The 230,686-nt window shown below is 44.1% G+C and carries 214 protein-coding genes, 2 tRNA genes, 1 other RNA gene, 1 pseudogene and 1 riboswitch (2 of these 219 running past the window's edge); of the genes and pseudogenes, 159 read left to right on the top strand and 59 right to left on the bottom strand.

The genetic code is table 11. The features are described from left to right. The 5 genes from R50345_RS09840 to R50345_RS09860 form a co-directional block, all read left to right on the top strand. Positions 1-124, top strand: the 3' portion of a protein-coding gene (locus tag R50345_RS09840; RefSeq protein WP_042126126.1) for a glycoside hydrolase family 88/105 protein. 980 nt of this gene lie to the left of the window's left edge; only the last 124 of its 1,104 coding nucleotides appear in the window; its start codon lies off the left edge, out of view; the stop codon is at positions 122-124. Positions 125-235: 111 nt separating this feature from the next. Further along, positions 236-1,357 (top strand): glycoside hydrolase family 88/105 protein, encoded by a 1,122-nt coding sequence (locus R50345_RS09845; RefSeq protein WP_042126128.1) that lies wholly within the window; start codon positions 236-238, stop codon positions 1,355-1,357. Between the two features lie 22 nt (positions 1,358-1,379). Next, positions 1,380-2,741 (top strand): glycoside hydrolase family 28 protein, encoded by a 1,362-nt coding sequence (locus R50345_RS09850; protein ID WP_042126130.1) that lies wholly within the window; start codon positions 1,380-1,382, stop codon positions 2,739-2,741. 12 nt (positions 2,742-2,753) lie between these two features. Next, complete coding sequence (locus tag R50345_RS09855; RefSeq protein WP_042126132.1) at positions 2,754-3,644, top strand: dienelactone hydrolase family protein; 891 nt, start codon at positions 2,754-2,756, stop codon at positions 3,642-3,644. A 25-nt stretch (positions 3,645-3,669) separates the two neighbouring features. After that, positions 3,670-4,635 carry a pectinesterase family protein gene (locus R50345_RS09860; protein WP_042126134.1) on the top strand — a complete coding sequence of 322 codons (966 nt, stop codon included), beginning with the start codon at positions 3,670-3,672 and terminating at the stop codon, positions 4,633-4,635. A 274-nt stretch (positions 4,636-4,909) separates the two neighbouring features. Here R50345_RS09860 and R50345_RS09865 read toward each other — a convergent pair whose 3' ends face one another. Next, positions 4,910-5,362: a hypothetical protein gene (locus R50345_RS09865; RefSeq protein ID WP_197069769.1), complete on the bottom strand. Its 453-nt coding sequence runs from the start codon at positions 5,360-5,362 to the stop codon at positions 4,910-4,912. Between the two features lie 282 nt (positions 5,363-5,644). Between R50345_RS09865 and R50345_RS09870 the strand changes: the two genes are divergently transcribed. The 4 genes from R50345_RS09870 to R50345_RS09885 all read left to right on the top strand — a co-directional run bounded on the left by R50345_RS09870 (position 5,645) and on the right by R50345_RS09885 (position 11,883). Then, positions 5,645-7,549, top strand: a complete 1,905-nt coding sequence (locus tag R50345_RS09870; protein ID WP_231574255.1) for an ATP-dependent DNA helicase — start codon at positions 5,645-5,647, stop codon at positions 7,547-7,549. A 221-nt stretch (positions 7,550-7,770) separates the two neighbouring features. After that, the gene (locus R50345_RS09875; RefSeq protein ID WP_042126138.1) at positions 7,771-8,814 is read left to right on the top strand and encodes a YeiH family protein; all 1,044 of its coding nucleotides are present in this window, start codon (positions 7,771-7,773) and stop codon (positions 8,812-8,814) included. A gap of 113 nt (positions 8,815-8,927) precedes the next feature. After that, positions 8,928-9,740 (top strand): MerR family transcriptional regulator, encoded by an 813-nt coding sequence (locus R50345_RS09880; RefSeq protein ID WP_042126140.1) that lies wholly within the window; start codon positions 8,928-8,930, stop codon positions 9,738-9,740. Between the two features lie 205 nt (positions 9,741-9,945). Then, positions 9,946-11,883: an FAD-binding protein gene (locus R50345_RS09885; RefSeq protein ID WP_042126142.1), complete on the top strand. Its 1,938-nt coding sequence runs from the start codon at positions 9,946-9,948 to the stop codon at positions 11,881-11,883. 78 nt (positions 11,884-11,961) lie between these two features. On the opposite strand, the gene R50345_RS09890 is transcribed toward R50345_RS09885, so the two are convergent. Further along, positions 11,962-12,378 carry a MarR family winged helix-turn-helix transcriptional regulator gene (locus tag R50345_RS09890; RefSeq protein ID WP_042126144.1) on the bottom strand — a complete coding sequence of 139 codons (417 nt, stop codon included), beginning with the start codon at positions 12,376-12,378 and terminating at the stop codon, positions 11,962-11,964. 135 nt (positions 12,379-12,513) lie between these two features. Here R50345_RS09890 and R50345_RS09895 point away from each other — a divergent pair, with 135 nt between their 5' ends. Next, positions 12,514-12,972, top strand: coding sequence for a DUF2798 domain-containing protein (locus tag R50345_RS09895; RefSeq protein WP_042126146.1), 459 nt, complete (start codon positions 12,514-12,516; stop codon positions 12,970-12,972). A gap of 157 nt (positions 12,973-13,129) precedes the next feature. Here R50345_RS09895 and R50345_RS09900 read toward each other — a convergent pair whose 3' ends face one another. Then, positions 13,130-14,059: a MerR family transcriptional regulator gene (locus tag R50345_RS09900; protein WP_042126148.1), complete on the bottom strand. Its 930-nt coding sequence runs from the start codon at positions 14,057-14,059 to the stop codon at positions 13,130-13,132. Positions 14,060-14,276: 217 nt separating this feature from the next. On the opposite strand from R50345_RS09900, the gene R50345_RS09905 reads away from it, so the two are divergent. After that, positions 14,277-16,094, top strand: coding sequence for a methyl-accepting chemotaxis protein (locus tag R50345_RS09905; protein WP_042126150.1), 1,818 nt, complete (start codon positions 14,277-14,279; stop codon positions 16,092-16,094). Positions 16,095-16,523: 429 nt separating this feature from the next. Here the strand turns inward: R50345_RS09905 and R50345_RS09910 are convergent, their stop codons facing one another. Next, a complete protein-coding gene (locus tag R50345_RS09910; RefSeq protein WP_042126152.1) occupies positions 16,524-17,414 on the bottom strand; it encodes an NAD-dependent epimerase/dehydratase family protein in 891 nt (296 codons plus the stop codon). 524 nt (positions 17,415-17,938) lie between these two features. Beyond that, on the bottom strand, positions 17,939-18,787 hold the full coding sequence (locus R50345_RS30245) for an RNA polymerase sigma factor (RefSeq protein ID WP_231574256.1): 849 nt from the start codon (positions 18,785-18,787) through the stop codon (positions 17,939-17,941). Between the two features lie 236 nt (positions 18,788-19,023). Here R50345_RS30245 and clpP point away from each other — a divergent pair, with 236 nt between their 5' ends. After that, positions 19,024-19,605 carry an ATP-dependent Clp endopeptidase proteolytic subunit ClpP gene (gene clpP / locus R50345_RS09920; RefSeq protein ID WP_042126154.1) on the top strand — a complete coding sequence of 194 codons (582 nt, stop codon included), beginning with the start codon at positions 19,024-19,026 and terminating at the stop codon, positions 19,603-19,605. 21 nt (positions 19,606-19,626) lie between these two features. Beyond that, positions 19,627-19,833, top strand: coding sequence for a hypothetical protein (locus tag R50345_RS09925; RefSeq protein ID WP_042126156.1), 207 nt, complete (start codon positions 19,627-19,629; stop codon positions 19,831-19,833). A 40-nt stretch (positions 19,834-19,873) separates the two neighbouring features. Here the strand turns inward: R50345_RS09925 and R50345_RS09930 are convergent, their stop codons facing one another. Next, positions 19,874-20,881: a LacI family DNA-binding transcriptional regulator gene (locus R50345_RS09930; protein WP_231574123.1), complete on the bottom strand. Its 1,008-nt coding sequence runs from the start codon at positions 20,879-20,881 to the stop codon at positions 19,874-19,876. 260 nt (positions 20,882-21,141) lie between these two features. Between R50345_RS09930 and R50345_RS09935 the strand changes: the two genes are divergently transcribed. Continuing rightward, positions 21,142-22,863 carry a glycoside hydrolase family 13 protein gene (locus R50345_RS09935; protein ID WP_042132034.1) on the top strand — a complete coding sequence of 574 codons (1,722 nt, stop codon included), beginning with the start codon at positions 21,142-21,144 and terminating at the stop codon, positions 22,861-22,863. 68 nt (positions 22,864-22,931) lie between these two features. On the opposite strand, the gene R50345_RS09940 is transcribed toward R50345_RS09935, so the two are convergent. Continuing rightward, complete coding sequence (locus R50345_RS09940; protein ID WP_042126157.1) at positions 22,932-24,818, bottom strand: LTA synthase family protein; 1,887 nt, start codon at positions 24,816-24,818, stop codon at positions 22,932-22,934. Positions 24,819-25,121: 303 nt separating this feature from the next. Between R50345_RS09940 and R50345_RS09945 the strand changes: the two genes are divergently transcribed. The 7 genes from R50345_RS09945 to nspC all read left to right on the top strand — a co-directional run bounded on the left by R50345_RS09945 (position 25,122) and on the right by nspC (position 32,101). Beyond that, positions 25,122-25,712 carry a DUF4830 domain-containing protein gene (locus R50345_RS09945; RefSeq protein ID WP_042126159.1) on the top strand — a complete coding sequence of 197 codons (591 nt, stop codon included), beginning with the start codon at positions 25,122-25,124 and terminating at the stop codon, positions 25,710-25,712. A 39-nt stretch (positions 25,713-25,751) separates the two neighbouring features. After that, positions 25,752-26,072: a hypothetical protein gene (locus R50345_RS09950; protein WP_042126161.1), complete on the top strand. Its 321-nt coding sequence runs from the start codon at positions 25,752-25,754 to the stop codon at positions 26,070-26,072. A 42-nt stretch (positions 26,073-26,114) separates the two neighbouring features. Further along, on the top strand, positions 26,115-27,602 hold the full coding sequence (locus tag R50345_RS30250; RefSeq protein ID WP_052414548.1) for an RCC1 domain-containing protein: 1,488 nt from the start codon (positions 26,115-26,117) through the stop codon (positions 27,600-27,602). Positions 27,603-27,681: 79 nt separating this feature from the next. Continuing rightward, complete coding sequence (locus tag R50345_RS09960) at positions 27,682-28,077, top strand: GntR family transcriptional regulator (RefSeq protein ID WP_042126163.1); 396 nt, start codon at positions 27,682-27,684, stop codon at positions 28,075-28,077. A 12-nt stretch (positions 28,078-28,089) separates the two neighbouring features. Further along, the gene (locus R50345_RS09965; protein WP_042126165.1) at positions 28,090-29,484 is read left to right on the top strand and encodes a DUF5808 domain-containing protein; all 1,395 of its coding nucleotides are present in this window, start codon (positions 28,090-28,092) and stop codon (positions 29,482-29,484) included. Between the two features lie 270 nt (positions 29,485-29,754). Beyond that, entirely contained in the window at positions 29,755-30,954 is a 1,200-nt protein-coding gene (locus tag R50345_RS09970) for a saccharopine dehydrogenase family protein (RefSeq protein ID WP_042126167.1), read from the top strand. A 10-nt stretch (positions 30,955-30,964) separates the two neighbouring features. Then, entirely contained in the window at positions 30,965-32,101 is a 1,137-nt protein-coding gene (gene nspC, locus R50345_RS09975; RefSeq protein ID WP_042126170.1) for a carboxynorspermidine decarboxylase, read from the top strand. A 46-nt stretch (positions 32,102-32,147) separates the two neighbouring features. On the opposite strand, the gene R50345_RS09980 is transcribed toward nspC, so the two are convergent. Further along, positions 32,148-33,668, bottom strand: a complete 1,521-nt coding sequence (locus R50345_RS09980; RefSeq protein WP_042126171.1) for a stalk domain-containing protein — start codon at positions 33,666-33,668, stop codon at positions 32,148-32,150. 299 nt (positions 33,669-33,967) lie between these two features. Between R50345_RS09980 and R50345_RS09985 the strand changes: the two genes are divergently transcribed. The 26 genes from R50345_RS09985 (at position 33,968) to R50345_RS10115 (ending at position 64,238) form a co-directional block, all read left to right on the top strand. After that, a complete protein-coding gene (locus tag R50345_RS09985; protein WP_042126173.1) occupies positions 33,968-34,591 on the top strand; it encodes a deoxynucleoside kinase in 624 nt (207 codons plus the stop codon). Further along, positions 34,588-35,241: a deoxynucleoside kinase gene (locus R50345_RS09990; RefSeq protein WP_042126175.1), complete on the top strand. Its 654-nt coding sequence runs from the start codon at positions 34,588-34,590 to the stop codon at positions 35,239-35,241. The genes R50345_RS09985 and R50345_RS09990 overlap by 4 nt, the downstream gene beginning before the upstream one ends. A 344-nt stretch (positions 35,242-35,585) precedes the next feature. Then, a complete protein-coding gene (locus tag R50345_RS32200) occupies positions 35,586-37,211 on the top strand; it encodes a collagen-like domain-containing protein (RefSeq protein ID WP_269321986.1) in 1,626 nt (541 codons plus the stop codon). Between the two features lie 254 nt (positions 37,212-37,465). Beyond that, positions 37,466-38,875 (top strand): extracellular solute-binding protein, encoded by a 1,410-nt coding sequence (locus R50345_RS10000; protein ID WP_042126177.1) that lies wholly within the window; start codon positions 37,466-37,468, stop codon positions 38,873-38,875. A gap of 566 nt (positions 38,876-39,441) precedes the next feature. Then, entirely contained in the window at positions 39,442-41,100 is a 1,659-nt protein-coding gene (locus R50345_RS10005; protein ID WP_042126180.1) for an extracellular solute-binding protein, read from the top strand. A gap of 108 nt (positions 41,101-41,208) precedes the next feature. After that, positions 41,209-42,174 carry an ABC transporter permease gene (locus R50345_RS10010; RefSeq protein WP_081954051.1) on the top strand — a complete coding sequence of 322 codons (966 nt, stop codon included), beginning with the start codon at positions 41,209-41,211 and terminating at the stop codon, positions 42,172-42,174. 77 nt (positions 42,175-42,251) lie between these two features. Next, positions 42,252-43,130 (top strand): carbohydrate ABC transporter permease, encoded by an 879-nt coding sequence (locus R50345_RS10015; protein ID WP_042126182.1) that lies wholly within the window; start codon positions 42,252-42,254, stop codon positions 43,128-43,130. Positions 43,131-43,194: 64 nt separating this feature from the next. Next, complete coding sequence (locus tag R50345_RS10020) at positions 43,195-44,259, top strand: zinc-dependent alcohol dehydrogenase (RefSeq protein WP_042126184.1); 1,065 nt, start codon at positions 43,195-43,197, stop codon at positions 44,257-44,259. Continuing rightward, positions 44,256-46,121, top strand: coding sequence for a WD40 repeat domain-containing protein (locus tag R50345_RS10025; RefSeq protein WP_042126186.1), 1,866 nt, complete (start codon positions 44,256-44,258; stop codon positions 46,119-46,121). The genes R50345_RS10020 and R50345_RS10025 overlap by 4 nt, the downstream gene beginning before the upstream one ends. A 38-nt stretch (positions 46,122-46,159) precedes the next feature. Then, positions 46,160-47,224: a glycosyltransferase family 4 protein gene (locus R50345_RS10030; RefSeq protein WP_042126188.1), complete on the top strand. Its 1,065-nt coding sequence runs from the start codon at positions 46,160-46,162 to the stop codon at positions 47,222-47,224. 50 nt (positions 47,225-47,274) lie between these two features. Next, on the top strand, positions 47,275-48,180 hold the full coding sequence (locus R50345_RS10035) for a Gfo/Idh/MocA family protein (RefSeq protein WP_042126191.1): 906 nt from the start codon (positions 47,275-47,277) through the stop codon (positions 48,178-48,180). Positions 48,181-48,212: 32 nt separating this feature from the next. Next, positions 48,213-49,214: a Gfo/Idh/MocA family protein gene (locus R50345_RS10040; RefSeq protein ID WP_231574124.1), complete on the top strand. Its 1,002-nt coding sequence runs from the start codon at positions 48,213-48,215 to the stop codon at positions 49,212-49,214. Continuing rightward, on the top strand, positions 49,211-50,215 hold the full coding sequence (locus R50345_RS10045) for a Gfo/Idh/MocA family protein (protein ID WP_042126193.1): 1,005 nt from the start codon (positions 49,211-49,213) through the stop codon (positions 50,213-50,215). The genes R50345_RS10040 and R50345_RS10045 overlap by 4 nt, the downstream gene beginning before the upstream one ends. A gap of 42 nt (positions 50,216-50,257) precedes the next feature. After that, complete coding sequence (locus R50345_RS10050; RefSeq protein ID WP_042126195.1) at positions 50,258-50,914, top strand: RraA family protein; 657 nt, start codon at positions 50,258-50,260, stop codon at positions 50,912-50,914. 24 nt (positions 50,915-50,938) lie between these two features. Then, the gene (locus R50345_RS10055) at positions 50,939-51,700 is read left to right on the top strand and encodes an SDR family NAD(P)-dependent oxidoreductase (RefSeq protein WP_042126197.1); all 762 of its coding nucleotides are present in this window, start codon (positions 50,939-50,941) and stop codon (positions 51,698-51,700) included. Between the two features lie 21 nt (positions 51,701-51,721). Next, on the top strand, positions 51,722-52,612 hold the full coding sequence (locus R50345_RS10060) for an SMP-30/gluconolactonase/LRE family protein (protein WP_156114774.1): 891 nt from the start codon (positions 51,722-51,724) through the stop codon (positions 52,610-52,612). Positions 52,613-52,629: 17 nt separating this feature from the next. Beyond that, positions 52,630-53,400, top strand: coding sequence for an SDR family NAD(P)-dependent oxidoreductase (locus R50345_RS10065; RefSeq protein ID WP_042126198.1), 771 nt, complete (start codon positions 52,630-52,632; stop codon positions 53,398-53,400). A 20-nt stretch (positions 53,401-53,420) separates the two neighbouring features. Next, positions 53,421-54,320: a fumarylacetoacetate hydrolase family protein gene (locus tag R50345_RS10070; RefSeq protein WP_042126200.1), complete on the top strand. Its 900-nt coding sequence runs from the start codon at positions 53,421-53,423 to the stop codon at positions 54,318-54,320. Positions 54,321-54,332: 12 nt separating this feature from the next. Continuing rightward, complete coding sequence (locus R50345_RS10075) at positions 54,333-55,172, top strand: amidohydrolase family protein (protein WP_052414549.1); 840 nt, start codon at positions 54,333-54,335, stop codon at positions 55,170-55,172. A gap of 49 nt (positions 55,173-55,221) precedes the next feature. Then, the gene (locus R50345_RS10080; RefSeq protein ID WP_042126202.1) at positions 55,222-57,003 is read left to right on the top strand and encodes an IlvD/Edd family dehydratase; all 1,782 of its coding nucleotides are present in this window, start codon (positions 55,222-55,224) and stop codon (positions 57,001-57,003) included. Between the two features lie 1,010 nt (positions 57,004-58,013). Then, positions 58,014-59,030 carry an NAD-dependent epimerase/dehydratase family protein gene (locus tag R50345_RS10090; RefSeq protein WP_042126205.1) on the top strand — a complete coding sequence of 339 codons (1,017 nt, stop codon included), beginning with the start codon at positions 58,014-58,016 and terminating at the stop codon, positions 59,028-59,030. Continuing rightward, positions 59,030-60,100 (top strand): dihydrodipicolinate synthase family protein, encoded by a 1,071-nt coding sequence (locus R50345_RS10095; protein ID WP_042126208.1) that lies wholly within the window; start codon positions 59,030-59,032, stop codon positions 60,098-60,100. The genes R50345_RS10090 and R50345_RS10095 overlap by 1 nt, the downstream gene beginning before the upstream one ends. A gap of 124 nt (positions 60,101-60,224) precedes the next feature. After that, positions 60,225-61,406 (top strand): MalY/PatB family protein, encoded by a 1,182-nt coding sequence (locus R50345_RS10100; RefSeq protein ID WP_042126210.1) that lies wholly within the window; start codon positions 60,225-60,227, stop codon positions 61,404-61,406. A 117-nt stretch (positions 61,407-61,523) separates the two neighbouring features. Beyond that, on the top strand, positions 61,524-61,832 hold the full coding sequence (locus R50345_RS10105) for a hypothetical protein (RefSeq protein ID WP_042126212.1): 309 nt from the start codon (positions 61,524-61,526) through the stop codon (positions 61,830-61,832). Between the two features lie 43 nt (positions 61,833-61,875). After that, on the top strand, positions 61,876-62,826 hold the full coding sequence (locus tag R50345_RS10110) for a nucleoside hydrolase (RefSeq protein WP_042126214.1): 951 nt from the start codon (positions 61,876-61,878) through the stop codon (positions 62,824-62,826). 158 nt (positions 62,827-62,984) lie between these two features. Then, positions 62,985-64,238, top strand: coding sequence for a stalk domain-containing protein (locus R50345_RS10115; protein WP_052414550.1), 1,254 nt, complete (start codon positions 62,985-62,987; stop codon positions 64,236-64,238). Positions 64,239-64,284: 46 nt separating this feature from the next. Here the strand turns inward: R50345_RS10115 and R50345_RS10120 are convergent, their stop codons facing one another. Continuing rightward, positions 64,285-64,833, bottom strand: a complete 549-nt coding sequence (locus R50345_RS10120; RefSeq protein WP_042126215.1) for a hypothetical protein — start codon at positions 64,831-64,833, stop codon at positions 64,285-64,287. Between the two features lie 130 nt (positions 64,834-64,963). On the opposite strand from R50345_RS10120, the gene R50345_RS10125 reads away from it, so the two are divergent. The 4 genes from R50345_RS10125 to R50345_RS10140 all read left to right on the top strand — a co-directional run bounded on the left by R50345_RS10125 (position 64,964) and on the right by R50345_RS10140 (position 69,913). After that, positions 64,964-65,392: a hypothetical protein gene (locus R50345_RS10125; protein ID WP_042126217.1), complete on the top strand. Its 429-nt coding sequence runs from the start codon at positions 64,964-64,966 to the stop codon at positions 65,390-65,392. Between the two features lie 122 nt (positions 65,393-65,514). After that, entirely contained in the window at positions 65,515-66,462 is a 948-nt protein-coding gene (locus R50345_RS10130) for a radical SAM protein (RefSeq protein WP_042126219.1), read from the top strand. A gap of 166 nt (positions 66,463-66,628) precedes the next feature. Beyond that, positions 66,629-67,669 carry a bile acid:sodium symporter family protein gene (locus tag R50345_RS10135; protein ID WP_231574125.1) on the top strand — a complete coding sequence of 347 codons (1,041 nt, stop codon included), beginning with the start codon at positions 66,629-66,631 and terminating at the stop codon, positions 67,667-67,669. A gap of 210 nt (positions 67,670-67,879) precedes the next feature. Then, on the top strand, positions 67,880-69,913 hold the full coding sequence (locus R50345_RS10140; protein ID WP_042126220.1) for a methyl-accepting chemotaxis protein: 2,034 nt from the start codon (positions 67,880-67,882) through the stop codon (positions 69,911-69,913). A 143-nt stretch (positions 69,914-70,056) separates the two neighbouring features. Here R50345_RS10140 and R50345_RS10145 read toward each other — a convergent pair whose 3' ends face one another. Further along, entirely contained in the window at positions 70,057-71,334 is a 1,278-nt protein-coding gene (locus R50345_RS10145) for a histidine--tRNA ligase (protein WP_042126221.1), read from the bottom strand. 357 nt (positions 71,335-71,691) lie between these two features. Between R50345_RS10145 and R50345_RS10150 the strand changes: the two genes are divergently transcribed. From R50345_RS10150 to R50345_RS10160, 3 genes are all read left to right on the top strand, one after another. After that, the gene (locus tag R50345_RS10150) at positions 71,692-72,345 is read left to right on the top strand and encodes an HD domain-containing protein (RefSeq protein WP_042126223.1); all 654 of its coding nucleotides are present in this window, start codon (positions 71,692-71,694) and stop codon (positions 72,343-72,345) included. Positions 72,346-72,430: 85 nt separating this feature from the next. Beyond that, on the top strand, positions 72,431-73,876 hold the full coding sequence (locus R50345_RS10155; RefSeq protein WP_042126225.1) for a DEAD/DEAH box helicase: 1,446 nt from the start codon (positions 72,431-72,433) through the stop codon (positions 73,874-73,876). Positions 73,877-74,054: 178 nt separating this feature from the next. After that, complete coding sequence (locus R50345_RS10160) at positions 74,055-74,492, top strand: hypothetical protein (RefSeq protein WP_042126227.1); 438 nt, start codon at positions 74,055-74,057, stop codon at positions 74,490-74,492. Positions 74,493-74,989: 497 nt separating this feature from the next. Here R50345_RS10160 and R50345_RS10165 read toward each other — a convergent pair whose 3' ends face one another. After that, complete coding sequence (locus tag R50345_RS10165; RefSeq protein ID WP_042126229.1) at positions 74,990-76,705, bottom strand: ABC transporter ATP-binding protein; 1,716 nt, start codon at positions 76,703-76,705, stop codon at positions 74,990-74,992. 268 nt (positions 76,706-76,973) lie between these two features. Between R50345_RS10165 and R50345_RS10170 the strand changes: the two genes are divergently transcribed. After that, positions 76,974-78,197, top strand: a complete 1,224-nt coding sequence (locus tag R50345_RS10170) for a CynX/NimT family MFS transporter (protein WP_081389908.1) — start codon at positions 76,974-76,976, stop codon at positions 78,195-78,197. 92 nt (positions 78,198-78,289) lie between these two features. On the opposite strand, the gene R50345_RS10175 is transcribed toward R50345_RS10170, so the two are convergent. After that, the gene (locus tag R50345_RS10175) at positions 78,290-79,051 is read right to left on the bottom strand and encodes a class I SAM-dependent methyltransferase (protein WP_042126230.1); all 762 of its coding nucleotides are present in this window, start codon (positions 79,049-79,051) and stop codon (positions 78,290-78,292) included. Positions 79,052-79,304: 253 nt separating this feature from the next. On the opposite strand from R50345_RS10175, the gene R50345_RS10180 reads away from it, so the two are divergent. The 5 genes from R50345_RS10180 to R50345_RS10200 all read left to right on the top strand — a co-directional run bounded on the left by R50345_RS10180 (position 79,305) and on the right by R50345_RS10200 (position 84,546). After that, positions 79,305-79,388, top strand: a tRNA-Leu gene (locus R50345_RS10180). A gap of 463 nt (positions 79,389-79,851) precedes the next feature. After that, entirely contained in the window at positions 79,852-80,181 is a 330-nt protein-coding gene (locus tag R50345_RS10185; protein WP_042126232.1) for a PadR family transcriptional regulator, read from the top strand. Beyond that, a complete protein-coding gene (locus R50345_RS10190; protein WP_042126233.1) occupies positions 80,178-80,735 on the top strand; it encodes a DUF2812 domain-containing protein in 558 nt (185 codons plus the stop codon). Before R50345_RS10185 ends, R50345_RS10190 begins: the two co-directional genes overlap by 4 nt. Positions 80,736-80,957: 222 nt before the next feature. Next, complete coding sequence (locus tag R50345_RS10195) at positions 80,958-84,047, top strand: PAS domain-containing hybrid sensor histidine kinase/response regulator (protein WP_231574126.1); 3,090 nt, start codon at positions 80,958-80,960, stop codon at positions 84,045-84,047. Positions 84,048-84,063: 16 nt separating this feature from the next. Beyond that, a complete protein-coding gene (locus R50345_RS10200) occupies positions 84,064-84,546 on the top strand; it encodes a NusG domain II-containing protein (protein ID WP_231574127.1) in 483 nt (160 codons plus the stop codon). Here the strand turns inward: R50345_RS10200 and R50345_RS10205 are convergent. The 3 genes and pseudogenes from R50345_RS10205 to R50345_RS10215 all read right to left on the bottom strand — a co-directional run bounded on the left by R50345_RS10205 (position 84,543) and on the right by R50345_RS10215 (position 87,464). Continuing rightward, complete coding sequence (locus R50345_RS10205) at positions 84,543-85,415, bottom strand: TIGR03943 family putative permease subunit (RefSeq protein ID WP_042126236.1); 873 nt, start codon at positions 85,413-85,415, stop codon at positions 84,543-84,545. The two genes, R50345_RS10200 and R50345_RS10205, sit on opposite strands and share 4 nt — an antisense overlap. A gap of 33 nt (positions 85,416-85,448) precedes the next feature. Further along, positions 85,449-86,439: pseudogene (locus R50345_RS32425) on the bottom strand (permease). Beyond that, positions 86,436-87,464 carry a CobW family GTP-binding protein gene (locus R50345_RS10215; RefSeq protein ID WP_042126239.1) on the bottom strand — a complete coding sequence of 343 codons (1,029 nt, stop codon included), beginning with the start codon at positions 87,462-87,464 and terminating at the stop codon, positions 86,436-86,438. The pseudogene R50345_RS32425 and the gene R50345_RS10215 overlap by 4 nt, the downstream one beginning before the upstream one ends. Positions 87,465-87,667: 203 nt before the next feature. On the opposite strand from R50345_RS10215, the gene rpmG reads away from it, so the two are divergent. From rpmG to R50345_RS10235, 5 genes are all read left to right on the top strand, one after another. After that, a complete protein-coding gene (rpmG, locus tag R50345_RS30735; RefSeq protein ID WP_076098468.1) occupies positions 87,668-87,817 on the top strand; it encodes a 50S ribosomal protein L33 in 150 nt (49 codons plus the stop codon). 50 nt (positions 87,818-87,867) lie between these two features. Then, on the top strand, positions 87,868-89,076 hold the full coding sequence (locus tag R50345_RS10220) for a GTP-binding protein (RefSeq protein ID WP_042126241.1): 1,209 nt from the start codon (positions 87,868-87,870) through the stop codon (positions 89,074-89,076). A gap of 165 nt (positions 89,077-89,241) precedes the next feature. Next, positions 89,242-89,667, top strand: a complete 426-nt coding sequence (locus tag R50345_RS10225) for a DUF6157 family protein (RefSeq protein ID WP_042126243.1) — start codon at positions 89,242-89,244, stop codon at positions 89,665-89,667. A 15-nt stretch (positions 89,668-89,682) separates the two neighbouring features. Continuing rightward, positions 89,683-90,432, top strand: coding sequence for a GNAT family N-acetyltransferase (locus R50345_RS10230; RefSeq protein WP_042126245.1), 750 nt, complete (start codon positions 89,683-89,685; stop codon positions 90,430-90,432). A 21-nt stretch (positions 90,433-90,453) separates the two neighbouring features. After that, complete coding sequence (locus R50345_RS10235; RefSeq protein ID WP_042126247.1) at positions 90,454-91,098, top strand: class I SAM-dependent methyltransferase; 645 nt, start codon at positions 90,454-90,456, stop codon at positions 91,096-91,098. Here R50345_RS10235 and R50345_RS10240 read toward each other — a convergent pair. After that, positions 91,072-91,875 (bottom strand): MBL fold metallo-hydrolase, encoded by an 804-nt coding sequence (locus tag R50345_RS10240; protein ID WP_042126249.1) that lies wholly within the window; start codon positions 91,873-91,875, stop codon positions 91,072-91,074. The two genes, R50345_RS10235 and R50345_RS10240, sit on opposite strands and share 27 nt — an antisense overlap. 148 nt (positions 91,876-92,023) lie before the next feature. Then, positions 92,024-92,608 carry a helix-turn-helix domain-containing protein gene (locus R50345_RS10245; RefSeq protein WP_042126251.1) on the bottom strand — a complete coding sequence of 195 codons (585 nt, stop codon included), beginning with the start codon at positions 92,606-92,608 and terminating at the stop codon, positions 92,024-92,026. Between the two features lie 164 nt (positions 92,609-92,772). Here R50345_RS10245 and R50345_RS10250 point away from each other — a divergent pair, with 164 nt between their 5' ends. From R50345_RS10250 to R50345_RS10290, 9 genes are all read left to right on the top strand, one after another. Then, positions 92,773-93,060 carry a Dabb family protein gene (locus tag R50345_RS10250; protein ID WP_042126253.1) on the top strand — a complete coding sequence of 96 codons (288 nt, stop codon included), beginning with the start codon at positions 92,773-92,775 and terminating at the stop codon, positions 93,058-93,060. Between the two features lie 210 nt (positions 93,061-93,270). Continuing rightward, entirely contained in the window at positions 93,271-93,711 is a 441-nt protein-coding gene (locus R50345_RS10255; RefSeq protein WP_042126255.1) for a DUF86 domain-containing protein, read from the top strand. Between the two features lie 59 nt (positions 93,712-93,770). Further along, positions 93,771-94,436, top strand: a complete 666-nt coding sequence (locus R50345_RS10260; RefSeq protein WP_042126257.1) for a helix-turn-helix transcriptional regulator — start codon at positions 93,771-93,773, stop codon at positions 94,434-94,436. Between the two features lie 100 nt (positions 94,437-94,536). Continuing rightward, on the top strand, positions 94,537-94,989 hold the full coding sequence (locus tag R50345_RS10265; RefSeq protein ID WP_052414551.1) for a YtxH domain-containing protein: 453 nt from the start codon (positions 94,537-94,539) through the stop codon (positions 94,987-94,989). Between the two features lie 254 nt (positions 94,990-95,243). Continuing rightward, positions 95,244-96,050: a glutamate racemase gene (racE, locus tag R50345_RS10270; RefSeq protein ID WP_042132046.1), complete on the top strand. Its 807-nt coding sequence runs from the start codon at positions 95,244-95,246 to the stop codon at positions 96,048-96,050. A gap of 205 nt (positions 96,051-96,255) precedes the next feature. Next, entirely contained in the window at positions 96,256-97,464 is a 1,209-nt protein-coding gene (locus R50345_RS10275) for a M14 family metallopeptidase (protein ID WP_042126259.1), read from the top strand. Positions 97,465-97,574: 110 nt separating this feature from the next. After that, positions 97,575-97,826, top strand: coding sequence for a hypothetical protein (locus R50345_RS10280; protein WP_042126261.1), 252 nt, complete (start codon positions 97,575-97,577; stop codon positions 97,824-97,826). 125 nt (positions 97,827-97,951) lie between these two features. Then, positions 97,952-98,254: a HesB/IscA family protein gene (locus tag R50345_RS10285; protein WP_042126263.1), complete on the top strand. Its 303-nt coding sequence runs from the start codon at positions 97,952-97,954 to the stop codon at positions 98,252-98,254. 41 nt (positions 98,255-98,295) lie between these two features. Next, positions 98,296-98,535, top strand: coding sequence for a YuzB family protein (locus R50345_RS10290; RefSeq protein ID WP_042126265.1), 240 nt, complete (start codon positions 98,296-98,298; stop codon positions 98,533-98,535). A gap of 88 nt (positions 98,536-98,623) precedes the next feature. On the opposite strand, the gene R50345_RS10295 is transcribed toward R50345_RS10290, so the two are convergent. Both R50345_RS10295 and R50345_RS10300 read right to left on the bottom strand, forming a co-directional pair. Further along, positions 98,624-100,642, bottom strand: a complete 2,019-nt coding sequence (locus R50345_RS10295) for an LTA synthase family protein (protein ID WP_042126267.1) — start codon at positions 100,640-100,642, stop codon at positions 98,624-98,626. A 154-nt stretch (positions 100,643-100,796) separates the two neighbouring features. Continuing rightward, positions 100,797-101,936: a THUMP domain-containing class I SAM-dependent RNA methyltransferase gene (locus tag R50345_RS10300; RefSeq protein ID WP_042126269.1), complete on the bottom strand. Its 1,140-nt coding sequence runs from the start codon at positions 101,934-101,936 to the stop codon at positions 100,797-100,799. 225 nt (positions 101,937-102,161) lie between these two features. Here R50345_RS10300 and R50345_RS10305 point away from each other — a divergent pair, with 225 nt between their 5' ends. Next, on the top strand, positions 102,162-102,791 hold the full coding sequence (locus R50345_RS10305; protein ID WP_042126271.1) for an O-methyltransferase: 630 nt from the start codon (positions 102,162-102,164) through the stop codon (positions 102,789-102,791). Between the two features lie 7 nt (positions 102,792-102,798). On the opposite strand, the gene R50345_RS10310 is transcribed toward R50345_RS10305, so the two are convergent. Further along, entirely contained in the window at positions 102,799-104,019 is a 1,221-nt protein-coding gene (locus tag R50345_RS10310; RefSeq protein ID WP_042126273.1) for an MFS transporter, read from the bottom strand. A 278-nt stretch (positions 104,020-104,297) separates the two neighbouring features. Here R50345_RS10310 and hemE point away from each other — a divergent pair, with 278 nt between their 5' ends. The 10 genes from hemE (at position 104,298) to R50345_RS10360 (ending at position 114,814) form a co-directional block, all read left to right on the top strand. Then, positions 104,298-105,359: a uroporphyrinogen decarboxylase gene (gene hemE, locus R50345_RS10315; RefSeq protein ID WP_042126274.1), complete on the top strand. Its 1,062-nt coding sequence runs from the start codon at positions 104,298-104,300 to the stop codon at positions 105,357-105,359. 35 nt (positions 105,360-105,394) lie between these two features. After that, positions 105,395-106,351 carry a ferrochelatase gene (gene hemH, locus R50345_RS10320; protein WP_139328657.1) on the top strand — a complete coding sequence of 319 codons (957 nt, stop codon included), beginning with the start codon at positions 105,395-105,397 and terminating at the stop codon, positions 106,349-106,351. Beyond that, entirely contained in the window at positions 106,348-107,769 is a 1,422-nt protein-coding gene (gene hemG, locus R50345_RS10325; protein WP_042126278.1) for a protoporphyrinogen oxidase, read from the top strand. The genes hemH and hemG overlap by 4 nt, the downstream gene beginning before the upstream one ends. 279 nt (positions 107,770-108,048) lie before the next feature. Further along, positions 108,049-109,443 carry a CapA family protein gene (locus R50345_RS10330; RefSeq protein WP_042126281.1) on the top strand — a complete coding sequence of 465 codons (1,395 nt, stop codon included), beginning with the start codon at positions 108,049-108,051 and terminating at the stop codon, positions 109,441-109,443. Positions 109,444-109,464: 21 nt separating this feature from the next. Continuing rightward, on the top strand, positions 109,465-110,196 hold the full coding sequence (locus R50345_RS10335) for a glycerophosphodiester phosphodiesterase (RefSeq protein WP_042126283.1): 732 nt from the start codon (positions 109,465-109,467) through the stop codon (positions 110,194-110,196). A gap of 36 nt (positions 110,197-110,232) precedes the next feature. After that, positions 110,233-110,856 carry a fumarylacetoacetate hydrolase family protein gene (locus tag R50345_RS10340; protein WP_042126285.1) on the top strand — a complete coding sequence of 208 codons (624 nt, stop codon included), beginning with the start codon at positions 110,233-110,235 and terminating at the stop codon, positions 110,854-110,856. 23 nt (positions 110,857-110,879) lie between these two features. Further along, on the top strand, positions 110,880-111,683 hold the full coding sequence (locus tag R50345_RS10345; RefSeq protein WP_042126287.1) for a DUF92 domain-containing protein: 804 nt from the start codon (positions 110,880-110,882) through the stop codon (positions 111,681-111,683). Between the two features lie 11 nt (positions 111,684-111,694). Next, a complete protein-coding gene (locus R50345_RS10350) occupies positions 111,695-112,297 on the top strand; it encodes a TetR/AcrR family transcriptional regulator (RefSeq protein WP_042126289.1) in 603 nt (200 codons plus the stop codon). Between the two features lie 54 nt (positions 112,298-112,351). Further along, on the top strand, positions 112,352-114,289 hold the full coding sequence (locus R50345_RS10355) for an ABC-F family ATP-binding cassette domain-containing protein (RefSeq protein ID WP_042126291.1): 1,938 nt from the start codon (positions 112,352-112,354) through the stop codon (positions 114,287-114,289). Between the two features lie 39 nt (positions 114,290-114,328). After that, complete coding sequence (locus R50345_RS10360; RefSeq protein ID WP_042126293.1) at positions 114,329-114,814, top strand: tetratricopeptide repeat protein; 486 nt, start codon at positions 114,329-114,331, stop codon at positions 114,812-114,814. A 97-nt stretch (positions 114,815-114,911) separates the two neighbouring features. Here R50345_RS10360 and R50345_RS10365 read toward each other — a convergent pair whose 3' ends face one another. The 6 genes from R50345_RS10365 to R50345_RS10385 all read right to left on the bottom strand — a co-directional run bounded on the left by R50345_RS10365 (position 114,912) and on the right by R50345_RS10385 (position 119,590). Continuing rightward, positions 114,912-115,742: a hypothetical protein gene (locus R50345_RS10365; protein ID WP_042126295.1), complete on the bottom strand. Its 831-nt coding sequence runs from the start codon at positions 115,740-115,742 to the stop codon at positions 114,912-114,914. Continuing rightward, a complete protein-coding gene (locus tag R50345_RS10370; protein WP_042132047.1) occupies positions 115,726-116,766 on the bottom strand; it encodes a M42 family metallopeptidase in 1,041 nt (346 codons plus the stop codon). The genes R50345_RS10365 and R50345_RS10370 overlap by 17 nt, the downstream gene beginning before the upstream one ends. A gap of 2 nt (positions 116,767-116,768) precedes the next feature. Then, positions 116,769-117,080 (bottom strand): LapA family protein, encoded by a 312-nt coding sequence (locus R50345_RS10375; RefSeq protein WP_042126298.1) that lies wholly within the window; start codon positions 117,078-117,080, stop codon positions 116,769-116,771. 87 nt (positions 117,081-117,167) lie between these two features. After that, positions 117,168-118,958, bottom strand: coding sequence for an oligoendopeptidase F (gene pepF / locus R50345_RS10380; RefSeq protein ID WP_042126300.1), 1,791 nt, complete (start codon positions 118,956-118,958; stop codon positions 117,168-117,170). 221 nt (positions 118,959-119,179) lie between these two features. Continuing rightward, positions 119,180-119,350, bottom strand: coding sequence for a hypothetical protein (locus tag R50345_RS31660; RefSeq protein WP_167348490.1), 171 nt, complete (start codon positions 119,348-119,350; stop codon positions 119,180-119,182). 6 nt (positions 119,351-119,356) lie between these two features. After that, positions 119,357-119,590: a hypothetical protein gene (locus tag R50345_RS10385; RefSeq protein ID WP_036689271.1), complete on the bottom strand. Its 234-nt coding sequence runs from the start codon at positions 119,588-119,590 to the stop codon at positions 119,357-119,359. Between the two features lie 174 nt (positions 119,591-119,764). Here R50345_RS10385 and R50345_RS10390 point away from each other — a divergent pair, with 174 nt between their 5' ends. Further along, complete coding sequence (locus tag R50345_RS10390) at positions 119,765-119,962, top strand: cold shock domain-containing protein (protein WP_042126303.1); 198 nt, start codon at positions 119,765-119,767, stop codon at positions 119,960-119,962. Positions 119,963-120,176: 214 nt separating this feature from the next. Here R50345_RS10390 and R50345_RS10395 read toward each other — a convergent pair whose 3' ends face one another. Beyond that, positions 120,177-121,424, bottom strand: coding sequence for an MFS transporter (locus R50345_RS10395; protein ID WP_042126305.1), 1,248 nt, complete (start codon positions 121,422-121,424; stop codon positions 120,177-120,179). A gap of 201 nt (positions 121,425-121,625) precedes the next feature. Here R50345_RS10395 and R50345_RS10400 point away from each other — a divergent pair, with 201 nt between their 5' ends. Beyond that, the gene (locus tag R50345_RS10400; RefSeq protein ID WP_042132049.1) at positions 121,626-122,708 is read left to right on the top strand and encodes a tetraprenyl-beta-curcumene synthase family protein; all 1,083 of its coding nucleotides are present in this window, start codon (positions 121,626-121,628) and stop codon (positions 122,706-122,708) included. A gap of 66 nt (positions 122,709-122,774) precedes the next feature. Further along, positions 122,775-123,746 (top strand): 6-phosphofructokinase, encoded by a 972-nt coding sequence (gene pfkA, locus R50345_RS10405; protein WP_042126307.1) that lies wholly within the window; start codon positions 122,775-122,777, stop codon positions 123,744-123,746. A gap of 66 nt (positions 123,747-123,812) precedes the next feature. Here pfkA and R50345_RS10410 read toward each other — a convergent pair whose 3' ends face one another. The 4 genes from R50345_RS10410 to R50345_RS10425 form a co-directional block, all read right to left on the bottom strand. Then, on the bottom strand, positions 123,813-125,186 hold the full coding sequence (locus R50345_RS10410) for an MATE family efflux transporter (RefSeq protein ID WP_042126309.1): 1,374 nt from the start codon (positions 125,184-125,186) through the stop codon (positions 123,813-123,815). A gap of 145 nt (positions 125,187-125,331) precedes the next feature. Further along, a complete protein-coding gene (locus tag R50345_RS10415; protein ID WP_042126310.1) occupies positions 125,332-126,540 on the bottom strand; it encodes a putative glycoside hydrolase in 1,209 nt (402 codons plus the stop codon). A gap of 230 nt (positions 126,541-126,770) precedes the next feature. Beyond that, positions 126,771-126,959: a hypothetical protein gene (locus tag R50345_RS10420; protein ID WP_036689649.1), complete on the bottom strand. Its 189-nt coding sequence runs from the start codon at positions 126,957-126,959 to the stop codon at positions 126,771-126,773. Between the two features lie 191 nt (positions 126,960-127,150). After that, a complete protein-coding gene (locus R50345_RS10425; protein WP_042126312.1) occupies positions 127,151-127,972 on the bottom strand; it encodes a YitT family protein in 822 nt (273 codons plus the stop codon). 331 nt (positions 127,973-128,303) lie between these two features. Between R50345_RS10425 and R50345_RS10430 the strand changes: the two genes are divergently transcribed. After that, the gene (locus tag R50345_RS10430) at positions 128,304-129,950 is read left to right on the top strand and encodes a degradosome RNA helicase CshA (RefSeq protein ID WP_042126314.1); all 1,647 of its coding nucleotides are present in this window, start codon (positions 128,304-128,306) and stop codon (positions 129,948-129,950) included. Positions 129,951-130,070: 120 nt separating this feature from the next. Here R50345_RS10430 and R50345_RS10435 read toward each other — a convergent pair whose 3' ends face one another. Then, positions 130,071-130,166, bottom strand: coding sequence for a hypothetical protein (locus tag R50345_RS10435; RefSeq protein WP_042126316.1), 96 nt, complete (start codon positions 130,164-130,166; stop codon positions 130,071-130,073). Positions 130,167-130,352: 186 nt separating this feature from the next. Here R50345_RS10435 and R50345_RS10440 point away from each other — a divergent pair, with 186 nt between their 5' ends. From R50345_RS10440 to R50345_RS10445, 3 genes are all read left to right on the top strand, one after another. After that, the gene (locus R50345_RS10440; RefSeq protein WP_042126318.1) at positions 130,353-131,180 is read left to right on the top strand and encodes a YesL family protein; all 828 of its coding nucleotides are present in this window, start codon (positions 130,353-130,355) and stop codon (positions 131,178-131,180) included. 103 nt (positions 131,181-131,283) lie between these two features. Next, positions 131,284-131,475, top strand: a non-coding RNA gene (gene ssrS, locus R50345_RS30740) — 6S RNA. A 159-nt stretch (positions 131,476-131,634) separates the two neighbouring features. Next, complete coding sequence (locus R50345_RS10445) at positions 131,635-132,024, top strand: DUF1499 domain-containing protein (RefSeq protein WP_036689295.1); 390 nt, start codon at positions 131,635-131,637, stop codon at positions 132,022-132,024. A 186-nt stretch (positions 132,025-132,210) separates the two neighbouring features. On the opposite strand, the gene tpx is transcribed toward R50345_RS10445, so the two are convergent. Beyond that, complete coding sequence (gene tpx / locus R50345_RS10450; RefSeq protein ID WP_042126320.1) at positions 132,211-132,729, bottom strand: thiol peroxidase; 519 nt, start codon at positions 132,727-132,729, stop codon at positions 132,211-132,213. 116 nt (positions 132,730-132,845) lie between these two features. On the opposite strand from tpx, the gene R50345_RS10455 reads away from it, so the two are divergent. Further along, complete coding sequence (locus R50345_RS10455) at positions 132,846-133,481, top strand: rhomboid family intramembrane serine protease (protein WP_042132050.1); 636 nt, start codon at positions 132,846-132,848, stop codon at positions 133,479-133,481. A gap of 4 nt (positions 133,482-133,485) precedes the next feature. Next, positions 133,486-134,400, top strand: coding sequence for a glutamate biosynthesis transcriptional regulator GltC (locus R50345_RS10460; protein ID WP_042126322.1), 915 nt, complete (start codon positions 133,486-133,488; stop codon positions 134,398-134,400). A gap of 36 nt (positions 134,401-134,436) precedes the next feature. On the opposite strand, the gene R50345_RS10465 is transcribed toward R50345_RS10460, so the two are convergent. Next, positions 134,437-135,108: a zinc metallopeptidase gene (locus R50345_RS10465; RefSeq protein ID WP_042126324.1), complete on the bottom strand. Its 672-nt coding sequence runs from the start codon at positions 135,106-135,108 to the stop codon at positions 134,437-134,439. A gap of 35 nt (positions 135,109-135,143) precedes the next feature. Next, entirely contained in the window at positions 135,144-135,578 is a 435-nt protein-coding gene (locus tag R50345_RS10470; protein ID WP_042126326.1) for a MerR family transcriptional regulator, read from the bottom strand. A gap of 343 nt (positions 135,579-135,921) precedes the next feature. Here R50345_RS10470 and R50345_RS31260 point away from each other — a divergent pair, with 343 nt between their 5' ends. Further along, on the top strand, positions 135,922-136,071 hold the full coding sequence (locus tag R50345_RS31260; RefSeq protein WP_156114775.1) for a hypothetical protein: 150 nt from the start codon (positions 135,922-135,924) through the stop codon (positions 136,069-136,071). A gap of 56 nt (positions 136,072-136,127) precedes the next feature. Here the strand turns inward: R50345_RS31260 and R50345_RS10475 are convergent, their stop codons facing one another. Further along, positions 136,128-137,021 (bottom strand): AraC family transcriptional regulator, encoded by an 894-nt coding sequence (locus R50345_RS10475; protein WP_081389873.1) that lies wholly within the window; start codon positions 137,019-137,021, stop codon positions 136,128-136,130. Positions 137,022-137,162: 141 nt separating this feature from the next. Between R50345_RS10475 and R50345_RS10480 the strand changes: the two genes are divergently transcribed. The 7 genes from R50345_RS10480 (at position 137,163) to R50345_RS10510 (ending at position 144,035) form a co-directional block, all read left to right on the top strand. Further along, entirely contained in the window at positions 137,163-137,783 is a 621-nt protein-coding gene (locus tag R50345_RS10480; RefSeq protein WP_042126328.1) for a DapH/DapD/GlmU-related protein, read from the top strand. Continuing rightward, positions 137,780-139,141 (top strand): MATE family efflux transporter, encoded by a 1,362-nt coding sequence (locus R50345_RS10485; protein ID WP_042126330.1) that lies wholly within the window; start codon positions 137,780-137,782, stop codon positions 139,139-139,141. Before R50345_RS10480 ends, R50345_RS10485 begins: the two co-directional genes overlap by 4 nt. 52 nt (positions 139,142-139,193) lie before the next feature. Continuing rightward, the gene (locus R50345_RS10490; RefSeq protein WP_042126332.1) at positions 139,194-139,577 is read left to right on the top strand and encodes a VOC family protein; all 384 of its coding nucleotides are present in this window, start codon (positions 139,194-139,196) and stop codon (positions 139,575-139,577) included. A 43-nt stretch (positions 139,578-139,620) separates the two neighbouring features. Then, the gene (locus tag R50345_RS10495; protein ID WP_231574130.1) at positions 139,621-140,268 is read left to right on the top strand and encodes a sugar O-acetyltransferase; all 648 of its coding nucleotides are present in this window, start codon (positions 139,621-139,623) and stop codon (positions 140,266-140,268) included. 513 nt (positions 140,269-140,781) lie between these two features. Continuing rightward, positions 140,782-142,176, top strand: a complete 1,395-nt coding sequence (locus R50345_RS10500; protein WP_042126336.1) for an ammonium transporter — start codon at positions 140,782-140,784, stop codon at positions 142,174-142,176. Positions 142,177-142,215: 39 nt separating this feature from the next. Then, positions 142,216-143,289: a DUF294 nucleotidyltransferase-like domain-containing protein gene (locus R50345_RS10505; RefSeq protein WP_042132052.1), complete on the top strand. Its 1,074-nt coding sequence runs from the start codon at positions 142,216-142,218 to the stop codon at positions 143,287-143,289. Then, a complete protein-coding gene (locus R50345_RS10510; RefSeq protein ID WP_042126337.1) occupies positions 143,286-144,035 on the top strand; it encodes an exonuclease domain-containing protein in 750 nt (249 codons plus the stop codon). Before R50345_RS10505 ends, R50345_RS10510 begins: the two co-directional genes overlap by 4 nt. Here the strand turns inward: R50345_RS10510 and R50345_RS10515 are convergent. Beyond that, positions 144,017-144,493: a M67 family metallopeptidase gene (locus R50345_RS10515; protein WP_042126339.1), complete on the bottom strand. Its 477-nt coding sequence runs from the start codon at positions 144,491-144,493 to the stop codon at positions 144,017-144,019. The genes R50345_RS10510 and R50345_RS10515 overlap by 19 nt on opposite strands. A gap of 195 nt (positions 144,494-144,688) precedes the next feature. Between R50345_RS10515 and R50345_RS10520 the strand changes: the two genes are divergently transcribed. Next, positions 144,689-145,252 carry a TlpA family protein disulfide reductase gene (locus R50345_RS10520; RefSeq protein ID WP_042126341.1) on the top strand — a complete coding sequence of 188 codons (564 nt, stop codon included), beginning with the start codon at positions 144,689-144,691 and terminating at the stop codon, positions 145,250-145,252. A 95-nt stretch (positions 145,253-145,347) separates the two neighbouring features. Here R50345_RS10520 and cimA read toward each other — a convergent pair whose 3' ends face one another. Continuing rightward, positions 145,348-146,967, bottom strand: a complete 1,620-nt coding sequence (gene cimA, locus R50345_RS10525; RefSeq protein ID WP_042126343.1) for a citramalate synthase — start codon at positions 146,965-146,967, stop codon at positions 145,348-145,350. Between the two features lie 179 nt (positions 146,968-147,146). On the opposite strand from cimA, the gene R50345_RS10530 reads away from it, so the two are divergent. From R50345_RS10530 to R50345_RS10540, 3 genes are all read left to right on the top strand, one after another. Continuing rightward, a complete protein-coding gene (locus tag R50345_RS10530; RefSeq protein ID WP_442950203.1) occupies positions 147,147-148,478 on the top strand; it encodes a DNA polymerase IV in 1,332 nt (443 codons plus the stop codon). Between the two features lie 160 nt (positions 148,479-148,638). Beyond that, positions 148,639-148,881, top strand: a complete 243-nt coding sequence (locus R50345_RS10535; protein ID WP_042126345.1) for a ferredoxin — start codon at positions 148,639-148,641, stop codon at positions 148,879-148,881. 134 nt (positions 148,882-149,015) lie between these two features. Beyond that, a complete protein-coding gene (locus R50345_RS10540) occupies positions 149,016-150,452 on the top strand; it encodes a L,D-transpeptidase (RefSeq protein WP_042126347.1) in 1,437 nt (478 codons plus the stop codon). Here R50345_RS10540 and R50345_RS31665 read toward each other — a convergent pair. Continuing rightward, positions 150,449-150,586 carry a hypothetical protein gene (locus tag R50345_RS31665; protein ID WP_167348489.1) on the bottom strand — a complete coding sequence of 46 codons (138 nt, stop codon included), beginning with the start codon at positions 150,584-150,586 and terminating at the stop codon, positions 150,449-150,451. The genes R50345_RS10540 and R50345_RS31665 overlap by 4 nt on opposite strands. A 211-nt stretch (positions 150,587-150,797) precedes the next feature. Between R50345_RS31665 and R50345_RS10545 the strand changes: the two genes are divergently transcribed. From R50345_RS10545 to R50345_RS10605, 13 genes are all read left to right on the top strand, one after another. Further along, a complete protein-coding gene (locus R50345_RS10545) occupies positions 150,798-151,892 on the top strand; it encodes a quinone-dependent dihydroorotate dehydrogenase (RefSeq protein WP_042126349.1) in 1,095 nt (364 codons plus the stop codon). A 30-nt stretch (positions 151,893-151,922) separates the two neighbouring features. Next, a complete protein-coding gene (locus tag R50345_RS10550) occupies positions 151,923-152,735 on the top strand; it encodes a GTP diphosphokinase (protein ID WP_042126350.1) in 813 nt (270 codons plus the stop codon). Next, complete coding sequence (locus R50345_RS10555; protein ID WP_042126352.1) at positions 152,725-153,177, top strand: DUF309 domain-containing protein; 453 nt, start codon at positions 152,725-152,727, stop codon at positions 153,175-153,177. Before R50345_RS10550 ends, R50345_RS10555 begins: the two co-directional genes overlap by 11 nt. A 102-nt stretch (positions 153,178-153,279) precedes the next feature. Beyond that, positions 153,280-154,806, top strand: a complete 1,527-nt coding sequence (locus R50345_RS10560) for an RsmB/NOP family class I SAM-dependent RNA methyltransferase (RefSeq protein WP_042126355.1) — start codon at positions 153,280-153,282, stop codon at positions 154,804-154,806. Between the two features lie 2 nt (positions 154,807-154,808). Next, positions 154,809-155,573, top strand: coding sequence for a pseudouridine synthase (locus R50345_RS10565; protein WP_042126357.1), 765 nt, complete (start codon positions 154,809-154,811; stop codon positions 155,571-155,573). 269 nt (positions 155,574-155,842) lie between these two features. Then, positions 155,843-156,643, top strand: coding sequence for a Cof-type HAD-IIB family hydrolase (locus R50345_RS10570; RefSeq protein WP_042126358.1), 801 nt, complete (start codon positions 155,843-155,845; stop codon positions 156,641-156,643). Between the two features lie 264 nt (positions 156,644-156,907). After that, entirely contained in the window at positions 156,908-157,381 is a 474-nt protein-coding gene (locus R50345_RS10575) for a hypothetical protein (protein WP_042126360.1), read from the top strand. Positions 157,382-157,545: 164 nt separating this feature from the next. After that, positions 157,546-158,724 carry a copper amine oxidase N-terminal domain-containing protein gene (locus R50345_RS10580; RefSeq protein WP_231574132.1) on the top strand — a complete coding sequence of 393 codons (1,179 nt, stop codon included), beginning with the start codon at positions 157,546-157,548 and terminating at the stop codon, positions 158,722-158,724. A gap of 117 nt (positions 158,725-158,841) precedes the next feature. Beyond that, positions 158,842-158,933: riboswitch (cyclic di-GMP riboswitch) on the top strand. 119 nt (positions 158,934-159,052) lie between these two features. After that, entirely contained in the window at positions 159,053-159,901 is an 849-nt protein-coding gene (locus tag R50345_RS10585; protein ID WP_042126364.1) for a DUF6612 family protein, read from the top strand. Between the two features lie 296 nt (positions 159,902-160,197). After that, entirely contained in the window at positions 160,198-161,370 is a 1,173-nt protein-coding gene (locus R50345_RS10590) for a serine hydrolase domain-containing protein (RefSeq protein WP_042126366.1), read from the top strand. Between the two features lie 50 nt (positions 161,371-161,420). Continuing rightward, entirely contained in the window at positions 161,421-162,242 is an 822-nt protein-coding gene (locus tag R50345_RS10595) for an ABC transporter permease (protein WP_042126368.1), read from the top strand. Then, complete coding sequence (locus R50345_RS10600; RefSeq protein ID WP_042126371.1) at positions 162,239-163,021, top strand: ABC transporter permease; 783 nt, start codon at positions 162,239-162,241, stop codon at positions 163,019-163,021. Before R50345_RS10595 ends, R50345_RS10600 begins: the two co-directional genes overlap by 4 nt. 22 nt (positions 163,022-163,043) lie before the next feature. Continuing rightward, positions 163,044-164,042, top strand: a complete 999-nt coding sequence (locus R50345_RS10605; protein ID WP_231574134.1) for an ABC transporter ATP-binding protein — start codon at positions 163,044-163,046, stop codon at positions 164,040-164,042. On the opposite strand, the gene R50345_RS10610 is transcribed toward R50345_RS10605, so the two are convergent. Beyond that, positions 164,033-164,602: a TetR/AcrR family transcriptional regulator gene (locus R50345_RS10610; RefSeq protein ID WP_042126373.1), complete on the bottom strand. Its 570-nt coding sequence runs from the start codon at positions 164,600-164,602 to the stop codon at positions 164,033-164,035. The two genes, R50345_RS10605 and R50345_RS10610, sit on opposite strands and share 10 nt — an antisense overlap. A gap of 162 nt (positions 164,603-164,764) precedes the next feature. Here R50345_RS10610 and R50345_RS10615 point away from each other — a divergent pair, with 162 nt between their 5' ends. The 4 genes from R50345_RS10615 to R50345_RS10630 all read left to right on the top strand — a co-directional run bounded on the left by R50345_RS10615 (position 164,765) and on the right by R50345_RS10630 (position 167,851). After that, positions 164,765-165,706 (top strand): ketopantoate reductase family protein, encoded by a 942-nt coding sequence (locus tag R50345_RS10615; protein WP_042126374.1) that lies wholly within the window; start codon positions 164,765-164,767, stop codon positions 165,704-165,706. Between the two features lie 135 nt (positions 165,707-165,841). Further along, a complete protein-coding gene (locus tag R50345_RS10620) occupies positions 165,842-166,483 on the top strand; it encodes a histidine phosphatase family protein (RefSeq protein WP_042126376.1) in 642 nt (213 codons plus the stop codon). A gap of 15 nt (positions 166,484-166,498) precedes the next feature. Beyond that, a complete protein-coding gene (locus tag R50345_RS10625) occupies positions 166,499-167,245 on the top strand; it encodes a VOC family protein (RefSeq protein WP_042126378.1) in 747 nt (248 codons plus the stop codon). A gap of 15 nt (positions 167,246-167,260) precedes the next feature. Beyond that, positions 167,261-167,851, top strand: a complete 591-nt coding sequence (locus R50345_RS10630) for a class I SAM-dependent methyltransferase (protein WP_042126380.1) — start codon at positions 167,261-167,263, stop codon at positions 167,849-167,851. 70 nt (positions 167,852-167,921) lie between these two features. On the opposite strand, the gene R50345_RS31670 is transcribed toward R50345_RS10630, so the two are convergent. Both R50345_RS31670 and R50345_RS10635 read right to left on the bottom strand, forming a co-directional pair. Continuing rightward, positions 167,922-168,017 (bottom strand): sporulation protein YjcZ, encoded by a 96-nt coding sequence (locus tag R50345_RS31670; protein WP_197069771.1) that lies wholly within the window; start codon positions 168,015-168,017, stop codon positions 167,922-167,924. Positions 168,018-168,128: 111 nt separating this feature from the next. Beyond that, entirely contained in the window at positions 168,129-169,532 is a 1,404-nt protein-coding gene (locus R50345_RS10635) for an RsmB/NOP family class I SAM-dependent RNA methyltransferase (protein ID WP_042126382.1), read from the bottom strand. Between the two features lie 157 nt (positions 169,533-169,689). On the opposite strand from R50345_RS10635, the gene R50345_RS10640 reads away from it, so the two are divergent. From R50345_RS10640 to R50345_RS10650, 3 genes are read left to right on the top strand one after another with little or no spacing between them, the layout of a single operon-like run. Further along, positions 169,690-170,826, top strand: a complete 1,137-nt coding sequence (locus R50345_RS10640; protein ID WP_042126384.1) for a glycosyltransferase family 4 protein — start codon at positions 169,690-169,692, stop codon at positions 170,824-170,826. Between the two features lie 6 nt (positions 170,827-170,832). Beyond that, positions 170,833-172,143, top strand: a complete 1,311-nt coding sequence (locus R50345_RS10645) for a metallophosphoesterase family protein (RefSeq protein ID WP_042126386.1) — start codon at positions 170,833-170,835, stop codon at positions 172,141-172,143. Further along, positions 172,133-175,378 (top strand): AAA family ATPase, encoded by a 3,246-nt coding sequence (locus R50345_RS10650; protein WP_042126388.1) that lies wholly within the window; start codon positions 172,133-172,135, stop codon positions 175,376-175,378. The genes R50345_RS10645 and R50345_RS10650 overlap by 11 nt, the downstream gene beginning before the upstream one ends. Here R50345_RS10650 and R50345_RS10655 read toward each other — a convergent pair. Continuing rightward, the gene (locus tag R50345_RS10655; protein WP_042126390.1) at positions 175,365-176,477 is read right to left on the bottom strand and encodes a YkvI family membrane protein; all 1,113 of its coding nucleotides are present in this window, start codon (positions 176,475-176,477) and stop codon (positions 175,365-175,367) included. The two genes, R50345_RS10650 and R50345_RS10655, sit on opposite strands and share 14 nt — an antisense overlap. Before the next feature lie 175 nt (positions 176,478-176,652). On the opposite strand from R50345_RS10655, the gene R50345_RS10660 reads away from it, so the two are divergent. The 3 genes from R50345_RS10660 to R50345_RS10670 all read left to right on the top strand — a co-directional run bounded on the left by R50345_RS10660 (position 176,653) and on the right by R50345_RS10670 (position 177,978). After that, positions 176,653-177,225 (top strand): xanthine phosphoribosyltransferase, encoded by a 573-nt coding sequence (locus tag R50345_RS10660; RefSeq protein WP_042126391.1) that lies wholly within the window; start codon positions 176,653-176,655, stop codon positions 177,223-177,225. Positions 177,226-177,324: 99 nt separating this feature from the next. Beyond that, positions 177,325-177,642, top strand: a complete 318-nt coding sequence (locus R50345_RS10665) for a hypothetical protein (protein WP_036689410.1) — start codon at positions 177,325-177,327, stop codon at positions 177,640-177,642. Between the two features lie 117 nt (positions 177,643-177,759). Continuing rightward, positions 177,760-177,978: a hypothetical protein gene (locus tag R50345_RS10670; RefSeq protein WP_042126394.1), complete on the top strand. Its 219-nt coding sequence runs from the start codon at positions 177,760-177,762 to the stop codon at positions 177,976-177,978. A gap of 63 nt (positions 177,979-178,041) precedes the next feature. Here the strand turns inward: R50345_RS10670 and R50345_RS10675 are convergent, their stop codons facing one another. Next, entirely contained in the window at positions 178,042-178,488 is a 447-nt protein-coding gene (locus R50345_RS10675; protein WP_042126396.1) for a YhjD family protein, read from the bottom strand. 186 nt (positions 178,489-178,674) lie between these two features. Here R50345_RS10675 and R50345_RS10680 point away from each other — a divergent pair. Further along, a tRNA-Leu gene (locus R50345_RS10680) sits at positions 178,675-178,758 on the top strand. 83 nt (positions 178,759-178,841) lie between these two features. Here the strand turns inward: R50345_RS10680 and R50345_RS10685 are convergent. The 4 genes from R50345_RS10685 to R50345_RS10700 are packed head-to-tail and all read right to left on the bottom strand — an operon-like array spanning position 178,842 to position 181,362. Beyond that, positions 178,842-179,372, bottom strand: coding sequence for a hypothetical protein (locus R50345_RS10685; protein ID WP_042126398.1), 531 nt, complete (start codon positions 179,370-179,372; stop codon positions 178,842-178,844). Positions 179,373-179,420: 48 nt separating this feature from the next. Continuing rightward, a complete protein-coding gene (locus R50345_RS10690) occupies positions 179,421-180,104 on the bottom strand; it encodes a hypothetical protein (RefSeq protein WP_042126401.1) in 684 nt (227 codons plus the stop codon). Then, the gene (locus R50345_RS10695) at positions 180,101-180,994 is read right to left on the bottom strand and encodes an ABC transporter ATP-binding protein (protein ID WP_042126403.1); all 894 of its coding nucleotides are present in this window, start codon (positions 180,992-180,994) and stop codon (positions 180,101-180,103) included. Before R50345_RS10695 ends, R50345_RS10690 begins: the two co-directional genes overlap by 4 nt. After that, a complete protein-coding gene (locus tag R50345_RS10700; protein WP_042126405.1) occupies positions 180,991-181,362 on the bottom strand; it encodes a GntR family transcriptional regulator in 372 nt (123 codons plus the stop codon). Before R50345_RS10700 ends, R50345_RS10695 begins: the two co-directional genes overlap by 4 nt. 230 nt (positions 181,363-181,592) lie before the next feature. Here R50345_RS10700 and R50345_RS10705 point away from each other — a divergent pair, with 230 nt between their 5' ends. Further along, positions 181,593-182,399, top strand: a complete 807-nt coding sequence (locus R50345_RS10705) for a class I SAM-dependent methyltransferase (protein WP_042126406.1) — start codon at positions 181,593-181,595, stop codon at positions 182,397-182,399. Between the two features lie 9 nt (positions 182,400-182,408). On the opposite strand, the gene R50345_RS10710 is transcribed toward R50345_RS10705, so the two are convergent. Continuing rightward, the gene (locus R50345_RS10710) at positions 182,409-183,419 is read right to left on the bottom strand and encodes a S8 family peptidase (protein WP_231574136.1); all 1,011 of its coding nucleotides are present in this window, start codon (positions 183,417-183,419) and stop codon (positions 182,409-182,411) included. 406 nt (positions 183,420-183,825) lie between these two features. Between R50345_RS10710 and R50345_RS10715 the strand changes: the two genes are divergently transcribed. Next, the gene (locus R50345_RS10715) at positions 183,826-184,197 is read left to right on the top strand and encodes a hypothetical protein (protein ID WP_197069772.1); all 372 of its coding nucleotides are present in this window, start codon (positions 183,826-183,828) and stop codon (positions 184,195-184,197) included. A 127-nt stretch (positions 184,198-184,324) separates the two neighbouring features. On the opposite strand, the gene R50345_RS32205 is transcribed toward R50345_RS10715, so the two are convergent. Further along, positions 184,325-185,137 carry a MerR family transcriptional regulator gene (locus R50345_RS32205; RefSeq protein WP_052414553.1) on the bottom strand — a complete coding sequence of 271 codons (813 nt, stop codon included), beginning with the start codon at positions 185,135-185,137 and terminating at the stop codon, positions 184,325-184,327. Positions 185,138-185,239: 102 nt separating this feature from the next. On the opposite strand from R50345_RS32205, the gene R50345_RS10725 reads away from it, so the two are divergent. The 16 genes from R50345_RS10725 to R50345_RS10800 all read left to right on the top strand — a co-directional run bounded on the left by R50345_RS10725 (position 185,240) and on the right by R50345_RS10800 (position 201,072). Continuing rightward, positions 185,240-186,574, top strand: coding sequence for an MATE family efflux transporter (locus R50345_RS10725; RefSeq protein WP_042126408.1), 1,335 nt, complete (start codon positions 185,240-185,242; stop codon positions 186,572-186,574). Positions 186,575-186,767: 193 nt separating this feature from the next. Next, on the top strand, positions 186,768-187,559 hold the full coding sequence (locus tag R50345_RS10730) for a (2Fe-2S)-binding protein (protein WP_042126409.1): 792 nt from the start codon (positions 186,768-186,770) through the stop codon (positions 187,557-187,559). 280 nt (positions 187,560-187,839) lie between these two features. Then, positions 187,840-188,868 (top strand): ABC transporter substrate-binding protein, encoded by a 1,029-nt coding sequence (locus R50345_RS10735; RefSeq protein WP_052414554.1) that lies wholly within the window; start codon positions 187,840-187,842, stop codon positions 188,866-188,868. A 16-nt stretch (positions 188,869-188,884) separates the two neighbouring features. Beyond that, a complete protein-coding gene (locus R50345_RS10740) occupies positions 188,885-189,874 on the top strand; it encodes a FecCD family ABC transporter permease (RefSeq protein ID WP_052414555.1) in 990 nt (329 codons plus the stop codon). 1 nt (position 189,875) lies between these two features. Continuing rightward, complete coding sequence (locus R50345_RS10745) at positions 189,876-190,655, top strand: ABC transporter ATP-binding protein (RefSeq protein WP_042126410.1); 780 nt, start codon at positions 189,876-189,878, stop codon at positions 190,653-190,655. A gap of 44 nt (positions 190,656-190,699) precedes the next feature. Then, entirely contained in the window at positions 190,700-191,227 is a 528-nt protein-coding gene (locus tag R50345_RS10750; RefSeq protein ID WP_042126411.1) for a HugZ family pyridoxamine 5'-phosphate oxidase, read from the top strand. Between the two features lie 3 nt (positions 191,228-191,230). Beyond that, the gene (locus R50345_RS10755) at positions 191,231-191,659 is read left to right on the top strand and encodes a DinB family protein (protein ID WP_042126413.1); all 429 of its coding nucleotides are present in this window, start codon (positions 191,231-191,233) and stop codon (positions 191,657-191,659) included. Between the two features lie 160 nt (positions 191,660-191,819). Beyond that, on the top strand, positions 191,820-192,227 hold the full coding sequence (locus R50345_RS10760; protein WP_052414556.1) for a MerR family transcriptional regulator: 408 nt from the start codon (positions 191,820-191,822) through the stop codon (positions 192,225-192,227). A gap of 68 nt (positions 192,228-192,295) precedes the next feature. Beyond that, positions 192,296-193,207 carry an alpha/beta hydrolase gene (locus R50345_RS10765; protein ID WP_052414557.1) on the top strand — a complete coding sequence of 304 codons (912 nt, stop codon included), beginning with the start codon at positions 192,296-192,298 and terminating at the stop codon, positions 193,205-193,207. Positions 193,208-193,505: 298 nt separating this feature from the next. After that, entirely contained in the window at positions 193,506-194,096 is a 591-nt protein-coding gene (locus R50345_RS10770; RefSeq protein WP_042126415.1) for a TetR/AcrR family transcriptional regulator, read from the top strand. Between the two features lie 71 nt (positions 194,097-194,167). Further along, on the top strand, positions 194,168-195,094 hold the full coding sequence (locus R50345_RS10775) for an AraC family transcriptional regulator (protein ID WP_231574143.1): 927 nt from the start codon (positions 194,168-194,170) through the stop codon (positions 195,092-195,094). Between the two features lie 95 nt (positions 195,095-195,189). Beyond that, entirely contained in the window at positions 195,190-197,061 is a 1,872-nt protein-coding gene (locus tag R50345_RS10780; protein WP_042126418.1) for a class I mannose-6-phosphate isomerase, read from the top strand. Continuing rightward, a complete protein-coding gene (locus tag R50345_RS10785; protein WP_042126420.1) occupies positions 197,061-198,032 on the top strand; it encodes an ROK family protein in 972 nt (323 codons plus the stop codon). Before R50345_RS10780 ends, R50345_RS10785 begins: the two co-directional genes overlap by 1 nt. A gap of 156 nt (positions 198,033-198,188) precedes the next feature. Next, on the top strand, positions 198,189-198,932 hold the full coding sequence (locus tag R50345_RS10790; protein ID WP_042126422.1) for an SDR family oxidoreductase: 744 nt from the start codon (positions 198,189-198,191) through the stop codon (positions 198,930-198,932). A gap of 88 nt (positions 198,933-199,020) precedes the next feature. Continuing rightward, positions 199,021-200,106 (top strand): glycerol dehydrogenase, encoded by a 1,086-nt coding sequence (locus R50345_RS10795; RefSeq protein ID WP_042126423.1) that lies wholly within the window; start codon positions 199,021-199,023, stop codon positions 200,104-200,106. Positions 200,107-200,211: 105 nt separating this feature from the next. After that, positions 200,212-201,072 (top strand): divergent polysaccharide deacetylase family protein, encoded by an 861-nt coding sequence (locus R50345_RS10800; protein ID WP_076119627.1) that lies wholly within the window; start codon positions 200,212-200,214, stop codon positions 201,070-201,072. Here R50345_RS10800 and R50345_RS10805 read toward each other — a convergent pair. Then, complete coding sequence (locus R50345_RS10805) at positions 201,059-201,811, bottom strand: N-acetylmuramoyl-L-alanine amidase family protein (protein WP_231574144.1); 753 nt, start codon at positions 201,809-201,811, stop codon at positions 201,059-201,061. The two genes, R50345_RS10800 and R50345_RS10805, sit on opposite strands and share 14 nt — an antisense overlap. Positions 201,812-201,993: 182 nt before the next feature. On the opposite strand from R50345_RS10805, the gene R50345_RS10810 reads away from it, so the two are divergent. Further along, a complete protein-coding gene (locus R50345_RS10810) occupies positions 201,994-202,182 on the top strand; it encodes a YqzE family protein (RefSeq protein ID WP_042126425.1) in 189 nt (62 codons plus the stop codon). 73 nt (positions 202,183-202,255) lie between these two features. On the opposite strand, the gene R50345_RS10815 is transcribed toward R50345_RS10810, so the two are convergent. The 3 genes from R50345_RS10815 to R50345_RS10825 form a co-directional block, all read right to left on the bottom strand. Further along, positions 202,256-203,293, bottom strand: coding sequence for a hypothetical protein (locus R50345_RS10815; protein ID WP_042126427.1), 1,038 nt, complete (start codon positions 203,291-203,293; stop codon positions 202,256-202,258). 156 nt (positions 203,294-203,449) lie between these two features. Then, complete coding sequence (locus R50345_RS10820) at positions 203,450-204,514, bottom strand: YqhG family protein (protein ID WP_042126429.1); 1,065 nt, start codon at positions 204,512-204,514, stop codon at positions 203,450-203,452. After that, positions 204,511-206,256 carry a DEAD/DEAH box helicase gene (locus tag R50345_RS10825; protein ID WP_042126431.1) on the bottom strand — a complete coding sequence of 582 codons (1,746 nt, stop codon included), beginning with the start codon at positions 206,254-206,256 and terminating at the stop codon, positions 204,511-204,513. The genes R50345_RS10820 and R50345_RS10825 overlap by 4 nt, the downstream gene beginning before the upstream one ends. Positions 206,257-206,659: 403 nt before the next feature. On the opposite strand from R50345_RS10825, the gene R50345_RS10830 reads away from it, so the two are divergent. Further along, entirely contained in the window at positions 206,660-209,302 is a 2,643-nt protein-coding gene (locus tag R50345_RS10830; RefSeq protein WP_042126433.1) for an adenosylcobalamin-dependent ribonucleoside-diphosphate reductase, read from the top strand. A 359-nt stretch (positions 209,303-209,661) separates the two neighbouring features. On the opposite strand, the gene R50345_RS10835 is transcribed toward R50345_RS10830, so the two are convergent. Then, positions 209,662-210,060, bottom strand: a complete 399-nt coding sequence (locus R50345_RS10835; protein WP_036689594.1) for a cytidine deaminase — start codon at positions 210,058-210,060, stop codon at positions 209,662-209,664. 266 nt (positions 210,061-210,326) lie between these two features. Between R50345_RS10835 and R50345_RS10840 the strand changes: the two genes are divergently transcribed. Both R50345_RS10840 and R50345_RS10845 read left to right on the top strand, forming a co-directional pair. After that, positions 210,327-211,286, top strand: coding sequence for a methylenetetrahydrofolate reductase (locus R50345_RS10840; protein WP_231574145.1), 960 nt, complete (start codon positions 210,327-210,329; stop codon positions 211,284-211,286). Between the two features lie 275 nt (positions 211,287-211,561). Then, positions 211,562-213,550 carry an elongation factor G gene (locus R50345_RS10845; RefSeq protein ID WP_042126435.1) on the top strand — a complete coding sequence of 663 codons (1,989 nt, stop codon included), beginning with the start codon at positions 211,562-211,564 and terminating at the stop codon, positions 213,548-213,550. Between the two features lie 194 nt (positions 213,551-213,744). On the opposite strand, the gene R50345_RS10855 is transcribed toward R50345_RS10845, so the two are convergent. Then, on the bottom strand, positions 213,745-214,083 hold the full coding sequence (locus tag R50345_RS10855; protein WP_042126439.1) for a winged helix-turn-helix transcriptional regulator: 339 nt from the start codon (positions 214,081-214,083) through the stop codon (positions 213,745-213,747). A gap of 152 nt (positions 214,084-214,235) precedes the next feature. On the opposite strand from R50345_RS10855, the gene R50345_RS10860 reads away from it, so the two are divergent. From R50345_RS10860 to R50345_RS10865, 3 genes are all read left to right on the top strand, one after another. Beyond that, a complete protein-coding gene (locus R50345_RS10860; RefSeq protein ID WP_042126441.1) occupies positions 214,236-215,147 on the top strand; it encodes a DsbA family oxidoreductase in 912 nt (303 codons plus the stop codon). A gap of 33 nt (positions 215,148-215,180) precedes the next feature. Continuing rightward, the gene (locus tag R50345_RS31915; protein ID WP_231574146.1) at positions 215,181-215,327 is read left to right on the top strand and encodes a hypothetical protein; all 147 of its coding nucleotides are present in this window, start codon (positions 215,181-215,183) and stop codon (positions 215,325-215,327) included. A 451-nt stretch (positions 215,328-215,778) separates the two neighbouring features. Next, entirely contained in the window at positions 215,779-216,261 is a 483-nt protein-coding gene (locus tag R50345_RS10865; protein ID WP_042126443.1) for a DinB family protein, read from the top strand. A gap of 167 nt (positions 216,262-216,428) precedes the next feature. Here R50345_RS10865 and R50345_RS10870 read toward each other — a convergent pair whose 3' ends face one another. Together R50345_RS10870 and R50345_RS10875 are read right to left on the bottom strand one after the other, a co-directional pair. Then, positions 216,429-218,039, bottom strand: a complete 1,611-nt coding sequence (locus tag R50345_RS10870; protein WP_042126444.1) for a response regulator — start codon at positions 218,037-218,039, stop codon at positions 216,429-216,431. Between the two features lie 30 nt (positions 218,040-218,069). Continuing rightward, positions 218,070-219,848 carry a sensor histidine kinase gene (locus R50345_RS10875; protein WP_231574147.1) on the bottom strand — a complete coding sequence of 593 codons (1,779 nt, stop codon included), beginning with the start codon at positions 219,846-219,848 and terminating at the stop codon, positions 218,070-218,072. Between the two features lie 351 nt (positions 219,849-220,199). Between R50345_RS10875 and R50345_RS10880 the strand changes: the two genes are divergently transcribed. The 4 genes from R50345_RS10880 (at position 220,200) to R50345_RS31265 (ending at position 230,232) form a co-directional block, all read left to right on the top strand. Continuing rightward, positions 220,200-221,543, top strand: coding sequence for an ABC transporter substrate-binding protein (locus tag R50345_RS10880; protein ID WP_042126446.1), 1,344 nt, complete (start codon positions 220,200-220,202; stop codon positions 221,541-221,543). A gap of 101 nt (positions 221,544-221,644) precedes the next feature. Beyond that, on the top strand, positions 221,645-222,583 hold the full coding sequence (locus tag R50345_RS10885; RefSeq protein ID WP_042126448.1) for a carbohydrate ABC transporter permease: 939 nt from the start codon (positions 221,645-221,647) through the stop codon (positions 222,581-222,583). A 15-nt stretch (positions 222,584-222,598) separates the two neighbouring features. Next, positions 222,599-223,438, top strand: coding sequence for a carbohydrate ABC transporter permease (locus R50345_RS10890; protein WP_081954054.1), 840 nt, complete (start codon positions 222,599-222,601; stop codon positions 223,436-223,438). 125 nt (positions 223,439-223,563) lie between these two features. Further along, a complete protein-coding gene (locus tag R50345_RS31265) occupies positions 223,564-230,232 on the top strand; it encodes an S-layer homology domain-containing protein (RefSeq protein WP_156114776.1) in 6,669 nt (2,222 codons plus the stop codon). Positions 230,233-230,333: 101 nt separating this feature from the next. On the opposite strand, the gene R50345_RS10900 is transcribed toward R50345_RS31265, so the two are convergent. Then, positions 230,334-230,686 carry the end of a helix-turn-helix domain-containing protein gene (locus R50345_RS10900; RefSeq protein ID WP_052414558.1) on the bottom strand. The gene runs 484 nt beyond the window's last position, so the window shows 353 of its 837 coding nt (coding positions 485-837); its start codon lies beyond the right edge, outside the window; it ends in the stop codon at positions 230,334-230,336.

Genomic DNA, 230,686 nt, shown 5'->3' on the forward strand with positions numbered 1-230,686 from the left:
TATCGGTACTTCGGCTGGGGATTACGAGAGTTATGTCACTCGACCTAAAGTTAAGAATGATTTACATGGCGTGGGCGCGTTGGTGATGGCTTGTGTGGAGATGCAGAGTTTAATTCAAGATTGATTCGTTCGTACATTACTATACAATGACTTGATTCTCTCGGACTGAGAATCAAGTCCTATTATTTTGTGGGAGAAGGTAGTACTTAAATTTAATAACATTCAGGGGGTTGGGATGAAGAGATCACATTGGGCAATTCACACGGCAGACTCTATCATGGCGAGGACACCAAAGCTCTATGAGGATAAAGGCTACAACGGAAGCTGGACCTATGACTATGGTGTGGTGTTGAATGGATTTGAATGGCTGTGGAAGCAAACTGGCGATGCGAAGTATCTGCAATTCATTCAAGATCATATGGATTACTTTATTCAGGAAGATGGCAGCGTTAAGGGCTATCATTTGGACGAGTACAATATCGATCACATTAATAACGGGAAATTATTATTCACACTATATAAAGAAACCAAGCAGGAAAAATATAAACAAGCGGCTACCTTATTTAGAAAACAGCTAAAGGCACATCCGCGAACCTCGGAAGGCGCTTTTTGGCATAAAAATATTTATCCCTATCAAATCTGGTTGGATGGTCTTTATATGGGTGCACCTTTCTATTTGGCCTACTTGCTAGCCTTTGAGGAAGGGCAGGGGCTTGAAGATGTGACGAAACAATTTATTTTATGTGAGAAGCACACTAAAGATTCGGAAACGGGTCTGCTATATCACGCATGGGATGAACAACATATTCAGCCTTGGTGTGACCCCGAGACAGGGCTATCTCCTAACTTTTGGGCGCGTTCACTTGGCTGGTATCTTATGGCTTTAGTTGATGTTCTAGAGTTATTGCCGAGTGAGCATGCTGATTATCCAGAACTGGTCCGAATTCTAAACGATACTTTAACTGCTGTGAAGAAATATCAGGATCCTGAATCAGGAGTCTGGTATCAAGTAGTGAATCTGGGGGAACGCAAAGGGAATTATTTAGAAGCTTCTGCTTCCAGTATGATTGTGTACGCTATGGCAAAAGGTATTCGATTAGGCGTGTTAGAGGCTAGTTGGTACGAACCGTTAGACCGCGCGTTCCAAGGACTTATCAGCGAATTTGTACTAGAAACCAAAGAAGGTTGGGTCAATCTAAATAAAAATTGCCAAGTGGCGGGGTTAGGTGGAGTGGACCAAAGAGATGGTACCTTTGCTTATTACATTAGTGAGCCTATTGTCACGAATGACCAAAAAGGTGTGGGTGCTTTCCTACAAGCCTGTGTGGAATACGAACAATTAAGAGGCTGGATCTGATATAGAACAGGAGTGCTATAGTATGTCCGTATATAATATTGACGATTTTGGTGCGCTTAAGAATAGCGGAATGTTAGCGACAGAAGCGATTGCGCGTGCGATTGAAGCGGCAAGTGAGGCTGGTGGAGGAACTGTTTATGTGCCAGCTGGCACTTACTATACGGGTGCGATTGTTATGAAAAGCAATATTGAATTAAATTTAAATCCAGGAACGATCCTTTCATTCAGTACGAACCCTGTGAATTACCCTGCGGTGGAATGTAGATGGGAAGGGGTGAAGCAGCAGGTTCATACACCTTGTATTCATGGTAAAGGTTTAGTCAATATATCGATTACCGGAAGCGGAACTATTAATGGTAATGGTAAGGCATGGTGGGATGTATTTCGGAACCGTCGGGAAGAGCTAAAGTACCCCCGTCCGACTTTGATTGGCTTTGATAGCTGTCAGCGGGTAACGATTAAGGATGTCTCGCTGGTGAATTCTCCTAGCTGGACCGTTAATCCTGTGGCCTGCTACAATGTGACGATTGATAACCTGTCCATTTTGAACCCGGCTGATTCTCCGAATACAGATGGTATTAATCCAGAGTCCTGTACGAATGTTCGGATAAGTAACTGCAATATTGATGTAGGTGATGACTGCATTGCTATCAAAGCAGGAACTGAAGATACGAAAGAACGTATTCCATGCGAGAATATCACGATCACAAACTGTACCATGGTTCATGGGCATGGTGGAGTTGTTCTTGGAAGTGAAATGAGTGGAGATATTCGGAATGTAACCATTAGCAACTGTGTTTTTAAGCAAACCGATCGTGGCATTCGTATGAAATCAAGACGGGGTCGTGGTGGAACTATTGAAGACATTAGGATCAGTAATATTGTAATGGAAGACGTCATTTGTCCATTTACTCTGAATCTATACTATTTCTGTGGGCCGCGCGGGAAAGAAAAGTATGTGTGGGATAAAAATCCTTATCCGATCACTGATGAAACGCCATGCTTTAGACGCATCCATTTCGCCAATATTACCGCACGTAATGTTCATGCTGCTGCGGGATTCTTATATGGACTGGCGGAGCAGTATGTATCGGAGATTACTTTTTCAAATATTGATATCTCTATGGCAAGTAATGCGGTTCCCGGGCATCCGGATATGATGACAGGAATCGAGAACATGAACAATCGCGGATTTTTCCTAGGCAATGCAAGGGATGTACAATTCCAACAGGTGACTATCGAGAATCATGAAGGACCTGCTTTTTACATTGAAAATGGCGAAGCAATAGAGATCGTGAATTGTCAGTCCAAGAACACGAAAAAGCCGGAGAAACTAGTAGAACAAGTTACCGTTTCGCCCACAGAACAGAATGTGTGTCCGTAAAGGGGGGAAGCCATGGCGCCGGATAAACTGAAGGAACTGTTAGGCGATCTTCCAACGGATAAGCCGATTTCGGTAACTGTGATAAACCAAGAGGAACGGGACGGATATCGCCTCGAATCCCTTTTGCTTGATCTGAATGGATTGGAACGGGTTCCTGCTTATGTTGCTATTCCTTTGGATGGAGAAGGACCGTTTCCGCTGGTTGTCTTTAATCATTCTCATGGGGGGAATTACGCGAATGGACGTAATGAGTTTGTTCGCAGCAGCGCCTATTTGCAACAGCCTTCTTTTGCTAAAGCCCTAACGGAGATGGGGTACGCTGCTTGCTGTATCGATATGTGGGGGTTTAATGAGCGTGGCGGTAAAACTGAGAGTGAGCTAGTGAAGGAAATGCTATGGAAGGGGCAGGTCATGTGGGGCATGATGCTGTATGACAATATTCGAATGCTGGATTACATGTGCCAACGTGAGGATATTGACGCTTCCCGAATCGCAACAATCGGTATGTCCATGGGTGGTTTGATGGCATGGTGGCTGGCTGCATTAGACGAACGGGTCGGAGTGATTGTCGACATCTGTGGTCAAGTAGATGCACATAGCTTAATTGCTGTAAGAGGATTAGATCATCATGGCTACTATTCATATGTGCCCGGGTTATTGAAGCATTACACAACGCTCGATATTCAAAAGCGGATTGCTCCCCGCCCGCGAATGAGTCTAGTAGGCAGAAACGATCGGTTATGTCCGATTGAAGGTGTTGAGCATCTGGCTCAAGGATTGTCTGAAGCTTACCAAACAGCAGGGAGCCCAGAACATTGGCAACCGCTAGTGGGAAGTGGAGGGCATATGGAGACTCTGGAAATGCGGACGTTATGGCAGCAATTTTTGGCGAAGCATCTCTAAAATCCATGGAAGGGAACAGACAACAATGCTAGTAGTGGGCAAAGAATCCTTTTGCGATTATCGCACCATTCAAGAGGCGATAGATTCGCTAGAGGGTGAGCCAACCAGCCAAGCGGTTACGCTCTATATTTTATCCGGCATCTATCAAGAGGCAGTTCGGATTTACCGTTCTAATCTTAAGGTTATAGGACTTGGCTGCGTGGAAATAACCATGAACCGTTATGCCAAAGAGCGTGATGAAGCGGGGGAAGAAATCAATACGTTTGCTACTCCAACGTTATTTCTGGGCGGCAGTCATTTGGTATTAGAGAATCTGGTGATAACCAATAGTGCTGGGCAGGGAGAACGTATTGGGCAGGCATTAGCCGTCTATGCGCATTGCGACCAAACCGTATTCAGAAATTGCATCTTTAAGGGGTATCAGGACACATTGTTCACAGGACCTTTACCACCTGCTCCACGAGAGCGAAGGGCATTCGGAGGTATTCCGCTGAGAGAACATCACGCCCAGTATCGTCAGTTATATCAGCATTGCTATATAGAAGGAACCATCGATTTTATTTTTGGCGGTGCCACGGCTTATTTCGATCAATGTGAGATTCGCAGTTTACGTCATAATGAGAATCTTTCCGGTTATATAACAGCGGCTTCGACACCCGAGGGACAGTCACATGGCTACATTTTTAAGAATTGCTTCTTAACAGCCGATCCTGATATTGCTCCAGTGTTTCTAGGACGTCCTTGGCGCGAGTACGCGAAGACCGTGTTTGTGGGTTGTCAGATGGGCTTGCATATTCATCCTATGGGCTGGGACAACTGGAATAACGCAGCGAATGAGCAAACCGTTAGATATCAGGAATATGACGTGAAGGATGCTGCGTCCCTGAGGAAGAAGCGTGTTCCATGGGCAGATTGCTTTGAGGATGGGGGAGAAGCGCTGGATAAAGAGTTTGTTTTTGCTGGGACGGACTTTTGGAAGCAAGTACTGTAATTGATTAATCTTTCAAAAAATGAGGCAGTCATGGACGAGCGTAAAGAGTCCTTGATTGCCGTTTTTATTTCTTTTGTTTTCTTTCAATATAAATCCAAGTGTGATATATCAACCAGAATATCATAGGAACTAATAAAACATAGGGCCTCTGGCGTGCAGGAAGAAAGGAGTATAAAAATAGCCCGATTATTATCGTTGGTAACACTAGAATAAAATACTTTTTCCAATGCATGTTCTTCCCTCCCTATGGTTTAATACTTACATCCTTTAAGTGTTAATGCCCTCGTATGTCTAGATCACTTAATGGATAATTACTACTGCCCCAAGTGTAAACAATATAATAGTTAACTAGCTTTTCATCTGCTTTCAATGCTTTGAATTTCAAATCACGATGTTCAATAAAAGCAATGTTATTACTCACTTGCTTTTCAACGATGTAACTCCAATCATTCTCGCGATACTTTCCATAAAAATTATTTAATTGTTCCAAAGTTTGTTCTGATTTGATTAAAATAGCGCCAAAAAATTGCATTCCATTTCCATTCCCCATTAATTTCCCAGCGGATGATAAAGCATCTACCCTTTCAGTTTTATCTGGCAAAGATAGTTCCATTAGATTTTTCTTTGTGGAATATGCAATGTAATTGTTAATAAATGGAGTGGATACGATTGGTAAAATAAGAGCAACCACTGCAATGATTAAAATGATTATGAATGTTTTTTTCAAGTTTACCCCTCCCTTTTATCAGAGATCTTCCGATTCTTCCAATACATTCCTGTAACTGTTTATTCTATTAAAGGTAATGATCCTCCTGCCTGCTATAGTAACTTGTAACAACCGCTAAATTATCCAAACGAACTACTTTGTAATTATTCCAATCTTATGAGATAATAGAGTTTTTCCGTTGATTCTATTTTTCATGGCATATGTGATATGCCTGATCAAATATTGGAGGTAGGCTTGTTGGCGACACAGTATCCTTTTGAATATGATCGGACCAGACCTTTTATGGAGCAAGTAGGAGAATGGGTCGGAGATGTATTTTATGAAATTCTTCCTGAGGCAGGATTTGAAGTCCGTGATGAACAGATTTACATGGCGTTTCAGGTGGAGCGAGCTTTTGCTGAGAAAAAGACGATTTTTGCTGAGGCAGGGGTCGGTACGGGTAAGACTTTAGTGTATTTGTTATATAGCATTTGTTATGCGCGGTATATGGGCAAACCTGCGATTATCGCTTGTGCGGATGAGTCATTGATCGAGCAGCTTGTGAAACCGGAAGGCGATATTGCCAAGCTTGCGAAGCATCTGAATATGAATATTGATGCCAGACTAGCGAAATCTCCGGACAAGTATATGTGTCTGAAAAAGCTGGATCACGCACGCAACAATGATGATGGGAGCTTGCCGCTGGAGAGTTTATACAGTACTCTACCTGATTTTGTACATTCTCATGCACCGATGCAGCAGTTCCATGCCTATGGCGACCGTAGGGACTATCCAGATTTGAACGATGAGCAATGGAATAAGATCAATTGGGATACGTTTCAGGATTGTTTTACTTGCGATATGCGTCACCGCTGTGGGCAGACGTTGTCCCGTGATCATTACCGGAAATCAAGTGACTTGATCATTTGTTCTCACGATTATTACATGGAACATATTTGGACTTATGAAGCGCGTAAGCGAGAGGGTCAAATTCCTTTACTTCCAGAGCATTGTGCCGTTGTTTTTGACGAAGGGCATTTGTTAGAATCTGCCGCCATGAAGGCGTTAGGCTATAAAATGAAGCATGTTGTCTTTGAAGAACTAATCTCTCGTCTGTTACAGAATGAGATTCGTGAGACGCTCGCGGTACTTATTGATGAAGCGATTATGCAGAGTGAGCAGATGTTTAAATACATTCGTCGTCAATGCCGCAGCATTCCTGGATCGGATCGAAAAAGCATTGCGCTTAACGCACCGCTAATCCGTGAGGTGCACCGCATGCGTAGTGTAATTGCTGCTATCGAAGAAGAATTAGTATTCGAAAGTGGACTTTACACGATTGATGAATATCAGTTGCGGATTGTGGAAGAACGTTTGGAGACCATAGAGATCGCGTTGAGATTGTTTGAGGATTCAGGTGCATTAATCTGCTGGGCGACAGAAGATAGTGATGGCTTAACGCTGTCGGTCATGCCACGTAATGTTAAGGAAGTACTCCAAGACAGCTTGTTCACGCAAAAAATGCCAATCGTATTCTCTTCGGCTACCTTATCCGTGGATAAATCATTCCAATACTTGAAGGACAGTCTTGGGATTCAAGACTTTCTGTCTTTCTCTGTAGACTCACCTTATGATTATGAGCATCAGATGAATGTCTATGTGCCAGAGCTTCGGAGCGGTGATTTTGCTGAAAAAATGGAGATCTCTCTAAAGCTTATCCAGCAGACTGAAGGAAGAGCCCTGCTGCTGTTCCGTACTCGGGAAGAACTTCTGCAGTTCAAGCAGCTCAGCTCGCAGACAGCAGAATCCAGTAAGTATTCTTTCCTCTTTGAAGGGGATCAAGAGATCAGCTATCTGATCTCAGCTTTTCAAAGGGATGAGCATAGTGTGCTTTGTGCGGTAACGCTGTGGGAAGGACTAGACATACCAGGACCTTCATTATCTAATGTGATCATTTGGTCACTGCCTTATCCGCCGCTCGACCCTGTATTTATGGCGAAACGAGCGGAGACCTCCAATCCTTTTGAAGAGGTGGATTTGCCGTACATGCTGCTGAGACTTAAACAAGGGATGGGACGTCTGATCAGAACGGGCACGGACCAAGGAATTGTGACGGTGCTTGCGGAAGCTGAAGGACAACATCCGGTTCACGAGTATATAACTTCTGTACTTCCGAAGGGTACTAAGCTTCAGATGCTAGAAGTGTAAATGTAATATAGGAACACAAACGACGCTCTTTTGGTGAGGCGGCTGCTCTGGCATGCTGCTTCTCGAAGGAGCTTTTTTTGCGCAAATTCAAGCATAAGGATTACTAATCTTACAGATAGTATATTGGTATTTAACTTTCGAGCCATGGCGTTTTATTGTTGATTCATGGGGGATATACATACCTCCGTCATCTAGAGATTCATACAAGGGGTGTACACGACATGGGGGATTCACAGGGATTATACCAATCGAACCATAAGAAAGAGGTTGGTTTTGCGCTTGGCATTGGATTGACCTTAATCATTGCATTAGTCGCAAAGTATTTAGCAGGCTTTCCATTTCTCTCTATTATGGGCCAACTGGTCATTGCCATTCTAATCGGAATTATTTGGCGGGCAACCGTCGGAGTGCCGGGCACGATCACTCAAGGGACTGATTTTTCCAGCAAAAAGCTACTGCGTCTAGGAATTATCCTGCTTGGTATGCGGTTGAATTTAATGGATATCGTAGCTGCGGGTCCAAGGGTATTTCTACTGGCTGTTATCGTGATCGTATTTACGATCTCTGTTGTCTACGGGCTTGCTCGACTGTTCAAGGTTGATAAACGACTCAGTATCTTAACTGCCTGTGGAACAGCGATCTGCGGTGCGGCAGCGGTGGTGGCGATTGCTCCACAAATCAAAGCGAAAGACGACGAAACTGCGATTGGCGCAGCGATAGTCGCTATATTAGGTACAATATTCACGTTGCTCTACACTTTTTTGTACCCTTTGCTAGGCTTATCCGATCTAGGCTACGGGGTATTCTCTGGAGCTACCTTACATGAAATTGCTCACGTCATCGCAGCAGCTGATGCAGGTGGGAATGCAGCAGTAGATATGGCGGTCATCGTTAAATTGACTCGGGTAGCCTTACTTGTTCCTGTGGCTATATTAATTGGGATTTGGACGAATCGCGCGGAAAGAAAAGTTCAGGGAGTTCAGTCTAAAGCCTCGTGGAAAAGTATTCCTATTCCTTGGTTTATTCTCGGTTTCTTACTCGTAAGTGGTGTGAATTCATTAGGGATTGTATCTGCATCAGTGGCAAATGGAATTGTAACGATAGCTTATATGCTAATCGCTATGGCGATGGCTGGACTTGGCTTGAATGTTGATTTGGCGGCATTTAGACGACTGGGGATGAAGTCTTTTGCAGCTGGGCTTATAGGTTCGGTCTTGTTGTCCTTAGTTGGATTTACACTAGTTCACTGGTTTGGACTGGCATGATCTTTTGCATACATTTGAATAGTAAGAAATGAACTACTTCATATCTAAATATTGTCCTTCTGTATATCATTTAATGTGGCTGGGTAGGCATGAAATGGATGGAGGGACATCAGGTGAAATATTGCATAGGGGAATTTGCTTCCATTCTCGGTGTAACTGCAGATACGCTGAGGTTATACGAGAAACATGATATTGTTAGGCCCACTAAAGATAACAGCAATAATTACAGATATTTTAATGACTTAGATGCAAGAGATTTGCTAATGAGTAGATGGTACAGAAGTATGGGAATTCCATTGCCGGAAGTGGCAACGCTGATGAAGGAGTCTTCATTAGAGCAAGTTATGGGTAGGATGCAGGAAACAGAGTCGAATTTAGAAGAAGAGATCAAGCGGAAGACGATGCTGCTAAAAAAGATGAATGAAATTCATAATGAACTCAGAGAATTAGACTCCTCTTTATATAAGTGTAAACTTAAACAGCTGCCAGGTATGTATAGACTAAAGCAAACGGATAAAAATGCATTATTAAAAAATGATATTGTAAAAAGCTTAGTCAACACTTGGATGGATCTGCTGCCGTATGCGTTTTATTCTTTTAGAATTGAGGATACAGGTATCTTTTTCAGTGAAAACAATAATTTTAATTATAGCTGGGGCCTTACTTTGCTAGAAGATGAAGCGCAACAATTCGAAATGGATATTGAAGAGTACGCAGAGTATATTAGCCCAAGTCTTTGTATCTCAGCAACAATGTTATGTACGGATGAAAAATATATCACGAAGAACTCCTTGCAGTTCATGTTTGACTATATCGAAGCTAATCATTATTCCATTTCGGGAGATGTGGTTGGAAAATTACTGCTCACCGAAAAAATTGAAGGCCATAATAGATCTTATTTGGAAGTGAATATCCCAATCAAATAGTGACTCTAATTAAACATCTGCTCTTTGGGCAGATGTTTTTCTTCTAGTTGGACAAAAAGTAGACATTGACCTTGGTGTTGCACCAATGTTTATACTTCGGGATATAGCCTGTCAGATGTCGTTGTTGATTAATCATTATCTTTGTGAAAATTATCACGTTATTTGTATCAGGTTATAAGATATTAGACACTGGGGGAGAACAGAAATGCGTAACAGAAATTTCGTCAAGAAAATGCTCATGTTATCTTTTTGTATGGTGCTGATCGTTTCCATGCTGAGTGGATGTACGGGAAATGGGGAATCGGCTAAGTCGTCATCGTCCTTTAAAGCCGGTACGTTCACAGGAGAAGCGGAAGGAAAAGAGGGAGTCATTAAAGTAGAAGTAACTATGGATGAGCCAGATAAAATTAAAGATATTAAGATCGTAAGCCAATCGGAAACAGGAGGGCTGGGAGATAGTGCACTTGAAAAAATTAAAGCACAAATTCTAGAAGGGCAAACCTTGGCAGTTGATGCTGTTAGTGGTGCAAGTCTTTCCAGTGAGGCCATGCTTGCCGCTGTGGAAGATGCCGTAACCAAAGGTGGAGGTAATCTTGAAGTTCTCAAAGCCGGAGGTGCAAAAAAAGCTGGTGAAGGGAAAACAGAAAAACTTGAAACCGATGTTGTTGTAGTGGGCGCTGGGGCATCCGGTGTATCTGCGGCGGTTACAGCGGCTGATAAAGGTGCTAAGGTTATTATTATAGAGAAAACGGGTGTCATCGGGGGAGCGAGTAACTTATCCTGGGCAGGTAAGTTCTATAATTCATCCGCTGCTACGAATAATAATCTAAAAGTAAATGTGGAAAAAGAAATTGCGGATTGGATTGTCAACAATCACTGGAGAGTGGATGCAGCAGCGATTAGACAATATGTTACTAAATCCGGTGAAACTTACGACTGGTTAGCCGAAAAAGGATATCAAACTAGCTTCTTGAATTTCTTCGGTGAGCAATTACATGTGCTGCCAGCTTATGAAACACGTGAAGAAACGCTTCGTAAAATGTTATCCGAATCAGTTGAACAAAATGGCGGACAAGTGATCACAGAAACGACTGCCAAAAAGCTGATTACGAATGAAGCTGGAGAAGTTACAGGAGTAATCGCTGAGAAAGCGGACGGTACAACACTTGAAATCACAGCGAAGAGTGTCGTTATGGCTACAGGTGGTTATGCTGCAAATAAAGAAATGGTAAAAGAGGCGTTTGGTTTCGAAGGGGTTAACGGTGGATTAGGACAAAACGTAGGAGAAGGCCTTAAGATGGCATGGGAAGCTGGAGCCAAGGTGCCTGACAACTTCGGTGGACAAATGCTTCACCAAACATTGGCTAGAGCAACACAAGGTCTAAAAGCACAATATGAACCTTTTGAAGCAAGTTATCCACTAATGTTGACGTATCTTCCGAATTTCATGAATGTAGGTACTTCTGGCGCTCGATTCAGAGATGAAGCGGCGACGTTAACTTCGGTTGCAGCAGCGAATACAAGTGCATTTAATGGTCCGTATCACATGGTTATCGTCTCGAAGTCACAACTGGAGGCACTTCAGACCAAGGGGATGAATGGTGTTCATGCACCAAGTCTTCCAGGAATGCCACCGGAATTCTATGCTGAATTTGCCGATAAATTCACACTAGAGAACCCTTGGACAAATGTCGAGAAAGTATTTGATTCGATGGTGGAGAACGGAGATGGCTTCAAAGGAAACACGATTGAGGAATTAGCTACGAATGCAGGGATGGATGTTGATGTGTTTGCAGAAAATTACAATCGTTATACAGAAGCAACAAAAACTGGTGTAGATGCTGAATTTGGAAAAGCTGCTGAGTATTTAGAACCTATGGGTGAAGAAGGTCCATACTACGCCATCATTGCTGAAATTAATAATCTGGGTTCAGTTGGTGGCTTGCTAGTAAATACAAAATTCCAAGTTCTGAATGATAAACGGACACCAGTGAAAGGATTGTTTGCTGTAGGTCTAGAATCTGAAGGTGTGTTGTTTAATGATACTTATGTTGGAAACGGCGTTGGTATTGGGTACTCCTTTACCTCAGGTCGTCTTGGCGGGGAGAGTGCAGCTAACATTGCATTAGAGAAATCTAAGTAACAAACCATTTCCCGGAAAATAATTGAATGTTTTTTATAGACGCAGGGTGGAGAACTCTGCGTCTTTTTTAGCTGGAGATTAGAGCCATTCTTCTTTTAGCAAAGCTTTGAGAAGCTCTACGTTAGCTGCTCCAAGCTTGTTGGCAATTTTTTGCTCTAATTCAATTTTGGTGACCATCATTCTTTGATTGCATGCGACTCCCTTCTGGGTAAGAATGATGTTTTTGTCACGCTGATTTCCTTCGACTTCAACAGCCTCTACGTAGTTACGTGATAATAGTCCTTTAATGCTTTTATGTGTACCCTGCCTGGAAATATTAATAATTCTACTGATTTCTGAGATCGAGAGCATTTGATGTGCCTCAAGAACCGCCAGGATATGAGATTCAGTCTTGTTGATTTGATCCGGATCTTGGTCGGTCACTATTTTACGTAAGACTAAATGCTTCTCACTAAGTAAATCAATTAGGTTCATTTCTTGTAGATGGTTATCCATATGAACACTCCTAAATCATAGCTCGTTTATCCAAGTATAAGTCATTTGAGTTTATTGTCAACTTGGTTGACTATTTTCAAATTGCTGTGGTATTGTAATCCAAGTTGACAATATAGAGATAAAAGGAGCTTGAAGATGGGAAGAAACAAAAAAGAAGCATTATTATTTACTTCTATCATGTGTGCATTGATGGTGCTGGGGATGAGCATTTACAATGTAGTGCTGATGGAGGGCTGGTCGGATACGGTAGTTAAAGATGTAGTCATCGGCTACGTACCAGCGTTTCTGGTTGCCTTAATTCTGGATGTATTTGTTGTAGGTAAGGTTGCGAAGGGGATTGCGCATAAGCTGGTTAAAGAGAATGATCCGATGATCAAAAAAATTATGTTTATATCCTTTTTTATGGTGACCGGAATGGTGTTGTTTATGTCCTTCTATGGTGCAGTTCTTCATGTAGGGTTCTCCTCAGAACTACCGATGGCTTATCTGTCTGCGATCGGTAAGAATTTCATTGTTGCACTTCCACTGCAAATCTTACTAATCGGGCCGCTTACACGATTTATCTTTGTAAAGATTACTCCAGCTACTGCATAGAGAATATTAACATCACCTTTACGCAAAGCTGGGTCAATCTTAAGCGACACTCTAGTTTCTTGATAACAAACAAAATGCTCTCCAACTGCCATGATGGGCAGGGGAGAGCATTTTGTTCTATAACCTTCTAAGAGAAGGTCTTAATAGATAGACAGTTCTATGATCTCTTTTTTACAGGTTCCAGCAGATTTAATACATACTGACTTCCGCTGCCTTTGGGACTATCGTTACGGATATGCTCCTCAAGACATAATCTTGAATCGTGGTCAGCCTGATAATCCAAGTTATTATCCAAATAACTCATTAATGCTTGCCATGAGCCGTAGATATCATCGCTGCTTTCCGTCATTGCATAGAGACCGCCATCGAACCGCATCTCTTTAAGCTGGCTTGGTATTTCTACATTTTCAGGAATGGAGGCACAAAATCCATAGCCATAAGGATTATTCTCACCACTTGGATGCGGATTTGTATTCCCACCAAATAGACGTGCTGTCCCCAAGAGATGGTTAGCCTCTAACCATTCCGTAACAGGAGCCATTGCTTCATCCTCTGGAGATGTGCTGACTGCAATATTATAGGCAAATCTCATAGGCGGAAGTGTAATGAATCTTACATGGATAGGTGGAGAGTGTTTAATCGTTGTCATAGATAGAACCTCCTCATTCTCATTCGTAACATCTAATGAATTGGATGACTCTTCGTTCAACGCTAATAACAAATGGTTAGTTATGGGTTCCTCCATACGTGCGGATATTAGTTGTAGGAAGAAGCGGATTTCACGATCTTTTTGTGTGAGATCAGATTTCTCCTTATGAATTGAAGCAGATTGCTGCAGGAGTATTTCATATAAGGACTGAACGGACATGCTCTGTAGGACGGTACCGATATCCTTAATACTAATATCAAGTTTTCTTAAAAATGCGGTGATTCGAATAGCGAGTATTGCGTGCTCATCATAAATTCTCCAACCCGAGCTAGCCTCTCGGTGACTTTCAAACAATCCTTGCGCTTCCCAGTGACGCAACGTCCGACTCGTCAGTCCGATTTGCGTAGAAAGCTTATCAATAGTCACAAATCCACTCATAGACAACTCCCGTTCTATAGATTGATTAGGCGCCCTATGGAAATATTTTAGCACTTAACGTTACGTCAATTGCAATAGGGGAGTTATAGCCCGTGTATTCGACATAATTTACAATTCTCATACAAAACTGTGCCCGGTATTTAATGTACAGCTTCTACAATTTAGATATTAGTAAAAAGTACCTATTGCTATATGAGGCTTTATACGGAGGATGATAATGTTGAAGGCTAGGTCTATGCATCTATCAATGAAGTGGAAGTTGATCTTGAGTTTTTCTGCCGTGGTACTATTCTTTCTAGGGGTAGCGCTATACCAGAACTATAAAATCAATCAAGTAGAAATCTCTATGGAAACGCAAAAAATGGAGATGGAAAAAAGAATTACAGTATCCACTATTACTCAACTGCTTCAAGAAATGAACGGTGTGGAGACCTCTCTAGCGGGTTCTAGCGATTTGGAGTTTACTCAACCATTTAAGGATAAACAGACAAAGCTAATGGAAGAATTGGGCAAAGTGAAGTTTGAGGCAGATTCTCCAGCGTCTAAGGAGTTAGAACAATTACATAATCAAGTTGGAGGATATACAGGTTATTTTGACGGATTAGTAAATACTATAAAGGACGAGCAGCTTGATCCTATGGCTGTTTTGGAACGAATAGATGAATTACATACGAAGGCATTGGCTATGAATAAGGCTATGCTGGAGACCAATGAGAAACTATATACCGCAGCAGCAGAGAACGCAGAGAAGGCTCAAGATTATTCTTTTGATTTATTAAATCTGACCAGTTCTATGGGAACCTATGCAGCAATACTAGTATTTATTTTCACAATTATTATTGCTGTTATGCTTATACGTTCCTTCTTGAACCCTATAAATAAGCTGCAAGCGGCTCTACGAAAAATTGCTGAGGGAGATTTACGGCAGCAGATTAATTCGCCATATAACGATGAGTTAGGAAGTCTGAGTCATCATTTTGACCATATGGTTTTGCGGGTAAGAGAGATGCTTCAACATACCCAATCTGTTGCTTCTTCGCTCGCGACTTATTCGCACTCTTTTCAACAATCTTCTTCGATTACCGCTCATACGAATCAAGAAATCGTAAGCACAATACAGGAAATCTCTGTAGGCGCTGAGCAGCAAGCCGGACAATCTGAGCAGAGTGCAGGCTTGATTCAGGAATTGGAACGGGAAGTTCATGAAATTACCGAGTATACCGAGGTTATGCTATCGACCAGTCAAACGGCTAATCACAATACTCGAAAAGGTTCCGAGTCCGTCATCGCTTTGCGCGAGGTATCGGAGCATTCACGTGAGTCCGTGAATAAGGTGTATCTCGCACTGACCAAATTGAGCGACCAATCGAAGGATATCTCTAGAATAACTAAATCGATTACAAACATTTCTAACCAGACTAATATTCTCTCTTTAAATGCAGCGATTGAAGCGGCAAGGGCGGGAGCTTATGGGAAGGGCTTTGCTGTCATAGCTGATGAAGTGAGACAATTATCGGATCAGACCAAAGAGTCCTCCGTACATATCAGCCAGATTATTAACGAACTACAAGCCGGGATGGATGAATTCCAGCAATATATGCTGGAGACCAAAGGAAACCTTGAAGAACAGGATCAAAAAGTGGCCGAAACGTTGTCATCTTTTGAAGCGATAGATCAATCAATTATTGAGATTAGTAAGCAGATTGGGCAAATCCATGACAAGGTAGATATGACACAGACCATGAATCGTAGACTTGCGGAGTCTGTTCATAATGTGGCGGCTATTGCTGAGGAAACTGCGGCAGGGGTTCAGGAAGTGAATGCCTCTAGCGTGCAACAGGATAATGCAATTCACGATATTGCCCGCCAAGCGGTTGAGATTAATGAGATTTCACAAAAATTATTCAAGGAAATTAACGTCTTCAAGATTAATTCGGATATAGTAGACGAGATTATCGCTGGAGATGACAGTGACTCAACTGGCGATGAAACGCCTGCGCCTGCGGAGCAGTCCTATTTGACAATCTCCGCTTAGGGGAGGGGTTGATTGACTGCTCGTCTATTGGGAGCGACTTGATTCACACTAATTCTGTAACGTAAAAAGGTAGTTTAGAGGGAGTTCCTTCTAACTACCTTTTGCACGTTAAGTGTATTTAATGCAACTATTAAAGGATGTGTTTTCCTTATAGAGTGTTTAGATGTACTTAGTGCAGTTATTTTCTCTGGGATAGACTGTTAGTGGTGTTTAGCTAGTTTTTAATTGCACTGAATACAACTAAAGTCAAACATAAGCTTCGTTAGTGTGGTTTAGTTGTATAGAGTGCAGTTATCTGAAATGCTCGCCGAGGTTTTATAAAGTGAAAAAGCTACCAACTTCGTAGAAAATATCTACTTAGGGGTAGCTCTTATCGCATAGATGAATCACATCGATGAATGAGTGATGGGGGCTTGTATAGGATGTGCGTTATTCCACGTCAGTTTTGTTCAGGGAGCTAACTAGTTCTGGAAGCCAGTCATTTAGAAGGAGAAACTTGTAGCCCGCGGACTGGGCTTTTGTCGTATCCATAAACCAGGAGTGTTCAATTCCGAATGGCGACATATGCTCGTCATCGGTTTGGTTAAGGATAATGGCTTGCTTGTCTGTTTCTTTTTCAATCATTATGATAACATCCTTAACTCTAACCGTACCGTCTGAGCAAGCATTGATCGGTCCTGTCACAGTAGAACAGCAGCCTAACCAATATAGGAAATCAGCAGCTTCATCCGAACGAATAAAGGAGATATGCGCTTCAGGATTCGGTATGCCGATAGGTAGCCCGTTACGGACATGCTCGATATGAAAATGAAGTCTTCGCGTATAATCATCTATTCCCAGCACAATTGGAAAGCGAACCGCAGCGACTGGGAAGCTAGCCTGCTGCATGAAGACGGCTTCTGCCAGTCTTTTTCCCTCTTGATAGGTGAAATCATTCCGGCCTCCGTAGTGTATAGGGTATGTTTCAGGATCAAAAATCTCCTCGGTCAGGGCCTCTTCGCTGAAATCATACACGGATAGACTTGAGGTGAGAATGTACCGTTTTGTTTTGCCATCAAAAATCCGGCGTGCCTGATCTGCTTCATCCGGTGAATAACAAATATTATCGAACACGACATCCCACAATGAATCTCCTACCGCCTGTGCGAGCTCGTTAGGTTGGAAACGGTCCGCATGGATCCGGTGAACGCGATCTCCAAAGGAATCGCTAGTTTCTCCGCGTGTCAGTATGGTTACGTCATTTGCGGAATCCTGTAGCAACCGTTCAACTAATCTTTTTCCAAAAAAGCGCGTGCCGCCTAAAATAAGAATCTTCCTCATAATTTCACTCCTCACCAACTAATGTTTATTTGTAAGTTTAAATGAAGATTGTCGTTTGAATGCTGGGGATTGTGCTTGAAATCGTTACGCATAAAGATATGTAAGGGAATTCTATTGGTTTGATTGTACTTTGTGCAATAGAATTTCAACGATATAGAATAGAATCTGATTCTATTGCACTTTGTACAATCAAAAGATGAGAAATTGCCTTAAAAGCTACTTTTATAAAGAATCTATTGCAGATCCTGCAGTAGATTCGTTTTTTAGCTTTGATTTCTTGGATTCTGTTGCACATTTTACAACATCACTAGCTCAAAGCTAAAGGATAGCTAAACTCATCTAACTTACTCAACTCACCCAACTCACCCAACTAACCCAACTAACCCAACTAACCCAACTAACCCAACTAACCTATTTCTACACACCAAACGCACACTTTCCAAAACTAATATTTGTTCGGTTATAACATAACGTATCATATTAAGCTAAGCTACTGTGGCATCACGAGATAGCGTTACAAAAGACTAAGCCACCATTCGCATTCCAGGCTCGGCATAATTCCAACCTGTGGAGCTGAATCCACCAGACTGGAAAGGTTGAACGCTTTGGAAGCTCTGTAAGCTTTGGCTAGACACTGACAATACAGCTTCCTGGTTTTCATCCGCGAGGACTAATGCGATAAGCTCGGTAATTTTCCCTTGTTCATAGGCAGAAGCAAGGTGATTCAGAGCAATTTGTAATTCCGTGTCCTGCGGTAAAGAGGGACCGTCGGCTTGAAGAAGCTCTTGCCTTACGGCAGAAAGGGCTTGCCGGGCTCGATGTAGAGCAGCTTTGACAGCTCCTTCTGTGGTGTCGAGCATCTCGGCGGCTTCAATACCGGAGTACTCGAATACATCGCGGAGCAGGAACACCGCTTGCTGTAGGGGAGACAAATGCTTCTGCAAGGCTTGAAAAGCAGCCTCAATCTCTAATGAGCCATAACCTGCTGCTTCTTCAGTCTTAGGTTGATCCATTTCCAGTAACCGCGATAACGTGGCTTTACGCCGTGTAATATCTATCCAGGTATTTCTGGCAATCCGCAGAAGCAATGCCTCGGGATTCGGGTGATTCGTTAGCGGGCTGAAATTTGTACGAATTGTATGATCTGTATTGTTGTTCATTTGACTTGTATCGTTCATTTGATTTGTATCGCTCATTTGATGGGTTGGGTTATTTTCATTCGTATCGTTCATTTCGCTCTTCAGCTTCGTATGTTCGGAAGTCTTCAAATAGCCCAGTGCTTTGACCCAAGTATCCTGAGCCAAATCTTCGGCTTCCCATGGGGATTGTGTCAGTGCAAGGCAATACCGCTTCAGCGCCATTTGCAAAGACATGGTATGATTCTCATCCGGTTCATGGCCGGTGCTAAGCTCCTCAAGGCTGATCACACTGCATAACCCCTTTTCCGGTAAAGTGATTTCGGTTACTTCTAATAATAAACGAATGAGCGCTAAATTAAGATACGCAATAATAAAAATAATATTTTGTTCTCTGAACGTATCCTATCCAAAGACTAATCCGTTTACAGGGTAGATTTCAAATAAAATTAACGGATGGAGGTCGCATACACATGGCGTACATTCCTTATGTCATTGAACAAACGAATCAAGGAGAGAGATCTTACGATATTTATTCACGGCTGCTAAAAGACCGGATTGTGTTTGTAGGGGCAGAGATTGAGGATCAATTGGCGAATAGTGTAGTTGCCCAGCTATTGTTCTTATCGGCAGAGGATCCAGATAAAGATATACACATGTATATCAATAGTCCAGGGGGCTCCATAACAGCAGGATTCAGTATTTATGATACGATGCAGCTTATTAAACCGCAGGTGAATACGATTTGCACAGGGATGGCGGCTTCCTTTGGTTCACTTCTATTGTTAGCCGGGGCCAAAGGTAAACGTTATGCGCTGCCAAACAGTGAGATCATGATACATCAGCCGCATGGCGGAGCGCAGGGTCAGGCTAGTGATATTGCGATCAGAGCTAAACGTATCTTGAAGCTAAGGGAAGTGCTTGTGCAAATTACAGCGGACCGAACCGGGCAGACGGTGGAAAAGGTACTACAAGATATGGACCGGGATTATTTCATGACAGCTGATGAAGCGGTAGAGTACGGGATTATCGACAAAGTCATCACAAATCTGTAAGTTGAAGGAGTGAAGCGGGTTATGCTGGAAGCTTTGCAGGGCAAAGAGGTAACCATTTATTTTGTAGATGGCTCTAACGCTAGAAAAGGTATTTTGGAAACGGTGAGTGAGAAGTTTATCAAATATCGGACAGAATTCGAAGAACTGTATATTCCCATTACTTCCATCTGTTCTATCACACTGGATACTAAAGGACGAGAACGTGCTCGAGTAGGATTTACACAATAACCATTATCAGATTTAAAAATAGGGTTAGGGGAAGTTTTCCCTAACCCGTACTTTCCCGAATCGCCAAATAATGAGCCACATTGGCATGATGCTGAATACCAGTCTCCCCTTTAATCAGCTTGATTAAGGTTCGAGTAGCGGTCATTCCAATCTCCGTTCCAGAGTATTCCACTGAGGACAGCTTGGGCCGAACGACAGAAGCGATAAAGCTATTATCGAATCCAAAAACCGCAACATCCTCTGGCACCCGTATACCGTTATCGATCAGGAAATTCATCGCTCCAACAGCCATCCAATCTGTGGAGCAAAAAACCGCAGTAGGCAGTTCTCCGCTATCCTTGATCCGGCGCATTGCGTCGCTTCCATCTTCTACGGCCATTCCACTTTCTACTACCCATTCTTCTCTTAAGGAAATACCTGCATCCATAAGCGCTTGTTGATAGCCGCGATATCGATCGCCACCTACTGCGTTATCTCCAGATACCCGGATCATGCCAATACTTCTATGTCCTTTCTGAATCAGATAAGTAACGGCTTCATAGGAAGCGGTAACATTATCCAGATGGACAGAAGGGATCGAATCAATCTGAGATTTTTCTCCAACTAACACGCAAGGTGACCCGGATTTTTGGATAATCTCCAAGTGCTCCTTGCTCGGAACCGAGCCTACATATATATAACCCTCAGTCCCCATATGGTGGAATAAGTTCAAATAATGAAGTTCACTATTCACACTTCCGTCTGTTAATCCGACCAAAACATCATAACCATATAGCTCGGCGAGATCACGTATGCCAATATTGAAATCGTCAAGCACGGTATTACTGTTCTGCGGAATAATGACACCTATCAGAGGTGTATCCGATCTACCTGCATCTGAACCGATGACATTAGGACGGTAATTCATTTGTTTCATGGCTTCCAATACACGCTTACGAACTTCCTCGTTTACCGGTTTGCTGTTGTTGACAACCCTTGATACGGTAGCTATTGAAACGTCAGCCATTTTGGCTATATCTTTAATTTTTACCTTCAAGAATATCACCATAACTTTCCAAGCTTGTATTCGTTCTAGAATATATCGCAAGCATATCATGGATAGCTCCAAGAATCCAAAAGATTGTTATTGACCAGGAAAATAAAAGATCCTATAATGATCGCATAGGAAAATAATTTCCTTGAATAAACCCTAAATAGATAGTTTTTTAGTCGATAATCTTAAGTTTTATTATGAAAATCACTAATTCGTGAATTAAATAGGAAAATATTTTCCTGAGAGGGTATATGAATACGAAGGAGCTGCATACATTGAACAGAACATGGTGGAAAGAAGCCACAGCGTATCAAATTTACCCACGGAGCTTTATGGACAGCAATGGCGATGGTGTTGGAGATCTGCAGGGAGTCATCTCAAAACTTGATTATTTACAGGACCTCGGCATCAATGTCATTTGGATCTGTCCTATTTATAAATCCCCGAACGATGATAATGGATATGATATTTCAGATTACCAGGATATTATGGCGGAGTTCGGCAGTATGGCTGATTTCGATCAGCTATTAAGCGAGGTTCATGCACGGGGTATGAAGCTGATTTTGGATCTTGTCATTAACCATACTTCAGACGAACACCCTTGGTTTGTTGAAGCACGTTCAAGCATGGATAATGCTAAACGTGATTATTATATTTGGAGAGATCCTAAGGACGGAAAGGAACCGAATAACTGGGAGAGTATTTTTAGCGGTTCGGTCTGGGAGTTCGACCCTGCTACAGAGCAATATTTCATGCATGTATTCTCCAAAAGACAGCCTGACCTCAACTGGGAGAATCCTGAAGTACGTCAGGAATTGTACGGTATGGTCAATTGGTGGCTAGATAAAGGGATCGACGGCTTCCGAGTGGATGCTATTTCACATATTAAGAAAATCCCAGGTCTTCCTGATCTGCCAAATCCAGATCATCTTCCATTCGTTTCATCCGGCGCGGGTCATATGAATCGGGAAGGAATTCACGATTTTCTTCAGGAGCTGAAACAGGAAACATTTGATCGTTATGACATTATGACCGTTGGTGAAGCGAGTGGTGTTAGTGTCGATCAAGCGGAAATGTGGGTAGGCGAGGAGCAGGGCAAATTCAATATGATTTTTCAATTCGAGCATTTAGCCCTTTGGAATAAGAGTGTTACGGGTGGCTTGGATGTTCTGCAGCTGAAATCAGCACTTTCCCGTTGGCAAAAAGGTCTTGAAGGTAAAGGCTGGAATGCTCTCTTTATCGAAAATCACGATCAGCCGCGTTCGGTTTCAACTTGGGGTAATGATGGCCAGTACTGGAAAGAGTCAGCTAAATCACTGGCTACGATGTATTTCTTAATGCAAGGAACACCGTTTATTTATCAGGGTCAAGAAATTGGGATGACCAATGTAAGATTTGATTCGATGGATGATTACGATGATGTGGCGATGAAGAACCTGTATCGTTTAGAGACAGAAGCCGGAAAATCACATGAAGAAGTCATGGAGGTTATCTGGAAGAACGGTCGCGACAATTCTAGAACGCCTATGCAATGGGATGACTCTGAGAACGCTGGTTTCAGTAGCGGCAAGCCTTGGATGAAGGTCAATCCTAATTTCACGGAGATCAATGTGGAGCGTGCGAAGCAGGACCCTGATTCCATCTATCATCATTATAAAAAGCTAATCGCACTTCGGGCCGCTAATCCTATTACCGTTTATGGAACCTATGATTTGATCCTGCCTGAAGATGAACGAATCTATGCTTATACTCGTACACTTGGCAATGAGAAATTGCTGGTCATGTCAAACCTGTCTTCAGAGGAAACACTGTTCGACCTTCCGTTTGACTTGGAATTTGACTCCAGTGAGTTGCTGTTGAATAACTATGAAGTTGACCCTGCTGAGAAAATTGAGACAGTGGCATTACGCCCTTACGAATCTCGTGTGTATATGCTGGTTAGCGCACCTGTAGAGCAAGAGGATGTTCGTGAGAGTGTGCCTGCAACAACGGTTTAATTACTTTAATAAACACAAGAATGCCCCTCGGCCAATGGCTGAAGGGCATTCTTTTTCTGGGATATCAATTATTTGCTTTGTTCGGCATCATCCGTAGTAGATAAATCCGGCCGTTGCAAAATATAACTATTAGACATATTCAGGAGCCGCTGAACAGCATCAAATTGCGCTTGTGTCGAACCGCCCTCAGTTTCAGAGCCATCGATTAGATTATAGTTATTTCCATCATTGTAATCGACACCAGTCAAGTACAAGCTTGTGTCATTAATAAAAGAACCAGTAGGAAGAAAATGTCTAACAGGTAGCAGATTGGTTTGTTGATTCATCAGATCTTCTCCGAAGTGGAGCTGGTCCTTCATAGAAATCCCTAACAGATTAGCTACAGTTGGTAAGATGTCAATCTGACCTCCTGTCTGTGTGTACACAGTAGGCTGGTCAATGCCTGGAGCATGAACAATAAAAGGAACGTTGAACATATCGGTATATCCATACTCGTGTCCGACCATTTCCTCCATTAATGATTTCTCATTGCCGTCAAGGGAATACAGGGACACACCTTGATGATCTCCGTAGAAGACAATCACGCTATCGTTCCATAACCCGCTGGACTTCAGTTCGTCTAGAAATTGTCCCATGGCGTAATCCGCATAATTTTGGGCTAAAATATAGTCGCCGACCAAGGTTCCTTCGTACCTTTTAGGCAGCGTCATTTTAAATTTAGATTCTGGCATTTTATAAGGGTGATGAGCACTCATAGAGATAACCATCGCGTAAAAAGGATCGTCTTCAGCATCCATTTTAACTAATTCAGGAACTGTCTTGGCATACAGCACCTCATCGGAAGAACCAAATGCGATATGATCATCATCTCCATAGAAGGACTGATCGTAGTATTTATCAAAGCCCAGCACCTTGTATAAGGTTTTGCGATTCCAGAATTCTACGCTGTTGGTGTGAAAGGTGGCTGTATTATATCCATTCGCTTTCATCAGCTTGGGCAAGCTAGGAAGTTCCTTAGTCATATAGTTGGAGGAAGTGGCTACTTCGTGATGAGGAACATATAGAGAGGTGTTCACTACAAACTCTGCATCCGATGTTGTTCCTTGCCCCGCATTCGTATAGAAGTTATTGAAATAATGTTCACTTGCTATAAGCTTATTTAGATTTGGAGTTACTTCCTGTCCGTCAATGCTTAAACCAAGCAGGAAATTCTGAAAAGATTCCATTTGCACTACAATGAGATTCTTACCTTGAGCCGCTGCCCAATACTTTGGAGAGACTGGCTCCGTAATTCCCTTTGTAGCGTCCACAGACTGCTGCGTAATTTCTTTACTGTCGATCATTTCTTGCTTTTCCGTGGTGTCGGCAAAAATGGTATATACCTCGTAATTGAGAATCCCCATACTCTCTGCCTTTTTATTCTCGTTCATACTTGCGTGATTCGGCCAAACATTAAAGACACAGATTGCAAGAGAAACGCTAATGATCCCAAGTAAAGCGGTTCGGTTCATGCGCCGGTTCATGCCTCTTTCTTTCCAGATCGCAATATATTTCGGACGGAACATAAAGAACATGAAGACTACAATATCCACAAAAATGAACAAATAGTAAGGATCCAGCAAGGAGTACGTGCTTTCTCCGACCTTGGTTACCTTATCTGCTTGTTCCAAAGCATGGTAAGTAGCAATTACACCGTAATACTTGTAATACATCAGGACGGCAAAATAAATCACTGAAATTAATAAGTTCGCAATCATGTAATACAGAAACTTCCGTTTGGAAGCCATCCACTCAATGAGTCCAAAGACGATAAAGAAGAACGGGATCTCTGTGAGCAGCATGCTCCAATTAGGGCCGTCACTAAAAACCACGAACCAGGCCACTGCGCATTTTAAGAGCAGGATGAAGCTAAAGATTAGAAAGGGCTTATTTTTTATTTGAAAATCTTTTTTCATTCGTTATCATCCTCTCTGGTGCAAAACACACTAAAATTCTGCATAACCCTGTATGTTGTGGGAATCCGTTGCAATATGCCGATGCTTATTATGCTCTTGAAGTTTTCGTGTGTCAAAAGACGGACGAGAGACCTAGAGCGCAGCAACAAGCGATTTATGCCATATAAACAGTTAAAATCAGCTTCAATCCTAAACTACAGGTTAAATGTGTATAAATTGATTTAAAAAATTACAGTTTCTCGCAACTTTACATAATATTCCACAGTCTAAATAAGAGGGAGTGAATGTAGAGGAGGATTATCCATGGCTCGGCGTCAGTTTATTATGATTGTACTGACCTGCTTACTTCTGTTTTTAAATACGGGATGTAATGGAGGGAAGAAGGCTTCGCCGACGATTCAGTCTTCCATTTGGAAGCCCGAGGTTTTTTTACAAACATTGGATTATAAAGTTCAGAGCCAACCCGATAAATTCTTGGTGGATGTACCACAGGATTGGGAGGTGAAGCTAGGGGAGTATCCAGAGGGACTTTACTGGCGATTAGCTAACGTGTTCTCTAAAGATGCCGGTTTTGATTTGACTACACTGAAGGGCAGTGATGTTGAAGCATGGCGGTATTCTTTAGTCGACGGGCTACCTGGTTCGGAGGGACAAAGCGGATTTTCATATCCTTCCAATCTGATTCTGTTAGTACAATCAGGAAATACCGTTGGGGCTTGGCTTGAATTTAATGTTCAAAGCGTCGGTCCTTCCATTAAGAAGCGTAGTCTTACAGATATAACGGGTCTTACATTTGATGAGTGGACGGAGAGAGAGGGGCTGTTTGCTGATGCAGGAGAGAACGGAGACTTGGCCTCATTAGGACATTTCGAACTGCTGGATGCTTTTTTTTAAGCGATTCAGGAGGGTAATCATACCCGTGCTCGTGCATGTTTGAATCCTAATGCCTTACTCACGGCATTGACGGTTAACCGTCAAGCACATCATCTCTATAATTCGGGTTTTGGTGGTGAAAATGCACTCAGTGAAAGTATCGTAGAGGCTAAACCTAACGCTTATAAAGTGATGGATTATGATTCTGGTTCAGAAATTAAAGACATCGGTGATCGTACTACGATAAATGTTGTGGTCGATCTGTACATGAAATCGCTAAATCCTGTGTTCGATACCCCAGATGGTCAGGAGACACGCTTCGCAGTGTTGACCAAGCATGCTAACGGCTGGAAGATTGGAGAACTTGGAACGGGGCCGTGAGTTGTTAGATTATCTATTCTTATTAAAAAGGAGTGATCGCAAGTGTCCAAAAAAGGTTTGATCTCTAAAGTGCGAGTAAGAATGATATGTAAAACTGTTATTGGGACTGTTATAAGCTTGATTATGCTCTCTCCATTAGTGGTAGCAGCGGATAGTACAGTGAATTTCCCGGATGAAAAGAAGTTATTGTCAGGTATCACAGGGCTGGATGCGGGGGATAGAAGTGCTTATGCCATCACAGCAGATGGAACGGCCTGGGCTTGGGGTGGTGGATACGGATCTATTGGTAATGGGGCAACGACGCCGGCGTATACTCCAGTCAAAATGCATATCGATCATGTAAAGCAAGTTTCAGGTGGCTACCGTCATAATTTGATATTGAAAGATGATGGAACCGTGTGGGCTGTGGGAGGGAATGAACATGGACAACTTGGCACTGGAACGCAGTCGTTGACGGTTACTGTTGATCCCGTTCAAGTGCAAGGGCTAACCGATGTGACCTCTGTTTCAGCGGGTGATTCATTTAGCTTAGCGCTTCGAAAAGACGGAACGGTCTGGGCATGGGGAGGCAATGAGCAAGGAGAACTTGGCGACAATTCGGGGAAAAACGGGCTAACACCGATGCAAGTGAAAGGGTTACCCTCCATTTTATCTATCGCTGCGGGATCAAATAATTCAGTGGCGCTTGGTAACGGTGGAGAAGTGTGGGTGTGGGGATCGTCTAAAATTAGAGGCAATAAAAAGGATGCGGTTCTAAAGCCTACCCTGCTTAAAGGCGGCGGGGAGTATAGAGCTGTTTATACGAATGGGTGGGGTGGAGCAGCTTTGAGATGGGATGGCACCGTTTGGTTATGGAATAATTACACAGATATGAATCCGGGTGAAACTTTACAGCCGGTTCAGATTCCAGGACTCACGGATGTCATATCGATGACAACGGGCTCCGCGGTGAAAGCTGATGGGACCGTATGGCAGTGGACAGTTGGCGATAAAAATAAGATGAATGTTAAGCAGATTAGTGGTATTCAAAATGCAGTTTCGATTACCAGCGGGAACAGAAATCATTATGTACTTTTAAAAGACGGTCATGTTCTTGCATGGGGAACGAATGAATTTGGACAGACTGGGTTGGGGGTTAGAGATTTTATGATTGACACGCCTCAGCCCGTGAAGAAATCGATTCAGGTGCAGTTGAACAATAATGAAATGGAGTTGACCATGCCTCCATTACTGCTCAACAATTCTACGTACGTTCCGCTAAGAGGAATATTTCAGCAAATGGGCGTGAATGTACGTTGGGACGTCCCATCGAGATCAGTGATTGCCGTGAAGGAATCTACATCTACTACGATAATCTTAAATTCGATAAGTGGACAAACGACTGTAAATGGAAAAGTAATAGCCACAGATCAAAAGCCGGTCTTTATTAATGATAGTGTGTATGTCCCATTAAGACTAATCAGTGAAATGTTAGGCGCTAAAGTGGAGTGGGATGCAGAGGCTTATGCTGTTCAAATCCATACGAATTAAATAGGGGATTTTGACATTAAGTATTATTTGTATTAGTATAACTAATACAAATAATACTTTTTTTGAATGGAAGGATAAAATGATCATTACGCTTGATTTTAAAAGTGATACGCCAATCTATGTACAACTCCGAAATGAAATCGTGATTGGGATAGGCTCAGGTGAACTGGCGGATGGGGAGAAATTACCGACAGTGCGGCAAATGGCTGAAGATTTAGGTATAAATGCAATGACCGTGAACAAAGCATACGCAATTTTGAAGAATGAAGGCTTCATATCTATAGATCGCAGGCATGGTGCAACAGTTGCTCCTATAGGGAATGGACATCCAGAGTTTAAGGAGAAGCTGGAAAATGAACTTCGCTTAGTCATCTCGGAGGCTAGTGTAAAAGGGATTGGACGGGAGGAGTTTATGCAAATGTGTGCCGGAATCTTTTCATCGGTATCGTTTAAGTCTACATCCATCACGGAATAGGGGGACGCTCAGATGGCTATTTTCTTCTTTTTTATAGCTGTGTTTATTTTTGTGATTATGCTTCTGACGTTTATGAGCACCTTGAAGCCTAAGGACAATCTGTGGTTTGGGGTTAGTTTTCCGTGTTATGCTCTTGAGGATGAACGTCTGCGCGAACTGCGAATCTCAACTGGGGAGATGTACAAAAAGTATGGATTCTTATTAATTTTACTCTTGATTCCTATCTTATTTTTAAGCTCCTATATATCTCTTTCACTGATCTTTTTTTATGTTTGGACGTGTGCAATGGTGCTTCTGCTTCGAATTCCCTTCATAAAAGCACATCGTGCGGCTACACAGTTGAAGCGGGAGAATGAGTGGTTCGTGGGAGAGAAGCGAATGGTTAGAATAGATACTAAGCTATCCCTGCTAAAAAAGAAAATGGGCCTTTCTTTATACTGGTACATAATTCCTACCCTGATTGCTGCGTTATCTTTTACGATTCCGGTTCCGAAGGGAAGTATTGAAATTCTTCGAATGGCTGGTGGCACAGCATTAGGGTTGACTGTGTTTTTCTTTGTTATTGCAGTATCCTTTAATCGAATGAAGCCTAAAGTGTACACGGACAACAGCGAGACTAATATCCTGCTTAATCAGACTAATCGTAGATATTGGTCCCTGCTCTGGTTTGGCATGGCTATAATCAATAGCTGCATCGCCGTAATTACGGTATATGCCCTCTCCTTAAATGGGACAGCTTCAACTATAGTATGGAGTCTGGGCATCTTCTTTGTCTCTGTTGTTCCGGTCCTAGGGATCTTTTACGTCCATTATAAATTGAAGCAATTTGAAACAACGCTCCTTAAAGGAGAACATGAAATTCTTTATACGGATGATGATGAATATTGGATCAATGGGACAACGTATAATAACCCCAATGATCGTTCTGTTATGGTTCCGAAGCGTCTTGGGATTGGTACTACGATTAATATTGGGACAAAAACGGGTAAGAGTATATATTACGGCCTCTTTGTATTCGTTGCATTGCTGTTGATCGGGACGGGGTGGATGGGCGTCCAGGCTGATTTCTCAACACCTACATTAACTGCAGATGGAAAGGGTACCGTTTCGATTAAATATCCGATGTACAACTACAGCTTCGCTATGAAAGATGTGCAAGAGCTTAAGCTTGTGGACAGTTACCCTTCAGGAGGCCGAAGAACAAATGGCGTAGCGACGGATACGGTAGCTATTGGAAACTTTAAGTTTGAGGAGTACGGAAAGAGTAAAGCATATCTTGTTAAAAATTCTCCGCCGTATATTGTGATCAAATTACCAGAGGTGTATGTGCTCTACAACGCCAAAGATGCCACTGAGACTGAACGTACTTATGCGGAACTGCAGAAAGGGAGTGGAATTTTTCATTGAAATTAAAATAAATCGTATGAAGTAGAACCCTCTTGTGATAGAATAATCTAGTTGTCCTAGTTTCCGGAAATTTACTCCATTCCAACGATTTTTATGGGATGTATAGGTGGATAATCGAGGAAATATGAGCATTCAAGAGTATTAACAAGAATCCTTGGAGATTTTACACAATAAACATCATTTTTTGTCGGTTTTTATTGATTTATTCAAAAATATTATGTATAATCAGCCTTGTTGATTTTGCAAATGGAATTTTAGGAGGTTTTTATTTTGGGAAAAGCGTTAATTATTGGCGCTGGCGGTGTTTCCAGTGTTGTTGTTCACAAATGCTGCCAGAACCCGGATGTATTTGAAGAGATCTGCATAGCTAGCAGAACTGTCGCGAAATGTGACGCTCTGAAAGATAAATTAGCCGGAGGCCGCACGAAGATTTCTACTGCTCAGGTCGATGCAGATAATACGGACGAAGTCATTGAACTGATCAAGAGCTTTGAGCCGGATGTCGTTATTAATGTCGCTCTCCCATATCAGGACCTGACAATCATGGATGCGTGCCTGGCAACAGGAGTACACTATGTGGATACTGCCAACTATGAACCACAAGATACAGCGAAATTTGAATACTCTTGGCAGTGGGCTTATAAAGAAAGATTTGAAAAAGCAGGCCTTACCGCGTTGCTTGGTAGTGGATTTGATCCAGGTGTAACGGGCGTGTTCACAGCTTACGCTCAAAAGCACTATTTTGATGAGATTCATACCATTGATATTGTAGACGCCAATGCTGGTGATCACGGATATCCATTTGCAACAAACTTTAATCCTGAAATCAATATTCGTGAAATTACAGCCAATGGCCGCTATTTCGAGAATGGCGAGTGGATTGAAACTGCACCGCTTTCTGAGAAAAAGGTATATGATCTTCCGGAAATTGGACCAAAGGATATTTATCTTTTGTATCATGAAGAATTGGAATCCTTGGCTGTTAACATCAAGGGTGTGAAGAAGATCCGTTTCTGGATGACCTTCTCGCAGAACTACCTGACGCATTTGAAAGTGCTTGAGAATGTTGGCATGACTTCTATCGAGCCTATCATGTATGAAGGTAAAGAGATCGTTCCTCTACAATTCTTGAAGGCGATTTTGCCTGACCCGGCTTCCTTGGGACCAAGAACAAAAGGTAAAACAAACATTGGATGTATCATCCAAGGAACCAAAGACGGAAAGCCGAAAACTTATTATGTATACAATGTTTGCGATCATGAAGAGTGCTATGCAGAGGTTGGCTCCCAAGCCATTTCCTACACTACAGGCGTTCCTGCAATGATCGGAGCGATGTTAATTATAAAAGGTATCTGGAAGAAACCAGGCGTGTTCAACGTTGAAGAGTTCGATCCAGATCCATTCATGGAAGCTTTAAATAAACATGGTCTGCCTTGGCAAGAAGATTTCTCGCCAACGCTGCTAGACTAAGGCGCGAGAAATGGATATTGATATCAGCGCAGTCCCGTCACCATGTTACCTTGTAGATGAAAGATTGCTTACACGTAATCTTGAGATTATGAATTCTGTACAGGAACGCACTGGAGCAAAGATTTTGCTCGCGCAAAAAGGCTTCTCCATGCATTCCTTGTATCCGTTAGTTGGGAAGTACTTGCATGGTGTAACCTCAAGCTCCTTGTTCGAAGCCAGACTTGGTTATGAAAAAATGGGCAAAGAGGTTCATGTATACGCACCAGCTTATATAGATAGTGAGTTTGATGAGCTCCTTGGATACTCCGATCACATTGTGTTCAATTCTTTTGACCAGTGGAATCGATTCAAGGATCGCGTAAAGAGCGCACCGAAGCACATCAGCTGCGGCATTCGAGTGAATCCGGAATATTCCGAGATCGAAGTTCCGCTGTATGATCCGTGCTACAATTATTCCAGAATGGGAGTAACTCTGCCTAACTTCAGACCGGAAGAGCTTGAGGGCATTGATGGACTACACTTCCATACCATGTGCGAACAGAATTCGGATACACTTGAGCGTACGCTTAAGGTAGTCGAAGAGAAGTTCGGACCTTATCTCAAAGGAATGAAATGGCTTAATTTCGGTGGCGGTCATCATATTACACGTCCTGACTATGACCTGGAGACCCTGGTCAAATGCATTCTGCACATGAAAGAGACTTACGGTGTGGAAATCTATCTGGAGCCGGGTGAGGCAGTAGCTCTTAATACCGGATATCTGGTAGCTACCGTTCTCGATGTGATGCATAACGGCATGGACATTGCGATTCTAGATACCTCGGCAGAGTGCCATATGCCGGATGTACTGGCTATGCCGTACCGTCCGAACATTATCGATGCTGGACAACCTGGAGAATATCCTTATACGTACAGATTAGGTGGAATGACTTGCCTAGCGGGAGACGTTATCGGAGATTATTCTTTCAAGGAGCCTTTGAAATACGGTGATAGACTCGTATTCCTTGATATGGCCCATTATTCCATGGTGAAGAACCATATGTTTAATGGCGTGAACCTGCCTTCCATTGTTAGTTACAATGAAGAAGAGGGAATCAAAGTAATCAAACAGTTCGCTTTCGAAGATTTCAGCGGACGTTTATCTTAAGAATAAAAAGGTGTCCCGTGATGGGACACCTTTTTTTGATTACTCCTTATTGCATCGTGATGGCGATGCGCTCCTCTTGTGGGAGCCACTCCACATTTGCTCCGAGTTGCTCACTTATAAAGCGAAGTGGCAGATACATCGAACCGTTTACGATGAAGGGTAGTGTAGGAAGATTTACGGTTGTATTGTTCACCATTGTCGCTCCAGTTACACCGTTAATACTGATGGCGAGAGCCGGTTTATCTGTAGCGGCTCGTGTGATCATAATTTGTTTATCTATTGTTTTCGCAGCTGTAAAGTTCTCTTTATAGGTAATTGTGGCTCCTAATTTTTCGAACAGCGATCGAAGCGGGACGAAATTTTGTCCGTTTCGAGTAATAACTCCATTTGAGAGTGGGATAGATTCTCCATTTAAGGAGATTGAAATAGGCTTTTGCACTGGAACGGGCCCGGCATGGCTGAATTCATAGTCGCCATAGCCCAGCTGTGCGTCCTTATTGACACCCCAGCCCCAGAGTGAGCCGTCTTTCTTTTGCATGATGATATGTCGTCCGCCTTTCTTTAGGCTACTTATTTCTTTTTCGAGAAGTGTGAATTTTGAATCTGCGGGCATCATTTCGTTCTCAATAGAAGTTTGATAGACGTTTCCTTCCCCGGTTAACGCAACAATAGACCGCTCTACGATGTAAGCATCAACTACATTCTTGATCCCTTTTAGAAGAATCGGTGGTTGTTCATGATAGGTTGTTCCGTCTGAGGAACCTGTAATGGTAGCGCCCCAGAACCATAATTGAGAGGCTCCATCAATGGCTAATAGGCTGTTCTGATTTCCTTTTAAACTTTTAATATTACTGATTCCCTTGAGAGGGGTCGCAGATAGATCTATTGGAGCTCCTTGGTTATTGTAATAATCTTGGACTGGCCAACTCCATATGGAGCCGTCCTTTTTAAGTGCCAGATTGTTTTTAATTTGAATAATATCCGTTAAATTCAGGATGGTTTCGAAGCTTTCGAAGTCATCGCGTGTAGTAGAAACAGTTCCATCTTTCTTTAAGAACACGTAACGTGTCCAGCTCTTATGAAGATCAGACTCATAGTAACCGCCCACAGCGGCCACGTTATCGACGCCGGAAACCGGTGTGAACGCGGAGGTAGTGAGTCCATCGGATGAAAGGGGGGCACTTAGAATCGTCCCGTCTCCTTTAAGGGCTATCGTTCTATTTCCCGTCATGAATATATCGACCAGATTGTCTAGCTCTTGAACGGGGGTCACTTTAACAGTTTCAGAGTATGCCGATGTTCTCCATTGCCAGACCGAAAGGTCTTTCTTCATTACATATTGTGAACCAAAGTATGCTTGTACCTCATTCAGGTCATGGATTTGCGTAGGGACGGAGCGATTACCTCCCCATACCCAAAAGGAACCATCTGTTTTGGTCAGATAATCCGCGCCATACGAAGTGAGGTTGGTAGTCGTGGTTGGGTTCTCTGCAGCTGCAGCTGCGCTTACGTTAGAGGCGAGGCTTAATACTAGAACAGCACTAACCATGCTGAGCCATTTTTTCATAGGAATACCTCTCTTTTCTTTATTAGATAATTTTGATATGTTCACGCTATAATCCATTATCTTACATTTAGACGCTAGAACTACTGGAAAAGTTTCTTCATATTTACCCACTCACAAGAAAGGTCTCATGTGATACAATAATTTAGTCTGTTTTTATAAACATAAAAGAAAGTATAAGTTTCACACTATACTTTGTTCTTATATTTCCCGCTTAAACTTACCGTTCTTGTAAGGACGCCGAAGGCGTTTATGCTTGAATGCTATTGAAAGGTTCGTATCTGAGGAGGAAGTCAGCGTCAATGAAACATGCACCGTTTATTGCAGTAGAAGGCCCAATCGGGGCTGGCAAAACAACATTAGCTTCTATGCTAGCAGAGGAATTAAATTTACCGATCATTAAAGAGATTGTCGATGAGAATCCGTTTCTGGCTAAATTTTATGAGAACATGGACGATTGGAGCTTTCAACTGGAGATGTTTTTTCTTTGTAATCGGTATAAGCAGCTTGAAGATACCGTTACACAGTACATAGATAAAGGGATCCCGGTCATTTCGGATTACCATATTTATAAGAACCTCATCTTTGGAGAACGAACACTGAACGGAACGAAACGTGAGAAGTATCGGCAAATTTATCATGTGCTTACGGATGACCTGCCAAAGCCGAATATCATTCTCTATATTAAAGCCAATTTAGATACGTTATTAACCAGAATTGAAAAACGTGGGCGTCCCTTTGAAGAGGGGATGGATACTGCGTATTTGGAGCAATTAATTAAAGATTATGATGACGCGATGGCCTCTCTAGCAATTCAGGAGCCTTCGACCGTAATTATTACCATTGATGGAAATGCAGTCGATTTCGTGGAGAATCCAGAACACTTCACTGAAATTGTCTCTTATATAAAGGAGCTAATGAAATGAATTCATATCATATCCCGGAAAACGCCATAATTACCGTGGCTGGAACTGTCGGGGTGGGGAAATCCACTTTAACAGGCGCCTTGGCCAAAAGACTTAATTTTCAAACCTCGCTAGAGCAGGTTGATCACAATCCTTATCTCGAAAAGTTCTATCATGATTTTGAGAGATGGAGCTTTCACTTGCAAATCTATTTTCTTGCTGAACGTTTTAAAGAGCAGAAGAAGATGTTCGAACTCGGCGGTGGTTTTGTTCAGGACCGTTCCATCTATGAAGATACCGGTATTTTTGCGAAAATGCATGCAGATCAAGGTACAATGTCCAAAATAGACTATGAAACCTACACCAGCCTGTATGAAGCTATGGTTATGACGCCATACTTCCCGCACCCTGATGTGCTGATTTATATTGAAGGCAGCTTGCCTTCCATCCTGACCCGAATTAATGAACGTGGCCGTGAGATGGAAATTCAAACGGATGTTTCCTACTGGGAGCATATGCATGGCAGATATTCGAAATGGATTAACGAGTTTACGGCTTGCCCAGTGCTTCGTTTGAACATTGATGATTATGATGTAAATGATGAGGCTTCGATGTCTGATATTCTTGTGAAGGTGGGCAATGCGATTCGTAAGCCTGTCGACAAAAAATAATAATTGATTATTAGAAGCTCCCAGGGTTTGGGGGCTGTTTTTTTATGAGATCAGAAAGCGAATTAAGTGATATAAACTGAGTTTGAGGTAGAATTAATAAAAAAAAAAAAAAGACCCAAATCATAGATATGGGTCTAATAGGGAAGTGTCAGTTGTCCTAGTAATAAAATACGAAAAGCAATCCAAATTGGTGTGGACATTGTAGTATGCTCAAGGGCGACATCCTATATTTGTAGCCCTTTTTTCTGGATATAGATTCCAGTCTAGTGAAAACTAGTTATTGGTCCATGTCTAAAATTAATAAGATGCGTACACTGAACTATCTTTATAGGGAGGTGTACGTATTGAGTTGTCCAGACGATAAAAAATGTCATAAGAAAAAAATCGCCAATGTATATCCTTCGAAAAGAAAAAGAAAAGAACATCGTCGAAAAGTTATTAAGAAAATTGTGCAAGTCACATGTCCTCCGCCTGAAGTGAACGTTACCACTCCAACAGTCGTTGGTGCTACAGGACCTAAAGGAGCACAAGGGATCCAAGGAGTGCAAGGGGCCCAAGGCGTACCGGGACCCCAAGGACCACGAGGACTCGAAGGAGCAGAAGGGCCTCAAGGTCCCGCCGGTGGCCCCCCAGGACCCCAAGGACCTCACGGTCAACCTGGGCCAGCGGGAGCAATGGGTCCACAGGGTATAGCGGGACCCGTTGGTCCTCAAGGGGAGCAAGGAGTACCGGGCACACAAGGACTCCTAGGTCCTCAGGGTCCACAAGGTATACCTGGTCCTGCTGGAGCTATAGGACCTCAAGGTTTTGTAGGTGCAACCGGATCTACTGGAGCAACCGGAGCACCGGGAGCACCGGGAGCACCGGGATTAGCGGGAGCAACCGGAGCACCGGGAGCAGTCGGAGCGCCGGGAGTAGCGGGAGCAACCGGGGTAACCGGAGCACCGGGAGCAGTCGGAGCGCCAGGAGTAGCGGGAGCAACTGGGGCAACCGGAGCACCGGGAGCAGTCGGAACGCCAGGAGTAGCGGGAGCAACTGGGGCAACCGGAGCACCGGGAGCAGTCGGAACGCCAGGAGTAGCGGGAGCAACTGGGGTAACCGGAGCACCGGGAGTAGCGGGAGCGCCAGGAGTAGCGGGAGCAACCGGGGTAACCGGAGCACCGGGAGCAGTCGGAGCGCCGGGAGTAGCGGGAGCAACTGGGGCAACCGGAGCACCGGGAGTGGCGGGAGCAGCAGGAGCAACCGGAGCAACCGGGGCACCGGGAGCAGTCGGAGCGCCAGGAGTAGCGGGAGCAGCAGGAGCAACCGGAGCAACCGGGGCACCGGGAGCAGTCGGAGCGCCAGGAGTAGCGGGAGCAACTGGGGCAACCGGAGCACCGGGAGTAGCGGGAGCAGCAGGAGCAACCGGAGCAACCGGGGCACCGGGAGCAGTCGGAGCGCCAGGAGTAGCGGGAGCAACTGGGGCAACCGGAGCACCGGGAGCAGCAGGAGCAGCAGGAGCAACCGGTGCGCCAGGAGTCGCAGGAGCAACCGGAGCAGCAGGAGGAGTACTAGGCTTTGCTGATTTTTTTGCCCTGATGCCCCCTGATAATGCAGCAACTGTAGCACCGGGAACAGACGTGAGTTTTCCTCAAGATGGCCCTACCAGCGGGACGACAATTGCAAGAACGGGTCCTAGTTCTTTTAACTTAGCAGCAATAGGGACTTATCAGGTATTATTTCAGGTTAGTGTAACGGAAGCAGGCCAACTCATCTTGACTCTTAATGGCGCAGATCTCGCCTATACGGTAGTTGGACGTGCGACAGGTACATCAGAAATTGTAGAAATGGCTATAGTTCAAACAACGGTCATTAATACCATACTGACAGTTAGGAATCCAGCTGGTAATTCCACTGCACTTACTATTACTCCTCTCGCTGGAGGAACAAGATCTGTTTCAGCACATCTCGTTATTACACAATTAGCATAGCGAAATCTCTTACGTATAGATAATTTGGAAGTTTGCCACCTCTAATCAGGTGGCTTTTCTAATTATTGAATTAAAGGAAGGGTGCACACGAAGTTCCAGCCCTTCACCCATGACATCTCTCGGCTGAAGCAGAGGGGAATTTACTTAACTTAAAATTTTTGGGAAAATGGGTATTTTTATTTGACTTCAAATCAGAGCTGACGCAAAATAAGAGGGAGATGATGTAAATTTGGATTTTTCGGGGAGAATTGTACATGAATAATAAATCAGGTCGTCATTCCTTCCGAGAGCGACTCGATCATATGGTGGGTAAGCTTCGTACGGATATCCTAAGTGGAGTGCTGCAGCCAGGTGCTTATCTGCCAGCAGAGAGTACACTAGCTAAGCAATTTGAGTTAAGTAATAAATCGGTCAGAAGAGGGCTGGATGTGCTTGTCCAGGAAGGTCTTATTGTCAAAATCGACCGTGTCGGCAGTAAGGTTATGGAGTCTGTGCAGGAGAGGATCCGTATTCATTTTGGCTGCAGCTCCTCGCTGTCCAAGGACTTTCTGCTGGATGATCTAATTGGTGAATTTCATCGACTGCATCCCGGTATTCATATTCTTCCGCTGGCTCTGAATGATTTTGACCATGTGAATTCTGCGGTGGAGTTGATCAATAATGGGATGCTCGATGCTGTATCGCTGAATAGCACGCAATTTCAGGAATTGGCTGAAAATGGTTCAGCGGACTTACTGGAATCGCTTGAGCCTGATCCTGAATTATATCCAATTGCGACGGAAGCTTTTTATCATGAAGAGCAGTTGTATGCCTATCCGATTTCATTCTCCCCCGTGGTGCTATGCTACAACAAGGCCCATTTTCGGGAAGCGGATCTGCCGGAGCCGGACAGCTATTGGACTTGGGATGACTTGATTGAGGCGGCTCGTCAGTTGGCGGAGAAACGTGGACGACATGCCATTTATTTTGTGCCTGCTTCTGAGAATCGTTATTCTGTATTCCTGCTGCAGAGCGGTATTCAAACCGTGGCAGACGGGATCGAGCACCGTACGCTTAGTCCGGAGACGGCTAATAGCCTTAGTGTGTATAGTCGGCTTGTGAATAACCATCAGATTTTCCCGAAATATCTTGCTGGCAATCATGAAGATGAGACGATCTCATTGTTTGTCCAAGAGCAGGTTTCGATGATTCTGACGACTTTTTTTAATTTAAATGAATTTAAGGAATTAACGCTCGATTATGATCTTGCACCGTTACCTAGGCTGAAATCAAAAGATCCACAGAAGACGCTATTGGTGACGATCGGAGCAGCTGTGGTCGGGAATTCAAGACAAAAGGAAGCGGCTCGTCAATTCGTCAACTTCCTTGCTTCCGTAGAAGCACAGAAAATTATTCGGGAGCGCACAGTAAGTATTCCAGCTCGAAAGCGGATCGCTGAGATGAGCACGGCGGATCATTTGAATCGTCCTTCGAGATATCTGATGTACAGAGAGCTATTTCCAACCTTCTCCTACCTTAAAGATTTAGGGCTTCCTATTGCTGTTCTAAAGAGCTTTCGTAAGTTGTTGAACGCTTATTGGTCAAAGATGATTGATGAGGAAACACTTCATGAAGAGTTGAGTGTCTTGATTTCGGAACAGGATGCTGCCGATCAGAAGGTTTAGACCTTTTTTCTTGAGATTGATGTTCTCTGTAAAATTAATGAAACGCGTGATGATGGTGCTTTGAGGCCATTATTACGCATTTTTTTCAGAAAAAAAAGTATATATTGCGCGCTATATCTTATCTGTATAAGATCAGAGTCGGCTTATTTGAAGCGTTTATATATAGGTAATTTTGTAAGCGTTTTCTATTAAATTTGAGGGTTTTCTACATTTTGCGACAGGTACATGTTATATAAGGTTACACTTATTAGAGATATTTCTTATTATTATATTGACATCATGTAGGCTGGAAAATATAATAAAATACATCAGATATATATCAGATTGGTGAAATAAAAGATCTGATACTCTGAAATGTAAATCAAAAAGAAGTCAGAACAGATGTTTTCGTCTAATTTAAGGAGAAAAAAGGGTAGTGAAAGGAGGATATCCCCTACAAAAGGTTGTTTGCAGAATAATCACTCATTTAAAAATTTATTAATGTATTGTTGATTCCTTCTGATTGATGTTAGTGAATATATCATAATGATTATCTTATTTTTTAGTTATTAATAGGGGGTTGAATTATGAATGTTGCTAAAAGGAAATTAGCTCTGCTGCTGCCTGTCCTATTGTCACTAGTGACGCTCGTATCTGCTTGCGGCGGTTCGAATACTAAAACGGACAATACCGCAGATCCTACTGCGGAGGTTCAGAAGGCTACGCAAGCTCCCGTTAAGGAAGGGAAAACAGTAGGCGGTCTTCAGCTCCCGATTGTTTCAGATAAGCTAGAACTGTCACTTTGGTCACCAAGCGGCGGCAATTTTAGAGGAACTAATTTTAATGAGAAATTATCCTTTCAGCAAATGGAAGAGAACACTAACATTCATATCGACTTTCAACATAGTACGGAAGCCAGTGCGGAAGCTTTTAGCCTATTAATGTCATCTGGTAAGCTGCCGGACATTATCTACAATGATCTATGGGGCACGGATTCCGGAAAATATGGTACACAAGGCGCGCTGCTTCCTCTGGAAGATTTAATTGAGAAAAATGCGCCAAACTTCAAGAAAATCCTCGACGACAACCCGGATATCCGGGGACAAATCACTTCGCCTGAAGGCCACATTTTTTACCTACCTAATCTCGTTCTTGATTCACAGGATCTCACTCAAATGTTCCCGCAAGTGCGTAAAGACTGGATCGATAAGCTGGGTCTATCTATGCCGGAAACTACGGAAGATTGGTATAACATGCTCAAAGCATTTAGGGAGCAGGATGCCAACGGAAATGGCAAGAAGGATGAAATTCCACTGGTCACGGTTAACTTGGAAAATATCATGATGTTATTCGCTCCTGCCTTTGGTGTTGACTACGGATTCTTCGTGGATAACGGCCAAGTGAAATACGGTCCGAACGATCCGAAATTCAAGGATGTCGTAACCTATCTGCACCGTCTTTACGATGAACAATTGCTCGACCCGAACTATCTGGTAGATACCACATTCCAGACCCTGACTGAGAAAGTGACTACTGATGTGGCAGGGGCATGGTTTGGTTGGTCTGGTTCCTACATGGGGAACTTTACTACTTTAATGGAGGGTAAACATCCGACCTTCAAAATTGCACCGGCCATTCCACCAAAAGGACCAAACGGTGATCAACGTCATGTCTCCTTCCGCTGGCAGGCAGCAGCACACGGATTGGCGGTCTCCTCGCGGACCGAGCATCCTGAGGAAGTGATGAAATGGCTGGATTATCAATACTCAGAGGAAGGCATTCTTTTGAACAACTTTGGGGTTGAAGGCAAGTCCTATGATCTGGTAAACGGAGAGCCTATTTATAAGAAAGAAGTGACTCATCCAACCAATGGTCTCACGAATACACAGGAACTGCTGAACCATACGATCGGGGGCGGAAGCTGGGCTACAGTAGCGGATACCAGATATGCTGAGCAGATCCGAGAAGCTAACGGACAGACGGAAAATCCACTCGAGTTATACAGTGACTATATTGATTTTGATAGCAAGCTGCCTCCAGTCCAATTCACAACAGAGGAAAACGATGTAGTTGTTCCTTTGATGGCTGATATTCAGACCTATGTAGCAGAGACAATTAATGCCATGATCATGGGGCGCCAAAAGATTGAAGACTATGACAAAGTGATGAAGCAGCTTGAGAAGATGGGGATTAACGATGTGCTAAAAGAGTATCAGGTTGCATACGAGCGATTTAAAGGGAAATGATTCAGCTTGTAAGAGGTTGTCGTGGGCCGAGCGGTTCAGAGATTTCTAAGTGACCGCTCGCCGCATGACAGCTATGACTAACGCCAGTGTCCGGGAGAGGAGAACTATATGGCTGTACCTGTAAAAGTCGCTAAAGTTGAAAGCAGGAAGCTTCCGGTCAAGAGGAGTCCGATTCCCTGGAAGCGGATAGCCTCCAATCGCTATCTGTATCTCATGTTACTCCCTACGGTTTTGTATTTTCTGATTTTTGAATACAAGCCGATGTATGGGGCGATCATTGCCTTTAAGAATTTCAATCCCTACTTGGGGATCACGGATAGTCCTTGGGTGGGCTTCAAGAATTTCGAGAAGTTTTTCGAAAGCTATTATTTTCTCAGACTGCTTAAAAATACCTTCTTAATGAGCTTCTACTCGCTCATCTTCATTTTTCCTGCTTCACTTGCTTTTGCCCTGCTACTCAATGAGCTGCGGCTCAAGAAGCTGAAGTCCTTTTTGCAGACCGTGTCTTATTTGCCGCATTTTATTTCGCTCATCGTCATTTGCGGGATGATTATTGATTTCACCAAGCCCGGAGGAATTATTAACAGCCTGTTGCTTGGCATCGGCCTGATCTCTGAGCCTATCCAGTTCCTGATTCTGCCGGAATGGTTTCGAACGATCTATGTGGGTTCTGGCATGTGGCAGAGCCTAGGCTGGAATTCAATTATTTATTTAGCAGCGTTATCTGGTATCAATCCGAGCCTGTATGAAGCTGCAGTTGTAGATGGAGCAGGGCGATGGAAACAGCTAACGAATATAACGCTGCCTGGGATTCTCCCTACGGTCCTAATTCTCTTGATTCTGAATGTCGGTACCCTGCTGAATGTGGGCTGGGACAAAATTATATTGCTCTACAATCCAGGAACGTACGTCACTGCGGATGTTATTTCAACATTTGTCTATAGACGAGGTGTGATGGAAGCGAATTATAGTTTTTCTGCGGCGGTTGGATTATTCAATTCTGTAATTAACTTCACATTGCTCGTGCTAGCTAATCGGATCAGCCGAAAAACAACTGAAAGCAGCCTATGGTAAGCATAACTTCCGATGCGAGTTTTGTACGAAGTAACTTCAATGAAGAATAGCTCACAAAACTTTTAGGAGGGTAGACAATGGTTGTGAAACGCAGTATGGGTGAAATCATATTCGACAGCTGCAATGTGCTGTTTCTAATCTTGTGTTCTTTCCTGTTCCTGTACCCGATGTGGTACGTGCTGGTTTCCTCATTCAGTGATGCACATGCTATTGCTGCGGGGAAGGTAAGCTTCTTTCCAATCGGCTTTAATCTGGATGCTTACAAGCTGGTATTTGAGGATACGCGGGTCTGGACAGCTTACGGAAATACTTTCTTTTATGTCATTGTCGGTACGTTGATTAATCTTGTGCTTACTACACTTGGTGCCTATCCTCTGTCCAGAAAGAATCTGGAGGGGAGAAATGTCATAATGGCTTTTATTGTGTTCACGATGTTTTTTAGTGGTGGCTTAATTCCGGCGTATCTGAATGTCCGTGAGCTTGGCTTGTATGATACACGGTGGGCGCTGCTGTTACCTGGTGCGGTTAGTGCTTTTAATTTGATAGTGATGCGGACTTTCTTTCAGTCTATCCCTGATAGTTTAATAGAGTCTGCCAAAATAGACGGCGCCCATGATTTCAGAATTCTGCTGCGGATCGTGCTTCCGCTCTCTATGCCGGTTCTGGCGGTTATGACCCTCTTTTATGCCGTAGGCCACTGGAACAGTTGGTTCTCGGCCATGATTTATTTACAGGATCGGAATTTGTTCCCGCTCCAATTGATATTGAGAGAAATCCTGATTCAATCCTCTGCGCAAAATATGCTGGCAGGTGTTACCCAAGATGAGGTATTTCGGATCAGTGAATCTATTAAATTCGCTACGATAATCATTGCTACCGTTCCCATTCTGATGATCTATCCATTTTTACAGAAATATTTTGTAAAAGGCGTAATGATCGGTGCGTTGAAGGAGTAACACCCATAGAGAAGATGCTGCATGTGACGGAATCGTTTCTGAAGCAGTCGGGAGGAGAAGACATATGAAGGCGGTAATATCTCAGGAAGGACAGATTCGCATGTCGGATGTTCTGACACCAGTCATTGAAGATGGATTTGTACTAGTCCAGACTGAATATTCGGCAATTAGCCCCGGAACGGAAATGATGATGAATGGCCTGCACCGTACGCAACAAATTGTACTTGGATACAGTGCAGCAGGTGTAATCCGAACACGTGGGAAAGGAATGGAGCACTGGCCTGAGGGTCTTCGGGTAGCTTGTTACGGCGGTCCTTATGCGAAGCATGCAGAATGGCTGCTAATGCCTCAGCATCTGATGGTGCCCATTCCTGATCATGTAAGTTCGGAGGAAGCATCGACAGTAGGGCTTGGAGCTATTGCAGTACATGCGGTAAGGCAGGTTGCACCGCAGTTTGGAGAGACACTTGTATTGATCGGTGCCGGAATTCTTGGGCAGTTGATTGCGCAGATCGCTAAGGCGGCAGGATGCCGAGTGATTGTCTATGATTTACTTGCAGAGCGCTGTGAGATGGCCGAAAGATTGGGGATTAGACATATCGCTACTAGCACAGAGAAGGTAAAGGAACATCTTGCTAACCTGACGGAGGACATGGGAGCAGATGCAGTCATCGTCTGTGCAGGCGGCAAAACCGGCGACCTTATTGATCAAGCACTAGAGTGGGTACGGGATCGCGGAAAGGTACTATTGGTTGGAGATATTAAACCGGATTTCTCTCGTGATCTGATGTTCGGTAAGGAAGCTCAAGTGCTGATTTCTAGAGCCGGCGGTCCCGGACGATATGATCCTATCTATGAGCGGCAGGGGATTGACTACCCTTATGGCTACGTACGATGGACAGAAGGACGTAATATGGCTGAATATATTCGGTTAATCTCCGAAGGCGATATTCAGGTTAAACCATTAATTAGTGCGATATTCCCGGTCGAGCGTTGTGAAGAAGCCTTTAGGCGTTATGCAGAGGATCCAGTGGATTTGTTGGGAGCAGTATTAGCTTATCCTGCGGCAGTTTCTGGGGCGGAAGTGAAGGTGAAGGAACAGCTGGCAAAAGAAGGCGGGAGCAGATGAAGACGCTGCGGATCGGTGAGCCACTGGACGGTGTGGCGGTTTGGGCCACGGCTTATGGAACATGGCAAGGAGCAGACCGGATATATGCTGTTTCTTCTGGTAGTCCATGCATATTGTTTGTTCTGGATCCTAGCGGCGAACAAGCGCCAGAACGTTATGCGCTCGAAGGCTCGGATCATTGCTGGGGTGTAGTCTTAACAACTAGCGGAGTGTATATCGGGGGAAGCGGCATTTTGTACAGGTTCACTCATGAAAATGGTGTGGAGAACCTGGGTGAGATGATTCCCGGTGAATTCTATACGTGGCGGTTGGCAGCGGATGAACAAGGAAGGGTCTATGGAGGATGTTATCCTGGTGGGAAAGTGTTCCAGTATGATCCAGTGACAGCAGTGTTTAGAGATTACGGGGTAATGGTGACTGGAGAACAGTATGCTCGTTCTATGGAAGCATGGAACGGTAAGCTCTATGTGGGAGTTGGAACACAAACCCCACATATTGTTGTACTGGATACGGCTTCGGGTGAACGCTCGGAAATTGGGATGCCAGATGAATGTCAGGGTGAACAGCTGGTCTATGACTTAAATATCGTTCAGGGCAAGCTATTTGCCCGGATCACACCGTCTGCAAAATTGTACATTTATGATCTGGAACTACAGGCGTGGGGCGAAACTCTGGATCATGTGAGTGGACTTAGTGTTTCGCCGCCGGATGCGTTGGGAAATGTGTACTTCATTAAAGATGACTATTTGCAGCGATATGATATCCGGACTGGAAGCCTGTTCGTTACTTCCCTAGCTATGCCGGAGCCGGCGGGAGACTATGGATGGCTGAATAACCATGCTCTAAATCCGAATGCACGCTGCTTAACTGGTGTATACAGGGACGGGAGTTGCTGGATTTACGATCCGGTGACGGATCGACATATGGTGATGGACTTCGGTCTGCAAGGTCAATCGGTCCATTTACAGTCCATGACCTACGGGCCTGACGATGCTCTTTATATCGGAGGGTATTTCGCAGGTGGGCTGGCCAGATTCGATAAGGCAGCCGACGAGATCATTTCATATCGGGGCATTGGCCAGACCGAAGGGATGATAGCTGGAAGTGGTTGTTTATATTTAGGCGTTTATCCGCGAGCAAATATTTTTAAGTATGACCCGAACAGGGACTGGAAGCCGGGTGAGAATCCAGAACTGCTATTTTCCTTACAGGAAGAGGAGCAGGACCGCCCTTTTGCTTGGGCTTGGGCAGGAGAAGAGCTCGCGATTGGAACGGTTCCTTCCTATGGTCGGCATGGAGGAGCGTTGACACTGTACAATCCTGCTAGCGGTGCACGTGAGGTGTTTAGAAATCTTTTGCCGCAGCAGAGTGTAGTATCCTTGGTCAGTAGAGATCAGCTGTTGTTTGCTGGAGGGTCTGTTTGGGGCGGACTTGGGATTGCTCCCCAGCGTGCGGATGCCTCTCTAATGATTTGGGATATGGAGAAGCGCTGCAAAGTATGGGAAGGTGTACCGTTGCAAGGGGAAAGGGCTATTTCTGCTTTGGTTCTAGATGATGCAGGGCAGCTTTGGGGTTTGACGGCAGGTAAGTTATTTCGGTTCGATCCACAGCTTAAGTGTACTGTAAAAACTTACTCATTGTTCCCCATGGACTGGAATGTTGTGACTCATTTTTGGCGTAGCGGTAATGAACTGCTCTATAAGGAAGGCATGCTTTACGGCGTATCGATGAATCGCTTGTTCAAGTTTGATGTACTGAGTGAGGAGCTTGAGGTGCTTAATGACGATGCGCGGCTGCTGACGATGGACCGTGAGGGCGATCTATATTTTGCTAGAACTACAGAATTATATTGGATGGGCTAGATAGGTCTGCACTATCCTTGGTGAAGGGTGGAAGGATGATGAGAATATTATATTTTTATAAATTCTGTATTCTGGGCGGGGTAACCACTCAACTTGCGAATAGATTTAAATTTTTGCGTCAGCATTCGGAAGTGCATTTTGCCTTTCTAGAGGATTACGGCGGGGCGAGCGCTTTTGAGGGATACGAGCATGTCCGAATTCTGGGGACGGTTGAAGAGATTAAGCGCTACATGGAAGTCTATGATTTCGATGTCATTATTACTATTGATACTTACGAGCTGTATGAAGCGCTTGGGCCTGTACAAGAGGGAAAGGTTATTATTCATGAGGTACATACCACCTATTCCGAACCCTTGCGGAAGTTGGCAGCAACGAAAGATAGTCTGCCTTTTCACTATGTGATCACTCCATCCGCTTACATGAAGGATTATTTGGACAGCATCGGGATAACGGGTGCTTATCATATTAATAATTGTCTGGATGCCGATTTGTTCCGATATGAAGCGGGGATTGAGCAGGAGCCTGTCACTATTTTGTGGGTGGGTAAACTGGATGATCACAAGAACTGGTCGTCCTATTTGAACATTGCTGGAAAGCTGAATGCCAAGATACCAGAGCTGCAATTTATGCTTGTTGGGGGATATACTGCTCCCGATGAGATCAAGAAACAGCTGATGGTAAAGGTAGAACAACAGGGGATTAAGCATTTCAAGTGGATTCCCAAAGTGGACTACGATGAGATGCATCGCTATTATTCATCGGTCGCGCAGAGTGGCGGGTTATATGTTAGTACCACAATTAATGAATCTTTTGGAATGACTGTACTGGAGGCGATGGCCTGCAGCTGTCCCGTAGTGGTTCCGAGTGTAGGGGCGTTGCCGGAATTATTGGATGGTCCGTTGAGTGTTTCCTTGTACGAATCAGGCAATGAAGCGGAATGTGTGAATAGATTGAGCGCGCTGCTGGAGCAGAATAGCCTGAGAGAAGGCTTGAAGTCCTTAGGAGAACAGAAAGCCAGAACTACTTACAGCATCGAACAAGTTGGAAAAGAATACATGGAATTACTTGAGAGGTTCAGAGAAGAACGTCTAATTTCTAAATAAGCAGGTCACTCTATGGGGTTGTTACCAACCGAATAAGAGGTGTTGTTGAAATGGAAGAGCTGCTGATTGGTATGGTTGGTATGGACACTTCGCATAGCAGGATATTCGCGGCAATGCTAAATGATGTATCCCATCCGTTGTATATTCCGGGTGGCAGGCTACACTGCGGTTATCCGGGAGGTTCTCCTGATTTCGAGCTAAGCTATTCAAGAGTAAGCCTAATTAGCAGTGAATTGCAGGAACAATATGGTGTTGAACTGCTCAATTCTATAGAAGAAGTTGCGGAGAGATCCCATGCGATTCTACTGACTTCTGTAGATGGGAGAGTGCACAAGGAACAGTTCGAGGTGCTGGCTCCTTACGGAAAACCGATATTTATTGACAAGCCGTTAGCGGTTACTTCTGAAGATGCGAAGGCGATTGTGGAAATGGCGGAGAGGTATGGAACGCCATTTTTCTCCAGCTCTATGCTCCGTTTCGGTGGACCGCTGGTAGCTCTCTTAGGGGATGAAAGTGCAGGTGCAATCCTTGGAGCGGATTGCTCTGGACCGCTTGATTTCCAGCCGACACAACCGGGGTTGTTCTGGTACGGAATTCATTCTGCTGAGATGTTATATGCCGCACTTGGAGAAGGCTGTTATTCGGTACGTGTCATCTGTAACGATATGCAAGAATGGGTAGTCGGTCAGTGGAAGGACGGGCGAATCGGGACGATTCGCGGGAACCGTACAGGCGGCTCAGATTTCTATATCGTACTGCACCGTGAACGGGGCAGTAACGGAGTTAACGCGCTCGGAGCAAATTACAACGCAGGACATCAGCAATTACTGAAGAACTTTATAGCTATGGCGCGAGGGGATGCTCCACCGGTACGACCTTCTTTAACGCTAGAGCTGATTCGCTTCATCGAAGCGGCCAACGAAAGTCGGGTAAGCGGAGCTAATATTCTTCTGTAAAGGAAAACACAATCTGCAAGGAGTGAAGTGAATTGATTAGGACAGCAGTCATTGGATGTGGCGGTATGGGAACTGTTCATGCGGACCGTTACAAGTCCATGCCCGAAGTAGAACTTGTAGCTGTATGTGACATCGTTGAAAAAGCCGCTGAGGTGTTAGGGAATTTAGTGGGCGTTAGCTATTTTACTTCCGTACAAGAGATGCTTGAGCAGGTGAAGCCAGAGGTGGTCAGTATTGCAGTGCCGACCTATTTACACGTATCCCTGGTACGGATAGCTGCTGATCATGGCGTGCATGTAATCTGTGAGAAGCCGCTCGCACTCACTTCGCAGGAAGCAGAAGAAGCTATTCGCTACTGCAGCGAGCGCGGAGTGAGTTTGTTTGTGGGCCATGTCGTTCGGTTTTTTCCTTCATACAGACAGCTTGCGGAGGGAATAAAGCAGCTTGGCAGTGATCAAGGCGGAGTGTACCATGCTAAACGGGCGGGATCGCATCCTGGTAACGTGCAAGCGTGGTTTCGGGACCCGCTTCTTAGCGGCGGTGTCATTATGGATTTAATGATTCACGATATTGATTACATTCGTGGGGCTTTTGGTGAAGCCCGAGAAGTATATGCGTTCGAGCATCAATCGAAAGAAATAAACTATGCTTCAGCCACTTTCCGGTTTAAGAATGGAACCATTGCACAGCTTGAAGCATTCTGGGGTTATCCTGGGTCATTCCATTCCTCCTTTGAATATGCGGATGCGGAAGGAATCATTTCAGGCGGAACCGGCGATGGCGAAAGTCTGCATATTCGCAAATCGATTACAACAGGTTCTACATCGGGATTTGTGGAGACACCTTCGAGTGTGCTGCTGAAGGATCCGTATTATGAGGAATTGGAGCATTTTCTAAGCTGCCTATCAAGTGGGGAAGAGCCGATAGTAACAGCACAGGATGCGCTGGAAGCTGTACGCTGGGCTGAAGCTGCTCAGCAATCGGTAATACTCCATCAACCAGTGAAGCTTGATGTGAAGGGGGATATTCTATGAGCCGTTTGAATATTGGCATGATCAGCTTCGCGCACGCGCATGCTTTTGACTATTTGTCTAGTTTACTGCACATGCCTGAAGTGACGGTTGGTGGAATTGCTGATAAGGTGCCGGAGCGAACGCTAGCGCTCGCAGAACGTCATTCGATTCCCTATTATGCTGACTACAAGGAGCTTCTGTCTGATGCGAATATAGATGCCGTAATTATTTGCTCAGAAAATGTCTATCACGCTGAGTTAACCATCGCTTCGGCCCGAGCGGGCAAGCATGTACTGTGCGAGAAGCCTCTTGGCCTATCGGTAGAAGAAATGCAACGCATGATTTCGGTATGCTCTGAAGAAGGAGTACAGCTTATGACAGCCTTTCCTTGTCGCTTCCTCACTCCGGTTGTTCGGGCTAAGGAATCACTAGATCGCGGCGATATTGGTGAGATTATTGCTTTTAAAGGCACGAATCGTGGTTCTTTTCCAGGACCGAGATGGTTCTCTGATGAAGCTCTATCGGGGGGCGGTGCTGTTCTAGATCATACTGTGCATGTGATGGATCTGATGAACTGGTTCTCTGGTTCTTCTGTAGAACAGGTGTATGCCTATGCGGATACCTTGTTTGATCCAGAGCGCAAGCGGACGATCGATGATGCCGGAATGGTGCATGTTACTTTTGAGAATGGTGTGTTCGGCGTGCTCGATCCGAGCTGGTCGCGCAATCCGGGCTTCCCGACCTGGGGGGATGTGACCCTAGAAATTATCGGCACTAAAGGAGTCATTTCCATTGATGCTTTTAACCAAAAAAACAATGTATACGGAAGATCATCTGGTAAAGGGACCTGGTCCTTTTGGGGTGATGATATGAATGAACTAATGCTGAAGGCTTTTGTACAGGCGCTTTTAGAAGGGGCGGAGGTGCCGATTTCGGGAGTAGACGGACTAAGGTCTACAGAGATCGCGCTTACTGCTTATCAATCTGTTCATGCAGGCCAACCGGTGCGCTTAAATAAATGAGGAAGCTGTGAGCAGAAAACTTTGAGGAGGGTGGAACCGCCTATGAAAGATCAGGAATTGTTCGACAGTATGTGTGAAAAGCTCTACTCTGCGGTAATCTCTGATACGCTGGATCAATTGGGCTATCGTAATCAGGTGATGCGTGAAAATATTAACCCGATAGATCCTACCTGGATCGTCGCCGGAAGAGCAAAGACCATTCTGTCTGTGGATATTCATCATTTGCCGGAAGATCCTTACACGAAGGAGATTGAAGCGGTGGACAGCGTCAAGCCCGGTGAGATTGTCATCGGCTGTACGAATGAATCGCGGCAGAACGGTCTGTGGGGAGAGTTATTGTCTACGGCTTCCAAAATGAGAGGTGGCCGCGGAGCCATTGTAGATGGACTAATCCGTGATACTGCTAAAATTCTGGAGCTTGGCTTTCCTGTCTTTGCTACCGGGACCAAACCTGTTGATTCTCAAGGGCGTGGGATTGTGATTGATTATGACATTCCAGTGCTATGCGGTGGCGTGATGGTCCATCCCGGAGATGTGATCTTTGGTGACCGTGATGGTATCGTTGTGATACCGGGCGGCATCATCGATGAAGTGTTCCAATTGGCTATGGATAAGGTGACTCGTGAGAACCATACACGCGATGAACTGCTCGAAGGATATACCTTACGGCAGGTCTATGATAAATACGGGGTGCTCTGATCAAGAACTGAGGGGGTGATAAACATGAGGCTGGCTGGCAAAAGAGCGCTGGTCACAGGTGCAGCAAGAGGAATTGGACTAGGAATTGCCCTTCGATTTCTGGAAGAAGGTGCTCAGGTGGTGTTGCTGGACCGGAGTGAGGGTGAGCTTCTTACTGCACTGGAAACCATGAAGGATTATGGTGAAAAAGCCGCAGTGGAGGTTTGTGATCTTCGCGATGTGGCACAGCTGGAACAATCTGTTGCCCGAGCCTTTGAAAGATTCGGCGGGATAGATATTGTAGTGAACAACGCCGGAATTGCCTTTCGTGAACACTTTCTCGACATCTCGGTTGAGCATTGGAATGCAGTATTTGATATCAACGTAAAGGCTGTTTTCTTAATCGGTCAGCTTGCCGCAAGGCAAATGATTTCTCAGGGCGGCGGAGGCACTATTATTAACATGAGCTCCAAAAATGGTCTGTCAGCAAGCTCCGAGCTCGCGCATTATAATGCTTCTAAGGCAGCTGTTATACTGCTAACCGAATCGATGGCAGTGGAGCTGGCGTCTTATGGAATTCGCGTAAATGCTGTAGCACCGGGATTTGTGGATACCCCTCTCGACCGTAAGCTGCGCGAAACTTCGAAGCTCCCAGCGTATTCGGAGCATACACCGATGAAGCGGGCGGCAACGATAAGGGAAGCTGCTAATGTATTTCTTTTTCTGGCTTCTGACGAAGCTTCTTATGTAACTGGAGAAACCATTCGTGTGGATGGCGGGCATTTGGCTAATGGTAGTGAGCTGTAAATAGAAGAAGGAGTGAATATTTTGGAAAGTACAGAATTTCAGGCAGAATTGATGATTGATGCTCAGGCTGAGCTTGGTGAAGGGCCGCATTGGGATGCTGAATCCAATCAATTGTATTGGGTCGATATAACGGGCAGGAAGCTTAGAATCTACGACCGGATCACTGGTGATGAAGTCGTTCGCTCTTTTGAACAAATGGTTAGTGCAGCTATTCCTACGACAACAGGAGGAATTCTATTGGCTATGGAAGATGGGGTCTACCTCTCTCGAGCTGAAGGATCGCCGATCCTGCTGACTTCAATAGAAGCGGATCTTCTACACAACAGAGCGAATGATGCGAAATGCGATCGACAAGGACGACTGTGGGTGGGAACGATGAGTATGAACGATGAGCCGAAAGCCGGAGGATTCTACGTCGTGGAGTCTTGTGGGATCACCCGCCAATTGTTGTCCGGCATCGGCTGCTCAAACGGAATGGCTTGGGATTACACACGAAGCAAGATGTATTATATTGATACGCCGACTAGGCAAGTGGATGTGTTTGATTACGAGGAAGCGTCTGGAAGGATAAATAACCGAAGAATGGCATTTCAAATTCCTACAACGAGTGGATATCCGGACGGAATGACAATAGACCGTGAAGGTATGCTTTGGGTCGCCCATTGGGGCGGTGGCTGTGTATCTCGATGGAACCCTGATACAGGTGAACAGCTTGGAGTCATTCGAGTTCCAGCGCCTCTAGTGACCTCATGCGCTTTTGGAGGCGACGATCTAACGGAACTCTACATTACAACTGCAAGGATAGGGATGCAAGAGAAGGAACTGCGAGATTATCCGTTTGCAGGCGGATTGTTTATGGCTAAGCCAGGGGTGAGTGGTCTGCTGCCCGGTAAATTTCAAGCTAAGGAGTAGGATGAGGAGGCAAAGCGATGCGACTCAAAGATAAGATCGTCATTATCACCGGAGCAGGCTCGGGAATTGGAAAAAGCACAGCCGTATTATTTGCCTCAGAAGGAGCTACGATAGTCATTGCCGATGTCCAAGAAGAATCAGGAAAGGCCGCTGTCGCTGAAATAAAGGCGTCGGGCGGAAATGCGCTATTCATCCCCTGTGATGTTACCGATGCAAGCAGTACTACTGGAATGGCTGATCGGGTATTCCAAGCTTTTGGTCAAATCGATGTCCTCTTTAATAATGCGGGGATCAGTGGTGTAGGTACCGTGCATGAGGTTACCGAGGAAGTGTGGGAGAGGGTCATGCGGGTCAATGTGACAGGTGTGTTCTTAACTTGCAAGGCTGTTCTTCCTTATATGATGAAGAGCAAGAAGGGTTCTATCATTAATATGTCCTCTGGCATCGCCGAAATCGGAGTTGCAGAGCGTGCTTCTTACAGTGCTTCTAAGGGCGCAGTTCTATCTTTAACCAAAGCAATGCAAGTCGATTATGCGCCTTACGGCATTCGAATAAATGCGCTGCTGCCCGGTACGATTATGACTCCGTTTGTAGAAGGTTATTTGAAGGCGTCTCTGGATCCGGAGGCTTCGGTTGCAGCCATTAAGCGCAGACAGCTTAGCGGTGAGCTCGGCAAACCTGAGGATGTGGCCAGGGCGGCACTGTTTCTCGCCTCCGATGAGTCTGAGTTTGTAATGGGTTCACCGCTATACGTGGATGGCGGCCTTGTCTTCGGCAAAAATGCATAAAGTAAAGGAGAGTTATATAGATGAAGCTAATTACCTTTTTGCAAAAAGAGGATGATCATATGGGCGTTCTAACCGACCGTGGTGTGGTGGATATTGAGGCGGCACAGATTGCATTATCCACTCGGGCTGAGGTTCCAGTAACGGTTAATCAATTGCTTGATGGTGGGGAGGCTGCACTTAACCAACTGAGGATTTTTGTAAATGAGTTGCCTGATGAAGAGGTGAATCCATCCTGGCTGAAGCAGGTTGAAGATTTGACCTTCGGCCCTTGCGTTACTGATCCTGGGAAAATCATCTGTATTGGTCTGAATTACCGCCGGCACGCCGAAGAGACTGGGATGGCTATTCCCGAGTATCCTATCCTGTTCAATAAATTTAACAATACACTGACCGGACATGACTCGGAGGTTCCGCTTCCGAGGGCCAGCCACAAGGTGGACTACGAAGCAGAGCTTGGCATCGTCATCGGCCGAACTGCGAAGTATGTGGTTGAGGAAGAAGCACTGGATTATGTATTCGGGTATTGTGCTGCAAATGATTTGTCGGCGCGTGATTTACAGATGCGGACGAGTCAATGGCTAGCAGGAAAGTCTTGCGATAAATTTTCACCTATTGGGCCGTACTTAGTCACTGCAGATGAAGTGGGTGATCCTAATCAGCTCGATATTCAGTGTACAGTGAATGGCGAACTACGTCAGAACTCCAACACTTCGGACATGATTTTTAATTGTAAGCAGATTGTTAGCTATGTGTCCCAGTGCATGACCCTTTCACCGGGAGATATCATTCTGACTGGTACACCGGAAGGCGTCGTGATGGGTTACCCGGCAGAGGAACAGATTTATTTACAAGCTGGTGATGTGATCACAGTGCAGATTGAGAAGCTTGGTGCCATTACAAATACGATGGTTAGTGAATAGGAGGGACTGGGGATGATCTTCGATTGTCATACTCATTTGTTTGGACCGGGAATGGTCTCAGGGCCTACGGATGAGGCGATCAAACGAGCTTGGGGCTCGGATATGAATATCGAAGCAACCCCCGAGCAGCACCGGCGTAATTTGGAAGGCTTCTCTGGTGCTATCGTACTGGCGATGGCTGCGCATGCAACTGGACTTGTTGTACCTAATGCGTATGTCGCTGATTACTGTCGCACGGATCCAGATCGGTTATTCGGTTTTGCGAGTGTAGATCCCAATCATCTGGACTGTGTTGCTGAATTTGAGACTGCGATTCGTGAGATGGGGCTAAAAGGGCTGAAGCTTGCACCTATTTATCAGAATTTTTATCCTGATGATCCCAAGCATTATGCCCTCTATGCCAAAGCAGAACAGCTAGATGTTCCTATTCTTTGGCATCAGGGAACCTCTTTTGTACCGGAGGGTTATCTAGATGCATCAAAGCCGGCGATGCTGGATCCGATTGCCCGTGCTTTTCCGAAGCTGAAGATGATTGTGGCGCATATGGGCCATCCCTGGATTGATGAATGTATTTCATTGGTGCGTAAGCATCCTAACCTGTATATGGACGTTTCTGCGTTAGGAAGCAGGCCTTGGCAGTTCTACAATGCCCTGGTATCTGCTATGGAATACGGGGTGCAAGATAAAATACTGTTTGGGTCAGATTATCCGTTCTTTGGGACGCAGAAGATGCTAGATGCTATGTACCATATCAATGATCTAGTGGAGGGAACGAAGCTTCCTCATATTCCGCAGGAGTTTATTGAGAGCATCATGCATCGTCTAACACCGGAGATTCTTGGTTTTGTCTGAGGGATTTGTGCATGGTCTATAAGTGTTGTAGTTAAAAGGAGATGGGATCATGGGGGAGCGTAGGGACAGCGAGGATAAGCAGGCCGAATTCGGTGGAAAGTTGATGAGTGAAGCCTATTTTCAAGAAAAAGATTTATGGGGATTTATCCATCGTTCCTTTACGAAGTCTATGGGATATACCGAAGAAGATATTCGCAAGCCCGTAATCGGTATTTGCAACACCTTCAGTGAGCTGAATAAATGTCATTCACATTTTAATGAATTAGTGGATTATGTGAAGCGAGGTGTTTGGCAGGCAGGGGGAGTACCGATGGAATTCCCGACGATCTCGATTGGTGAGCCTTATGTGAAGCCTACAACAATGCTGCTGCGTAATTTGATGGCGATGGATACGGAAGAAATGATGAAGGGGCATCCCATTGATGGCGTAGTGCTGCTTGGAGGGTGCGATAAAACGGTACCCGCTCAGCTGATGGCAGCCGCTAGCGCCAATATTCCAGCCATTGTGCTGACAGGCGGTCCCATGTTAAATGGCCGGCTGGGCGGGCGTAGCCTTGGAGCATGTACAGATTGTTATGGCTTTACGCTGGAGCATAAAGCTGGAAATATTAGTGACGAAGCGCTGGCTGTGGCAGAGAATGCAATTTGCCGAAGTGACGGTCACTGCATGGTGATGGGCACCGCCAGCACTATGGCCTCGATTGCCGAAGCGATCGGTATGGCGTTACCAGGCTGTGCAGCTATCCCGGCGCCGGACAGCAGACGCAGACATATGTCCGAGCGGACGGGCAAGCAGATTGTAGAGCTAGTTCGTCAGGGCATCCGTCCTCGCGACATTATGACTGCGGCGGCGATCGAGAATGCGATCACAGTTACGATGGCGAGCGGTGGATCGACGAACGCAATCATCCATCTTGTTGCGATCTCCCAGCGGCTCGGGATGAAGCTGCCGTTAGAAACGTTTGACCGGATTAGTAGCCAGACCCCGTTCATTTTGAATTTGCGTCCTTCAGGCAAATATCAGATGGAGGAGTATTTTGAGGCAGGTGGCGTACCTGCGCTTATGAAGGAGCTGGAGCCGCTGCTGCATGGGGATTGCTTGACTGTAACAGGCAGAACGGTAACAGAAAATCTGGTTCAGGCGGAAACGCTGGACAGAGATGTAATTCGTACTTTGGAGGAGCCGCTGGACAGCCAAGGCGGGATTGCTGTATTGCGCGGGAATCTGGCACCGGATGGGGCGCTGATCAAGCAAACCGCTGTATCCGCTCATCTCAAAAAGCATATCGGACGCGCAGTAGTGTTCGAGAGTCCGTCCGATCTGAATGAGCGGATCGATGATCCTGATCTGGTCGTGGATGAGAACAGCGTGCTAGTCCTTAAGAACGCAGGACCGAAGGGCGCCCCAGCGATGCCGGAAATCGGGCAAATCCCGATTCCACAAAAACTGCTGAAACAAGGCATCCGCGACATGGTTCGCATCTCTGATGCTCGGATCAGCGGCACTTCCTATGGCGCATTGATTGTACATGCGGCTCCGGAAGCGGCTATCGGCGGAACGCTAGCTCTTGTGCAGGATGGCGATGAAATCGAGCTGGATATTTCCGCGAGGCGCTTAGAGCTGAAGGTGTCCGATCAGGAATTGGACCGACGGCGAGTTACATGGCAAGCGCCCAAGCCGCACTACGACAGGGGTTATGGCTTGCTGTTTCATGAGCGTGTGCTTCAAGCGAACCTCGGCTGTGATTTTGACTTTCTGCTGCCTGCGGAGCTTAGGAAAGAACTGCTTGGCGAGATGGAGTCGGCGCGCTCGAAATCGCGCCCGAAGTAATCTAATGCTTGCGTATGTGAAATAGTTGCACTTTATACAACTAAATTTCAACAAACCGTTGTCTGTAGGCTCATTTTAGTTTTTTAATTGCAGAGAATACAACTAAACTGGCATCTACGGGAACAGAAGTCGAAATAAGTGTATGAAATACACTTATATCGCAAGTATCGCGCATATCGCAAGTATCGCGCATATCGCAAGTATCGCGCGTATCGAACAAATCGCACATATCTATGGCGGAATGCTAGCTCTTGCACAAGGTGACGATGAAATTAAGTTGGATATTTCCGCGAGGCGCATAGAGTTAAAGGTGTCCGATAGAAGTTGCCAAACGCCGGGTTGCATGACAAACGCTTAAGTCACACTACGATAAGGGGTAGTATGAATTTACTAGATTGTCTGACTGAATTGGTTGAGCTGAGATAATTGCTTTGTTTTCTTTGATTGCATTTTATGCAATAGATTCTGCTCTAGAGTGGCTGAAATTTGATTCTATTGCACTTTCTGCAATGGAATTTCAGATAATCACCATTAAACGAGCTAATGGCCGGAATCTGATGTATGAAGTGCAATAGATTCATTTTTTAGCTAAGAATTTGGAGATTCTATTGCACTTTCTGCAATCAGGTAGCTAGTTTCCGATTTCGGCGAGAATGGATTGCGAATGTAGCAGCTGGTTTGTGAATGTAGCTAGTTAGTTTCCGATTGCAGCGAGCATGGATTGCTAATGTAGCAGCTGGTTTGCGAATGTAGCTAGTTGGTTCCAGATTGCAGCGAGCATGGATTGCGAATGTAGAAGCTGGTTTGCAGAATGTAGCTAGTTAGTTTCCGGTTGCGGCGAGCATGGTTTGTGAATATAGCTAGTTGGTTTCTAATCGAAGCAAGCTTGGCATTTGATTAACACGATTTTGGCTTCCGATTGCAGCAAGCAGCGTTTCCAATTACACCAATCTATAGGTCGCTTGTGGTAAAAGCGACAGACCAGAGTCAACGGAGAGGAGAGTTCAATGATGCGAACCGTTCAAGAGTTGGAGGATCGCTTGGCTAGTCCATCAGCAGCGCTGATTGAGGAACTTAGCCAGCTCGTTGGAGATATTATGCTACTAGGCGTGGGGGGCAAAATGGGACCCAGTCTCGCAAGGCTGGCGATGAATGCGATTCGCCAAGCGGGGATCGACAAGAAAGTCATCGGCGTTTCCCGCTTCTCGAATAAAGAGCTGAGACGAGAACTCGAAGAGGCTGGTGTCGAGATTATCTCCGCTGATTTGTCTGACGATAAAGCGTTGCAGGCACTCCCTGAAACCCAAAATATTCTCTATATGGCCGGAAATAAATTTGGCACGACCGGGAATGAACATTTTACTTGGATGATGAATGCTTATCTGCCGGGACGTGTAGCGGAACGGTTCCATAATTCACGAATGGTTGTGTTCTCTACAGGCAATGTCTACCCGTTTACTCCGGTCAGTCAAGGAGGAGCAACGGAGAGAACTTCTCCGAACGCGAATGGCGAGTATGGGCAATCCTGTCTGGGACGGGAGCGTATTTTTGAACATTTCTCTCATAAAAATGGAACGCCGATGTTCATTTATCGGCTGAATTACGCCATTGATCTGCGGTATGGTGTGTTACTGGAGCTTGCTCGATCGGTTAGAGAAGGTCTTCCCATTGATATCACGATGGGTCATGCCAATGTGATCTGGCAAGGGGATGCGAATGAAATCGCATTGCGAGCATTGCTACGTTGCAGTTCACCGCCTAATTTCATGAACATTACCGGACCAGAGACATTGTCACTGCGCTGGGCTGCGAATGAATTTGGCCGAAAGTTAGGCATAGAGCCGATCTTTACAGGTGAAGAAGCACCTACCGCACTGCTAAGTAACGCGGCAAAAGCCGCTGCTACCTTCGGCTATCCAAGGGTATCGCTGGCTGAAATGATTGACTGGATTGGTGATTGGGTAGGACAAGGTGGAGAAACCTGGAATAAACCTACGCATTTTCAGGAGCGGGAGGGCAAATATTAATGACACTGACAAGAGTACCTTTGACTTCGGAATTACATGCCGCGCTTCATGATGGATTGGCTATTCCTGCACATCCTCTCGCCTTAACTAAAGAGCGCAAGCTGGATGAGCAACGTCAACGGGCGCTTACCCGTTATTATGTTGCTTCCGGGGCGGGTGGAATCGCGGTTGCCGTGCATTCCACTCAATTCGAGATCAGGAACCCGGAAGTAGGACTACTGGAGCCTGTGTTGCGCCTAGCCGCGGAAGAGGTGGAACGTGCCCAGTTAGATCGTCCATTTATGAAAGTAGCGGGTATTTGCGGTGGGACGGAGCAGGCTGTTCTTGAAGCGCGCCTTGCCGCAAGCTTTGGTTATGAAGCGGGACTGCTCAGCATGGGAGGCCTGCAAACCTTGAGTGAGGAAGAATTGCTGGAACGAACACGCAGAGTGGCAGATATGATTCCGGTGTTTGGTTTCTACCTTCAGCCGTCGGTGGGAGGACGAATTCTAAGCTTTGATTTTTGGAAGGCATTCGCTGAAATAGAAGGCGTAATCGCCATCAAAATGGCGCCATTCAATCGTTATCAGACGCTGGATGTAGTCAGAGCTGTGCTTGAATCCAGCCGTAGCGAAGAAATTGCTCTGTACACCGGAAATGATGATAATATTGTCAGCGATCTGCTCACGACCTTCCGATTTATGGTGAACGGCAAGCCCGTTGAGAAAAAAATAGTCGGCGGCCTACTCGGTCACTGGGCAGTCTGGACGAGCAAAGCAGTACAGCTGCTTAATGAGATTAAAAAGGTCCGAAATGAACCCTCGTTGGCATCCCATTGGCTGACGCTCGGGGCTGAAGTGACGGATAGCAATGCGGCGATATTTGATCCTGCGCATCATTTTCATGGCTGTATCCCGGGTATTCATGAGGTGCTTCGCCAGCAAGGATTGCTTGAAGGGTTATGGTGTCTAAATCCGGAGGAGCAATTATCACCGGGACAAGTGGAGGAAATCAACAGAGTGCACAGGGACTATCCCCATCTGGTGGATGATGAATTTGTGGCAGCACATTTAGAAGAGTGGCTGCAATAAAAAATAGCTGTATGTGAGTTAAGGAGGACGCACTTTCGTAAGTGCGTTCTTTTTATCCAGAGTGCGATATCCTCCTCCTCATGATACAATAAGGGACAAGTTTATAAGGATGAGGTGACTTTAATTGAAGTATGATTTCGATCGCGTAATTGACCGCCGTAATACACGTTCTTACAAGTGGGACCAGTCCGAGAAGTTGTTTGGTGAGAAAGATATTATGCCGCTTTGGGTGGCAGACATGGATTTTGAAAGTCCTCCCGCAGTGAAGGAAGCGATTCTGCGCCGCGCAGAACAAGGGGTTTACGGTTACAGTGTACCTAGTGACTCTTATAAAGAAGCTATCACGTCGTGGTTCAGAAGACGGCATGATTGGGAAATTAAATCGGAATGGATTTCGGACTCTCCCGGAATTGTAACTTCCTTAAGTCTTTCCGTTGAGCTGTTTACCGAGCCGGGAGACGAGGTTATTTTACAGTCGCCAGTTTACTATCCTTTCTATGATGTCATCAAAATGAATGATCGGAAGGTTGCCAAGAATCCGCTTGTGATCCGAAATGGACGCTTTGAGATGGATTATGAGCAATTGGAAGTTCTGATGCAAGGCGGAGCAAAGCTGCTGCTCTTATGCAGTCCGCATAATCCGGGTGGTCGAGTATGGGAAAGAGAAGAACTGCTGAAGCTTGGTGAACTCTGTCTGCGTTACGGCGTGACTGTAATTTCCGATGAGATTCATTGTGATTTGGCGCTTCCGGGCTATGAGCATATCCCTTTTGCATCCTTATCAGAAGAAATTGCAAATATTACCCTTACCACCCTTGCCGCGACTAAAACCTTCAATCTTCCGGGTATTCAATCTTCTTTTATCGTGTCTTCGAATCCGGAATTGAAACTTAAGTTTGATCAAAAAATGAAAGCACTGAGCTTACATATGGCTAGCTTCTTCGCTCAAGATGCAGTACAAGCTGCTTATAATGATGGAGAAGAATGGTTGGATGAGCTATTAGAGTACGTTTCAGGTAATGTGGATTATGCGATTAGCTATCTGTCGGAGCATTTGCCACAGGTCCAAGTGATGCAACCGCAAGGCACCTATCTGCTATGGGTAGACTGCCGTGGGCTGAATCTGGATATTGATGGGCTTAAACAGTTAATGTACAAAGAGGCTAAAGTCGCTTTTAATGAAGGTTCTGTTTTTGGAACTGAGGGACAAGGTCATCTGCGGATCAATCTAGCTTGTCCTAGATCTATTCTAGTTGAAGCGTTAGAACGCTTTTGCCGAGCAGCAGCAGCTTATATAACGAAATAACAGCTATTTCTGAAGCTTGATGATTCCTTCTAAGGGAATCGTCGAGCTTCTTTATTTTGCAAAAGGGTAAAAAGAATAATAAAATGGAGTCCATTACGTCAAGCAGGAGGACTTCAAATGAAATGGGTAGCTCAGCTTCCGTATTATAAGATACAGCGGGAAATCAAGGATGGAGAACAACGAAGTTTTCCGTGTAATAGGCTAATGTATCTGTACAAAGATAGAATTGTAACTCGTCATCGTGAATTTCCAATAAAAGATATTTTAGATATGTCCTATCGCTCAATGGGGGATACTGGAGGTATGTTCTATCTACATACGAGTAAGGGCGTATATGCTTATTTAGTAGAGTGTGATCCTGAAAGTTTTATTCATACTTTTAAAGAACAGCAAATGAATAAAATTGAGCGTTCTGATAGGCCGTGATATGATAATCCATACGACATTGCACAAATGGGAGAGAACATAAATGAGTAAAACACGAATTATTATTGATGCAGACACAGGGATTGACGACGCACTAGCAATTCTATATGCCTTGCGTGCTCCAAATGTAATTGTAGAAGGAATTACAACTGTTTTTGGGAATATTGATGTCGAGAAGGCAGCTGACAATTCACTGCGACTGATTGAGCTTGCTAAACCAGATTACGAAATTCCTGTAGCGATCGGAGCATCCAAGGCACTCGTTCGTGAGCACTCAGGTTACGCCACTCATGTGCATGGTGAGAACGGCATTGGTAATGTGGAAATTGCACCATCTAGCCAGCGTCCCATTAGCGAAACTGCATCTGAGTTTATTGTTCGGATGGCTAATGAGAATCCCGGAGAAATTGTATTAGTTACACTGGCACATCTAACCAACCTCTCGATGGCGCTTGATATGGACCCTGGTATTAAGAATACTTTGAAAAAAGTAGTAGTGATGGGCGGTACGATCTTCAATCCCGGCAATAGAACACCGGTTGCGGAAGCGAATATTGCTGGAGACCCGGAAGCTGCTGATCATGTATTTACATCTGGACTTCCCGTTATGATGGTAGGTTTAGACGTTACGCTTAAGACGCGGATCACTCAAGAGCATATTGATTTATTAAATCGTTTTGGACGTGAAGAAAATAAAGCGATTATTTCGTTTATGGAACAATCGCTTACTCATTATTTTAATTTCTACCGTGAAGCGAACTTTTTGATCAACAGTGCACCGCTGCATGATCCGCTCGCGCTTATGGTTGCGCTGCAACCAGACCTTGTAACTTACAAAGAAATGAATGTTCGTGTGGAGCACAAAGGTGAGTTTACATCGGGAATGGTCGTAGCGGATTTGCGGGCTCAGCCAAAAGTGGGTAGCCCTATACAAGTTGCTGTGGATGTAGATGTTGAACGAGCGGTGGGGACTTTTTTGAGCGTGTTTATGTAGTTTAGTCGACTTCTTCTGATGTGAAAAATAATATCGAAGCTCATAGATGACAATCTATTAATTTTACAATTGGATAATCTTTGGTAAAATGGTAGAAGACATATAAAGAGTTTAAGAGATTACACTTCATATCATGGAAGATGGGAGACTTAACAGTCATGAACAAACGGATTGGTAAATTAGTCTTATGTCTGGCGATTTCGCTAGGCGGCACCACAGCTGTATTCCAAAATACTACACAAGCAGCCTCCGCTGGGGGAGTTAGTATTGTACTGGATGGTTATGCACTACCGTTTCCAGTAGAGCCTGTTGTGATGAACGGAACCACGATGGTCCCATTCCGAGCGATATCTGAAGCATTGGGGATCAACGTAGAGTGGAATCAAGCCCTTAAGAAAATTACCGTGACCAAAACGGATACAGCGGGTACTAAAGTGGTAACTTTGACCCTGGGTAGCAAAAATGCAGGCGTAAACGGCGAAGTTGTGAAGCTGGGGGTTGCCCCGCAAACGATCCGCAATAACACGATGATTCCGCTTAGCTTCTTCGGCCAGCAGTTTGGTGCGGGCGTAGCATGGGATCAAGCGACGAAGACCGTCTCAATCACTTCACCAAAGACGGGTATGTATAAGCTTGGTTTCTATGCGCTTAGTTCATACAGCGAAATTTCGTTGCTTTCTAGCTTTGATGCTGTAGCTTTTGGGTGGAGCGGAATTGATAAAACCGGACAATTCACCACGACAGGCACTGACTTTAGATGGCCCCAAGCTGCTGGGGATGTAACTCCAGAGTCTATTATCTCAAATGCAGCAGCAGGGGGCACAGCGCCTTATCTGATGGTCTTTTCGGGTGATACTGCATCCGAGCTGACGAAGAACCTGGAAGATAAAGTGCTTCAAGAGCAGACGATTACAGGAATTGTCGATCTGGCTACACAAAAGGGCTTTCAAGGAGTTACGCTGGATCTTGAGGGACTGGGTTTAACAGGAGATAAAGCAAAGGTGCAAGCCGATTATAATGCTTTTGTGAAGAATCTGTCTCAAAAAGTACACGCAGCAGGTCTTAAGCTTACTGTGATCCTTCATCCATTAAACAGCTCTTATAAAGGTTATGATTACAAGACGCTAGGCAGCCTAGCAGATGATTTGGTCATTATGTCTTATGATTATTTGAAAGAGAAAAAAATTCCAGAGCCGATGAGTTTAGTTGATGAAGGCATCCGGCTTGCACTTCAGCAAGTAAGTAAGGATAAGCTGATTCTGGGTATTTCCGTTTATAGTGAGAATGAAACTTCAGTGAATTCTAAGGTTGGACTTGCCAAACGTTATGGTCTTAAAGGGATTGCGATCTGGCGCGTTGGCTTGATTGGGCAGCCTGTCTGGAATGAGATGGGGAAATCGGTGGAGTTGTAAGGAAATGTGATATGAAAAGAAACAGGCTGCCATCTGGCAGCCTGTTTTATTTATACATACCATTCTTAATGGACTCGATGGTGGTGAACATCTGTGAATATACAGATTTAATATTGGGTTCATTTACTTTGTCGTTATAAATACCGTATTCCCAAGATCTAAATTTTTCACCATTATGGAAATAGCCTGTGACATACATATTATTATTAAAATTTGTTAAAGAAGAGTGCTCATACGATACGTCTTCAAGAACAAACGGCATAAATGATTTCGTAGCTCCAATAAAGAAGAAAGGAATTCCTGCCTTTGTATATACTTTAACATACTTGTTGTCGTCCGCTTCTTGCAGATGCTCCTTCATAATTATTACGGCATCATAATTAGAGGAGAGCTTTGTATAATCTTCTAATTCATCAAAGGAAATACTGGTGAAGCGGATCTGATCTTCTCTTACTTTCGGGACTTCGCCAACAACGCCTACGGATAGGCCTTTTCCTGAGTACAGCGGTGTATCAACCGTATCAGCATTAGATGTACAGCCTGTAACAAATATGAATATTAGGATAATGAGTGCGTTTCGAATGATTCTCCTCATTTTTTGGCTCCTTTCAAGCGTTCTGCATGAGTTGTGTTAGCTTACAATAAAGCATTATACTGGAAAATAATGGTGTGGACCAGTAAATGGGTCATGGACTTCGAACAACATGATTCTGAGGAGGGTTATTTTGCATCCAATTACAGCAATAGAAATCATATTTTCGGTTGTTTTTGTCCTCATTCTATTTGGAGTAGCCTTGTTTTTACCCCATAAGATTAGGAAGCCTAGTTTAATTATAGTATCTTCAATCACTGTACTTTTGTTATTATCCTTCGCTATTCGCCCCTACTGGATTGACTATCAAGTATCCCGAAAAACAGAACAACTCAATCACTATTTGGAGGAGAGATACCCTAATCAAGAATGGGAAATTAGTCGACAAGTAGGTAGACAATATAATCCTTATCATTTACAAGTAAGATTTAAAAACGAAAAAGGTTGGATTTATATTTATTCAGTAGTAAATGAGAAGAAAATTCACCAGAGTGTTTGGATACCACCAGGAGGTAAGTTTTTCGAAGAAGGAAAACATTACGAGAGTTATCAATTGGAGTAATTGCTAAGTAGATGAAATATTCGACTGTTATAAACCTCACATTAACCTATGCCATAAACCTTTATAATCTCTAAGGTTGAACTCTTGAACCAAATTCATTTTTTAAAGGAGGACTTTAGAGTATGAGATATAAAGCATTGGAATTAGACAAACCGCTAACTTATGAGCTGGAAGGCTTAGAAATAGGAGTCACCTCGAACTGTAATTTTCGCTGCGATTATTGTTGTGCTTATAATAGAAATGATGGACAAAGTATCAAAGCCAAAGAGGTCATCCGGATTCTTGAAGAGCTTCCGGGTCTAAAAAGAGTGCGTTTATCAGGTGGCGAGGTCACATTAAAGTTCGATGACTGTGTAGAGATTGTAAACTACTGCTCATCCAGAGGGATTCAGACACAGCTCAATTCTAACGGTAGTCTTTTAAATGCTGAACGGATTGATCAATTGGTCGCTGCCGGATTAACGACGATACATATTTCCTTCAATTTTACTACAGCGGATGCGTTCTCTCGTTATTATAATATTCATCCAAGCATCTATGAGAAAATAAGAGAGAACATTACTTTGTTCGCTGCCACAAGTGTAGATACGGTGCTGGAGACACTATTGTTCAGTGAAACGCAGGATAACATGAAGGAAATTAGTGATCATGTCTATGCTATGGGCGTCAGAACACATGAGATTCAGAACAGTATTATCATGGATCATACCGGCTGGAAATCAATTGCTGCCCGCGAACAATTAAAGAACGCTGTAAGTGAACTGATAGCACAGAAGAAAGAGGATACAATCCTGTATTTCACCTGCATGGACCGCTTTATGGATGCGCTTGGCTTCGAGGAGCAACCGGGCGTTTATTTTCCTCACTGCATAGAGGGCAAGAAACAGCTTCATCTACATGGAAATGGGGACATTTTGATCTCTGAATTGTGCCACCCGGTTATTATCGGAAACATTTATCAGGGGACTTCACTGAAGGACTTGTATAGTAACATGCCCGCGCCTTTGGCTCAGTTCCTTGATAAACTGCCATGCCCAGCACTGGACGCATTGTTTCCGCAAGGTGTTTAAACCGTTTAGCGATTCTATAGAAATTACTTCTAGGAGCCAATTTTAATAATTGGTTCCTTTTTGTGTGGTGGATTAATGGAAAGTCCTGTATGATCTCTGTAAGCTTATAGAGGCGGTTACAACTTAAATTTGCAGATAAGGAATGTATGACATCCATACATATGGTATGCGACACATGCTTACGAATATAAGAAATGGACTCAACAAATCCAATGTTGTACTCGAAAAAATCATGCCATTATTAACACCTACTGCCATCGTGGTTGGCGTACTTAATGAAAGCAGACTGCTACCGTTCACAGGTCTTGTTCCTTGGATTTTCGCCTTTATGACATTGATCGGAAGCTTGAAGTCCAATCTCAAGGATCTGCTGGGTGTACTGCTGAAACCACAGAAGCTGATAGTGTTGATGATCATTCTCCATATCGTGATGCCGCTTATCGGCTGGCTCGTTGCAAGTGCTGTCTTTCCAGAAGATCCCTACACTGTGACTGGATTTGTACTGTTGTTCGCAATCCCTACGGGTGTCGTTAGTGTGGTGTGGGTATCCATATATGGAGGGAATATTGCACTGACTTTGGCACTTATTCTGATAGATACACTCGTATCACCGATTGTCGTTCCGGGTACCTTGTATTTGCTCATGGGAGCAAGTGTGGAAATTCAGCTGGGGGAAATGATGAAAGGGCTCCTATGGATGGTTGTCATTCCTTCGCTGGTCGGTATGCTTCTGAATCAATGGACAAAGGGCAAGGTGAATACGGTATGTGGACCGCCGCTTTCCCCGTTTGTAAAGGTTGGATTGTTTATGGTCGTTTCTATTAACGGTGCCAGCATTGCTCGTTATCTGAAACACCCGGATAGTAAATTAGCGATTATTATTGGCGTAACTTTCTTAACGGTAGTTCTTGGATATGTAATCGGAGCCTTGGTATCACGCCGTTTCCGCTTTAGCTATGAAGATTCTGTGGCTGTGCAATTTAATTCCGGCATGCGTAATTTAAGCGCGGGTGCTGTGCTCGCAGTAAAATATTTCCCTCCGGCTGTTGCACTCCCTGTTATTTCAGGAATGTTATTTCAACAAATACTCGCCGCAATGTCTGGTCTATTTTTACGGAACAGAACTAAAAGCGCCTTAACGGGTGGTGCAGTCACGCAAGTGAATACAGTTTCCCAGTCAGAACAGCCTATTTCATCACAGCGGTAAAACAGGTCTTATTAACTATTCCATAAAAAGTGTCCAAACTTGTAGAACTAGATTTTTTTCATTTATATGCAATAATTCGACATTTTTTGATATTTTCCGTATTTTCGCTTAGTCAATATTCACTAATTTATCATGATATCCGATAGTAATTGTATTATTTACAATTGCTTTGTTCATGAATGAGCAAGTTGTCGGAAGGATGAGAAGCGTATGAAGATTCGCCTTAAGCTATCATTTATGTTGATAGGAGTAACCCTGTTATGTATAACGGTAATGGGAGTATTTACGTATTTGAAGTCAACTCATGCGATTGTGAGTCTTACTGAGAATTCAATGAAGCAGGTCAATACGAATAAAGCACAGACCATATCGTCTATGATTTCGAAAGAGCAGAGAAGTATTGAGCTTATTGCCGGTAGGTCGGAAATTGTCGAATTGCTGCTTCAAGCAGGAAACGGCGGAGTTAGCAAAGGGGATAAGCTTCAGAATGAGGTGAATATCAGCCTTCAGGAAATCGTGGAGGCTGCAGGAAACCTTGAACATGTTTTTGTTAGTGATATGAAGGGCATCGCTGTGGCTGACAGTGACATCAAGCTTATAGGTACGGATTTTAGTGATAGAAATTATTCGAAGAAAGTAATGGAGACTGCGGCGCCGGTAATTAGTGAAACGCTGAAATCGAAATCTACTGGAGCTTATGTGGTGGCTTTTGTGCATCCAGTTAAGAGTAACGGAAAGATGATTGGATATGTGGCTTCAGCGGTTTCAGCAGATAGTATGATTAAGTATTTGGCAGATGCAAAAGTAGTAAATACAACGACCTCGTATGCTTATCTTCTCGATGAGAACGGGAATACACTGTATCATCCGGATAAGAAGCAGGTAGGACAACCTGTTGCCAATGACCAAATCATGGCTGTTGTGAAGCGTGTGAAATCTGGTGAAAAAGTAGAAGATAGCCTTCTTAGTTATACATATAATGGTGTGGATAAAAAATCAGCCTATACAGTTATGCCGGAGACCAACTGGTTGCTGGGGTTAACTGCTAATTTAGATGAAATTACGAAGCCAGTGAATGAGATGAGAAACTTTAATCTGGTGTTAGGTGCGGGAAGTTTGATTATAGCATTGCTGATTGCTTTATATTTTGCCCAAAAAATCTCTTCACCGATTGTTAAACTGACAGAGTTGATAAATAGAACGGCAGAGCTGAATTTGACGTATGACGCCCAGTATGAGTATCTGACGAAAAACAAGGATGAAACCGGGACGATCGCCAAAGCAATGCTCCGCACACGTGCTATTCTTCGTGATATGGCTGGCAGTCTAATTACGATCTCAAGCAAAGTGCTAGATAATGCGGAAACGCTTGAGAAGCTGTCCATAGATGTTCGAGAGAATGCACATGACAATTCAGCAACTACACAGCAGCTATCGGCTGGGATGGAGGAGACAGCAGCTTCAACACAAGAGATGACGGCAGCGATTACTGAAATTGATATTAATGTGTCCGAGATCTCCAGTAATGTGAAGGAAGGCGCTGAAGTTTCCAAACAGATCAGTGAGCGGGCGATGGTGTTACAAGATGAGGCGTTAGAGTCTACGGATAATGCTAAGCGAGTGTATGAATCTGTTCGTATCGATATGGAAAAAGCAATTGAACAGTCGAATGCGATCTCAGAGATTAATGTACTGGCGGATACGATTCTATCGATTACTAGTCAGACCAATCTGCTTGCTTTAAATGCAGCGATTGAAGCGGCCAGAGCCGGTGAGGCAGGTAGAGGATTTGCTGTTGTAGCTGGTGAAATCCGCAAGCTGGCTGAGAAATCGTCAGAGACAGCGGCTGGAATTCAAGGAGTCGTTTCCGGCGTATACACTTCTGTTGAGTTAATGAAGGAAAATTCAGAGGCGTTACTCGCTTTTATAGACCAGAATGTTCTTGGGGATTATGAGCGCTTAACGGAGGTGAGTCAGCAATATAATAGAGATGCTACTACAGTGAATATGTTGATGAATCAATTCGAGACTGCGGCCGATCATCTAAGTATGGCGGTATCCAGTATATCTATTGCAGTCAATGAAGTGGCTGCTACAGTAAATGAGGGGGCTATCGGTATCCAGGATATTGCGGTAAAAACTGCCGATATCGTAGAGAAAACTTTCCATGAAGTTACGGTGGCTGACGAGAATACCCAAAGTGCCAAAGAGCTACAGGGGCTGGTAGATCGGTTTAAGATCTAAGAAGGATTAAGGGAATCTTTATCTGTCATTCATAAAATATTAAGCTTGCAAGGTTATAGTACATGTATAACCTCCCTTAATATATAACTTGCCCCGCCGGTGATCGGCGGGGTCTTTTTTTGAGCAGTACTTAAGAATGATCCTTATTTAGTGATGAGATAAATAGCTTCATCCAGCGGAACGATAACCTCTGTTTGTTCTTCCATATCCTTCAGACGTACTTTATCGACACTGGATTCGCTCTCGCCGATCAGTATAACGTAACGGATGTTTTTGGATGAGGCTGTGGCGAGCTGCTTTTTTAATTTTCTTTTTCCGGATACGAGAGTGGTTCTTATAGAACAAGCACGTAGCTCGGCTGCTGCAATCAAAGCTTGTGGGAGTGTCTCACCAATCGGAATGACCATAACATTAGCTGCTCTATTTTCTTGGGTAGGTCGTTCTGCTAAGAGTGCCATGATTGACTCCATACCAAAAGACAACCCCACCGTAGGATATTGAATATCCTCTCTGCCCACTAGCTGTCCGATAATCGCGTCATATCTGCCTCCGCCACCCAAGCTTGAGGCGAAGGAACCAGATGCATCAAAGATCTCGTAAACTGTTCCTGTGTAGAATGAAAGACCTCGGGATAAGAAAGGATCGAAGCGGCAAGTCTCCTGTAGTCCGATGTCTTGGATTAGATTTTGCAGGACGAGAACCTCTGACGCACCCGGTTGTGTTGTGAGATTGTATTTGTCGCATAACTGCTCAAAGCTTGGATTGTCCATTTCGATAAGTGCTAGAATCGCTGAGATGGTTGCAGATTCAAGCCCTTTGGCGATCAACTCGTTCTCGACTCCGCTAATGTTGATTTTTTCAAGTTTATCAAGAGTAAGCATAACGGATAGTTGCTCTTCAGCAGGTACGCCAATGGACTCCAGAATCTCACTGAGAAAACGTCGGTTATTCCATTTTAGGATGATAGGGATGCCTAGCTTACGGAAAGCTTCGGTAGCTAGCTGCATCAGCTCTGCTTCAGCCTCAGGGCCGGAAATGCCGACCACATCGACATCACATTGCAGGAATTCACGCAGACGCCCGCGTTTCACAGGTCCATCTCGGAACACTTTTCCGATCTCATACCGCTTGAAGGGGAACTCTATTCCTGGATTTAAAGCGATCACTTTGGCAAAAGGGATGGTCAGATCATAACGTAACCCCAGTTTGCGGTTGCCTTGATCCGTGAGCTGGTACATTTCTTTGAGAATTTCATCCCCGCCTGCATATTTCGAGGTCAGTAACTCCAATTCATTTAATAGTGTCGTATCCATCGATTCAAAATCATAGAGCTCAAACAAGTCCTGCAGCGTATTTTGAATGTTCTTTCTGAGCGCTTGCTCTTGACTGAAGTAATCATAAGTTCCTTTAATGTTTTGCATCATTAGTAGCTCCTTTTATATTGGCATAGTTTAGAAAATAAAAAAACGCGCAGGACCTCTTGGTCCTGCGCGTGATCTATGCCGCAGGGAGGCCAACGCGAGTAGCGTTAGCCTCCCTGAAAAAATTCAGGAGTGCTAACGCTGTTTGTGATAATAATGAAGTTGATTCAGCATGATTGTATTTGTATTCATCAGAACCAATTCCCTTCGAAATTTTGATTACTGCCGATTATAGCGGATCATTTGGAGTCATGCAAGTAACAATTTATAATAGCTTCGATTTCTTGTGGGCGAAAAGACCAGTTATCAGCTATAATAGGGCTTCGATATTCCTTAAGGAAAGGGAGTTTTTCTACGATGAATGAATCTTTAATTATAGCTCGGACCGAAGATTTTGTTAAAGAACAACTTGGACAAGACACTACGGGTCATGACTGGTGGCATTCCGATAGAGTGCGCAACACCGCCGCTGAAATTGCCAAGATCGAGAGCGCAGATGTATTTGTCTGCACGATGGCCGCCTTGCTGCATGATGTTGCTGACGAGAAGCTTAATCCGTCTAAAGAAGAAGGTTTGCTTAAAGTGCGTACTTGGCTTTCTTCAAACCTTACAGATGAGGAACAAATTAATCATATTATGATGATTATTGAGACGATGTCCTTTAGTGGTGGCGGTGGAGAACCGATGCAGACGCTTGAAGGCCAAGTGGTCCAAGATGCCGATCGACTTGATGCGCTTGGTGCGATTGGCATTGCCAGAACCTTTATTTTCTCAGGGGCGAAAGGTCGTCCAGCTTATGATCCGGGAGTGTCTCCAAGAGAGGAATCGCTTCAAAAGGAGTACAGGGATTACAGCAAAGGAACGGCTATCAATCATTTTTATGAGAAGTTATTAAAGTTAAAATTCCTGATGAATACAGCCTATGGACGCAAGTTAGCAGAAGAACGGCATGATTTCATGCTTAATTTTCTGGACCAGTTCTATAAGGAATGGAATCAAGGGAGCCAATAGCTGTTATAATGATAAGTATGCACAAGATGAAGGATCGCGGAGTTTCCGCTTTAACCAGAACAATCGGCATAGAAGAGGTTGAACGATGAGTGAATTGCAATTTAGAGATTATGAGTTAAACGAAGACATTATTAAAGCGCTGGATGTCCTAAAATATGAGACGCCAACAGAAGTTCAAAGCAAAGTGATCCCTGTAGCTCTTCAGCAAAAGGATCTGATCGTTAAATCGCAAACGGGTAGTGGAAAGACGGCAGCTTACGGAATCCCGGTCTGTGATTTGGTGGATTGGGTGGAGAATAAGCCGCAGGCTTTGATTCTAACGCCTACTCGGGAGCTTGCCATGCAAGTGAAAGAGGATATCACCAACATTGGACGATTTAAACGGGTTAAGGCCGTGGCTCTTTTTGGTAAGCAGCCTTTTGCTCCACAAAAAATTGAACTTACCCAAAAAACACATGTTGTCGTAGGGACGCCTGGACGTGTGTTCGACCATATTGAAAGAGGTACGCTTCCGCTAAATCGGATCAAGTATTTGATCATCGACGAAGCAGACGAAATGCTGAGCATGGGGTTCATTGAGCAGATCGAAAAGATCATCAAGCAGCTGCCCCAAGAACGAGTGACTTGTGTTTTCTCCGCTACATTACCGGAAGTGATTAAGAATTTGTGCCGGAAATATATGAGCGATCCAACGGAAATTGAGATTCAAGCAAGTGGAATTACAACCGCTACAATTGAACATGCGTTGATCGAAGTGAGACAAGCTGCCAAATTCTCGCTGTTGAGCGATATTATTACGGTGGAGAATCCGGACAGCTGTATTATCTTTTGCCGTACACAAGAACAGGTGAATGCGGTATTTAGAGGGTTGGCTGATCTGGAATATCCTTGTGATAAGATCCACGGGGGGATGGAGCAGGACGAGCGTTTTGAGGTCATGAATGCTTTTAAAAGAGGGCAGTTCCGTTATCTAATCGCTACAGATGTAGCGGCTAGAGGTATTGATATCGAGAACATCACTCACGTGATTAATTACGATATTCCGCTGGAAAAAGAAAGCTACGTGCATCGTACAGGCAGAACGGCTCGTGCAGGTAAGACAGGTAAAGCAATCACTTTCGTCACTCCGAATGAGCAAAAATGGGTGAAGGAAATCGAAGGCTATATTGGCTTCAGCCTCCCACCTATGAAAGCTCCCTCGGATGATGCCGTTGCTTACGCGAAGGAAGCGTTTGAGCAGAAGATTAACAAGCAGCCTGTCCGCAAGAAGGACAAAAGCGAGAGCTTGAACAAAGAGATCATGAAGCTGTACTTCAACGGTGGCAAGAAAAAGAAGCTAAGAGCCGTGGACTTTGTCGGCACAATCGCGAAGCTTGAGGGTATATCTGCAGAAGATATCGGTATAATCTCGATTCAGGACAATGTGACCTACGTGGATATTTTGAACGGTAAAGGTGCAATGGTATTGCAAGCGATGAGAGAGACGACCGTGAAGGGTAAGCAGCTTAAAGTGCATATTGCGAAGAAATAAGTACGTGAATAGCGATTTATCGCGGATCACCATTCATAAGTGCCGCTATTGAGGCGGTTTATATTAAGAGGGAGTCGTGTTCTTTACGCGGCTCCTTCTTTCTTTATTTTTTAACGGGTTCAAAATAGAGGATTAATCTATCGGTATTCAGAACTGTTACTAAATAAGAGGTGGTATAGTGAAAAGTGAATTTAAGAACGTTAGAATTCAAGCGATTTTGCAAGTTCTAATGGTTGTATTTTTGCATTTTATTACTATCTATTTATTGAAGCTGAATACAGAGGAATGGAATGAAGAAATGGTAAGGCAGATGTTCTTAATGTATTCAGCGCCAATATTTCTTACATATATGTCTTGCAAGATGGCTTTACAGACGAGGAAGCTTAGGTACAACATTGCATGGTTACTCATCAGCACTTTACCTAGTATGAGAATTCTATTTTATTTAAAAGAATACCAAGGGAAAAAATCTGAGAATCCTGGATTCATTGAATTTGATATTCCTCAGATAGAGCTTAGTTATCTTTTACCTGTTAGCTACTTAGGTATCCAACTGATACTAATAATATTATTGTTGGTAATGATATTATCGAAAGAAAAACCAGAAGTTGATTAATATCTGTACATAAAATATGGAAATGCGATTTGGGCATAAATGAAACTAGGTTGTGTTTGAGTGACGGTTTAGATTTGTATTGTCTTTGATATTAGGGAAATCCTCCCTAAAAATAGCCGATATTCGCTGGATTTATAGCTTTTTAGGGAATTTCTCCCTAAAAATCACCTGAAATCCACTGATTTGAGCAAATTGGGTGAAATTAAGGGGAGGAATTCCCTAATTGTTAAGGTTGGAGCAATATTATCTATGGAATTGGGGAGGAATTCCCTAATCCCTAATTCTATCCCCATGTTCCATAAGATTACTCCTCCTCTATAGAACCTTTACTCCTTGTCACATTTTAGCCAAATCACTTCCTAACTCCTTAACTCCCGGGATGTCCAATGCAGCACCTTATACTCACAAGAGGATATGTACACTACAAAGCAATCCTAGTCTCCAACAATGTGGGACTAGGATTGCTTCATTTTGCTAGGGAGCTAGATAGAACCTCCCTATACTTTATACTGCGCCAGATGCAGCCGGCTGTAGATACCACCGGCATGGACTAACTCTTCATGGCGGCCTTGCTCGGCGATGCCTTCTTCATTTACGACCATGATCCGGTCAGCGTTCTTTATAGTCGTCAATCGGTGGGCGATGACGAGTGTGGTTCTGCCCACGGACAGATCCGCCAGCGATTGCTGAATCGCTGCTTCCGTTTCAGTGTCAAGCGCAGAAGTAGCTTCATCCAGAATCAGAATCGGTGGATTCTTCAGGAACATGCGGGCGATCGCTAGGCGCTGCTTCTGTCCGCCGGACAGCTTCACACCACGCTCTCCGATCACCGTATCCATGCCTTCTGGCAGATTCTGAATGAGATCCTCCAGATGGGCACGCCGAGCTGCTTCCCAGATTTCAGGCAGCTTCGCATCGAGCTTTCCGTAAGCGATATTCTCGCGAATCGTACCAGAGAACAAGAACACATCCTGCTGCACAATCCCGATCTGCTTACGCAATGACTCCAGCTTCATGTCACGGATATCGATGCCATCAATGGTGATAGCTCCACCTGTAACATCATAGAAACGAGGGAGCAGGCTGCAAATAGTGGTTTTGCCGGCACCAGAAGGTCCGACAAAGGCAATCGTTTCGCCAGCCTTTACTTGCAAACTAATATTTTGCAGAACCGGACGGTCCTCGTCGTATCCGAAAAAGACATCCTGGAACGTGATATCTCCGCGCAAAGTACTTACCTCAACTGCATCTGGCTTGTCGCTGATATCAGGTTCCGTGTCGATAATCTCAAGATAACGTTTAAAGCCGGCTATTCCTTTTGGATAACTCTCGATAACGGCATTAATCTTCTCGATGGGACGGAAGAAGACATTGGATAATAGAATAAATGCTACAAATTCACCGATTTGGAGCTCGCCATTGATGAAGAACCACGCCCCGCTGATCATCACAAGGATCGTAATAAGGCGGGTCATCATATAGCTGACGGACAAGCTTTTGGCCATAATTTTATAAGCGAGAAGCTTAGTTTTACGGAACATTTGATTATCTACTGCGAATAGCTCTTGTTCATGCTGCTCATTGGCAAATGATTGCACAACCCGGATTCCGCCGACATTATCTTCGATACGGGCATTGAAACTACCTACATTTCCAAAAAGCTGGCGGTAGGTGGAAGTCATGTTACGTCCGAAGTAGATGATCACCCAAGCCATAATTGGAACGATAATAAAAGTAATAATTGCTAGCTTCAGATTAATATCAGCCATTAGGATAAAGGCTCCAACGAGTGTCATGATGGCGATAAACACATCCTCAGGACCGTGATGCGCCACCTCGCCGATATCATTTAAGTCGTTGGTGATACGTCCGATTAGGTGACCTGTTTTATTATTATCGAAGAATCGGAAGGATAGTTTCTGGATGTGATCAAACATTTTTTTACGCATATCGGTTTCGATGTTAATACCAAGCATGTGCCCCCAGTAAGTAACGACATATTGCATTACCGTATTCAAGGCGTAAATAGCTAGAAGTGCGACACAAGCAATAAGAATAAGCGGCCAATCTTGACCCGGGAGCAAATCATCAATAAATTTATTGACAGCTACCGGGAATGCTAGTTCTAGCAGACCTGCAAAAACAGCGCAGGAGAAGTCCAATATAAATAGTTTTTTATATGGACGATAGTAGGAAAAAAACCTTTGAAGCATTCTGTTCACTCTTTTCTATAAAATTATGTATGAGTTCTATTGAAATTGATTCTCAATTGTCCTGATTATATGGATACTAAAGATGTCGTTCGGTTTTGTCAATAATTTGGATATAAAATTACTTAAGGGTTGTAACTTTTATAATAATAGTGGAAGATAGTTCTTAATGCCATGTAATAAATATTTTTATATTTCTAGCTTAGTCACTTACCGTCCTTATAGGGAGGTCGAAGATGGTTATGCTTGTTGTAATTTAGGAGGATACAGGATGAAAGCATCACAACGAGAAGGAATTATTCAGAATAAAGGCTTAACGGATACTAAATATGATCGCTGGCTGCTAGTGCTGGGAATTGTTTTTATCGCAGCGGCACTTAGAGCGCCTTTTACATCTGTCGGTCCATTGGTTCAAATGATTCAGGATGATTTAGGCTTATCGAATACTTCAGCAGGAGCTATTACCACTCTACCATTGTTGGCTTTTGCCATCTTGTCCCCGTTTGCTCCAAAGCTAGCCCGCCGCTTCGGTTTGGCTAATGTGTTAGTAATTGCCATGGTTATGCTGGCTATGGGGATTTTAATCCGGTCGGGATCTGGAGTAGGTCTGTTGTTCACAGGTACGGCAATACTCGGGCTATCTATTGCAGTATGTAATGTGTTGCTTCCGGGACTTATTAAAGGGAAGTTTCCCCACAAAATCGGATTAATGACAGGTGTCTATACCGTATCTATGAATTTATGCGCAGCAGTCGCTTCAGGAATTAGTGTGCCGCTAGCCAGTAATACTGGATTTGGCTGGAGAGGGACTTTGGCCATATGGTTTATGATTGCTGCGCTAGCAACGTTGTTCTGGATTCCGCAAATGCGCAAGCTTGATCAAGGGACTGGCGCGAGTAATTCGGTCTCTAGCGGTAATATGTGGCGTTCTTCGCTGGCTTGGAAAGTAACGATTTTTATGGGCTTACAGTCACTGCTCTATTATGTCTTTATTGCTTGGTTTTCTGTTCTCCTTGGGGAGCGAGGGATGTCATCAAGCCATGCAGGCTGGTTACTATCGCTGATGCAAATGGCGCAGCTGCCGTTTACTTTCTTCGTGCCGCTGTGGGCAGGTCGGATGAAGAATCAACGTATTCTAGTAATAATCACTGCTGTTCTGTATTTCATCGGAATAGGTGGGATCTGGCTGGGCAGCAGTGCCTTAATGGCTGTATGGGCGATATGCTTTGGTATTGCCGGAGGTTTTTCCTTCGGTCTTGTGATGATGTTCTTCAGTCTACGGACCAGAAGTACTCGAGAAGCAGCGGAGCTGTCAGGAATGGCTCAATCTGTAGGTTATGTACTTGCTGCCATGGGACCGGCTTTATTCGGATGGCTGCATGATGTGACGAATAGCTGGACGATGCCGCTGATTTTATTGCTTGCTGCAAGCGTAGTACTCCTGGTTGTCGGACTTGGCGCTGGTAGCGATCGATATGTGGGAGATAGAAGATAATCATTTATTGAAATTTTAAAAAGAGTGCATTGGCGCGGAAGCTGCGTCAGTACACTCTTTTTTTTGTGACATAGGAAAAATCGCATTCAGTGTTAGACTCGTTTGTAAGCGACAACCCGCATTCTACGATAATCCATCACCCAGCGGTTATCCTGAAATAACGTTGGCTTCAGTTTCTGTTCCATATAAGAGAGGACTTCTTCTCGTTCAGGGGGTGTGAGGACACTTAGGATTCCATTAGCAAAAGTGTTCAACCAGCGCTGGAACCCTTGCTCTCCAGCCTCTAATGGTGTTGGACGGTTGAAACAAAGGGCGAGGTCTACAGTTAGCCCATGCTGTTCTAGTAGTGTTGTATATTGTCCGATGCTTGGAAAGTACCAAGGCAGCTGAAGCTTACCGCTACACCCTATAGCGGCAAAAGCGTTTGGAAGTTCAGTAACGATGGAAGCGATATTGCCCAGCCCTCCGAACTCAGCGACAAAACGTCCGCCTGTTCGTAAGCTAGCAGCGATTGATGCGGCAGCTCCGTTCGCGTCGGTTAACCAGTGTAGAGTAGCATTGCTGAACACAGCATCGACTGGCTGTTCCGCGACATAGCTTTGCCCATCTGCTAAAATGAATCTTAGCTGGGGATGCTTGTCACGGGCAGTCTGAATCATTTCAGCAGAGGCATCAATCCCTGTTACAGTAGCGCCGCTAGCAGCAATGGTTACCGCTAAGTCGCCAGTTCCGCAACCCCAATCTATAATCTGTTCGCCAAGCTGGGGGCGCAAAAGCTCAATCAAAGATGCCCCAAACTTAGACACAAAGGCCATGTCAGTATCGTAGGTTCCGGTGTTCCACTGCTGGTTCATACGTATTCATCCTTTCTGGTTTAGATTGACACTTCTGATGCACTAGATTCTTTAACTATGTTGTACCATACTGACAACTTATAAGAGAAATATATAAAGTGAATAACACTGATTGGTTATTCCTATAGTGATATGTTTCAATTTAACGTACTATTAGTCGTATTACACAATACGCAAATAAATATATTGCTTTTTATCTAAAAAAGGAGTATAGTATTAAATACAGTGATTATTTCACTGGTGTACATAATGTGCGGTCGTGGCGGAATTGGCAGACGCGCACGGTTCAGGTCCGTGTGGTAGCAATATCGTGGAGGTTCGAGTCCTCTCGACCGCATCACTAAATAGGCTTATACAATTGCTCTTGGGCAGTTGTATAAGCCTATTTTTATTTCTGAAGCTACGGATCGTATCGCTCTTATTGGCCTTCAACTGCGTATAAAAGGGGTACATTTGGGTGAATAGCTGCAACTGGGTCCGAATGCATGCGGAAGCCTCTGTTTTTTAGCAAATGTAGGCTTCTCAGTCCGCTACACCCCTTGCGAAGTAGAAGGAATAGATTTAATTAGATGGAGTAGATCCAAGTTGATGGAATTGCATTCCTAGTCTCCCCAGCTAAACAAATAAAGAGAACGATTATGAAGCGTCTATAGCATATGCCGTAGGCGTTTTTTTGCGGTAATAATCTTAACGAAATACATAAATTGGGTATTTTTGTATTGACAATTATATCGGCTTCCGTAATAATAGTATTACGGTAAACGATATATCGCTAGCAGTAATAGAATGGAGATGGAATCATGCCTGAAAGCTCAGAAAGAGGAGCCTTAACGGAAGCAGTGTTTTACATTTTATTGTCTCTATATACCGCAATGCACGGATACGCGATTATGCAGAATGTGAAGGATTTAAGTAATGGTCGAGTGGATCTCGGAGCGGGCACTTTATACGGAGCTATCAACACCCTGCTGGAGAAAAACTGGATAAGATCTGTGGAAGGGGAAGAGGGCTCCCGAAGAAAGGAGTACGAAATTACGGAATTAGGTAAGACGGTGATTCAGGGGGAGCTTATCCGGTTGGAAGAGCTGATTGCCAATGGGAAGAGAATAGCTGGAGGTGAGTCCAAATGATACATGTGGTTCGCAAAATGTTTTGGGATTTTGAGAAGGAAGAACAGTGGCTGAATGAAATATCTGCCAAAGGGCTGGCCCTTACAAACTACACATGGTGCAAATATGTGTTTACTGAAACGCCTAAGAATGAGTATACGTATAGGATTGAGCTTTTAGATAATGTGCCTACTCATCCGGAGAGCATCGCTTACATCAGGTTTTTAGAGGAGAATGGAGTAGAATGTGTTAGCAGCTTTGGACGTTGGATCTATCTTAGAAAGAAGTCTTCTGAAGGTGCTTTTGATATTTACACGGATCTGGAATCCAAAATAAAACACTTTAAGCGAATTAACACGCTATGGAATTCTGTTATATGGTTAGAGTTCATTCTTGGTTTAGCGAACATTCTCATTGGGCTAACGAATTATTTCACTTCATCCAGCAGCATTAGTTTGGTAAATGTTATTCTAGGCGGGCTTTTAATTCTTTTAGGACTTGTTTTTTTAAGAGCTGGCGCACCTATCCGTAAGAAAATTAAAAAGCTTCAACAAGAGAATTTAATAAGAGAATAGTCCTTATTCTTGTGATATGTATAAACAGCAGGTTTCCTGATTACTCGGGACTTGTTGTTTATTTTTTTGGTCTATGACGATAATGCGCAATCTCATTGCTTTTCACCGGCCTATCATTTAGGACTCAGCTATCAAGCTTAATTACCGAAAAAAAGGTATACTGGAATAGATTACGAAATTGTAATAAAGTTTGTCCCCATCTCAAAAGAGGAGGCTGCACAGGTGTCTGAATTTCTTTTTAAGCAACTATACTTACGGTCTTCTATAGGGGTTGCTGTAGTCTCTCCCAAGGAAGGGACCTTGATTCAATCCAATCCAGCACTTTGCCATATGCTTGGTTACTCTGAAGAAGAGCTTTTGAATCTACATTATTTAGATCTAATTTATCCAGACGATAAGACTAATGATGATCATAACGTTATCCTGAACAAGCTCTTAGCAGATCCTGGGACCGCAATTGAGTTAGAAAGACGGTTCTTATGTAAGGGTGGCGAGATGATCTGGGTAGCACAACATATATTTCTAATTCTTAAGGAGAATGCTAGTGAACCTCTTGTCTTGATTTCGGAACTAACGGATATCACAGACCGAAGGCTTGCCGAAGATAAGATTCAGAAAGATCAGCATTTATATAATTTGATCATCCAAAATACACCGGATATGATTTCTTTTGGCGACCCTGACGGTACGTTGCACTACGTGTCTCCTTCAGTAGAGTTGCTGCTAGGATATCCGGCACATGAAATGATTGGTACAAAAAGACCGGAGTATTATCACGTAGATGATGCCTTAGAGATGACTCAACACGGAAAGCTCTATTCTGATACGGATGTGTATACACGTAGAGCCCGGCATAAGGACGGACATTATTTGTGGATCGAGAGCAGTTCGCAGGTAGTTCGTGATGAGCAGGGGGAAATCAAGCAGATTTTAACCATCGGCCGCGATATTACACAGCGTAAGAAATATGAGGATATGCTGGCGAAAGCCCAATATCTTGCGAAAATGGGATCTTGGGAATGGGATGCGACAAAAGCACGATTGACGGTTTCTAGAGAGATGCGCAATATTTTTGGTTTTTCACTGGATGACAGCATTCATTCCTATTTTGATTATAAACGTGTCCTTTCCTGCATTGAGCCAAATGATTTAATCATACTTAAAAAGCTAGTTCGTCATTCTTTAGCCATTGGAACGAATGGTGAAGCTATGGTTCGAATTAAGAGTGCGGATGGAATATTAAAGTTTTTGGATGTGCACTGGGAAGTGATTAAGGATGAAGAAGGAAGAGTGCTACAGATCAGCGGGATTGCCCAGGATGTGACTGAACGTCATCGAATGGAGGAACAGATGCGTGATAGTGAGCAGAATTATCGACTCCTGTCGGAAAATTCAATGGATTTTATTTCACGAAATACAGCGGACGGACACCTCACCTATCTGTATGCATCACCGATTTGCCAGACGATGTTCGGGTATACACCGGAAGAAATGTACGAAACCAGAGGTATAGATTACATACATCCTGAGGACAAGGAGAAGGTAGTATCCTATCTTAACAGTTGTATGGAAGGCAAAAAGCTCGAACCTGTATCCTTCCGGTTTCTGTGCAAAGATGGGACCTACATTTGGACGGAGACAACACTACGCTATATTTACTCGGAAACCTTTGGAGGACAAGAACTGGTGTGTGTAACCCGGGACATTGCGGAACGGGCGCGGCATTTTGAAGAAATAGAGAAGTTAAGTAACGAGCATGCTCTAATATTGAATTCGGTATCTGAAGGTATATTTGGCATGAACCTTGAAGGTGATACGATGTTCATCAACCCTGCGGCGATTACTATGCTGGGATATGATCCAACGGAATGGATGAACAGCAAATTCCATGCGATTCATCAGACTTGGCTGGATAATGAGCCTTTTTTAGGCATTCAGAAGACACTGATACCTTCGCATTTCAATAATCTCTCTTTCGAAGAGAAGGAGGGTGTATTTTGGAGGCGGGATGGCTCCAGCTTTTTGGTCAGATATCGCATGACACCACTTTTTGATGGCGAAGAGCGAATCGGTGCTGTAGTCGTTTTCCGAGATATTACCGAAGAAAAGGAGATTGTGCGAGCGAAGGAGTCTGCTGAGGAAGCAGATCGGGCGAAATCGGAGTTTCTAGCGATCATGAGTCATGAGCTGCGTACACCGATGAACGGTATTATCGGAATGGCCGACTTACTTTCGGGTACAGAGCTGGATGAAGAGCAGAGCTACTACACACAAATCATTAACAGTAGCGGGGAAGCATTGCTTCATATTTTGAATGAAGTACTCGATTTCAGCAAAATCGAAGCAGGCATGATGACATTAGAACTACAAATGGTGGATTTGCGTGAAGTGATACAGAATGTTAGCGAGCTATTTTATCCGAAGGTCAAAGAGAAAGGCTTATTATTGTCTATCGATATTGCAGCAGATCTTCCATTTGTCATTGTGACGGATGAGTCGAGATTACGCCAAATTCTCGTAAACCTGGTTGGGAATGCGGTGAAATTTACGGAAAATGGTGAAATCAGTATTTCTGCCAGTCTGGAAGCTTCGCAAAAATCAGGAAATATTATTGTTAAATTCATGGTTAAAGACACGGGGCTGGGGATTCCAGTTGCCAGTCAAGGGTTATTGTTTCAATCGTTCTCGCAATTGCATCCTTCCATCAATCGTAAATACGGCGGAACCGGACTTGGATTAGCCATTAGCAAAAAGCTGGTGGAGCTGCTCGGAGGAACAATTGGTGTAAGAAGTTGTGAGGAGCATGGCTCAGAGTTCTATTTCACGGTGGAGGTCTCATTGCCGAAAGAGGAATGGAATCAGAAGGTTGCACTTTACCCTTCGTCGGATGTAGGCAAAAGCGATAACCCTAAAGCCAAAGGGGATGTTAAGGGGGAATATGGACCCATGTCCATTCTCATCGCTGAAGATCATCCAGTGAATCAGCAACTGATGCAGGCTTATCTAAAGAAGAGGGGATATGTACCAGACATTGCAATCAATGGCGAGGAAGCGGTTCGCGCTGTGCTGGCCAAGGATTATGATCTCATATTTATGGATGTTCAGATGCCGATTATGGATGGGATCGAGGCAACAGGGATTATACGCGAGAAGCTGGGGCTGTATCCAATTATTATTGCTGCTACTGCCTTTGCCAGAAATGAAGATAAAGAGATGTGTTTGAGTGCCGGAATGCAGGATTTCATCTCCAAGCCTATTTCAATCAAGGAGCTCGACAGGGTATTAAAAGATTGGTCTACACGGATTCGCTAAAGGATGAGGAGTATCATTGACAAAGAGGCGTATGATTTATATATTTGTAATCGTAATTATTACGCATATCAATGTCGATGAAAGGATCCATACCTTGTTAAAAATGAAGCGTGGCGATTTTGTAATTATTTTTATAGCGCTGTTAGCAGCCGGTTTAATTTACGGAATCAAGTGGTGGGACACCCGCAATGAGCAGTATCAACAAGGAGATTTGAAAGCTATAATTACGGTCGATGGCAAAGAATACAAAACCGTTTCTTTGACTAAGGAAGAGCAAATTATAGATATTCAAACAAAGTTCGGTCACAATACCTTAAAGGTATTTGATTACGGGATCCAAATGACGTATTCTGATGCGCCTCTGCGAATCGCTTTAGAAATGGGGTTTATTTCTAGACCGAAGCAGCAAATCATCTGTATTCCAGCTCGTATAATGGTTGAAGTATTTAACCCTAACCGGTCTGAGAATGATGAAGATGAGCTGGATGCCATTATTTAGTAAGGCTTAACAGAACTCTGTAGGTCTTTCCATGTGGCTATGGAGTCAGCGCTCGTGTAAATGTAAGGTGTTGTTGGTTGCGCGATCGGTGTAATGCTTTCTGCACGAATTTGCATTATTTCTTGGCCCTTGTATTGCACAACTTGAAGCTTGCCCCGAACCTCTATCCAGGTATCAGTGGGCAAGCTTTTTAGTTTGCCGGAATCAACCAGCATCCCAAATGGAGTGGCATCAGCGGTACAGCACTGGACCAGAAATCTGCCAATGGCAAAAGCACTCTCTGGCGTTTCACTGTCATCGCGATACAGAAACCCGGAAACGGAAATTTCTTTGCCTTCAAATTGCTCTTTATACATGTCAATAGCACCAAGTGTTTCAGAAAAAATTGCAGGGTAAACAGGGATAGTAGGCTGTACATAAAGAATCTTGGCCAGCTCTGTGAGCTCTTCGTGATAGGGATCAATTGATTCGAATCTAGCGACATTGTTAGTATCGGAGGGCGATGAGGTTAAAGTTATCCCTTTTTTGCTAGCAGCCATACTTCCCAAGGCTCGGTCAGGAAGTGCAAATCCAAGCAACAGCGGAAAAAGAAATAATCCATAAAGCGCTGTACTTTTAAATATGGAATGCGGGAGGCGATGCTCGCAGTCGCATAGAACACTGCCTTTACCAAATAAGGCCTGAATGGCCAAGCTAAGTGCCATAAGTGTCAAAGGAATCGGACATAATTGAACCCAGCGTGCCAGTTTGGGCGCTACATAATAATGCAAAGCGTCTTGCTGCACTAAATGCCCAATATAGAGAGCAAACGCGAGCAGAATGACCGCCCTTAACAAATAGTGAAATCGGATGCTTCGAGAGTCATTCATGCTCTTCCTCCTATCAGTGCGGAATTTCTATGATTACAGCCATAAGGACATGATTACAGCCCCGATAAATACGCTCGAAAAGATAAGAAAGAACAAATAAAGGGCGAATTTGGTCTTGAACAGGGAGAGTAACATCAATGAATTTTTGAAATCCAGCATCGGCCCGAACACCATAAAAGCTAGCAGTGCACCTGCCGGAAAAGAATGTACAAAGGTGGAAGCAACAAAGGCATCCGAGGTGGAGCAGAGTGAAAGCACAAATGCCAGTCCCATCATGAAAAAATAAGACCCTAGCGGCTTATCTCCGATTGCTGCCAGACTATCTTGAACCATAAACGTTTGGATGGCCGAGGTTAGTAGACAGCCGATAATTAAGTATTTTCCCATCTCAAAAAAACTCGTCCGAGGTATGAACAAAGACAGCAGCTAACTTTCCTCCACGTGAATTATTGTGATGCGTGTTATCGGTTTCGCGCTGAACACTCAGGCGTACAGGGGACTTTTTCACCGTTGCATAGATAATTAGGCCTATAATACAGGCGACAGCAAAGGCTAGACCCATCCGGGCATAGGCCAGTTCGGAGTGGTTACGAAAAGCCGTCAGAGTTGCTCCGTAGACGACAGGATTTAGGATGGGTCCGGATAGAATAAACACGATCGCCACGTAGACAGGCATCCCCTTATGGATTAGCCGGCGGACGAGAGGGATCATTCCGCATTCACATACCGGAAAAATAATTCCAAGCAGGCAAGCGAATAAAATAGCCGGCAACGCCTGCCTTGGAATGCAGCGGGAGATCATTTCATCTGGGATAAAGACTCTAAGCAGCGAGGATAATAAAGCTCCTGCTAACACAAACGGCAAAGCTTCTAGCAAAATCCCGATAAATCCGGTTTTGAACGTATCAATGTACGCGTTATCCAGAAGTTCCAGCTGATTTGGCACCCATATAAAACCAATGATGATCAAGAAGGAAATCGGTAGAAGCAGCGGCAGTAATTTTAATGGAGATAGGGTAGTCAAGGCGCGAATAAGGCGGTCCACCGATCTGCCAGCAGTTCCTCATCTAAATTAATCCCGATGAATACCACATAAGGCATTCCAGGATAACGTGACGCCTCCCAGCTCGTACGCATACCCGCATATTGGACAAGCTGTACCGGTTCCTGTTCAGACAAAAGGATATGGCCCTTGGCACGGAGCAGGTTGTCACCCCATTCTTGAAAAAAAGCCTCTAGCCGTTCTTTGGAAGGCATAGTAGTCCCTGCTTGAGGTATGGTCAGCGTGATGGCAGTCACTTGGGAAAAAGAAGCATGCTGCTCCTCCTGCACTTCTTTTACAGCGGTTCCTCCGTGCTCTGAATTCATTTGCTTCAGAGAGGCGCCTTTAAAGGTCTGGGGCGCTCGTTGCGGTGCGGGCGCGATGATTTTGCGTGGAATGATTCCTGATAATATCGGAGAAAGGTTGATCTCGCTGTAATGGGTATATACGATTTCAGCCTCTGCATTTTGTTTTCGAACACCCTTTTCTATTCGCCATAAGGTTTCAGGTTCTACAAGATCACTCTTATTAACGACAATGAGATCAGCGGTGGACAGTTGCTTGCGAAGAGTACGAACCAGTTGTTTGTCAGAAGAGAGTCTGCTGTTATATTCTAAGGCGTTTTCTGCATCCAATAAGGTAATCGTAAAATGCAATTCGACTCTTTCCTGGAGAGAGGTTTCTTGTAGTGTTTTGGCGATTTCTTCTGGGTTTGCGACACCGGTAAGCTCGATATAAATAGCATCAGGGCGCCCTCTTAACAATACCAGCAGGCTGTCTGCCAGATCCTCTTTACGGCTACAGCATACGCACCCGTCCAGCAGTTTAGTCACGGTTGTACCCGTGTGCTCCTGTAGAATATATCCATCCACATCTCTCTTACCGAGCTCATTCATAACTACGCCAGGGTTCAGTCCTCTTACCTTACTCTCTTTCAGCAGGGACAACAGCAGAGTTGTCTTCCCGCTCCCCAGAAACCCGCTCAAAATAATTACTGGTATCTTCATGATCTCCACTCCTGCCTGATTCTCCTGAAATTACAAGAATCATATTTTTATAATTCCATCTATACGTGATTTGTCCACCAGAAAGACCACAAAATTAAGAGAGTTGAAATATTTACAAGACGATAGTTGACAGACTGTGAATAAAACGTGTACGATGTGTTAAACGTAATTATTACGATTTAATTAATAAGGAGATGGAACCAATGAGAGTAATCATTACTTTAGCATGTACGGAGACAGGAGATCGCAACTATACCACTACCAAGAATAAGCGAAATCATCCAGGTCGTATGGAAATGAAGAAATATTGTCCACGCCTCAAAAGAGTTACCTTACACCGCGAAACCCGGTAAGTGCTATAAGTGCTAAATATAAATGCTAATCAATGATAGGAGTGATCTGAATGAAAAAAATCCCCGTTACTGTGCTAAGTGGTTACTTAGGCTCCGGTAAAACAACGTTGTTGAATCATGTCTTGCACAACCGAGAAGGCTTGAAAGTTGCTGTTATCGTGAACGATATGAGTGAAGTGAATGTGGATGCCAATCTGGTGAAGTCCGGAAACACGCTGTCCAGAACTGAAGAGAAATTAGTGGAGATGTCTAACGGTTGTATCTGCTGCACACTCCGCGATGATTTGATTGTTGAAGTGCAAAAGCTGGCTGCTGAGGGTAGGTTTGATTATATCCTGATTGAATCTTCTGGCATTAGTGAGCCTGTGCCGGTAGCCCAGACCTTTACCTATGCGAATCCCGAGCTGGATATCGATTTAACTACGCTTGCTCAATTAGACACGATGGTTACCGTTGTGGATGCGGGCCGATTCTGGCATGACTTTTCTTCTGGTGATAGTCTGATGGATCGCAGTCAAACGGCTGGCGAAGATGATTTTCGCGATATCGTGGATTTGCTTATAGATCAGATCGAAACTTGTGATGTGTTGCTGCTTAATAAATGTGATCTGCTGGAAGAAGAAGAGCTCAACAAGCTTGAAGCTGTGCTCCGTAAACTTCAGCCGACCGCCAAGCTGATCCGTACGGTTAACGGAGTGGTAGATCCGAAGGAGATTCTTAATACCGGACGGTTTGATTTTGAAAAAACAAGCTTATCTTCCGGTTGGATCACGGAGCTAAATAAGGAGTCTCATACACCTGAGACGGAGGAATACGGAATATCTTCATTCGTCTATCGCCGGAGAACACCATTCCATCCGCAAAGATTAAGCTTGTTCTTCAGTCATTGGCCGGAAGAGGTTGTTAGGGCGAAGGGGATTGTATGGGTTGCCGCAGAAGGTGATCTTGCAGCGAGTATCAGCCAGGCTGGACCCTCGATTCAGTTCGGACCTGCCGGCTACTGGCTGGCTACAATGCCTGAGGATCAGCAGCTGGAGGTATTGGAAAGCGAACCTGAAATGAAAGCCAAGTGGGACGAGCGGTGGGGCGATCGAATGAATGAAATCGTGTTTATTGGTGTGAGTATGGATCAGGCACAAATTGAAGCCAGATTGGACAGATGTTTACTGACACTTGAAGAGCTGAAGCAGGATTGGACCACCTTTCACAATCCGCTTCCGTGGCCGGTAGAGGAGCTCCTAGCAGCTACCGAGGAATAGAATCTAAGATGAGATAGCAGGTAGGAAATCCGGAGTCAGGAGATTTAGATTCCGGATTTTTGCTGTATAATTATAGTGAAATTTGTAAAATTCAGCTATGCTTATAATAGAACTATGAATTATCATAGAAGGAATATATTTCAATTAATAATAGAGGTGTTGCACATGAGTTATACAAACACTTTCATTCGGGTAGCAGAAGATTGTCCTGAGGAAACAGGAATCCCCCCGATGTCTTGTCGTACACTCCCGCCTGCTCATGTAATTCAGTATGAGCTGCTTATCAATGAACCCTATAAATACAATCATGAAGAGCTTCTGTACGAGGTTCATGTGCGGCATAAACAAATCCCACAGGAAGTACGAATGAACCGTAAGGAAGAAATATGGAATGAGCTATTTTCCAGAAAACATCCATGCCTGCGGGCCTCTTTACTTCCGAAACGTTTCGGTTGGGGAGTTCATTACAATTCAGATGGGAAAATAGCACTATACGGCAAGGAGTCACCTGAATACGACTATTTTACTTCGTATGGTGATGAAGCAGTGAAGCTGCTGCCAGCGATGCGTAATAAGCGGGAACGCGGTTAATAAGGAGGGGATAGCATGTATAAATCAATAGAGGAAATTACACTCAATACTTGGCCGGCAGAGCAGAGTGTTCTCCTAAACGGCTGGGTACTGCGAACGGCTGCAGGTTATACGAAAAGGGCCAATTCGGTCAATCCATTGTATAGTGCTGAGGGCTCTCTTACCGATCTTACAAACCAAATCAAGCTTGCTGAGCAGTACTATAAGGCTGCGGGATTAAAGCCTGTGTTTAAAATAACACCGTATATCCAGCCAGCGAACCTGGACGAGCTGCTAGCGGATCGCGGATACACAGTTGTTGAGCCATCCTCTGTAAGGCTTCTAGACCTAGAGGATTTAGCTACTCCTGATCATCGATATGAGGTACAAGTTCAGGAAAGCCTGACTGAAGAATGGCTAAATGTCTTCACGAAGCTCTCTGAGCTATCCATTGAGAATCGGAGCACATTAACTAGAATGTTATGTGCTTCGGTCTTGCAGCAGGGCTATGTTCTTTTGTATAAAAATGGTGTTCCTGCCGCTTGCGGTCTAGGTGTTATTCAGAACGGATACATAGGTCTCTTTGATATTATCACGGCTTCCGATCAGCGTAGACAAGGTATGGCGGAGCAATTGCTGCTTGCATTGCTTCACTGGGGCAAGACGCAGGGAGCGACAACCGCTTTTTTACAGGTTGTACAAGCGAATGCTGGTGCTTCGGTTTTGTATGACAAGCTCGGTTTTAAGGAAATATATCCATATTGGTATAGGGTGATGGGCGATTAAAGCAAAGCGAGGCGATGACGTATGTCCGAGTACTGGAACCGGCGGTTCGCTCAGGAAGGAATGATCTGGGGAAGTGAGCCAAGCCCTACGGCTATGGAGGCAAAGACGCTCTTTCGTAAGAATAATGTGAGGTCCGTACTTGTACCAGGAGCAGGCTATGGGCGGAATACGAAGGTGTTCTCCAGTGAATTTGAGACCATTGGTATTGAATTAAGCGGGGCCGCACTCGGGCTTGCGGTGGAGTGGGACCCCGCATGCTTTTTTATTTCCGGTTCCGTATTAGACTGCAATCTAGAGACGAAGGTAGATGCTATCTACTGCTATGACTTGTTGCATTTATTTCTTTATGAGGATCGTCGTAGGTTGCTTACAAATTGTCTGGAGCAATTGCACCCCGGAGGTCTGCTTTATTTCACTTCTTTTTCCGATGAGGATCCGAATTACGGCTGTGGTGCATGCTTGGAACCTGCGACCTATGAATATAAAAAAGGGAAGTTCGCTCATTTTTTTAGTGAAGCTGATTTAAAACAGCATTTTGAGCATATGGAAATTATCAAAACTGGCACCAATATCGAGACACTTAGAGACCCTCAGGGATCAACCCGTCAATATGTCCTAAGATCTATATTCGCAAGAAAATTACACGAACTTCCCTTGACCCGGTAGCGCCATTTCTTTGAAATTTTTGCATAAATGGGCTAGCTGAGTAGATAACTTCTCACCTTCCATAGGCACCCCGTGTCCAGAGAGAACGATATGAGGATTTAGGAGTGCAAGGGTTCGGACTGACTTTTCCGCGTCTTCCCAGTCCGTTGTGAAATAAGAGGGCGGGCCGTGTACAACCTGATGCTGTGTAGCCACTGCGAAAACGGACTCTTGTTTGACTGTAAGAAAGGTGTCACCAGCAATCAGAACCTTATCCTCTGGTCTGAATAGGGAAATATGGCCGGGACTATGACCGGGAGTATGGATCCATTTCCAGCCTTTTGCTCCAGGGACGGTTCTGTCTTCCGGCAACGGCTGTACGGCTGAACCAAGGTCGATGCCGCGATGTGAAAATAATGAGGACACCGTACTCATCAGTCCGCCGCCTACGGCAGGGTCCGCTGGAGGATAGTCCGCTTTACCTGTTAGATAAGGAAGCTCAAGAGGATGAGCATATACGGGTATATTCCATTCCTCAAGAAGCTTTTTTACGCCCCCGATATGGTCAAAATGTCCATGTGTCAGGATAATGGCGACTGGGGGCTTCTCGAACTTCTCTTTAGCAAATTCAATAATCCTATTTGCGTATGAGCTGAGTCCTGTATCTACAATGATCCAGTCCGAATGGGGCTGGCCGATGAATGCGCAATTTACGAACATGGTTCGTAGTCCGATGACACCGGGGGCCACGTCCCAAGTATCGGTGTAGCCTTCAGATAGTATTCCATCAAGTCTCATCTTACGCCTCCTGTTCCGTTCTAAAAATCTGAAGAAAGTTACCTAAACAATAGTATGACCCTTTTTCAAGAAAAAAATATGGCAAAAAACCCTTCTCCTAATTAAGGAAGAAGGGCTGGCGTTAAACTAATTAAGCGATAGGATCACATTAGAGCGTTCCGCAGTCTGCAAATAGAATATGGCGTGGAATCCGGAAGAAGGCTTCGGCTTTTTCCTGCAGAGCAGGAGTCGGCAGATGGCTGCTGTGCAACCATTTACGGAACGTTCCGGGATGAACCCCTATCCAAATACTTACATCGGTTACGGAAAAATCGTAAACCATACAAAGTCCGGTCAGAACCACATTGCTGCGCGGTGAACTGGTAATACTTCTTTTCATAAAGCGAGAAGGTGTTGGTTGACATACAATTGGACTTTGACGAATCAGTGTTTCATTAAACAAAATGTGGGGCGGGTACCCGAGCAGGCGGCAGGTCTTGTCAATGTTATTGTTGGAAGGGATACGACCTTCGTATACCCAGGCACTTACACTGCGAGAGGATATACCAAGATCTTCTGCGAGTCGTGAAAGTTTGATATCCTTAGCCATCAATACAGCAAGTAACACACGGTTTCTAATCTGGCTACGCTTTGGACGGCGGAATCTTTTTACACGAACGCCTTGTCCAAGATATTTGCGGTTGATCAGAGACCACGCCTGGATATTATGAGTTTCTTGTTGGTTACTAGGCATAATTCCTCCGATTTTTTAAAAATATACTACAACACTTTCCTGTACATCGGCAATGGTTAATGCTGCTATTTCTGTCATCACTTCTTAAGTTTCTTTCAGAACGCGTAAGCTTATGATATATTTTTAATATCTAATTACAATATTACAACAAGGAGCGAGATAGAATGATCAAGCATATAGTGTTTTTCAAATTGAAGGACCGGTCCGAAGAAAGCGTTGCGGCAACGGTAGCCGTACTGCGAAATATGGAAGGTAAAATCCCGCAGCTCCTTTCGATTGAAGTGGGTGCTGATATCATTCATTCTGATCGATCCTTTGATATTGCGCTTGTTACGGTGGTAGCTTCTCTAGATGATTTACAGGCTTATCAGGTTCATCCGGCGCACAAGGAAGTCATAGCTCATATTAATGAAGTGAAGGAACTTTCAATTGCTGTAGATTACGTAATTTAAGCGATAAACTGATTGAATAGCATCATCATTTTATACCGGAAGCGGTGACAGGAATGCGTGAGCTCGAGTATCCGATGGAAGCGTTAACTTATTTGGTCGTTTTTCTTGCGGCAAGTTTCATTATGTTCTTTTGGCTGAAACGCCGCGGCAAACGCGGTAAGTAGAGATAATGCAGATTTCTCTAACTATTTTTGACATGGGGGTATTACTGTGTATTATGTCAACCGCAAACAAATCGAAACCATTCTTGCTCAAATCCCAGATATAACCACGGGTCTTCGGACTGTAGCAGCTTCATGGGATGGCAACACTTTAACCGGACTAATACAAGAACGCTGCCTTCATCTGGCGATAGAGGTGGTCACGGACGTTGGTAGTTGTCTGATTGACGGTTTTATTATGCGTGATGCTGGAAGTTATGAGGATATCATTTCAATCATACATGAAGAAAAAGTGCTAGGTAAAAGTGAAATATACGAGAGATTGATAGAGCTTGTTGCGCTTCGTAAGCCGCTCGTGCAGGATTATTTTGCCTGGGAAAGAGAAGCTCTACATCCGCTCACTCCAATCCTTCCAGAGGTGCTAGAGAAATTTGCTGTTGAAGTAGGGAATTATTTGGATCAGGAACTAGGGTCCGGTGTAACGCTATAATAGCATAAGATAGAATCATATAAAATAGGCGATAGCCGTGAAAGAGAGGGGGTTCCTTTATGATGAAGATGGGGCAGGAAAATGGATCGACAAGGCACTTGATTATGACGCTCCTGAAAACGAAAGGACCACTGACCATCGGCGCGCTGGCAGAAGAGTTGGGAATTACAGAGATGGGTGTCCGTCGTCATGTGCTTCAGCTGGAGCAGGAGGGACTTGCTAAGACAAAAGTGGTTCGGCAAGCGATGGGGCGGCCTTTACATATGTACTCTTTAACAGAAAGGTCCGAAGACTATTTTCCAAAAAGCTATCACAATTTGGCTTTGGAGCTTCTGCGTGAATTGGATTATGGCAGTGGATTGGAAGCTGTAAATACATTATTTGAGGGACGCCGTCGGCGGATGCTCACCCAGTATGCACCGATGATGGAACGCCGGAATTTGGAAGAACGAGTAGCCGAGTTATCGTCGATCCAAAATGCCGGGGGATATATGGCGGAGTGGAACCGTGAAGAAGACGGTTCGTATGTCATAAGAGAATACAACTGCCCGATCCGCCAGGTGGCTACCCAGTATCGCAAAGCTTGTCAATGCGAACATAGCTTATTTGAGGAATTGCTGGATGCTAAAGTTACAAGAAGTGAATGTATGGCAGAAGGCGGACAATGCTGCCGATACGCTATTGCACCCAAAAATGTAACAGACAAAACTTCTGAAAAGTCGTAATAATTAGTCACAAGACAAACTCCTGCTGCTTATGATATAGCAGATATAGGCATTAGCCCGGTAGAGCGGGAAGCAATGAATTTAAAGGAGAGATGAAACGATGAAAAAGGACACTAAAGGTTTATTATGGGGAGCTTTAGTCGGAAGTGTGGTTGGATCGGTGACAGCACTTCTGTTCGCACCTAAGCCAGGAAAAGAGCTGCGCAAGGATATTGCGGAAGGAACAGCTGCTGGCATTGAAAAGGTACAGGGAATTGCCGTGCAGGCAGGTGACAAGAGCGTAGAGCTGTATGACAAAGCTAAAGATTCTATAGGCCATGTCGTACATGAGGTCCGCGAATGGAGCAAATCATGCTCTGGTGCTGTTGAAGAAGATACAGCTACTGTAGCTGTAAGTGGAGTTGCTACTGAAGAAACCATTCAAGAGGCTGCAGTCACTTTGGAAGAGGTCACGGAGTTAGAGGTATCGCCTGTAAGTGATGAAGCTGGCAGTGAAGAAGCTAGTCTTGAAGAAGCTCAGTCAGATGACAAGGACAATAACGAAATCGCATAATGAAACAGTGGATGGATTCTTTGGTTTTACGTTCAAAAAGTACTTATTCTCTTTTAATAGAGCCGCTTTTTCGCATTGGGCGGAAGGTGGCTTTTTTATTTCATTCTTATGGACCTGTGAAATGATGGAAAAAGTATTGGCTTGAACTAAGAGTACAAAAGGAGTATTATCTGCAATTGGGGCTGAAAGTCAGGTACATTTTGTTTTCGGCTTACATAAGCTACACAAAACAAGTAGAAGGAAGCGGTGTGTTCGTGCAGCAAGCTATCGCAATATTAGACTCAGGTGTGGGAGGGCTAACAGTTGTCAAAGAAGTGATGAGGCAACTCCCGCGGGAGAAGATCATTTATTTCGGAGACACGGCCCGAGCTCCGTACGGACCCCGTTCGACCGAGGAAGTAACACTGTTTACAGAACAAATAGTAGATTATTTGATCCAGTTTAATCCTAAAATGATTGTTATCGCTTGTAATACCGCAACAGCCGCGGCACTCGATTATATCTCAGCCAAGGTCTCGATCCCTGTCATTGGGGTGATTCATCCCGGAGCCCGTGCTGCAATTAGCGCGACCAAAAGCGGACATGTCGGCGTGATCGGTACAATTGGAACAATTAGCAGTGGGGCTTATACTAATGCACTGAAGCAGCTGTCTCCATTCGTTGAGGTTGTTAGTCAAGCCTGCCCAGCGCTTGTCCCGCTTGTAGAGCAAGGCATGTTCCGCTCAGAGAAAAGTTATGATATTGTAGAGCAGGCATTGGAAGGCATTAAAGATACTAACATCGATACTTTAATTTTAGGATGCACTCATTATCCATTTCTTGTTGAACCTATTGGAGAGACCATGGGACCGGGAGTCAAACTGATCAGTTCCGCAGATGAGACAGCTCGTGAGATCAGCACGATTTTATATGATAAAGGCAAGCTGTCTATCGGGGACGAAAGTCCAATTCATCAGTTCTTCTGCAGTGGTGATGCTGAAATGTTTCAGAGAATTGCCCGAGACTGGCTTGGAGAACAAATTAGACGTACCCCAGTAGTGTGGCAAGTATCCACGTTATAAGCAGAGCAATGTTGAATTGAATAGGGACAAACTCTACGGAGTGTAAGAAAAAAGGCTGGGAAGCACGTTTCCCAGCCTTTTTTCTTGTGATTCATTTCTCCTTCATGCAGGGGAGTGGCACTTGCATACAATAGAGTTAAGTGCTGTTTGCTGCTATTTTTGTATCTACCGTATCAGCAATTAAAGGCCGAGAGGATGAGACCTAATGCGACAATATATTGCAAGCAGGGGAGATACCGTAAGCCGAATTGCCGCCCTGCATGGATTAACCCCTGAGCATGTGATTCAAGGTAATCCATGGGTTGGGAGACAGTCTTATTTATATCCGGGTCAGGTTTTATTTCTGCCGTCTTCACCCCGTAAGAGATATGCGGTGCAAGAAGGGGACGATCTTGAACGAATAATCTCATTATTCCATGTGAGTTTAGATGATTTGGAGAAGCTTAATCCAGGTGTGACCTCAGGACGCTGCTGTACACCGGGAAAAGTGCTCGTCATTCCACCTCCGATTCCAGAGCGAGTGGTGTTCTTGCGTGGAGAGTACGGCCCGGTTGATGTTGAGAACGACATCAGCGGTCTGATTGCACAATATCCTTTTATACAAGCACATCCAATTGGCAACAGTGTGCTTGGCAAGCCAATTCATGTGCTTAAAATAGGTAATGGAAGCCGTCATCTGCATGTTAACGCGGCTCTGCATGCTAATGAATGGTTGACCTCGCCTTGCTTGATGTCGTTTATAGAAGAGTACGCAGCAGCTTATGCTAAAGGTTTGGCATGGAATGGTCATCGTCCAGAGGAATGGTACAATAACTGGACTCTATGGGCTGTTCCCATGGCTAACCCTGACGGCGTGGAATTAGTACAGGAAGGTGTTTTGCCAGGCCACCCGTATTATGCGGATCTTATGAAATGGAACGGGGGACGGCGTAGCTTCCGCCATTGGAAGGCCAATATACGCGGTGTGGATCTCGGGGATCAGTTCCCTGCCCATTGGGAAGAGGAACGGGAACGTCGGGGTGTATTCCTGCCCTCTCCGCGTGATTACAGTGGTCCTGAGGCGCTTAGTGAGCCTGAGGCAGCCGCACTGGCAATACTTGCTGAGGGAATGCCCGGAGAAGCTGCAGTGTCTTTGCATAGCCAAGGGGGAGAGATCTACTGGAATTACCGGGGATATGAGCCTCCCGAAAGCCGTGAACTAGCAGCACGGCTGGCCGCTGCGAGCAGCTATCGTGCAGTCGAATTAACGGGCAGCGATGCTGGATATAAGGATTGGTTCATCCAGACCTTCCGCAAACCTGGATTTACAGTAGAACTAGGGATCGGCAAAAATCCGTTACCACTGGCAGATTTTGAAGATATGGCACTAGAAACGGGACTAATTTTGGGAACGATACTATCCAATGTGAAATAATTATGAAACAATTACAGTAAACTTGCGTAAAATAAACCATAGGGTATGGCCGCTGTCGTCACTACACGTTATCCGCGGCTGTATCCTTTTTACTTGGGAGGAGGGCCACTATGAAACTGAAAAAACTGCTGTCACTGAAGCAATGGTCTGCCATCTTCAGTAGTTCCTGGCGATATGTAATCTCCCCTAAAGTCGCAGTTGGGGACAAGCTGTTATTCACAATTCCAGTGCTGCTCTATTGGGTGTTGCCAGATTTCATGCCGTTTTTACCGATCGATGATATTGGAGTTACAATGCTCCTGATGGGCTGGTTCGTATCACGGATGGGAAGGAAATACCCGGCACTTCAGGCCGGGAAATGAGGCAGTGAAGTGAGATTTACCTCGGATTGTGTATCTAATTTGTTAATATAGTTGCTTTTAGATATCAATTACCTTTAAAATAGGTAATTGAGTATTTAATTTAAGTACTAGGAGATGGATAATAGATGAAGGTCAAAATTACCCGCAATGCGGCTAAAGTGATAAAGAAACAAATGGAACTTGAAGGAAACAGCGAGTTGAAGCTTCGCGTAGCGATTACGCATGCTCACGGTGATCATGCTCACTACGGACTGGATTTGGACACGCCTAACGAGAATGATGTTGTAGTGTCGACAGATAAGGAAATCGATGTTATTCTTGATCCGAATCAACCGCTCCTTGATGGTGTGGTCGTTGATTATTTATATCTTCCTGAAGAAGGTTTTGTTATTACTAATCCGTCTAAAGGTAATCACGGCGATCACTAAGCGTTTCGCCTTAAATTTGGGACATAAAGAAGGGTTGCTCCATGGCTAACGATATACAAGTATGCGATGAATGTAATTTTATGAAATTGAAGAGTATCATACCCAAACTGCAAAAGATGGCGCCTGATGCAGAGATCAAGGTCGGCTGTAAGTCGTACTGTGGTCCATGTGGCAAACGGGCCTTTGTATATGTTAATGGTCGTTATGTGAGTGCTCCAACAGAGGAAGAAGTGTTGAAGAAGGTAGAAGCTTTTATCAAGCAACCGGCCGTTCAGAAATAATGCAGAGGTCTTATCCATCAACTTAAAAAGCCCTAAACCCGTGTTGATGACGGAGTTTAGGGCTTTTTTTAATTATAGATCAGAATTTTTATGGCGCGGTTTCTTCTTTTCGGAGCATTTTGATGCCATCGTATTTCATGATATCGTCTGAGATTTGCAGTCGTTGCTTGCTTGTCTCGAACCCTGTACTGCACCCCGCAGCATCAATAACTTCGCGGCTATCGAGGCTATAACAGGTACCCTTGTCGAATTGGCCATTTTCACTTGGGAGATAGGATCTCTTCGCATCGGCAAAGGCACCGGTTCGCAGTGTCACAAGTCGCTCTTTGCCGCTGAACAGATTATTACCCATAAGATAATAAGGATCTTGGGAGATCCCCAGCAGATGGAGTAAGGAAGGTGTGAGATCCAATTGACCCGCCGGATTAGAATCAACGACCGAGGCGTTAGTGCCCGGGAGATGAATGAGTAATGGAACTTGGTGCATGATTTGATGCATGTCGAGTTTACTTAGGCTTTTGCCAAGAAATCGCTCGTAATAAGAGGTCTCTTGGATGGAATTATCATGATCCCCATAAAAGGCAAGAATCGTATTATCCCACAACCCGCGTTGTTTCATATCACTTACTAATTGCCCTAAAGCTTCATCCGTATAGTGAACAGCCTGCAAATAATCACCGAAGATAGTCCCCTTAAACTCCCCAGTATCAAGCCCTTGCTTGTCCGCAGGGAGAGAATAAGGATGATGACTAGATAATGTAGTCAAAAAGGAGTAAAAGGGTTGCTGTATCGATTCTGCTGTATCCATCATATTCAGTGACTGCCTCAGGAACGATTTATCTCCCAATGACCAGCCTAGAGGCTCATCGATCTTGTAGTCTTTTTTACTATGAAAATGGTCATACCCCATCGCCTTATACATGATCTGTCGATTCCAGAAGCTTCCCTCATAGGCATGGAAGGCATTGGTGCTGTAGCCCTTTGACTTCAAAATGGCAGGCAGTGTGTCAAACTGGTGATCCGGGTAACGGACAAATACTGAGCCGGAGACCAGCGGATAGAGTGAACCATTAGAGGCGAAATCCGCATCGGAGGTTCGTCCTTGTGAGGTCTGATGATAGTAATTACTGAAGTAGGTGTTCTCTTTGATAAGCGCATTTAAATTAGGTGTGATCTCTTGTCCATTAATCGAACGTCCCACTACAAAATTCATAAAAGCTTCGGCTTGAATCACAATGATGTTGCTTCCGCTGTATTTTCCAAAGCTGTCGTTAAGTGCGCTTTGCTCAGCATTGTGTTCATTGAACCAGAGCTTCATGGAGCTGGCTTCCTCTTGTGGAAGCTCGGGCTGAGGGCCTAGATGATCTTTGGCATACAAGTAAATATCATAACCGTGAAATCCAATGAGTCCTGTAACGTTATACATCGCCAAGCTCCACCAGTTACCCGTGAACAAGCCCTTGGCCCAGGTAGTGGCATAAGAGTGGATAGGGCCAAAGGTCAGAATGCACCCCAGTACCAATGCGACGACACCGTTAGCGCTCCGTTTCAGTACTGTCATTAAGCGTGATGAAGTGCGGGAATGACTTGTACGAGCATAGTAGGAAGCCTGCCCATTGTTATAGGTATGGGTGATCCGGCGGAATAGTACTACGCAAAAGACGTAAACGAGAAACAGCAGCCAATCCGCGAATAAATAGAGATCAGAAGGACGGAGCAGTGCAAAGATACTCCCGCCGAGTGCATCCATCTGTCCGGCTTGAAACAGAACGGGAACGGTGATGAAATCTTGAAAGTATCGGTAGTAGACAATGTCAGAATAAATAAGTAATGTCAGGAGCAAGTTTATGATTATTAGGGCTATGGTTTGACCACGTCGGGGGAGCCATAGCACCCAAAATGACAATAGCATAACTGAACCAAGAGCAATCAGCTTATCGAGACGGTTCATATCAATATTTGGGGCATGCAGCCCGCTGTGAAGAAACATTAGCTTAGCGAGCATAATGCCAAGAAAAAGGATATAACCGATATAACGGGAGCGGACAATAGGGATGATTCTATCTGTTAAGGACGAACTGCTCCTCGTAAATGGATCTTGTGACACATTAAAGCCTCCTAACGCTGTAAATGAATAGGTAAGAAGAAACGGACACCGTCCTCTATTGAGGTAGATGTCCGTTCTTAATTAAAAATATAAGAAAGTATAAGTTTCACACCATACTTCATGTCTTATATTTCTCGCATAATTGAATTCCAAATTATTTTGGATTTCTAGGTGGAAGTGGACCCAAGTATTGATAATATTGACACTCAATACGTCCGTTATACAGCTTGCGACGCTTGTCCGCTTTACGGCCGTAATATTGTTCGAATTCCTTATAAGGACTGATGGCAAAGAATGACCAAGTCGGTAGATACAACATCATTTCACCAAATTGGCGAGTCAGCTTCTCTACCTCTTTGTCATTACTGATCCGTTCTCCATATGGAGGGTTGGTGATGATGCAACCATATTCCCCTTGGGGTCTTGCTTTGGCGGCAGCCATCACGGTGAAGGTGATTTCTCCGGACAGGCCGGCGCTTTTAGCGGCAGCTTCAGCGATTTCTATGGCAGCAGGATCAATATCAGTGCCGGTTAGCTGCAACGGATAATCGTCTCGCACGGCATCGAAAGCTTCTTCGCGGGCTTCTTCCCACAGATACTTAGGAATGACTGGCCAATGTTCCGAAGGGAAGGAGCGGCGAAGTCCCGGTGCGATATTCCAAGCGATCATAGCAGCTTCGATCAACAGTGTTCCTGAACCGCAACAAGGATCATATAGCGGTCGGTGGCCATTCCAGCGGCTAAGCTGGATTAGCGCAGCAGCCATCGTTTCCTTCAGTGGCGCTTCGGTTGCTTGTCTGCGGTATCCACGTTTGTGAAGTGCAGGTCCAGTAGTGTCTAGTGTAATAAGCGCGATATCATTTAACAAAATCACTTCGATTACATAACGAGGTCCGTTCTCTGGAAACCAGTCCGTATGGTAGGAAAGCTTTAGCTTTTCAACAATAGCTTTTTTGACAATCCCTTGGCAAGCGGGTACACTCGTTAGTTGTGATTTATGGGACCGACCTTCTACCGGAAATTCTCCATTCTCTGGAATCCAGTCTTCCCATGGAAGGGCTTTGACACCCTCGAATAATTCATCAAAGGTTTTGGCTGGAAATTGGCCCATTTTTACTAATACGCGGTCCGATGTACGCAGCCATAAATTACAGCGACAGATGTCGATATAATCACCACTGAACAATACACGACCGTTTTCGACCGTGGTCTCATAACCCAGTTCGTTTAATTCGCGCGCTACTACAGCTTCTAATCCCATAGGGGCAGTAGCGATTAATTGTAATTTGCTCAAATACGCTCAACTCCGTTTAACTTGTAGATAAATACAAAAAGCCAGTACAATAAGAAGAAACGACATTGTCGTCCTTTAAAGACGATAAGCGTTTCTCGCAAAAGCATCCATACAAGTATATGGGAATGTGGGACACTTCACAATGCCCGGCATTCCATAAACCATAAAATTTTCCCCGTCATCCCTTAAATCGAGAAAACGGGGGATCATCAAAGGAGAATCTTTATGCTTACACAAGAAGAGTACAGTGAACAACTTTATACCGAGGACGAAATCCTGCTTCAGGTAAAAGAAGCTATCGTCCAAGCGGGTATGCCGGAGGTGTCTGTCGAGCCGGGATACGGAAGACTGCTCACCATGCTTGTTAGATTGTCCCGCTCGAAGCGTATTTTGGAGATTGGCGCACTTGGCGGCTACAGCGGGATTTGCTTATCCCGTGGTTTCGCAGCGGGTGGCCGGCTGACCTCACTAGAGCTAAGGGCCGATTATGCTGAACTTGCTCGCCGTAATTTAGAACTGGCCGGATTCGGAGATTCTACGGAGTATAGAATCGGCCCTGCTATGGACAGTCTGAAGGCTCTGGAAGCAGAGGGCGCTAAGTTCGATTTCTTTTTCATTGACGCAGATAAGATTAACTACTCTAATTACTTGGAATATGCCATCAAGCTGGCTAACCCAGGTGCGATTATTGCTGGTGATAATATTTTTCTCCGCGGACGGACGCTAAATACAGATCGAAATGGGCCTGCCATTCTTGCAGTACGGCATTTCAACGAAATGATCGCTACCGATGAACGTCTGATCAGCACTTGTCTGCCAGCCTATGATGGACTGGCGTTGGCAATGGTGAAATAGCAGAAAATTAGCGAAATAGCCGTGGTGGAGTAGCTTTGTATAGCTTAACCCGGACCCATACGGTGTTTAACAGCAACAAGCTTCCGGAGATGATAAACAGTCCCTCAATACCAATATAACCAGATAGAAAGCCGCCTATGATAGCTCCCAGCATATTGCCAAGTGACAATGTGCTGCCGTTGAAGCCGAATGCGCGGCTTTCTTTCCCGTCAGGGGTATAAGACCGGATAAGCGCATTAACGCTGGGCAAAAGACCGCCCATAAAAATCCCCATGAGAAAACGGACAATGATTAGCTGCCACACGCTAGTAACGAATGCTTGCGGAATCAGGAATAGCGAAGCCCCGATTAACGCGTAGGTCAGAATGCGGTGTGCGCCGACTTTATCACTCAGCTTGCCGAGCAAGGGGGAAGCCAGCATGTTGGAGATCCCTGTAACTGCGCTGACCATTCCGGCTAAAAAGGCTATATTCTCAGCAGGCCCATTTAACTTTTCAACATACAGTGGCAGCAAGGCCATGGGGCTGATCATTGCAAATTGCAGCAAAAAGGTTACACCAAACAGCGCCGGGAGCTGAGGGATCTTGATCAATTCCTTCAAGCCCTCCATTACTGACACCTGTGGCTCTTGTGCCGCTTCTGCACGATCGAATTTCTCTTTAACGAGAAACAGTGCCAGTAGAGAGGCGATGAAGAGCAAGGCGCCAACGACATAAAAGATCGGACGAAATCCGATTAAATCAGCAAGAAAACCACCAATAAGTGGTCCAAGGATGGTACCAGCAACAGAACCCGACTGCATCAGCCCCATCGAAAATCCCATACGTGCTTTCGGAGTAGTACCCGATACGAGTGCGATGGAAGCGGGATTGAAGCCGGAGATTGTACCGTTTAGCAGTCGCAGTAAGAGCAGCTGCATAGGGGATTGTGCGAAGCCCATCAACACCATAACGATAGCCATGCCAAAGCTGGAGCGCAGGAGCATGATTTTACGTCCATATTTGTCAGCAAGTTTTCCCCATAGTGGCTGGAAAATGAAAGAAGTTAAAAAGTTTGCGGCAAAAATAAGGCCCGCCCAAATTCCAATTTCATGCTCACCCTGAACTCCAAGATCCTTAGCAAGATACAAGGTCAGGAACGGTGTGATCATCGTCATTCCGGCATTTACCAAGAATTGTCCGAACCAAAGCACTAAGAGGTTGACCTTCCATGTCTCCCATTTCTTCAAAGTGCTTTCACTTCCTTTCAAAGAATTTCAGAAAATACATGATTCACAGAAAAATAGACATTTTATCAGTATATCATTTTTTTAGCTTCAAAAGTGCAATACATGTCATAGTAATGTCATAGGATTGTCATTCCACGATCTTCGTTTTGCTTGTTACAACCTTTTAAAAAGGGCATAATAGTAAGTATGCCGATCAAGCATAAACGCCATCGGCGTCCTTATTAGGACGGTAAGCGTTTATTTTAAAAAATCTTATAAAATATAATGGAGATCTTATCATGACCTACAACGACACTTTTATCCGCGCCTGCAGAAAGCAGGAAACGGAGCACGTTCCCGTATGGTACATGCGGCAGGCCGGCCGTTATGATCCCGAGTACCGTAAAATCAAGGAAAAGTACTCATTGCTTGAAATCTGCAAACAGCCTGAGTTGGCGGCTGAAGTAACCTTGATGCCTGTGCGCAAGCTAGGTGTGGACGCGGCCATTTTGTATTCAGACATTATGAATCCGGTCGCTTCTATCGGTGTGAAATTTGATATCGTCAAAGATATTGGCCCTGTGATCGAGAATCCGATTCGCTCTGCAGCAGATGTCGAGAGACTGAAGCCTATTGATGTTGAAGGCGATCTCGGACATATTTTGGAGACGATTGCTATTCTGGATAAGGAGCTGGACGTGCCCTTGATTACTTTCGCAGGCGCACCGTTTACAATTGCCAGCTATCTGATCGAAGGCAGACCTTCCAAAGGATATATTCGGACTAAAGAGCTAATGTACAGTGAACCCCGTGTCTGGGAAATGCTGATGGACAAGCTCGGCGATATGATTATCGCTTACCTCCGCAGTCACGTGCGTAGTGGTGGAAAAGCGTTTCAATTGTTCGACAGCTGGGTCGGTGCCCTTGCGCCACGCGATTTTGAAAAATATGTGTTACCGACGGTTTCTCGTATTTTTTCCGAATTATCTGATCTTGATGTACCGAAAATATACTTTCCTGGCGTAAGCTCTGGCGAATTGCTACCGAGTCTTACGAAGCTTCAAGCGGATGTAATCGGGGTGGACTGGCGTGTGAGCTTGTCCGAAGGTCGACGCAGAACCGGTGGGAAATTTGCGATTCAAGGCAACCTGGATCCGTATTTACTTACAGCGCCGATGGACGTCTTGAAGGAGCACGCGAAAGCGTTAATTGATGAAGGGGTACAAGAGCCGGGATATATCTTCAATCTGGGTCATGGCTTATTCCCGGAGGCTTCTTTAGAGAAGCTTAGAGAATTAACGGAATATATTCACGAATATTCACAGGAAGTATTGAAAGAATCAGCCAAACTGCGTTCTTAAAAATAGCCTATTAAATCTATAAGGGGATGGAATCCGTGACAGCAAAAATAGGTGTTCTCGTCATGTCGTATGGCACTCCTAAAAGCTTAGAAGACGTTGAAGCATATTACACTCATATTCGGCGAGGTAATCCGCCGACAGCGGAGCAGCTTAAAGAATTAACAGATCGCTATGAAGCGATCGTCGGGGGTGTATTCCCGCTGCGGGAGAACACAGACCGTCAAGTAGCTGCATTACAGGCAGCACTAAACGCGGATAAAGCTGGGGCGGATGTTGAATTTGTCTGCTATCAGGGTTTGAAGCATGCCTATCCGTTTATTGAGGACGGCGTCGAGGCTATGGCGAAGGACGGCATTACCCAAGCGGTTGGTGTTGTGCTTGCCCCTCACTATTCAAGCATGAGCGTGGGTGGCTATATCAAACGTGCTCAGGAAAAGGCTGATGCATGTAAAATCAACATGGGTTTTGTGGAGAGCTACCATATGCACCCAGTATTGATCGATGTTCTAAGCCGGAGAGTAACTGCGAAAATAGATCAATATATCGAAGCAGGCGCTACTCGCGATGAGATAAGGGTATTATTTAGCGCGCATAGTCTTCCAGAGCGTATTCTAGCTATGGGCGATCCTTATAAAGATCAACTATTGGAGACCTCAAAGGCTATTGCAGATCAAGCGGGGATAACCAATTGGCAGTTTACGTGGCAAAGCGCAGGACGGACAGCTGAACCATGGCTTGGACCAGATATTCTGGATACACTTCAGCAGCTTAGCAAGGAACAGGTAGAGTATGTTCTAGTGGCACCGATCGGGTTCGTATCCGATCATTTAGAAGTGCTGTATGACCTTGATATCGAGGCAACAGCCGTAGCTTCAGAGCTGGATATGCGTCTTATGCGGATTGAATCATTAAACAGCGATCCTGCGTACATGTCGGTATTGAGCGATGTTGTTCGTACAAGATTGAATCAAATGTCGGCCGGTCAGTCATGACTGGTCCCTCTAGGCGAATTGTTATCATAGGCGGTGGGCTGAGTGGACTCAGCGCCGCCTTTTACATTCGTAAGTTTTACAAAGAAGCTGGCATGAAACCTGATATTGTACTGCTAGAGAAAGACAAGACTCTTGGTGGGAAGATCGAAACATTGCACCGGGATGGATTTGTGATTGAGAAAGGTCCGGATTCTTTTTTAGCTAGCAAAACAGAGATGATTGAATTGGCTAAGGAATTAGAGCTAGATCACGAGCTGGTGAACACAAATCCAAAGGCAGAGAAGACCTATATACTACAGCGTGACAAGCTTCATCCTATGCCTTCCGGTCTTGTGCTTGGAATTCCTACTGAACTAAAGCCATTTCTATCAAGTGCTCTGGTTTCATTCGGTGGCAAAATACGCGCGCTGATGGACTTGATCCTTCCTCCTAAGCGGAGTAATGACGATGAATCCCTCGGACAGCTGATTGAGCGACGTTTAGGTACTGAAGTGATGGAGAATTTGACCGAACCGCTATTAGCCGGTATGTATGCTGGGGATTTACGCAAAGTCAGCCTACAGGCTACCTTTCCGCAATTTGGAGAAGTAGAGCGGCAGTATGGTGGTCTTATTCGTGGAATCATAAAAGAACAGAATTCCTCCAAGACAAATACGAGCACAAAGAACAGCACTTTTCTGACATTTCGAAAAGGACTACAAAGTCTCGTGCATGGCTTGATTCATGAACTGCATGATGTAGAACAGCGAACTGAAGCTGCGGTGGTCTCTATACATGCTACAGGAACTAATGCTTCTCGTTATGAGCTAGAACTGGAAAGTGGCGAACGGCTACTTGCGGATGAAATATATATCACCACACCAAATTCTTTTGCTGCCGAACTTTTGCGTCCACATGTGGATGTTTCAGCACTCGATGCGGTAAATTATGTATCGGTTGCGAACTTAGTCATGGCCTTCGACAAGAAGGATATCGAAATTGATGATGCTGGAGCAGGTTTTCTTGTGCCACGTAAGGAAGGGCGCAATATTACTGCCTGTACATGGACGTCAACGAAGTGGCCGCATACGAGTCCAGATGATAAAGTACTTATGCGCTGTCATGTAGGCCGTTCCGGAGATGAGCAGAATGTTCAACTTCCAGATGAGGCTCTTACGGAGCTAGTGAGTAAGGATTTACGAGAGATCATGGGCATTACAGCGAAACCTATATTCACGGAAATTACTCGTTCGGAACATTCGATGCCACAGTATCCTGTTGGACATCTTGACAATCTTTCTAAATTCCATAGGGAGCTTGAGACCACACTTCCTGGGCTATATGTCTTTGGAGCTGGATATGATGGAGTGGCAATACCCGATTGTGTTAAGCAGGCTAAGCTTACAGCACAAAGCGCTGTAAAGCGTATATCGAATTAATTGTTCATTTACGAGAGAGTTAGAATTATATAATGAACGGTGAAGCGAAAATTATTTTGCTTCACCGTTTTTGTTTAATAGAAGAATATACGATTTTAAAATATAAGGAAGTATAAGTTTTACGCTATATTTTATGTCTTATATTTCTCGTTTAAATACTTACCGTCCTTATAAGGACGGTGAGAGTGTTTATACTTGGCGGACTCTCTTATTTGGAGGGTCAGGTGCTAGATATGCTATAATAGAACCAATTTGAGAGTAGAGGAGATCATAGAAAAAATGTATCCGCCGCGATCGCGTTCTAGACAGAAGAACAAACATAAGAGCAAACGTAAGCGCAGAACGGCCTGGATTTGGATCAATGCAGGTCTTCTTTTGATGATTACTGTGGCGCTCAGCTATAGTTTTATGGAAGACAAATTTAAGGGGAGTTCTGAGCCGCCTCCGGTGGCGCAAGTCACAGCCTCACCTACACCCGATATTACTGCTCAGGAGACAGCATCTATTGTAACTACAACGCCAACGCCTGAAGTCACGGAGTCTCCCGTCCCTTCTCCTACGGTAGCGCCTGAGGCCACACCTACACCGAAGCCTGAGAAGGAAGAGAATATTGAAACACAGGCGCCGGAAGCTACTTCGACCCCTTCGCCAGATGAAAGCAGCTCCCAAGTCGCAGATGGTGGTTCTGTGTCTGGACTTCCATCAGATGACCAGGCTTCTGGCAATACAGTGACCTTGAATTTTGGCGGAGATGTTATTTTTTCGGGCAAAGCCGGGGAATTGCTTGAGAAGAAAGGCTACGACTATTCGTATGCCGCGTTAAATGGAATGTTCAAGAAGGATGACCTTACGGTCGTGAATCTGGAGACTCCTGTGACCACGGGTGGGGTTGGCGCCGCTAATAAGCAGTTTGTATTCAAAGGCTCACCGAAGGCGTTAGATGCTCTTAAGGCAGCCGGAGTGGATGCAGTAAATATGGCGAACAATCATACGCTTGATCAAGGGGAGGAAGGTCTGCGAGACACGCTTAGTCATCTCTCGGAAAGAGGCATTCCTTATGTTGGTGCTGGACTCAACAGTAAAGAAGCTTTCTCGGCGCAATATTTTGAGCGTAAAGGGATTAAGATCGCCTTATTGGGGTTCACACGTGTGATTCCTGCATCGGATTGGATGGCAGGAAAGAATAAACCGGGGCTTGCTTCAGTTTATGATAGCAGAGAAGGACTTAAAGCGATTGCTGCAGCTAAACAAAAAGCTGATTTGGTTGTCGTAGTAGTCCATTGGGGCAAGGAACGGGTAGAGCAGTTCGATAATATTCAGCAGACCCTAGGACGTAGTTTTGTCGATGCGGGAGCTGATCTTGTCATTGGCGGTCACCCACATGTATTGCAAGGTGTAGAGCCATACAAAGGTAAGTGGATCGCCTACAGCACTGGTAATTTTATTTTTACGAGATCAACGGTACCTGCCACTTGGGAAACTGCTGTTTTTCAGGCGGAATGCAGTAAAAAAGGACAATGTTCATTACAGCTGAAGCCTATGACTGCTGAGCTAGCTCAGCCCGTGCCAATGAATCAGGTGAACGGACAGCTTTTACTTAAAAAAGTAGAGTCTTTATCTGCTGGTCGAGTTAAGATCGACAGTGACGGTAAAGTCACTCAAGTTACAAAATAGGGTTCCTGGGAGGTCCTTATGATGAACAATTTGTGTGTTGCCCATCGGGGGTTTTCCGGTAAAGCACCGGAGAATACATTAGCAGCGATCCGGATGGCCATTGCCATGCCTTTTGTACACTGGATGGAATTGGATGTCCAGATCTCCAAGGACGGAGTACCTGTCGTCATTCATGACTTTACGCTTGACCGTACAACCAATGGACATGGTAAGGTAAAGAACATGGATTGGGAACATATCCGGCGTCTTGACGCGGGGAGCTGGAAAGGGCGTTCCTTTCGGGGAGAGCGGGTGCCGTCTTTGGAAGAGGTGCTCACATTAGCCTCCGGTAGACTTCGTCTCAATATTGAACTGAAAACAGTAGGCGATATGTATCCTGGCATCGAGCAGAAGGTGACGGATCTTATTTCCTCTAAAGGGTTGCGGGAGGACGTGATTTTGACTTCTTTTGACACAGATGTGTTAAAAAAAATCAAGGAAATAGATCCCCGCTTCCGCACAGGGTTAATCTTTGATTCAAGGTTTGGTAATCCCGCTCGAAGGCTGCATGAACTGGAGTGCTCTCTTCTATCGATCAGCTTTTCGCGTCTGAATCCCAGATTGGCTAAGCTTTTGACGGAGCAAGGTGTGAAGATAATGGCTTGGACCGTGAACAAAGGGAAAGAGATGCGTCGCTTAGCAGACATGCATTCTGATATAATGATTTGTACAAACCGTCCGGATATCTGGGGCGATACATTTCTAAAAGTATAAACAATCCAATTCGATGGGAAAGAGAGCTGATTGTCTGTGTGCGCTGCTGTTAATAATTTATATTGTGTTGGACGGAACTACAAGCTACACGCGGAGGAATTAGGGAATAATATCCCCGTGGAGCCACTCATTTTTTTGAAGCCCTCACATGCGGCGGTTTCCCTCGATAAGGCAGTCATTCAGCTTCCAAAAGATTCAGGCCAGGTTCATTATGAAGGAGAGCTTGTGCTGCGTATCGCCCGTGATTATGTACCGGGTATGAGCGTGGAGGATCTGGTGGATGTTATGGCCCTGGGACTGGATTTCACTCTGCGTGATGTGCATAATGACCTGCAAAAGAAAGGTCTGCCTTGGACACCGGCTAAAGGCTTTAAGAACGCTGCTCCGCTCACACCATACATTGCGTTTCCTGACAAGGAAGAGCTGGAGGGGACGGATTTCACGGTTTTGAAAAATGGTGTTGAAGTTCAGCGAGGCAATGTCAAGAACATGATCTTTTCGCTCCAAAAAATTGTCGATTTTATCGCTGCGCGTTACGGGCTGGGTAAAGACGATGTGATATTCACAGGAACACCAGCAGGCGTTGGCCCTACCGTATCTGGAGATTCGTTTGAATTGTACTGGGGTGACAAGCTGATGGGGACTTGCCTGATCGGCTAAAAACATCTGTTGGAGATGAATCTATGCTATGGATTATTGGCGCACTTGGCGCTTTGTTAGTTGCGGGAGCGGCTTATAGGAAACAATCCTTAAGCCTCTCCGGCATGCTTGCCGCGGTAGCTATGGGAACCATTTATTTTGGTGCCGGAAATGCCTTTTGGTTCGGAATATTGTTGGTTTTTTTCATCTCATCAAGCCTCCTTTCTAAGCTTCATCATGACAATAAGGCAGAGCTTGAACTGACTTATGCCAAGACAGGCCGCCGAGATGCTGGGCAGGTCTTTGCTAATGGTGGGCTTGGGATGGTTTTCGTTCTACTAAATACGATTGTTCCGATGGATCTTTGGGAATTTTTATTTATCGGTGTTATGGCAACGGTAACTTCCGATACATGGGCTACGGAGATTGGTACACTCAGCAAAAAGCCGCCTCGGTCTGTGCTGACAGGTAAAATACTTCCGGCAGGTGCCTCGGGTGGCGTATCCAGTCTGGGTACGCTAGCTGCAGCCGCAGGAGGCGCGCTTATTGGTGCTTCCTCATGGCTGCTGCGGATGATATCCGGCATGCCGGATCAATCCTTCCTGTTGCTTACATTGGCTGGACTCGCTGGAGGACTTGTGGGTGCGTTCACGGATTCTATTCTAGGGGCAACCGTGCAGCAGATGAATCGTTGCACGGTATGCGGCCGCGAAGTGGAAAGTACACACCACTGCGGTAAGAAAGTTGAACATGCACGTGGCTGGAAGTGGATGAGCAATGATGCAGTCAATGCTGTTAGCTCTATCGCCGGAGGGGCAATGGCCCTATTGCTAGGGATAATGATTTAAAGGAGGAACCGATGAGCAGCACGTCCAATCATAAACATACGGCCATTCTGGATGCCGCATACGAGCTCTTCGGTTCAGGCGGATTTTACGAAACGAAGATGTCGGAAATTGCGGAGCAGGCTGGGATTGCTAAGGGCACCGTTTATTTATACTTCAAGAGTAAGGAAGAATTGTTCATGGCGGTAACGCGCCGGGATTGTGAGGGATTCCTCCAGCAGTTGCAGGAAAAGCTGAAGGCAAGTGATACTTTGGCGGGTAAACTGTCGATTATAGCCAAACATCATCTTTATTATTATTTTGAACGTAAACGACACACGAAGCTTTTTTTTCGCGCACCTAACAATAACCCAGAGCTTGTGGCGTATATGACGCTTTTCATGGAAGAATATATGCAGGCAGTAGTGAAGGTATTGCTGGAGGGCGGAGCGTCCGAGCCTGAGCTTATGGCGCAGTCCTACATAGGGATGTTGGATCGACTAAAGATGGATATTTTGTTCGATCCGTCTTTTAAGGAAGAGGATGCATATAAACGCGCCGGTTTCGCTGCGGGTCTTTTTATTAAAGGGGCCATGGATTACTTGAATTTAGGTCAGGATGATAGACCGGTGGAATAGCAGTCTAGAGCGGCTACCGGTTTTATGAAAATATAAGGCAAGCGAGGAAATAGCATGAATATTATGACCGTGGAACATCTTTCCAAAAGTTATGGAGAGAAAGTACTCTTTAGTGATGCTTCATTTGGTATGGATGATCGGGATAAAATTGGCTTGATCGGTGTGAATGGAACGGGTAAATCAACATTTTTACGTATTATTGCCGGTCTGGATACCCCAGATGGTGGGCAAATTGCGATTGGAAATAATGTACGAGTACAATATTTGGCACAGAACCCTCCTTATGAGCCGACAAACACCGTACTGCAACAGGTCTTTGCCGGAGATGATCCAGATCTTGCTACCATGCGTGAGTATATGGAGACCATGTCTCGCCTTGAAAAAGAGCCGGGCAATGCAGAACTGGAAGGCAAACTGGTGCGTATTGGGCAGGCTATCGATGCTGCAGGTACTTGGCATTTAGAGAGTGAAGCTAAAAGCGTGCTTACTAAGCTGGGCATAGTGAAGTTCGATGCGCTAATGGATACGCTGTCTGGTGGTCAACGTAAACGTGTAGCACTTGCGGCTGCCCTGATTACGCCATCTGAGCTTCTTATTCTGGATGAGCCTACGAACCATATTGATACGGACTCTGTAGCTTGGTTAGAGCAATACTTACAGAAACGGCGCGGAGCCCTCTTAATGGTAACGCATGATCGTTACTTCCTGGAGCGTGTCGCAAGTGTCATGCTAGAGCTGGACGGAGGGCAGTTATACCGTTATGAGGCCAACTATTCCCGTTTTCTAGAGCTGAAAGCCGACCGTGAAGAGCGTGAAGCCTCTGCAGAGCAAAAACGTAAGAACCTGCTTCGTACGGAGCTTGCTTGGATTCGTCGTGGAGCTAAAGCACGTTCAACGAAACAAAAGGCAAGAATCGACCGTTTTGAGAAGCTGAAGGAAAGTACAGGAAGCAGTTCGAACGGTTCGCTCGATATTTCTGTGGCTTCGACACGATTGGGTCGTAAAATCATTGAAATCAATGAACTGTCGAAATCGCTGGATGGTCGACAGCTGATTAAAGATCTGACCTATATTGCTGTACCACAAGATCGGGTAGGGATTGTAGGCCCGAATGGCAGTGGTAAATCAACACTTCTGAATCTGATTGCAGGTAAGCTGCAGCCGGATAAGGGAGAGGTTCAGCTTGGCGCGACGGTTAAGTTGGGTTACTTTACGCAAGAACATCAGGATATGGACGACAGCATGCGAGCCATTGAATATGTGAAGGAAGAAGCGGAGGTCATTCGTACAGCTGATGGTAGCGTCATTACAGCAGGCCAAATGCTCGAACGCTTCTTGTTCCCTCCTGCGATGCAATGGACGCCGATTTCCAAACTGTCAGGTGGCGAAAAAAGACGCCTGTATCTACTTCGTGTCTTGATGGGAGCACCAAACGTATTGCTGTTGGATGAGCCTACGAACGACTTGGATATCGGTACGTTGGCTGTTTTAGAAGACTATCTGGATGAATTCCCGGGTGTCGTCTTTACAGTATCTCATGACCGTTATTTCCTGGATCGGACTATAGATAAGCTGATCGCTTTTGAAAATGGTGATATCCGGATTCATGTTGGCGATTATACGGAATATGAAGAATGGCTGGCCAAAAATGTTTCTTCACGCAATGCAGAATCAAATAAAGATGACGGAAATGCAAAGCGTAAAGAGCCTACGGATACAGTCAATAACACTGCGGCATCCTCAGCTCCCAAGACCAAACTCAAATTCAGCTTTAAGGAACAGCGTGAATATGAGGGGATTGACGAGCAAATCGAGCTTGCAGAGCAACGCTTGACGGATATTAGTGCGGAGATGGAGGCAGCATTTGCTGACTCTGGGAGACTGCAGGAGCTAGTGGAAGAGCAGCGGCTTGCCGAAGCCGAGCTGGAGCGTCTAATGGAGCGCTGGACCTATCTGAATGAGCTTGCAGAGAAAATCGCTGGTAAGGCTTAAAACGGATTGTCCTTGTGTGACAATAAAGGAGGGCTCAGTTTGGAGGATCAACTTATAGAAGCTGTAGCCCTGCGAAATGAAGGTAAAGCTGAAGAAGCTAGAGTGATGCTGTTAGAGCTATATGAGCAGAATAGTAATGATGCAGAACTTCTGTATCAATTGGCATGGACGCATGATGTCCTTGGTTTAGAACGCGAGGCGGTACCCTTTTATGAGAAAAGCTTAACACTAGGCTTACCTTCGGAGCAGAGGGTCGGCGCTCTATTGGGACTGGGCAGTACCTTCCGGACACTCGGAGAATATGAGAATTCCAAAGCAATATTGGAACAGGCCATTCACGAGTACCCAGAGAATAAGGAATTTCCGGTGTTCCTTGCAATGACCTTGCACAATCTCGGAGATCATAGTCTGGCTATGGGGATGTTGCTTAAATTGCTGGCTGAAACCTCAGGGGATGAAGGAATAAGAAGTTATAGTAAGGCCATTTCATATTACTCAGATAAGCTGGAGCAAGTCTGGGATTGAATCTGCGAATGCTAATAAAAAAAACAGAGTAGGGTTCTCCAGTTTATTGGAGAATGCCTACTCTGTTTTTTTATGGCGGGGGCTGCCTCACCATATTTTATTTTGTTCCGTCCACCGCGATCATTTGCACTACAGCACGAGAGTCGCCAGGTAAGATGATCTCATCAGCATTCATCTGAGAAGAGCCATCTCCATCTAGGAAGATCCCTTCGAGGCCTTCAGCAGGAACGCTCTGTAGGATGGCTGAGCGGAACTCTGCTGCCGTCGAGAGCGTTGGTGTAACAATCAGCCACAGCTTGCCATTATCGTCATACAACATGCCTGAGCGCATTCGTTTCTCATCAGCATAAGGAAGATGTTCTTCGGCGATCGCAGCTTGCCAGAGATCCTCATGCTTCAGATTCATACTAATACCACCTTGTGCAAAATAATGCTGGCGATCCGAAACGTTCAACTCTTCTCCCGAAGAGACAACCTGTACGGATAAGCTCTGACTGGCACCATCCCAGACTAGGGTTCCGCGTGCATATTTAGCGTTAAACCAGCCGGAACCGTACGCCTTTTTAACCCCGTTAGTAGGGATATCATTCATGATAGCAATAGATAGAAGTGCATCTCCATAGAAGAAGCCTCCATTAATCCCATATGCAATCACTTGCTGAAGGGGGGCACCAGCGGCTCTGAGTTGAACATCTTCTGGCGAAAGTGACATCATATAGAGTTGTACATTTTCTGGACTCACGGTCTCTAAATAGGTGTAAGTGTGAGGAAGACCGTCAAAGGGATCTTCCTTATGATTTCTGGATAACAGGAACATTGATAGTACGGCTGCTGCTATCAAGAGCAGCAGGAGTGAGACAATCAGCCATTGTCTACGTCGCCAGAGCTGCTTTAACTTGCCAGTGCTAGACTCAGTTAGTACCCACATAAGCAGCGAGAAGCTTAGCAGTGTTTACTACAGCTTGCTTATGTGTACGTTCCATGGAGTGGGAGGCATGCACACCTGGGCCGATCAGTGCAGCACGAATATTATTACCACCTCGAAGGGCAGCGGATGCGTCGGAGCCGTACATTGGATAGATATCAACGGCATAAGGAATCGCGAGTGCTTCTGCCAGCTCAATCAAACGGCCAGTCATAACATAATCGTAAGGGCCGGAAGAATCTTTTGCACAGATGGACACATCGGTTTCTTTACAGCTAAGATCGTCGCCCATGGCGCCCATATCGACTGCGATCATTTCATTAATCTCACCAGGAATCCAAGCTGTGCCGTGTCCTACTTCTTCATAGTTCGAGATGAGGAAGGAAAGGTTATGGAGCGGTTTCCAGCCTTCACGCTTCATACTTTCCAACAGTCCAAGTAGGGCTGCAACGCTCGCCTTATCATCCAGATGACGAGATTTAATATACCCGCTAGGTGTAATCACAGCACGTGCATCGAAGGAAATGAAGTCACCAACGGAAATGCCAAGCTTGAGTACATCCTCTTTGGTGGATACAAGCTCATCGATCCGTACTTCCATGTTTTCCTCTGAACGTTTGAATTCACGAGCATCTGGATATACGTGAACGGATGGGTGGCTGGTTAAAATGGTTCCAGTATAGCTTCTGCCGCTGCGGGTATGAATTACGCAGTATTCATTCTCGATGCTATGCATAGTGAAGCCGCCAACAGAGGTCAGTCGCAGAGTACCATTAGATGTAATGGAGCGAACCATGCCTCCAAGGGTATCTACGTGAGCGCTGATGCCGATTGTACGGGAAGGATCAAGGCCTGGGACGGTTAGAATTACGCCGCCTTTTTCATTCCAGCTTAGTGGTACATTCAATGCTGCCGCTTCTTCTGCTACAAGATTCATGACTTGTGCTGTGAAGCCGCTGGGGCTCGGTGTATCAAGCAATTTTTTTAGGATTGAAAGTATGTAATCTTCGTTTGGTTGAATGGTAATCATTAGTTAAGTCCTCCTGTTAGGCCATCATTGTCTGTGTTAAAAGAATCTAAAGAAGTGTCGGCATCACGAAGTTTGGTTAGCTCTGCAGTTAGGCTTTTAATTTGTTTTTGTAGTTTGTACTGGCGAAAAATACCGTAAGAACCCACGATGATTCCACCAATTAACGCGCAGCCCAGAATAACTAGGATCAGCGGTATATTAACTACATCAAAACCGAAATTGACTTGAACGGGATCCACGTTGATGACTGCAAATATGGCTGTTAGCAGCGCAAAGATCAGACCTGCAATTAAAGACCATTGAATTCTCATTGAATTCTTCCTCCTCAGGGGATATAACAGAATAAAATCCCTTGCCCAAATTGGGCAAGGGATTAATGCAATACTAAACTCTCTGCCTTATTTGGTCAACTGTTCCATTTGAGCGATAACATCTTCGAAGACACTCATCGCTTCGCGAATCGGCTCAGGAGAAGACATATCAACACCAGCTTTAGACAGAATATTAATGGAGTAGTCACTGCCGCCACTCTTCAGGAAGCCGAGGTAACGATCTACCGCAGGTTTACCTTCTTCAAGAATTTGTTTGGCAAAGCTAGTCGCTGCTGAGAAGCCGGTTGCGTATTTATAAACATAGAAGCTGTTATAGAAATGCGGAATCCGCGCCCATTCCATCTCGATATCCTGATCTACAACCATTTCTTTACCATAGTATTTAACATTCAGGTCATAGTAGATGCTTGAAAGATCTTGTGGAGTAAGCGATTCGCCTTCTTCCACACGCTGATGAATGATTTTCTCGAACTCCGCGAACATTGTCTGCCGGAAGATCGTTGTCCGGAACTGATCAGCATAGTAGGTGAGCAAATACATTTTTTCTTTAGGATCTGTAGACTTTTTGAGTAAATAATCCATTAGCAGCGCCTCGTTAGTAGTAGAAGCAACCTCTGCTAGGAAAATCGTGTATTGCGCATCACGATAATTCAGAGCGTTATCTGAAAAATACGAGTGTAATGCATGGCCCATCTCATGCGCCAATGTAAACATACTGTTTAAATTATCATTATGGTTCAACAGTACGAAAGGATGCGTACCGTATGGGCCCCAGCTGTAAGCCCCAGACCGTTTATTCTCGTTCTCATAGACATCGATCCATCCGTTGTCGTAGCCTTTTTGCAGCACATTCAGATAATCTTCACCGAGCGGTTTGAGACCCTCTTTAGTGATTTTTTTGGCTTCTTCATAGGTGATATCTAATTTATATTCATCAACAAGCGGGGCAAACAGATCATACATATGTAGCTCATCGACACCCAGCAGCTTCTGACGCAGTTTCATATAACGGTGCATCAGTGGAAGGCTTTCGTGTATCGTATCAATCAAGTTGGTGTAAACCTCTTTCGGAATGTTATCACCATAGAGTGACATTTCCATTACAGAAGGATACTTGCGAATCCGTGAGTAGAACACGTTTTTATTCACATTGGCGCTAAGCGTTGCTGCGATAGTGTTCTTCTGCTTCCGGTAGGTATCGTAGACTGCTTTAAAAGCATTGCGGCGAACCTCACGGTCACTACTTTCGAGAAACTTGATATAGTTGCCATGAGTCAGCTCAACTTCTTTGCCATCCTCATCTTTGATCTTAGGGAATTTCAGATCCGCATTGTTCAGCATACTGAAAATATTCTGAGGCGCTTGAGCTAAATTTCCTACCTGAGCGAGCAGTGCTTCTTCGGCCTTAGAAAGCACATGGGCTTTTTCGCGTTTCATTTCAGTTAAGGTGAATTTATAAGCGGATAGGTTCGGATCGGCGATGAACTGGTCCAACTTCTCGTTAGGCAACGCCAGAATTTCTGGGGTTACAAAAGATAAGGCTTCACCTGCTTCAATACCAAGCTTTTTCGCTTTGGAGGACAAAGCTTGATAGTCAGGATTAGCTGTGTCTTCATCTTGACGCATATGTGCATACACATAAAGTCGTTCAGTTAGAATAGACAGTTTGTCATCCAGCTCAAAACATTTTTTTAGAGCATCCGCGGAATCTAGTGTACCCTGAAAATCCGCAGCTTTTTTGATTAGGGATTTAGCTTCTGCATATTCTGCATCCCAATCCTTCTGAGAAGCAAACACATCCTCAAGCTTCCAACGATTCTCAGCAGGTACTTCGCTTCTCTTCAATAATTGTTCCATAGAAACCCTCCTAGAATGATGAGATGTAGTAGGCATAATCTCCCTCGGCAATACTGTAGATGATAAATCACCCGGTAGCAAGCTGAGCACAAGTAGAAGAGGGATGGACTTGGGTGAAATAGGCATAACGTCCTCCTCTTGAAAGTAGAGTCGGCTTATTATGCCCTGTTAAGTCCTGATTATTAATGTTTAGTCTTCTTTAAAATATATGAAAGTATAAGTTATGCCAATAAGCTATAAATAACAAAGATGAAGGCGAACAGAATCATAATGACAGCAGTTAAGGCCATGCCCCGCTTAAATTGCGGCGGGACACGATCCTTAGTCATAATTAGAACTGCGCCTAGACATAAGACTAGGACAACATAAATCGCGATATTTTCTGTATTCATATTCTGTTATACCTGTTTGAAAGCTGCGATAATATTTTTGTACTCTTCTTCATTATCTTTATAAGATTCTTTGTTGAATCGGTTGTTCACCCACTGCATCATAGCTGGACGACTAAGGAAGGTATGTGTTTCTTCTCCCCATTGATCGGAGATTTCGCGAAGAACGATATAACGTCCTTGTACTTCTACCGTCATCATATTCCATTTGTCTGTTTTGTATATTTCATGTTTTTTGATCATTATCATTACCACCCTGGCGATTTTTGGCTTTTGGCTCAATGATAACGCACAGGAGAAGGGAAAAGCAAATTAAATCACATATTTAAAGGTCTAGACAGATTGATTTGAGTAGAAGATTGCAGTATAATATAGTTATACGCCATATATGGCGGTTATTTTTAGGAGGTTGTTCAATTGAAAGGTACAGTAAAATGGTTTAACGCAGAAAAAGGTTATGGTTTTCTTCAAGTAGAAGGCGGCGAAGATGTATTCGTACACTTCTCAGCAATTCAAGGTGAAGGATTCAAAACTTTGGACGAAGGTCAAGAAGTAGAATTCGATATCACTGATGGTAATCGTGGACCGCAAGCTGAAAACGTAGTAAAATTATAAGAAACGGCAAAGACAGTTTAGCTGTCTGCTATAAATATATAATTTACTTGGCAAGCCCTTGCAAGAGTGGTTACCAAACTATAGAACACAGTTCTTTCGGGAACTGTGTTTTTTTACGTCTATTATTCATCAATTTAAATAGAAAAGGTCTTTGCATTCCCAAGTGAGGGACAGCAAAGACCTTTCTATATTTTGAGTGTTTAGAAGTGTTCTATTATAGTGAGGCTCTTTTGTTTGTTTTCTCTGAGTAACGTATCGAACCTCGATAGATATCTAATAAATGTTGTCCTAAAAAACCTACTAAGGCAAGGAGGCTGAAACCAACCGCTACCATATAAAAGGTGAAGCGTCCAGCTTCCTGATAGATCATTCCACCAAATGTACCACTTAGAAGTCCAGCTGCACTTGACCAAACAACTGTGTAGATTGCAAGACCGGTTGCTCGGAGACGATCAGGAATAATCCGAGTGATATAACGGACACATGTTACAAAAAAGACGCCAAATGTCAGGCTATGCAAGGCTTGAATCGCGATTATAGAGCCTGGATGATCGGCGAGCGCCATTAGTAGAAAGCGAAGGGCATACATGAAACTGGCTAAAATTAATAAGGGCAGTTCTTTAAATTTGTCGCCGTATTTGCCGAGTATAAATAATACAGGGATTTCACTTAGGGCTGAGGCAAGAAGAGCCCAGCCGATCACTTCCTCGCCAGCACCCAGATTCTTTAAACTGATGGTGAGAAAGGCTTCGTTCATTCTATGGCCTAGTGCGAGTACAAAGACACAGCCGAAGAACCACAGCACCTCTTTTTGCAAAAGAATATCTTTAAGCCCGTGCTCTTTCTTAACAGGTTTGGTAGTAACTGCTTCCTGATCGGGAAGCTCTGGAACAGGTTTTTTGACATCCTTAAGGCCAATTGTAATTAGAAGCGCGATTATTATGATAATAATACATAAGGTTAGACTCCAGGTAGCACCTAAAGCTCTAAGCGCATAACCGACTGTTAAAGCAAAGAAAGAATAGCCCAATGAGCCAAATACACGAATTGTAATGAAGTTTCGTCCGTGCCGCTCCGCAATTTTGATGGCCATTGTATCAGCAAGCGGAAAAACAGGGTAATAGAAGAAGTAGAAAAAGGACAAAATAAGCATAACGGAAGAAAATTCGGTCGCTCTGGCTAATAGAAGTCCGGTTACTAATTGTCCCGCGAGTAAAATAAACATGATTTTTCGAATGGTGCCCAGCTTATCGCTCATCATACTCCAGAAGAGATTGGATAGGATGGAGATGAGGGGTCCGAGGGAATACAAGTAGCCCACCTGAGAACTGCTAAACCCCAGATGTGTGTAGAATAATGGAAAGTAGGATACTACAAGAACGCTGGTACCATAAATCGTAAATAGAAAGGAACGAAGCCAATTTTGATCACTGTAAGGGCTTCCGGTCCGTTTTGAAAACATGAAAGTGCACTCCTCTGAAATTGAAATATGCCTAGTATAGCATAAAGCAATGAAGGGTTATGTGTTTTATTCTTGAATTGCTTTATTTCTGAATCTTTCATAATTTTACGAAAGTGATTTTGTTGTTTGTACAAATACGTCTGATCATATTATAATAAGTGGTGATTTGGATAAGGAGACAACAATGTGGAGGCACTATCATTGAGTGAATTAGAGCAAGGCCGTAACCTTAGCCCGCGTGGCCCTATCGGGCTTATGAACAGGGTCTATAAGTACGTGCTGCCTGAAGTGAGAGAATGTCTCCACTTCTGGCGCCAAGATGCGAATGGGATTCCCGATCCCGAGCTCCGGAAGCAAGCACTTGCCAGCATTGAGACGAAAGAGTTTCATTGCATAGGTGGAGGTATTTATGCCGCCGGCAATTTATCGATGAGACATATACTTATTCCGCTTATTGTTGCTTATCAAACTATCAGTGATTATCTAGATAATTTATGTGATCGCAGTACTTCGCTTGATCCTGCAGATTTCAGGCTGCTGCATCAATCTATGCTGGATGCCATTGATCCAAACGCTGAACCTGTGAATTATTATGCGCTTCGTGATGAACAGAATGACGGTGGATACTTGTATAGGCTGGTTCGAAAATGCCAGGAGATGATCTCACTGCTGCCAGGTTATTCCGCTGCTGCAGCGGAGATTCGTGACTTGGCTGTGCTGTATACAGATTTGCAGGTATATAAGCATATCCGCCCGGAACTCAGGGAAACAGCCCTGAAGGAATGGTGGGAGCAGCAGGGTAGCCGTGCTCCGCATCTGCAATGGAACGAGTTTGCGGCTGCGACGGGCTCTACTTTAGGCGTATTCATGCTTTTTCTATCCGCATGTGATCCGAAGCTAAGCAAGTCTTCTTCGGAATCGATCCGTGCTGCATACTTTCCACATGTGTGCGGATTGCACATTATGCTGGATTATTTGATTGATCAGGAAGAGGACCGAGCAGGCGGTGATCTTAATTTCTGCAATTATTATGACGACACGGATACCATGTTGAGTCGGATCGCTTCCATGGTTGAGTGGGCCCGCAAGGATGTACGTGAACTGCCGGAGTCATCTATGCATCGTATGGTGATTGAGGGGTTGCTGGCACTTTATTTATCAGATCCGAAAGTTAGCGAACAGCGGGAAGTTCGCACTGTGTCTAAGAGCCTAATGAGAGGAAGTCCGCTTACAAGGCTGTTCTTCTTCGCTAATAGCCGCTGGATACGCAATCGTTTTTTGTAACAAGGCTGCGAAGCTTCACCTATACAACGGATGGGGCATTGCACAACTTTAAGGAGGAACAACAGAATGTCAAAAATCAAAAAAATTGCAGTACTGACTAGTGGTGGAGATTCACAAGGTATGAACGCCGCTGTTCGTGCGGTTGTAAGAAGCGCACTTTATTATGGTATTGAAGTTTTTGGTGTGCAACGTGGTTATCAAGGACTTTTGAATCGCGATATCTTCCCTATGGATCTTCGCAGTGTAGGTGACATTATTCAACGTGGGGGAACCATTCTGCAATCTGCGAGATGTCTGGAGTTCACAAAGCCAGAAGGTCAACAAAAGGGCGCGGATATTCTGAATGAAATGGGCATCGATGGCCTAGTAGTTATCGGTGGCGACGGTTCTTACAAAGGTGCTAATAAACTAAGTAAACTCGGTATTAAGACGATGGCTTTACCGGGAACTATTGATAATGATATTTCCTACACAGACTACACCATTGGGTTTGATACAGCAGTTGGTGTCGTTGTAGATGCCATTAACAAGCTGCGTGACACGATGTCCTCCCATGAGCGTTCTTCCATTGTAGAAGTTATGGGACGTCATTGTGGAGATATCGCGCTACATGCAGGTCTGGCTTCTGGAGCAGAAACAATTCTCGTGCCAGAAATGCCATATGACTTGAATGAAGTTGCGGATCGTATGCGCGACAACTTTGTCAGAGGTAAACGTCACAGTATCGTCATCGTTGCTGAAGGTGTAGGTAAAGGCGAAGATGTGGCCCAAGCGCTGAAAGATCGTCATGCTTCTCTGGATGCACGGGTTACTGTACTTGGACATATTCAACGTGGAGGAACACCAACCCCTGGAGACCGGAACCTTGCTAGCCGTCTTGGTGACTTTGCCGTTCGTAAACTGATTGAAGGTGAGTCTGATAAAGGTTGCGGTATCATCAAGGGTGAACTAACCCTCACAGATATCGATCTTGTTGTAAATACTAAGAAAGACTTTGACGTGGAGTTGTACGAGCTTGCATCCCGTCTTTCTCAATAATTAACACACAAAAAAAGGAACAGCTGCGAACTTCGCACTGTTCCTTTTTTGTATTCTTTTGATTTATTAATGATGTGCTTGAGCGTCTGCATATTGTGTAGCATAACGGCGTTGAACTTTAACAAGCCGAGTCAAGAGCAATGTGGCCCCAATCGCAAGGCCGGTGATCAAGCCAATCCAATAACCATATGCACCTAGATCCGTGTAAGTAGCAAGTGCATAGCCAGTAGGAAGCCCTATAACCCAATAAGCTATAAAGCAAATAATGAAGGCTGGGTTAACATCCTTATATCCACGAAGCGCTCCTTGTGTAGGTGTGGCAATCGCATCGGAGATCTGGAAAAAGATCGCATAGATTAAGAAATGCTGAATTAATGAAATGACATCAGGCTCATCAGAGTATAAACCAGCTACATGGTGGCCGGCAAACAAGAGTAGGAGTGCTGTTGCCAGGGAGAGGATAGCCGCAAGTCCAATACCCATTATGGCATATTGACGGGCATCCTTTTGTCTTCCGGATCCTGTCTCGAAGCCGACAAGAATAGTTAGGCTCATACAGATACTGAGCGGAATCATATATAACGTAGTAGCAAAATTAATGGCTGCTTGATGAGCTGCAATCGTTACGGTATCGAACCGGCTCATCAACAAGGTTACAGCAGAGAAGACTGCAGTTTCAAAAAAAATGGAGAAGCCAATAGGTACACCGATCTTGAGTAGATCTTTGAAGCTTTTTAGCGATATAAAGTAGAACTTCCGGAAAATTCTAAGGCTTGCAAAGGGTTCAGCTCGATAAATGAACAGCAGGGCAACGGAAAAGATTACCCAGTAAGTGATAGCTGATGCCACTCCAGCTCCAACGCCACCCAATCGAGGGAATCCGAATTTCCCGAAGATCAGTAAGTAGTTTAAACCCACATTGACGGGGAGAGCTATTAGTGTAATCAACATGGATACGCGTGTTTGCCCAAGAGCGTCTATACAACTACGGAGAACCGTATAACCAAACAGCGGAATGATTCCGAAGGAGATCGCACTAAGAAAGCGGAAGGCAACATCTCTTACAGTCGGCTCCAGATTCATAAAATCAAGAATAGGTGATAAGGCGAGGCTGCCGATTAGTAAGACGATTACAGAGACGATCAGAGAAAGCCAGATTCCCTGTGTGACTTGATAGGCAACATCCTTATCTTTCTTGCTTCCAATGAGCTGAGAGACAATGGGGGTGATCCCCATAAGAATCCCACTTAAACCCGTTTGAATCGGAATCCAGAGACTGGTTCCTATCGCCACACCTGCCAGATCGGCTGTGCCAAACTTACCGGACATGTTGGTATCAAAGAAGGTTATCGCAGATAAAGCAATCTGTGTAACTAGAATTGGGAATAAAATATAGAAAAATTGTCCTGCTTTTTGTTTTAAAGAGGTGGTTTGTATCATCGTTCTTTGACCTCATTCTTTGTTGGTTTGTAATAATTACAGTAAAAGTTCCTTTTCTCTCCATTAAAAGACCCGGCAGACGCCGGGTCTTTATCTTTTATATATCATACCTGATTTCAATTATAAACAATAAGGGCGCTATACATTATTTCTCATAATCGACATCGGAGGTATATCGGTTATTGGCGTTCCAGAGCAGAAACTCCTCTACATTTTCATCTTTTAAAGCGCGGATTTGATCTTCCACCTGTTTTTTGCCGTATTTAATATAATGACCTTTTCCGAGCCAGCTTGCTGTAAAATCTTGAATCCAAGGACGAATAACAGGTTTGTAGCTGCCTAGAGGATCAAGCTTCTTATGGGTATCAACCATGGAGCCTTTAATGGTAGCATACGGATCTAAGTCAGGCTCTTTTACTCCAAACCAGCCCGTTGAATAATGACTTGGATAAACCATTGGACTGATGACATCCACATTCTTGGATATTTTTACGAAGTCTTGTCCAATTCCTTCAGCAGGGGCAGATGCAGCATATCCAAAAATATCTACGGATACACGAACACCAAGTGGAGCAAGCTCTGCTTTTGCGTATTTGACAAAATTAGAAATGATATCTACGCGAGAATCACTGGTTTTGGTGTATTTAAGTGTGTCTGCACGTTTTTCAAAACCTTCAGGAAAGCGCACATAGTCGAATTGAATTTCTTTAAAGCCGAGTTTGACAGCTTCTTTGGCGATATCGACATTGTACTTCCAGACCTCTTCATTATAAGGATTAACAAAGCTATCGCCGCCTTTATTCTTCCATACTGTGCCGTCTGCATTAACAAAGGATAATTGCGGGTTCTTTTTGGCAAGTATAGAGTCCTTAAAGACAACAATTCGAGCAATAGGATAAACATCATGTTTATTCAATCTTTCCATCAGTTTGTTGATGTCGCCAATAAATGGCTGCGGATTACCGAGTTTCTGAAGTTCTGGATTATCGGTTTTATACGTGATGTAACCTGCATCATCCTTAATGTCGATGACCATAGAATTTAGTTCCGTCTGATCAAGTAAAGAAAGAAGCTTTTCCATTCGTTCTCCACCGGCGCTGTATGCGGTAACATAGATACCTTTTACTTTCGGTGCATCCGGCTGAGGATCTGCGTGTAACATACTTTGTGAGTCATTTGTCTCTGTTGTAGCATTTGGAGCTGGAGTTGAACCATTTGAATTATTATTTTGCGTAGCGATGATGGGGGGATTCATGGCGGACTTCAATGCAATTGCCACTTCAGCGTCATGTTGATTCTGTTGCACGCCTACACTTCCCAAGGCCATCATCAGTAGAGCCCAGGTGATGTTCATTCGTATTCTCTCCCTTTATGTACATTTCCTAAATTATATAGGAACGGTTGCTTCTAAAAAGAACAGTGTTGTAATAATGTTGGCTCAGATCGGGTCTGAAAAACCATCCTTGATGTATTAACCGGGACGCACAGATTCTAAACGTATTGTTAAAAAAGTAAATGCCGCCTCAACACGGCAACATGGCCGAACTTAAGGCGGCAACTATCAAGACTTCTCTTGCGGCTTACTCATTGAAGATACGCAGAATTCTGATGTTCACAGATACTGTAATGGATGATATCCATGGCATCTGCAGGTTCCAGAATACTAAGCCCGTCACGCAGAACGATTACGGAATTTAATTCGTCCTGTTTGAGAAACGGCATCATATCAGGATACCACCTCATGACGATTGCTGACAGCTTTACCGTTTCCATTTCCACAAAAATCACCCTTTCCTTTTTCGATAGGTCTGAATGGAATTCAGTAATCATCGGAAAACGAAGTGCTTGGAAAAAAGAGGGGTAAATCTCAATCTTTATGAAATTGTTAGGGTTCTGCGTGATTATAATATATCACAATTCTGTGATTGGTGCATTTTCCAAATTAATACTTTTCATTGCCAGTTTTATCTTTTTCGGAAGGAGCCCATAACACCAACTGTCTCGACAATATTTACAAATGCTTGAGGATCTGTCGTGCGGATAATACGTTGCAGTTCAGCAAGTTCGTAGCGGGTTGTTACTGTCATTAGCATGTCCTTTTCAACATGAGAATAAGCGCCTTCTGTTTTAATCTTTGTAACACCACGTTGAAGCCCCATTAAATGCTGAAGGAGCTCATCTGTACGATTTGTTACTATATATACGGTTACCTTTAAATGGCTGATGTGAATCATATCCAGTACCTTACCTGTTACGTATATAGATACCATCGATGCAAGAGCTAAATTCCAGTTGTTATCAAAATAGGCTGCGGCAAGGATAACGAGACCGTTTAAGCTTACCACCACATTTCCAACCGGGAAATCACGGAATTTAGTGATGATGGATCCCAGGATATCAAAACCGCCGGAGGAACCTCCTGCACGGAAGGAAAAACCACAGCCGATACCTACAAGTACACCGCCAAATACAGAAGACAGCAGCATATCAGTGGCTACCAAATATTCTGGAATGATCGTTAAGAACCAAGTTGTTGCCACAACGGATAACATGCTTAGCATAATAAATCTCCGGCCAAGCTGGAACCAACCAGCTACAAGCAAGGGGATATTAAAGAGCAAGTACAAAAGGCTTATGTTTATTGGTGTAAAGTAACCCACTAACATGGAAAGCCCAGATACTCCTCCACTGAGTAAGCGATGCGGGATTAGAAAAAGATTAAATCCACTGGCAATCAACGCTGCTCCAAAAATCACTGCAATACAATTCCAAATCTGTCTTAACAAGCAAATCCACCTCTATAAATTAATTTAAAATAAACCATGAATGCAATGAAAAGAAAGGAACCCACTGGTATTCCTACTTAGAGTTGTGATATAATGTATAGGATATTCTTGAGTAGAACGTTACAATGGTATTTTTGCATTGCATCGGATGTAAAGCTACAGTTGCTCAGGTACAATGAAGTACCTGATGAAAGGGAGGCTTTTCGTCCCAAAAGCGCTATATCATGCAGAAAAAAGAGCATGATTGGACAGCATATAAATGTGTTTACCGCTACTTAAGAATACAGACAAGCATGTGGAATGTCCACTGTATAGAAGGAGCATGAATAATTTGAAAACATTCGCAGAATTTGGCTTGGAGCCAAGAGTGCTACAAGCAATCACAGAGTTAGGATTTGAGGAGGCAACACCGATACAGGAGCAGTCAATTCCATTGGCATTGACTGGGTCGGATCTGATCGGTCAAGCACAGACTGGTACAGGTAAGACTGCTGCTTTTGGTATCCCCCTCATTTCGAAGATTAATCGTGAAGACGAAAAAATTCTGGCACTTATTATGGCACCAACTCGTGAGTTGGCCATTCAAGTATCAGAAGAAATCGGTAAGCTAAGCCGTTTCAAAGGTCTTCGTTCGTTGGCAATTTATGGCGGACAAGATATTGGTCGCCAAATTCGTGGTCTAAAGAAGAAACCACAAATTATCATTGGTACACCAGGTCGTTTGCTTGACCATATCAACCGTAAAACCATTCGTTTGGATGATGTTCAAACTGTTGTATTGGATGAAGCAGATGAAATGCTGGATATGGGCTTTATGGAAGATATTCAGACAATCCTCAAGCTCGTTCCTGAAGAGCGTCAAACTATGTTGTTCTCGGCTACAATGCCTCCAAACATTCAACGTCTTGCTCAGCAATTCTTGAACAACCCGCAACACGTCTCCGTAATTCCGAAACAAATCAGTGCTCCGCTGATTGATCAAGCATATGTTGAAGTACCTGAACGTCAAAAGTTCGAAGCACTTAGTCGTTTGATTGATATGGAATCTCCTGAGCTTGCAATCGTGTTCGGACGTACGAAACGCCGGGTAGATGAGCTTGCAGAAGCTTTGCAAAAACGTGGATACTCTGCTGATGGTTTGCATGGTGACCTGTCTCAGAACCAACGTGATGCTGTAATGCGTAAATTCCGTGATGGCAGCATTGATGTGCTGGTAGCTACTGACGTAGCGGCTCGTGGTTTGGACGTATCCGGTGTTACTCATGTAATTAACTTTGACTTGCCGCAAGATCCAGAAAGCTATGTACACCGTATCGGTCGTACTGGTCGTGCTGGTAAAGAAGGTACAGCTTGGTCTTTCGTTACTCCACGCGAAATGGATCACCTGCATTTGATCGAACGCGTTACTCGTCACCGTATTACTCGCAAACCATTGCCAACAATGGCTGAGGCTATCGAAGGTAAACAACGCGTAACAGCTGAACGTTTGCTTGAGATGGTAGAGAGCGGTGAATTGAATGAGTACAAAGGTATTTCTATTCAATTGCTTGAGCAATATGATTCCGTTCAATTGCTGTCAGCTGCAATGAAGCTTCTGACTGGTGATAAGAAGGATTCCACAATTGAATTGACTCCTGAAGATCCAATCCGTGCTAAACGTCGTGGTGGTAAGAACGACATTCGCAGTGGCCGCAAACCTAATGGTGGTTATGGCGGAAACCGTGGCACTTCCGGTGGCAGCACTGGTGGATACCGTGGAAACCGCGACAACAACGGTGGCGGTAGTCGTGGCGGCTACAACAGCGGTGGCAGTAACTATGGTAGCGGCAGTGGCGGTTATGGCGGTGGCTATAAAGGCAATCGTGATAGCGCAGCTAACCGTGATGGTGGAGCGAACCGCAGTGCGGACCGTAAACCCTCTACTCGCCCAAGCAGCACAAGCACACGTCCTGCAAAACGTGAAGATTTCGATAACTAATACTTGATCTGAACCCTAGGGTGATGATTTATCAAGATACAAAGAAGACGAGATGCCGAATAGCGGTTCTCGTCTTCTTTTTGCTGTAATATTAGGGTGTTTATTGAATGATCAGCTTATTTATACGAAAGTACGAGTGATGATAACGAGCAGGATAAACAATACGAGGATCGTACCGGTGGAAGTCCAGCCGCCGTAGCCAACAGGTGAGGACATACAATAACCTCCTTTAGATTGTGGTGATTTTGGTAATTATTATGATTACAATCCCAATATATGGACTTTCTAGACTTGTTGTATAGACGATAACCTAGAATTCAGAAAGTTGGGCTATGGAAAAGAGGAGGTCAAATGAGGTATAGTTAAGATAAGCAGTATGCAAGAGACAGAGGAGGAAGGGAATTGGAGTTTAAAGGAGCAATGGGCGGCTTATACCGCGTCACAGAATGGATTACACGTATCGCAGCAAGTAATATCTTATGGGCACTATGTTCCGCCCCGTTTTTATTTTTTGGTTTGATGAAGATACTTATGCTAGGGACAAGTTCGGGTGGAGTTAATGAACAGCTCACTTTGAACTGGGCTATGGGGATTCTAGCACCATTTACAGTATTTCCTGCTTCGGCGGCTTTATTTACCGTGGTACGTAAATGGGTTATGGGAAATACAGATGTAGGAACTTTTCGCACATATTTTCAGGGGTATAAAGAAAATTATCTAAAAAGTATGCTCGGAGGAATTATCTATACATTGATGTTCGTTATTATGTACGTCGATGTAACGGTTTACATGACACAAATGCCTAACTTTAGAATTGTTGGTATTTTGATGTTAGTGCTCATGATTATTTTGTCGGTATCCATGTTTAACTTCTTTTCTATTGTTGTTCATTATCAAATGAGCTTTAAGCAAGTAATGACTAACTCGATCTTGCTGACAATTGCACGACCAATTCGTGTGTTCTCAACTTTGATTGCAGCGGGGGTTCTTGCTTATATTGGCCTGAGATATCCAGCGCTGTACATTATCTGTATCCCGACGCTGATTGCGATGGCTGCTTTCTTTAACTTCTATGCTACCTATAATAAATTGCAATTGCAGGTGGAGCAGAAGAAACTGAAGGAGCAAGAAGAGGCGGAAGCTGCGTTGAATAATCAAGAGGATGACGACGATGATGATGACGACGACTATGAAGAGAATAATGAGAATAAAGATTTAAAACGTATTTAATAATGGCAAGCATTGAGCGTTGGAAATCGTCAGTAATTTAATTCCAGTGTAAAATAAAGCGCATACAGGTTTACTTTTTCGTTAAAACGCAATATAATAATAACAAATCCTGCGATGTTCGTTACGGTTGCTCGTTGTTTTGAACCAATGATAATGTCTTGGGAGATCTACACGAAGCGCAGCTGAACAGCCCTGTCTATATGACCTGGGGAATTCAAAAACGTTTTCTGCGGTCACCCACCTGCTATAGCAGGTTCAGAAGACACTGTAGCCGGACGGCATAAGCGGGTTTTCCATTGTTTAGGCCAAGCGCCTCTGTTTCCCGTGAAAGTTGGGAGCGGGCGCTTTTTTGTATGTCTGGAACAAGGAGAAAGTGAGTAATACCCTTTTGTTCCTGAGACAAGAGTGTTACACTTAGAATAATGAACTTGGGATTTGTAGAGGGGGAAGAATTTTGTCGTTAAAAAGAACCTTGGTTGGTTTATTCCGTAGTCATGATGGAACAAGCGACCGCGCAAAAGATCCGACATTAAAAACGCGTTATTACAATCTTACGAAAGACAAAGCTTGGGAGGAAGTTTCATCAACGCTTAAGAAGGTTCCTGGATTCAAGGTGCTTCATGAAGTGGAGTCAGTAGGTGAGATTACTCTGGAGAAGAGAACGGCATTTGGCCGTACACTGGATATCACTGTCTCAGTGCTTAATACCACACCTGTACGATGTGGCGTAGATATGTATTCTGCATCTAGAGGATCGCTTGGTGATTTGGGTGCTAATTACCGCGTCATTCAGCGGTTGTATGCGTCTTTGGACAAAAAATTAGGAAAATACAAAGCGGACTAATTTTCAGAGATCCATACAAAACCTTCTTATTTAGGGATAGTATGAATGCGTTTACGCAAACGAGGGCTGCTCTGGATGTTATCGATAAATCTTTCTATTTACAAAAAAAAGCGGGAGAAGGATGGACCTTCTTCCGCTTTTTTCAAAATATAAGAAAGTATTGTCGAAACTTACTGTTCTAGAGAATTAGAGCAGACTCTTCACAGCGGCTATAGCATCCTCGTATTTAGGGTGCTCAGTCATTTCACTCAAATATTCAACATAGGTGAGTGTGTTGTTCTTGTCTAGAACAAAAATAGAACGCATATCTAATCGGAATTCTTTGATTAGAACGCCATAAGCTTGTCCGAATGAGGCTGCTTTGTGATCGGATAGTGTAATTACGCGATCGATTCCTGCAGCGCCGCACCAGCGGGCCTGAGCGAATGGTAGATCCATACTTACTGTAAGGATAACTACATCGTCACCTAGCTCGGCAGCTTCGCTGTTGAACCGGCGGGTCTGTGCGTCACATACACCAGTATCAAGAGAAGGGACAACACTGATCAGCTTGATTTTACCGGCATAATCACTAAGAGAAACTTCTTCCAGTAGATTCTTACTAAGAACAAAATCAGGAGCGGGATCACCAGCTGTTAGCTTGGGTCCTACGAGAGTGATGGGGTTGCTTTTGAAAGTAGCTACGCCTGTTCTTTCTTGCGTCATATCCTTGTTTTCCTCCTCGAATTGTAATATTGGCTCTTACTGCCACAATAAATTATAATCTTATTTACAGGGAGATGTCCAACGGGGCAAGATATAAATGTAAAGGGATGGGTGTAATGATATTTATTCGGTATGAAAATTGGAAAAGTTACCTGCGGTATTACCCGGTAACATGTCTTCTCATTGTGGCTAACGTGATAATGTTTATCCTCATGACGTTCAATGGAGGATCCACCAATATACAAACGCTTGTTGATTTTGGTGCTATTGTTGATGTTAGTCCGTTTAAAGAGGAACTATGGCGCTATGTAGCGGCTATTTTTTTACATAATGGGTTTTCCCATCTATTCTTTAATAGCTTCGCTCTGCTGGTATTTGCACCGCCTCTGGAGCGTCTTCTTGGCTGGTGGCGATATACAATTCTTTACGTGGTAGGTGGAGTTCTTGCGAACGTTCTAACGATTGCAATCAGCAGCCGCTCAGCATTAGAGGTAGGTACGGTCTCGGTAGGTGCTTCTGGAGCGATTTACGCCGTCTATGGGGCATTTTTATACATTGCGGTTATGCAAAGGGCTATGATGGATGAAGGCTCACGAAAGACGTTATACGGATTGCTAATGATCGGGATTATTATGTCGTTTGCAACACCAAATGTAAATTGGGTTGCACATATCGGAGGCTTGGTTTCTGGCTTTTTCCTATATGGACTTATTATTCGTATATTTAATAAAAGCCTAAGACAGGGGCGATGATGGAGTGGAGCTAAGACAGCTGCAATATTTTCTAAAGGTAGCCCAAAAAGAACATGTAACACGAGCGGCGGAGGAACTTCATGTTGCTCAGTCTGCAGTAAGCCGTCAGATTCATCAGTTGGAGCAAGAGCTTGGAGTTGACTTGTTCATGCAAAAAGGGCGTAATTTGCAGCTTACGCCGGTTGGACAGCTCTTTTGCAAGCGAGTGGATAGTATCCTTAAGGAATTGGAGCATTCAGTTAATGAGGTGCATGAATTTCTGGATCCGGAACGTGGGGAGATTCGCATTGGGTTTCCTCACAGCCTGGGCACGCATCTTATCCCGACAATCGTTGCGGAATTCCGCCAGCACTATCCTCATGTTAAGTTTCGCTTTAAGCAAGGGTCTTACCCTTCTTTGATAAAGGATGTATTATCTGGTGAAGTGGATTTAACATTTATTTCGCCTTTTCCGGAGAATGATGAGCATGTCTCTGGGGATATTGTTATGACCGAGGAGTTATTTGCAATACTTCCGCAGAATCATCATCTGGCAGGAGAGTCTGAGATCCGATTGGAACAGCTTCAAAAGGAAAAGTTTGTTCTGTTCAGTCAAGGTTATTCTCTGAGACCAATCGTTTGGCAAGCGTGCTTGCAGGCGGGATTTCAACCGCAGATTGCATTTGAAGGCGGGGAGACTGATACCATTCGCGGTCTAGTGGCGGCAGGAATGGGTGTAAGCCTTCTTCCGGAGATGGCGTTCTATCAGACCAATCCTCTCCAGCCGGCTCAGGTAAGGGTCGTGGAGCCTGCTGTGACGAGGACGGTTGGTTTGATTTACCGAACAGACAGTAAGTTGCCGCTCGTAGCACGTTCGTTTCGGACTTTTTTGATATCTTATTTTAAAGCTAGACAAAATAATACCCCGGTTGGCTCTTAGCCCTCCGGGGTTTCTTTTTGTAAGCTGAGTTTAGTATTAGTCGCGGTTACCTAAGAAGACGGTAATCAAACGAAGCAGTTCGAGTAAGGATACTAGTGCCGCGGCAACATACGTTAACGCAGCTGCGTTTAAGACTTTAGCTACTCCGCGTTCTTCTTCGTTACGAATGTAACCTTGTTCTACCATGACTTGACGGGCCCGGTTGCTGGCGTTGAACTCAACTGGCAGTGTCACAAGCTGGAAGGCAACAGCGGCCGAGAAGAAGATGATGCCAAGGCCTACAAGATTAAAGTAACCGAATATGAATCCTGCCATAAGCATGAATGGCGCTATGCCTGATGCAAAATTAACTACTGGGAACATCCGGTGACGTAGTGTTAACATTGGATAACTTACTTTATGCTGAATGGCGTGACCCACTTCGTGACAAGCGACGGAAACTGCTGCTATAGAACTTTCATAATATACAGGTTCTGATAAACGTACAACTCTGTGAATCGGATCATAATGGTCAGAAAGCGTACCTCTTACAGGCTCAATCGGTACATCGTGAAGCCCGTTAGCGTCGAGCATACGTCTTGCAGCTTCATATCCTGTCAGACCGTTTAAATTGGCGACCTTGGACCACTTGCTGAATGTTCCTTTAACTCTGAACTGGGCCCATAATGAAAAAATAAAGGCGATAATTACTAATAGATACATAAACATAGCTGCATTCCTCCACTGTATTGTAAATATGGTATTTACATTGGCGGTCCTTGCGTAAGCAATAGAAGCCGAATCGCCTCCATGCAGGCTACTCCTTGAGGGAGTAAGTTAGAGAGCGCGCGTCTGGCCTGTCCCGGCTTCAGACCGCTAATGATTGGTTCAAGTGCCTTTACTTCACGTTCTAGCCGCTGCATATGCTGCTCGAGCTCGACTAATTTATCAGATACGTCAGTTTCAGGAGTTGCCTCGTTCCATTTGCTCATCATGGACTTGATTTCTTCCAATGAATACTTGTCATGCTTTAATTGATTAATACGTTCTAAGGCGACCAAGGTTTCATGACTGTAAAGTCGGTAATTTTTGGTGCTTCTGGACTCTGGGGAGATTAACCCCAGTTTTGTGTAATAATCAATGGTACGCTCACTGATGTGAGCAGCCTTAGCTAATTCTCCGATTCGATATAGAATCATATCCCCATGCTACCTCGCCTCACTAATCGAATTCGACTGCCCGTAAAGAGTAGTCGTCTCCTGTATTGGTGGTTACTATTATGCTATCTATAATGATAACAAACTGGAAACCATACAGTCAAACGTCATGCTTTCATAAAGTATATGCAATAAAGAGAAGTAAATTCATGAAAGTGATGTGTTGTTTATATACAATACACTCAAACTCCCCGTGATATCAAATTTGGAGTGATAAGTCTAAAGAAGACGTGTAAGGACGTATCCTAACATGATCCGATCGGAACGGATACAAGTGTAATGAGATAACGCTCACGAGAAGGAAGTTGTCGTAGGTTGCTTCGGGTTGGCATATGTGGCGAGGAGCGCACCTCAGGGGGATAATGAAAAGGAGCTAGGGGTTTCGCGGAGTTATGTGTCGCGGATTCAGAAGCAGGTGTTCGTGAAGCTGTATCCTGAGTTTTATAGGGCGAAGCGCAGCTATGATGGTGGGTAATCATATACAAGGTTTCTTATAATATTGCCGGTGTTGTGAAGAGGCAATACGGGCGGTTATGAATGGGAGGGTGTTCGAACTTTTTTTCGGTAATTCTGAGGCGTCAATCCGGTCTTATTACGAAAAACAGATGAAAAATAGCTCGCACTTTGAAATCCGCAATTCATCGCTATTTCACTAATCGACCGATTAGTTCCCAATAGCATCTCGGAGCCCTTTTGAATTCGATATTGCACCAGATAAGTATTAGGGGTTTGGCCTATGAACGTGCTAAACAACTCGCAACATTTACTCCTGCAAACAGACCCGGCGGTAGCGATGTCATCTAAGGTCACTCTAAGATCAAAGTTATGATGAATAAATCCTGTCATTTTCCAAACGGCAATCCGTGACTGGTCATCATTTATCTGCCCGGGAACCCGCTGTATATGATCTCCGACGTCTGCACAAAGGGAGGCAGCCAGTGAAAGAAGACGTAGTGGCTTGCAAGGAGAGCTGTTCATTTCTTCATAAATCCGATGTAAGGAATGCAGAATTTCCTTTCCCCACGTGCTTTGCGAAGTAATCATAATATAGTCTTCAGTATCAGAATCAAATTTCTCTTCCCAATAGACTTTGCCTACCTGTGTGTTTACTCCGAGTAATGAAGGATGGATAACAACGACAATGAATGTACAATTCAATTTTTTGCTGGAAAATCCGTAATGCATACGCTTACTATTAATGAATATTCCGTTACCTCGTTCAATCAAAACAATTTCTCCATTTACAAAATACTCCATCTCCCCATCTAGCACTAAAATAAATTCCAAGTCCTGATGCCAATGGCATGCTGCTGCATATTTATCGAAATGATTCAGTGATCCTTTTCGAACGTACAGCGGAAAATCAGGAAGATTATAATTTAGTTCTTCAGATAAATCGGAGAATACTTCCAGTTCAACACTCACAACTACAGCTCCCTTAAACCAAATACGATTTTAATAGAATTATATTTGATTTCGGTGGTTAGGACTACAAGGAAATTATACAATTTTGATATTGCACGACAATAATACAGAATCCAAAAGATTTTATAAGGAGCCAGAAAGATGACGATGAGAGAACGTATTGCCTCCGGTAAACTATTTACTGATTATTGTGAAGGACTGCCTGAAGACAGAGTAAAGGCGAAAAGAAGAATGCATGCCTTTAATTTAACGACGCCAGATGATCTAGATAAGCGTACACAACTCATTCAAGAAATATTTGGAAAAGAAACGAAGGCGTGGATCGAGCCACCTTTTTATTTTTGCTATGGTACAAACATTGAGATTGGAGATGGGACGTACATTAATTTTAATTGTAATTTTGTTGACGACACTAAAATTATTATTGGAAAAAATGTTATGTTCGGTCCTGCTGTAACCATTGCTACAGTAGGACATCCAATCCATCCGGATTACAGAGGATATATGTATGCTGAACCAGTGGAAATTGAGAACAATTGTTGGATTGGGGCGAATGTTACAATTTGTCCTGGAGTCACGATTGGTGAAAATACTGTCATTGGTGCCGGCAGTGTTGTAACAAAAGATATTCCGGCTAACTCCATTGCTGTTGGCAATCCATGCAGGGTGATGCGCACCATTAATGAACACGACCTAAAATACTATTACAAGGACAAAGAGATCACTGAGGAAGATCTGGATGAAGAAGCGCGCTTGAGATGAGAGATAAGCAATTCAATCGCCAATTGCTTAATTTGGTCATTCCGATTGCTTTACAAAACCTCATTTCATCGTTAGCTGTGACCATAGATATATTCATGTTGGGTTTTATAAACCAATCTACAATGTCTGCCGTATCGTTAGCTGGGCAAATTACATTTGTATTAACACTGTTTTATATGGGATTGTCTGCAGGGGTAGGGATTTTGACTGCCCAGTATTGGGGAAAGAAAGATTTAATGACAATTGAACGGGTCTTTAGTATCGGATGTACGATGTCTATTATTATATCCGCTATCTTTTTTGCAATATCGCTGTTGATGCCGGATCACTTAATGAGTTTTTTTACAAATGACGACACGTTAATACGATATGGATCGAGTTTTTTGCGAGTGATCTCGTTCTCCTATCTGATAAGCGGAATATCTCAAATGTACTTTAGTGTAATTAGAAGCATGGAAAATGCCCGTGTGAGTGCCTGGATCAGCTCTATGTGCCTTGTATTGAACATTCTCTTGAATGTAATAAGTATTTTTATACTTTATCCGGATCAGCCAGAAAAGGTTATCGTAGCCGTTGCTTTCTCGACAGTTCTGGCACGTATCGTTGAATTTGGCTGCTGTATCATCCACTCGATCAAAGCTGGTTTAAAGTTTAGGTTACCTTTACATGACATGGTTCAGCGTAATTTGATTAAGGATTTTCTGAGGTATACACTACCCGTTCAAGGAAACTATATTGTTTGGGGATGTGCATTAACTGTGACATCTGCAATTATTGGACATATCAATGCGGATATGGTCGCTGCAAATTCAGTTGCCTCGGTCGTTAAGAATCTGGTTATTGTATTATGCGGAGGTCTTGCAAGTGGGGGTTCCGTACTTGTTGGTAAATATTTAGGCAATGGCGAAATTGAAATGGCTAAAAGAGCTGGGAAAATATTGAATGTATATGCTATATGGTTTGGAATCATTGCAGGTATCACCATGCTATTACTGAAGCCTTTGGTGTTTATGCTTGTCAATTTGGATGATCAAGCACAAATATATTTGAGTGGAATGCTGCTGGTCTGTGCTTATTGTTGTATTCCGAAATCAATAAACTCCACGACGATTGGAGGAATATTTGTTGCTGGAGGGGATTCCAGATTTGGATTTTGGTGTGACACGATTGTAATGTGGGGCATCATATTACCGCTGGGATACATGAGTGCATTTGTGTGGCAACTCTCCCCTCTAACGATATTTATTATCCTCAATTTAGACGAGGTTATTAAAGCTCCGATTGCCTTAATACGTTATTTTAAATATAAATGGCTTAACAATATTACGAGGGACCTCACATGGAGTAAGTGTCGATGAAGGTTCTAATTTACAGAAAAAGAAAGATTAATAAAAACGAAAGGAGATTTTCATGAAAATTGAACATATTGCTATGTATGTACAAGATTTAGAAAGCTGTAGACAATTTTATAGCAAATTCTTTAATGCTAAGTCAAATAGTCAATACCATAATCCCAAAACTGGATTAAGGACCTATTTCCTCATGTTTGAGGGTGGCGCAAGATTGGAGATTATGAGTAGACCGGATATGGTAGAAGGCGTTCATGATCTATTGCGGACGGGCTTAACTCATTTAGCTTTTAGCTTAGGCAGTAGGGAACAAGTAGATCTGCTAACCAAGCAATTGGCGGAAGCGGGGTTTAGAACGTTAAGTGGGCCGCGGACCACTGGTGACGGATATTATGAAAGCTGTATAATTGGGCCAGAAAACATTCAAATTGAACTTACTGTCTAATAATGAATTCTTGATTACATGTAGCTCAAGAAAACTAAAAGAGGTGAAGAATTTGACAGAAGAAGAGCGAATATTCAAAGGGATATTATACAATCCAGGAAACGTAGAATTAAAGCGTAAAAAGCTTCTCGCCCACAATTTGAGTAGTCAATATAGTCGAACATTTGAGGATCAGACAGAGGAACGGGAGGAGATATTGTCACGGTTACTTGATAGCATGGGTGAGCATTGTTTTATCCAGGGTCCTGTGTTTTTTCATTATGGTGTGCATACGAAAATTGGTAATCATTTTTTTGGAAACTATAATCTTACAGTACAGGATGATGCACAGGTTACGATAGGTGATCATGTTAGTTTTGGGCCTAATGTAACCATCGTTACACCTGTTCACCCATTCGTCGCCTCCGAGCGTAGACAAATGCTTGATCAAAATGGTGATGCTGCGGTATTATGCTACGCTAAGCCTGTTAGCATTGGTAACGATGTTTGGCTCTCAGCCAATGTAACTGTATGTGGAGGGGTTACGATTGGAGATCGATGCGTAATAGGTGCAGGTAGTGTCGTGACTCAGGACATTCCAGAAGATTCTTTTACAGCAGGTGTACCGTGTAAAGTAATCCGAAAAATAACTAACTTGGATAGCATGCGACATAAACCGGACATACTCACAGATTGCCGTATAAATGAGTAGAGAAGAAATGAAGCAGAATCCATTTGCTTTCTAAAATGTTCATTCCGAGGGCACCCGCGAGGGTGTCCTTTGTTTGTGTACGTCTTGTGGTACCTTTTATTGATTGAAACCCTCAAAAGGGGCGAAACCAAGCTTAGACAAGAACAAAGGTGTCGACTCGTGAGATCGAATCAGCGGGAACAGAGGCAAATGCGCGGATCGAGGTACACGAACTAAATTTAAGATCTAAATATTACATCATATGTCATGTTTATATAGAGAAATGGAGAAGAAATTCAATAAAAAGGTAATATCAGGGGGTGTATTCACGTAGTTATTTCAATGATTATGTGGCTGTATGGGTCCAAAATACTGAGATAGTCCAAGCGTACTATGGATATTTTGTGTGCTTGATGAAAATAAATTAAAAACATTCCCAAAAATAGTCTTGTCAATTTACCTGACTTCTGATTATAATGACATTAAGAGTTTCACGCTTTGTTAGAAAATATAACATTGGGGAGTGGGGTAAAAATGAAAAAGAAATGGTTGATGATGTTACTGGCCATGATTACACTGATGGTTTATCCGGTAAGTGCTTTTGCGGCAGACGGTCCGACAAACGCAGATTTGCAAATCGGGTTGGACACTGCGTTCACCTTCCTGGCATTCATTTTAGTTTTCTTTATGCAAGCGGGGTTTGCAATGCTTGAAGCAGGTTCAGTTCGGATGAAGAATGCAGGTCACGTAGCCGGTAAGACGGTACTGACACTGGCCATTGCGAGTCTTTGCTTCTGGGCTGTTGGCTTTGGTCTTGGCTTCGGTAACGGTAACGGCTTCTTCGGAACTACAGGCTTCTTGTATGGCGGAGATTCAACAGCATCTTCATTTGAATCACTTGCATTTTCTGATGTTACTTTAAATGTTAAATTCTTGTTCCAAATGGCCTTTGCAGCGGTTTCCTTAGCTATCGTATCTGGAGGTATGGCAGAACGTGCAAAGATTAGTGTGTACATTATATTCGGAATTTTATTCTCAATCGTAATTTATCCTGTCGTAGCGCACTGGGTATGGGGTGGCGGTTGGTTGGCTGAGCTGGGAATGCAAGATTATGCGGGTTCCACGGTTGTCCATCTTACAGGTGCAACTGCAGCGGTAGTAGCGACCATATTGCTTAAGCCACGACTTGGCAAGTTCAATAAAGATGGTAAACCGGTCATTATTCCAGGTCATAACCAAGTATTCACTGTACTAGGTGTGATTATCCTCTGGTTTGGTTGGTTCGGATTCAATCCAGGTAGTGCTTTGTCCCCAATGGGAGGTTTCTTTGGTCACGTAGCATTAACTACGAATATCGCAGCAGCAGCAGGCGGATTGGCAGCTTTGATTGCTTCTTGGTTGTATTTTGGTAAATCTGATATTCCTGCAATGCTGAATGGTGTTCTAGCTGCGCTGGTTGCAATTACTGGAGCATGCGCTTATGTTGAACCATGGGCAGCAATTATTATTGGATTGGTTGCAGGTGCGTTCACATTCATGACTTCCCAATGGCTGGAACGTGCAGGGCTTGACGATCCGATCTATGCTTTCTCTGTACATGGTATTGCGGGAATGTGGGGGGCGGTTTCCACAGGTCTATTCGCTGTACCGGAGCTGATTACTAAAGGTGGCTTGGTAGGGGAAGCTGGATTGTTCTACGGTGGCGGTTTCCACCAACTGGGTGTTCAAGTACTGGGGGTAGTTGGAACTTTTGCTTTCGTAGCTGTACTTTCTTTCATCATCTTGTATGTAATGAAGGTGACGATCGGACTTCGTGTTACGGAAGAAGAAGAATTGATGGGTCTGGATATCAGTGAGCATGGTACTTACGGATACCCTGAACAAATGAAATTAATCGCTGAATCGGAATCCAAAACCCTTAAACAATAATATTAATCCTCAGACAGGGAGGCGGACCGTGTGGCTTCGATGGAGTTAACAGATGAGTATAATGATGAAAGCTTTAGGACCATCGTCTTAGCCGGTTCGCCACAGGAGCTTAAAGAGAGGCGAATTGCTTGCCAAAGTATTCTGCTTGAACAGTTAAATGTGATTCCAATTGAGGAATGGATGTTTCGTGTGAATACGATGCATGATCTTATTGCACAGACTGCGGTACTCATATGTGAGGCGCAAATGAAAGAGGCGGGCTATGGCCCGCCTCCCTGTGCTTATTCCTTTATTGTGTTTGGCAGTAGTGGGAGGCAGGAGGCTACGCTGTGGAGTGATCAGGATAATGGACTGATCGTTGACGGTGAGCCAGATGGTGAGAAGAATAGATATTTTGAATTTTTTGGAACGATATTATCCGATCTGCTTGAAGAGGTAGGATATGAGAAATGTGCAGGGAAGGTCATGTGTTCCCAAGGGATGTGGCGGAAGACCTTATCTGAATGGATGGAGCAATTGAAGGAATGGAGAACCCAATTGGAATGGGAGCCTATCCGGTATCTTATCATTTCTTCAGATATGCGCCATGTTGCAGGAAGTGCTGAGTTATCAGCGCTGTGGCAAGAGGCTTTTTATGAAGGCTTTGTTGACAACGAAAAGTTGTCCGTTGCCGTTCTTCGTAATACAGTCCGCCATAAAGCGACTTTGAATCTGCTGGGACAGGTGTTGACAGAGCGCTTTGGTGATTATGCAGGTGGATTTGATATTAAGTATGGGGTCTATATCCCATTAGTAAATATTGTTAGACGATTGTCATTATTGCATGGAATTAAAGCTAACTCGACCTTAGAGCGAATTGAAGAGCTTGATAAGCTTCACAAGTATCAACATTTGGATAATATTCGGCGAGCTTTCTTGCTGGCGATGCGGATGCGAGTGAACACACCATTTAGTGTCCAGGATGGACTGTTAATCAGCAGTGATTATGTTGCTGAAAGTGAACTGAAGAATAAGCAGCTGTTGTCTGAGCTGCGAGAAAGTCTGCTGCTTGTTAGACGTCTTCATCGGGCGTTGCAGCGTCAGCTCCGCTCAGCGGAAAGGTGGCGAACATGAGGGAGCCGAACAAGAATGGGGGATTTTGGAATAACCTGAGACAAGGCGGAATGCCGTCGGCGATCGCTTCGATGAAGGGTGGAGAAACGGCTCATCAGACTGCACAGCAAATGGCCTATATCCGATCACTCATGCGTGAAAAGCGTCGTCCTGAGGTGCTGCGTACCCCGCTGTCAGAACTTGAGACTGTTATATTTGACTTAGAGACGACGGGATTCTCTCATCAGCATGGGGATGAAATTATGTCGTTTGGTGCAATTAAGGTTGTTGGAGAGAATATTAAGGAAGATGAATGCTTTTATACCTTGGTGAATTGTCAGACGACTATTCCAGATGATATTACGAGGTTAACAGGGATAACGGAAGAAATGACTGGGTCCGCCCCCTCCTTAATAGATGGTCTTCACAATTTTATGTCCTTTGTCGGGCAAAATGTGCTGGTGGCACATGCAAGCTCTCATGATAAAGCTTTTCTTAATGCTGCGTTATGGAAAACTTCTAAAGTTCAGCTTACACACCGGGTGCTGGATACGATGATGCTTGCACGTTGGCTCGAGCCGCAGCGTAGCAACTATACACTCGACGAGCTGTTAAATGTCCATGAAATTCCGGTTCGTGGACGTCACAATGCATTAGAAGATGCCAAAATGACAGCCCAACTATGGGTGGCTTATCTTCGAGAAATATCGGAGCGGGGTCAAGTAGATACCTTAGGTGATTTATATGCTTATTTGAGTAGAACGTGAAGCGGGGCTTGAATTAATTCAGGGACAGGTGTTCCTTGTTCATTTGAATACCGCTCAATATAAAATCCATTCAGAATTGGAGAGCAACCATCTTTAGTTCTGGGAGAACCGATAAGGTAGATCTTAAATTCAGGCCCTAGTGCTGCTAATCCTTTATAATCAGCGAGCGAGGGTATTGGTTCTGAATTTGGATGGGAATGAAATAAACCGATGAGTGTCGGCTCATTGTAAAGGACATGAATCCACTCTTCAGGGTGGGGAGTAAATGTGTGCAGCGGGTCTGGCGCTACGTTGCGCATAGGTACGTAAGTATCGATGAGCATGCCACCCGCTGCGGCAGCACCCAGCAGGACTCCGCATGCTTCATGCGGATAACTGGACAGCAGGTGCTTCCCCAGCGCTTGCTGTACGGAATGTTTCAGTCTTATAGGCTGAATATTTCCCTGTAATGTTGCCATTTGTTCACCCCTCTCTCTTCATTAGGGTTTCGTCGCTGACGGAACCCTCTTTTTTGTATGAAAATATGTGTACAAGTTTCTTGCTATACAAAAATTTTTATATTTCTTTTTCTCTAAAAAATGGATGGTTTGAAATTGAAGTTAATGAGGGTACAATAGTAGAAAACTATTCCATTTGAAAAGGAACAGATCCCAATGAAAGCAGTAAATAAATTAAATATCACGATAGTAATTCTTATTGTATGCGTAGCAGGGTTTGCGGTGTGGCATAATCGTGAGCCGAAGGCTGTCGCTGTTTTTGGACAGCAAGATGAGCCGCCAATGAAAATTGGGCCTAGGGCTGGATTGCTCGCGCCTTCATTTTCACTCCAAGGAACGGATGGAACTATCTATGCTGTTAACGGTCCGCGTGAGAAGGCGGTCCTCGTTAATTTCTGGGCATCCTGGTGTGATCCCTGCAAGCAGGAAGCTCCTGAGCTTAATGCCATGGCGGAAAAGTATAAGGATGTTCTAGATATTTACGGTATTAATGTGAGTAGTCAGGATTATAAACCTAATGCAGAACGTTTTATCAAGAAATACGGTCTTGTATTCCCGGTTATGTTTGATGTGAAAGATGAGGTATATAGCAAATATAACGGAGCCGTATTTCCAACCAACGTGCTTATTGACAAGAATGGAGTCATCTCAGAAATTATTTTGGGCATTCTTAGTCCGGAAGAGCTGGAGAAGAAAATAATCAAGCTTACCGAATCATAAAGGGTCTACACCTAGAATTATAAAAGGCCCCCTTCATTACAGTTGGACTGTTGAAGGGGGTTCTTCGTCATATGAATGCTTATAAACGATATGAATTAATGATTTACCAGACCTCTAGGTTCACTACTTGCAGAATTTTCATTGTCCAGCGAGAGTTGATTCAGAAGTGCGTAACGCATACTGTCAACAAGTGCTTCCCAGCTTGCTTCAATGACGTTACTGGAGACGCCAACCGTACTCCAAGTGTCTGTGAAGTTTTTAGATTCAATCAATACCCGTACCTTCGCCGCAGTCTGATCCTGTTCATCTATTACACGGACTTTATAGTCGGATAGATGCATATCTTTCAATTGCGGGAAGTAGGTCTGCAGCGCTTTACGAAGAGCGTTGTCGAGTGCGTTGACCGGACCGTTACCTTCAGCAGCGGTATAGAGGTTCTCATTGCCCACTTTCAATTTCACGAAGGCTTCAGAGACTACGGGATGCTCTGCGGTTTTTTCGACTAACATCTTGAAGGATTCAAAAGTGAAGGTTTCGTTCATCTCGCCGGTAGCTTCCCGAAGCAGAAGCTCCAGTGACGCATCGGCACCTTCAAATTGATAACCTTGATGTTCCATCGTTTTGATCTTTTCGATCACCCGGCGAGCTTGCTCACTGCTTGGGTCCAGATTTAAACCCATATCCTGCGCTTTGGAGAGCACGTTGCTCTGTCCAGCCAGTTCAGAGACCAGGACGCGTTGCTTGTTGCCGACAAGCTCAGGAGCGATGTGCTCATAGGTCCGTGAATCGCGCATGATGGCGGAGACATGGATTCCACCTTTGTGTGCGAAGGCTGCATTTCCAACGTATGGCTGGTTTACCGGCATATTAACATTGGCTACTTCACTGATGTAACGTGCTGTGTTCGTTAGCTGTGGTAATGAATCACCAGGAATACAGTGGTACCCCATTTTGAGCTGAAGGGTAGGGATGATAGAACATAGATTGGCATTTCCGCAACGTTCACCGTACCCATTGATGGTGCCTTGAACTTGCCGTGCTCCAGCTCCGATGGCGCTAAGGGTATTAGCTACCGCCAACTCACAGTCATTGTGAGTGTGAATTCCGAAATTCGCTCCTGGGAGTTGTTGACTCAGAGTAGTAACGATCTCATGAATTTCAAATGGTAATGTTCCACCGTTGGTATCGCACATCACAAGCCAATCTGCTCCGGCTTCCCGGGCTTTGGACAGAACGGCTGCTGCATATTCAGGGTTGTTCTTGTACCCGTCAAAGAAATGCTCGGCATCAAAAATCACTTCTAGGCCTTGACGTTTCAAATAGGATATGGAGTCGCCAATCATGGCGAGATTCTCCTCAAGTGTAGTTTGTAATGCAGTGTGCACATGAAAATCCCAAGATTTTCCGACGAGTGTAGCAGCAGGAACCCCTGCATCAATCATACGTTTTAAATTGTCATCGTTTTCGGCCAAGGAATTCTTCCGCCGAGTGCTGCCGAACGCTGTAATTTTGGCGTTCAGATGAAGCTCCTTGACTCTTTTAAAAAATTCAATGTCTTTATTGTTGCTTCCCGGGATGCCACCTTCAATATAGTGCACACCCAGATCATCGAGCTTCTTGGCAATCTTCAGCTTGTCGTCAGCCGACAGACTGATACCTTCACCTTGGGTGCCGTCGCGTAATGTTGTATCGAAGATGGAGATGGACTTAGACATGAGTGTCCTCCTAAAAGTTTTGTAAGCTTCGTCTTCCGGATTCACTTCGTGCAAAACTCACATCGGAAGCATTGGCAAGGGAAATGAATTTATATATTATAGCATTTTTACGCGGGAATGTAACAAAGAACTTTACAGTTACTAAAGTTGACCTAACCGCAGCGGAGAGGTATTCTAAATTGGACAATAGAGACCCTGAGGATAAGAAGGTAGATATTGTGCAGAATGTTGATCAGTATTATCCAACGAGTGGCAGGGTCATCCTGCATGTGGATATGAATGCTTTTTATTGCTCGGTGCATGAGGCAGAGGACCCGGACCAATTCAGAGGTAAGGCTACTGCAGTTGCAGGTAGTGTTGAATTACGGAAAGGGATCATTGTTACTTGTTCGTATGTCGCCCGCAGATTGGGGATCTCGACGGGTATGCAGGTACAAAAGGCACTTCGGATTTGTCCATCGCTTATCGTTATTAAGCCGGACTTCCATTTATACCGGAAATATTCTAATGCTTTTATGCAGATTGCCTATAGCTATACACCTTTATTGGAAGCAGTGTCGATAGATGAATGTTACTTAGATATCACGGGCTCCAGGCAATTCGGTACTCCTATGGAAATTGCGGAAACTATCCAACGACGTATAATGGAAGAATTGGGTTTGCCGTGCTCTATTGGTATTGCCCCAAATAAGCTGCTGGCGAAGATGGCCTCCGATTTAAAAAAACCAAATGGTATATCGGTACTGCGGCTTCGCGATGTTCCTAAGATTTTATGGGACAAGCCATGTAATGAAATGTTCGGTATAGGTGGAAAAACAGCAGAAAAGCTTCGAAAGCTGGGTATTTACAGTATTGGTCAATTAGCAGCAGCGGATGAGAAAATGCTCGTTGAGAATTTTGGAGTTATGGGCTCATGGCTAAAGCGTGCAGGGAACGGCATCGATAATGGGATAGTAAATCCTGAACGAGAGCAAAGTAAGTCGATCGGACACACCACCACACTGCCGCGGGATGTCGTTGGCCTTGCTGAGGTACGACCCATTTTGCTGAATTTAAGTGATCAGGTAGCCCGGCGCTTGCGTAAGCAAGGGCTTGTTGCTTCGGGTGTTCAGCTAACCATTCGAACGCCAGATATGAAGACGATTACTCGCTCGCGTCAGCTTGAGGCACCTTCAGAGAGTGGTGAAGATATCTACAAGTCTGTTTGTGATCTCTATGTTCGACATTGGAATGGTGAGAAGCCAGTTCGACTGCTTGGTGTGACATTGCAAGGATTGATCGCTAAAGAGGAATCTGCAATTCAACTGGATTTGTTCGATTACGAACGTCAGCCAAAGAAAGAATCACTGACCAAGGCCATGGATATGCTGCGCAATAAATTTGGTGAAAATGCAGTTTTGACCGCCGGGATGTTAAGTGATACTCATTCTGCAAGGCTTCGTAATCATAAAGAACGTGGTACCTCGCTGCAAAAGGATAACCTGCTATCTGTTGAGCCGGATAATGAGTGACAAGAACGTTCTTTGACGTGTCAAAATATATGCCGTAGATTGCGTCAGAAATGCAAACGTATTGAAAATCAATTGAAATTGTATTCTTTTTATATTAATATGAGAAAAATAAGACGCTGGTTCAACAGCGCAGTATTGCTCAACGGGAGGCAGAGAAAAAATGGCTAAGTACACTTGGGTCGAAAAAGACACTTGTATCGCTTGCGGTGCATGTGGCGCGACGGCTCCTGATATTTTTGATTACGATGATGAAGGTTTGGCGGAAGTTATTTATGAAAATGACGGAAACCACGGTGTGACAGCGATTCCGGATGATTTGTTTGATGATCTCCAAGATTCCTGTGACGGTTGCCCAACCGACTCCATTAAAATTGCGGACGAACCTTTTAACAAAGAAGGTTAATTACTCGATAAAGAGTAACGTACGACACAACATAAAGACATCTCCTTTGAACTTTTTGTTCAGCTAGGGATGTCTTTTTTGCTATGTCTGACCGATATTAATAAGGTAGGAATTATAAATACTCGGAGGTTCCGATGAAGAACTCACAGCACCTCAAAGCATATGTACAGATGCACCCGGATAACAAGATGGCATGGTACTTGCTGGGGAAGGAATACTATAAGAACGGTCAACAAGGAAAAGCCAACTATTGCTTCAATCAGGCTGGTGAAGTGTATGAGGCTTTCGAGCATAGTAAGGTACCTGCTGAAATGCTACGCGAATACGAAGATGGATTGCTGCAGGTGAGTCGCCAGCGTGAGCGCGGTCAACAAAGATTGAGATACATATCAATGGTACTAATGCTTCTAATATTGCTAATGGTACCTTCAGCAGTGGCTCCGGGCATTGGGGTTACAGGAGATCAAGAAGTGCTTCAAGATGCGTCTGTTTCAGAAGTCAAAGATCTGCCAGATCAAAAAGACTCTGTCCAAGAGCTTGTTATCGAGGCAGGAAAAATGATGTATACGGCGCAAGAGAATAAAGGCGCGGCTTCGCAAGGGAAAGTAATGGCGAAAATGCTAATCCGTAAAGAACCTTTTCAAGCTGCTGCATTAGGGATGGAGCGAGAGGGCAAATGGCTGCTCTGGAAAGAAAAGCTTCCGCTAAATTTCACGCTGCAAAAGAATGGAAAGGGAAGGATGGTGTATCAGTCTTACGATCCTAAGGCATGTGCATGTGAGCCGCCTGAGCAAGGTGAGCTTGCCAAGGATGCGGCAGTGTGGCAGAGTGACCAAGAGGAAATTTCCACATTATGGAGTGCAATGCGGTCTTACCAGAATGATAAAGGTAAGCTTCCTGCTACTTTATCGGAATTAACAGGAACTTTTCCTGAGAACTGGATTGGTGGGACGACAACCGTCATGCAGCGGGAATTCGGCCCTCTTAAAGCGGTAGCTATGACTAAGGTGACACAGGGAGCGACAGAAGCCACTGCGGAGCCTTCAAGCTCAACTAACGAGGGTGTAAGGAGTATACCGACAGCATTAAGTGAAAGTGGAAGTGTTGCGAGTGATATTCCTTTTTTTGATCAGCCGCTAAGAGTCATTGTAGATAAACAAAACTACCGATTGGCCGTTGTCAGTGGTTCTATTATTTTACGGAATTATGCAGTAGGGCTTGGCGGAGATAAGACACCAGAGGGTGAATTCTTCATTACAGATAAAGTAGTGAATCCGAATGGACGAGATGATGGGGATTTTGGTAGCAGAGGGCTTCAGCTTTCAGATAGTAATTATGCGATTCATGGCACGAATGAGCCTGACAGTGTCGGCAAGGATGAATCACTTGGATGTATTCGTATGGGGCGAGAAGATGTGGAGGAGCTATTCGCGCTGATTCCTAAAGGTACAAAAGTAGTGATTAGTAAAGGGGTTCTGCCTGAAGAGCAGATTGTGCCGGCTAAACGCTTCAGCTCTACTGCTAAGCATGATCAGACCAACCCCCACAAAGTATACCACTGGCTGAATTAGTTTCCTGCAACGATAAACAGAACAATGATTAGAAGAATTAGTAAAGTTAAACTGACGCCAATCCACATTAGCGCTTTACGGTTAACTTCTTCTTTCTTTTGCTGCAAAGTTGGTGGTTTACGTTTAGTTGACATACTGGGCATACCTTCTTTCTCTCTTAATCGCTGAATACACCTATATTGTAATGCGTTTACAAGAAAATTACTATACTCAGCGTCATGTACTCTACATACTCGCACTGTAAAATACTTTTCTTTTGTTCAAGAAAAGGCTAAAATTAAGAAGAAACCTACAGAAACGGGTAGACACGTGGATTTGTGAAGTACCCCTTAAGGAGCGAGAACGGTGTTGTATCGTAATTTTGGTAAACCAATTTTCTTTAAGATTGATCCCGAGAAGGCTCACCATCTCGTCATAGGTGGATTGGATAAATCGTCATCAGTGCCAGGCGGAAGCGCTGCGCTGCGTTTAATGTACGGAGTTCCTGAAACGGCGGATTTAGCCGTTGATCTGTTCGGCCAGCATTTTCCGACCCCGGTTGGACTTGCAGCAGGCTTGGATAAAAATGCCGAAGCGGTAGTTGGATTCTCTTCGATCGGGTTCGGATTTATGGAAGTGGGCACGGTTACCCCTAAGGGTCAACCGGGTAATGATAGCCCGCGTTTGTTCCGTCTTCCTTCGGATGAAGCGCTGATTAATCGAATGGGCTTCAATAACGAAGGGGCTGATGCCATGGCACAGCGTCTGAAGAAATTAAAGAATCGGAGAATTCCGATAGCAGTTAATATTGGCCGGAATAAGATAACTAGTAATGAAGCGGCTCATGAAGACTATCGTCAATGCATCCGTACGCTTTATCCGTACGGTGATTTTTTTGTGGTCAATATCAGCTCGCCGAATACACCTGGTCTGCGCAGTCTCCAGCATGGCAGTGAATTAGCGTTCCTGTTAGCACAAGTGAAGGAAGAGATGGAGATTCAGCGTAAAGCCACCGGTATTACCAAAAGTTTGTTGGTTAAGATAGCACCAGACGTAAGTGACGAAGAGCTTGAATATATGGTTCAGACACTGACAGAAGCTGGTATGGATGGTATTATTGCTACGAATACTACATTGAACCGTGATGGACTTAGTCATGAAAAGGCTAATGAGACGGGGGGCTTAAGCGGTAAGCCGCTACGCGACCGCTCAACGGAGATCATTCGCAGTATTTATCGCCAGACGGAAGGGAAGATGCCGATTATTGGATCAGGCGGTATTTTCACCAGTCAGGATGCGTATGACAAGATAAGAGCAGGTGCGAGTCTGGTAGAAATTTATACAGCTCTCATCTACGAAGGACCGGAGGTTAACCGCAAATTGCATGCCGGATTACGGCAGCTCTTACGGCGGGATGGATTCAGTCATATCTCTGAAGCAGTGGGCGCTGATCATCACTGAAGGAGACGAAAGGACAGGAGGACGAAGGCGATGGACGGCAGGGACTGGGGAACTTTTTTGCTTCCATATGAACAGACTGTGGAAGAATTGAAAGTTAAATTCAAAACAATGCGTTCGGAGTTGAAGAAAAGAGAGGAATACACGCCGATAGAATTCGTAACTGGTCGTGTAAAGCGGCTGTCAAGCATTCTGGAAAAGGCTAAACGGCTGAATGTGAAGATGGAAGATCTGGAGACGGGGATTGAAGATATTGCAGGAATTCGGATCATGTGCCAATTCGTGGAGGATATCCGCAGAGTGGCCGAATATATCCGGGCCCGTAAGGATCTTGAAGTACTCTATGAGAAGGATTACATCACTAATTATAAAGAGAGCGGCTACCGCAGCTTCCATATGATTATTAAATATCCTGTGCAGACAGCGCTTGGCCAGAAAATTGTGCTCGCGGAGATCCAAATTCGTACGCTAGCTATGAATTTCTGGGCAACCATAGAGCATTCCCTGAACTATAAATATCGGGAAAGTCTACCCGATGAAATGCGTGTTCGACTAAAAACAGCAGCTGAAGCAGCATCGATCCTCGACAGCGAAATGTCCAGTATTCGGGAAGAGATTCTGGAAGCACAGAAGACATTCGAGGAAAATTCGAATATGACCACTCAGATTCTCAAGGCCATTCATCAATTGTATTTCTATCATTTGGTGAATGAAGCAATAGATACGCAGGCTCGCTTTAACGAAATATGGCAGGTTCAGGATATGGAAGCAATGAAGGAACTTCTGGATCATGTACGGGGACTTCTTTCCGCAGCTAAAAAGGATAGTTTACCGGATGGCTTATGAACCATTGTACTTGGAATACCTAGTGTACTTTAATCGTGACAGGGATTATTTTGAATGTCACGAGGTGCTCGAAGAACTGTGGCTTGCCCAGGACCGAAATCCTTTGTACAAAGCACTTCTCCAAGTAGCGGTAGGGTTATACCATTTTCGCAATCAGAATGTTCGCGGTGCAGCTATTATGCTGAGTGGTGCTTCTGCCAAACTGGAAGAATATCCAGCAGTGACACTCGGCATTAATCTGGCGAAACTCGTGGAAGAAGTGAAAGATTATGTTCGGCGCTTAGCATTATATGATGAACGGCCATTTTCTTATTACGATCTAACCATAGAGATTATTGATCCAAGTCTAGCCGACCAAGTGGAGACTGCAGCTGTAGCTATCACACCGAATAACCCTCAACGACGTGGTCCTCAGAGACCGACATCCTTTCATCGTAAGTAAAAGATCCTCTATATATGAGTATTGTATAAGGGACACCCGTAAGGGTGTTCCTTGAATCTTTAAACACCTAAATTTTTGCAATACTATCAGGAGGACGGCATCATGGCGGCACAATTGCCTAGTTCTTTCAGCGAACGTATGATGGACATGCTGGGAACAGATTATAATCAATTTGCGAATTCTTATAAGGAAACTCCTTACGGAGGCGTCCGTGTTAACACATTGAAAATTTCCGTGGAGAGTTTAAAAGCTCTTTCTACTTTAGGATTGGAACCGATTCCTTGGTGTCCTACTGGATTTTATACAGAGAATGGCGCTAGACCAGGCAAACATCCTCACTACCATGCAGGATTGTATTACATTCAAGAGCCAAGTGCGATGGCACCTGTAGAATTGCTAAATGTAGAGCCGGGTGATCGTGTACTTGATTTATGTGCCGCACCTGGAGGAAAATCTACTCAGATTTCAGCCAAGCTGTTAGGGGAAGGATTGCTGGTTAGTAATGATCTTCATCCGGAACGGACTAAAGCCCTAGCCAAAAATCTGGAGCTGTATGGAGTGCGTAATGGTGTTGTACTGAATGAAAGCCCAGATCATATCGCGGCTGCATTCCCATTATTTTTTGACAAAATCTTGATTGATGCTCCCTGCTCTGGTGAAGGGATGTTCCGTAAAGATGAAGACATGGTGAAGCAGTGGGATTCAGGTACACCTGCCAAATATGCTTCCATGCAGCGGGATATTTTACGTTCTGCTGCAACAGCATTGGCACCGGGAGGTACACTTGTCTATTCCACCTGTACCTTTGCTACAGAAGAAAATGAGGAGATTATAGCGGAGTTTATTTCTGAACATCCACAGTTCTCAGTGGTAGCGGTAGGAGGTACAGGCTCATTCGCTCCTGGCTTCGGAGAACTCTCAGGTACAGCAAGACTGTGGCCGCATAAGGTGAAAGGCGAAGGACATTTCATGGCTGTATTGCAACATGGGGGAACTAAGCGCTCAATGGAGGAACGTGATCACTTAGAGGTCAAGTTAAACGAATCTGCAAGAGCAAGAACTACTACTCCAAAAAGTGCAGCACATGTTAAATCATCCAATAAATCAGAAGGAAGACGGGGGAAAGAAGGGAAACCCTCTCACAAAGCTACTGGTGGCGCTGACCGTGGTCGGCAAGTTTCAGGTGACGAGCAGGCTTTGGCTGCGTATGGGAGTTTTGTACGAGATCAGCTTGGCTGGGAACCTCAAGGATATCCTGTTCTGTTCGGGGATCATTTGTACATTTCTCCGCTTCCTAAGGAAAGACTAAATGGATTAAAGACGATTCGTCCGGGATGGTATGTAGGACAAATCCGTAACGGCAGATTTATTCCAGGTCATCCGATGGCTACAGCTTTACATCCGGGAGAAAGCTGCCGAAGTGTCTCACTCTCCAGTACGAATCATGAAGCTATTTCCTATCTTAAAGGAGAGACGTTGTCGATTGCTCAAGAACGTCTCTCTATTAGAATAGGAAGTGCCCAAAAAGGATACGTTCTGGTCTGCATTGACGGTTATAGCGCAGGCTGGGGGAAATGGCAGGATGGCATACTCAAGAACGAATATCCCGCAGGCTGGAGGTGGATGTAACAATGAGCCAATCAGGTAAGCCCGCCAAAAAACAACGATTAGATAAAGTATTGTCCCATATTGGAGTGGGGTCGCGCAGTGATATCCGTAAACAAGCTAAACAAGGCTTAATATTGGTGAACGGGACAGTGGTAAAAGATAGTGGGTACCATGTGGATCCTTATGCCGATAAAATAGAGGTAGGGGGAGAGGCTGTTACCTACCGTGAATTCATATATCTTATGATGAACAAACCCCCGGGTGTCCTGTCAGCTACGGAGGACAAGCGGGATCGGACAGTTTTGGATCTTTTAAAGCATGAATATGCACAGTTTGAACCGTTTCCTGTAGGAAGGCTAGATAAGGATACTGTGGGACTGCTTCTGATCACTAATGATGGGAAGCTTGCCCATGAATTGCTGTCGCCACGTAAGCATGTCCCGAAAACGTACGAGGCAACCATCGAGGGCGATGTAGACGCGGATGATGTCGCGGCTTTTGCAGCAGGGGTGGAGCTGGAAGATGGCTACGTTACTTTGCCTGCACACTTAACCATTCTTGGAAGAGAGCGCGGCAGCAAAGTGATTTCCCATATTTCACTTATCATTACTGAGGGGAAATTTCATCAGGTGAAGCGTATGTTTCAGGCGGTAGGCAAAAAAGTCACTTTTCTGAAACGTGTATCTATGGGAGAATTGAAGCTTGATGAAAGTCTGCCGCTGGGAGCTTGTCGGGAACTGACGTCAGAGGAGCTGGCACTCTTAGGGGCAGATGGGTCAGAAGGATAGTAGAGAAACTGATATATAAATTGATATATAAATTGAATTTGGAAACTTGGTATAAGAGAAGGGAGAGACGGAGGGGAATTTTGGAACTGTAAGAGCGATAGCGACCGCCTTTGTTTCCGGATTTCATCCGCTATTAAACGGTATAAATTAAGAAATCTGGAAACAACAGCGGCTGGAAGTCCAAACATTCACCGTAGTTGCGACTGACACTTAACACAAAAGCCTCAAGTTCAATATATATAGAAAAAGAAAGACAAGGATGGTGGAGTATGAGATACAAACTGATTGCACTAGATGTGGACGGTACGCTATTAAATGATGATCACCACTTAAGCTCTGAGAATAAAGAAGCTATTGCTGAGGTTACACGCCTTGGCGGTCAAATCGTATTGTGTACGGGACGCAGTCCACAGAACTCGATTCCTTTTATGGAGGAAATAGGGCTGTCTGGTTACGTACTAGGTCACAACGGGGCTGCAACGGTACGTGTGAAAGATCGTGAAGTATTGCATCAATACGGTATGGATGCACGTGGTCTTGACCCCTATATTGACTATTGCCGTAAACACAATATTCATTATGATGTGAATACTGCTTTTGATATGTACGTTGATAATGTAGAGAACCTGACAAAAGAAGCTAATTATATGTATGAGCACTTTCGTATTGTGCCAGCAACACTGCCAGCCTGGGAAGATTTCCGTGAACCGGTTGTTAAGTTTACTGTATTTACACAGCCAGAAATCCTTGACGAAGCTGAACGTGAATGGCGTACTTGGGCTCCTGAGTACAATATTTTGCGAAGTGGTGAATTTTTCGTTGATTTGATGCATCCGGAATCCTCTAAAGGTAACGCTTTAAAAAATCTTGCTGTGAAGCTGGGAATACCGCAAGAAGAAGTTCTCTCCATCGGTAATTATTTTAATGACATTTCTATGCTTACTTACGCAGGGATGGGTGTGGCGATGGATAATTCTCCTGTAGAGGTAAAAGCGGCAGCGAATGCTGTAACGGGTTCGAACAACGAGCATGGTGTGCGTGATGCGCTCGTAAAATATTGTTTATCCTAAGATTTTTTGGATTTGTGAAATAAGTTTAGGTGCAAAGCATAAAGCGGACGGGAGTCTGTTTTATGCTTTTTTTGTTGTGAAGGTAATTCATTCTAGTACTCTTTGGTTTGCTAGTTTCATATCCTCCTTTAATCTCTATACTTGTTTGATATAATAGATGTTAATTCCAATATTTGGTTGATGTATTCTTAGGTGAATTGATGGTATGTGTACCCAAATAATTTGCTACCTTTTACTTGTTATGTAATACGAAGGAGGGAAGAGATGAAGAGTGTTTTTTCTTATGTTTTATTAATATTGATTATTTTAATAAGTGGATGCAGCGGTAGTAATCAAGATAGGGTTTTATCGATGAATTATGATTTCGCTGAGCCGTTTAGATTTCCATTTGAAGTGAATGAAGTTCGTACGAAGATAGAACTTGATAATCCATATATACTCCAACAATATATCTTTCATTATAAAAACAAGCAGACCACACAGGAAATTAGGTTGATTCTAAGTAAGGTTATAAATGATCCAGAGAAAGTATCTGAACAAGGTAAACAACCTTATACACTAAAAAACGGAAAACAGGCTTATTACGATGAGGATGAGACCAGTCAATCTATTTGGTGGGAGAGCAAAGATGGTTTCTTGGCCCGCTTTGTTTATTATATCAACGGAAATCTTGATCTGTTAGGTGATTACAAACTGGATGATTCCGATCTAGTAGACTTAGCTAATCAAGTTCAATAGTATTTATAGAAACACTTCCCTTCATAAAAAATTCATCATGGAATGGGACGGAAATATAGAAGAAGTTGAATTAAACAGGTAGAACAAATTACGCCATTATTGAGAATAGGATGTGTTAAATGGTTAGAAAGTTTGCGGTTCTTTTATTGAGCTTTTGCTTGATAATGACTACACCGCTTGTTATAGGGACAGCGTCTGCTGACAAATCTATTCAGATGTTTGTGAATAATGTAAAGGTTGCTGGCGTTCATCCGATCTTAAAGTCTGGTGTTATGTACGTGCCGTATCGCCAATTTTTCTCCGCCATGGGTTATAAGGTATCATTTGATCCTGATACTCGTAAAATCTCAGGGGTCATAAGAGGTGCCAAAATCGAATTCTGGGCTGGTGAGGCTATCATTTACTACGACGGAGTGACTTATTATTTGGATAAAGAGATTCCTGTCCTTAATGGACAAGTGTATCTTCCTCTTCGTTTGGTTAGTAACTTAGCGAAATATTCGGTTAGTTATGATCAATCTAAGCTATCTGTGAGCTTGAAACCGTACGGAGAGGGTCAGGAAGCTGCTATTCAAGAACTACTTACGAAATACTACGAAACGTTTAGTCCCCGTTTATTAACATCTGATAATCTTAAATTAGGTTATATGAATCTAGAATATGATTATGAAGCTAATCAACCAATCAGTGAAATCGCAGTTAAAGACTTCAAAGTGACAATAGATCGGATTGAATACACTTCTGCTAGTGAAGCGAATCTTCAAGTAACTTACATTAAGAACACAGAAGAATTGAAGCGAGAAGCTGTGTATCTTTTCGATATTCGATATGAACGAGGACAGTGGAAGATCGCGAATGATAGCTTGATTTTTAATCGTATGGAGCTTCCTGCGGATATTGATAAGAAAGCTGCGGTTATTATGGAGAATCATCAAACCGAGCAGAATGCCGTATTGGCAGATCTAAGAACCTATTACAATGCGTATAACTCCGAAAATCTTGATCTTACTACCCAATATACAGACCCCTCGATTATTAAAGAATGGAATGCTGTTGTGTTCAGTTCGGTGACATGGGAAAGTATGATGAAGGGGCACTTTGCCAATTCTGAATCGAGGTACTTGCTAACCGACGAACGAGTCGTTTACCTAGGAGAAAAGGAAGCTGTCGTCCATGGGAAACTCGATTGGAGCGATGTTACATACAATGAAGGGGTAGACAATGATAAATACGAAGCTCTTATTTACTTGAAATATGTTAAGGGTCATTGGACTTATAATACTGACACCAGCCTAGACCAGGACTTTGATGAAAGAGAAAACAGCAATTTGAATAAAAATTAATCTATTACCTTTATTGTAAAGATAAATGGAAGATAAGTCGTTTACAGGTAAATATGACCATGCTAAAATTGGCAAAGGGACAAACGTCCTTTAATCTAATTTAAACTAATTGAATGTCCGCGTTAAAGGTAAAATCATCGAAAGATGATGACACAAAGCCATGGGTCTAAAGCCTTTCTACAGAAGGAAATGATCGCCAGGCCGCCATAGGGATGTCTTATGAATCATAAAGGATAGTTCTGAAGGACGTGTAGTCTATTTCGAGCTGTTTTTATTATTCCGACCTATACGGTGTTACATTATCGCAAGGGGCCGAAAGGGGAAGTACATGAAGAGTTTTTTTAAAACAATAGGTACAGGGTTGGCAGCGGGTGCTTTATTGCTGTCCGGAACGATCGGATGGATGTCTAATCCTCAAGTTGTGTCTGCAGCTACGACAGCAGCAGTCACTGCGGATCAAATGATCAGCAAAGTAACGGCAGCCTCCAAAGCACTAAAGAATTTCCACTTAGATGTGACCAAAAAACAGGATATTCAAAGCGGAGGGGTGCGTATCAGCAACACCAACACACTGAAGCTGGATATCAACCGTCTGCCGAATTTTGCCGCAGCAGGCACCGTCGATAGCAGTCTTTTAAAAACATCTTACAGCCTGTATGCCAATGACAAGGAGTATTACTATCTTGTAGACGGAAGTGAGCTTATCGATGAATCTGAAGACGAGGGTTACGACGATGACGGGGAGCCCATCGATCCCAATGCACAGTATTGGCTTGGACTGGAGAAGGCGGAGTGGAATGCTTTTTACTCGAAAGGTCAATATGATCCTGTTTCCATGCTTGATTCGGTCAAAAGTTATAAAAAATCGATGAAAGTCAACAATGTTGGCGCACAGACGGTCCTACAGTTCACGATAACTGATCCGACAGCAGCTAAGGGAATAATCGCGCTGTATGACCAGGAGAATCTCTGGGATGGTGAGACCGTTCAACCGAAAAGCGTAACTTGGAAATTGTTCGTCAATACTAAGACCTGGCAGACGGAAAAGCTGACAGTCGATCTGAGTTATGTGCTGACCAGTGACGGAGAAAAAGATACATACACCACGAAAATTGAAGCTAAATATTCCAAGAATAACAAAGGTACAGCCATTGTAAAGCCGGCTGAACTAGAATAATAAAGGCATTTCATATCGAGTAAAAAGCGCTGTTCAATAGAGCAGCGCTTTTTGCTCGATTCTTGACAGTGGCTACCGGTAGTGAGATCAGTAAAGAATAGTTAAATATATAATTGACCTTCCATTTATTAGGGTTTTAGCGCATGCTATTTATGTAATTAATAAACTGAATTAATTTATAAGTACGTGAAATATCATGTTGTAACTATTACATTGACAAGGTATTATGAGTTAGGTGTATATTTACATTTATGATAATTTATTGCGTGTTTATTAAAATTAGGGGAGTGTGAACGATGTTATCATCCACAGAGCTTAGTAAGCTGCACGAAGTGAATTACAGGGAGGACCGCTTAGAGGCACTTAATCATTTTTATGGGGATCTCTGTGATAAGAAAGTAGCTGATGGTTATATTTATTCTCTAAGTCGTTATGGGAAAATATTTGCTAATGGTGCCGGGGGACGTTTCAGTTACGAAGAAGACAGCACCCAAGAAATGAAAACGGATACAATCTTCCGCATTGCTTCAATTACAAAGCTGTTTACAGCGACAGCGATCTGGCAGCTTGCGGATAATGGTAAGATTTTTATGGGGCAGCCTGTTAGTTCTATTCTACCAGAGTTTGATGCGGATCCTTTTAAGCCGATTACAATTGCCCATTTACTGACTCATACCTCCGGCATTGCACCAGATCATGGCACTATAAGTGATACTTACTATAAAAGTGCTTGGTGGTATATTTATGAATCTGAGGTTGGGAAAGAAAACTGGATTCAAGCTGGACTTTCCTATGGGCTTCATTTTCCAGTAGGGACGCAATGGATGTATTCATCGTTCGGATATGTGATCTTGGGTGCAATTATCGAGAAAATAACGGGTGTTTTTGCAGAAGAATACATAATGGACAACATTGTAAAACCCTTAGGAATGAAAGATACTTTCTTTGTTATACCGCCAGAGAAAGCGAGTAGGATCGCCATTCGTTCGGAAGGGGCCAAGGAATATCTTCAGAAGCTGCAAAACGGGGAATTTACGGATGAGGAACAAAGGTCTGAAGAAGAAATCAAGCTTCCCGGAACTGGAGGGGGGTTATATTCAACAGTTACTGATATACAAAAGTTCGGAATCATGTTGCTTAACCAAGGGGAATACGAGGGTGGTCATATCTTAAGTCGTATGGCTGTTCAAAGAATGACCAAGCGGTTCAATACTGAGAAAATTCCAAACTACGCATGGGGAGATGGAGGATCGGATCGTCCATACGGACTTGGGCCGGACCTTCGATTTAATGTAAGTACTTCTTACTCTGAAGGCACTTATTTTCACGAAGGGGCAGGAGCATGTGCCTTGTTCATTGACCCTATAGAAAAGATGGTTGCCGCTTGGTATCTCCCTTGGCATAAAGGGGTATGGGATGGTAGAGGCGTTTTTGGCACACATAATGTGATCTGGTCCGGACTCGAATAAGAAGTTTGCTATTTTTTATGAAATATCTACAGATAGGCAGGATGTGACTTATGTTTGAGATGATAAAGCACCGCTTTCGCCTTATGAGAGCGGTTGCTTTTGTTACTTATAAGGAATGGAGTGCGTACAGGACGCATTCGATGGTTTCTATATTTGTGGGTCCTGTGTATTTTTTGGTGCAGTATTATATATGGAGCGCTGTTTATAGTGGGGAATCTTCTATTAACGGAATGTCGCTTTCCCATATGCTCTCTTATTTTTGTGCCACGATGCTGATTAACTATTTGACCATGGATTTTGCCGATTGGAATTTACAAATGCTCATCCGCACGGGGAAGTTCATTACCTTCTCTTTAAGACCGATGAATCATATGTTCTATGCGTTGTCTCAGAAGGCAGGGCATAGGGTACTTGGACTTCTATTTGAATTTATACCCTGCTTTATGATTTTCTTTTTTATTTTTCATATTGATGTTTTGCCAGCAAATTTACTTTATGCAATTCTTTCGATAGCAATGGCTTTTATGATGAATTTTTTTATCCATTATAGTATTGGAATGGTCGCCTTTTGGATGGTGCAGTCCTCTAGTATTCGTAACTTTTTTAGTCTTTGCGAGGGGATATTCTCAGGATCGCTGATTCCATTAGTCTTTTTTCCAAAATCCTTACAAATGGCGTCCTTTTTCTTACCGTTTCAGTATACGACCTTTCTTCCTGCAATGGTCTATACAGGTAGCTATACTTTAGCTGATATAACCTTACCTATTCCTCAAGTTTTGTTGCTGCAGCTTATAGCCGTTATGATTGCCGGAATAGTCTGCCGGGTGTTGTATGCGGTGTCGCTTAAGCATTTTACGGGGGTGGGCGCATGAAACGTATGTTTTTAATATACAAAACTTGTATGAAGGCGAATATAGCTTCTGCTATCACTTATCGTGTTAATTTTATTCTTAATAGTCTTATCATGCTTATAGGGAATGTGTTGTTTCCTCTAGTAACGGTATTCATTTATAATTCGAATGCTTCATTTGAAGGATGGACCTTTAAAGAGGCGCTGTTAATTCAATCTGTTTTCATTTTGTCTACGGCTTGTGCCGGGATTTTTTTTAACGGAATTATGTGGAATACAATGTCTCATGTAGTAGAAGGGACTTTGGAAGTGGTATTAATTAAACCAACCTCGAGCCTTTTTCTGCTGTTGGCCAGATCTTTTGAGTTCGAAAGTATCGGGCTTTTAGGTGGAGGATTAGTCATGTTCGTATACGCACTTAGCGGAATCGATGGGATGACCATCGGCTCTTGGTTATTGTTCCTGTTGTTGTTTGGCGCAGGGCTGCTTGTTATGTTCGGCGTGGCGCTTATTGTGGCAGCAATTTCCTTCAAATGGGTAGCGAATTCCCGCTTGCCGGAGATGTTTGAGAGTATTAAGTCTTTTGGACGATATCCAGGAACGATTTTTCCAAAAGCAGTCGTAGCCGTGAGTTCTTTTCTGTTTCCGGTTTCGATGATTGCTTACTTTCCAGCATCTACACTTATTGGACGATGGGAAGCCTATTTTTTTATAGCGATTATCCCGTGTGTGTTATTTGCTGCCTTCGGAATTTGGCTCTATACCTACATGCTTCGTAGTTACAAAAGTGCCGGGGGATGAATTTGTATGAAGGAGAATTACAGTGGACATTATTACCGTCAAGAACTTAACTAAGCAATATGAAACGTATCACCGTGGACAAGATGCAAAAAGTGTATTTAAAAGTCTGTTTCACCGTGAAAAATCGATTATTACCTCTGTAGAGGATCTTTCTTTCAATGTTGGAAAAGGAGAAATCATTGGCATTCTGGGTCCAAACGGTGCGGGGAAATCTACGACTATTAAAATGCTGACAGGCGTTCTATATCCTACATCGGGAGAAATAAATGTTCTAGGGTACAACCCTCATAAGCAGAAAAATCAATATGTAAAACAAATCGGAGTACTGTTCGGACAGAAATCGCAGTTAATATGGGACATTCCTCCTTTGGATAGCTTTTATATGAACAAGGAAATTTATGATATTCCTACGAATGACTTTCGTACAAGACTAGATCGATTTGTAAATATGTTTGAGATTGGTGATATTATCACTAAGCCTACGCGCACCCTTTCACTGGGAGAACGAATGAAATGCGAGTTTATTATGGCAATGCTTCATTCACCGCCTGTGGTTTTTTTAGATGAGCCGACGATCGGGCTGGATGTTATAGCTAAACAAAGAATCAGAGAATTCATTAAGCAAATGAATCAGGAAGGCACCACATTTATTCTAACGACACATGACTTGGAAGATGTGGAACGTTTGGTTCAAAGAGTACTTATTATTCATCAAGGTAAAAAAGTATATGACGATAAGTTCTCTGAACTTCGACTTCATCTGGGTGCGAAAAAGGTAGTCAGGCTTTCTGCTGCCACAACTATTGGTGAGATTGATCTGCCCGGGACTCTGCTATCGGAAAGAATATCGGATTACGAAGTGGAATTAATGATCGATACCGGGCAATGTAAAATGGGAGAGTTTCTGCATATTCTTAGCGAAAAGGTAGAGATCCTTGATATTTCCATTAAGGAGATTCCTATAGAAAAGATCATCAGCTCCATTTATGAAATGGATATGGGAGAACATATTCAAGCTTGAGAACGGATCATCTGCAGATTTAGATCGAGCATGGACCATAACTTTTCAGTGATCTCTTTTGCAGAACAAGGATTACTATGGGTAAACCACCATTCAATCACTCCGACAGTCGCCGAACTTAAGAATTGCACAGATATATCTTTACTCAGCTCATCTAGATTAAAATTGTTTTCTAAAAATTGTACCTTGATCTGCTCATTTATCATTTCTTGTAATTGGTTTCTAAAGGAGACCAGAGCTTTATTTCTTAATAAAGTTTTATAAAAGAGAGCATTCTCCTCCAATTGTTCCAGCGTGCGGAGCAATGACGCTTTAGAGGGATTGGGTTCGGTTACATCCTCCACTGCGGAGCAGCTTTCAATTAGTTGTTGGAGCTGAGCCTCCAGGCATTTATCCATCAGATCGTATTTATCCGCATAATGGGAATAAACTGTTCCGCGGTTTACATCAGCACGCTCTGCGATTTCGTTGATCGTTATTTTTTCAAAATCTTTTTCAGCCATCAGTTGAATTAATGCATTCATGATGGCTGTTTGGTTTTTTTTAATTCTTCTATCCATGGTAATACTCCCTTTTATTAAACAATGTATTGTATTCTGTTGAAAAATCAACAAAACCGATCAAACTAACGATTGAACCCTACCGGTGATGTGATAATCTGATTTTATCGAACAGTTGATCGAAATTCAACAAATGTCTAAAAAGGGATAGAGGAGTTAAACATGAGAGTATTAGTTTTTGGAGCGGGAGTTTTAGGCAGCTACCTTGCGCATGTTCTAGTGCGTGGGGGAAACGATGTCACAGTGCTTGCCAGAGGGAAGCGTGCGGAGCAGTTGACGAAAGACGGACTTGTTCTTCGCCATTATTTTCAATACAAAAACACTGTAGATGCTGTGAAAGTCATCTCAGAGCTTCGATCGGATGATCGCTATGATCTTATTTTTGTTGTTATGAAATACAATGATTTTCCAGCTGTATTACCTATTCTAGCTAAGAATCAGAGTCAGAATATAATTCTTGTGGGGAATAACGGCGATGCCCATGGCATGCAAAAGGATCTTCAGGATATGAGCAGTATGAGAAAAAATATACTCTTCGGGTTTCAGCTTAGTGGAGGCATTCGTGAGGCGAGCGGTCGGATCATCAACATAAGGGCTGGAGGGCAAATGGTACTTGGCAGTCTAGACGGTGAGATTCTAATAAAGCCTGTACTGGAAAATGCCTTTAAAAATGTAAAGTATAAGCTAACTTATCATGAGGATATGGATGCTTGGCTTAAAAGTCATATCGTGCCTATAGTGGCTTTGAACTCTCTTAGTTATCTTCACGACGGGGATTTGAAAAAGGTGTCAAAGGATGAGAAGCTGTTAAAACAAGCCATCTCAGTAATGGACGAGGGATTTCAAATTATGGAGAAACTAGGGTATACTATCACTCCAGCAGGTCAAGTTAACTTTGTTCGAAAACACAAACAGGGTGTGTATTATGGTCTGAAAATAATTCATAAATTACCGTTTATGAAATTAGTAGACGGTTCTTTCAGCGAAATAGCAGCTTTGTTTGATTCATTCGATAGTTTGAAGCAGCAAGCAAACATTGCGACACCCCATTGGGATCAACTTCAGCAACAAGCGATCACAAAGTTTAATACAAACAATCACTAGGTTCAGCTAAAAAGGCTTCCGATCAATCGGTAGCTTTTTTTAGTTGCCGAATAGGATTATTTAGCAAAAATGGAGGATTAGAAGGATGTTTTATTGAAATGTGTATAACAATCTTTTTGGGGAGGAATAGGATCGATGGCTATATATTTTATAAGGCATGGAATAGATGACGAAGGCTATCGAGGCGGTTGGAGTCAACGTGGACTTGTAGTAGAGGGTTATAGACAAGCCGAACGGCTTGGTCGTTATCTAAAGGAGAATCAATCTAGCTTTAACATCACTCGTATCCTTAGCAGTGATTTACAACGTGCGATAGATACAGCAAATGAGATAGCCAAAGAGCTTGGCTTGCCTATTGAACGCAGTCAGTGTTGGAGAGAAACGAACAATGGTGTAATCGCTGGAATGCCCCATGAAATTGCAAATGAACGATACCCGGGTCTCTATTTCTCGGTTTTAAGAATGGATGAGAGGTTTCCAGGAGGAGAAAGTCCACAGGAGTTTTTTACGAGAATAAGAGAAAGTTTCTCGAAGCTTTGTAATGAAATAGAGAGTACTGATCCCACAGGAAATGTAATTGTCGTCACTCATGGTGGAGTGATTAATGTTATATACCATATTTTAAAGGGACTAACGTGGACAAATAAAAGCACCCATTTTCCGACTTCATATACTAGTATTCATAAAATAGATTATCACGTAGCTAAGTGGGTAGTTACAACTGAAAATCTTACGGAACATATATCAAGTGATCAGGCTGCTGGTATGGCAAATTAATAAGGTGGTGCATGAGTGAAAATTGATCATCTAGTTGTAAATGTGGATCGTAATGTACACGAAGACCAAACGTTTGTTAAGGCAGTCCAAACGCTTGGTCTTCCATATGAGCCGAAGTGGGGAAAAGGTACAAAGGGGTTTAAAGTATCAAATATATGGATCGGAAATGAATATTTTGAATGGGTTCGAATTAAGAAAAAGGATGGCGGCGGTTGGCTGAAAAGTTGGACGGAGGATTATCTGGGAGGACATCGGAGTCTTATAGGCTTTGCGTTGGATGTAGAAGATATAGATGCTGTATATAAGGAACTTTCAAGTCGAAATATTGAAGCTTCAACACCAGAACCTTTGCGGTTTCGTTGGTTTTTTAATCTGTTAACTAGAACGATGCCATGGAAAAATTCATATATACCGAAATTTGAAGGAGTGCCTTTTCAATTCTTTTTACAACAAATGAATGACGAGAAAAGCCTAGCATTTATGCAGCAATATATGGTTCCAAACAGTAGAGATCAAAATATTCAGGGTATCTCACAAGTAAATATATATGGAGCATGGACTCAAAAGGACAAAAAATTGCTTAAAGACATATTCACTGACGTTGTTGTTCAAGATGGAATGATTATTATTTCTTTAGGCTCCCAGACGATCTGTTGTGTGGACGCTGAGACTTACAGAGTTGAAGTGCTGCTCGATTGCAGAAATGACGAGTACTCCAAAAAGGAATTAGAAGTCGGCAATTTATTGATTCGAAATCGTTAATAGGAGATTAAAAATATGGGATTATTGAATGCACTGATCGATCAAGCCAAGAACCCGAGAGGATTCGTCGGGAATATCATGATCAAGATCATGAACCAGGCACATACCAGCATAACAACGTGGGGGCTTAAAAAAATAGAAGTGATGAACAACGCACCTATTTTGGACATAGGCTGTGGTGGTGGTCAAACTATACATATGCTTGCAAAACATAATAAATATCAGGAAATCTACGGCATAGATTATTCTCAGCAAGCTGTGGAGACATCCAATCAAAAAAACAATAAGGCTGTTGCCGCAGGTAAGGTGAAGATTAGTCAGGGAGACGTATCGACTTTACCGTTCAATGATGAATTTTTCGGGACGATCACGGCTATTCAGACGCATTATTTCTGGCCAGATCTTGAACAAAATATAAGTGAAGTGTTTAGGGTGTTGAAGGCAGGCGGAACGTTTGTTATTATTTCTGAGGTCTATAAAATCAATTATCACATGAAACAATACACAAAAAACGAAGAGATAGATCAGTTATTTCAGAAAGTTGGCTTTCAAACGGTAAATATTCACGAGAACAACAAATGGAAATGTTATGTTGGAAAGAAATAAAGCGGCCGCACCGCCCCAAAAAGGACGACACAGCCGCTTTAACTTCACCGTCTATTTAGCCGGATTGGTATTAAACGAACAATGAACGGGAAATGATTACGAGCAAGATAAAGAGTACCAAGATCGCACCAGTTGAAGTGAAGGCTCCTCCATGAAATTCACCCATGATATATTCCTCCTTAACGTATGTCTTATTCCCATTGCTGCGGCGGATGTCGCAGCTTTCTGAGATAATGACATCATATGCCAAAGTGGACTGGATGAACTGGTCTATGGCCTATTGCTCGTCAATATGGGCTTTTAGGATGCGCAGTCCTTTTGGAAGGTGATTCTTAAGTTGGCCAGCGCTTGCTTTGCCCCAACTTATCGGCAATCCATCTAAAGTTACTAGTGTCCATCCATGTAATTCCACCGGCACAGGTAAGCTTTCGCCCCGGAGCCAAGCATGTATTTCCATCCCCCCGCTACTAAGATCAAAACTACGTGTTACATCTGTGTGCTGAATCGCCATCGCGAGGGCGTGAGCAGGTTCAATCCGATTTTTCTTTAAATGGGCAATATGTAGCCCGGCTCGTGGAATACGAAGACCATCCAGCAGCCCCGTATGGAGGTTGCCGCTAAAGGATTCAGGCAGTAGATAAAGAGATTCACCGAACAGCAGAGGGATGCCTTGATATGAGAAACCAGGCAGCTCAACCGCGGCCCAGTCTTGAAATAACTGATATGCATCGCGTACGGAAGAATTGATTTTTGGATTGTTTTTGCTACGACGTTTATTAGTGCTGCGTTTGGCATCGTCATTAACGTCATTTTCGGTGACACTTTGCTTACGTAGGAGTGCAACAAAGTGGCCTTCGCCTTTTTCTAAATGTGGCCAAAGGCGCTTGTGGGTAAGTAGTTCCATATCGGGGTAGCGATCCGTCAATCGGGCAATGATCTCCTCATTCTCTTGGCGGTTAAAGGTGCAAGTAGAGTAGGCTAGAGTCCCCCCAGGCTTAAGCATAAGGTAGGCGTCTTGTAGAATGTCCCATTGTCTTGCCGCACACATAACTACATGGTCAGGAGACCACTCTGAAACAGCGTTTGGATCTTTTCGAAACATGCCTTCTCCTGAGCAAGGGGCATCTAACATAATTCGGTCAAATGCTTGTGGGAAGCGAGAAGATAGCTGTTCTGGCGTTGCACAGGTTACGAGGGTGTTCTTTATGCCTAGACGTTCGACGTTCTCTGCCAAAATTTTTGCGCGTTCCGGATGAATTTCATTAGAGATTAAGAGGCCTTGTCCTTGCATTAAACCAGCGATATGCGTAGTTTTGCCCCCAGGGGCAGCAGCAAGGTCGAGGACGGTTTCGCCGGGTTTAGGTGCGAGCAGTTCGGCTGCGGACATTGCGGAAGGCTCCTGAATATAATATAGTCCGGCAGTATGGTAAGGGTGTCTGCCTGGTCGAGCGGGCTCTTCATAATAATAACCGTCTGGGCACCATGGGATAGGTTTCAGATCAAACTGTGAGACTGTGCGCTCTACTGCGACTTGACCTGAATCTGAGATGCTTTTCAATGGATTAAAGCGAAGTCCCTGCGTTCGTGGTGCTGAATAGCTTTCTAGAAAAGCATTTGCCTCTTGCCCCAGCATTTCTTGTATATATGCGGTGTAAGAGGCAGGCAGCTGTTCTTCCTTCATAGATCATTCTCCTTTTTCTTAGTTGCTGTTTCATGTTTATACCGATAAAATCAAGGTATGGGGAACGTAATCGTACCTGAAATTCTACATATACACAACTATATCATAATTGCCAAGTCTTACTGTACGTAAGGCAATTGTAAAGGGGATGTACCATATGAATTTGCTGCAAGCGCTCTTCTTCCCGCCGGAGCAACCCGGTGGTGTATCATCCATGATCCCTTATCTTCAGGAAAGGTTCCGTTCAAGCCGCTGGGAGATGGATTTGTTTTGGTTACCTAAGCGGATTCGCAACAAGGGACATGAAGAAGTCATATTCGAGACCTTTGATTGGACCCAGTTTGGGGAAAGTCAGATCGTTCAGAAATATATTCAGACCTATCGTGATTATCTATGGTGGACTAAATTACGAATGAGCAAGACATATGATCTTATCCATTCCCATCATCCAATTGCTGGTTTAGCAATGAAAAAAGTATTTCCAAATACTCCGTTAATTCAAACCTTACATTCCAGTTATGAGCGAGAGCTGATACTGAATGGAGCTATTTCTGATGGTGGTCTGGAGCATCAGTTTCTAGTTTCGCTTTACCGCGAACTTGAGCATGTAAGTGATCAGTTAATGACCGTGTCTCAAGCTTTTGCAGAGTATGTGGCGCCATATATTCAAGATCCTTCTAATATAGGAGTAATCCCGAATGGTTTTGATGAAAAAAGGTTTAAGCCAGTCCCGCATGACAACGCTATACCCCAGCTTGTGACTGTGACACGTCTGGTTCCAGCCAAAGGAATTGACACGTTACTCAAAGCCTGTGCTGAGCTTAAAAATCGCGGCCATGAATATGTACTGCATATTATCGGCGATGGACCTTCCCGTGCGGATTTGGAAAATATGGCTAAACAATTAGGGATTTATAATGAAACGATTTTTTATGGATATACGCTCCATCCGGAAGAATTCATGCCTTTCTTTGATATTTTCGTGCTGCCATCTCGGGCAGAGGCCTTCGGATCGGTGTTTGCAGAAGCGGCGCTTAGCTGCTTGGCTTTAGTTGGGACGAATGTTGGCGGGATACCGGAGCAAATTGAAGATGGTGTGAATGGTCTGCTCGTCAATCCTGATGATGAAATTGCACTTGCTGATGCTTTAGAGAAGGTGATATCCGATCCGGCTTATCGTTATGAGCTTTCTCGTTCAGCTTGGGATAAAGCGAAAAGCTTGTATTCGCTGACTCGTGTCGCTAATGAACTTAAAAAGACATACTTACAGTATCCCTCAGGAACGAAAGGGTGAGCAGCTATGATTCCATTTCGATTTCTACATGCTGCTGACTTACATTTGGATAGCCGTTTTGCCGGGCTGGCGTATATTTCGCCAGCCATTCGTTCTTATTTACGCGAGTCAACCTTCGCCGCCTTAGGGCGGCTTGTCCGCGTTGCGATCCAAGAGGAAGTTGATTTTATTGTCATCAGTGGAGATGTGTATGATGTTTCAGATGCTTCCTTACAGGGTCAGCTGCGATTTCAAGAAGCGCTCAAGGAACTTGGCCAGCACGGGATTCAAGTGTTTCTGATCCATGGTAACCATGATCCACTTGATGGATTGCGTCTGGCAACGGAATTGCCAAAGCATGTTACCGTGTTCGGAGGGGAGAAGCCAGATCATGCCACTGCTTACCGTCGTAAAGATGGTCAAGAAGTAGCTATTGTTAGTGGAATCTCTTATCCGACTGCGAAAGTTACCGACAACACAGCACTGACCTTTTCTCGAAAGCCTGGCAGCCGTCTGTTTCATATTGCTATGCTGCATGGAAATGTAGATGGTGATTTGGTGCACGAGACATATTCTCCTTGTAGCCGTAGAGATCTTATCGAACGGGGTTTTGATTATTGGGCGCTTGGGCATATCCATAAACGCAGTATATTGCATGAGAAACCAGCAATTGTGTACCCAGGTAATATACAGGGGCGCAGTATTAAGGAAACCGGACCAAAGGGTTGTTATGTTGTGGATGTTGATGAGGCTGGAAGTATTGCGCTCCGGTTTCATGAGCTTGATTATGTTCGCTGGCAGGTACGGGATCTATCCATTGAGGGATTGAGTCATGAAGCAGAATGGATACAAAGGGTGGAGCAGGTGATTGACGAAATCAGGGAGGAACTCCCGGAGCTGATGTCAGTGGTTAGATTTCGTCTGATCGGACGCGGGGACGTACATAAAGTATTAGCTGAAAAAGGTGCGGCAGAGGATCTGCTGTCTGAACTCCAGCGCCGTGAGGCGGTTCGGGCTGAGCGTAAAGATTATAAAGGACTTGTCTGGGTGGAAGGATTCGCTGTAGAGTCCGGGTTAGCTATTGACCGTGAACGGTTATTAGAGGAGGATAGCTTTCTTGGAGAAATGCTGCGAATTACAGATCGTACGGAACATTCAGCAGAAGCGCTTGAAGAATTAATAAACAGTGCGCTTAAGCCGCTCATGGAGAATCAGGAGCTGCGACAGCTGCTCTCGGTGACAAGTCAAGAGGAGAAGTTAAATTGGCTTCGTAGTGCAGCGGAACAGGGAATCACAATGCTCGGTGGAATGGAGGGTGCTCCAGAAGATGAGAATTGAACATTTGCAGATCCATGGCTTCGGACGTTTGCATAACCGAGAGATTGATCTATCGGAAGGCGTTACCATACTCTATGGACGTAATGAAGCAGGAAAAAGCACGACGTTGCAGTTTATTCGCTCCATGCTATTTGGAATTCCAAGTCGTGGTAACCCTACGGAGAGGTATGAACCTATGCAAGGCGGTTTGCATGGGGGAATACTGAAGGCGCGTGATATGAATGGTGGTCTATGGACCATTCGTCGCCATACCACTGGGGGTGAGGGCTCAGGAAGAAATGAGAAGCTGAACATCGCGTTTAACCATCCGAATGGAACGACGCAAGAGCTGGGACAAGCTGAAATGGAGCGTCTTTTGCTTGGTGGTATCTCTCGAAGCATGTTCCATCAATTGTTCGCGGTCTCTCTCGATGAACTGCAGGAGCTTGCTGCGCTTCAATCAGAAGAGATGAGCAGCTTTCTCTTTCATGCAGGGATGGGCGGCGGTGGAACGATCATGCGGGCGGAACGCCGATTGGTACAGGAAGCTGAGAAGCTATATAAACCTCGGGGCAAGCTGCAGGAAGCTGCTAAAATCGTTCAGGCTATTGAGAAACTAGAACGCCAGATGGCGGAGAGCCGCTCTTATCTTCCACGTTATAACGGTAATATAGCAGCAATAAAGGTTATGGAATCTGAGCTGGATCAATTGGAACAACAACGTAAGCTTACTGGAGACAAGCTTGTGATGCTTCGCAAAGCTCAGGATGTTCGTGAATTGTGGTTAAAATGGAGCGATGCGCAGCTCGAACTGCAAGACCTGCCAGTGATTACAACCTTTCCTGAAGATGGAGCGATTCGCTATCAGGCACTTGAAGGTGAAATTCGAAATGCTCTAGGAGCAGTAACTCGTTATGAACGTCTGCAAAGTGAGCTTACGGATGAGCTGGCGCAGAATCCACCGGATGCGTTGTTAATAGCGCAGGGGCCTGCCCTGGAGCGGCTGGATCGCCATCGGAGCAGCTATGAAAACCTGCGAGTAGAAAGACAGCGCCTAGAAGGTGAATTGACCGCGCTGAATGAGCATTTGCAGCGAATTCTGCGAGGCATTGATGTCAGCTGGAGCGCGGCAGAGCTGACTGCATTTGCGGGTGCAGCGGCAGATCGTGAAGCTGCACGGAGGTTTGCGGCGGCGTTCGCGAGTTATGATCGCCGCATGGAGGCGGAGGGCGCAGCGCGGCAGACGCTGCGATCCCGCTTGGCCGCTGCCTCAGCTTCGCTGCAGGCAGCAGAACGGGCGTTGGCGCGTGAGCACGCTACCGGCGCCGAATCTTTTGCGCAGCTGGCTCCGCGCAGCGCCCGTGAAGTGCTGCAGCTGTGGGACGAGCTGCAGCAGGCGGCCGAGCGCTGGCGCGAAGCGCAGCTCAGCGAGGGGCCGCAGCGCGCCCCCGGCGCCGGAAGTGACGGCCCTAGCGCGCAGCGCATGGCTGCGCTCTACCGGCGCCTGCTGTGGGCTGGGGCAGCACTAACTGTGCTGCTGCCCACAGCGCTGTGGCTGACCGGTGCTCCGCCGGCCAGCGCAGTGCTCGCGATCGGCCTGCTTGGCGCGGCCGATCTGGCCCTTTGGGCCGGCCTCAGCGGAGCGCGCCGGCCGGAAGCGTCCCCGCCAGGGCATGGCGGGGACGCGGGCACAGCCGCAGCTGAGATGCTGCGGCTGCGGGGGCAGCTGCTCTCCGGGGCGGAGCCGGAGAGCGCTATGCCGGGGCGGCGGTCGGCCGCCCCGGGGTCCAGCCCCGACGCAGGCGGGCTGGAAGCCTCCATGAGGGAGCTTCGCAGGCTCATGGAGGCTTGGTCAGCTTGGCGGCAGCGCATTGAACGCTATGCCGCCGAGCGGGATGCCTGCCGCACGGAGCTGGAGACGCTGGCAGGCCAAGAGAAGCTGCTCGCGGAAGAAATGACCCGAGCAGAGACGGCTTTCACTCAAACTGCTGAGCAATATGAAGAGTGGCTGCGTGAGCGCAGATTGCCTGAAGGGTTGTCCCCGGAAGGGCTGCCGGATATCTTTGCAATGGTGGAGCAGGGGAACGAACTGCTGCGCCAAGAGAATAAGCTCTCTTTGCGACTAAAGCAGCTTGAAGCAGAGTGCAACTTGTTCGAGGAGGAGCTGCTTGCTCTCATTTATGAATCAGGTACTGATCCTTTAAACGAGTCTGGCGTAGCGGCAACTAGCTTTGATATGGACGCGCAGGATGGACAACGAAGATCTGCACTAACTTTACTAAGCTGGCTGGAACTTCGAAAAAGAGCTTGGGATGAACTGAAAAAGGACCTGGTTCGCCGGGAAAGTATTCAGTCACGGTTACAGGAGCTTCTGGAGGAGCTTAAGGAAAGCCATAGAGTATTAGGTGAACTTAGAGAACAGCGTGAACACCTGTTGCATGAAGGCGGAGCAATAAGCGGGGAGGACTTCTTACGAAGGTCGGCTGCTGTACAGCGGCGTAGTGAGCTGAATAAATCCATTCGTCAGTGGGAGTTAGCTATGTTTGGAGGCTGGGAGGATGAGCGAGTTGCCGCCCTGCAGGTCGTATTAGATCATCATGATGCCTCAGCACTTCAAAAAGAACGGATAGCAGCTGAAGAGCTGGCTGAACGGGAGGAAGAAATGTGGAACACCCTGCTGGAGCAACGAGGGAAGCTGCTTCAGGAAAGGGAGTACTTGAAAGAGCGTTGTATGGAGGACTCCGTAATTCAGCAATTGGAAGAGCAGAGAGCCGCTCTGCGAATTGTGGCTGATAAATATGCGGTAGCAGCATTAACAGCCGAATTAATTGGAAGAACCCGCCGTATTTATGAACAGGAGAAGCAGCCGCAGGTACTATTGCTTGCATCGGACTATTTCTCCAAGCTGACGGAAGGGGAATACAAGAGAGTTGTTATGACTCTGGGCCATAAAGAGCTAAAAGCTGAACACAAAAATGCTGGACTAATCGACAGCGGACTGCTTAGCCGCGGGACGGCAGAACAGCTGTACCTTTCCATCCGCTTGGCACTGGCAGAGACGATGTCTCGGCAAGTATCGCTGCCATTGCTGTTCGATGACCTATTCGTCAACTTTGATGAAGCCCGTCTTCATGCTGCTCTTTCACTGCTTGGTGAACTGTCGATCTCCCGCCAGATTGTAATGATGACTTGTCACAAGCATGTGGCGGAAGCGGCAGCGCGAATCATTCCAACAGCAGCAGTTATTTCCGTGTAACTGGTTTTATGGATACAAGGCTGTTCCCTTTTCCACTCGAACCCGATGAGGAATCGATACGTGGTGGAATAGACCATGGCGTTCGTAGCAGCATGACAGCCCAGACCAGAGATAAAGCTCCGAAGATCGGGTAGAACACGGAGAGAAGAGAGCTAAAGCCAAATTGGCTCAGTAAATAACAGACCAACATCAGAATTGGTGTAATTAATGTGGGTTTAACGGGAATTCGTTGTTTTAGCTGCATGGTGACGCCATAAATGTCGGCAACAAAAGTGCTGAAGATCTCCAAAAAGATCAACAGCAAATATATAGTTTGTACTACAGTACCCAGCCGGATGGCGATGTTTCCCATAGGGATTTCAAATTGGAGAATCCCAGGCATCTGTGAGCTCATCGCGAAATGCGCGGCGATCAACATAAAGCCGATCCCGGCACCACCTATAATACCGCCCCAGACCAGAGATTTTTCTTCATCTGTGTGACGAGCCATCGGAACTAATACGGCTTGAGCCATACCTAGATTGAAGGCGGTGTAGAGCAGCGGCGACATCCAAGCGCCAAAGATAGATCGATCATTTTCTAGGAATAGGAATCGTTCTGCTCCTGGAATTTGAAACGTATTAAAAATAATGATGAGTGATAGCGTAAGCATTAGCGGGACAATCAGACTGTTCATTTGCAGAATACCGGAAATCCCCCGCTTAAGCAGAAAATAAGAACCAACCAACGTTAGTATTAGCCCTGTTTGATAATGAAATCCAAGATGCTCTTGAAAAATAGCTCCAGCTCCTGCAAGCATAATACTGTTGACACCGATCAGGATGGCCATCGTGAACAAACTGATGGTGCTTCCGACTTGGTCACCAAAGAGATGACGGTTAAAGTCCTCATAAGATTCTGCTTCTATGCGCCGAGCGATGACCATCATTTTTGTACCCAGCCATATGAACAGTATAGTAGAGAGCAGGATGGTGAGGACTGCCCAGTGTCCGTAACGAGTGAAGAATTTTAATATTTCTTGGCCGGTGGCGAATCCGGCTCCTACAATGGTGCCGATATAAGTGAAAGCGATCTGCATTGTTCGGACATGTGATTTCATGGCTGCCCTCCTAATCGTTTTAAGAAGCAAAAGAAAAATCATAAGGAGTGCTATGCAGGATTGCCTTGTGCACTCTGTATAGTACAGGTTATGATGAGGATCAGTAGGACATGACTTCCGTGATTCATTTGTACGGAGCGTCTGCGATTATAAAGGGTATTGGAGGTTCAAAATCATGGAAGTATTGAAACAGCGGATTTTGGAGGAAGGTGTCGTCGTTTCGGATGAAGTGCTGAAGCTGGATGCACTGTTGAATCATCAGGTAGATCCGCAGCTTACGATGGAAATGGGACGGGAGTTTGCCGGGAGGTTTGCGGACTGCGGAATTACACGTATTGTGACCGTGGAATCCTCGGGCATTGCCGTGGCATTTGCCACCGCATATGAGTTAAAGGTGCCGTTAGTTTTTGCACGCCGCAAAAAAACGCTCCTAGCAGATCCGGACGCACTTTGTGAAAGAGTTCCTTCTTTTACGAAAGGTATCGTTACCGACATCATGTTGTCTCGCCAATTCATCTCCCCGGAGGATAAAATTCTCTTTATCGATGACATTATTGCTAATGGTGATGCAGCACGCGGGCTGATTAAAATTATTCAACGCTCTGGCGCTGAGCTGGTTGGTCTTGGCGTTGTAGTGGAAAAAAGCTTTCAGGCAGGAGCTCGAACGATCAAGGAGCAGGGGATCCGGTTGGAGTCACTTGTAAGAATAACCTCTCTTAGCGGGGGCACTATTGAATTTGGAGAATAACCCGAATTTGAATAAGAACATGCCTATTTTTAAACAACTGCTTTTCACCCTATAGATTTTCCTTTATAATAAAATCAGACATAGGGAGGAGGCGTCACAATGGGGAAAGAACCGGTGACTGAGCAATTTTTTATTGATAAATTAACCGAGGCCAAGGATCACTTCGAGCGTGCGCTGGATTGCAAACACACGGAATTCGACGATCTGTATCCCTATATGATTGAACATCCTCAGTTTTTTTGGTACAAACGCTATGTAGCTTGGTCAGAGCTTCTGACAATCAAAGGTTTGTGTGAGGAACTTTCCTTCCCTTGGAGGGAGAAATTCACAACTAACCAAGTGGAGTATCTGGAGCAACGTGTGATGTCCGCTAAAGTTCTTGACTTCTGGTTTGAGAAGAATGAAGCGCTGATATAAGAATGCTTTAGTAGACATGCAATTGGTCAATTGCTTATACGAGACCCAGATGACTTTTCATTTGGGTCTTTTTTCTGGATGAATATAGGATAAGCTATATAGAGGGAGGGATTTATGATGATTAGCGATGAACAATTGGATGCGTACCGAATTTCCGGTGAGAAAATTCGTGTGGTGCGTGATGGCATAGAAAGTAATGATGTAAAGGGGATTGTTCTGGCTTGGGACGATTCGCAGGTGATGATACGTCGCCAGAATAGACGGGTAGTAAAGCTTGATCGGAATTATCTATTCCAACCCTTCAGCGAACCAAGGAAAGCTCCTGATAATATATAATCTTGGCAGCATAAACAGCTCCTTACCCTAGTGGGTAGGGAGCTGTTCTTTACTTATGGCGGATTATATGGTTAGTGCTAGCTGGGTCTCACTTTCTTCTCTGGAGAGCATGGAGAGCTCTGTAGACAGGCCGAGATATGCGCGCATTCGCAGCAGCATCTCTCTACGGAATCCTGGCCATAATATATTCATCTCACCTTGATATCCTCTACAGGTGTACAAGGCCTCGACTCCCCGTTGATCTTGGCGAACGGTTGTGACCTTCAGATCATGTGAGCTCAATTCGCGCGTAACTTCTTGAAGCATTAATGAGGTCTTCTTAGTGGCACCAGACACGAGCTCCATATAAAGCTGAGGGGTCTTAAACAGACCACTCTTACTGATTACACGACAGTCACGTTCGAACACTTTATGAATAAACGTTAGCAGCAAATAGCTTCTGACAAGGGACATTTCTTCTTTCGTAACCTCTTCATCAACAATGGATGTCTTCAACTTTGTAGTCGCCATTATAAATCACCTCATTTATATTATGCGAACTTTTGTTCTCATTATACCTTATATTCGGAAGTAAAAGCAATAATTATCCATAAAATAATGAATGATTAGAAAAGCTAGAGAATATATTGACGCATTAATCTCAGCATGGTATGATCTATCTTGTGACGCAAGATGGATATGTAGTCATTACGATGTGCGGTCGTGGCGGAATTGGCAGACGCGCACGGTTCAGGTCCGTGTGGTAGCAATACCGTGGAGGTTCGAGTCCTCTCGACCGCATCACTAGAAACTCCCTTGAGAAATCAGGGGAGTTTCTTTTTTGTGAATATAATTAATCCGAGGCAACTGGAGCATAATCGTATCTAGATCGATAAATATCGAATTAAGCCTAATAGGGCATAAGCAAACAGAACTGTTCCAGTACCAATGCCTGTAATTGCACTGTTTGCGACGTTAAGCTTTTTCGATATGAATAGTGATGCGATAGAGACTGCAACAAGAAGTGCTGCTAAAAGGTATAAACTGAAATCGTTAAAAACACTTTTTAAGCTAATAAAATGAATTCCTACAATAAAGGCAATCCAAGGAGCAACGTAATCATTAAACTTACATTTCAACAATATAGAAGCTCCAGCACCTGCCACAAATAATTCAATATAGACAGAAATTAAATAATTATCAAAAGAGGTCTTGTCATTTAAAACGGAGGGAGCATCCCAGTTCGTTATACTTAAATAGATACCAATCAAGCAGATGAGAAGGGATACACCAGAAGCTATGCCAATATATTTACGCCAGCTGGATCTGGGGTTTTCTTGTGCCCAACCAAACCAACTAAAACTAAACATACCGAATATAGAAACATACATGGCGTAATCCCTCACATAATCCATAAAGGTACCTCCTACACCTACAATATTTAGAATATTCGAGGCTGTGCCTTACACTGTAGATTTCCGAAGCATCCAGAACGATAAGAGTGCATACAAGACCGTCAAAGGCATGGTCCACAAGGCAAGATCAAATGCGGTATGGCTGGCAAACCAATTAAATAGATCTCCCCACCACCGATAATACGTCATTAACAATCCAGCGACACTGTACAGAATAAACATGACTGCCGCGAAAATGAATAGACCGCTTCTACCAAATCTGCGGAAGATACTGGATATAACAAATCCCCAATAAAACATATGCAACATGATCATAAAATAGATCCACAGCTGTTCTAGGACAGTACCATCATTCAAGTATGGTAGGTGAAAATAATGTAGCTGCACACCCCATCCAGGTGTTAAATTGTTTTCTATAACGGATAGCAGGAACAGAAGAAGGGAGAAGCCGGCACTTGTAATAACAGCCATCAAGGAGGTACCGAAGAAATAATCCGTTCTCCGTAGACTTAAGCCTAAGGCAAAGGGGAAAGTCTGCACCAAAATGATGATACCTATGACAAACATGTATATAAAGATAGAGACTAGGCCACCGGTATACATGGGTTCTTGCATGAAAAAAGCTATGATAAGATTAACGAGAAAACTGGACAATAATATGATCCAAGGCATAAATAACCAAAACCATTTATCCTTGTAGTGCATTTTTAATATCCCTGTCATATGGTTCATTGTGCTGCCACTTCCTTTCCTTGAGATCTTCTATTTGTAAGATGGACAATTAACTGTTGTAAAGATATGGGGGAGATCTCCAGACCAAGCATCTCAGCACGTGATAGATCTGTTGAGTTTAAGCCGACTACAGTGGCAGAGAGTAATCCGCCAAAAGGTTCACGAGAGATGACATCTTTATTGGAGATGAACTCTTCGACCTTCGCAGTTGCACCAATCACCTTAGCGGCTCGCCCGCGAAGAGCTTCAGCATCCTCATTAATAATAATCTTACCGTTGTCGATAACAATGACATGCTCTAACAATTGACTTACCTCGTCAATCAAATGTGTAGACAAGACAACTGTTCGTGGATATTCTGAATAATCCTCAATCAATCGATCGTAAAACAGGCTTCTTGCTACAGCATCCAGACCTAAATAGGGCTCGTCAAAAATAGTCAGCGGAGCGCGGCTGGCAAGGCCGACTACAATACCCACCGCCGAGAGCATTCCTCTGGACAGCTTCTTTATTCTTCTTTTTAAGGGGAGATTGAAGTCCTTGATTAAGGATTGGGCGTAGTCCCGATCAAAGTTAGGGAAAAATAACGCGGATACCTCTAGAACATCGATAATACGGTACGTATCCGGATACTTTTGACTTTCCTTAATGAAGCAAATCTGATTGAGTACGCGGTTATTCTCGTAGGGATGTTCTCCAAATACCTTCAAATCACCACTTGTAGCAAATAACTGGGCTGTGATCATGTGCATGATCGTTGTTTTCCCCGCACCATTTCTGCCAAGGAGTCCATAGATTTTATTTTGTTCCAAAGAAAAAGTAACGTCTTGGATGACGGTTACCTTTCCATACGACTTGGTTAGCCCCTTGATCTCAACAATTTCATTCATGACTGATTATCTCCCCTCTGAATCATCTTCGTTAATTGATCCAACGTTATTCCTAATTTCTCAGCTTCACGGATCATAGTTACAACATATTGTTCATAAAATTGCTCTTTTCTCTTCTCCATCAATACTGCGCGCGCTCCAGAAGCAACAAACATACCGATACCTCGCTTTTTGTACAATATTCCCTGATCCACTAGCAAATTCACACCTTTCGCAGCCGTTGCCGGATTGATCTGGTAGAAAACAGCAAATTGATTTGTTGAAGGAACCTGTGATTCCTCCAAGAGTGTTTCTTCGATGATGTCATTTTCTATGCGTTCGGCGATCTGCATAAATATCGGTCGTGTATCATCCATTAAGCTTCCCATGTATTCACCGCCATGTTCATTGGTTAGTTAGTTATGTAATTAACCATATATGCAACGAACTTATTTGTCAATCATTTCTAAGTGCATTTTTTGGTTCCTGAGTCCAAATACAGCGAATTAGGCGTATCGGCATAAATAAAAGGCTGAGCGGATTCAATCCGAACAGCCTTTTATTTTAGTGGGATGTCTGCTATGATTTTGTCCTATTAGAAACAGAGAAGGGTGAAACTATGAATGAATATGGTTCGAATTTATTTAAAGGTACTGCGGTGTACTATTCAGAATATCGACCACAGTATCCTTCATCCCTTATTCGGTTCTTGATTCAGCAGTTTTCGCTTAACGGAGAGGGTCGTTTACTTGATTTAGGATGTGGTACGGGTCAGTTGGCACTAAGATTCAGTGATTGGTTTGAAGAAATGATAGGTGTAGATACGGAAAGTGAAATGTTGGATGAGGCAAATCGTCTATCAAAAATTCACAGAGTAGATAACGTTAGTTGGAGGCTGGGTAGAGCAGAAGAGCTGCTGAGCGAATGGGGCTCCTTCCGTCTTACCATTCTAGCCAAAGCGTTTCATTGGATGGATAGGGCGTCCATTCTTGAAATTCTATATCATAGTTTGGACGATAATGGCGGTCTAGCCATTATTGATACTTTTAATGTTGAGCAAGAACCATTATCTTGGCAGCTTAAGGTGAATGAAATAGTGAAACGCTGGTTAGGTAACGAAAGGATAGCAGGAGACAGCACCTATACTCATCCTAAAGAAAGACATGAGGACATTGTTGCGCAATCTAGTTTTAAAGATGTGGAAAGACTGGTTTTACCCAGTTATACAATCACATGGACCGTGGATTCGATTATTGGTAATTTGTATTCCACATCCTATGCATCTAAGCGATTATTTGGAGATCACATAGAACGATTTGAAGCGGATATGAGATCTTCTTTATTAGAAATTGAACCTGCGGGTAAATTTACTGAAGAGTTATCCGTTTCTGTTATCACGGCGTTTAAGCGAGAAATAGAGTATTAAAAAGCAAAATCACAATAAAAATCTCGCATTGATCTCACCACAGCCCGCTGTGTTAGGGGGAAGTTTCAGAGAGAATGTGTTCTTTTTCAGTAAGGGTTTCACTTGCTTTGGAGATAAAGATGGATTTCTCTGCAGCAATTGGGCGATAACACCTGAGACAATAGGTGTTGAGACGCTGGTACCGGACAGCACAAAGTAATCTTTCGCTATCCGCAAGTAAGGAAGTTCACGATCCAGTTTGGATCCGGGAGCACGAAGAGAGATGATTGTTTCACCGGGAGCAACGAGGTCTGGTTTCTTACGCCCCCGCGGTGCAGGACCACGGCTGGAATACCAGGTAATCCGGTCGTCCTTTTGTGTGAGTGTGCGGCGATCATCCACTGCACCAACAGTAATTGCTGAAGTACTAATACCAGGAGATTCGATCGTACTTCGCTTAGGGCCGCTATTTCCTGCCGCTATTACAACTGTAAGGCCGGCTCTAATTGCTTGTTCTACTGCTTGGCATAGAGGGTCATCGGCACAAGTTGAATTGACAGTACCTCCGAATGACATTGAAAGGATACGCAGCTTTAGTCGCTTGCGATTTGCAATGCACCACTCAATTCCTTTAATAATCGTGGAGTCATATCCGTCGCCGTTTTTATCGAGTACTTTAACGCCAACGATTCCAGCCTTCGGAGCAGGGCTTTTGTATTTTCCTTTGCTCATCCACCCATTACCTGCAGCATCCCCTGCAATATGAGTCCCATGACCGTTATCGTCATAGGGCTGTTTTCTATGATTGACGAAATCCTTAAAAGCCACGATGCGGTTACAGGGCTTAATCAGATCAGGGTGTCTATATACGCCTGTGTCAAGAATGGCAATGTTGATCCCTTTACCGGTAAGCCCTTGTTTCTTCTGGATGGCGGTAGAACCGATGGAAGGTGTTGCTATATTAAGGGATGTTTTTTTGATTCCATCTACATAGATTTTTTCAATCCCCTGCCAATCACACATCTGTTTCAGACAATTCATCGAAACTCGCGATGCTACAGAATTAAGCATGGGGAGGTGGTGTTTGATAGGAAAGTCATGTGATTTTAAATGTTTTTGTAATGACTTCAGCTGTGCTGGGGTCATTTTTTGTTTGAATTTGATAATGATAGGAATTTTAACGGATGTACCGCGAGGGACTTGGGATTGTTGAATTCTTTTTCTAAGCGCCCTATGGATTTTTGAACTATGTTGCTGTACCCACAATTGTTGGCTCATTTCTTAATGGATCACCTCATAAATGCATTATATGCATCACTGATCCAGTAGGTACGAATCTATGAATCTAGGAATAAAGTACATTTCTTGCTTAGTAGGTAATAGTGAAGTCAAGAATCAAAAATCTTGCATCTACTAACGTATCCTAAAAAAGAAAGTAGTGATGCAAATGGTGACCATTAAGAAACCAGTTAACAAGCAAGCCGCTGTGGCGGCAAGAGCCCTCGCGGCAAAAAGAGTGAAAGCTGCTGCAACGAGAAAGAGACGGAGAATTAAACAGACATTGGATAGATTTATTGTTGTCGCTATTGGTACAAATGCAAGTGGCACACCTAAAGCAACTACAGGCTGGACAGCTTCATTACGAGCAGGCACTACAACAGTAACTGCTGATTTCGACGAATTTGGTGTAGTAAGATTCCCTACAATTACCACCTTAACAACGGTAGCTTATCTGCTTACATTAAGAGATGAGAACGGAGCTACTATCAGAAGTTTTAACGTTCCATCAGACCGTGAGTTTTTTGTGGCTAGATTTTAATTCGAACAAGCCTAGACCATTTTTCAATGCAACAGCATGTGTCGATTTTATATCGGCACATGCTGTTTTGCTTACTCTTATATTAATTGGGTCTTTTACGAGCGTTCATCTCAAACCACGACTATGATCATGCAGATGTTAACAATACTTGAATCTCATAAACCCACTGAAACATTCCGGTGAAAATGACGGACTGGATGACGAATGGAATCTCCGTGTTGTATTCGGCTTTAGCATGTGCAGCGATATTCTGTATCGTTTCCATTCTCTGCTCCTCTGAGCAATAACCATAGAGATAAATCCCTTTAGGTAATATTGAAATCCAGTCGGCCTGTTCAGGGTACTTCTCACAAACTACAAAAAAGACAGATGAATTCTCACTAGGCTCTGAAGTAGTGGTCATAATATTTGCACGAAGATCAAATACGAATGCATCTTTTGGCGCATCTTCAAGCTGTTGATTCAATGCATCCTGCAGTTGATGGAAACTTTCAAGGCTGGGTTTCTGTAGGGAGTGGATTTTTACGATCGCTCTTTCTTCCAAAGCCTTGGTTGAAAAATGGGTGGGGGATAGTGGGACGTCAGATAAATAAGCTTGATTTTCGTATTGTTTTCTCAAAGCTCTGAGCTGTAATTTCGTCTTATCCAGTTGTTTGATTTCCTGCTCAATTTCCTCGTCCTTTGTTTTAAGAAAATTAATAATATAATCGAGATTATCATTCGTAAATACATCTTTAATCTTATGAAGCGGCATATTCTTTTTTTTGCAGAAGTTGATGACATCGAGATAAATAAGCTCTTTATCTGAATAGTAGCGATATCCGGAGGAGGGATCTACTTTTGCAGGCTTCAGCAAGTGGATTCGGTCATAATGGCGTAAGGTTTCGATAGTTGTGTCTGCTAGTTTTGCTGTTTCACCAATAGAATAATAGTTGTTCATTGCATTGCTCTCCCGTTGACTCTTGTGTTACCCAAGAGATTATAGTGTTCATTGTACTGAATTTTAACTAAAATTTCAAAACAGTGAATGGAGAATGAGAAGATGAAGACAACAGAACTTGATGTATTAAAAGATCCAATTCCCAAACTATTTCGTGGTTACGCAATCCCCGGAATCGTAGCTTCGCTTTCTATGTGTCTGTACGGAATTATTAACGGAATCATTTTGGGGCGTTTTGTAGGACCTAATGCGCTAGCTGCAGTGAATATGGCTTCACCGATTTTTAATATTATATCCTGTATTGGGATCTTAATTGCCATTGGAGGAAATACATTAACCGCTATTAGTCTAGGAGAGCAGAACAAGAGAAAAGCTAATCACTACTTCAATAATGCTTTTTACGCCCTGCTTATGATTACCGTAGCTATTTTCATAATGGTAGTTTTTTTTCCTCATGTACTTGCTAGAATCGTTGGAGCGAACTCAGTGCTTTTTCCAATGGTTGTTGATTACATACGGACGTTTGGTTTATTTGTCGTGCCTGTAATTTTTAATATTTTACTTGGTATTTCATTGCAATCCATTGGCAAACCTCAGCTTTATATGTTCGGTAATTTGCTTAGTGTAGTTTTGAACATTATCTTGGATTTGATTTTTATCTGTGCCTTAGATATGGGGATTACCGGTGCAGCTTTGGCGTCTGGGATCAGTGCAACGGTTGTTTTTATATTATTTTTCTCGAAATTTATCTCAAAGGAAAGCTTTTTAAGAGTAGGTAGATGGAAAGTGGAGTTAAAAGCAATCGGAAGGATGATTTATAATGGCTCCTCAGAGGCGATTACGCAATTCAGTGCAGGTTTTTCTTTTATGATCTTCAACTGGATTTTGATCTCTAAATTTGGTGAAATAGGCGTATCTTCATTTGCGGTAGTTCAGTATATCTCACTAGTAGTTAATGCAGTTATCATGGGCATGTCGAGAGGGTTAGGAGCCATTAGCAGTGTAAATTACGGAGCCAAGGAGTACAGTCGTATATCAGAGCTTATTGCCGTGGCCATTAAAATAGTTACATCGGTTGGTGTGGTTTGTACAGCAATACTGATTATTTTTAAATCTCCCTTAATTTCTCTTTTTGTAAAAGACAATCTTCAGGTCATGAATACATCAAGTGAGATTATCACATTTTATAGCTTTAATTTTATTTTTGTAGGTGCCAATATTATAATCAACGCTTTCTATACGGCCATTAACAATCCGAGAATATCCGCAATTTTGGCAATTTTACGGTATATCTTGTTGATTGGAAATTTCTTTGTCCTCCCTTTAATGTTGGGTAACATCGGTCTATGGCTTTCCTTTGTAGTGGCAGAGATAATCTGTGTCGTGGTAAGCTATGTTTGTTTGAAGAAGACAATGTTAGAGTGGGATTTCAACTAGTCTACAGCAGAATAATAGAGGAGTTTCGAAGTGGCGAACACTGTGATTTAGACCAGTGTGTTCTCTATCGTATACTTCACTGCTAACTATTATAGGAATGATTATTTTTCTGACCGGAAATTAAAAAGCAAAATCAGAAGAAGGTTCCGTAATTAAGAGCCAAGATTTTATAAATGCAGAGGAGATTAACCCGATGTCGCAAGAGCTTGATTTTTCATTAGTAAATTCCTATTATCATATTTCTCCGGATGGTGCCGAGAACCCACTGGCTGAAATGCCTGCTACAGATTTCTTTGAAATGGGTCAAGTAAGAGGTTTGATGCAGCAAGCAGGGGAAATCGTTCAGGCACACGGCCTGGATTTACCTGCATCTTTTTTCGGGACATCATTATGTAATCTTTGTTCTACTAAACTGATTTTTCTGGCGCAATACAATAAGATTCTGGACTTATCCTTGGAGCGTTTAACTTTTCAAATAGAGGCTCACGAGGATCATGTACATTTGGGGTATAAGATTAAGGAGTTACACTATAAAGATGTCCCGGAGAAAGAGCTGGAGTCGATGATCCTGAAGGACTGGGAGGTATTTATTATACATACAGTTACACCTGCCGTAGAAGCCATCGCAGCAGCTGCAGGGGTTAAATCAGCCATGATCTGGCAACAATTTGGCGGTGAAATAGGGATGTTAAGAGAGTACATCGCTCAGAATGAGACGCGTGAAGAAGTGTTGGAGAGATTTAATCGTAATTTCTTGCTACTATCGGAATCCATCTCACCAGAGCTTTTTCACAGAAATAGAAATCCATTTAAGCATACGATTCGCTATACAGATAATCCTTACCAGGCAGGAGAGCAACTAGCGTTACGTTCTTCCTGCTGTCTCTACTTTTGCCGTGAAAATGGCGAAAAGTGTTATGTATGTCCAAGGTTAAAGGACGAAGAGAGGGAAGAGAAAAGAATGAAAATCCTCGCAACTCTATAAGTAAATTAGGTTTCTTATGCAAAATAACCATATCCCTTGGATGTGGTTATTTTTTTTGAATAACAGAAAGTAAAAGGTTTGCACCATACTTAAGTCTGATATTTTACTAGAAGGATTGTCCTTCTTAAAAGGTTGAGAAAGGCGTTTTTGCTAGTTTAAAATTAAAATAAAATTGTTGACACTTGATAATGATAAACATTATCATAGGAGTGGTAGGTGAGAATGAAAATCATTGTCACTACAAAGGACGTATAATTATACATACTCGGAGGGATAGATTTTGAAGAAATTATTAGTACTTATGGTTGTTGCAGCGCTTACTGCAATGACTGCATGTTCGTCAACCAATACAGCGGACAATCAAACAAAGAATGCAGCAACAACGAATACAACTGCCAAAGAAACGAATGCAGCGAATACAACAGAAGCAACGAATACAGCGGATGCTGGAAAGGAATTCAGTCTGGAGAATGATGGTGTAGATGAAGCATTGTTCAATGAAGCGTTAAGCCAATTCCCAGCCACAGTACCTCAGCGTATTGTTACTACTTCTGTACCCTTAACAGAAATGCTCTACTTGCTTGGAATCACACCAGTAGGTGTGCCAACCTCTACCAATCCAATTCCTGCTGATTTTGAAACGATAGATAAAATTGGTTCACCTATGGCACCTGATCTTGAAGTAGTTACAAAGCTTGAGCCGGACTTGCTGCTGGGAGCGGAATCGCTTCGAAGCACGCTAGATAAGACACTGGAAGGCATGGATTTGCAAAAAGCATATCTACGTACAGAATCCTTCGAGGATTTGAAGCTTAGCCTTAAAGTATTAGGCACTTATTTTAACAAAAAAGATGAAATGAATGCGGCTTTGACTAAGATTTTGGATAAAGAAAATGAGCTAAGTAAATTAGCCGAAGGAAAAGAACTACCGAGTGTGATGCTCGTTATTGGAACCTCTGATTCCTTTATGGTTATGAGTGAGAAATCTTATTTAGGTAGTTTGGTGAAGAAGCTTGGTGCAGATAACATTGCTACTTCTGTACTTAACGTTACAGATACTTACTCCCCAATTAATATGGAGAACATTGTAGCCGCTGACCCAGACGTTATTCTTGTACTCGCTTCAGGTGATCATGGCGCAACAAAGGATAAGTTCAAAAAAGAAATTGAGAAGAACGAAACTTGGACAAAGCTTTCTGCTTACACAAACGATAAAATTTACATGTTGGATTATAGTGTGTTCGGTGTGACTTCGATTATTAATGCAGAGACAGCACTGACTGAAATTGCAAAATACTTCTATGAATAATTAAAGGAGACAGCAAGTGATAAAAACATCTCGTAGCAGAATAGTTGTTATTGTAACGGTTATATCAGCGCTCGTTGCCGCAATTATTGCAATCGGACTAGGCTCTGTATTCATTCCGGTATCAGACATACTCAGCACGATCTTTAGTTCATCGTCTAAGGCGGTGAACGCCACCATCATATGGGATATTCGATTGCCACGTGTATTACTGGCGATGATCATCGGAGCGAATATAGCGATCTCGGGCGCACTGCTGCAAGCTGTGATGGGTAACCCACTTGCTGATCCTGGATTGACGGGTGTAACTAGTGGGGCGGCTGCATGTGTTCTTGTCATAATGCTTGCTGCACCTCAGTATACTCAGTTCATTCCGATAGCTGCTTTTGTTGGTGGACTTATTGCTGCCGGCATTGTATATGCATTAGCGTGGAGACGAACCGGCATTTCGCCGGTTACCATTATTCTATCTGGTGTTGCTGTGAATGCGCTCTGTGGAGGAGTTATTGGACTCTTAACAATCATGTACAGTGATAGACTTCCTGCAGCGGTTCAATGGCTTAACGGCAGCCTTGCAGCAAAAGGGAATAATGCCTTGATGATGGTCCTTCCATATGCCATTGTAGGTTGGATCTTATCGTTTTTTGCGATTCGTAAGGCAAATATCATTCGTCTGGGTGATCAGGTTGCTTCGAATCTGGGTGAAAATGTGAACCAAATTCGTATCCTGCTTTCCTTGCTAGCCGTATTTCTGGCGGCTATTTCTGTTGCAGCCATTGGAATGATCGGATTTGTTGGTCTTGTTGTACCGCATATGGCGAGAATGCTCGTTGGTTCTGATTATAAATATCTTTTGCCGATGAGTATGGCGCTTGGTGCATTGGTACTGTTGATTGCAGATACGGGTGGACGTACGTTATTCGCACCACTAGATATTCCTTCGGGTATCCTAATGGCTGTGATTGGTGGACCTTATTTCCTATACCTGATGAGAAAGAAGGCGTTCTAACATGTTTACTGTCGATTCCATTTCGATTCGGTATGAGCAGAAAAGCGTGATAAACAACTTCTCTTTTTCCGTAAAAAAAGGTGAAATCGTCTCTATCATAGGACCAAACGGCTCTGGCAAATCAACACTACTCAAAGCGGTATCACGGCTAATTCCATATCATACGGGTACGGTTACCCTCGATGGTACGGATCTGAAGTCCATGAGCGCCAAACAAGTCGCACGAAAAATGTGCATGCTGAGCCAGAAGAATCAAGCGCCAAGTGATATGACTGTGATCGATCTAGTCTCTTATGGTAGGTATCCACATAAAAAGTGGTTCGAAAGATTGAATCAAGAAGACATGGATATTGTACAGTGGTCTCTGGAGAAGACAAATTTGGTGGAATATAAGGACCGACCTGTAGCTTCATTGTCAGGAGGAGAATCACAACGTGCCTGGATTGCAATGGCTTTAGCGCAGCGGCCTCTGATCATGTTGCTTGACGAACCAACAACGTACTTGGATATTTCACATCAGCATGAAGTGCTTGAGCTCGTTCGTGAGTTGAATCAGGACATGGGGATGACCATAGTAATGGTTCTGCATGATCTCAATCAAGCTTCTACTTATAGCGATAGTATTGTTGTAGTGCAGGCTGGTGAGAAAGCGATGTACGGCACACCCAATGAAGTCATGACAACAGACATGATCCGGGATGTCTACCGAATGGATGCAGAAGTTCAGTATGTGCCTACAGAGAAGAAACCTCGAATTCATTTACTCAGTACCGTTCGATAGATTCATATTGTGATTACATTACATATTCATGGAGGGATTTTTTAATGAAGAAGCCTGTAGATATTGAGAAAAATAAAGAAAACTACTTACAGTTTATTAATAAGCGTAAAAATCTGATTTTGAGTTTAATTGATGATGAAGGTAAGCCTTTCATTAGTTATGCACCTTTTGTAAAGAAAGATGGCAAGCTGTATATCTATATTAGTAAGATTGCAGAGCACTATGGCTATATGGAAAATAATGATTTTGTGGACGCCTTCCTGATTGCGGATGAGTCTGAAACCAACAATAAATTTGCAACTGAGCGTGTGCGTTGGAGTTGTAATTCAAGTAATATCGGTAATGATGGACATGAGGATATCTTTGAATTGTTTAATGCGGATCATGGTGAAGCCATGTTGAAATTGCTGCGCGGACTGGATTTTTCACTGTTCGAATTGACCCCTCAGAAGGGGCGTTATGTTGTTGGCTTTGGGTTGGCGTTTGACATCGACGTGGATGCGAATTTGTTCAACCATGTTGTGATTGATAAGAAGAAAGACGAAGAAGCAACCGTACAAGGGAGCAAATAGCCGATGACTATTACTTCAGTGCTGCCCATCTGGCAAGCGGTTCAAGAGCGATTTCATAAAATGGTGAAGGCATTGCCGGAAGAGGACTTAAATCTTAAATTAGGGAACTCCACCATCGGAGGTTTGATTTCTCATAATGCCGAGGTAGAGTTTATGTTTGCAGAGTGGTTCTTTGGTAAACCTAAACCTCAAGCCGATGATGCAGTGTATACTACATTAAGTGAACTGGTGGATCTGCTGTCTGCTTCCAACGAGAATCTGATTGCAGCGATGCGGGAGCTTCCGGAAGATGCTTGGCATGTGAGTGTAGAATCGGCATTTGGCACATCTACTCCACTTGAAGCAGTAGGTAGACTTATGTATCACACAGGCATTCATGCCGGACAGATTTCTCTGATACAGAAAAATGCGGTTCGAAGTGAAGTGTTGTAGAGTAGAAGAATAGAAGGAATGGGAAAACGGCAGAAATGCCGTTTTTTTGTGTGTAAATAAGGAGTTTTTAGTTAATTTCGAGTAGTTGTTATCTCTCTTCTGAAACTCTCTGGAGTTGTGTATTTGGTATAATATAGGGGATTCCAAGGAGGCGTATATTATGACGGAGTACTTGAGAGGCCAAATGGCCAAAATGGCGAATGTGAATATGGAGACGTTAAGGTATTATGAAGAACTTGGACTGATTAGCACTCCTTTACGTTCGGAAGCCGGATACCGTCTTTATTCTGAAGAGGCGCTTAGTCGACTAACGTTTATACATAATGCTAAGCTATGTGGGTTCACATTGAAGGAAATTAAAAAGGCACTGTTAAAATCGGAAAGCAGCGGCATTAGCAAAGATGATTTTGTAAATGTTGTAGATAAAAAAATGGATAAAGTTCGTAACGAAATAGTCAAACAGGAAGTGAAGCTAGCAGCCCTCGAAGATTTAAGAAGAAATTTGCTAGCAGCAGATAAACATCCAGGTGTACAGTCGACGTTAGAAATACTAAAAATGGAATCTTAACTTGACCTTGTAGTCTCCTACAGGCTTTACAATTTGCGAAGAAGAGATCTGTAGGAGGGATTATAGATATGGAAAAAACGAGTATAGATCAGCTTGCAATGATCAAAAATTATCTGAACCAAACGAACCGATTTGAAAGTAGGTCTGTAGAGCAAATCCGGCAAGAAATGGCCGAAACGGCTGCGAGCCTGCCAAGTCATTCTGATGTTAAAGTTGAACAGGCTATAATCGGGTCAATGCGTGGAGAGTGGATAATACCTATGCAGCCAGTGCCGCCTCAGCATGAAGTTATCCTTTATTTTCACGGTGGTGGTTTTATTGCGGGCACTTGTGAATTTTATCGGGATTTAGCAACACGAATAGCAAAAGCTAGCGGCACGAAAATACTAACTATTGAGTATCGCCTTGCGCCCGAGTATCCTTATCCCGCTGCTAATGAAGATTGTATAGAGGCTTATCAATGGTTGCTTGCGAATGGATATTCTGCCAATGATATCGTGTTTGGAGGAGACTCTGTTGGAGCCAGCCTTGCGCTAATGACACTGATTAGTTTGAGGAATGAGGGGAGAGAGTTACCAGCGGGTGCCTTTTTAATATCACCTCATACGGATCTTGTTCATCTGGACGGAGAATCTTATCAGAGTCGTGCATTGCTTGATCCGACAGGTAGCTTAGAGGGGAGTAAACGAATACTTAACGCATATGTAGGCACATGCTTAGAGTTGGATCCAATACTATCGCCATTAAGGATGGATTTACAAGGATTACCTGAGTTACTTGTTCAAGTAGGTGATCATGAGGTGCTTTTAAGTGATTCAACGAGGTTGACTGAACGGGCGAAAGCAGCGGGTGTTCAGGTGGAATTGGAAATATGGGAGAATATGTGGAGTGTTTTTCATTTCTTAGCGTACATGCTCCCAGAAGCGCAGCAGGCGATTACGAAGATCGGTAAGTTTGTCAGAGCGAATCTGGATCAGTGAGAAAATAGATGAAATAATGTACTTTCGCCTTCTTGAGAGATCAGGGAGGTTTTTTGTTATCGGGGAATGGATAAACTTCACATCTTTAGGCAAGTTAACGGACTGTATAGCTCTTATTGGCATGTAAGAATGCCGAAAAGGATGGGATTTGGTTTACCAAATACGTACCTAAGTTTAATTTGTGAGATTCTATACTGACAATGATTTTACGAATGACAAAGTGATGATATTGTCAGTTTGTTTTTGATTGTTATATGCTATGATAATAACCACCAGAGATAGAGCGAGGGGAATATATATGTCGAATGATCTTCCATTATCTAAAGAAAACATTTTGGATGCAGCTGAACAAGTGCTCCGGCGTTTTGGCCCGGATAAGACTTCCGTTGTTGATGTAGCGAGAGTGCTGAAAGTTAGTCATGGTACGCTATATAGACATTTTTCAAGTAAATCTGCTTTACGAGAAGCGGTTACCGAAAGATGGTTGCATCACAATATTTTAGCCCCGCTAAAGGTCATTACTGAACAATTTGATGGGACTGCCAAAGAGCAGCTGCGTTTGTGGCTGGATACTCTAATCCGCAGTAAACGAACCTATGCTGTAGATGATTCCGAAATGTTTGCAATGTACGCCTCCGTAACTTTAGAAGCGGTAGATATGATTACCCAACACGTAGATCAATTAATTGAGCAAATCACACGCATTATTGAAAAAGGTATACAAACCGAGGAGTTTAGAGCGTTGGAATCAAGGGTTACAGCAAGAGCGATTTTTAATGCTACATCACGCTTTCACCATCCAGCTCATGCGAAAGAGTGGCAGACAGCTAAGATTGATCAGGAATTTAACGCCGTGTGGGATTTGATTCTTTTCGGAATTTCGAAGTAAATGTAACGGCAGCAGCTTGTATTCCATAAAGAGACCAGTATACAATGGGAGCGAACAAAGGAGGGATGAAATTGTCAATCCAATCCAGCTTCCGCCGAGCCAATGCTATATGTAACCGACATGCTACAAAAATTCAAGGAGCCGGCTTGTCCATAACTATTTTATATTGGGGTTTCATGCCGGCTCATTTCGATAATTCCCTCCACCGCCATTCTTTTTTTGAAGCTTGCTATGTGTTAGATGGAGAGGGGAGCTATTATGAACACGACAGGGAGTATAATTTAGTAAAAGGAACGGCGTTTCTGTCTACGCCTGGCGTATGGCACCAGATTCGAAGCACTTCCGGATTGACATTATGCTATGTCGCGTTTGAAATGGATGAATCGCTGACAGAGCCGTTTTATCTCGAAGCGTATCGACAGCTTGCTGAACGAGGAAACAGTGTTGTTAGGGGGGCCGACTCCTCTTTGACAGGACATTTGTGGCAGGCGTTACTAGCTTTGTGTGCAAATTCAGTCTCAACCATTCCGCTAGCCCTGGAACAGGTCGCGTACTCGCTGCTGTTGTCTTTCCCCGAATTGCATGGCTTGACCCTTACCGCGGGTGAAAGTGTTCAACAACCGATTTCTCCAGGGCATGCTTTATTTAGGCAAGCCAAGCGTTTCATTGACGATAATTTGAGCAATGAGCTTACGCTTGCGACCGTCGCGACTCATCTACATATCTCCTCCCGGCATTTAACCCGATTATTTCAGGAGTATCTCAGTCAGTCCTTCGTACATTATATTCAGGAGCGCCGGATGCAGCATGCATCGCAGCTTCTGCTAAATGATTATGCACCCATTAAGGACATTGCGTTACAATGCGGCTTTCAGTCCGTGCATTACTTTACCCGTGTTTTTACCCGCGCGCTTGGCGTATCTCCTGCCAAATTTCGCCGTTCACAATTCTCCGAAGGTCGCTCCGGCAACATTCATTACCCTCCGAAGATGTCCTGATTGTACAAAAATAGTGCTGTTTCCTTTAAAGACGCTGTCCCCAACAATTTATACAATGTGAACATACATTGATTACGAGTTGGGAGGCAGCAGCAATGGAAGTAAGTAAAGTTCGATTTTTTAATTCTGTTCCGGTTAATCCTGTAAGGCTGAAATGCCATGAGGCAGTGCAGTCCGATATTGGGTCGGGCTATGAGGCATGGCTACGGCTAATAAAGGACGATTTTAACCAACACAATTCCAAGACATATCATTTAGCCATTGACGGTACCCATGGTGCCGCATTTACGACAATCCTTGAGCAACTGCATGCACTATGTAGCCACAAGAACATTGCTTATATTGAACTGGATAGTATGAGATATATGAAAAGCAGCGCGAAGCTCTTAACGGCGTTTGATCATTATTTGACCGATAACCGCGCCTTTGGATTTATTGCTTCAGATGTCGATTTTAAAGACTACTTCAGACCGCACGCGCAAGCAGAATGGCAGTCTGACGTTGATCAAATTCTTCAGCAATCCTCGGACTCCTTAGGCGGAGATTGCTCCGGTATGATGATTATTACCTATGGACCAGGTGCCGGCTACCTCTCTTCGGATGCCTCACTATCTATATTTTGTGACATTTCACGGGAGCATCAGCAGCTGCTTCACCGGCAAGGGATGGGTTCGCTGCAATTGGGGAAATGTGTAGATCCAGTAGAGACCTATAAACAAGCATTGTTCCTGGAATGGCCGGTATGGGACCAATACCGTAAGCGCTATCTAAATGATTTTGACTATTACATGGATATGAATGATCCAGATCAGCCGACGTTCCTTACACTTCTTCTGCTGCGTACGATCATGCAAGCAGCGGCGGGGCAGCCGATTCGCGTAAAGCCTTTCTTTGCTCCAGGCATTTGGGGGGGGCAGTATTTGAAGGAACTTTGCGAATTACCGGAAGAGTGGGATAACTGCGCATGGAGCTTTGAGCCGATCGCACCGGAAAATACGATGCTGATTGAAGCAGGCGGCCACACGCTGGAGCTACCGTTTCCGCTGCTGCTGTCGGCCCATCCGCTGGAAATTATGGGAGAGCGAAATGTCCGACTGTTCGGAGATTACTTTCCGATCCGCTTCGATTATCTGGATACCATTGGGGGAGATCATCTGTCCTTGCAGGTTCATCCTCGTCAAGCCTATATTGAGGAAACCTTTAACGAGACGATGACCCAGCAGGAGTCATATTACATCATGGAGCAAGAGGAAGAAGCGGCTCCCTTTGTTGCACTTGGCTTTACCGAAGGAATAAACGGAGAGCATTTGCTGGAAGCGGTGGATGACGCCCATGCTTCGCGGATGCCGCTCGCTGTTGAACAATATGTGAATGTGCTGGATGCTCACAAAGGAGATCTATTCCTTATTCCGCCAGGAGCTGTTCATTTCTCGAGTAAAGGCAACCTCGTTCTGGAAATCTCATCTACAACCTGGTGGTTCACCTTCAAGATCTACGATCACCTGCGTCTGGACAAAGATGGCTTGCCGCGGCCCATTAACCGAGACCATGCAAGCTGCAATATGAATGACAGCATCGACACGCGTTATGTTAATGAGCATTTGGTGCGATCTCCTGTCATTTCCCGCGTACAGGGCAGCAGTGTGGAGGAATTGCTAGGAGAGCATGAAGACTTGCTGTTCCAGGTCAAAAGATTAAAGCTGGAGAGTGAATGGCAGGACGATACGAACGGTCAGTTTCTTATGTTCAATCTGGTCGATGGCGATCGTGTTCGCCTTACGCCGTTGAACAATGAGGAGGCTGCTGTGGAATGGGGATATGCAGAGTCCTACATTGTTCCAGCTGCAGTAGGGAAATTTCGGATAGAATCCATTGGTGACTCAACATGCAGCTTAATTGTTGCTCAAGTTTCTCCAAATTGGTATACTCCGCTGCTGCCCCATCATTGGAAGGGTGGTGAAGTGTAATGGAGCCTGGGGTCTTGCTGCATACCGGCTTAATGACGACCCTTGCTATTGATGCTGGAGGAACGTTTTTGAAGGCTGGTGTCCTAAAGAACGGCATTATCATGCCCGGGGTTTCTTTCATTCGACCATCGCATTCAAATGGGACCCCGGAACAAATCGTTGGCGGCCTAGTAGATCTTATTCTGGAACTGTCAACCGCCTATAAAGCGCAGCTAGGTATCGAAGAGCATCCAGCTCCAGCAGGGTTTGTTATCGGACTTGCCTTTCCGGGACCCTTTGAATATGAGTCAGGTATTTCGCGTATTCAGGGACTGAATAAATATGATTCCATTTACGGCCTTAATTTGAAAGCGCTGCTGCGAGATGAATTAACTCGGCGCTCAGCACTAAATTCTTCTTTGCCATGGTTCTCTGAGCTAGCAGCGGCACCTATCCGGCTGGGCAATGATGCTGTTATGTTCTCCCTTGGCATCAGCAGATTGTTTCCTGAGGACAAAATGATATGCCTTACACTGGGAACAGGGCTCGGGTCCACTTTTATAGAGAAGCAAAAGGTGGTCTCAGGCAGATCAGGCATACCGTCCTCAGGCATGCTATATGAAGAAACATTTAACGAAGAACGAGTTGATGATGTGTTAGGCAGCAGAGGCATTTTGTCGTTGGCGGATAGCCTTCATGCTCGTTCATGCGATGATACTGTGGAGAATCTGGCTTTAGCTGCCCAATCAGGTGATCCCTCTGCCATCCAGGTATGGGAAATATACGGCCAGCGGCTTGGTCTCATGCTGCGTCCTTATTTCGCTGCTTTTCAGCCCGACAAACTTGTTCTTGGCGGACAAATCGCCAAAAGCAGAGAATTATTTGAAGACAGCTTGCGAAGCGCGCTGATGCCAGAGCAGGTGGTGCTATATTATGAGAACGATGTGCTGGAGCAAGTGTTCTATGGCATTCATCAAATGTTTGACACCTGAAGTCAAACCGGAAACCTACGTCTGGCTCATGACCAACTAATGGGAGACCCATTTTTATGGATAATGACAAAAATAAATAATTGTCACTTGTCATTTTCTAGCCGTCGGATTATAATCAGACCAACAAGAACGGCAATAGAATAGGGGGAAATAATCATGGATCATCATTTAGCTGGAAGAGTAGCTTTGGTAACAGGTGCCTCGAGAGGTATGGGACGGGAAATTGCTGAGAGCTTGGCGTTACATGGTGCGAAGGTAGTTGTTAATTATGCAAATAGTCCAGGCAAGGCAGAGGAAGTTGTGAGCGAAATTAAGCAAAAGGGTGGAGAAGCAATTGCTGTGCAAGCGGATATCAGCCAAATGCGAGAGTTAGAACAATTATTCCAAACTACATTAGAGGCTTATGGACAAATTGATATTCTTGTTAATAACGCAGGCATTATGATCACAAAGCCGATTGCGAGTATGACAGAGGAAGACTTCGACAAACAGTTTGCCATCAATGTGAAGGGTACCTTCTTTGCTTGCCAGCAAGCGGCTAAACATATGAGTGAGAACGGACGGATTATAAATTTCTCAACATCAGTTACAGGTCAGATGTTTCCAACCTACAGTGTTTATGCGGGGACAAAAGGTGCAGTGGAACAATTCACACGTCAGTTGGCAAAAGAATTCGGACGGAAAGGAATCACCATTAATGCGGTTTCGCCCGGTCCTGTGAATACGGAGCTTTTTACCGTTGGGAAGACTGCTGAAGAAATTGCTAATGTAGGGAATATGAATTCTTTTGGACGCTTGGGTGAGCCTGAGGATATATCAAGTGTGGTGCTGTTTCTAGCCAGTAAGGAATCACAGTGGATTACGGGCCAGACGATTCGTGTAAACGGCGGATTTATTTAAGACCAGATCCTTTAGCATCTTTTTTAATAGCCAGTCTGAAGCAACACTCCTTAGAATAAAAGGATATACACAAAGGAGGAGTGAAACCATGACACAGATGATATGCTCGCCAACAAAATATGTACAGGGACATGGCGAGATTCTTAAGCTGGGAGATTATTGTTTGAAGCTAGGCGCGAAAAGAGCTTATGCGATTATAGATCCTTTTATTTACTCCATATACAAGGCGGATATCTTGCACAGCTTTGAAATCAACAATATTCCTCTTATGCTGCGCGAATTCAAGGGCGAATGCAGCCGTACTCAGGTGGATGAGATGGCGCTAGAACTTAGTCTGAAGGACGTTGAAGTCGTCTTAGGAATCGGTGGCGGCAAGACGCTGGATACAGCAAAAGCAGTAAGTTATATGTCGGAGCTCCCTGTAGTTATTGTTCCCACAGTGGCCTCAACGGATGCACCTTGCAGCGCATTATCGGTTTTGTATACGGATGCGGGTGACTTTGATTGCTATCTCCCCTTAAAAAGAAATCCCGACATGGTCATCGCAGATTTAGATATTATTGCTAAAGCTCCTGCAAGATTACTGGTTGCTGGAATGGGGGATGCCTTATCCACCTTTTTCGAAGCAAGGGCTTGCCAGCAATCAGGGGCGACTACTCATGCAGGTGGGACAAGCACAATTGCAGCGTTCTCTTTAGCACGTGCTTGTCTGGACACACTTCTCGCTGAGGGCGAATCAGCATTGCAAGATGTTAAGCAAGGAATCACCTCGTCTGCAGTGGAACATATTGTTGAAGCTAATATTTACTTGAGCGGCGTCGGGTTTGAGAGTGGCGGGCTTGCGGCAGCCCATGCCATTCATAACGGACTGACTCTGCATCAGGGATGCAGGAATATGCTACACGGTGAGAAGGTTGCTTTTGCTACAATTGTGCAGTTGTTCTTGGAGAAGGCTTCTGACGAAGGGATTGCTCAAGTCATTGATTTCTGCAAAAGTATCGGACTTCCCGTTACCCTCAAGGAGCTTGGGATTACCGATAGTGATACCGATAAATTAATGGTGGTGGCAGAGGCCAGCTGTTCCCAGGATAGCCCGATGAAGAATATGCCATTTGAAGTTCAACCTGTGGATGTGCTGGAAGCAATCCTTGCCGCAGACAAGCGCGGTCAATAGCAACAGCTTGATTGTAAATTATTGCGAACCCTCCTCGTACATATTTAACCTTCGTGAACCAAACAATGAGAACAATTGTTTAAGACGAAGGAGGCGTTCCTCTTGATGAAGGACAGTCGAAAGGTTAAACGTTACTTACTACATTGGATTGCTGTTGCTGCTGTAATGATTACCACAATTATTCCGGCGACGCCGGCTGTCTCTGCTGCCACGTCTAAAGACAACGTTACAAATACGCAGCATGAAGAGAGTGCACCTAAACGTGATAAGGTCGCTATCATCATTGACGACTTCGGCAATGGCATGAAGGGGACAGATGAAATGTTCTCATTACCGATAAAGCTTACTGTAGCCGTCATGCCTTTTTTGCCTACATCCGTGAAGGATGCTACGCGCGCGCATGAACGTGGTGATGATGTCCTGGTACATTTGCCGATGGAGCCGCGTCAAGGTAATCCTAAATGGCTTGGACCAGGAGCCATATTGGCCAAAATGTCCGATGAGGAAGTGCGACAAAAGGTTGAGGCAGCTCTCGATAATGTTCCTTATGCGATCGGGATAAATAACCACATGGGCTCGAAAATTACCGGGGACGAGCGGATTATGGCGGTGATCTTATCTGTATGCAAAGAACGGGGATTGTTTTTTGTAGACAGCAAGACCAACTACCGTTCCGTTGCTGGAAATATGGCTTATCGAATGGGGTTACCACGCGTGGAGAACCATATTTTTTTAGATGACACACATACAGCAAGTCATGTTCTGAAACAAATGGGTCTCGTCAAAGACTTAGCGAAGGATCAACGATTTTGTGTAACCATTGGTCATGTTGGTGTATTTGGGAAAGAGACCGCCACAGGGATCCGCAGCGGTATTGAGCAGATGAAAGACAACGTTGAATTTATAGGGATTTCTGATCTGGTTAAAAACGAGATGAAATGGAGCTCCAACCCTACACTTCCATAAGATAAGCTACAATCCCATCAGCGATGGCTTCAGCGATTTGTTGCTGCCCTTTAGGGGTGCATAGTTTTTCGCGGTCAGTCGGACTGCTTACAAAACCCGCCTCAACGATAACCGTTGTGGCGGTTATTTTGTTTAGTAAATAAAAAGGCTTGCCTGGTCTTGGATGAGCCTCGACATCGTAAAGATTGTTTAGCTGATGCTGAATGGACTTAGCAAGCATGAAGCTGCGGCCCTCTTGACGGTACAATACAAGTGGACCATGTTTGGAAGGGGAGGGCGCCCAGTTAATATGGATGCTTACTACTACAGTAGCAGGTAATGTCTCGGCAAGCTCTTTACGCTGTGCAAGATCGCGCAGATGTCGAGATTTACTACGCAGCCAGCGGTTTTCATCACTAGGGGCATAATCGCCATTGCGGTTTAATGCGACGTCAAAGCCATCGCTGCCCAGCAGAAGAAATAATCGACGTGAGATATCTAACGTGATATCTTTTTCAAGAATATTTCCGTAGGAAGTTCCACCATCGATGCCTCCGTGTCCTGCATCAATTAGAATCAATCGGTGTCCATGACCTAATATATGCTGACGGTCATCCTTCATCACGGACTTCTCTGGTGTTGCAGAGGCAAAGGAGCTCCCCATAAACAACAATAATAGTCCTAGGGTTGTTAGAGTGATTCGAAAGCCGCATATAGCAGCTGCTGCTCTGGGAAAGGATGGTTTTCTCCAGTTGTTCAAGTGAAACGCCTCCTTGCAAGTGAATAACGTGTCCTGGATTCTTTGTTAGATTGTGCTTTAATAGGTAAACCTATTCGACAAATCAGAAGTCTGTAGTTTAGATCTAACTGGAGTGGTGCACACTAAGAGCATGGAATGGACGCTGATTAATTAATTTCACTTATAATGTAGGGGGTGTTACAATGGCTTCCGGTGGCGATGAGCTTGTAAAGTATATAACGGAGAAGGTAGTCGTATATATTGAGGATCCACGTGCCATACATGCCCGTAGAGCAGCTACGAAGCAGCCGTGGTCACAGAAATGGTTTGGCATGCTTCCGCTTGGGTGGTCAATCTGGCGAAGCAAGTGGGATCATGACAAAAAAGAGTAAATGTTAAATCGCAAATAACCTTCCAGTGCCTTTGTTCATGGGTGGCAGTGGAAGGTTATTTGCATTTGTTATATTAACGATTATATCCGAGTGCTTTGGTAGTTCTGTCTGGCAGCTTATGCAGTGTCCCATTTTTTTGTAATGCAGTGAGTGGTAAGTATCGTTTTCCTTCAGGTCCTGACGCCGCGTATATAGTAAGTTTGTTGTTCTCAGCTTGATTTTGTACATGAGAAGGCTGCCAACTTTGATAGCCTGTAATCATAAAAGGTGCCCCGACAAGATCATTTCGCCCAGCAGCTTGATAAGCGATGCTTTCCTTAGGTTTGATTAGAAGCGCAATATTGTCGCCGCTTACAGTGGTGAGTTTAGGAGCGGTCAGCCATAGGATATCTTCATAAGGATCATCTGATCCTCCACTATTGAAGGCTGATAGCGGTGATACGTCAGGATTAAGATTGGTGATTACATCTGTTGCTGGAGGCTGTTCTTTAAGCACTTCTTCCGCTTTGCTAAGTGTCCAAGGTAAAATTTGTGGCACGGAAGCGTTGATGTAAAACGTCTTTTCGTCAATGGTTATTTTCCAGACCGGCAGAAGTGGTGCATATAAAGCAGTCAGTTTTATTTTTCCTGAAAAAGATGAGGTAATGAGACCCTTCTGCACCAAAAACTGGCGCAGATCATTTAAACTGTAGGGGAGTCCGTAGGTGCCGGCTCCATATTCACTTAGCATATATCCGCCTGTATCGGTGGCGGAAATGATCATATATCCGATTCTCTCTTCGCCCTTCATTACATTAGCAAGCCAGCCATGAGTACCTGGACCAAGGGGATAATATTCTATCCCTGCATCCTTCCAAGCTGTAAATGGAGCTTCTGCAGCAAGCTTGTTCAGCGTAGTCTTAGCGAATTCTTGGACCGAAGTGGGAGAAGGTAAAGAACTCATCTTTAGCACAGGGATTGCGTCCTGTGTGACCGACTGGATCACACTCACTCTGGCCAGCGCAAGCGCTGAAGGGGAACCGGAACTGGATATAAACAGTCCAAAGCTTAGAAACAGGAGGAGGCATCCTTGACCCGCAAGTTGTAGCCTCCGCCGCAAACTTATTTTCATGGCGTCGTTCACCTTTCTTTGTTAATAAATGTCAGGAAGTTTCAAGCTTTACTCTATTGTAGTGGACAGGCTATAAAAAGGCTGTTGCTTGCTGTCGCGCCTGAAGGCGGAAGTTCTCTTGTTTTTTTGCCTGCTTTTAGCGAGTAGGGTCGCATTCTATAGACTTCGTAGATGAAACAGTCCATAGGTTATCGCAGAAACTGCAATTTGCGGCTCATATTGCCAAATGGTCTCCTGTCGACGACGGTTATATTGCTCCTGAGTACCTAAACGTTTTTCTTCATCCGGCTCTTTCAGCAGTTCTCCGTAATAAATATCAATGATAGCCAGCTCGATTCTAAGACGCTCACGTGCCTGTTCTGCCCAAGAGTAATCAAGTTCGGCTAGATGAGAGGTAAGATGAGCCTCTAATAAATCTGTAGCGGCTGTAACTGTTAATTCATAAGGCTGAATATGCACGTTTTCCGGTAAACGGGGGGTCATCTCCCGCGAGGATATCTTTGCGTTAAAGTCATCAATAATGGTCCCTTTTGTCAGAGATATTCCAAGATAATGCAGTTCTTCCCGTTTCAAATCACAGCTCATTTCGACTTTATAACAGACACCGAGCCACGGTTCATAGGCTGCAGAGAAAAGTGTATTCCGCTGCCTGCTACCGGGGTCCTCAAATAAGTAAAGGCATTTCCCTTCATCTTGAGCTGCACTCCAAATTTGCTGAAGGCGCTTGCTACCATAAATGATATCTTCACGTCTTATCATGCCAGGTCCAATTCGAGGCAGGGCCGGTACAATCCCGAAGTAGCGGGCAAGGATACTGTCTTCAGGATTTGAGGAAGGGACATGAACCACATTTGATTCAGATGTTTCTGAATTTAAAAGATCTGTGCTAGCCTCAACATCAGCAGTAGCACTCATCACTGGGTCTCCGGTAATTGACTGTTTTAATGCCAGGGTGCTGCGATTTACTGTTGGCGGAACTTCTATAGCTGCCTGGCTGTCGTATTTTTCCGGATCGAATACAAAGGTGAAAGAGAGTGTCTCTGGATCAACTCCAGTACGCTCCACGAACCCCCAATAATAAGGTCGATCTGTAAGCATTCTGTCAGCTCTTGGCGATAGCTTTACAGTTACGTGAATGGGCGATACTTCAATAATGGAGCATTCTGTTGCTTCCAAATAGTCCATAACATGTTTACGTACTTCCTGTGAGGTGAGGGTCATGTCGCAGTCTCACTTTCTTTTTTGATACCCTGAGTTAACTCGCTGAGGGATTCACCGATATGATCTAGCTCATTACGCAGTTCTTCATCGGAGCGGGATTCGAGCATGATTTTGTATAAACTTTTCTCCAGAGATTCTTTCTTCTCAAATCGCTCCAGAATCACATCCAGCCCGCCAATGACCATTTCGAACATATTGATCTTCTCGTGTAGCAGATGCAGAATATGTTCTTCAATCGTGCCCTGCGTGGACAAATTATAGATAACCACGTCATTTTCCTGACCTAACCGATGCACCCGCCCAATCCGCTGTTCTACTCTCATGGGATTCCAAGGCAGATCGAAGTTGATCATATGGTGACAGAACTGCAGGTTAATGCCCTCACCACCCGCCTCAGTAGCGATCATTACTTGAGCACGACCGCGGAAGAGATCCATCATCCAATCTTTTTTGCCGCGATTCATCCCGCCTGAATAAGAAACACACATTAGCCCATGTTCGCGGAAATACTGAAGCAAATATTCTTGAGTCGCACGATACTCTGTAAAGACAATGACTTTTTCATTCATTTCTTGAATGAGAGATAGTGTTGTTTCGGCTTTGGTATTGGTCTTAACCGTACGAAGTGTCTGCAATAGCTCCATCATCCGATCGCGTTTCGGCGAATCGGCGGGCAGCTTCTTGATCAGATTAACTAAAGTGATGAACACAGCATCTCGACTGCTGCATACCTCGCGCTGAAGCGTTACCAAGGAAAGCATGCTGCTAAGATTGCCGCCTGATTCCTGATACTGATCTTTAACAAAAGAAGTGACAGCGTCATATAATACTCTCTCTTCCTGTGAAAGAACTAGCGGAATATTACGGACTTTTCGTTTCGTAAAGTTAACTGGACCTTCGCCACGCCGATTGCGGATCATCACCTTCGATAGCTCGTCCCGTAGCTGACCTTCATTCTTAGGTTGGCGTTTATCAACGACGAAATTCGAAGCGAAATCACCCTGATTTCCAAGTTGCCCCGGTTTCAGTAAAGTGATCAAATTAAATAGCTCGCCCAGATCATTCTGAACGGGAGTAGCGGTTAGGAGCAGGCAATATTTTTTGCGTAATTGCTGTACAAATAAATAATTGGTTGATTTTTTATTTTTCAGCTTGTGGGCTTCATCAATAATCAACATGTCATATTCATTTTCCAGCAGCATTTCTTTATGTGGATCGCGTTTAGCGGTGTCCATAGATGCGACAACAATCGCATTTCCCCAGGAATATGCTTTTTTCTGTGCTACAGCAGCGATACCAAACTTGGCATTTAGCTCGCGAACCCACTGCAATACGAGGGAAGCGGGTACCAGAATAAGTACCTTAGAGACTAGACCGCGAACAAGATATTCCTTGAGTACAAGTCCAGCTTCAATCGTCTTTCCAAGTCCGACCTCATCTGCAAGAATCGCGCGGCCCGACATCTCAAAAAGAACTTTATGCGCGGTATCGAGCTGGTGCGGAAGTGGGGATAATCCGGATAAATGCTTCATGCATTGAAGTTCATCGAAGCTTGTTACTAGACCTGTTTGTTCACCTTGAACAGCAAGTTTGGATAGACGGAAGTCTCCCCACGGACCGCCTTTATCCAGTTTGAGTTCTAGATCCTGTAGCCAATTCCGGTCAAAAGAAAGAGGAACAGGCAGTATAGGCGCTGACTTTCCACCTTTGTGAGGTAGAGAATTACGGAATAATTGCGTCATGGTACAGCCTCCTCAGGTGCTAATTCATATCATCATTCGTAGGAGTAGTATGCTCTTAAACAAGAGAATTCATAACCTTCTATTTTTCTTGATAGCCTTTAAAAAAGAGAGTAAAAGCGAGAAAATACCGCAAGTTTTGCGATATTTCAGCTGCTTGACTCTATTTTCGAAAAAGACCTTCGATACAATATGTGGTATAGTTTAAAAGCTGACGCACACAATATATTGTGACAAAAGCATGAAAATGTGATTTTTTTAAAGTGCGTAGCTGCTATTTGTTATTGACAAGATGAACTTCCTACATACACCCGTAAGGTTGAAGATACGTGTAAGGAAGTTTTTGTTGTGGAGCCCACACCATGAACTGGAACTAATATTTACTACATTGCGGGAGGTTTTTCTATTGGGTAAAGTGGAAGGTAAGCAACGCCTGGAAGGGCTAAGTGAAAAAATATTTTTGGATCGTTATGCTTGGAAGGATGCCGACAGCAATAATGCTAAAGTGGGCGATGTTGTACTAGTTCTAACGAAAGATGATCCGAAATTTCCAACGAAGGAAGTCGGAGAGATCGTAGAACGTAACGGCAGAATTGTAACCGTAAAGACGCGCAGCGGCGAACTTGTGAAATCAGATGTTGAGAAGCTGACGCTTAATATAGAAAAAAAACCAGAGGAAATGTGGGATCGTCTGTCTTCAGCTATGGCTTCTGTGGAGAAGACTCCTGAGCTTCAAGAAGAATGGGCGGGCAAATTCCGTTCGATTCTGGATGATTGGAAGCTCGTACCGGGTGGACGAATTGCGGCTGGTGCTGGCGCTAGTGAGGAACTAACCCTGTTTAACTGTTATGTAATTCCTTCTCCAAAGGATAGCCGCGGCGGTATTATGGAGACGTTGGCTGAAATGACAGAAATAATGGCTCGTGGTGGCGGTGTAGGGATTAACCTATCCTCTCTACGTCCACGTCGTGCAATTGTGAGAGGTGTTAATGGTTCTTCTAGTGGTTCTGTATCTTGGGGCGGTCTGTTTAGTTATACCACTGGACTCATTGAACAAGGCGGTAGCCGCCGCGGTGCACTCATGCTCATGATTAATGACTGGCATCCAGATGTAGAGGACTTCATTACGGTGAAGCAAACGATGGGTCAAGTTACGAATGCGAACCTTTCGGTATGTGTGAGCAATAGCTTTATGAAGGCTGTAAAAGAGAATCTAGATTGGGATCTCGTATTCCCGGATACAACAGACCCTGATTATAATGATGTGTGGGATGGCGATCTCGACAAGTGGAAGGCTGCAGGCAAAAACGTTATTCATTATCGAACTGTTAAAGCGCGTGATGTGTGGCGCACCATTATCGAATCCGCTTGGAAATCCGCTGAGCCAGGTGTTGTGTTCATGGAATATTACAATCAAATGTCCAACAGCTGGTATTTCAATCCGATCATTTGTACGAACCCATGTGGGGAGCAAGGTCTGCCAGGCTGGGGAGTCTGCAATTTGTCAGCTGTGAACCTGTCCAAGTTCTATGATGAGAAGAATCATGATGTAGACTGGGAAGATCTCGCAAGAACAACACGCTATTCCGTTCGTTTCTTGGATAATGTCATCGATAAGACCCCTTATCATTTCCCAGAAAATGAAGCGAATCAGAAAAATGAACGCCGTGTGGGTCTCGGAACGATGGGTCTTGCCGAACTGATGATCAAATTGAACATCCGTTACGGTAGCCCGGAATCTTTGGAGTTTCTGGACAAGCTTTACGGCTTTATGGCTCGTGAAGCATACCTTGCATCCGCAGAGATTGCAGGTGAGAAGGGATCCTTCCTAGCTTTTGATACTGAGAAATACTTAATGAGCGGCTTTATGAAAAATATGCTCGAAACGTATCCAGAGGTTGGCGAAGCGATTCGCAAACACGGTATGCGTAACGTTACAGTAATTACACAAGCACCTACAGGCAGCACAGGTACAATGGTAGGTACTTCGACAGGTATAGAGCCTTATTTCGCCTTCAAATATTTCCGTCAAAGTCGTCTTGGGTATGATGAGCAGTTCGTTCCGATCGCCCAAGAATGGCTTGAAGCTCATCCAGGTGAAGAGCTGCCAGATTACTTCGTAACCTCGATGGATTTGTCGGCTAAGGATCACATTCGTGCACAAGCAGCGATTCAACGCTGGGTGGATAGCTCGATTTCTAAGACAGCCAACTGCCCGTCTGACTTCACAGTAGAAGAGACGGCTGAGCTGTATGAAATGGCCTTCGATCTGGGATGCAAAGGCGTTACAATTTATCGTGACGGTAGCCGTGACGTGCAAGTGCTGCAAACCTCTAAGAAGGAAGACGCAGCAGAAGAGGTAGCTCCAGCTGTTGAAGTTACAGCTGCACCTGAAGCAAGTACAAGTGTTGTAGCAGCAAGCCCAGCACCTCAAGCATCTACTAAAGAGCTGGACAAACAATACAAGAAACGTCCGCAAGTTCTACGCGGTGCAACCTATAAAATCAACACACCTTTCGGTATGGCATATATTACGATCAATGATCTAGATGGTACGCCGGCAGAAATCTTCCTGAATGTGGGTAAAGCAGGCTCTGACGTCTTTGCGATGGCAGAAGCACTTGGACGTGTCTGCTCCTTGTTCCTCCGTTATGGAGATCATGGCGAGAAGGTAGAACTGTTGATCAAACATCTGAAAGGGATCGGTGGGTCAGGCGCTATCGGCTTCGGTGCGAATCGAGTTGAATCCATTGCTGATGCTGTAGCTAAAGCACTAGAAACACACGTGCTGAACAACGCTCAGGATGATCATGTGCCTGCACCTATCGCAGCGACTTTGGAGCTGGAGGATTTCAATGAAGCGTTGAACGCGGAGTTGAAGGCGAGTGTTCCTGCGGCAGCTTCTATTGAAGATGGTCAGGGCGGACATGGCGCGCATAACCATACTTCTGCTTCCCGTGACCTTTGTCCTTCTTGCGGCGGTGCTTCGCTGATAAATATTGAGGGTTGTAAGACTTGCGGGAACTGTGGGTATAGTCGTTGTGGGTAAACGGTAGAGCCAATAAATGTTTTATGGGAAAACTAGAAATGTGACTATGCATAGCTACTAAAAGCAAGCGATCATCGAGAGGAAGTGTTATCCTTTTATCTCAATGGATCGCTTGTTTTTTTATTATTGATGATGTTATAAGAAACAGAAGAAAAAAACTATGATAAAGAATTTATTGAATTTAGGGTAAGAAATGCTTTGGAAATGATAAAGGTAGTACTTAAAGAAAAAGAGAAGGTTGGAATTGCGATTTGGTAAGTGAACTCTGTGTTCTGACTAAGCTTTTAAACACAAAAACACGCGTACTTGTCTAACACAGGTACGCGTGTTTTGATATTCCACTATGGTAGGTATTATTTTTACATATCTAAATTTTTGAATGCGTAAGGCAATAAATCCCTTAAACTCAGCTCTAAGATTTCTTTTTTCTCATTGGTTAAATAGACAGGCATGTCGGGCAAACAGAATTCCGATAATACTTGTCTGCAGATACTGCATGGCGGCAGAAAATCCATTGTGTCACCAGCTACAGCTATAGCCTGAAAATCACCTTTAGTATAGCCCTTTGTAATAGCTGTGAAGATTGCTGTTCTCTCTGCACAATTAGTAGCACCAAAAGATACATTTTCTACGTTTACTCCATTAATAACATTTCCATCTTTAAGTAATAAGGCTGCTCCAACTGGAAATTTAGAATAAGGGGCATAAGCAGCTTTCTTTGTGTTACGTGCGCTTTCCATTAATTCTTCTTTATTCATAATACTCACCCTTTTTAAATAAGAATGAACCTTTCGGTCCCCTTATCGCCAACTTTAAGGTTGGCAGGACTTCTAATATTATAGTCAGACCAAATGGTTGTCAACATTAAAATCTAGAAGCTCCGCCTCCATGATGCACTACTCGATAAGTACCAATAGGGAATCATAGCCTTAAGATATAACTAGATATAGTAAATATAAGTTATACATATTAAGCCTGCCATGGTAGCCTTAACTTATAAGAGACAAGTAGAGGAGTTTTTAATTTGGAAGCCGCTGGGAACACATTTAAACAAAAAATATTGAGCAAGAAACCTGGTATTTTAACATATGGGATGACACCACCGAAGGCAAGCCATTCACCAGAAAAGATATCAGAAATTGCACAGAAACAGGTTGAAAGACTTAAAAACGTTGATTTAGATGCTTTAATTCTTTACGACGTCCAGGAGGAAGCAGAAAGAGTTGATCATGAAAGACCTTACCCATACTTACCAACGATTGATCCGGCTATCTATGGTGATAAATACCTAGGACAAGTGGAGGTCCCGAAAATAATTTATCGGTGCGTCGGTAATGATACAAGAGCTTCGTTCGCGGATTGGATTAAGACTGACGAAAGTGAAGACAGATTTTCCGTGTATGTGGGCGCTTCGTCAAGTAAGCAAGAGGTGAAATTGAATTTACCAGATGCTTATAAGCTAAGCAAACAGTTAAATAGTAATTTGAATTTTGGAGGAGTTGTCATTCCTGAAAGACATATAAAAAAGAATGATGAGCATACACGGATTGTCGAAAAGATTAACAATGGGTGCAGCTTTTTTATCACTCAGGCAACTTATAATGTAGAGGCATCAAAGAATTTATTGTCTGATTTATATTATTACAATACAAATAAGGGTTTTGAAATGGTTCCTATTTTATTTAATCTTGCACCATGTGGCACAGCGAAAACATTACAATTTATGAAATGGTTGGGGATCAGTATCCCGGGATGGTTAGAAAATGAATTGAAATACTCGAACGATATTTTGGATAAATCCATTCAGCTATCTCAAAAAATATTTGAAGAACTATTTGAGTTCGGGCTGGAGAAGGGAATTCCAATTGGATGCAGCATTGAAAGTGTTTCAACAACTAAGTTGGAGATTGAAGCATCCATTCAGCTTGCTAAAGATGTAAAGGCGTTTCTAGATAAAAAGCTGTTGAGTCTAGAAAGTAGATGATTTATTGTTTTAAGGAGATTGAGCCGGTAATCCTTTCTGTTAAGGGTTACCGTTTTTTTATAAGTTAATAGGGACATAATCATCATCTCAATAGCTTGTCTAGTGCCTTTCTTGCATTATTGTAGCTAAATCCTTCATCGAGGATGGTTATGTCATTGGATAATATGGATCTTCGGGCGTTACTGTATGCTGTAGGTGGTGAGAGATTCTGTACAAGCTACTAGATTTCGGCTACGATTCTTATATAACAGATTGACTGAATGGATGGTAGAAATATGTATTGTAAACTGTCAGAAGCATCACCAATCACCATCGGACTGCTAGCACATGTTGATGCCGGCAAAACCACCTTCGCAGAGCAGCTCCTATACCATGCTTCCGGAATTAAGACTCGGGGGAGAGTCGATCATCAGGATGCCTTTTTGGATAGTCATGAGATGGAGCGGGCACGGGGGATAACGATTTTTGCTGACCAGGCGGTGATGAAATTTAACGAACAATCGTATCAGCTCATTGACACACCGGGGCATGTCGATTTTTCAGCTGAGATGGAGCGCGCTTTACAGGTCATGGATTATGCGGTAGTCATCTTAAGTGCTGTGGAGGGCATTGAAGGGCATACCGAGACGGTCTGGCAATTGCTACAGGAATATGGCATACCCACTTTTATATTTATTAACAAAATAGATCGTACCGGTGCTGACGTCCAGCGTGTGCTAAAAGCGTTAAGGCAGCAATTTTCGCCGGATATGTTGTATTTGGCAAAAGGTCTAGATCAGAGCATGCTGCCTGAAGAGGTCATTACCGCCGTTGCTGAGCGAGATGAAACCTTGATGGAGGCATATCTCGAAGACAACATTTATCCTGGGCAGGTATTGGCTACGCTGAAACTAATGGTTAAAGAACGGGTGGTTTTTCCCGTTATGAGTGGAGCAGCTCTATTGGATCAGGGGATTGCGGAATGGATGCAGACGATGCAACTACTAATGGAATCGACTTATGAAGTAAACACAGTATTCGGGGCACGAGTATATAAGGTGCGTCATGAGCTGCAAGGCACGCGACTGACTTTTATGAAGATATTAGCTGGGAAATTACGGGTACGGGAGGATCTCTGCTATAGCACTTCAGAACATGAGGAGTTAAGCCAGAAAATCACTTCTATTCGTATCTATCATGGGGGGAAATATACTTCATGTGATGAAGCCTCCGCGGGACAGCTTGTTGCCGTTACGGGCCTAACCGATGCAGCCATTGGACTGGGTATAGGTAATCATTCAGATCGAGTAGAATCCCGTCTTGAGTCAGCGTTGAAATCCAAAGTTGTATTCAATTTGGGGATATCATCCAGAGAAGTGCTACGCTATTTCATGATCCTGCAAGCCGAAGACCCTACACTGCAAGTGACATGGGAGGACAAGCTGGAGGAGATTCATGTTCATGTGATGGGAATGATCCAGCTAGAGGTACTTCAGCAGGTGGTGTTAGACCGTTTTCAGCTCAAGGTAACGTTCTCAAAGCCAGAGATATTATACAAAGAGACGATCACAGAGACTGTGATTGGCTGTGGGCATTTCGAACCTCTTAAGCATTATGCAGAGGTGCATCTCCGGCTTGCGCCTGCGAAACGTGGTGAGGGTATTACATATCGCAGTACATGCCATGTTGAGCAGCTCAGCACAGGGTATCAACATCTCGTCGGTCAGCATTTACTTGAAAAGGACCATCGTGGAGTTCTTACCGGCTCTCCCGTCACCGATCTGTGTGTAACGCTTTTAACCGGGGCAGCGCATCAGAAGCACACTCATGGCGGTGATTTTCGGGAGGCAACACTTCGGGCACTGCGGCAGGGATTGGAGCAAGCGAACACTATTCTACTGGAACCCTATTATCAATTCAAAATCAAAGTCGATGCAGAGCTTATCGGACGCGTAATGTCTGATATACAGCTTGCCCATGGTGAATTTGACTCGCCAGAAATGCTAGGTGAATCCATGCTTATTCAGGGACGTGCGCCTGTCGCGACGTTCATGCATTATGCAGTAGAACTTGCTTCATTCACGAAGGGCAAAGGAGCAATCTCGATGAAGTTAGGCGGTTATCAGCCATGTCATAACCCAGAACAGGTCATCGCAAGGATTGGATACGACCGCAGCGCTGATCCTGAGTACACCTCCAGCTCTATGTTCTGTGCAAAGGGAGCGGGATATAGCGTTCCTTGGGATGAAGCGCCTTCGTATATGCATTTGGAGATTCAGGAATAGAAGTGAGAGAGACAGGTATTGCCGCAGACTTTGTGGCATACAGCAGCCGATTACGCGAAGCAGCATCTCGAGGAGTACTTATCTCACCCGGAGGTTGAGCGTATCGTTGTCATTAAGTTAGGCATTTCGAAACATCATGAAAAAAAGTGCACAAACCAATCACGGTTTGTGCACTTTTTTCATGAGAAAGCAGTCTAGGAATTATCCTTCACCCCAATATTTCTTTGTCCCCATTCAACAACGGATTCAATTAAAGGCACTAATTCTTTTCCAGATGAAGTCAGAGAATACTCAACTCTTGGTGGCACTTCGTTATACTGCTCCCGATGAATGATTCCATATTCTATAAGATCCCTCAGTGAGTTGGTTAAGGTAGTTCCTGTTATTCCATGCAGTCTTCTTTTTAACTCGTTATAGCGTATGTTGTCGTTCTCACTAAGAATGGCTAGGATCGGGAGGTTCCACTTTCCGCTGATTACATGGAATGCGAAGGTTGCAGGACATAATTGATCAAGTCTAAATTCGTATTTCATACATAACTCCTGTCCAATAGTATTATAAAAGATACTTAGTATTAAAAATAAACGTACTTGTTTGAATTTGTATTGGTATTATAATACTCCCATACAAAGAACTTCTACAAGAGGGCACTTTCTTTGATTCTCCAGTGAAAGGTGATTTATATATGAATAATTCAAATATGATGTGTGACCTTAAAACCGGTGTCTGTGGGCCAGGGGAGGAAGAGCAAATGGAAATGATCGACTTTAATCTACAGTCCCCCAAAATCACACTTTACTATGCAACAGATCCGATCTGTTCCCACTGTTGGGCGCTTGAGCCGGTACTCAATCGTTTTATTCTGCAGTATGGTCAATATTTTAACGTGAAGACGATTATGGGTGGTTTGCTTTCTAGCTGGCATGGTTTTGCAGATGTCTCTAATGGCATTCAACAGCCTTCAGATGTTGCGGAGCATTGGAGAGAAGTCGGTTTACATTCACGTATGCCTATCGATGGTTCTTTGTGGAAAAACAATCCGATTCTTTCTTCGTACCCGCCATCTAGAGTATACAAGGTTATACAAAATACATTTCCGGGTAAAGAAAATGAGTTTTTGCGTCAGGCAAGAGAAGCTGTATTCGCCTTCAATCAGAATATTGGAGAGGAGCAAACATTAGTTGATATAGTCAACAACATTGGGCTAAATGGCGAAAAAATAGTGGCGGATGCTGCTCTTGGATCGGCACAAGATTTGTTAGAGCAGGATTTTGAGTTAGCAGGCAGACTTGGTGTACGTGGATTTCCAACTATTATCATGGTGAATGAAGAAAATAAAGGTGTTAAAATTGTGGGGGCACGATCATTAGAAGCCTATGTCGACGGACTTCAACAAGTTTACAATGGAGATGTAAAAGCTGAAAATGTTCCACCTCTCTCTGAACTTATCAAGGAAGGAAACATTTTGTTCTCCAAGGAAATTGAAGTGTTGTATGATATTGAATCTAGTGATATGGAGTCATTTATAGCCACGGAAATGATAGAGGGGTCATACAGTATTAAGCGGGTTTTAGGTGAATCATACGTAGTATCTTAATTATAATGAAAGAAGCCAGTAACCCAAATTACTTTGGGTTTACTGGCTTCTTTGGCATTTCGCGAAGGTGGATTTGAGGTCGCAAGTGATGATCTGGAGAAACCGCTTGGACGTCCAGCTACTCCAGTAAAAGAAGAAATCCAACAAATTGTTAGCGATTTATCCCAAACCGAAAAATAAGCTATTTTAACATAAAAATAGAATATTATACAATCCAGGTAACACAGAACTAAAGCGTAAAAGCTTCTCGCCCATAATTTGAGTAGTCAATATAGTCAAACATTTGAGGATCTGACAGAGGAGCGGAAAGCGATATTGTCACAGTTACTTGATGGCATAGGGGAGCATTGTTTTATCCAGGGTCCCATTTTTTTCATTATGATGTTCATACAAAAATTGGTGATGCTGCGTCTTTATGTTATGCTAAGCCTAGATTTTAGATGAAATAGAGACCGTTAAGAGAGCGTTATATTATGCGAAAATCATGTATACTCCGAAAGCCCCCTTTTTCTCAAGTTAATTAAAAAAATGATGGTCCTTTAGCGAATTTGTAACAGGCCCTGTGACAGGGTATAATTTACTTGATATAACTAAGAAATCGTTGCTTAACGACTAATAAAGGGGATTTCAAATGTACAGAACAGTTCAAGATTTTCTAGGTGACTGGGCAAGCGCTTCTGCAGGGACGATTCGCGTTCTTGAATCGCTTACCGATGATAAATTAGATCAGGTAATTGTTGAAGGTCACAATTCATTAGGATGGTTAGGTTGGCATTTGGCAACCTGTCCGATGTTCTTTGGTGGTCAGGTAGGTTTAACGCTTACTCCAGTAGGCAATCCGAAGGAAGTTCCGGCTCATGCGGCTGTGATTGTTGAAGCTTATAAGAATATTGCGGCTAATATTGCTTCTGAGGTAGAGAAGTTGACGGACGAGCAAATGGTTGAGAGTGTTCAGACATTTGCTGGATTAACGCCTCGTGGTGCTATGCTTAGATCTCTGATCGATCATCAGACACATCATCGTGGTCAAATGACAGTCCTTTTACGTCAAGCAGGTCTTCGTGTACCTGGCGTAATTGGTCCTACTAGAGAAGAACAAGCTCAAATGAAATAGTTATTGGTACCTTTCCCTAATGATAGATTGGCGACTAGGGAGGGTACTACGAAAAAATCTCGTTTCCCAGACGTTTGTCTTGGAAACGAGATTTTTTGTTGTGGATGTAGTCCTATCTATTATTGCTAAAGATTGCAACTTCTTTTTGCGGGGTTCGGCGATCTCAATTAGCCTGCTTCAATTTGGTGCATATATTCTCTGGGAGAGATCCCCGTTATTTTCTTGAAGACCTTACTGAAATAGAAGGCACTTTCATAACCGAGTTTTTGTGAAATTTCATAAATACGACCTTCTCCCCGTGCCATCATTTCCTTGGCAGCAGTGATTTTGGTCTCCGTGATATATTCCACATAATTGACTTTAGCGACTTTGGAGAACAGATGGCTCAAATAGTTTGGACTGAAATTGAAGACATCGGCCACTTGATTCAGTGAAAGCTTAGTGTCGAGATTTCTTTTGATATATTCCTGGACATTTTTGACGATTTGTTCTTTATAGCTTTGTCTTCGACTTGATAGAATTTCCGAACAGCCGTCACGGAACTGAATTAACCAGCCGGCGATCTCTTCAATTGTATGCATCTGATAGATGGCCCGGTAGCCTTCCGGCTCATTTTCGAAGATATGCTCAACAATGTTTTCTCCATCTGCTAGTAGCGAAGTGGCCATATATAGAATATTGCAGGCGGCATCGGTGGCGGGTACCAATAAGTCGGGGCGGTCTTCAAAGATTTCAATCATTTTGGAGATGATGGTGTACAAAGCAAGAGTATCTAATTCTTCAAATGCACGGCGGATTTCCGAACGGGATTCGGAGAAATCAAACAACGGATGCTCTTGCTCTAGAGGCTCACCCTCAGCGAAAAAAACAAAGGACCGTTCTTTCACAGCAACCGGCAATGCCTTTCGGGCTGCAAGGTAGCTCTCCCGCAGCAAATAAGGCTCCTCGACCGCAAACCCTATGGCACCAATAATCGTTACATTGAAATAGTTATGTAGTACGGATGCCATGTCGGTAAGTTGTTTCTCAATGGCAGACATCCAGTGACTAGGATTGACTCCGGGGACAGGCAGAGCAACGGCGAAATTGCGCAAGTCAAGACTGGTTACATAGCAAGGATTGATAGAGGCAAGTGTATCCTTTGCCAATTGTACTGTGCTTGAGCATAAAGCGACCAGCTTATCCCCACGGGGTGGGACGGTGTCCGGACCCAGAATCCGGCAGGTACAGACCAGGTAGGCGGGCTCGGAAAAGTCTAACGCCAGATCCTCTTTCTGCAGGAGATACTGGTTCTTATTCTCGAACAGGTTGTTGAACAGGCGAATGAAAAACTTATCACGCTGCGCCTGAAGATTCCCGCGGTGAACAAGCTTAGGGTAGCTTTCCATCGTCTGGTAACTCTCAAGAAAAGAAATCGCCTTTCGAATGGATTCGGACAGCGCTTCCGGAGTAAGTTCCAGCTTTACTAGATAATCCGTGGCTTGCACCTCTATGGCTCCGCGTGCATATTGAAACTCTTCATAACTAGTCAACATAATGAACAACGGAAGTCGACCATATTTTTGGCGTATTGAAGCGGCAACTTCTAAACCGCTCTTTATCGGCATTTTGATATCGCTGATTACGATGTCCGGGCGGAGCGTGTCAATCATTTCTTCTTCTTGGGCACCGTTGTGCGCGATACCGACAATCTCTATATTATACTGCTCCCATTTCAGCATAGACTGCAAGCCGATGCAGACTAGAGCTTCGTCGTCGGCGATTAATAATTTAATCAATTTGACCACATCCTTGATAGATTTGCCAATCTACTCTTTTTGTATAAATGGCAGAAGAATTTTCATTAAGGTATATTGGCCCACTTCACTCTCAATCGAAAGACCGTAATTCTCCCCAAAAGCTAGCCGCAAACGCTCATCTACACTACGGAGTCCAACGTTCTCGAACACGCCCTTAGTTCCATCCTCTGGAGCACACAGAATGGTGGAGATTTGTTCTTCCTGCATGCCTACACCGTTGTCTTCAATCGTAACCAGGATATCGGCAAAGCCACTTTTTTTCACTGTGATGAGAATATCTCCTCTGCCTTTGGGCTCGATGCCATGGAAGATAGCATTCTCAACCAGAGGCTGGAGTGTGAAGCGGGGAATCAGCCCGGAGAGCAGTTCTTCATCTTCGATTTCCTTCACCATCGAGACCGTACTGCCATACCGGTATTTCTGAATCAGAAAATAATCATCGAGCAGGCTTAACTCATCTCTCAGTGGCATCAGCCTCCGGTTGTCTTTGGCGATGCTGCGCAGCAGTCTGGAGAGTGAGGTAGTCATTTCAGCAATGCCGGTAGCATTCTGAATGGTAGCCATCCATTTGATTGAATTCAGTGTGTTGTACAAAAAGTGGGGATTGATCTGACTCTGCAGCATCCGGTACTCTAGCTCCTGTTTCTGCTTCTCATCAGCGAGTCGGCTGTCCATGAGCGCAACAATGTCCTGAGACAGACGGTTGATGCCCCGTCCGACATCACCGAGTTCACTTTTCCATTCGATATTACGGTCCAGCAAGAAATTGCCCTGGGCTATCTTATCTATTCGCTTCTTTAATTTTTCTACCGGAAGACTAATAGTGCGAGTTAAGTACAAGGTAATAATGCCGCTTAAGACGATAACGAGTAAACAAACGCCGAGCATTACTAGAATCCATATATTCGCTTTGGGAGCGAACTGATCATTGGATAAGGTCTGTGACAGAATCACTCCACTGCGCACGGGATAAGAGACCACGATTTGACTTTCTTCATTCTCCAGCTTGATCATGGACAGCTCGGTTTGTGGGCCGACAGGCTTATCATCAGTATAGGCTATAGGTTCATACGGTGTAGTCATCGCAGTTACTTTATCGCCAATGAGTTGATAATGATGATTGCCTAGCGTCAGCAGCATTCGGGAGTTCTTTGGCAGGGAATAACCCTTCAGCTTGTCGGTAATTAAGGAAGTATTGGCGAGTAAGTAGACCGTTCCAATTCGGGCAGCCCCATCTCCGTAAATAGGTAGAACAAAAGGAATTCCATTAGTGGTGGAGAGGGGGTCTTTAATCACTTGTTCCCACTGCTCAACAGCATCTTTATTTAGTCCGGGAATTTGACCGATATTGTGTACAGTAAGCGGAATTGAAGTACTGACGGAATTATCCACCTGCAGGAACTTTCCGTTGTTGCCCGTAACAATCAAGCGGCGGACATAGCTATTAGAGCGATTGATCCGAAAATCCTCCTGCATGGAGTTAAAGGCATTAACAGCATCCTTGGCGCTTGCTTTTGGAGAAACAAAATAATCAGTGAGTAATGTATTAGTGGACGAGTTGGTGCTGTTGGTCATCGCCAAAGAGGACAGATTAATCAAATCTTGTTCAATAATATGTGAAACTAGCTGTAGGTTGAACTCGGTCGCCTGGATGGTTGTTTTACGCTGATAATAGGTAATCAATTCATAGCTGAAAAAGGACAGCAGAGCGGCAATCAACAGCGCAAATAGGGTCATAATCAGAATAATACGGCTCTTAATGGTTGATTTTCTTACCGTTGTGAACACTCCTCTACAAAAAGCGGGGAAATATAAAGCGTTTTCAAAAAAAACTTTCAATTCATGCATGTTTAAAGTTAATCTTCTATTTATAATATGCTTAACTGGTTTATCGATATCCATATTAACACCTTAGCATATTCCTGCAATTCCATACAGTGGAAGACAGAGGAGCTGAGAATTTTACATGTTTTAAATAGGATTTTACAGGTTTGAAGCGAGGAGGAAGAGAAGAACAAAGAAAAGTGAATGAACTGAGTTTGAAAATACATGCCATTCCAGAGAGGAAAGTCTTAAACTTTGAAATAGATCGGATGAGCCGATCCGTGTAAACAATCAGAAGGAAAAGGGGATTTTCAAATGAAATTAAAAAGATTCTATGGCATGACTTTAGCCACAATACTTTCCCTAAGTGCGCTAGCCGGATGTTCCGGTAATAACAACAACGAAGGCAGTGCTGCAACAGCTGCTCCAGAAACGAGTAATTCTGCAAGCGCTTCCGCTGATCCGAAGCAAGAGCCTGTGACATTGAAATGGGCACTGTGGGATTGGGAAGCCACTGCATACTATCAGCCGTTGATCGATGCCTATAAAGCTGAGCATCCAAATGTAACGATTGACTATGTGGATCTTGGTTCCACTGACTACATGACAATGCTGAGTACACAGTTGTCCGGCGGTGCAGATCTGGATGTCCTTACAATTAAAGATATTCCTGGCTACTCTAACCTCGTGAAACAAAATCATTTAGAGCCGCTCAAGGGCTTCATGGGAGACCAGAACATTGATCCATCCTTATACGGCGGTACTGTAGAGCAGATCGAAGTGAACGATGAAGTGTATGCGCTTCCTTTCCGCAGTGATTTCTGGATCGTCTACTACAATAAGGATTTGTTCGACAAAGCAGGAGTGGAGTATCCGAGCAACGATATGACATTTGACCAATATGATGAACTTGCTAGAAAAATGACCTCCGGCAGTGGTGCTGAAAAAGTATACGGAGCCCACTACCACACTTGGCGGAGCGCAGTTCAATTGTTCGGTATTCTGGATGGCAAGAACAATGTTGTTGGCGGCAACTACGATTTCCTGAAGCCAACCTATGAACGGATATTGAAAGAACAGGAAGACGGTATCGTTATGGATTACGCTACACTGAAGACTTCAAGTACGCATTATTCCGGAGTATTCTATAACAATTCCGTTGCGATGATGAACATGGGTAGCTGGTTTATCGCGACTCAAATTGAAAAGGTGAAGAGCGGCGAGTCCCAATCAACCAACTGGGGAATTGTGAAATATCCTCACCCGGATGGTGTGGAAGCCGGTACAACCCTGGGTACAATTACTTCTCTGGCAGTAAATCAGAAATCCAAAAATAAAGAAGCGGCACTTGATTTCATGAACTTTGTGACGGGTGAAAAAGGTGCTAAAGTCATTGCTTCCACCGGAACTATTCCAGCGATTAAAAACGATGAAGTTATCAATTCCATAACATCCATCGACGGTTTTCCTACGGATGAGAACAGCAAAGCGGCACTGACTACTGTTCAGACGTATTTGGAGATGCCAATGCATGAAAAGAGTGCAGACATTGAAGTCATTCTTAACGAAGCCCACGATAATATTATGACCAAAAACGCTTCGATCGACGAAGGTCTGAAGGATATGAATACTCGCGTACAGCAGCTCTTGAATAATTAATCTTAAGAGACTCGGTGAATTCTAAGGGCGGGTGAAAGCCCGCCTTTTATAGCAGACAGTATAGATTTGCTCGAAGCTTTAGAAGGTTTGGAGGAGAGAGAATGCAGAACGAAACCATATTGGGGACAAAAAAGATCCCTAAACGTCATTTGTCAAAAGGTGTCCGGGAAAACCTGGTAGCTTACAGCTTCATTGCGCCGAACTTTATTGGATTTGCCGTGTTTACACTGGTACCCATGTTTTTTGCCTTTATCCTTGCTTTTGTGAAATGGGACGGGGCCAATCCAATGAAGTTTATTGGGCTAGACAATTTCACCCGGCTCATCAAAGATATAACATTTCATAAAGCGTTATGGAATACCATTGTCTACACCATCGGTGTTGTACCGTTCACTATGATTGTAGCGCTAGCACTAGCGATTCTACTTAATCAGAAGATAATGGCTCGTAATTTCATGAGAACCGTATTCTTTTTCCCTTATGTAGCATCCTTAGTAGCTGTTGCTGCTGTATGGAACTTTATCTTCAGCCCTACGATGGGGCCGGTCAACAATATTCTACATACCCTTACCGGTATTCCGCTGGAGGATCTTCCCCGCTGGGCGGCGGATAAACACTGGGCAATGTTCACAGTAATACTGTTCACTGTGTGGAAAAACATGGGTTATTACATGGTCATTTACTTGGCAGGTCTTCAGGGGATTAACCCTGAATTGTATGAGGCTGCTGAGCTAGATGGGGCCAACGCCTGGAGAAGATTCCGTAATGTGACGGTTCCTCAGCTAGCGCCAACATCCTTCTTTGTTCTGATGATTTTGGTCATCAATTCGTTCAAAGTCTACGATATCTTTATCAACCTATTTGCCGGCGCTGATAACCAGTTGAACGATTCTACAAGAGTTATGGTTTATCAAATCTACAATACGGCGTTCCGTTCGCTTGATTACGGATATGCCAGCGCCATGGCCATTGTATTGTTTCTGCTGGTACTTGGCATCACCATCGTCCAGTTCCGCGGCGAGAAGAAATACGGACAATAGGAGGATTCAAAAGATATGGTGGGTACAAATAAAGGAATTAGAATCGGCACGATGGTGCTAGTGTATATTTTGTTGTTTGCGACAGTGCTCTGCATGCTTGTTCCTTATATATGGATGTTGTCTTCTTCCCTCAAGCTGAACAAGGATGTGTTCTCGTTCCCGATGCAATGGATTCCGGCGAATCCGCGCTGGGAGAATTTCGTGGATATTTGGACCCGTATTCCACTGGATCGATTTATTTATAACACGGCGAAATTATCAATTATCGTAACGATTTTGCAGCTGTTGACTTCAAGCTTTGCTGCCTATGCATTCTCCAAATTGCATTTCAGAGGGAAGAATGTTTTGTTCCTTGGATATATCGCTACGATTGCAATTCCTTGGCAGGCTTATATGGTGCCGCAATTTATCTTGATGCGTTACATGGGACTTAACAATACCCATTTAGCAATCATTCTGCTACAGGCATTCTCGGCTTTTGGAGTATTTCTGATGCGCCAGTTCTATCAAGGAGTCCCAGATGAATTATGCGAGGCGGCACGAATCGATGGCTTGAGCGAATATGGGATTTGGGCGAGAATCATGTTGCCACTATCCAAGCCGGCCTTGTCTACATTGACGATTTTTACCTTTGTTGCTACATGGAACGATTTCTTGGGGCCAATGATTTATTTGACGGATACGAAACTCAAGACCATTCAAATAGGACTAAGAATGTTCATCTCGCAATATTCGGCCGAGTATGGACTGATTATGGCGGCAAGTGTGGTTTCTATTATCCCGGTAGTAATTGTTTTCCTGGCTTTGCAAAAATACTTTGTGCAAGGTGTTGCAGCATCTGGTATTAAAGGCTAGAAAGTATGGAATCTGGCAGTTGTAGTCATCGCATGCTGCCAGTTTTTTTTAGCTTATTAATGAAATGAATGCGCTTTCTTTATGTGTTGCCGAGAGGCGATTTATAGCAAAAGGAGGATTAAAGAATGAATAGAAAACACTCCGTTAGAAAAAAGCTGTTCTCAATGATGATGACCTCTGCACTTGTAGTTGGAATGTTTCCGGCTCTCCAAATGCCGTCTGTATCTGCAGCTACCGTGGATACTTTCTTTGCAGCCGCCTATATGGGGGCGAAGACATCTTCTGGCACTACCTTGCCTGCTAGCATAGACATTGGAGGCCAGTCTGAGACTGTGAAATGGAATATTGGTGAAGATACCTTTGCCGTTCCTTATGACACAGTGACAGTCACGGGTACAGCGAATGGTGTGCCGGTTGTTGCCAGTGTAGAAGTTATTCCATCATCAAGCAATCCATTGATTTACTTTGTGGACAGCGGCAGGGGAGGCGATTCCGTAGGGAATGGTCCTACTACTTCGCCGCTGTATGAAGCAGTCAAAACGTTGTCCGGCAGCGCTTTGCTCAACCAGTTGCCGGATCAGAAATATGTCAGCGGAACGACGGCCTGGGGATTTGATGATTCCATAAACAAGGTGAAGAACTCCAAAGACGGAGGACTTACCGATCCTGCTACTGATCCATCCATATGGACAGTAGGACTTCGTGCCGACCCTGCTAGCAATCATATCGTTTACAAATTAAAAGCGCCTGAAGCAGGAACCTATACACTCAGTAGTGGTTTCCATGATTGGTATGGCAGCCGCACTCGGGTAATACAGCCTCAGATCGAGTATAAGGATACAAATGGAGCAACAAAGATGCTCTCGTTTGCACTATTTAATACCAATGTGACACAGCTTATTTCCGGTGAATTCACGATTCCCGGTGATATCGACGCTAGTAGCCCCATGACATTGACCTATGCCTATGTCTCCGGTGAGAAGCCTATCTTGAGCTGGTTCGCCGTTGCCAAGGGAGGGATTCAGAAAGAGATCGAAGATACTCGGCAGACTGCAGCTTCTATGGTCAAGGTTCTGCTCGACGGCAACGATATTAAAGCGGAAAACGTCAACGGCCTCACGTTTAAGGGATTTGGCGTACTAAGTGCCAACAGCACCAGTGCCCTGTTGATGGATTATAAGGCTGAGCATCCGGATGCTTACGCAGAAATGCTGCAGATTCTGTTCGGTGGAGATCATCCCATCATGACACATGTGAAAATCGAGATGGGTAATGACCGCAATAACTCTACCGGTCCAGACCCGGCCACAATGCGTACGCCTGATGAAGAAGCCAATGTCACCCGGCATCCCGGTTTCCAGCTTGCGGCAGATGCCAAGGCTACGAATCCGGATCTCAAGGTGAGCATCCTGCGATGGAGTGCTCCGGCCTGGGCGAGCGACAACGATAAAATCTATACCTGGTATAAAAATACCATTCTTGCCGCTTACCGTGAGTATGGCTATATGGTCGACTATGTCAATCCCCATATCAACGAGCATACGCCGGATTTGGCGTGGACCAAACAGTACGCCGAACGTGTTAAAACAGATAACGAAGGTTTTGCAAGCCCAGAAGAGCAATCGCTCTATAACCAGATCAAGATTGTGATTTCAGATGAAGTCGGGATCGGATCATTTGGCGGCAGTATGGTAAGCGATGCTTCTTTAAGGGAAGCGGCTCCGATCGCCGGATATCACTATAACACTGACGACGACAGCGCAGGCAATTTCAAGAAGCTCGCAGAACAATATGATATTGAAGTATGGAACAGCGAGGCGCAGTCTACCTTCAGTAACTCCGCCTTCCGTCCCAATAATAATGTAAAGGATCCTACAGTGGCAGGAACCGGCATTGGCGGTGTTGGCAGTCCGCTGGAGATGAGCAATACGATTATTAAAGGATTCGTCAATTCCCGCCGGACGCACTTTATTTATCAGCCGGCCATCGGCTCTTTCTACGAGGGCGGTCAATATTCGTTTAAGGAACTACTTAGCGCCCGTGACCCGTGGTCGGGATGGATTCACTATGATGCAGGCCTTGTTGCATTGCAGCATTACAGCTGGTTCGCCAATGTGGGCTGGGAGAACGAGGATAATACTGCAGGGATTTGGAGAGCGGTACCTAAGGCTAGCTCTACGGGTGCGACAGGCACCAACCCTGTTAGCGGACGCAACGGTTCTCCTAGCTATATGACACTTGCTGCACCTGACAAAAGCGATTTCTCAACCGTTATCGTGAATGACAGTGAGTATGCCAAAACCTATAAGCTTCAGACGTTAAATATGAACTTTGACGGGAATCCATCACTGGAAGTATGGGAGACCCGTGCGGCCGACGCGGGGGAAGCCTTCAACAGTAATTATATGAAATATCTCGGGGATGTCGCTGTTGATGGCAGCGGGGTTTATACCGTTCATGTCAAACCATATTCAACAGTGACTGTGACCACTTTGAAGAACAAGGACAAAGAGGCATATCAAACACCTTTACCTGTAGAAGGCGAACGCACTGTGCTTGATACCGATGCAACGGGGAGGGTTCAAAATTACGCGGACAATATTCTGTATGCCGATGATTTTGACTATTCCAATCAATCCGTTGTGAAGATCGGAGCAAGCGGGCAGAGTGAGGGTACCCAAAGCTATATAGAATCCCGCGGCGGCTCTAAAAGTGTGATACCGCGCTATACACACGACCGTAACGGTGCATTCGAGGCATATCTTCCGGACGGGTCTGACAACTATGTTCTGCGCCAACAGCTGGATTCGGGAATTATGGGGCTGGGCGGCACTTGGAACGGTGGAGATCCCGTGACGGCTATCGGTGATAACCGATGGACGAATTACAAGGCCAGTGTAGATGTTTCGTTCGAGACGAACAATACGCAGGGTGGTGCCAATTATGCTGCGATTGGTGCACGGTATCAAGGAGGTGGCAGTTCTCACACTATAAACGGCACACCTTATGTGTTGAAATTCTGGTTTGACGGAGGCTGGCAGCTGCTGGTCAATAGTAGTGCAGTAGCGAGTGGTAATGTAGTGAGCGGTTCCGGTGGAGTTAAGCTCGACGGATTTAACGCCGCATATGATGCCTGGCATAACCTTGCCATTCAGGTTGCAGGTGATAAAGTGACTGCCTATCTGGACGAAGTGAAGCTGGCCTCTTATACTGATCCGAACCCTGAATTGTCTGGACGGGTAGATTTAGCCAGTGGATACTATCATGTTCGCTTCGATAATTTAAAAGTTGAGACGGTTGACGGCTATGCACCATACTATTCCGAATTACTGGATAATCTTGAGATGTTTGACCTAGCTGCTACACCGGGTCCTAAACTGAAATACAGTGGGTCGTGGAGTCATCAAAACGGCGCAGGCATGTATATTTACCAACGTTCCCTCTCTACTACTCAAGGTGCAAATGCTACGATGGAATATTCTTTTGAAGGCACGGGGCTAGATATTCTGGGACCGAATAATGGATCGGCTAAGCTAGAAGTGACCGTTGATGATGAAATTGTCATGCTGTCAGCCGATACCATGGCTTCTAAAGAACTCTACCAAACGTACACCCTTCGCGGACTTAAATATGGACAGCATAACGTTCAGATTAAGGTGTTAAGCGGCACATTGGTTGTGGACGCTGTAGCAGTAGTATCCGGTGAGGTAAAGGGAGCTGTGGATACAGCTGCACTACAAGCAGCGGTAACAGCATCAAAAGAAATTAATAAACTGGATGAATATTCTGAGAGAGATTGGCTGCTTTTTGCAACCGCACAGAACGCCGCACAGGAAGCATTGGAGAATGCTGCTGACTACAGGCTGGATCAAGAAGGAGCTATACATCTTGCGGGACGTCTGATCTCTGCTCAGAACCAATTGACTACAGGGGATGTACGGGAGCTTATTGCTCCTCAGGATATGGCTACTGCTGTCGGTAAACTGCCGAATCTTCCTGATAAGCTGGAGGCTACTCGTGAAGATGGATCCAAATTGTTTGTGTCCGTGAAATGGAATGTAGACGCAGTTAGCTTTAACACACCGTATGAAAGGGTAGCTGTAACTGGCACTTACGGCAATCTAAAAACCATGGCTTATGTAGAAGTGGTACCAGAAGGTCTCGTATACTTTTTGGATCTCGGTGTCTCAGGGGATGTTGTCACACCACCTTATACGGTGATCAAAAATTTCGCGGGCGATAGTCTTTTAAATAGTACAGCGGATCAGCTGTCAACAGGTACAGTGTGGGGCCATACCAATACAGGAGCAAATTATAATCTGAAAGGGCTCGGAGGTGCCGTGGTTATCACGGATAAAACTCAGACAGGTGTTTACAGTTCGAATACAAAGAACACACCTCTGATCTATACCCTCCCATTAAATGCAGGAAAGTACACGATTACATCGTTCCATCGGGACTGGTGGAATATGAGTAACCGCACGATGGATATTACGCTTAGCTATACTGATGCTGAGGGGAAGACGGTGAACGAAACGGTTAAGACCGGTGTTCTCGCAGGTCCTAATGGCATCATGATCAACCATGACTTTACGCTACCTGTGAGCGGTATCGTCAAATATTCGATAAATAACACAAATAGTCAGGCATCTGTGATTAGTTACTTAGCGGTGGCGAAGGACAGGGCCAGCATTGCCAATGAGCAGGCTGTAAACGAGGCTAAGAGCATTATAGAAGGTGCTGCATACAGCGTGCAGAAGGAAACCGCTAACAGCGAGGACGGAGTCCGGACTTGGCTGCTCCAAACAATGAACGGCTTAATCGGGTTCAGTGGTACGGGGGTTACGATGGAGGATATCACTCTATCTTCGTTCCAGGAAGCTACTGATGACACGGCCGGCAGCTTCAGCTTCACAGTATCACTGAACAAGGGTGAGGCTAAGGCAGAAGCTGCGGCCAGCGGAACGATAAAGCTACCGGAGCCAGATATGACGCAGCCGGAGATTACTTTGATAGGTGAAGCCATAGTCAACCTGCAGATCGGTTCTGAATATACGGATGCCGGAGCCACTGCGTATGACGAACAAGACGGTGACATCACAGATCGCATCTCCACAACGGTCAGCAGTGAAGTGTATGGTTTGACCGAGTTAGATACAAGGAAAGCGGATATCTACACCTTCCATTACAATGTCAGCGATGCTGCAGGCAATTCTGCTGCGGAAGTCACCCGCAAAGTAATCGTATCGGAAGATCCGGATGTACTGAAGCCGGTCATTACACTGCTTGGTGAGTCAACTGTTCAACTGGACAATGGCGCAAGTTATACAGATGCCGGAGCCACAGCAGCAGATGACCGTGATGGTGACATTAGCGAACGAATTGTGGCGACAATTACGAAGGATGGAAATCGTACTGAGACGATAGATACCCTATCGGCGGGTACTTATATTTATCATTATAATGTTAGCGATTCCGCGGGAAATATGGCCGTTGAAGTCACAAGAACAGTTACAGTGGGAGAAGCACAGCAACCGCCGACTTCAACACCAACGGTAGAACCAACACCGACAGTTGAGCCAACGGCAAATCCGACACCCACACCTACACCTGTAGTAACCTCAGGGCCAGTGTCAACAACGGCACCGACAGCAGTGGTATCGCCGACACCAACGCCGTTGCCGCAGACCACGAGGATTCTTAATAGTGACGATTTCTCAGCTCCGGTTGGAAGAGTAATAACGGTTCAGCTCACTGAAGGTACGGATTCCGTATTATTACCTGAGGGATTATTAGATATCACAGGAGTGAGCAATCTGCGTCTCGTGTGGAATACATTTGCTATCCATCTGACCCCAGAAGCGCTGAAGAGTATCCAGGAAAAAGCTGCTGGAGGTCAAACGGAAGGAGCACGAATTAAGCTCTCCGCTGTGAAGGTATCAAGAGCTGCCTTAGAACAACTTATGAATAATCCGGCTGTCAACGGTTCAGTTCAGTTAACTGCTGCTAGTGACGTAATTAACTTCAGCCTGGAAGTTATTAGTGCAGGCGGCACTGCCGTACAGGTAACCCATTTTGACAAGCCACTGACGCTTACCTTTACCGTAGATTCGAATACTAATTCCGGTTTGCAAGGCATCTACTATATAGCGGCGAACGGAGCTCTTGAACTTATGGGTGGAACGCTAGCTGACGGAAAATGGAGTGCGGAAATAAAGCATTTCAGCCAGTTTGCGGTTCTAGAGTATGACAAGATATTCTCGGATGTCAGTGAAGATAGCTGGGCTAGGGATGTTATTAAGACAATGGCGGCAAAACATATTATCCAAGGTATTTCTGATACCGAGTTTAATCCGCAGGGGAACGTGACAAGAGCACAATTCGCGGCCATGATTGCAAGAGCGTTAGGCTTAGAGGCAGGAAGTCATTCAACGTTTGTTGATGTGGATTCCAAAGCTTGGTATGCCGAAGCCGTTGCAGCTGTAAGCGAAGCTGGTATAGTGCTCGGTCGCAGTTCGGATACATTCGCACCGGACAACAGCATCACCCGCGAGGAAATGACTGTAATGATCGTTAGGGCTTATGAATTTTCACAAGGCAGCAAAATGAATGATATTTCTGAGAGCTCGTTCAGTGATTATTCCCAGATTCATGACTGGGCACAGAAATCAGCCAGTTTCGCCGAGCAGGCGGGGCTCATAAAGGGACGCGGAAATAAGCAATTCGCACCTCAAGAGGGGATGACCCGTGCTGAAAGTGCGCAAGTTATCGCCAATCTGCTGAGACATTTGTAAGCTGTTTTTCCATGAACCTGGCAGCTGCATTTAGCGGCTGTCAGGTTTTTTATAAGTTCAGTGAAGGGATTAGAATTGCGAGGCGAAGATTAGTAGCCATATCAGCTTTTTTTGCCGTATTTTCCAGGTGGAATGCCCGTGATGTTCTTGAAAGTACGGATGAAATTTGCATAGTCATTGAAACCGGATAAATAACAGGTATCGGATACGGAGTTCCCGGCGGATAAGAGCTGTTTGGATAACGCGATCTTTTTAAGCAGGACGTACCGGTAGATTGTCCCACCGGTCTGTTGCTTGAACAGGTGACTAAGATAATATTTATCGATGTTTAATTCTCCGGCGATCTGCTCAAGCGACAGATTCAGATGCAGATGGTTATCGATATAGCGCATGGCCGATTGAATATGTGAAGAAATAATGCTGGGTATGGTGGTAACGGTACGGTTATAAAGCT

This window comes from Paenibacillus sp. FSL R5-0345, assembly GCF_000758585.1.
Classification (GTDB): domain Bacteria; phylum Bacillota; class Bacilli; order Paenibacillales; family Paenibacillaceae; genus Paenibacillus_AQ.

Coding starts and splice junctions, on each gene's coding strand:
- R50345_RS09845 (WP_042126128.1), top strand. CDS start 236: ATGAAGAGATCACATTGGGCAATTCACACGGCAGACTCTATCATGGCG.
- R50345_RS09850 (WP_042126130.1), top strand. CDS start 1,380: ATGTCCGTATATAATATTGACGATTTTGGTGCGCTTAAGAATAGCGGA.
- R50345_RS09855 (WP_042126132.1), top strand. CDS start 2,754: ATGGCGCCGGATAAACTGAAGGAACTGTTAGGCGATCTTCCAACGGAT.
- R50345_RS09860 (WP_042126134.1), top strand. CDS start 3,670: ATGCTAGTAGTGGGCAAAGAATCCTTTTGCGATTATCGCACCATTCAA.
- R50345_RS09870 (WP_231574255.1), top strand. CDS start 5,645: ATGGAGCAAGTAGGAGAATGGGTCGGAGATGTATTTTATGAAATTCTT.
- R50345_RS09875 (WP_042126138.1), top strand. CDS start 7,771: ATGGGGGATTCACAGGGATTATACCAATCGAACCATAAGAAAGAGGTT.
- R50345_RS09885 (WP_042126142.1), top strand. CDS start 9,946: ATGCGTAACAGAAATTTCGTCAAGAAAATGCTCATGTTATCTTTTTGT.
- R50345_RS09890 (WP_042126144.1), bottom strand. CDS start 12,378: ATGGATAACCATCTACAAGAAATGAACCTAATTGATTTACTTAGTGAG.
- R50345_RS09895 (WP_042126146.1), top strand. CDS start 12,514: ATGGGAAGAAACAAAAAAGAAGCATTATTATTTACTTCTATCATGTGT.
- R50345_RS09900 (WP_042126148.1), bottom strand. CDS start 14,059: ATGAGTGGATTTGTGACTATTGATAAGCTTTCTACGCAAATCGGACTG.
- R50345_RS09905 (WP_042126150.1), top strand. CDS start 14,277: ATGTTGAAGGCTAGGTCTATGCATCTATCAATGAAGTGGAAGTTGATC.
- R50345_RS09910 (WP_042126152.1), bottom strand. CDS start 17,414: ATGAGGAAGATTCTTATTTTAGGCGGCACGCGCTTTTTTGGAAAAAGA.
- R50345_RS30245 (WP_231574256.1), bottom strand. CDS start 18,787: ATGTCTTTGCAAATGGCGCTGAAGCGGTATTGCCTTGCACTGACACAA.
- clpP (WP_042126154.1), top strand. CDS start 19,024: ATGGCGTACATTCCTTATGTCATTGAACAAACGAATCAAGGAGAGAGA.
- R50345_RS09925 (WP_042126156.1), top strand. CDS start 19,627: ATGCTGGAAGCTTTGCAGGGCAAAGAGGTAACCATTTATTTTGTAGAT.
- R50345_RS09930 (WP_231574123.1), bottom strand. CDS start 20,881: ATGGTGATATTCTTGAAGGTAAAAATTAAAGATATAGCCAAAATGGCT.
- R50345_RS09940 (WP_042126157.1), bottom strand. CDS start 24,818: ATGAAAAAAGATTTTCAAATAAAAAATAAGCCCTTTCTAATCTTTAGC.
- R50345_RS09945 (WP_042126159.1), top strand. CDS start 25,122: ATGGCTCGGCGTCAGTTTATTATGATTGTACTGACCTGCTTACTTCTG.
- R50345_RS09960 (WP_042126163.1), top strand. CDS start 27,682: ATGATCATTACGCTTGATTTTAAAAGTGATACGCCAATCTATGTACAA.
- R50345_RS09965 (WP_042126165.1), top strand. CDS start 28,090: ATGGCTATTTTCTTCTTTTTTATAGCTGTGTTTATTTTTGTGATTATG.
- nspC (WP_042126170.1), top strand. CDS start 30,965: ATGGATATTGATATCAGCGCAGTCCCGTCACCATGTTACCTTGTAGAT.
- R50345_RS09980 (WP_042126171.1), bottom strand. CDS start 33,668: ATGAAAAAATGGCTCAGCATGGTTAGTGCTGTTCTAGTATTAAGCCTC.
- R50345_RS09985 (WP_042126173.1), top strand. CDS start 33,968: ATGAAACATGCACCGTTTATTGCAGTAGAAGGCCCAATCGGGGCTGGC.
- R50345_RS09990 (WP_042126175.1), top strand. CDS start 34,588: ATGAATTCATATCATATCCCGGAAAACGCCATAATTACCGTGGCTGGA.
- R50345_RS10000 (WP_042126177.1), top strand. CDS start 37,466: ATGAATAATAAATCAGGTCGTCATTCCTTCCGAGAGCGACTCGATCAT.
- R50345_RS10005 (WP_042126180.1), top strand. CDS start 39,442: ATGAATGTTGCTAAAAGGAAATTAGCTCTGCTGCTGCCTGTCCTATTG.
- R50345_RS10010 (WP_081954051.1), top strand. CDS start 41,209: ATGGCTGTACCTGTAAAAGTCGCTAAAGTTGAAAGCAGGAAGCTTCCG.
- R50345_RS10015 (WP_042126182.1), top strand. CDS start 42,252: ATGGTTGTGAAACGCAGTATGGGTGAAATCATATTCGACAGCTGCAAT.
- R50345_RS10020 (WP_042126184.1), top strand. CDS start 43,195: ATGAAGGCGGTAATATCTCAGGAAGGACAGATTCGCATGTCGGATGTT.
- R50345_RS10025 (WP_042126186.1), top strand. CDS start 44,256: ATGAAGACGCTGCGGATCGGTGAGCCACTGGACGGTGTGGCGGTTTGG.
- R50345_RS10030 (WP_042126188.1), top strand. CDS start 46,160: ATGAGAATATTATATTTTTATAAATTCTGTATTCTGGGCGGGGTAACC.
- R50345_RS10035 (WP_042126191.1), top strand. CDS start 47,275: ATGGAAGAGCTGCTGATTGGTATGGTTGGTATGGACACTTCGCATAGC.
- R50345_RS10045 (WP_042126193.1), top strand. CDS start 49,211: ATGAGCCGTTTGAATATTGGCATGATCAGCTTCGCGCACGCGCATGCT.
- R50345_RS10050 (WP_042126195.1), top strand. CDS start 50,258: ATGAAAGATCAGGAATTGTTCGACAGTATGTGTGAAAAGCTCTACTCT.
- R50345_RS10055 (WP_042126197.1), top strand. CDS start 50,939: ATGAGGCTGGCTGGCAAAAGAGCGCTGGTCACAGGTGCAGCAAGAGGA.
- R50345_RS10065 (WP_042126198.1), top strand. CDS start 52,630: ATGCGACTCAAAGATAAGATCGTCATTATCACCGGAGCAGGCTCGGGA.
- R50345_RS10070 (WP_042126200.1), top strand. CDS start 53,421: ATGAAGCTAATTACCTTTTTGCAAAAAGAGGATGATCATATGGGCGTT.
- R50345_RS10075 (WP_052414549.1), top strand. CDS start 54,333: ATGATCTTCGATTGTCATACTCATTTGTTTGGACCGGGAATGGTCTCA.
- R50345_RS10080 (WP_042126202.1), top strand. CDS start 55,222: ATGGGGGAGCGTAGGGACAGCGAGGATAAGCAGGCCGAATTCGGTGGA.
- R50345_RS10090 (WP_042126205.1), top strand. CDS start 58,014: ATGCGAACCGTTCAAGAGTTGGAGGATCGCTTGGCTAGTCCATCAGCA.
- R50345_RS10095 (WP_042126208.1), top strand. CDS start 59,030: ATGACACTGACAAGAGTACCTTTGACTTCGGAATTACATGCCGCGCTT.
- R50345_RS10105 (WP_042126212.1), top strand. CDS start 61,524: ATGAAATGGGTAGCTCAGCTTCCGTATTATAAGATACAGCGGGAAATC.
- R50345_RS10110 (WP_042126214.1), top strand. CDS start 61,876: ATGAGTAAAACACGAATTATTATTGATGCAGACACAGGGATTGACGAC.
- R50345_RS10115 (WP_052414550.1), top strand. CDS start 62,985: ATGAACAAACGGATTGGTAAATTAGTCTTATGTCTGGCGATTTCGCTA.
- R50345_RS10120 (WP_042126215.1), bottom strand. CDS start 64,833: ATGAGGAGAATCATTCGAAACGCACTCATTATCCTAATATTCATATTT.
- R50345_RS10130 (WP_042126219.1), top strand. CDS start 65,515: ATGAGATATAAAGCATTGGAATTAGACAAACCGCTAACTTATGAGCTG.
- R50345_RS10135 (WP_231574125.1), top strand. CDS start 66,629: ATGCGACACATGCTTACGAATATAAGAAATGGACTCAACAAATCCAAT.
- R50345_RS10140 (WP_042126220.1), top strand. CDS start 67,880: ATGAAGATTCGCCTTAAGCTATCATTTATGTTGATAGGAGTAACCCTG.
- R50345_RS10145 (WP_042126221.1), bottom strand. CDS start 71,334: ATGCAAAACATTAAAGGAACTTATGATTACTTCAGTCAAGAGCAAGCG.
- R50345_RS10150 (WP_042126223.1), top strand. CDS start 71,692: ATGAATGAATCTTTAATTATAGCTCGGACCGAAGATTTTGTTAAAGAA.
- R50345_RS10155 (WP_042126225.1), top strand. CDS start 72,431: ATGAGTGAATTGCAATTTAGAGATTATGAGTTAAACGAAGACATTATT.
- R50345_RS10165 (WP_042126229.1), bottom strand. CDS start 76,705: ATGCTTCAAAGGTTTTTTTCCTACTATCGTCCATATAAAAAACTATTT.
- R50345_RS10170 (WP_081389908.1), top strand. CDS start 76,974: ATGAAAGCATCACAACGAGAAGGAATTATTCAGAATAAAGGCTTAACG.
- R50345_RS10175 (WP_042126230.1), bottom strand. CDS start 79,051: ATGAACCAGCAGTGGAACACCGGAACCTACGATACTGACATGGCCTTT.
- R50345_RS10185 (WP_042126232.1), top strand. CDS start 79,852: ATGCCTGAAAGCTCAGAAAGAGGAGCCTTAACGGAAGCAGTGTTTTAC.
- R50345_RS10190 (WP_042126233.1), top strand. CDS start 80,178: ATGATACATGTGGTTCGCAAAATGTTTTGGGATTTTGAGAAGGAAGAA.
- R50345_RS10205 (WP_042126236.1), bottom strand. CDS start 85,415: ATGAATGACTCTCGAAGCATCCGATTTCACTATTTGTTAAGGGCGGTC.
- R50345_RS10215 (WP_042126239.1), bottom strand. CDS start 87,464: ATGAAGATACCAGTAATTATTTTGAGCGGGTTTCTGGGGAGCGGGAAG.
- rpmG (WP_076098468.1), top strand. CDS start 87,668: ATGAGAGTAATCATTACTTTAGCATGTACGGAGACAGGAGATCGCAAC.
- R50345_RS10220 (WP_042126241.1), top strand. CDS start 87,868: ATGAAAAAAATCCCCGTTACTGTGCTAAGTGGTTACTTAGGCTCCGGT.
- R50345_RS10225 (WP_042126243.1), top strand. CDS start 89,242: ATGAGTTATACAAACACTTTCATTCGGGTAGCAGAAGATTGTCCTGAG.
- R50345_RS10230 (WP_042126245.1), top strand. CDS start 89,683: ATGTATAAATCAATAGAGGAAATTACACTCAATACTTGGCCGGCAGAG.
- R50345_RS10235 (WP_042126247.1), top strand. CDS start 90,454: ATGTCCGAGTACTGGAACCGGCGGTTCGCTCAGGAAGGAATGATCTGG.
- R50345_RS10240 (WP_042126249.1), bottom strand. CDS start 91,875: ATGAGACTTGATGGAATACTATCTGAAGGCTACACCGATACTTGGGAC.
- R50345_RS10245 (WP_042126251.1), bottom strand. CDS start 92,608: ATGCCTAGTAACCAACAAGAAACTCATAATATCCAGGCGTGGTCTCTG.
- R50345_RS10250 (WP_042126253.1), top strand. CDS start 92,773: ATGATCAAGCATATAGTGTTTTTCAAATTGAAGGACCGGTCCGAAGAA.
- R50345_RS10260 (WP_042126257.1), top strand. CDS start 93,771: ATGATGAAGATGGGGCAGGAAAATGGATCGACAAGGCACTTGATTATG.
- R50345_RS10265 (WP_052414551.1), top strand. CDS start 94,537: ATGAAAAAGGACACTAAAGGTTTATTATGGGGAGCTTTAGTCGGAAGT.
- R50345_RS10275 (WP_042126259.1), top strand. CDS start 96,256: ATGCGACAATATATTGCAAGCAGGGGAGATACCGTAAGCCGAATTGCC.
- R50345_RS10280 (WP_042126261.1), top strand. CDS start 97,575: ATGAAACTGAAAAAACTGCTGTCACTGAAGCAATGGTCTGCCATCTTC.
- R50345_RS10285 (WP_042126263.1), top strand. CDS start 97,952: ATGAAGGTCAAAATTACCCGCAATGCGGCTAAAGTGATAAAGAAACAA.
- R50345_RS10290 (WP_042126265.1), top strand. CDS start 98,296: ATGGCTAACGATATACAAGTATGCGATGAATGTAATTTTATGAAATTG.
- R50345_RS10305 (WP_042126271.1), top strand. CDS start 102,162: ATGCTTACACAAGAAGAGTACAGTGAACAACTTTATACCGAGGACGAA.
- hemE (WP_042126274.1), top strand. CDS start 104,298: ATGACCTACAACGACACTTTTATCCGCGCCTGCAGAAAGCAGGAAACG.
- hemG (WP_042126278.1), top strand. CDS start 106,348: ATGACTGGTCCCTCTAGGCGAATTGTTATCATAGGCGGTGGGCTGAGT.
- R50345_RS10330 (WP_042126281.1), top strand. CDS start 108,049: ATGTATCCGCCGCGATCGCGTTCTAGACAGAAGAACAAACATAAGAGC.
- R50345_RS10335 (WP_042126283.1), top strand. CDS start 109,465: ATGAACAATTTGTGTGTTGCCCATCGGGGGTTTTCCGGTAAAGCACCG.
- R50345_RS10345 (WP_042126287.1), top strand. CDS start 110,880: ATGCTATGGATTATTGGCGCACTTGGCGCTTTGTTAGTTGCGGGAGCG.
- R50345_RS10350 (WP_042126289.1), top strand. CDS start 111,695: ATGAGCAGCACGTCCAATCATAAACATACGGCCATTCTGGATGCCGCA.
- R50345_RS10355 (WP_042126291.1), top strand. CDS start 112,352: ATGAATATTATGACCGTGGAACATCTTTCCAAAAGTTATGGAGAGAAA.
- R50345_RS10365 (WP_042126295.1), bottom strand. CDS start 115,742: ATGTGGGTACTAACTGAGTCTAGCACTGGCAAGTTAAAGCAGCTCTGG.
- R50345_RS10375 (WP_042126298.1), bottom strand. CDS start 117,080: ATGAGAATTCAATGGTCTTTAATTGCAGGTCTGATCTTTGCGCTGCTA.
- pepF (WP_042126300.1), bottom strand. CDS start 118,958: ATGGAACAATTATTGAAGAGAAGCGAAGTACCTGCTGAGAATCGTTGG.
- R50345_RS31660 (WP_167348490.1), bottom strand. CDS start 119,350: ATGAATACAGAAAATATCGCGATTTATGTTGTCCTAGTCTTATGTCTA.
- R50345_RS10385 (WP_036689271.1), bottom strand. CDS start 119,590: ATGATCAAAAAACATGAAATATACAAAACAGACAAATGGAATATGATG.
- R50345_RS10395 (WP_042126305.1), bottom strand. CDS start 121,424: ATGTTTTCAAAACGGACCGGAAGCCCTTACAGTGATCAAAATTGGCTT.
- pfkA (WP_042126307.1), top strand. CDS start 122,775: ATGTCAAAAATCAAAAAAATTGCAGTACTGACTAGTGGTGGAGATTCA.
- R50345_RS10410 (WP_042126309.1), bottom strand. CDS start 125,186: ATGATACAAACCACCTCTTTAAAACAAAAAGCAGGACAATTTTTCTAT.
- R50345_RS10415 (WP_042126310.1), bottom strand. CDS start 126,540: ATGAACATCACCTGGGCTCTACTGATGATGGCCTTGGGAAGTGTAGGC.
- R50345_RS10420 (WP_036689649.1), bottom strand. CDS start 126,959: ATGGAAACGGTAAAGCTGTCAGCAATCGTCATGAGGTGGTATCCTGAT.
- R50345_RS10435 (WP_042126316.1), bottom strand. CDS start 130,166: ATGTCCTCACCTGTTGGCTACGGCGGCTGGACTTCCACCGGTACGATC.
- tpx (WP_042126320.1), bottom strand. CDS start 132,729: ATGACGCAAGAAAGAACAGGCGTAGCTACTTTCAAAAGCAACCCCATC.
- R50345_RS10455 (WP_042132050.1), top strand. CDS start 132,846: ATGATATTTATTCGGTATGAAAATTGGAAAAGTTACCTGCGGTATTAC.
- R50345_RS10465 (WP_042126324.1), bottom strand. CDS start 135,108: ATGTTTATGTATCTATTAGTAATTATCGCCTTTATTTTTTCATTATGG.
- R50345_RS10470 (WP_042126326.1), bottom strand. CDS start 135,578: ATGATTCTATATCGAATCGGAGAATTAGCTAAGGCTGCTCACATCAGT.
- R50345_RS10480 (WP_042126328.1), top strand. CDS start 137,163: ATGACGATGAGAGAACGTATTGCCTCCGGTAAACTATTTACTGATTAT.
- R50345_RS10485 (WP_042126330.1), top strand. CDS start 137,780: ATGAGAGATAAGCAATTCAATCGCCAATTGCTTAATTTGGTCATTCCG.
- R50345_RS10490 (WP_042126332.1), top strand. CDS start 139,194: ATGAAAATTGAACATATTGCTATGTATGTACAAGATTTAGAAAGCTGT.
- R50345_RS10500 (WP_042126336.1), top strand. CDS start 140,782: ATGAAAAAGAAATGGTTGATGATGTTACTGGCCATGATTACACTGATG.
- R50345_RS10505 (WP_042132052.1), top strand. CDS start 142,216: ATGGAGTTAACAGATGAGTATAATGATGAAAGCTTTAGGACCATCGTC.
- R50345_RS10510 (WP_042126337.1), top strand. CDS start 143,286: ATGAGGGAGCCGAACAAGAATGGGGGATTTTGGAATAACCTGAGACAA.
- R50345_RS10515 (WP_042126339.1), bottom strand. CDS start 144,493: ATGGCAACATTACAGGGAAATATTCAGCCTATAAGACTGAAACATTCC.
- R50345_RS10520 (WP_042126341.1), top strand. CDS start 144,689: ATGAAAGCAGTAAATAAATTAAATATCACGATAGTAATTCTTATTGTA.
- cimA (WP_042126343.1), bottom strand. CDS start 146,967: ATGTCTAAGTCCATCTCCATCTTCGATACAACATTACGCGACGGCACC.
- R50345_RS10535 (WP_042126345.1), top strand. CDS start 148,639: ATGGCTAAGTACACTTGGGTCGAAAAAGACACTTGTATCGCTTGCGGT.
- R50345_RS10540 (WP_042126347.1), top strand. CDS start 149,016: ATGAAGAACTCACAGCACCTCAAAGCATATGTACAGATGCACCCGGAT.
- R50345_RS31665 (WP_167348489.1), bottom strand. CDS start 150,586: ATGTCAACTAAACGTAAACCACCAACTTTGCAGCAAAAGAAAGAAGAA.
- R50345_RS10550 (WP_042126350.1), top strand. CDS start 151,923: ATGGACGGCAGGGACTGGGGAACTTTTTTGCTTCCATATGAACAGACT.
- R50345_RS10555 (WP_042126352.1), top strand. CDS start 152,725: ATGGCTTATGAACCATTGTACTTGGAATACCTAGTGTACTTTAATCGT.
- R50345_RS10560 (WP_042126355.1), top strand. CDS start 153,280: ATGGCGGCACAATTGCCTAGTTCTTTCAGCGAACGTATGATGGACATG.
- R50345_RS10565 (WP_042126357.1), top strand. CDS start 154,809: ATGAGCCAATCAGGTAAGCCCGCCAAAAAACAACGATTAGATAAAGTA.
- R50345_RS10570 (WP_042126358.1), top strand. CDS start 155,843: ATGAGATACAAACTGATTGCACTAGATGTGGACGGTACGCTATTAAAT.
- R50345_RS10575 (WP_042126360.1), top strand. CDS start 156,908: ATGAAGAGTGTTTTTTCTTATGTTTTATTAATATTGATTATTTTAATA.
- R50345_RS10580 (WP_231574132.1), top strand. CDS start 157,546: ATGACTACACCGCTTGTTATAGGGACAGCGTCTGCTGACAAATCTATT.
- R50345_RS10585 (WP_042126364.1), top strand. CDS start 159,053: ATGAAGAGTTTTTTTAAAACAATAGGTACAGGGTTGGCAGCGGGTGCT.
- R50345_RS10590 (WP_042126366.1), top strand. CDS start 160,198: ATGTTATCATCCACAGAGCTTAGTAAGCTGCACGAAGTGAATTACAGG.
- R50345_RS10595 (WP_042126368.1), top strand. CDS start 161,421: ATGTTTGAGATGATAAAGCACCGCTTTCGCCTTATGAGAGCGGTTGCT.
- R50345_RS10600 (WP_042126371.1), top strand. CDS start 162,239: ATGAAACGTATGTTTTTAATATACAAAACTTGTATGAAGGCGAATATA.
- R50345_RS10610 (WP_042126373.1), bottom strand. CDS start 164,602: ATGGATAGAAGAATTAAAAAAAACCAAACAGCCATCATGAATGCATTA.
- R50345_RS10615 (WP_042126374.1), top strand. CDS start 164,765: ATGAGAGTATTAGTTTTTGGAGCGGGAGTTTTAGGCAGCTACCTTGCG.
- R50345_RS10620 (WP_042126376.1), top strand. CDS start 165,842: ATGGCTATATATTTTATAAGGCATGGAATAGATGACGAAGGCTATCGA.
- R50345_RS10630 (WP_042126380.1), top strand. CDS start 167,261: ATGGGATTATTGAATGCACTGATCGATCAAGCCAAGAACCCGAGAGGA.
- R50345_RS31670 (WP_197069771.1), bottom strand. CDS start 168,017: ATGGGTGAATTTCATGGAGGAGCCTTCACTTCAACTGGTGCGATCTTG.
- R50345_RS10635 (WP_042126382.1), bottom strand. CDS start 169,532: ATGAAGGAAGAACAGCTGCCTGCCTCTTACACCGCATATATACAAGAA.
- R50345_RS10640 (WP_042126384.1), top strand. CDS start 169,690: ATGAATTTGCTGCAAGCGCTCTTCTTCCCGCCGGAGCAACCCGGTGGT.
- R50345_RS10645 (WP_042126386.1), top strand. CDS start 170,833: ATGATTCCATTTCGATTTCTACATGCTGCTGACTTACATTTGGATAGC.
- R50345_RS10650 (WP_042126388.1), top strand. CDS start 172,133: ATGAGAATTGAACATTTGCAGATCCATGGCTTCGGACGTTTGCATAAC.
- R50345_RS10655 (WP_042126390.1), bottom strand. CDS start 176,477: ATGAAATCACATGTCCGAACAATGCAGATCGCTTTCACTTATATCGGC.
- R50345_RS10660 (WP_042126391.1), top strand. CDS start 176,653: ATGGAAGTATTGAAACAGCGGATTTTGGAGGAAGGTGTCGTCGTTTCG.
- R50345_RS10665 (WP_036689410.1), top strand. CDS start 177,325: ATGGGGAAAGAACCGGTGACTGAGCAATTTTTTATTGATAAATTAACC.
- R50345_RS10670 (WP_042126394.1), top strand. CDS start 177,760: ATGATTAGCGATGAACAATTGGATGCGTACCGAATTTCCGGTGAGAAA.
- R50345_RS10675 (WP_042126396.1), bottom strand. CDS start 178,488: ATGGCGACTACAAAGTTGAAGACATCCATTGTTGATGAAGAGGTTACG.
- R50345_RS10685 (WP_042126398.1), bottom strand. CDS start 179,372: ATGGATTATGTGAGGGATTACGCCATGTATGTTTCTATATTCGGTATG.
- R50345_RS10690 (WP_042126401.1), bottom strand. CDS start 180,104: ATGAACCATATGACAGGGATATTAAAAATGCACTACAAGGATAAATGG.
- R50345_RS10695 (WP_042126403.1), bottom strand. CDS start 180,994: ATGAATGAAATTGTTGAGATCAAGGGGCTAACCAAGTCGTATGGAAAG.
- R50345_RS10700 (WP_042126405.1), bottom strand. CDS start 181,362: ATGGGAAGCTTAATGGATGATACACGACCGATATTTATGCAGATCGCC.
- R50345_RS10705 (WP_042126406.1), top strand. CDS start 181,593: ATGAATGAATATGGTTCGAATTTATTTAAAGGTACTGCGGTGTACTAT.
- R50345_RS10710 (WP_231574136.1), bottom strand. CDS start 183,419: ATGAATTGTCTGAAACAGATGTGTGATTGGCAGGGGATTGAAAAAATC.
- R50345_RS10715 (WP_197069772.1), top strand. CDS start 183,826: ATGGTGACCATTAAGAAACCAGTTAACAAGCAAGCCGCTGTGGCGGCA.
- R50345_RS32205 (WP_052414553.1), bottom strand. CDS start 185,137: ATGAACAACTATTATTCTATTGGTGAAACAGCAAAACTAGCAGACACA.
- R50345_RS10725 (WP_042126408.1), top strand. CDS start 185,240: ATGAAGACAACAGAACTTGATGTATTAAAAGATCCAATTCCCAAACTA.
- R50345_RS10730 (WP_042126409.1), top strand. CDS start 186,768: ATGTCGCAAGAGCTTGATTTTTCATTAGTAAATTCCTATTATCATATT.
- R50345_RS10745 (WP_042126410.1), top strand. CDS start 189,876: ATGTTTACTGTCGATTCCATTTCGATTCGGTATGAGCAGAAAAGCGTG.
- R50345_RS10750 (WP_042126411.1), top strand. CDS start 190,700: ATGAAGAAGCCTGTAGATATTGAGAAAAATAAAGAAAACTACTTACAG.
- R50345_RS10755 (WP_042126413.1), top strand. CDS start 191,231: ATGACTATTACTTCAGTGCTGCCCATCTGGCAAGCGGTTCAAGAGCGA.
- R50345_RS10760 (WP_052414556.1), top strand. CDS start 191,820: ATGACGGAGTACTTGAGAGGCCAAATGGCCAAAATGGCGAATGTGAAT.
- R50345_RS10765 (WP_052414557.1), top strand. CDS start 192,296: ATGGAAAAAACGAGTATAGATCAGCTTGCAATGATCAAAAATTATCTG.
- R50345_RS10770 (WP_042126415.1), top strand. CDS start 193,506: ATGTCGAATGATCTTCCATTATCTAAAGAAAACATTTTGGATGCAGCT.
- R50345_RS10780 (WP_042126418.1), top strand. CDS start 195,190: ATGGAAGTAAGTAAAGTTCGATTTTTTAATTCTGTTCCGGTTAATCCT.
- R50345_RS10785 (WP_042126420.1), top strand. CDS start 197,061: ATGGAGCCTGGGGTCTTGCTGCATACCGGCTTAATGACGACCCTTGCT.
- R50345_RS10790 (WP_042126422.1), top strand. CDS start 198,189: ATGGATCATCATTTAGCTGGAAGAGTAGCTTTGGTAACAGGTGCCTCG.
- R50345_RS10795 (WP_042126423.1), top strand. CDS start 199,021: ATGACACAGATGATATGCTCGCCAACAAAATATGTACAGGGACATGGC.
- R50345_RS10800 (WP_076119627.1), top strand. CDS start 200,212: ATGAAGGACAGTCGAAAGGTTAAACGTTACTTACTACATTGGATTGCT.
- R50345_RS10810 (WP_042126425.1), top strand. CDS start 201,994: ATGGCTTCCGGTGGCGATGAGCTTGTAAAGTATATAACGGAGAAGGTA.
- R50345_RS10815 (WP_042126427.1), bottom strand. CDS start 203,293: ATGAAAATAAGTTTGCGGCGGAGGCTACAACTTGCGGGTCAAGGATGC.
- R50345_RS10820 (WP_042126429.1), bottom strand. CDS start 204,514: ATGACCCTCACCTCACAGGAAGTACGTAAACATGTTATGGACTATTTG.
- R50345_RS10825 (WP_042126431.1), bottom strand. CDS start 206,256: ATGACGCAATTATTCCGTAATTCTCTACCTCACAAAGGTGGAAAGTCA.
- R50345_RS10835 (WP_036689594.1), bottom strand. CDS start 210,060: ATGAATAAAGAAGAATTAATGGAAAGCGCACGTAACACAAAGAAAGCT.
- R50345_RS10845 (WP_042126435.1), top strand. CDS start 211,562: ATGTATTGTAAACTGTCAGAAGCATCACCAATCACCATCGGACTGCTA.
- R50345_RS10855 (WP_042126439.1), bottom strand. CDS start 214,083: ATGAAATACGAATTTAGACTTGATCAATTATGTCCTGCAACCTTCGCA.
- R50345_RS10860 (WP_042126441.1), top strand. CDS start 214,236: ATGAATAATTCAAATATGATGTGTGACCTTAAAACCGGTGTCTGTGGG.
- R50345_RS10865 (WP_042126443.1), top strand. CDS start 215,779: ATGTACAGAACAGTTCAAGATTTTCTAGGTGACTGGGCAAGCGCTTCT.
- R50345_RS10880 (WP_042126446.1), top strand. CDS start 220,200: ATGAAATTAAAAAGATTCTATGGCATGACTTTAGCCACAATACTTTCC.
- R50345_RS10885 (WP_042126448.1), top strand. CDS start 221,645: ATGCAGAACGAAACCATATTGGGGACAAAAAAGATCCCTAAACGTCAT.
- R50345_RS10890 (WP_081954054.1), top strand. CDS start 222,599: ATGGTGGGTACAAATAAAGGAATTAGAATCGGCACGATGGTGCTAGTG.
- R50345_RS31265 (WP_156114776.1), top strand. CDS start 223,564: ATGAATAGAAAACACTCCGTTAGAAAAAAGCTGTTCTCAATGATGATG.